This window comes from Mycetocola sp. Y719 (genome assembly GCF_056713205.1).
In genome coordinates this window covers 111,277-337,021 of the sequence record NZ_JBWYGY010000003.1, presented here as the reverse complement: position 1 = coordinate 337,021, position 225,745 = coordinate 111,277, and the positions used below count along the sequence as shown (strand labels likewise).

At 66.5% G+C, this 225,745-nt stretch carries 220 protein-coding genes and 1 pseudogene (2 of these 221 running past the window's edge); 125 read left to right on the top strand and 96 right to left on the bottom strand.

Annotated elements, in window-relative coordinates; translation table 11 throughout:
• On the top strand, positions 1-315 hold the 3' portion of the coding sequence (locus AC1M0F_RS13520; protein WP_480238773.1) for an ArsR/SmtB family transcription factor. 9 nt of this gene lie to the left of the window's left edge; only the last 315 of its 324 coding nucleotides appear in the window; its start codon lies off the left edge, out of view; the stop codon is at positions 313-315.
• 15 nt (positions 316-330) lie between these two features.
• On the opposite strand, the gene AC1M0F_RS13515 is transcribed toward AC1M0F_RS13520, so the two are convergent.
• From AC1M0F_RS13515 to AC1M0F_RS13480, 8 genes are read right to left on the bottom strand one after another with little or no spacing between them, the layout of a single operon-like run.
• Positions 331-639, bottom strand: a complete 309-nt coding sequence (locus AC1M0F_RS13515; protein WP_480238772.1) for a putative quinol monooxygenase — start codon at positions 637-639, stop codon at positions 331-333.
• Positions 640-691: 52 nt separating this feature from the next.
• A complete protein-coding gene (locus tag AC1M0F_RS13510) occupies positions 692-1,183 on the bottom strand; it encodes a glutathione peroxidase (RefSeq protein WP_480238771.1) in 492 nt (163 codons plus the stop codon).
• 59 nt (positions 1,184-1,242) lie between these two features.
• A complete protein-coding gene (locus tag AC1M0F_RS13505) occupies positions 1,243-1,956 on the bottom strand; it encodes a response regulator (RefSeq protein ID WP_480238770.1) in 714 nt (237 codons plus the stop codon).
• The gene (locus tag AC1M0F_RS13500; RefSeq protein ID WP_480238769.1) at positions 1,953-4,451 is read right to left on the bottom strand and encodes a DUF4118 domain-containing protein; all 2,499 of its coding nucleotides are present in this window, start codon (positions 4,449-4,451) and stop codon (positions 1,953-1,955) included. The genes AC1M0F_RS13505 and AC1M0F_RS13500 overlap by 4 nt, the downstream gene beginning before the upstream one ends.
• 2 nt (positions 4,452-4,453) lie before the next feature.
• The gene (gene kdpC / locus AC1M0F_RS13495) at positions 4,454-5,062 is read right to left on the bottom strand and encodes a potassium-transporting ATPase subunit KdpC (RefSeq protein WP_480238768.1); all 609 of its coding nucleotides are present in this window, start codon (positions 5,060-5,062) and stop codon (positions 4,454-4,456) included.
• 31 nt (positions 5,063-5,093) lie between these two features.
• The gene (gene kdpB / locus AC1M0F_RS13490) at positions 5,094-7,247 is read right to left on the bottom strand and encodes a potassium-transporting ATPase subunit KdpB (protein WP_480238767.1); all 2,154 of its coding nucleotides are present in this window, start codon (positions 7,245-7,247) and stop codon (positions 5,094-5,096) included.
• A gap of 2 nt (positions 7,248-7,249) precedes the next feature.
• Complete coding sequence (gene kdpA, locus AC1M0F_RS13485) at positions 7,250-8,923, bottom strand: potassium-transporting ATPase subunit KdpA (RefSeq protein ID WP_480238766.1); 1,674 nt, start codon at positions 8,921-8,923, stop codon at positions 7,250-7,252.
• On the bottom strand, positions 8,923-9,012 hold the full coding sequence (locus AC1M0F_RS13480; protein WP_480238765.1) for a potassium-transporting ATPase subunit F: 90 nt from the start codon (positions 9,010-9,012) through the stop codon (positions 8,923-8,925). Before AC1M0F_RS13480 ends, kdpA begins: the two co-directional genes overlap by 1 nt.
• A gap of 319 nt (positions 9,013-9,331) precedes the next feature.
• Between AC1M0F_RS13480 and AC1M0F_RS13475 the strand changes: the two genes are divergently transcribed.
• Entirely contained in the window at positions 9,332-10,051 is a 720-nt protein-coding gene (locus tag AC1M0F_RS13475) for an alpha/beta fold hydrolase (RefSeq protein WP_480238764.1), read from the top strand.
• Between the two features lie 146 nt (positions 10,052-10,197).
• Positions 10,198-11,112, top strand: coding sequence for an intradiol ring-cleavage dioxygenase (locus AC1M0F_RS13470; protein WP_480238763.1), 915 nt, complete (start codon positions 10,198-10,200; stop codon positions 11,110-11,112).
• Positions 11,113-11,118: 6 nt separating this feature from the next.
• Here AC1M0F_RS13470 and AC1M0F_RS13465 read toward each other — a convergent pair whose 3' ends face one another.
• Positions 11,119-11,922: a 3-hydroxybutyrate dehydrogenase gene (locus tag AC1M0F_RS13465; protein ID WP_480238762.1), complete on the bottom strand. Its 804-nt coding sequence runs from the start codon at positions 11,920-11,922 to the stop codon at positions 11,119-11,121.
• A 120-nt stretch (positions 11,923-12,042) separates the two neighbouring features.
• Positions 12,043-13,434 carry an MFS transporter gene (locus AC1M0F_RS13460; RefSeq protein WP_480238761.1) on the bottom strand — a complete coding sequence of 464 codons (1,392 nt, stop codon included), beginning with the start codon at positions 13,432-13,434 and terminating at the stop codon, positions 12,043-12,045.
• Positions 13,435-13,576: 142 nt separating this feature from the next.
• Here AC1M0F_RS13460 and AC1M0F_RS13455 point away from each other — a divergent pair, with 142 nt between their 5' ends.
• Positions 13,577-14,497 carry a LysR family transcriptional regulator gene (locus tag AC1M0F_RS13455; RefSeq protein ID WP_480238760.1) on the top strand — a complete coding sequence of 307 codons (921 nt, stop codon included), beginning with the start codon at positions 13,577-13,579 and terminating at the stop codon, positions 14,495-14,497.
• A gap of 63 nt (positions 14,498-14,560) precedes the next feature.
• Here the strand turns inward: AC1M0F_RS13455 and AC1M0F_RS13450 are convergent, their stop codons facing one another.
• The 4 genes from AC1M0F_RS13450 to AC1M0F_RS13435 all read right to left on the bottom strand — a co-directional run bounded on the left by AC1M0F_RS13450 (position 14,561) and on the right by AC1M0F_RS13435 (position 18,781).
• On the bottom strand, positions 14,561-14,896 hold the full coding sequence (locus AC1M0F_RS13450; RefSeq protein WP_480238759.1) for a DUF4234 domain-containing protein: 336 nt from the start codon (positions 14,894-14,896) through the stop codon (positions 14,561-14,563).
• Positions 14,897-14,993: 97 nt separating this feature from the next.
• A complete protein-coding gene (locus AC1M0F_RS13445; protein WP_480238758.1) occupies positions 14,994-16,100 on the bottom strand; it encodes a DUF2207 family protein in 1,107 nt (368 codons plus the stop codon).
• Between the two features lie 108 nt (positions 16,101-16,208).
• Positions 16,209-17,264, bottom strand: coding sequence for an ABC transporter permease (locus tag AC1M0F_RS13440; protein WP_480238757.1), 1,056 nt, complete (start codon positions 17,262-17,264; stop codon positions 16,209-16,211).
• Complete coding sequence (locus AC1M0F_RS13435) at positions 17,261-18,781, bottom strand: sugar ABC transporter ATP-binding protein (protein WP_480238756.1); 1,521 nt, start codon at positions 18,779-18,781, stop codon at positions 17,261-17,263. Before AC1M0F_RS13435 ends, AC1M0F_RS13440 begins: the two co-directional genes overlap by 4 nt.
• A 174-nt stretch (positions 18,782-18,955) precedes the next feature.
• On the opposite strand from AC1M0F_RS13435, the gene AC1M0F_RS13430 reads away from it, so the two are divergent.
• The 3 genes from AC1M0F_RS13430 (at position 18,956) to AC1M0F_RS13420 (ending at position 22,335) form a co-directional block, all read left to right on the top strand.
• Positions 18,956-19,999, top strand: coding sequence for a substrate-binding domain-containing protein (locus AC1M0F_RS13430; RefSeq protein ID WP_480238755.1), 1,044 nt, complete (start codon positions 18,956-18,958; stop codon positions 19,997-19,999).
• A 121-nt stretch (positions 20,000-20,120) separates the two neighbouring features.
• Positions 20,121-21,272 (top strand): Gfo/Idh/MocA family protein, encoded by a 1,152-nt coding sequence (locus tag AC1M0F_RS13425; RefSeq protein ID WP_480238954.1) that lies wholly within the window; start codon positions 20,121-20,123, stop codon positions 21,270-21,272.
• 58 nt (positions 21,273-21,330) lie between these two features.
• A complete protein-coding gene (locus AC1M0F_RS13420) occupies positions 21,331-22,335 on the top strand; it encodes a sugar phosphate isomerase/epimerase family protein (protein WP_480238754.1) in 1,005 nt (334 codons plus the stop codon).
• Positions 22,336-22,532: 197 nt separating this feature from the next.
• Here AC1M0F_RS13420 and AC1M0F_RS13415 read toward each other — a convergent pair whose 3' ends face one another.
• Positions 22,533-23,738, bottom strand: coding sequence for an ROK family protein (locus AC1M0F_RS13415; protein ID WP_480238753.1), 1,206 nt, complete (start codon positions 23,736-23,738; stop codon positions 22,533-22,535).
• A 260-nt stretch (positions 23,739-23,998) separates the two neighbouring features.
• Here AC1M0F_RS13415 and AC1M0F_RS13410 point away from each other — a divergent pair, with 260 nt between their 5' ends.
• From AC1M0F_RS13410 to AC1M0F_RS13400, 3 genes are all read left to right on the top strand, one after another.
• Positions 23,999-24,883 (top strand): 3-methyladenine DNA glycosylase, encoded by an 885-nt coding sequence (locus tag AC1M0F_RS13410; RefSeq protein ID WP_480238752.1) that lies wholly within the window; start codon positions 23,999-24,001, stop codon positions 24,881-24,883.
• Positions 24,884-25,056: 173 nt separating this feature from the next.
• Positions 25,057-26,157, top strand: a complete 1,101-nt coding sequence (locus AC1M0F_RS13405) for an alcohol dehydrogenase catalytic domain-containing protein (protein ID WP_480238751.1) — start codon at positions 25,057-25,059, stop codon at positions 26,155-26,157.
• Positions 26,158-26,245: 88 nt separating this feature from the next.
• Positions 26,246-26,665, top strand: coding sequence for a DUF1761 domain-containing protein (locus AC1M0F_RS13400; protein ID WP_480238750.1), 420 nt, complete (start codon positions 26,246-26,248; stop codon positions 26,663-26,665).
• A 45-nt stretch (positions 26,666-26,710) separates the two neighbouring features.
• Here the strand turns inward: AC1M0F_RS13400 and AC1M0F_RS13395 are convergent, their stop codons facing one another.
• The 6 genes from AC1M0F_RS13395 to AC1M0F_RS13370 all read right to left on the bottom strand — a co-directional run bounded on the left by AC1M0F_RS13395 (position 26,711) and on the right by AC1M0F_RS13370 (position 30,643).
• Complete coding sequence (locus AC1M0F_RS13395) at positions 26,711-27,502, bottom strand: tryptophan-rich sensory protein (protein WP_480238749.1); 792 nt, start codon at positions 27,500-27,502, stop codon at positions 26,711-26,713.
• Between the two features lie 98 nt (positions 27,503-27,600).
• Positions 27,601-28,092, bottom strand: a complete 492-nt coding sequence (locus AC1M0F_RS13390) for a tetratricopeptide repeat protein (RefSeq protein ID WP_480238748.1) — start codon at positions 28,090-28,092, stop codon at positions 27,601-27,603.
• Between the two features lie 75 nt (positions 28,093-28,167).
• Positions 28,168-28,596, bottom strand: coding sequence for a DapH/DapD/GlmU-related protein (locus AC1M0F_RS13385; protein WP_480238747.1), 429 nt, complete (start codon positions 28,594-28,596; stop codon positions 28,168-28,170).
• A gap of 174 nt (positions 28,597-28,770) precedes the next feature.
• On the bottom strand, positions 28,771-29,118 hold the full coding sequence (locus tag AC1M0F_RS13380) for a hypothetical protein (RefSeq protein ID WP_480238746.1): 348 nt from the start codon (positions 29,116-29,118) through the stop codon (positions 28,771-28,773).
• A gap of 63 nt (positions 29,119-29,181) precedes the next feature.
• On the bottom strand, positions 29,182-30,081 hold the full coding sequence (locus tag AC1M0F_RS13375) for a DUF4097 family beta strand repeat-containing protein (protein ID WP_480238745.1): 900 nt from the start codon (positions 30,079-30,081) through the stop codon (positions 29,182-29,184).
• Between the two features lie 88 nt (positions 30,082-30,169).
• Positions 30,170-30,643: a nucleoside deaminase gene (locus AC1M0F_RS13370; protein ID WP_480238744.1), complete on the bottom strand. Its 474-nt coding sequence runs from the start codon at positions 30,641-30,643 to the stop codon at positions 30,170-30,172.
• A 129-nt stretch (positions 30,644-30,772) separates the two neighbouring features.
• On the opposite strand from AC1M0F_RS13370, the gene AC1M0F_RS13365 reads away from it, so the two are divergent.
• Both AC1M0F_RS13365 and AC1M0F_RS13360 read left to right on the top strand, forming a co-directional pair.
• Complete coding sequence (locus AC1M0F_RS13365) at positions 30,773-31,144, top strand: ArsR/SmtB family transcription factor (RefSeq protein WP_480238743.1); 372 nt, start codon at positions 30,773-30,775, stop codon at positions 31,142-31,144.
• A complete protein-coding gene (locus tag AC1M0F_RS13360; RefSeq protein WP_480238742.1) occupies positions 31,141-31,623 on the top strand; it encodes an SRPBCC family protein in 483 nt (160 codons plus the stop codon). The genes AC1M0F_RS13365 and AC1M0F_RS13360 overlap by 4 nt, the downstream gene beginning before the upstream one ends.
• Positions 31,624-31,740: 117 nt before the next feature.
• Here the strand turns inward: AC1M0F_RS13360 and AC1M0F_RS13355 are convergent, their stop codons facing one another.
• Positions 31,741-31,992: a hypothetical protein gene (locus AC1M0F_RS13355; protein WP_480238741.1), complete on the bottom strand. Its 252-nt coding sequence runs from the start codon at positions 31,990-31,992 to the stop codon at positions 31,741-31,743.
• A gap of 334 nt (positions 31,993-32,326) precedes the next feature.
• On the opposite strand from AC1M0F_RS13355, the gene AC1M0F_RS13350 reads away from it, so the two are divergent.
• On the top strand, positions 32,327-33,097 hold the full coding sequence (locus AC1M0F_RS13350; protein WP_480238740.1) for a VOC family protein: 771 nt from the start codon (positions 32,327-32,329) through the stop codon (positions 33,095-33,097).
• Positions 33,098-33,188: 91 nt separating this feature from the next.
• Here AC1M0F_RS13350 and AC1M0F_RS13345 read toward each other — a convergent pair whose 3' ends face one another.
• The 3 genes from AC1M0F_RS13345 to AC1M0F_RS13335 all read right to left on the bottom strand — a co-directional run bounded on the left by AC1M0F_RS13345 (position 33,189) and on the right by AC1M0F_RS13335 (position 36,983).
• Positions 33,189-34,199, bottom strand: coding sequence for a PHP domain-containing protein (locus tag AC1M0F_RS13345; protein ID WP_480238739.1), 1,011 nt, complete (start codon positions 34,197-34,199; stop codon positions 33,189-33,191).
• A gap of 13 nt (positions 34,200-34,212) precedes the next feature.
• On the bottom strand, positions 34,213-35,163 hold the full coding sequence (locus AC1M0F_RS13340) for an LLM class flavin-dependent oxidoreductase (protein WP_480238738.1): 951 nt from the start codon (positions 35,161-35,163) through the stop codon (positions 34,213-34,215).
• 113 nt (positions 35,164-35,276) lie between these two features.
• Positions 35,277-36,983 carry a hypothetical protein gene (locus AC1M0F_RS13335; RefSeq protein WP_480238737.1) on the bottom strand — a complete coding sequence of 569 codons (1,707 nt, stop codon included), beginning with the start codon at positions 36,981-36,983 and terminating at the stop codon, positions 35,277-35,279.
• A 111-nt stretch (positions 36,984-37,094) separates the two neighbouring features.
• Here AC1M0F_RS13335 and AC1M0F_RS13330 point away from each other — a divergent pair, with 111 nt between their 5' ends.
• From AC1M0F_RS13330 to AC1M0F_RS13315, 4 genes are all read left to right on the top strand, one after another.
• Positions 37,095-37,979, top strand: a complete 885-nt coding sequence (locus AC1M0F_RS13330) for a sulfurtransferase (RefSeq protein ID WP_480238736.1) — start codon at positions 37,095-37,097, stop codon at positions 37,977-37,979.
• Positions 37,980-38,103: 124 nt separating this feature from the next.
• A complete protein-coding gene (locus AC1M0F_RS13325) occupies positions 38,104-39,045 on the top strand; it encodes a hypothetical protein (RefSeq protein ID WP_480238735.1) in 942 nt (313 codons plus the stop codon).
• 92 nt (positions 39,046-39,137) lie between these two features.
• Positions 39,138-40,637 (top strand): beta strand repeat-containing protein, encoded by a 1,500-nt coding sequence (locus AC1M0F_RS13320; RefSeq protein ID WP_480238734.1) that lies wholly within the window; start codon positions 39,138-39,140, stop codon positions 40,635-40,637.
• 1,453 nt (positions 40,638-42,090) lie between these two features.
• Positions 42,091-42,519, top strand: a complete 429-nt coding sequence (locus tag AC1M0F_RS13315; protein ID WP_480238733.1) for a hypothetical protein — start codon at positions 42,091-42,093, stop codon at positions 42,517-42,519.
• 37 nt (positions 42,520-42,556) lie between these two features.
• On the opposite strand, the gene AC1M0F_RS13310 is transcribed toward AC1M0F_RS13315, so the two are convergent.
• Both AC1M0F_RS13310 and AC1M0F_RS13305 read right to left on the bottom strand, forming a co-directional pair.
• Positions 42,557-43,384, bottom strand: a complete 828-nt coding sequence (locus AC1M0F_RS13310; protein WP_480238732.1) for an enoyl-CoA hydratase/isomerase family protein — start codon at positions 43,382-43,384, stop codon at positions 42,557-42,559.
• Between the two features lie 45 nt (positions 43,385-43,429).
• Positions 43,430-44,020: a helix-turn-helix domain-containing protein gene (locus tag AC1M0F_RS13305; RefSeq protein WP_480238731.1), complete on the bottom strand. Its 591-nt coding sequence runs from the start codon at positions 44,018-44,020 to the stop codon at positions 43,430-43,432.
• 66 nt (positions 44,021-44,086) lie between these two features.
• Here AC1M0F_RS13305 and AC1M0F_RS13300 point away from each other — a divergent pair, with 66 nt between their 5' ends.
• From AC1M0F_RS13300 to AC1M0F_RS13290, 3 genes are all read left to right on the top strand, one after another.
• Positions 44,087-45,067: an NAD(P)/FAD-dependent oxidoreductase gene (locus AC1M0F_RS13300; protein WP_480238730.1), complete on the top strand. Its 981-nt coding sequence runs from the start codon at positions 44,087-44,089 to the stop codon at positions 45,065-45,067.
• A gap of 149 nt (positions 45,068-45,216) precedes the next feature.
• A complete protein-coding gene (locus tag AC1M0F_RS13295) occupies positions 45,217-45,465 on the top strand; it encodes a DUF8129 domain-containing protein (protein WP_480238729.1) in 249 nt (82 codons plus the stop codon).
• Positions 45,466-45,472: 7 nt separating this feature from the next.
• Positions 45,473-45,766, top strand: coding sequence for a DUF1905 domain-containing protein (locus tag AC1M0F_RS13290; protein ID WP_480238728.1), 294 nt, complete (start codon positions 45,473-45,475; stop codon positions 45,764-45,766).
• A gap of 107 nt (positions 45,767-45,873) precedes the next feature.
• Here AC1M0F_RS13290 and AC1M0F_RS13285 read toward each other — a convergent pair whose 3' ends face one another.
• From AC1M0F_RS13285 to AC1M0F_RS13275, 3 genes are all read right to left on the bottom strand, one after another.
• The gene (locus tag AC1M0F_RS13285) at positions 45,874-47,472 is read right to left on the bottom strand and encodes a M20/M25/M40 family metallo-hydrolase (RefSeq protein ID WP_480238727.1); all 1,599 of its coding nucleotides are present in this window, start codon (positions 47,470-47,472) and stop codon (positions 45,874-45,876) included.
• A gap of 293 nt (positions 47,473-47,765) precedes the next feature.
• Positions 47,766-48,578 (bottom strand): PIG-L family deacetylase, encoded by an 813-nt coding sequence (locus AC1M0F_RS13280; RefSeq protein ID WP_480238726.1) that lies wholly within the window; start codon positions 48,576-48,578, stop codon positions 47,766-47,768.
• Entirely contained in the window at positions 48,575-49,771 is a 1,197-nt protein-coding gene (locus tag AC1M0F_RS13275; RefSeq protein WP_480238725.1) for a glycosyltransferase, read from the bottom strand. Before AC1M0F_RS13275 ends, AC1M0F_RS13280 begins: the two co-directional genes overlap by 4 nt.
• Before the next feature lie 267 nt (positions 49,772-50,038).
• Here AC1M0F_RS13275 and AC1M0F_RS13270 point away from each other — a divergent pair, with 267 nt between their 5' ends.
• Positions 50,039-55,075, top strand: a complete 5,037-nt coding sequence (locus tag AC1M0F_RS13270) for a lamin tail domain-containing protein (RefSeq protein ID WP_480238724.1) — start codon at positions 50,039-50,041, stop codon at positions 55,073-55,075.
• Between the two features lie 90 nt (positions 55,076-55,165).
• Here AC1M0F_RS13270 and AC1M0F_RS13265 read toward each other — a convergent pair whose 3' ends face one another.
• Together AC1M0F_RS13265 and AC1M0F_RS13260 are read right to left on the bottom strand one after the other, a co-directional pair.
• Positions 55,166-56,749, bottom strand: a complete 1,584-nt coding sequence (locus AC1M0F_RS13265) for a M28 family metallopeptidase (protein WP_480238723.1) — start codon at positions 56,747-56,749, stop codon at positions 55,166-55,168.
• Between the two features lie 91 nt (positions 56,750-56,840).
• Positions 56,841-58,070, bottom strand: a complete 1,230-nt coding sequence (locus tag AC1M0F_RS13260) for an epoxide hydrolase family protein (RefSeq protein WP_480238722.1) — start codon at positions 58,068-58,070, stop codon at positions 56,841-56,843.
• 251 nt (positions 58,071-58,321) lie between these two features.
• Between AC1M0F_RS13260 and AC1M0F_RS13255 the strand changes: the two genes are divergently transcribed.
• Positions 58,322-59,248, top strand: a complete 927-nt coding sequence (locus AC1M0F_RS13255) for a DMT family transporter (protein ID WP_480238721.1) — start codon at positions 58,322-58,324, stop codon at positions 59,246-59,248.
• Between the two features lie 75 nt (positions 59,249-59,323).
• On the opposite strand, the gene AC1M0F_RS13250 is transcribed toward AC1M0F_RS13255, so the two are convergent.
• The 4 genes from AC1M0F_RS13250 to AC1M0F_RS13235 all read right to left on the bottom strand — a co-directional run bounded on the left by AC1M0F_RS13250 (position 59,324) and on the right by AC1M0F_RS13235 (position 62,344).
• Positions 59,324-60,502, bottom strand: a complete 1,179-nt coding sequence (locus AC1M0F_RS13250; protein WP_480238720.1) for a hypothetical protein — start codon at positions 60,500-60,502, stop codon at positions 59,324-59,326.
• Between the two features lie 60 nt (positions 60,503-60,562).
• Positions 60,563-61,456: a hypothetical protein gene (locus AC1M0F_RS13245; protein WP_480238719.1), complete on the bottom strand. Its 894-nt coding sequence runs from the start codon at positions 61,454-61,456 to the stop codon at positions 60,563-60,565.
• Between the two features lie 161 nt (positions 61,457-61,617).
• On the bottom strand, positions 61,618-61,785 hold the full coding sequence (locus AC1M0F_RS13240) for a hypothetical protein (protein ID WP_480238718.1): 168 nt from the start codon (positions 61,783-61,785) through the stop codon (positions 61,618-61,620).
• Between the two features lie 106 nt (positions 61,786-61,891).
• Positions 61,892-62,344, bottom strand: a complete 453-nt coding sequence (locus AC1M0F_RS13235) for a MarR family winged helix-turn-helix transcriptional regulator (RefSeq protein ID WP_480238717.1) — start codon at positions 62,342-62,344, stop codon at positions 61,892-61,894.
• A gap of 124 nt (positions 62,345-62,468) precedes the next feature.
• Here AC1M0F_RS13235 and AC1M0F_RS13230 point away from each other — a divergent pair, with 124 nt between their 5' ends.
• A complete protein-coding gene (locus tag AC1M0F_RS13230) occupies positions 62,469-63,077 on the top strand; it encodes an NADPH-dependent F420 reductase (RefSeq protein ID WP_480238716.1) in 609 nt (202 codons plus the stop codon).
• A gap of 99 nt (positions 63,078-63,176) precedes the next feature.
• Here AC1M0F_RS13230 and AC1M0F_RS13225 read toward each other — a convergent pair whose 3' ends face one another.
• A complete protein-coding gene (locus AC1M0F_RS13225) occupies positions 63,177-64,145 on the bottom strand; it encodes an AraC family transcriptional regulator (protein ID WP_480238715.1) in 969 nt (322 codons plus the stop codon).
• An 80-nt stretch (positions 64,146-64,225) separates the two neighbouring features.
• Here AC1M0F_RS13225 and AC1M0F_RS13220 point away from each other — a divergent pair, with 80 nt between their 5' ends.
• Positions 64,226-65,086 (top strand): NAD(P)H-binding protein, encoded by an 861-nt coding sequence (locus AC1M0F_RS13220; RefSeq protein ID WP_480238714.1) that lies wholly within the window; start codon positions 64,226-64,228, stop codon positions 65,084-65,086.
• Positions 65,083-65,535, top strand: a complete 453-nt coding sequence (locus AC1M0F_RS13215) for an anthrone oxygenase family protein (RefSeq protein ID WP_480238713.1) — start codon at positions 65,083-65,085, stop codon at positions 65,533-65,535. The genes AC1M0F_RS13220 and AC1M0F_RS13215 overlap by 4 nt, the downstream gene beginning before the upstream one ends.
• A gap of 31 nt (positions 65,536-65,566) precedes the next feature.
• Here the strand turns inward: AC1M0F_RS13215 and AC1M0F_RS13210 are convergent, their stop codons facing one another.
• Both AC1M0F_RS13210 and AC1M0F_RS13205 read right to left on the bottom strand, forming a co-directional pair.
• On the bottom strand, positions 65,567-65,926 hold the full coding sequence (locus AC1M0F_RS13210) for a hypothetical protein (protein ID WP_480238712.1): 360 nt from the start codon (positions 65,924-65,926) through the stop codon (positions 65,567-65,569).
• Positions 65,927-66,117: 191 nt separating this feature from the next.
• Entirely contained in the window at positions 66,118-67,029 is a 912-nt protein-coding gene (locus AC1M0F_RS13205) for an NAD(P)-dependent oxidoreductase (RefSeq protein ID WP_480238711.1), read from the bottom strand.
• Between the two features lie 68 nt (positions 67,030-67,097).
• On the opposite strand from AC1M0F_RS13205, the gene AC1M0F_RS13200 reads away from it, so the two are divergent.
• Positions 67,098-67,568, top strand: coding sequence for a hypothetical protein (locus AC1M0F_RS13200; protein WP_480238710.1), 471 nt, complete (start codon positions 67,098-67,100; stop codon positions 67,566-67,568).
• Positions 67,569-67,628: 60 nt separating this feature from the next.
• Here the strand turns inward: AC1M0F_RS13200 and AC1M0F_RS13195 are convergent, their stop codons facing one another.
• The 3 genes from AC1M0F_RS13195 to AC1M0F_RS13185 form a co-directional block, all read right to left on the bottom strand.
• Positions 67,629-68,576, bottom strand: coding sequence for an NYN domain-containing protein (locus AC1M0F_RS13195; protein WP_480238709.1), 948 nt, complete (start codon positions 68,574-68,576; stop codon positions 67,629-67,631).
• A gap of 5 nt (positions 68,577-68,581) precedes the next feature.
• Entirely contained in the window at positions 68,582-68,953 is a 372-nt protein-coding gene (locus AC1M0F_RS13190) for a DUF4190 domain-containing protein (RefSeq protein ID WP_480238708.1), read from the bottom strand.
• A 68-nt stretch (positions 68,954-69,021) separates the two neighbouring features.
• Positions 69,022-69,714, bottom strand: a complete 693-nt coding sequence (locus AC1M0F_RS13185; protein ID WP_480238707.1) for an HNH endonuclease — start codon at positions 69,712-69,714, stop codon at positions 69,022-69,024.
• Positions 69,715-69,814: 100 nt separating this feature from the next.
• On the opposite strand from AC1M0F_RS13185, the gene AC1M0F_RS13180 reads away from it, so the two are divergent.
• Positions 69,815-69,982 carry a hypothetical protein gene (locus tag AC1M0F_RS13180; RefSeq protein ID WP_480238706.1) on the top strand — a complete coding sequence of 56 codons (168 nt, stop codon included), beginning with the start codon at positions 69,815-69,817 and terminating at the stop codon, positions 69,980-69,982.
• A gap of 45 nt (positions 69,983-70,027) precedes the next feature.
• Here the strand turns inward: AC1M0F_RS13180 and AC1M0F_RS13175 are convergent, their stop codons facing one another.
• Positions 70,028-71,056, bottom strand: a complete 1,029-nt coding sequence (locus tag AC1M0F_RS13175) for an LLM class flavin-dependent oxidoreductase (RefSeq protein WP_480238705.1) — start codon at positions 71,054-71,056, stop codon at positions 70,028-70,030.
• A 286-nt stretch (positions 71,057-71,342) separates the two neighbouring features.
• Here AC1M0F_RS13175 and AC1M0F_RS13170 point away from each other — a divergent pair, with 286 nt between their 5' ends.
• The 4 genes from AC1M0F_RS13170 to AC1M0F_RS13155 are packed head-to-tail and all read left to right on the top strand — an operon-like array spanning position 71,343 to position 75,619.
• Positions 71,343-71,864 carry a pyrophosphohydrolase domain-containing protein gene (locus AC1M0F_RS13170; RefSeq protein WP_480238704.1) on the top strand — a complete coding sequence of 174 codons (522 nt, stop codon included), beginning with the start codon at positions 71,343-71,345 and terminating at the stop codon, positions 71,862-71,864.
• Between the two features lie 37 nt (positions 71,865-71,901).
• Positions 71,902-73,281: an ImmA/IrrE family metallo-endopeptidase gene (locus AC1M0F_RS13165; protein WP_480238703.1), complete on the top strand. Its 1,380-nt coding sequence runs from the start codon at positions 71,902-71,904 to the stop codon at positions 73,279-73,281.
• A gap of 8 nt (positions 73,282-73,289) precedes the next feature.
• A complete protein-coding gene (locus tag AC1M0F_RS13160) occupies positions 73,290-74,945 on the top strand; it encodes an adenylosuccinate synthetase (protein ID WP_480238702.1) in 1,656 nt (551 codons plus the stop codon).
• Positions 74,939-75,619, top strand: a complete 681-nt coding sequence (locus AC1M0F_RS13155) for a DUF7002 family protein (RefSeq protein WP_480238701.1) — start codon at positions 74,939-74,941, stop codon at positions 75,617-75,619. The genes AC1M0F_RS13160 and AC1M0F_RS13155 overlap by 7 nt, the downstream gene beginning before the upstream one ends.
• 906 nt (positions 75,620-76,525) lie before the next feature.
• On the opposite strand, the gene AC1M0F_RS13150 is transcribed toward AC1M0F_RS13155, so the two are convergent.
• The 4 genes and pseudogenes from AC1M0F_RS13150 to AC1M0F_RS13135 form a co-directional block, all read right to left on the bottom strand.
• Positions 76,526-77,101 (bottom strand): hypothetical protein, encoded by a 576-nt coding sequence (locus AC1M0F_RS13150; RefSeq protein WP_480238700.1) that lies wholly within the window; start codon positions 77,099-77,101, stop codon positions 76,526-76,528.
• Positions 77,102-77,832: 731 nt separating this feature from the next.
• A complete protein-coding gene (locus AC1M0F_RS13145; protein WP_480238961.1) occupies positions 77,833-78,306 on the bottom strand; it encodes an IclR family transcriptional regulator in 474 nt (157 codons plus the stop codon).
• A 12-nt stretch (positions 78,307-78,318) separates the two neighbouring features.
• Positions 78,319-78,579 (bottom strand): annotated as a pseudogene (locus tag AC1M0F_RS13140) (helix-turn-helix domain-containing protein); the annotation flags it as partial.
• Positions 78,563-80,062 (bottom strand): APC family permease, encoded by a 1,500-nt coding sequence (locus AC1M0F_RS13135; RefSeq protein ID WP_480238699.1) that lies wholly within the window; start codon positions 80,060-80,062, stop codon positions 78,563-78,565. The gene AC1M0F_RS13135 and the pseudogene AC1M0F_RS13140, both read right to left, overlap by 17 nt.
• Positions 80,063-80,289: 227 nt before the next feature.
• Here AC1M0F_RS13135 and AC1M0F_RS13130 point away from each other — a divergent pair, with 227 nt between their 5' ends.
• The 9 genes from AC1M0F_RS13130 (at position 80,290) to arfA (ending at position 92,326) form a co-directional block, all read left to right on the top strand.
• Entirely contained in the window at positions 80,290-81,774 is a 1,485-nt protein-coding gene (locus tag AC1M0F_RS13130; RefSeq protein WP_480238698.1) for an APC family permease, read from the top strand.
• A gap of 50 nt (positions 81,775-81,824) precedes the next feature.
• A complete protein-coding gene (locus tag AC1M0F_RS13125) occupies positions 81,825-83,936 on the top strand; it encodes a primary-amine oxidase (protein ID WP_480238697.1) in 2,112 nt (703 codons plus the stop codon).
• A gap of 10 nt (positions 83,937-83,946) precedes the next feature.
• A complete protein-coding gene (locus AC1M0F_RS13120; protein WP_480238696.1) occupies positions 83,947-84,564 on the top strand; it encodes a hypothetical protein in 618 nt (205 codons plus the stop codon).
• Between the two features lie 149 nt (positions 84,565-84,713).
• Complete coding sequence (locus AC1M0F_RS13115) at positions 84,714-85,637, top strand: aldose 1-epimerase family protein (RefSeq protein ID WP_480238695.1); 924 nt, start codon at positions 84,714-84,716, stop codon at positions 85,635-85,637.
• Positions 85,638-85,898: 261 nt separating this feature from the next.
• Complete coding sequence (locus AC1M0F_RS13110) at positions 85,899-87,044, top strand: DUF4232 domain-containing protein (RefSeq protein ID WP_480238694.1); 1,146 nt, start codon at positions 85,899-85,901, stop codon at positions 87,042-87,044.
• Between the two features lie 368 nt (positions 87,045-87,412).
• On the top strand, positions 87,413-88,780 hold the full coding sequence (locus tag AC1M0F_RS13105) for an ABC transporter substrate-binding protein (RefSeq protein ID WP_480238693.1): 1,368 nt from the start codon (positions 87,413-87,415) through the stop codon (positions 88,778-88,780).
• Positions 88,781-88,852: 72 nt separating this feature from the next.
• Complete coding sequence (locus tag AC1M0F_RS13100) at positions 88,853-89,794, top strand: carbohydrate ABC transporter permease (RefSeq protein WP_480238692.1); 942 nt, start codon at positions 88,853-88,855, stop codon at positions 89,792-89,794.
• Positions 89,794-90,723 (top strand): carbohydrate ABC transporter permease, encoded by a 930-nt coding sequence (locus tag AC1M0F_RS13095; RefSeq protein WP_480238691.1) that lies wholly within the window; start codon positions 89,794-89,796, stop codon positions 90,721-90,723. The genes AC1M0F_RS13100 and AC1M0F_RS13095 overlap by 1 nt, the downstream gene beginning before the upstream one ends.
• A gap of 61 nt (positions 90,724-90,784) precedes the next feature.
• Positions 90,785-92,326, top strand: a complete 1,542-nt coding sequence (gene arfA, locus AC1M0F_RS13090) for an arabinosylfuranosidase ArfA (RefSeq protein ID WP_480238690.1) — start codon at positions 90,785-90,787, stop codon at positions 92,324-92,326.
• Positions 92,327-92,329: 3 nt separating this feature from the next.
• Here the strand turns inward: arfA and AC1M0F_RS13085 are convergent, their stop codons facing one another.
• Positions 92,330-93,355 carry a LacI family DNA-binding transcriptional regulator gene (locus AC1M0F_RS13085; protein WP_480238689.1) on the bottom strand — a complete coding sequence of 342 codons (1,026 nt, stop codon included), beginning with the start codon at positions 93,353-93,355 and terminating at the stop codon, positions 92,330-92,332.
• Between the two features lie 300 nt (positions 93,356-93,655).
• Between AC1M0F_RS13085 and AC1M0F_RS13080 the strand changes: the two genes are divergently transcribed.
• Both AC1M0F_RS13080 and AC1M0F_RS13075 read left to right on the top strand, forming a co-directional pair.
• Entirely contained in the window at positions 93,656-95,848 is a 2,193-nt protein-coding gene (locus tag AC1M0F_RS13080; protein ID WP_480238688.1) for an alpha/beta hydrolase, read from the top strand.
• Between the two features lie 166 nt (positions 95,849-96,014).
• The gene (locus AC1M0F_RS13075; RefSeq protein WP_480238687.1) at positions 96,015-97,073 is read left to right on the top strand and encodes an NAD(P)-dependent alcohol dehydrogenase; all 1,059 of its coding nucleotides are present in this window, start codon (positions 96,015-96,017) and stop codon (positions 97,071-97,073) included.
• A 165-nt stretch (positions 97,074-97,238) separates the two neighbouring features.
• Here AC1M0F_RS13075 and AC1M0F_RS13070 read toward each other — a convergent pair whose 3' ends face one another.
• Positions 97,239-98,420, bottom strand: coding sequence for a macrolide family glycosyltransferase (locus tag AC1M0F_RS13070; protein WP_480238686.1), 1,182 nt, complete (start codon positions 98,418-98,420; stop codon positions 97,239-97,241).
• A 207-nt stretch (positions 98,421-98,627) separates the two neighbouring features.
• Between AC1M0F_RS13070 and AC1M0F_RS13065 the strand changes: the two genes are divergently transcribed.
• Positions 98,628-99,515 (top strand): SMP-30/gluconolactonase/LRE family protein, encoded by an 888-nt coding sequence (locus AC1M0F_RS13065; protein WP_480238685.1) that lies wholly within the window; start codon positions 98,628-98,630, stop codon positions 99,513-99,515.
• Positions 99,516-99,667: 152 nt separating this feature from the next.
• Here AC1M0F_RS13065 and AC1M0F_RS13060 read toward each other — a convergent pair whose 3' ends face one another.
• Both AC1M0F_RS13060 and AC1M0F_RS13055 read right to left on the bottom strand, forming a co-directional pair.
• Complete coding sequence (locus AC1M0F_RS13060; RefSeq protein WP_480238684.1) at positions 99,668-100,291, bottom strand: response regulator transcription factor; 624 nt, start codon at positions 100,289-100,291, stop codon at positions 99,668-99,670.
• Entirely contained in the window at positions 100,288-101,523 is a 1,236-nt protein-coding gene (locus AC1M0F_RS13055) for a sensor histidine kinase (RefSeq protein ID WP_480238683.1), read from the bottom strand. Before AC1M0F_RS13055 ends, AC1M0F_RS13060 begins: the two co-directional genes overlap by 4 nt.
• Before the next feature lie 219 nt (positions 101,524-101,742).
• Between AC1M0F_RS13055 and AC1M0F_RS13050 the strand changes: the two genes are divergently transcribed.
• Positions 101,743-102,216, top strand: coding sequence for a hypothetical protein (locus AC1M0F_RS13050; RefSeq protein WP_480238682.1), 474 nt, complete (start codon positions 101,743-101,745; stop codon positions 102,214-102,216).
• 92 nt (positions 102,217-102,308) lie between these two features.
• Here the strand turns inward: AC1M0F_RS13050 and AC1M0F_RS13045 are convergent, their stop codons facing one another.
• Both AC1M0F_RS13045 and AC1M0F_RS13040 read right to left on the bottom strand, forming a co-directional pair.
• Entirely contained in the window at positions 102,309-102,653 is a 345-nt protein-coding gene (locus AC1M0F_RS13045; protein WP_480238681.1) for a DUF202 domain-containing protein, read from the bottom strand.
• Positions 102,650-103,009 (bottom strand): YidH family protein, encoded by a 360-nt coding sequence (locus tag AC1M0F_RS13040; protein ID WP_480238680.1) that lies wholly within the window; start codon positions 103,007-103,009, stop codon positions 102,650-102,652. The genes AC1M0F_RS13045 and AC1M0F_RS13040 overlap by 4 nt, the downstream gene beginning before the upstream one ends.
• A gap of 282 nt (positions 103,010-103,291) precedes the next feature.
• Here AC1M0F_RS13040 and AC1M0F_RS13035 point away from each other — a divergent pair, with 282 nt between their 5' ends.
• The 8 genes from AC1M0F_RS13035 to AC1M0F_RS13000 all read left to right on the top strand — a co-directional run bounded on the left by AC1M0F_RS13035 (position 103,292) and on the right by AC1M0F_RS13000 (position 113,075).
• Positions 103,292-104,515 (top strand): ROK family transcriptional regulator, encoded by a 1,224-nt coding sequence (locus tag AC1M0F_RS13035; protein WP_480238679.1) that lies wholly within the window; start codon positions 103,292-103,294, stop codon positions 104,513-104,515.
• Positions 104,516-104,558: 43 nt separating this feature from the next.
• Positions 104,559-105,380 (top strand): ABC transporter permease, encoded by an 822-nt coding sequence (locus AC1M0F_RS13030; RefSeq protein ID WP_480238678.1) that lies wholly within the window; start codon positions 104,559-104,561, stop codon positions 105,378-105,380.
• Positions 105,377-106,216 (top strand): ABC transporter ATP-binding protein, encoded by an 840-nt coding sequence (locus AC1M0F_RS13025; protein WP_480238677.1) that lies wholly within the window; start codon positions 105,377-105,379, stop codon positions 106,214-106,216. The genes AC1M0F_RS13030 and AC1M0F_RS13025 overlap by 4 nt, the downstream gene beginning before the upstream one ends.
• Positions 106,217-106,230: 14 nt before the next feature.
• Positions 106,231-107,244, top strand: a complete 1,014-nt coding sequence (locus AC1M0F_RS13020; protein WP_480238676.1) for an aliphatic sulfonate ABC transporter substrate-binding protein — start codon at positions 106,231-106,233, stop codon at positions 107,242-107,244.
• Positions 107,245-108,741, top strand: a complete 1,497-nt coding sequence (locus AC1M0F_RS13015) for a sulfatase family protein (RefSeq protein ID WP_480238675.1) — start codon at positions 107,245-107,247, stop codon at positions 108,739-108,741.
• 47 nt (positions 108,742-108,788) lie between these two features.
• Positions 108,789-110,228: a sulfatase family protein gene (locus AC1M0F_RS13010; protein WP_480238674.1), complete on the top strand. Its 1,440-nt coding sequence runs from the start codon at positions 108,789-108,791 to the stop codon at positions 110,226-110,228.
• Positions 110,229-110,239: 11 nt separating this feature from the next.
• On the top strand, positions 110,240-111,226 hold the full coding sequence (locus AC1M0F_RS13005) for a formylglycine-generating enzyme family protein (RefSeq protein ID WP_480238673.1): 987 nt from the start codon (positions 110,240-110,242) through the stop codon (positions 111,224-111,226).
• A 148-nt stretch (positions 111,227-111,374) separates the two neighbouring features.
• Positions 111,375-113,075, top strand: coding sequence for a BCCT family transporter (locus AC1M0F_RS13000; protein ID WP_480238672.1), 1,701 nt, complete (start codon positions 111,375-111,377; stop codon positions 113,073-113,075).
• Between the two features lie 118 nt (positions 113,076-113,193).
• On the opposite strand, the gene AC1M0F_RS12995 is transcribed toward AC1M0F_RS13000, so the two are convergent.
• Entirely contained in the window at positions 113,194-114,051 is an 858-nt protein-coding gene (locus tag AC1M0F_RS12995) for a LysR substrate-binding domain-containing protein (protein WP_480238671.1), read from the bottom strand.
• Positions 114,052-114,199: 148 nt separating this feature from the next.
• On the opposite strand from AC1M0F_RS12995, the gene AC1M0F_RS12990 reads away from it, so the two are divergent.
• On the top strand, positions 114,200-115,525 hold the full coding sequence (locus AC1M0F_RS12990) for an MFS transporter (protein WP_480238670.1): 1,326 nt from the start codon (positions 114,200-114,202) through the stop codon (positions 115,523-115,525).
• Positions 115,526-115,605: 80 nt separating this feature from the next.
• On the opposite strand, the gene AC1M0F_RS12985 is transcribed toward AC1M0F_RS12990, so the two are convergent.
• Genes AC1M0F_RS12985 through AC1M0F_RS12975 form a run of 3 tightly spaced genes read right to left on the bottom strand, consistent with a single transcriptional unit; the run spans position 115,606 to position 116,798 of the window.
• Entirely contained in the window at positions 115,606-115,977 is a 372-nt protein-coding gene (locus AC1M0F_RS12985; protein WP_480238669.1) for an iron chaperone, read from the bottom strand.
• 15 nt (positions 115,978-115,992) lie between these two features.
• Positions 115,993-116,466 carry an SRPBCC family protein gene (locus AC1M0F_RS12980; protein ID WP_480238668.1) on the bottom strand — a complete coding sequence of 158 codons (474 nt, stop codon included), beginning with the start codon at positions 116,464-116,466 and terminating at the stop codon, positions 115,993-115,995.
• Positions 116,463-116,798, bottom strand: a complete 336-nt coding sequence (locus AC1M0F_RS12975; RefSeq protein WP_480238667.1) for an ArsR/SmtB family transcription factor — start codon at positions 116,796-116,798, stop codon at positions 116,463-116,465. Before AC1M0F_RS12975 ends, AC1M0F_RS12980 begins: the two co-directional genes overlap by 4 nt.
• 197 nt (positions 116,799-116,995) lie before the next feature.
• On the opposite strand from AC1M0F_RS12975, the gene AC1M0F_RS12970 reads away from it, so the two are divergent.
• From AC1M0F_RS12970 to AC1M0F_RS12940, 7 genes are all read left to right on the top strand, one after another.
• On the top strand, positions 116,996-117,781 hold the full coding sequence (locus AC1M0F_RS12970; protein WP_480238666.1) for an alpha/beta fold hydrolase: 786 nt from the start codon (positions 116,996-116,998) through the stop codon (positions 117,779-117,781).
• Positions 117,782-117,859: 78 nt separating this feature from the next.
• Complete coding sequence (locus AC1M0F_RS12965; protein ID WP_480238665.1) at positions 117,860-118,684, top strand: DUF1206 domain-containing protein; 825 nt, start codon at positions 117,860-117,862, stop codon at positions 118,682-118,684.
• Positions 118,685-118,730: 46 nt separating this feature from the next.
• Positions 118,731-119,249 (top strand): putative immunity protein, encoded by a 519-nt coding sequence (locus AC1M0F_RS12960; RefSeq protein ID WP_480238664.1) that lies wholly within the window; start codon positions 118,731-118,733, stop codon positions 119,247-119,249.
• A 102-nt stretch (positions 119,250-119,351) separates the two neighbouring features.
• The gene (locus tag AC1M0F_RS12955) at positions 119,352-119,696 is read left to right on the top strand and encodes a UBP-type zinc finger domain-containing protein (protein WP_480238953.1); all 345 of its coding nucleotides are present in this window, start codon (positions 119,352-119,354) and stop codon (positions 119,694-119,696) included.
• Positions 119,696-120,367: an NAD(P)H-hydrate epimerase gene (locus AC1M0F_RS12950; RefSeq protein WP_480238663.1), complete on the top strand. Its 672-nt coding sequence runs from the start codon at positions 119,696-119,698 to the stop codon at positions 120,365-120,367. Before AC1M0F_RS12955 ends, AC1M0F_RS12950 begins: the two co-directional genes overlap by 1 nt.
• Positions 120,368-120,468: 101 nt before the next feature.
• Positions 120,469-121,242 (top strand): SGNH/GDSL hydrolase family protein, encoded by a 774-nt coding sequence (locus tag AC1M0F_RS12945; RefSeq protein WP_480238662.1) that lies wholly within the window; start codon positions 120,469-120,471, stop codon positions 121,240-121,242.
• Positions 121,243-121,297: 55 nt separating this feature from the next.
• Positions 121,298-121,831: a hypothetical protein gene (locus AC1M0F_RS12940; RefSeq protein ID WP_480238661.1), complete on the top strand. Its 534-nt coding sequence runs from the start codon at positions 121,298-121,300 to the stop codon at positions 121,829-121,831.
• On the opposite strand, the gene AC1M0F_RS12935 is transcribed toward AC1M0F_RS12940, so the two are convergent.
• Positions 121,801-122,961: a patatin-like phospholipase family protein gene (locus AC1M0F_RS12935; protein WP_480238660.1), complete on the bottom strand. Its 1,161-nt coding sequence runs from the start codon at positions 122,959-122,961 to the stop codon at positions 121,801-121,803. The genes AC1M0F_RS12940 and AC1M0F_RS12935 overlap by 31 nt on opposite strands.
• Positions 122,954-127,225, bottom strand: a complete 4,272-nt coding sequence (locus AC1M0F_RS12930) for a tetratricopeptide repeat protein (protein ID WP_480238659.1) — start codon at positions 127,223-127,225, stop codon at positions 122,954-122,956. Before AC1M0F_RS12930 ends, AC1M0F_RS12935 begins: the two co-directional genes overlap by 8 nt.
• 184 nt (positions 127,226-127,409) lie before the next feature.
• Between AC1M0F_RS12930 and AC1M0F_RS12925 the strand changes: the two genes are divergently transcribed.
• From AC1M0F_RS12925 to AC1M0F_RS12895, 7 genes are all read left to right on the top strand, one after another.
• Complete coding sequence (locus tag AC1M0F_RS12925; RefSeq protein ID WP_480238658.1) at positions 127,410-128,300, top strand: hypothetical protein; 891 nt, start codon at positions 127,410-127,412, stop codon at positions 128,298-128,300.
• Entirely contained in the window at positions 128,297-129,934 is a 1,638-nt protein-coding gene (locus AC1M0F_RS12920; protein WP_480238657.1) for an AAA family ATPase, read from the top strand. The genes AC1M0F_RS12925 and AC1M0F_RS12920 overlap by 4 nt, the downstream gene beginning before the upstream one ends.
• 18 nt (positions 129,935-129,952) lie before the next feature.
• Complete coding sequence (locus AC1M0F_RS12915; protein WP_480238656.1) at positions 129,953-130,165, top strand: DUF2997 domain-containing protein; 213 nt, start codon at positions 129,953-129,955, stop codon at positions 130,163-130,165.
• Positions 130,162-130,881 carry a 4Fe-4S single cluster domain-containing protein gene (locus AC1M0F_RS12910; RefSeq protein ID WP_480238655.1) on the top strand — a complete coding sequence of 240 codons (720 nt, stop codon included), beginning with the start codon at positions 130,162-130,164 and terminating at the stop codon, positions 130,879-130,881. The genes AC1M0F_RS12915 and AC1M0F_RS12910 overlap by 4 nt, the downstream gene beginning before the upstream one ends.
• Positions 130,878-131,378, top strand: a complete 501-nt coding sequence (locus tag AC1M0F_RS12905) for a hypothetical protein (protein ID WP_480238654.1) — start codon at positions 130,878-130,880, stop codon at positions 131,376-131,378. The genes AC1M0F_RS12910 and AC1M0F_RS12905 overlap by 4 nt, the downstream gene beginning before the upstream one ends.
• A gap of 10 nt (positions 131,379-131,388) precedes the next feature.
• Complete coding sequence (locus AC1M0F_RS12900) at positions 131,389-132,186, top strand: ComEA family DNA-binding protein (protein WP_480238653.1); 798 nt, start codon at positions 131,389-131,391, stop codon at positions 132,184-132,186.
• Between the two features lie 205 nt (positions 132,187-132,391).
• The gene (locus AC1M0F_RS12895) at positions 132,392-134,953 is read left to right on the top strand and encodes an ATP-dependent Clp protease ATP-binding subunit (RefSeq protein ID WP_480238652.1); all 2,562 of its coding nucleotides are present in this window, start codon (positions 132,392-132,394) and stop codon (positions 134,951-134,953) included.
• Positions 134,954-135,108: 155 nt separating this feature from the next.
• Here AC1M0F_RS12895 and AC1M0F_RS12890 read toward each other — a convergent pair whose 3' ends face one another.
• From AC1M0F_RS12890 to AC1M0F_RS12870, 5 genes are all read right to left on the bottom strand, one after another.
• A complete protein-coding gene (locus tag AC1M0F_RS12890; RefSeq protein ID WP_480238651.1) occupies positions 135,109-135,528 on the bottom strand; it encodes a hypothetical protein in 420 nt (139 codons plus the stop codon).
• Between the two features lie 126 nt (positions 135,529-135,654).
• Positions 135,655-137,592 (bottom strand): DUF5107 domain-containing protein, encoded by a 1,938-nt coding sequence (locus AC1M0F_RS12885; protein ID WP_480238650.1) that lies wholly within the window; start codon positions 137,590-137,592, stop codon positions 135,655-135,657.
• Between the two features lie 136 nt (positions 137,593-137,728).
• Positions 137,729-138,724 carry a Gfo/Idh/MocA family protein gene (locus tag AC1M0F_RS12880; RefSeq protein WP_480238649.1) on the bottom strand — a complete coding sequence of 332 codons (996 nt, stop codon included), beginning with the start codon at positions 138,722-138,724 and terminating at the stop codon, positions 137,729-137,731.
• 109 nt (positions 138,725-138,833) lie between these two features.
• The gene (locus AC1M0F_RS12875; protein ID WP_480238648.1) at positions 138,834-139,715 is read right to left on the bottom strand and encodes an FHA domain-containing protein; all 882 of its coding nucleotides are present in this window, start codon (positions 139,713-139,715) and stop codon (positions 138,834-138,836) included.
• A 2-nt stretch (positions 139,716-139,717) separates the two neighbouring features.
• Positions 139,718-139,999, bottom strand: coding sequence for a hypothetical protein (locus AC1M0F_RS12870; protein ID WP_480238647.1), 282 nt, complete (start codon positions 139,997-139,999; stop codon positions 139,718-139,720).
• Positions 140,000-140,203: 204 nt separating this feature from the next.
• On the opposite strand from AC1M0F_RS12870, the gene AC1M0F_RS12865 reads away from it, so the two are divergent.
• Positions 140,204-141,616 carry an LLM class flavin-dependent oxidoreductase gene (locus AC1M0F_RS12865; protein WP_480238646.1) on the top strand — a complete coding sequence of 471 codons (1,413 nt, stop codon included), beginning with the start codon at positions 140,204-140,206 and terminating at the stop codon, positions 141,614-141,616.
• A gap of 101 nt (positions 141,617-141,717) precedes the next feature.
• Here AC1M0F_RS12865 and AC1M0F_RS12860 read toward each other — a convergent pair whose 3' ends face one another.
• The 4 genes from AC1M0F_RS12860 to AC1M0F_RS12845 all read right to left on the bottom strand — a co-directional run bounded on the left by AC1M0F_RS12860 (position 141,718) and on the right by AC1M0F_RS12845 (position 145,935).
• Entirely contained in the window at positions 141,718-141,891 is a 174-nt protein-coding gene (locus tag AC1M0F_RS12860; protein WP_480238645.1) for a hypothetical protein, read from the bottom strand.
• Between the two features lie 58 nt (positions 141,892-141,949).
• Positions 141,950-145,372, bottom strand: coding sequence for a DEAD/DEAH box helicase (locus AC1M0F_RS12855; RefSeq protein ID WP_480238644.1), 3,423 nt, complete (start codon positions 145,370-145,372; stop codon positions 141,950-141,952).
• Positions 145,373-145,535: 163 nt separating this feature from the next.
• Positions 145,536-145,709: a hypothetical protein gene (locus AC1M0F_RS12850; protein ID WP_480238643.1), complete on the bottom strand. Its 174-nt coding sequence runs from the start codon at positions 145,707-145,709 to the stop codon at positions 145,536-145,538.
• A 73-nt stretch (positions 145,710-145,782) separates the two neighbouring features.
• Positions 145,783-145,935, bottom strand: a complete 153-nt coding sequence (locus AC1M0F_RS12845) for a hypothetical protein (protein ID WP_480238642.1) — start codon at positions 145,933-145,935, stop codon at positions 145,783-145,785.
• 106 nt (positions 145,936-146,041) lie between these two features.
• Here AC1M0F_RS12845 and AC1M0F_RS12840 point away from each other — a divergent pair, with 106 nt between their 5' ends.
• Positions 146,042-149,524, top strand: coding sequence for a TM0106 family RecB-like putative nuclease (locus tag AC1M0F_RS12840; protein ID WP_480238641.1), 3,483 nt, complete (start codon positions 146,042-146,044; stop codon positions 149,522-149,524).
• 21 nt (positions 149,525-149,545) lie between these two features.
• Here the strand turns inward: AC1M0F_RS12840 and AC1M0F_RS12835 are convergent, their stop codons facing one another.
• On the bottom strand, positions 149,546-149,830 hold the full coding sequence (locus tag AC1M0F_RS12835) for a GNAT family N-acetyltransferase (protein ID WP_480238640.1): 285 nt from the start codon (positions 149,828-149,830) through the stop codon (positions 149,546-149,548).
• Between the two features lie 63 nt (positions 149,831-149,893).
• Between AC1M0F_RS12835 and AC1M0F_RS12830 the strand changes: the two genes are divergently transcribed.
• Together AC1M0F_RS12830 and AC1M0F_RS12825 are read left to right on the top strand one after the other, a co-directional pair.
• Positions 149,894-150,259, top strand: coding sequence for a VOC family protein (locus AC1M0F_RS12830; RefSeq protein ID WP_480238639.1), 366 nt, complete (start codon positions 149,894-149,896; stop codon positions 150,257-150,259).
• Positions 150,260-150,300: 41 nt separating this feature from the next.
• Complete coding sequence (locus AC1M0F_RS12825; protein WP_480238638.1) at positions 150,301-150,843, top strand: dihydrofolate reductase family protein; 543 nt, start codon at positions 150,301-150,303, stop codon at positions 150,841-150,843.
• Between the two features lie 78 nt (positions 150,844-150,921).
• On the opposite strand, the gene AC1M0F_RS12820 is transcribed toward AC1M0F_RS12825, so the two are convergent.
• The 3 genes from AC1M0F_RS12820 to AC1M0F_RS12810 form a co-directional block, all read right to left on the bottom strand.
• On the bottom strand, positions 150,922-152,394 hold the full coding sequence (locus AC1M0F_RS12820) for an MDR family MFS transporter (RefSeq protein ID WP_480238637.1): 1,473 nt from the start codon (positions 152,392-152,394) through the stop codon (positions 150,922-150,924).
• A gap of 219 nt (positions 152,395-152,613) precedes the next feature.
• Positions 152,614-153,486: an NAD(P)H-hydrate dehydratase gene (locus tag AC1M0F_RS12815; protein WP_480238636.1), complete on the bottom strand. Its 873-nt coding sequence runs from the start codon at positions 153,484-153,486 to the stop codon at positions 152,614-152,616.
• Positions 153,470-154,210: a histidine phosphatase family protein gene (locus AC1M0F_RS12810; RefSeq protein ID WP_480238635.1), complete on the bottom strand. Its 741-nt coding sequence runs from the start codon at positions 154,208-154,210 to the stop codon at positions 153,470-153,472. Before AC1M0F_RS12810 ends, AC1M0F_RS12815 begins: the two co-directional genes overlap by 17 nt.
• Before the next feature lie 132 nt (positions 154,211-154,342).
• On the opposite strand from AC1M0F_RS12810, the gene AC1M0F_RS12805 reads away from it, so the two are divergent.
• From AC1M0F_RS12805 to AC1M0F_RS12795, 3 genes are all read left to right on the top strand, one after another.
• Positions 154,343-155,569: an exonuclease SbcCD subunit D gene (locus AC1M0F_RS12805; RefSeq protein WP_480238634.1), complete on the top strand. Its 1,227-nt coding sequence runs from the start codon at positions 154,343-154,345 to the stop codon at positions 155,567-155,569.
• Positions 155,566-158,550 (top strand): AAA family ATPase, encoded by a 2,985-nt coding sequence (locus AC1M0F_RS12800; protein ID WP_480238633.1) that lies wholly within the window; start codon positions 155,566-155,568, stop codon positions 158,548-158,550. The genes AC1M0F_RS12805 and AC1M0F_RS12800 overlap by 4 nt, the downstream gene beginning before the upstream one ends.
• A gap of 86 nt (positions 158,551-158,636) precedes the next feature.
• Positions 158,637-158,819 carry a PspC domain-containing protein gene (locus AC1M0F_RS12795; RefSeq protein ID WP_480238632.1) on the top strand — a complete coding sequence of 61 codons (183 nt, stop codon included), beginning with the start codon at positions 158,637-158,639 and terminating at the stop codon, positions 158,817-158,819.
• A gap of 9 nt (positions 158,820-158,828) precedes the next feature.
• On the opposite strand, the gene AC1M0F_RS12790 is transcribed toward AC1M0F_RS12795, so the two are convergent.
• The 3 genes from AC1M0F_RS12790 to AC1M0F_RS12780 all read right to left on the bottom strand — a co-directional run bounded on the left by AC1M0F_RS12790 (position 158,829) and on the right by AC1M0F_RS12780 (position 160,103).
• Positions 158,829-159,308 (bottom strand): PPOX class F420-dependent oxidoreductase, encoded by a 480-nt coding sequence (locus AC1M0F_RS12790; protein WP_480238631.1) that lies wholly within the window; start codon positions 159,306-159,308, stop codon positions 158,829-158,831.
• A gap of 67 nt (positions 159,309-159,375) precedes the next feature.
• Positions 159,376-159,834, bottom strand: a complete 459-nt coding sequence (locus AC1M0F_RS12785) for a hypothetical protein (RefSeq protein ID WP_480238630.1) — start codon at positions 159,832-159,834, stop codon at positions 159,376-159,378.
• A 68-nt stretch (positions 159,835-159,902) separates the two neighbouring features.
• Positions 159,903-160,103, bottom strand: a complete 201-nt coding sequence (locus AC1M0F_RS12780) for a hypothetical protein (RefSeq protein ID WP_480238629.1) — start codon at positions 160,101-160,103, stop codon at positions 159,903-159,905.
• Positions 160,104-160,219: 116 nt separating this feature from the next.
• Here AC1M0F_RS12780 and AC1M0F_RS12775 point away from each other — a divergent pair, with 116 nt between their 5' ends.
• Together AC1M0F_RS12775 and AC1M0F_RS12770 are read left to right on the top strand one after the other, a co-directional pair.
• On the top strand, positions 160,220-160,708 hold the full coding sequence (locus AC1M0F_RS12775) for a hypothetical protein (RefSeq protein ID WP_480238628.1): 489 nt from the start codon (positions 160,220-160,222) through the stop codon (positions 160,706-160,708).
• A gap of 104 nt (positions 160,709-160,812) precedes the next feature.
• A complete protein-coding gene (locus AC1M0F_RS12770; protein ID WP_480238627.1) occupies positions 160,813-161,148 on the top strand; it encodes a hypothetical protein in 336 nt (111 codons plus the stop codon).
• Between the two features lie 14 nt (positions 161,149-161,162).
• On the opposite strand, the gene AC1M0F_RS12765 is transcribed toward AC1M0F_RS12770, so the two are convergent.
• From AC1M0F_RS12765 to AC1M0F_RS12755, 3 genes are all read right to left on the bottom strand, one after another.
• A complete protein-coding gene (locus AC1M0F_RS12765; protein WP_480238626.1) occupies positions 161,163-161,579 on the bottom strand; it encodes a four-helix bundle copper-binding protein in 417 nt (138 codons plus the stop codon).
• Between the two features lie 80 nt (positions 161,580-161,659).
• Positions 161,660-161,974 carry an acylphosphatase gene (locus tag AC1M0F_RS12760; RefSeq protein WP_480238625.1) on the bottom strand — a complete coding sequence of 105 codons (315 nt, stop codon included), beginning with the start codon at positions 161,972-161,974 and terminating at the stop codon, positions 161,660-161,662.
• A gap of 3 nt (positions 161,975-161,977) precedes the next feature.
• Positions 161,978-162,253 carry a hypothetical protein gene (locus tag AC1M0F_RS12755; RefSeq protein ID WP_480238624.1) on the bottom strand — a complete coding sequence of 92 codons (276 nt, stop codon included), beginning with the start codon at positions 162,251-162,253 and terminating at the stop codon, positions 161,978-161,980.
• A gap of 173 nt (positions 162,254-162,426) precedes the next feature.
• Here AC1M0F_RS12755 and AC1M0F_RS12750 point away from each other — a divergent pair, with 173 nt between their 5' ends.
• The 4 genes from AC1M0F_RS12750 (at position 162,427) to AC1M0F_RS12735 (ending at position 165,857) form a co-directional block, all read left to right on the top strand.
• The gene (locus AC1M0F_RS12750) at positions 162,427-162,999 is read left to right on the top strand and encodes an RNA polymerase sigma factor (RefSeq protein WP_480238623.1); all 573 of its coding nucleotides are present in this window, start codon (positions 162,427-162,429) and stop codon (positions 162,997-162,999) included.
• Positions 163,000-163,066: 67 nt separating this feature from the next.
• Positions 163,067-164,356: a hypothetical protein gene (locus AC1M0F_RS12745; RefSeq protein WP_480238622.1), complete on the top strand. Its 1,290-nt coding sequence runs from the start codon at positions 163,067-163,069 to the stop codon at positions 164,354-164,356.
• Between the two features lie 59 nt (positions 164,357-164,415).
• On the top strand, positions 164,416-165,261 hold the full coding sequence (locus tag AC1M0F_RS12740; protein WP_480238621.1) for an Fpg/Nei family DNA glycosylase: 846 nt from the start codon (positions 164,416-164,418) through the stop codon (positions 165,259-165,261).
• Positions 165,262-165,377: 116 nt separating this feature from the next.
• Positions 165,378-165,857 (top strand): Pvc16 family protein, encoded by a 480-nt coding sequence (locus AC1M0F_RS12735; protein WP_480238620.1) that lies wholly within the window; start codon positions 165,378-165,380, stop codon positions 165,855-165,857.
• 18 nt (positions 165,858-165,875) lie between these two features.
• Here the strand turns inward: AC1M0F_RS12735 and AC1M0F_RS12730 are convergent, their stop codons facing one another.
• Entirely contained in the window at positions 165,876-167,324 is a 1,449-nt protein-coding gene (locus AC1M0F_RS12730) for a SulP family inorganic anion transporter (RefSeq protein ID WP_480238952.1), read from the bottom strand.
• Positions 167,325-167,434: 110 nt separating this feature from the next.
• Between AC1M0F_RS12730 and AC1M0F_RS12725 the strand changes: the two genes are divergently transcribed.
• The 7 genes from AC1M0F_RS12725 (at position 167,435) to AC1M0F_RS12695 (ending at position 175,730) form a co-directional block, all read left to right on the top strand.
• Positions 167,435-167,752, top strand: coding sequence for a hypothetical protein (locus AC1M0F_RS12725; protein WP_480238619.1), 318 nt, complete (start codon positions 167,435-167,437; stop codon positions 167,750-167,752).
• A gap of 81 nt (positions 167,753-167,833) precedes the next feature.
• Positions 167,834-170,320 carry a helix-turn-helix transcriptional regulator gene (locus AC1M0F_RS12720; protein WP_480238618.1) on the top strand — a complete coding sequence of 829 codons (2,487 nt, stop codon included), beginning with the start codon at positions 167,834-167,836 and terminating at the stop codon, positions 170,318-170,320.
• A gap of 236 nt (positions 170,321-170,556) precedes the next feature.
• Complete coding sequence (locus AC1M0F_RS12715; protein ID WP_480238617.1) at positions 170,557-171,999, top strand: CCA tRNA nucleotidyltransferase; 1,443 nt, start codon at positions 170,557-170,559, stop codon at positions 171,997-171,999.
• A gap of 52 nt (positions 172,000-172,051) precedes the next feature.
• On the top strand, positions 172,052-173,272 hold the full coding sequence (locus tag AC1M0F_RS12710; RefSeq protein ID WP_480238616.1) for a trans-sulfuration enzyme family protein: 1,221 nt from the start codon (positions 172,052-172,054) through the stop codon (positions 173,270-173,272).
• A 175-nt stretch (positions 173,273-173,447) separates the two neighbouring features.
• On the top strand, positions 173,448-173,765 hold the full coding sequence (locus AC1M0F_RS12705; RefSeq protein WP_480238615.1) for a hypothetical protein: 318 nt from the start codon (positions 173,448-173,450) through the stop codon (positions 173,763-173,765).
• A gap of 130 nt (positions 173,766-173,895) precedes the next feature.
• The gene (locus AC1M0F_RS12700; RefSeq protein WP_480238614.1) at positions 173,896-174,147 is read left to right on the top strand and encodes a hypothetical protein; all 252 of its coding nucleotides are present in this window, start codon (positions 173,896-173,898) and stop codon (positions 174,145-174,147) included.
• A gap of 260 nt (positions 174,148-174,407) precedes the next feature.
• Positions 174,408-175,730, top strand: coding sequence for an ABC transporter substrate-binding protein (locus tag AC1M0F_RS12695; RefSeq protein ID WP_480238613.1), 1,323 nt, complete (start codon positions 174,408-174,410; stop codon positions 175,728-175,730).
• An 87-nt stretch (positions 175,731-175,817) separates the two neighbouring features.
• Here AC1M0F_RS12695 and AC1M0F_RS12690 read toward each other — a convergent pair whose 3' ends face one another.
• Complete coding sequence (locus AC1M0F_RS12690; protein ID WP_480238612.1) at positions 175,818-176,780, bottom strand: hypothetical protein; 963 nt, start codon at positions 176,778-176,780, stop codon at positions 175,818-175,820.
• Positions 176,781-177,150: 370 nt separating this feature from the next.
• Here AC1M0F_RS12690 and rpsF point away from each other — a divergent pair, with 370 nt between their 5' ends.
• The 7 genes from rpsF to AC1M0F_RS12655 all read left to right on the top strand — a co-directional run bounded on the left by rpsF (position 177,151) and on the right by AC1M0F_RS12655 (position 181,864).
• The gene (gene rpsF, locus AC1M0F_RS12685; protein WP_480238611.1) at positions 177,151-177,570 is read left to right on the top strand and encodes a 30S ribosomal protein S6; all 420 of its coding nucleotides are present in this window, start codon (positions 177,151-177,153) and stop codon (positions 177,568-177,570) included.
• A gap of 5 nt (positions 177,571-177,575) precedes the next feature.
• On the top strand, positions 177,576-178,103 hold the full coding sequence (locus AC1M0F_RS12680) for a single-stranded DNA-binding protein (RefSeq protein ID WP_480238610.1): 528 nt from the start codon (positions 177,576-177,578) through the stop codon (positions 178,101-178,103).
• Positions 178,104-178,165: 62 nt separating this feature from the next.
• Complete coding sequence (gene rpsR, locus AC1M0F_RS12675) at positions 178,166-178,429, top strand: 30S ribosomal protein S18 (RefSeq protein WP_108392326.1); 264 nt, start codon at positions 178,166-178,168, stop codon at positions 178,427-178,429.
• 11 nt (positions 178,430-178,440) lie between these two features.
• Positions 178,441-178,893, top strand: coding sequence for a 50S ribosomal protein L9 (gene rplI, locus AC1M0F_RS12670; protein WP_480238609.1), 453 nt, complete (start codon positions 178,441-178,443; stop codon positions 178,891-178,893).
• 514 nt (positions 178,894-179,407) lie between these two features.
• Positions 179,408-180,790, top strand: coding sequence for a replicative DNA helicase (gene dnaB, locus AC1M0F_RS12665; RefSeq protein WP_480238608.1), 1,383 nt, complete (start codon positions 179,408-179,410; stop codon positions 180,788-180,790).
• 160 nt (positions 180,791-180,950) lie between these two features.
• Positions 180,951-181,613 (top strand): hypothetical protein, encoded by a 663-nt coding sequence (locus tag AC1M0F_RS12660; protein ID WP_480238607.1) that lies wholly within the window; start codon positions 180,951-180,953, stop codon positions 181,611-181,613.
• Positions 181,610-181,864 (top strand): hypothetical protein, encoded by a 255-nt coding sequence (locus tag AC1M0F_RS12655; RefSeq protein ID WP_480238606.1) that lies wholly within the window; start codon positions 181,610-181,612, stop codon positions 181,862-181,864. The genes AC1M0F_RS12660 and AC1M0F_RS12655 overlap by 4 nt, the downstream gene beginning before the upstream one ends.
• 60 nt (positions 181,865-181,924) lie before the next feature.
• Here the strand turns inward: AC1M0F_RS12655 and AC1M0F_RS12650 are convergent, their stop codons facing one another.
• The 3 genes from AC1M0F_RS12650 to AC1M0F_RS12640 form a co-directional block, all read right to left on the bottom strand.
• On the bottom strand, positions 181,925-182,116 hold the full coding sequence (locus AC1M0F_RS12650; protein WP_480238605.1) for a DUF1918 domain-containing protein: 192 nt from the start codon (positions 182,114-182,116) through the stop codon (positions 181,925-181,927).
• Positions 182,117-182,181: 65 nt separating this feature from the next.
• Positions 182,182-183,564 (bottom strand): adenylosuccinate lyase, encoded by a 1,383-nt coding sequence (gene purB, locus AC1M0F_RS12645; RefSeq protein WP_480238604.1) that lies wholly within the window; start codon positions 183,562-183,564, stop codon positions 182,182-182,184.
• Complete coding sequence (locus AC1M0F_RS12640) at positions 183,561-184,088, bottom strand: low molecular weight protein-tyrosine-phosphatase (RefSeq protein WP_480238603.1); 528 nt, start codon at positions 184,086-184,088, stop codon at positions 183,561-183,563. The genes purB and AC1M0F_RS12640 overlap by 4 nt, the downstream gene beginning before the upstream one ends.
• A 374-nt stretch (positions 184,089-184,462) precedes the next feature.
• On the opposite strand from AC1M0F_RS12640, the gene AC1M0F_RS12635 reads away from it, so the two are divergent.
• Both AC1M0F_RS12635 and AC1M0F_RS12630 read left to right on the top strand, forming a co-directional pair.
• Positions 184,463-184,828 carry a hypothetical protein gene (locus AC1M0F_RS12635; protein ID WP_480238602.1) on the top strand — a complete coding sequence of 122 codons (366 nt, stop codon included), beginning with the start codon at positions 184,463-184,465 and terminating at the stop codon, positions 184,826-184,828.
• Complete coding sequence (locus AC1M0F_RS12630; protein WP_480238601.1) at positions 184,786-186,264, top strand: alpha/beta fold hydrolase; 1,479 nt, start codon at positions 184,786-184,788, stop codon at positions 186,262-186,264. Before AC1M0F_RS12635 ends, AC1M0F_RS12630 begins: the two co-directional genes overlap by 43 nt.
• A 1-nt stretch (position 186,265) precedes the next feature.
• Here the strand turns inward: AC1M0F_RS12630 and AC1M0F_RS12625 are convergent, their stop codons facing one another.
• A complete protein-coding gene (locus AC1M0F_RS12625; protein WP_480238600.1) occupies positions 186,266-186,673 on the bottom strand; it encodes a phage holin family protein in 408 nt (135 codons plus the stop codon).
• A gap of 102 nt (positions 186,674-186,775) precedes the next feature.
• On the opposite strand from AC1M0F_RS12625, the gene AC1M0F_RS12620 reads away from it, so the two are divergent.
• The 4 genes from AC1M0F_RS12620 to AC1M0F_RS12605 are packed head-to-tail and all read left to right on the top strand — an operon-like array spanning position 186,776 to position 191,410.
• Positions 186,776-187,903 (top strand): histidinol-phosphate transaminase, encoded by a 1,128-nt coding sequence (locus AC1M0F_RS12620; protein WP_480238599.1) that lies wholly within the window; start codon positions 186,776-186,778, stop codon positions 187,901-187,903.
• A 4-nt stretch (positions 187,904-187,907) separates the two neighbouring features.
• On the top strand, positions 187,908-189,047 hold the full coding sequence (locus tag AC1M0F_RS12615; protein WP_480238598.1) for a thiamine pyrophosphate-dependent dehydrogenase E1 component subunit alpha: 1,140 nt from the start codon (positions 187,908-187,910) through the stop codon (positions 189,045-189,047).
• A gap of 29 nt (positions 189,048-189,076) precedes the next feature.
• Positions 189,077-190,042, top strand: coding sequence for an alpha-ketoacid dehydrogenase subunit beta (locus AC1M0F_RS12610; RefSeq protein WP_480238951.1), 966 nt, complete (start codon positions 189,077-189,079; stop codon positions 190,040-190,042).
• A gap of 27 nt (positions 190,043-190,069) precedes the next feature.
• On the top strand, positions 190,070-191,410 hold the full coding sequence (locus AC1M0F_RS12605; protein WP_480238597.1) for a dihydrolipoamide acetyltransferase family protein: 1,341 nt from the start codon (positions 190,070-190,072) through the stop codon (positions 191,408-191,410).
• A 100-nt stretch (positions 191,411-191,510) separates the two neighbouring features.
• Here the strand turns inward: AC1M0F_RS12605 and AC1M0F_RS12600 are convergent, their stop codons facing one another.
• Positions 191,511-192,134 carry a hypothetical protein gene (locus AC1M0F_RS12600; RefSeq protein WP_480238596.1) on the bottom strand — a complete coding sequence of 208 codons (624 nt, stop codon included), beginning with the start codon at positions 192,132-192,134 and terminating at the stop codon, positions 191,511-191,513.
• Between the two features lie 419 nt (positions 192,135-192,553).
• Between AC1M0F_RS12600 and AC1M0F_RS12595 the strand changes: the two genes are divergently transcribed.
• The 14 genes from AC1M0F_RS12595 (at position 192,554) to AC1M0F_RS12530 (ending at position 206,029) form a co-directional block, all read left to right on the top strand.
• Entirely contained in the window at positions 192,554-193,900 is a 1,347-nt protein-coding gene (locus AC1M0F_RS12595; RefSeq protein WP_480238595.1) for a quaternary amine ABC transporter ATP-binding protein, read from the top strand.
• Positions 193,897-194,835 (top strand): ABC transporter permease, encoded by a 939-nt coding sequence (locus AC1M0F_RS12590; protein ID WP_480238950.1) that lies wholly within the window; start codon positions 193,897-193,899, stop codon positions 194,833-194,835. Before AC1M0F_RS12595 ends, AC1M0F_RS12590 begins: the two co-directional genes overlap by 4 nt.
• 73 nt (positions 194,836-194,908) lie before the next feature.
• The gene (locus AC1M0F_RS12585) at positions 194,909-195,799 is read left to right on the top strand and encodes a glycine betaine ABC transporter substrate-binding protein (RefSeq protein ID WP_480238594.1); all 891 of its coding nucleotides are present in this window, start codon (positions 194,909-194,911) and stop codon (positions 195,797-195,799) included.
• 123 nt (positions 195,800-195,922) lie between these two features.
• Complete coding sequence (locus AC1M0F_RS12580; RefSeq protein ID WP_480238593.1) at positions 195,923-196,918, top strand: metal ABC transporter solute-binding protein, Zn/Mn family; 996 nt, start codon at positions 195,923-195,925, stop codon at positions 196,916-196,918.
• Positions 196,915-197,754 (top strand): metal ABC transporter ATP-binding protein, encoded by an 840-nt coding sequence (locus tag AC1M0F_RS12575; protein ID WP_480238592.1) that lies wholly within the window; start codon positions 196,915-196,917, stop codon positions 197,752-197,754. Before AC1M0F_RS12580 ends, AC1M0F_RS12575 begins: the two co-directional genes overlap by 4 nt.
• Positions 197,755-197,765: 11 nt before the next feature.
• Positions 197,766-198,629: a metal ABC transporter permease gene (locus tag AC1M0F_RS12570; RefSeq protein ID WP_480238949.1), complete on the top strand. Its 864-nt coding sequence runs from the start codon at positions 197,766-197,768 to the stop codon at positions 198,627-198,629.
• A 30-nt stretch (positions 198,630-198,659) separates the two neighbouring features.
• Positions 198,660-199,055 carry a Fur family transcriptional regulator gene (locus AC1M0F_RS12565; protein WP_480238948.1) on the top strand — a complete coding sequence of 132 codons (396 nt, stop codon included), beginning with the start codon at positions 198,660-198,662 and terminating at the stop codon, positions 199,053-199,055.
• A 173-nt stretch (positions 199,056-199,228) separates the two neighbouring features.
• Positions 199,229-199,465, top strand: a complete 237-nt coding sequence (gene rpmB / locus AC1M0F_RS12560; protein WP_108392276.1) for a 50S ribosomal protein L28 — start codon at positions 199,229-199,231, stop codon at positions 199,463-199,465.
• Complete coding sequence (rpmG, locus tag AC1M0F_RS12555) at positions 199,465-199,632, top strand: 50S ribosomal protein L33 (protein WP_184239703.1); 168 nt, start codon at positions 199,465-199,467, stop codon at positions 199,630-199,632. The genes rpmB and rpmG overlap by 1 nt, the downstream gene beginning before the upstream one ends.
• Before the next feature lie 3 nt (positions 199,633-199,635).
• Positions 199,636-199,941, top strand: a complete 306-nt coding sequence (gene rpsN, locus AC1M0F_RS12550) for a 30S ribosomal protein S14 (RefSeq protein ID WP_090711643.1) — start codon at positions 199,636-199,638, stop codon at positions 199,939-199,941.
• A 149-nt stretch (positions 199,942-200,090) separates the two neighbouring features.
• Positions 200,091-200,843 (top strand): HAD family hydrolase, encoded by a 753-nt coding sequence (locus tag AC1M0F_RS12545; RefSeq protein WP_480238591.1) that lies wholly within the window; start codon positions 200,091-200,093, stop codon positions 200,841-200,843.
• A 71-nt stretch (positions 200,844-200,914) separates the two neighbouring features.
• A complete protein-coding gene (locus tag AC1M0F_RS12540; RefSeq protein WP_480238590.1) occupies positions 200,915-203,362 on the top strand; it encodes a glycoside hydrolase family 65 protein in 2,448 nt (815 codons plus the stop codon).
• Between the two features lie 275 nt (positions 203,363-203,637).
• Positions 203,638-203,925 carry an HU family DNA-binding protein gene (locus AC1M0F_RS12535; RefSeq protein ID WP_196832965.1) on the top strand — a complete coding sequence of 96 codons (288 nt, stop codon included), beginning with the start codon at positions 203,638-203,640 and terminating at the stop codon, positions 203,923-203,925.
• A gap of 139 nt (positions 203,926-204,064) precedes the next feature.
• Positions 204,065-206,029 carry a bifunctional copper resistance protein CopD/cytochrome c oxidase assembly protein gene (locus AC1M0F_RS12530; protein ID WP_480238589.1) on the top strand — a complete coding sequence of 655 codons (1,965 nt, stop codon included), beginning with the start codon at positions 204,065-204,067 and terminating at the stop codon, positions 206,027-206,029.
• 6 nt (positions 206,030-206,035) lie between these two features.
• Here the strand turns inward: AC1M0F_RS12530 and AC1M0F_RS12525 are convergent, their stop codons facing one another.
• Positions 206,036-207,181 carry a hypothetical protein gene (locus tag AC1M0F_RS12525; protein WP_480238588.1) on the bottom strand — a complete coding sequence of 382 codons (1,146 nt, stop codon included), beginning with the start codon at positions 207,179-207,181 and terminating at the stop codon, positions 206,036-206,038.
• A gap of 64 nt (positions 207,182-207,245) precedes the next feature.
• Here AC1M0F_RS12525 and AC1M0F_RS12520 point away from each other — a divergent pair, with 64 nt between their 5' ends.
• On the top strand, positions 207,246-208,571 hold the full coding sequence (locus AC1M0F_RS12520; protein WP_480238587.1) for an ATP-dependent DNA helicase: 1,326 nt from the start codon (positions 207,246-207,248) through the stop codon (positions 208,569-208,571).
• A gap of 212 nt (positions 208,572-208,783) precedes the next feature.
• Here AC1M0F_RS12520 and AC1M0F_RS12515 read toward each other — a convergent pair whose 3' ends face one another.
• From AC1M0F_RS12515 to AC1M0F_RS12490, 6 genes are all read right to left on the bottom strand, one after another.
• Positions 208,784-209,485 carry an alpha/beta fold hydrolase gene (locus AC1M0F_RS12515; RefSeq protein WP_480238947.1) on the bottom strand — a complete coding sequence of 234 codons (702 nt, stop codon included), beginning with the start codon at positions 209,483-209,485 and terminating at the stop codon, positions 208,784-208,786.
• Positions 209,486-209,606: 121 nt separating this feature from the next.
• Entirely contained in the window at positions 209,607-211,298 is a 1,692-nt protein-coding gene (locus tag AC1M0F_RS12510; protein ID WP_480238586.1) for a long-chain-fatty-acid--CoA ligase, read from the bottom strand.
• A 45-nt stretch (positions 211,299-211,343) separates the two neighbouring features.
• On the bottom strand, positions 211,344-211,997 hold the full coding sequence (locus AC1M0F_RS12505) for a biliverdin-producing heme oxygenase (protein WP_480238585.1): 654 nt from the start codon (positions 211,995-211,997) through the stop codon (positions 211,344-211,346).
• A gap of 63 nt (positions 211,998-212,060) precedes the next feature.
• Positions 212,061-212,615, bottom strand: coding sequence for a hypothetical protein (locus AC1M0F_RS12500; protein WP_480238584.1), 555 nt, complete (start codon positions 212,613-212,615; stop codon positions 212,061-212,063).
• A gap of 39 nt (positions 212,616-212,654) precedes the next feature.
• Complete coding sequence (locus AC1M0F_RS12495; RefSeq protein ID WP_480238583.1) at positions 212,655-213,068, bottom strand: DUF4383 domain-containing protein; 414 nt, start codon at positions 213,066-213,068, stop codon at positions 212,655-212,657.
• A 109-nt stretch (positions 213,069-213,177) separates the two neighbouring features.
• Positions 213,178-213,480, bottom strand: a complete 303-nt coding sequence (locus tag AC1M0F_RS12490; RefSeq protein ID WP_480238582.1) for a DUF2470 domain-containing protein — start codon at positions 213,478-213,480, stop codon at positions 213,178-213,180.
• A gap of 127 nt (positions 213,481-213,607) precedes the next feature.
• On the opposite strand from AC1M0F_RS12490, the gene AC1M0F_RS12485 reads away from it, so the two are divergent.
• The 4 genes from AC1M0F_RS12485 to AC1M0F_RS12470 all read left to right on the top strand — a co-directional run bounded on the left by AC1M0F_RS12485 (position 213,608) and on the right by AC1M0F_RS12470 (position 218,262).
• Positions 213,608-214,585, top strand: coding sequence for a TIGR03885 family FMN-dependent LLM class oxidoreductase (locus AC1M0F_RS12485; RefSeq protein WP_480238581.1), 978 nt, complete (start codon positions 213,608-213,610; stop codon positions 214,583-214,585).
• Positions 214,582-216,255 (top strand): alpha-amylase family protein, encoded by a 1,674-nt coding sequence (locus AC1M0F_RS12480; RefSeq protein WP_480238580.1) that lies wholly within the window; start codon positions 214,582-214,584, stop codon positions 216,253-216,255. Before AC1M0F_RS12485 ends, AC1M0F_RS12480 begins: the two co-directional genes overlap by 4 nt.
• A gap of 99 nt (positions 216,256-216,354) precedes the next feature.
• Entirely contained in the window at positions 216,355-217,629 is a 1,275-nt protein-coding gene (locus tag AC1M0F_RS12475; RefSeq protein ID WP_480238579.1) for a serine hydrolase domain-containing protein, read from the top strand.
• A 114-nt stretch (positions 217,630-217,743) separates the two neighbouring features.
• On the top strand, positions 217,744-218,262 hold the full coding sequence (locus AC1M0F_RS12470) for a DinB family protein (protein ID WP_480238578.1): 519 nt from the start codon (positions 217,744-217,746) through the stop codon (positions 218,260-218,262).
• Between the two features lie 18 nt (positions 218,263-218,280).
• On the opposite strand, the gene AC1M0F_RS12465 is transcribed toward AC1M0F_RS12470, so the two are convergent.
• The 3 genes from AC1M0F_RS12465 to AC1M0F_RS12455 all read right to left on the bottom strand — a co-directional run bounded on the left by AC1M0F_RS12465 (position 218,281) and on the right by AC1M0F_RS12455 (position 220,392).
• Positions 218,281-219,117: an SDR family NAD(P)-dependent oxidoreductase gene (locus AC1M0F_RS12465; RefSeq protein ID WP_480238577.1), complete on the bottom strand. Its 837-nt coding sequence runs from the start codon at positions 219,115-219,117 to the stop codon at positions 218,281-218,283.
• Between the two features lie 85 nt (positions 219,118-219,202).
• Positions 219,203-219,856, bottom strand: coding sequence for a hypothetical protein (locus tag AC1M0F_RS12460; RefSeq protein WP_480238576.1), 654 nt, complete (start codon positions 219,854-219,856; stop codon positions 219,203-219,205).
• A gap of 26 nt (positions 219,857-219,882) precedes the next feature.
• Complete coding sequence (locus AC1M0F_RS12455) at positions 219,883-220,392, bottom strand: universal stress protein (protein ID WP_480238575.1); 510 nt, start codon at positions 220,390-220,392, stop codon at positions 219,883-219,885.
• Between the two features lie 133 nt (positions 220,393-220,525).
• Between AC1M0F_RS12455 and AC1M0F_RS12450 the strand changes: the two genes are divergently transcribed.
• The 5 genes from AC1M0F_RS12450 to AC1M0F_RS12430 are packed head-to-tail and all read left to right on the top strand — an operon-like array spanning position 220,526 to position 224,331.
• Complete coding sequence (locus AC1M0F_RS12450) at positions 220,526-221,257, top strand: 3-oxoacid CoA-transferase subunit A (protein ID WP_480238574.1); 732 nt, start codon at positions 220,526-220,528, stop codon at positions 221,255-221,257.
• Positions 221,254-221,922 carry a 3-oxoacid CoA-transferase subunit B gene (locus tag AC1M0F_RS12445; RefSeq protein ID WP_480238573.1) on the top strand — a complete coding sequence of 223 codons (669 nt, stop codon included), beginning with the start codon at positions 221,254-221,256 and terminating at the stop codon, positions 221,920-221,922. The genes AC1M0F_RS12450 and AC1M0F_RS12445 overlap by 4 nt, the downstream gene beginning before the upstream one ends.
• Positions 221,919-223,091 (top strand): thiolase family protein, encoded by a 1,173-nt coding sequence (locus tag AC1M0F_RS12440; RefSeq protein ID WP_480238572.1) that lies wholly within the window; start codon positions 221,919-221,921, stop codon positions 223,089-223,091. Before AC1M0F_RS12445 ends, AC1M0F_RS12440 begins: the two co-directional genes overlap by 4 nt.
• Positions 223,092-223,101: 10 nt before the next feature.
• The gene (locus tag AC1M0F_RS12435; RefSeq protein ID WP_480238571.1) at positions 223,102-223,878 is read left to right on the top strand and encodes an IclR family transcriptional regulator domain-containing protein; all 777 of its coding nucleotides are present in this window, start codon (positions 223,102-223,104) and stop codon (positions 223,876-223,878) included.
• A 3-nt stretch (positions 223,879-223,881) separates the two neighbouring features.
• Positions 223,882-224,331, top strand: a complete 450-nt coding sequence (locus AC1M0F_RS12430) for an SRPBCC family protein (protein WP_480238570.1) — start codon at positions 223,882-223,884, stop codon at positions 224,329-224,331.
• 18 nt (positions 224,332-224,349) lie between these two features.
• Here the strand turns inward: AC1M0F_RS12430 and AC1M0F_RS12425 are convergent, their stop codons facing one another.
• Positions 224,350-225,087: a TetR/AcrR family transcriptional regulator C-terminal domain-containing protein gene (locus AC1M0F_RS12425; RefSeq protein WP_480238569.1), complete on the bottom strand. Its 738-nt coding sequence runs from the start codon at positions 225,085-225,087 to the stop codon at positions 224,350-224,352.
• A gap of 121 nt (positions 225,088-225,208) precedes the next feature.
• Here AC1M0F_RS12425 and AC1M0F_RS12420 point away from each other — a divergent pair, with 121 nt between their 5' ends.
• Positions 225,209-225,745, top strand: partial view of a DUF2306 domain-containing protein gene (locus AC1M0F_RS12420; RefSeq protein ID WP_480238568.1) — the 5' portion only. Its footprint extends 159 nt past the window's final position; only the first 537 of its 696 coding nucleotides appear in the window; the start codon lies at positions 225,209-225,211; its stop codon lies beyond the right edge, outside the window.

The window sequence follows — 225,745 nt, the reverse complement described above, 5'->3', positions numbered from 1 at the left end:
CTCGACATCCTCGGGGATCCGGTGAGGCGCCGGATCCTCGAACTCCTCGCCGCCGGTGAACTGTCGGCCGGAGCGATCGTCGAAGCGATCGCGAAGGAGTTCGGGATCAGCCAGCCCGCGGTCTCGCAGCACCTCAAAGTGCTCAGGGAGAGCGGGTTCGCGAGCGTGCGCGTCGACGGCCGGCGTCGGATCTACGCGGTCGAGCCGGAACCGCTCAGGGCAGCGGACGAATGGTTCGACACGTTCCGCGGGTTCTGGACCCAGCGGCTCGACGCTCTCGGTACCGAACTGGCCAGGGGACGCCATCGGCCCTGACGGATGCCGAGCAGGTCAGCTGAGTGGACGCAACCAGGTCAGGGTCGACCCGCCACCCTCGACGAGTGGGCCGAGCTTGCTGTTGAAGATCGCGGAGTGCTCCGAGGCGAGGTGCGCGTCGAACGCCTCGCGGTCTGTGTACACCTCGTACACGAAGAACACGTCGGGGTCGTCGGTCTTGCGGTGGGCGTCGAAGACGATATTGCCCGGCTCGGTGCGGACGGCGTCGACCAGGTCGGCAAGCAGCGCGGCAACGGCTTCGGCCTGTGCGGGGAGCGCGGTGAACTCGGCGTACAGGGTCGGACGTTCGATGATGAGGGTCACAGCCCCGAGAATACCGGCACGCTCCGACGATGACGCCGGGACGCGCGCGGGATCAGGCCTGTGCGGGCTGAAGCGCGCCTTCGATGACCGCGACGATCTCGGGGGCATCCGGAACCGTCGTCGGGCGGAAGCGGTGCACCTCGTCGTCCGGCGTGATGACGAACTTCTCGAAGTTCCACTTGACCTTGCCGGCCTTGCCTGCGGCATCCGGAGTCTTCGTCAGCTCGACGTAGAGCGGGTGCGCGTTCCTGCCGTTCACCTTCGTCTTCTCGAACAGCGGGAACGTGACGCCGTGGTTGATCCGGCAGGTCTCCTCGATCGCGTCACCCTCGCCCGGCTCCTGGAAGAACTGGTTGCTCGGGAAGCCGAGAACGATGAAACCGCGGTCGCGGTACTTCTGGTACATCGCCTCGAGCGTGTCGTATTGTGGCGCGAGCCCGCATTTGGAGGCGACGTTGACGACGATCACGACCTTGTCCTTGTGCTCGGCCAGCGTCGTGGTCGAACCGGAGATCGTGGTCAGGGGAATGTCGCGAATGCTCATAGCCAGACACTAATGACGGATGCTGCAAGTTGGCTGACTGCATTTATGCAGTCTCTGCATTATTGGACTTGATCGGCCGGGCGGGCGGCATCAGGCAGGAACCGGTAGCCCATCCCGGATTCGGTGAGCAGGTACCGGGGTCTGGTCGGGTCCGGTTCCAGCTTCTTGCGTAGCTGAGCGATGTAGAGGCGGAGGTACCCGGTGTCGCTGACGTGCGTGCTGCCCCAGATCTCGGCGAGGATCGTCTGACGGGTGACGAGCTTGCCGGCGTTGCGCACGAGCATCTCGAGTACCGCCCACTCGGTGGGTGTCAGACGCACAAGGGTCGACCCGCCGTCGGTCGCCCGCGTCACACTCTTCGCGACGAGATCCACTGTGACGTCGGCGAAGGTGACGAGGGGTTCGTCGTCCGTCGAGGTGACCCGCCGGGTGAGCGCGCGGATCCGGGCGAGGAGCTCGTCGATCGAGAAGGGCTTGGTGACGTAGTCGTCTGCGCCGGCGTCGAGTGCCTCGACCTTGTCTGTGGCGGTGCTCCGGCCGGAGACGACGAGGATCGGTGCCGTCGTCCAGCCGCGGAGTCCTTCGATCACCTGGATGCCGTCGAGTTCAGGCATCCCGAGATCGAGGAGATAGAGGTCCGGGTGGTGCGCGATCGCCGCGTTGATCGCTTCGGTGCCCGTCGTCGCCGTGATGATCTCGTAGCCGCGAGCGCCGAGCGTGACCCGGAGGGCGCGCAGGATCTGGGGGTCGTCGTCGGCGACGAGGATCTTCATGAGCTGCCGTTCATTGTTCGAGTGTCGAAGAGGGGCAGTGAGACCACCATGGTGAGTCCGCCGCCCGGGGTGTCTTCCAGGTCGAGGATGCCGCCCATCCCCTCGGTGAATCCCTTGGAGAGCGCGAGACCCAGGCCGAGTCCCGTGGAGTTGTCGGTGTCGCCGAGACGCTGGAACGGCACGAAGACTTCGTCTCGCCGGTCGGCTGGGATCCCCGGACCGTGGTCGACGACGCGGATCTCGGCCGTGCGGCCGAAACTGCTTGTCGACACCCGCACCCGTGTGCCGTCCCGTGAGTAGCGATGGGCGTTGGCGAGCAGGTTCACGACGACCCGCTGCAGCAGCCCGGGGTCGGCGAGGACGGGAGGAAGGTCCTGGCTGAGGTCCAGTTCGACCTCGTGCGGACCGAAGCCGAGCTCGTCGAGTGCCGGGAGGATCACGTCATCGACGTCGACCTCGATGAGTGAGACGGCGAGGGCGCCGGCCTGCAACCTGCTGACGTCGAGCAGGCTCGTGACGAGGAACGACAGGGTGCCGAGGCTCTCTTCGGCCGTCGCGAGGAGCTCTTCGCGATCCGCTTCGGACCACGACACCTCGGCTGTGCGCAGCCCGCTGACCGCAGCCGTTGCCGCCGCGAGCGGACGGCGGAGGTCATGGCTCACTGCGGACAGCAGCGCACTGCGCACCCTGTCGGATTCGGCCAGAGGGCCGACCTCCCTGGCGGTTTCGCTGAGTGCGCTGTGCTCGAGGGCGGCGTCGATCTGCGTGGTGATCACTGCAAGCAGGCGCCCCTCGTCGGCGTTGATGTCCGGTCCGTAGAGTTCGAGAACGGCCCGATCGCCGACTGTGACAGTGGTGTGGGCGTCGTCAGGGGTCGGTTCGCCGTCGCTGGCGAGTACCCGTCCGTCGGAGACCAGTCGCACACCGGTGAGCCGGAAGGCTTCGCGCGTGCGGCTCACAAGCGCCTGGAGGGCATCCTCACCGCGGAGCACGCTCCCGGCGACGGTGGCCAGGAGCTCGGATTCGGCGGCAGCGCGCTTCGCCGTTCGTGACCGTCGGGCGGCCTGGTCGACCACATAGCTGACGAGCATGGCGTTGAGCACATAGAGGGTGAGCGCGAGCAGGTGGAGCGGTTCATCGACGGTGACGGTGAAGAGCGGGTCGACGAAGAAGAAGTCGAGGGTGAGGCCGGAGAGAACGGCGGCGAAGAGCGCAGGCCAGATCCCGCCGAGCAGCGCGACGACGATGACGAGCAGTTGGTAGCTGAGCACGTCACTCGTGATGGACTCCTCGTTGCGCGTCGAAACGAGAAGCCAGGTGAGCAGCGGCCCGCCGACGAGGGCGAGGGCGAAACCGGCGATCCGGCGCCGGATCGAGAGCGCACCGGCGAACCGCGGCAGCGCGATCCGGTTGCCTGCTGCGGCGTGGTTGACCACGTGGACGTCGATGTCACCGGACTCGCGGATGATCGTCGCGCCGATGCCTGGGCCGGTCAGCGCGGCCATCGCCCTGCTGCGCCTCGAGACGCCGATCACCAGCTGGGAGGCGTTGTTCGCCCGCGCGAACTCGACGAGGGCATGGGGGATGTCGTCTCCGACGACCTGGTGGAACGTCCCGCCGAGTTGCTCGACGAGGGCGCGCTGGCGCACGAGGGCCTCGGGGTGGGACGACCGCAGGCCGTCCTGGCTCGTGATGTGGACGGCGATGAGGTCGCCGCCCGCGCTTCTGGCCGCGATCCGTGCTCCGCGGCGGAGCAGCGTCTCGCCCTCAGGGCCGCCCGTGAGTGTGACGACGACCCGTTCGCGGGCCTCCCACTTGCTGTCGATACCCTTCTCGGCCCGGTAGTTCTTCAGCGCGCTGTCTACTTCGTCGGCGAGCCAGAGCAGGGCGAGCTCGCGGAGCGCGGTGAGGTTGCCGAGCCGGAAGTAGTTCGACAGTGCGGCGTCGATGCGTTCGGCAGGGTAGACATTGCCCTGGGCCAGTCGATCGCGGAGCGCTTGCGGCGCGAGGTCGACGACTTCGATCTGGTCCGCTGACCGCAGGATGCCGTCGGGGATCGTCTCACGCTGGGGGACCCCGGTGATCTGCTGCACGACGTCGTTGAGAGATTCGATGTGCTGGATGTTCACGGTCGACATGACGTCGATCCCCGCGTCGAGGAGTGTGCGGACGTCCTGCCACCGTTTGTCGTGCAACGAACCAGGCGCATTGGAGTGGGCGAGCTCGTCGACGAGGGCGAGGTCCGGCTTGCGGGCCAGGATGGCATCCAGATCCATCTCGTCGAGGTCGATGCCTCGGTGCGACACGACGCGACGCTGGACGATCTCGAGCCCTGCTGTCATCGCCTTGGTTGCCGCGCGCCCGTGGGTCTCGACCACCCCGACGACGACATCCTTTCCCTCGCCCGTGAGTCGCCTGCCCTCCTCGAGCATGGTGAAGGTCTTGCCGACGCCGGGCGCGGCCCCGAGAAGCACCCTCAGCGTTCCCCGCTTCATGGTTAGCCTTTCAGCTGGTCAAGGGCCTCGTTGAGCTGGAGGACGTTCACCGTCGGCTCGCCCAGGTAACCGAGGTCTCGTCCCTGAATTCTAGACTCGACCAGGTCGTGCACCGTGGCCACGGGCAGCCCGCGCTCGGCCGCGATCCGGTCGACCTGCAGCTCGGCATATGCCGGGCTGATGTGCGGGTCGAGACCCGAAGCGGATGCCGTCAGCGCGTCAACGGGGACGTCCGCCGGGTCGACCCCTTCGAATGCCGCGATGGCCGAGCGCCGGTCGGTGATGGCGGCGATCAGGTCGGGGTTCTCCGGGCCCCAGTTCGATCCGCTCGACGCTCCCGCGTCGTATCCGGCGCCGGCCGCTGATGGCCGTGGCTGGAACCATTGAGGAAGGGGAGCGCCGTCGGCGTCGCTGAACGACTGCCCGATCAGGGCCGAGCCCACGACCCTGCCGTCATTGGCCACAGCGGAGCCGTTAGCCTGCCAGGGCAGAGCGAATTGGCCTGCGGCAGTGACACCGATCGGGTAGAGGATGCCGAGGGCTGCAGTGAGGACGAGCATGGCGCGGAGGGCCACCCAGTGATGGCGGAGGCCTGTGCGTGTGGAGGTCATTGCCGGTTCTTCTTTCTTCGTCGCTGTCGGCTCAGAAGCCGGGGATCACGCTGACGAGCAGGTCGATGAGTTTGATGCCGATGAAGGGGGTGAGGACGCCGCCGAGCCCGTAGACGAGGAGGTTCCTCGACAGGATCCGCGAGGCGTTCATCGCCCGATAGCGCACGCCGCGGAGTGCAAGAGGGATGAGGATGACGATGACGACCGCGTTGAAGATGATCGCCGACAGGATCGCCGACGCCGGCGAGTGCAGCTGCATGACGTTGAGCACGGCGAGTCCTGGGAACGCTCCGGCAAACATCGCGGGGATGATCGCGAAGTACTTCGCGATGTCGTTCGCGATCGAGAACGTCGTCAGGGCGCCGCGGGTGATCAGCAGTTGCTTTCCGATGCGCACGATGTCGATGAGCTTCGTCGGATCGGAGTCGAGATCGACCATGTTGCCGGCCTCCTTCGCGGCCGACGTTCCTGTGTTCATCGCGACACCGACATCCGCCTGGGCGAGCGCAGGGGCGTCGTTCGTGCCGTCTCCGGTCATCGCGACGAGGTTTCCGCCCGCCTGCTCCCGTCGGATCAGCGCGAGCTTGTCTTCGGGCGTCGCCTCGGCCAGGTAGTCGTCGACGCCGGCCTCTGCCGCGATGGCCTTCGCCGTCAGGGGGTTGTCACCGGTGATCATGATCGTTCGGATGCCCATTGCCCGCAGCTCCGCGAACCGATCGGCCAGCCCGTGTTTGACGACGTCCTTGAGGTGGATGACGCCGAGGATGCGACCGGCGCCCTCCGGCGACTTCATCGCCACGACGAGGGGTGTGCCGCCCGACTGCGAGATCCGGTCCACCTGATCGGTGAGGTCGGCGAACTGGAGGGAGGGGATCTCACCGTCTTCCCTGATCCAGGCGAGCACGGCGGAGGCTGCGCCCTTGCGGATCTGTGAGCCGTCAGGGGCGTCGAGTCCGCTCATGCGGGTCTGTGCGGTGAACGGGACGACGTCCCCGGGAACGGAATCGGCGACATCCGCCCCGTTCAGTCTCGCGAGGGCGACGATCGACTTCCCCTCCGGGGTGGGGTCGGCGAGCGACGACAGTGCTGCCGTGCGGATGAGTTCCGGTTCGTTCACACCGTCCAGCCGGACGAACTCGGCCGCCTGTCGGTTGCCGTAGGTGATGGTGCCGGTCTTGTCGAGCAGCAGGGTGGTCACGTCGCCGGCCGCCTCGACCGCACGACCGGACATAGCCAGAACGTTGCGCTGCACGAGCCTGTCCATGCCGGCGATGCCGATCGCAGACAGAAGCGCGCCGATGGTCGTGGGGATGAGGCAGACCAGAAGGGCGACGAGGACGGGGATGCTGACGGATGCCTGCGAGTACGCCGCGATCGGATTCACCGTGAGGACGACGATCACGAAGATGATCGAGAGGCTCGCGAGGAGGATGTTGAGGGCGATCTCGTTCGGTGTGCGCTGCCGGGATGCTCCCTCCACGAGCGCGATCATGCGGTCGACGAATGTCTCACCCGGCTTCGAGGTGATGCGCACGACGATGCGGTCGGACAGGACGCGGGTGCCGCCGGTGACGGCGCTGCGGTCTCCGCCGGACTCGCGGACCACGGGGGCGGATTCGCCGGTGATCGCGGATTCGTCTACCGAGGCGATGCCGTGGACGATGTCGCCGTCGCCGGGGATGAGTTCACCGGCCGTGACGATGACGACGTCACCGAGCAGCAGTTCGGCCGAGGAGACGGCGTCGACCGTTCCGCGTTCGGCGGCAGGGTCGATGGCGGCGTCGTAGCCGGTGACCCGATGGGCGATGGTGCTCGTCCGGGTCTTGCGCAGGCTGTCGGCCTGCGCTTTTCCGCGCCCCTCGGCGATGGATTCGGCGAGGTTCGCGAAGAGCACTGTGAGCCAGAGCCAGACGGTGATCCCCCAGGTGAAGCTCGCCGGGATGGCGGTTCCGCCCGAGGTGCCCGGGCCGCCGAGGAACGGTTCAGCGACGGCCAGTACCGTGGTGAGCACCGCGCCGATCTCGACGATGAACATGACCGGGTTGTGCCACATCTCGCGTGGATCGAGTTTGCGGACCGCACCGGGCAGGGCCGCGGTGAAGAGGCTGAACGCTCCGTCCCCCTGCGTGCGCGGATGCTCGGTGTCGGGGGAATCGATGCATTTCGGGGTCGTGAGTGTCGACATGGTTACTGCAGCCCTTCCGCCAGGGGACCCAGCGCGAGTACGGGGAAAAAGGTGAGGGCGGTCACGAGGACCGTGACGCCGGTGAGGAGCCCGACGAACTGTGGTCTGTGGGTCGGGAGGGTTCCCGCCGTGGCCGGTACGGCATCCTGCGCCGCGAGGGAACCGGCGAGGGCGAGCACAAGAACGATCGGGATGAAGCGCCCGAGCAGCATGGCGACGCCGAGGGCGACGTTGAACCAGGGGGTGTTCGCGGTGAGCCCGGCGAACGCCGACCCGTTGTTGTTCGCCGCCGACGTGAACGCGTACAGGACCTCGGACATGCCGTGCAGGCCGGGGTTCCAGATCGAGGTGGATTCGACATCCGCCCGCACGGCGGGGATCGCGAAGCTCAGCGCCGTCCCCGCCAGGACGAGCGTCGGGGTGATGAGGATGTAGAGGCTGGCGAGTTTGATCTCGCGGGCACCGATCTTCTTGCCGAGGTACTCCGGGGTGCGGCCGACGAGGAGCCCGCCGATGAACACCGCGAGAATCGCGAGCACGAGCATCCCGTACAGCCCCGATCCGACTCCGCCTGGGGCGACTTCTCCGAGCATCATGTTGATCATCGGGATCATGCCGCCGAGAGACGTGAACGAGTCGTGCATCGAGTTGACGGCTCCGGTCGAGGTCAGAGTGCTTGTCGAACCGAAGAGCGCAGAGGCGAGGATTCCGAACCGTTGCTCCTTGCCCTCGAGCGCGCCACCGGCGAGTTCGGGGGCCGTGCCTGCGCCGTTGAGTTCTAGCGCGGTGAGGATGGTGAGCGACGCGAGGTAGATCGTGGCCATGACGGCGAGGATGGCGTAGCCCTGTCTCCGGTCTCCGACCATCCTGCCGAGTGTGCGCGGGAGGCTGAACGGGATCACAAGCATGAGCACGTTCTGCAGCAGGCTCGTCCACGCGGTCGGGTTCTCGAATGGATGCGCCGAGTTCACATTGAAGAACCCGCCGCCGTTCGTCCCGAGGAGTTTGATGGCCTCCTGTGATGCGACCGGCCCGCCGGGGATGTTCTGCGTACCTCCGCTGAGCGTGGTCACCTCGGTGAACCCGTTGACGTTCTGGATGACGCCGCCGGCGATGAGGATGACGGCCGCGACGACCGATAGGGGAAGCAGGAGACGGAGGATGCCGCGGGTCAGGTCGACCCAGAAGTTGCCGATCGTGCCCGAGCGGCGCAGGGCGAAGCCGCGGATCAGGGCGATGGCGACGGCGATCCCGACGGCGGCCGAGACGAAGTTCTGTACCGCGAGCCCGGCGAGCTGGACCGTGTACCCCATCGTGAGTTCGGGCGAGTAGGACTGCCAGTTCGTGTTGGCCACGAACGAGGCCGCCGTGTTGAACGACAGCCCCTCGGGTACAGCCGGGAGCCCGAGCGACCAGGGGAGCACCGCCTGGGCGCGCTGGAGGAGGTAGACCAGCAGCATCCCGACGACGGAGAAGGCGAGCACGCCGCGGAGGTACGACGGCCAGGCCTGCTCCGACCGGGAGTCGACCCCGATCAGACGGTAGAAGCCGCGCTCGGCGGCGAGGTCGGTGCGTGACGTGTAGATCCGCGCCATGTAGTCGCCCAGCGGGCGGTGCACGACGACGAGGATCAGGACGAGGGTGGCGACCGGAAGGATCGCGAGGAGAACATCCATCAGAATCGCTCCGGCTTCACGAGGGCGAAGACGAGAAAGACGATGGCGCTGACGGCCAGGGCCACAGCGAGGAGGTCGAAGAAGATCACAGCTTCTCGACCCCCCTGGCGACGAGGCCGACCAGCGCGAACACGGCGATCATGCCGAGGACGAAGACGATGTCTAGCAAGAGAGACTCCAGGGGAGACGGATGCCACGTCCCCGGTCAGGGAGGTGACTGCCACGGGGGCACAGCACCCAATCAAACTCTCGCCGCGGTGCCTGTTCGCCGGTCCTAACGACTTCCATACGGCGCATCGGCTGACCCTCACGGTTCCCATACGGATGGGCGATCTGCGCGGTCGTCCTGGGGCCTTCGCCGGCGTCTTCCTGGCGTGCGAGAGCGGTCGTCGTACCTAGGATGAAGGCATGCCAGCCACCGTCATCCTCGTGCACGGACTGCGAACATCCGCCACCCTGTGGCGTCACCAGGTGGAGCACCTCGGGCGACTCGGCATCCCCACCGATGCGATCGACCTGCCGGGGCACGGACGCCGGCTCGGCGAACGCTTCACGCTGGATGCCGCCCTGAACGGGATCGGAGACGCGGTGGCGGCGGCCGAGGCATCCGGCACCAAACCGTATCTGGTGGGATTCTCGCTGGGCGGCTACCTGGCGATCGAGTGGGTGGCCCGCAATCCCGGTCGGGTCGCCGGTCTGCTCGCCGCCGCGTGCGCGACCGTGCCCCATCCCGTCGTGATGCACGGCTGGCGCGGCATTTCGAAGGTGATCCACACGTTCCCCGACCGCGGCCGCGCGCTCAACGACTTCACGGTGCGGCTGTTCGTGCCGCAACCGGGCGCGACGGACGTGATCGCCGGGGGCGTCGCCCTCGAGGTCATGGACGACGTGCTCCGGTCACTCCTGAAGCTGCGCCCGCTCGAACGCCTGCCTGAGATCGACGTGCCCGTGCTCTTCGTCAACGGACGGTTCGATCACGTTCGCGCCCACGCGGGCCGCTATCTCGCCGCGACCCGCAACGGCCGGCTGGTCACGGTGCCCGGCGCCAGCCACATGGTCAGTGTCGTGCGACCGCACGAGTTCACGGACGCCCTGCTCGACGGTTACCGAGAGGCGACGTCCCGCTGACGCCGCGCTGGGCCAGGATTCTCTCGTGCCGGATGCGATGTGGTCGGGGCTGGGACCCTTACGCGAGTCATGGCGCACTCATAGCCTTTTCAGGGGGTGGATGCCGATGCTGGATCTGTCCACGAGCCAGCCGAGAAGAGATCCCCATGAGCCGCATCCCCGAACCCGAGTCCACCCCGGAGGGCCCCGCCTACGAAGGTCGGCTCCTCGACCGCGCCGACGAGGAGGTCGTCGACCAGGGAGTCGCGTTCGACATCCGCACCCTGCTGAATCGGCGGGCGATGCTGGGCCTCCTGGGGTTCGGCGTCGGAGCCATCGCCCTGGCGGCGTGCACGACAGACACCGGGGGCAGTACCGGTTCCGGGTCGACAGCGACCACGTCGACGGGGGAGATCCCCGACGAGACGGCAGGGCCGTACCCGGGAGACGGGTCCAACGGGGCCGACATCCTGGAGCAGTCCGGCGTGGTGCGCAGCGACATCCGTTCCAGTCTCGACGGAGGAACGACCGCTGCGGGAGTTCCGATGGCCCTCACCCTCACCATCCTGGACATGGCCAACGACGACGCGCCGTTCGCGGATGCCGCGGTGTACGTCTGGCACTGTGACAGCGCCGGCGGCTACTCGATGTACTCGGACGGCATCGAGAACGAGACCTACCTGCGCGGTGTGCAGGTGGCGGACAGCGACGGGGTCGTGAGCTTCACGTCGATCTTCCCCGCCTGTTACTCAGGCCGCTGGCCGCACATCCACTTCGAGGTGTATCCGTCGGTGGACGACATCACGGATTCGACGACGGCGATCGCGACGTCACAGGTGGCTCTTCCTCAAGAGGAGTGCGACACGGTGTACGCGCTCGCCGGGTACGAGGGGTCGAGTTCGAACCTCGCGCAGGTCAGCCTCGACGCCGACAACGTGTTCGGCGATGACGGAGGAGCGTTGCAACTGGCGACGGTGTCCGGAAGCGCGAGCTCGGGCTACCAGGTCGCGCTCACCGTGCGCGTCGACACCGGAACGACCCCGACGGCTGGTGCGGCGCCCGGCGGCGGTCCGGGCGCTTGATCGCGACTAGCGCGCGGACCAGCCGCCGTCCATCGTGTAGCTGGCGCCGGTTACCATAGCGGCGTCAGGGGAGGCCAGCCAGGCGATGAGTGAACCGACCTCATGCGGTTCGACGAGGCGCTTTACGGCACTCTCGGTGAGCATGATCCTGCTGAGCACTTCGTCCTCGGGGATGCCGTGGACGGCGGCCTGGTCGGCGATCTGCTTCTCGACGAGCGGTGTCCGCACGTAACCGGGGCTCACGCAGTTGCTGGTGACGCCGTGCTCTCCGCCCTCGAGGGCGGTGACCTTCGACAGCCCTTCGAGGCCGTGCTTGGCCGCAACGTAGGCGCTCTTGAACGGGGAGGCGCGGATGCCGTGGACGCTCGACACGTTGACGATCCGCCCGAACCCTGTGGCGTACATGCCCGGCAGTGCCGACCTGATCAGCAGGAACGGCACCTCGAGCATCAGGGTGAGGATGCGCCGGAAGTCTGCGGGCTCGAAGTCCTCGATGGGGCTGACCCGCTGGATGCCGGCGTTGTTGACGAGGATGTCGACGCCGTCCATCGCGTCCGCCAGCCTGGCATCCGTCACCGCGTCCGAATCGAGGAGGTTCACGCCCCAGCTCGAACCGTTCACCTCGTCGGCGAGGGCAGTCGCGCCCTCTTCGTCCATGTCTGCGACGACGACGTGCGCGCCATGTGCAGCGAGGGCGCGTGCGGCGGCGGCGCCGATTCCGCTCGCTCCGCCGGTGACCAGTGCTCGCTTGCCGGCGAGCGGCAGACGCACCGGGGCGGTGTCGGTGGCGGGCTGGAAGATGTCGGTCATCAGAGTTCCTTTGGAGCGGGGCGGATGCCGTTGAGTGCGGATTCCGGGCGACGCGAGAGTGCGTGTTGCCCGGCGGAGACCGAAGAGGCCGGCGGAGCTCGCGCCCCGCCGGCCTCAGGCTCAGCGTTCGACCGGGACGTTCACCGGTTCGAGGCCGTGCTTGCGGGCGTCGACAGCGTCGACCTCGAACAGCGAGGCTCCGCGGGTCTCCTTGAGGGTGATCACGGCGACAGCGGTGATCGCGCAGGCGATCAGCAGGTAGATCGCGACGGGCACCCACGACTCGAACCGCTGGAGGAGCGCCGAGGCGATGATCGGTGCGAGTGAACCGGCGATGATCGACGTGACCTGGTAGCCGAGCGAGACGCCCGAGTACCGCATCCGGGTCGGGAACATCTCGGCCATGATGGCCGGCTGTCCTGCGTACATCAGCGCGTGGAAGCAGAGGCCGATGGTGATGGCCGCGACGATGAGCACCGGGTTGAGGGTGTCGAACAGCGGGAAGGCGAAGAACGCCCAGGTCGCACCGAGGACGGCGCCGGCCAGGTAGACCGGCTTGCGGCCGAAGGCATCCGAGAGCCGCCCGACCTGCGGGATGACGAGGAAGTGCACGACGTGTGCGATGAGCAGGGCCAGGAGCAACTGGCTCGTGTCGTACTGGTGCACGGTGACGAGGTAGACGATCGAGAAGCTCACGATGATGTAGTACAGGATGTTCTCGGCGAACCGGAGACCCATGGCGCTGAGGATGCCGCGCGGGTACTTGCGGACGACTTCACCGACGCCGTAGCTGATGGCCTTCTCGGCCTCGACCTGGGCGCGAGCCTCGAGGAAGATCGGCGCCTCGTTGACGTGGGTACGGATGTAGTAGCCGATGAGGACGATGACGGCGGAGAGCCAGAACGCGATGCGCCAGCCCCAGCTGAGGAACTGCTCGTCGGTGAGGAGCCACGACGTCGTCAGGAGCACGAGGGTGGCGAGCAGGTTGCCGACGGGCACAGCCGCCTGCGGCCAGCTGGCCCAGAAGCCGCGTGACTTGTTCGGGCTGTGCTCGGCCACGAGGAGGACGGCACCGCCCCATTCGCCACCGACGGCGAAGCCCTGGACGAAGCGCAGGACGACGAGGAGGGCTGGCGCCCAGTAGCCGATGGAGTCGAAGCCGGGGAGGCAGCCCATGAGGAACGTGGCGACACCGACGAGGATGATGGTCAGCTGCAGCGTGTGCTTGCGCCCGAGCTTGTCACCGATCTGGCCGAACACGATCCCGCCGAGGGGCCGGGCGATGAAGCCGACCGCGTAGGTCAGGAATGCGGCGATGATGCCGTCGAGCTGGCTGCCGGCGTTCGGGAAGAAGACCGCCCCGAAGACGAGGCTGGCTGCCGTCGCGTAGAGGAAGAACTCGTACCATTCGACGACGGTGCCGACCATCGACGCGGCGACGATCTTCTTCAGCCCGGACTTTTCGCTCGTCGTGCCTGGATCGGCCCGATCTGCGCGTTTGTTGACACTCATTGTCTGTCTCCTCTGTGTCCTCACTGACACACTGGTGGGTCTGTGCACGCTCCCGGATGGGGAGACGGCCTAACTGAGTATTCGTGCAGACGCAGGGCGCGACAATGCCCAGCTTTCCACATGCCCTGTGCATACTTGCAGAATGAGCTTCCTGACGACGACGTCCCGCCCGCCGAATCCCGACGACCTGCTCGTGTTGCTCGCCGTCGCCCGCAGCGGCAGATACACGACGGCGGCGGACTCGCTCGGCGTGAATCACACCACCATCTCGCGTCGGATCTCCGCCCTTGAGCGGGACCTCGGCGGGCGGGTGCTCTCCCGCACCGTCGGGGGCTGGGAGCTCACCGACCTCGGCCGTCGCGCTTTCGAGGCGGCGGAGAGCGTCGAAGCAGCCGTGTCCGTGCTGGCCGGGTCACCGGACGAAGTGCATCGCCTGTCGGGTGTGGTCCGGTTGTCGGCGACGGATGGCTTCAGCGCCTACGTGGCAGCGCCGGCCGTCGCCGACCTGCAGCGGGAGCATCCGAAGCTCACCGTCGAGATCATCACGGTGACCCGGCCTGCTCTGCAGCAACGGTCGGGGCTCGACATCGAGGTCGTCGTCGGCGAGCCGCACGCGCACCGGGCGGAAGCGATCGAACTCGGTTCGTACATCCTCGGCATGTACGCGTCGAAGGCCTACCTCGAGGAGCACGGGACGCCGACCCGCGCGAGCGAGCTGGCGGAGCATCCGCTGGTCTACTTCGTCGATTCGATGCTGCAGGTCGATGCTCTCGACGCGCCGCGTCGGCTGGTGCCGACGATGCGGGATGCCTTCACGTCGACGAACGTGTTCGTCCACGTCGAGGCGACGCGGGCCGGCGCCGGAATCGGGTTTCTGCCGTGTTTCATGGCCGACCGGCATCCGGATCTGGTGCGTCTGCTGCCTGCCGACTTCCAGGAGCGCCTTCCGTACTGGATGGTGCTTCGCCCCGATTCGCTGCGCCAGCCGGCGGTCGCGGCTGTCGCGTCCGCCCTGCGTGCACGGACGAAACTGTTCGAGCCGCAGCTGATGGGTCGTGCCTGAGCGCGGTAGGACGCAGAAACGCCCCCATCCGTGTGGATCGGGGGCGCTCCTCGTACGGCGTGGTTATGCGGTGGCTGGCCTGAGCGACGATACGGGGGCCGTACCCGCATCGGTGCGCTGGTTCATGCCCGCCTGGACGAAGGCCCCACCGATGTTCCCCAGAAGGAAGATCAGAGCGAACTTTCCGCCGACTCCGCCTCCCGTGACCTGAGCGATTCCTTCGGAGAGTTTCCACATCCACCAGATCGAGACGAACGGGACGATGACGAGCCAGGTCGTCGGGACGGCTGCGCCCTGAGCCTTCACTTCGCCGCGGGTCTTGGCGAGCCAGACGATCCAGTAGATGCCGAAGGTGATGAGGGGCAGGACGAACACTGCTGCAGCGCTGCGGCGTTTCAAGAAGACTCCGATCGTAGGTGTTCTCGAACCGTACTGTGCTCTCGCGGAATCCTGGCCGTGGAGAGCGCCCCCAGTCAGGGGCGGGCGTGAGCAGCGATCAACCAAAGAGGTCGGAGAGTGCTTCGGCGCCCGCGCCGATCACCTCGACCACCGCCCCGCCGGCATCCACCGCGTCGCCCACCGCGCTGGCCAGCTCGACGAGATCGCCGACCGAGGCCGTCAGGAGCAGGATGTCACCGGCGACGTCCATGACGGCGCCGATGCCCTCGATATTCATCGCGGCGAGGTTCTGGTAACTGACGTTGAGCTCAGCGATCCACTCCTTGCTGTGCCCGAAGAGGATGGCGTATGGCAGCAGTCGTTCGTTGAGAATCAGCCGGTCGAGTTCGAACGCCACAGCGGGGTCGGCCTCGGCGGGGAGGCCGAGAGCGAGACCGGCAGCGGTGACACCTGACGCCGCACGCAACGCGCCGGATGGACTTTGGAGAAACCGGAGCCGGTCGGCCTCCGCGAGCGTGATGTAGCCGTTGAGCCCGGCGAGCTGCTCCCGGATGAGCACGGATTCGGGCGTGTACCGCCGCCATGACGTCGGCGTGACGACGAAGGTGACGATGATCACACCAACGGATGCCACGGTGAGCCAGAACGAGGGCCAGTCCCCGTTCACGCCGGTGCCGATGAGGATGACCGCGGCGACGATCAGGGTGATGGTGTTGAGCACCCGGATGATCGCCAACGGCCAGGCGAGGCGCGGGCCGAGAAGGTCGTGCGACCGCAGGTATCGCTCGACGATCGAGATTAGCCGAGCGACCCGGCGGGACTGTTGCCGTCTGTCCTTGCTGAAGCGGCGGACACGGTCGGAGGAGTGCCCAGGGCCGAACAGCGCTTCGAGGACGGCGACGTCTTCCGCCGTGAACTTCGCATCCGGCTGCAGTTCGACGGCAACCGGCGCCTTCGTGTCCGGCTGGGCGAGGATACGGATCTTGCGTTCGACAGCCATCCCGACGAGCGCGGCGGGGACTGCTCGTTTGTCGAGGCCCGCGAGCAGAGCAGCATCGAGGATCGGAACGCCCTTCGGAGGCAGGTATTCCACCACGCGCGGCTTCGGCAGCGCCCGACCGGTCGCCCGCAGGACGATCCCGATCGTCAGCAGCGCCAGCGCGGGGATCGTCACCGCGAGGACCACGAGCAGGATCTCAGCCATCGCCCCAGTCTCCCAGAGAGCGGCGACCCCGAACTGCGAGTTGCCCGGATCCGCGGGTGCGCGCACCTGCACGACCCTCGAATCCGGGCAACTCGCGAGTGGGTGGCGCTATCTCTTCCCGGAGGCCGCGCCGCCGGTCGCAAACCGCTGTTGCAGCAGCACGGCCACGACGATGATGACGCCCTTGGTGATCGCCTGAACCGACGTGTCGATGTTGTTCTGGGTGAACACGTTCGTCAGCGTCTGGAAGATCAGCACACCGAGCACTGTGCCGACGATCGTTCCTCGGCCACCGACGAGAAGGGTACCGCCGACGACCACAGCGGCGATGGCATCCAACTCGTAGAGGGTTCCGTGGGTCGAGGTGCCTGCCGTCGTGCGGCCGAGCATCATGATGGCGGCGATGCCTGCGGTGAACCCCGAGAGCACGTAGACCATCAGGACGTGACGCCTGACCTTGATACCGGCGAGGCGGGATGCTTCGGCGTTGCCGCCGATCGCGACCGTGCGGCGCCCGAAGGTGGTGCGGTTGAGCAGGATCCAGCCCAGGATCGCGACGATCGCGAAGATCCAGACCAGCACGGGGACGCCGAGCAGGTTCGCCCGGGTGAACTCGAGGAACCCGGTGTTGACGACGATGTTGGTGCGTCGGCCGGAGATGAGTTCCGCGAATCCTCGTGCGCCGACGAGCATGGCGAGGGTTGCCATGAAGGCGACCACATTGCCGTATGCGATGACGATGCCGTTCACGAGGCCGGCCGCCAGACCGACAGCGAGCGGCACGATGATCATCAGAAGCCAGGAACTCTGCGTCGCTACGGCCTGCAGCGCCGGGAGACTCGCGACGACGGTGGCAAGGCCCATCACCGAACCCACGGAGAGGTCGATGCCCCCAGCGATGATGACGAACGTCATGCCGATCGAAATCACCCCGATGACCGAGGCCGCCCGGAGGATGGTGAGCATGTTGTTGACGTCGGCGAACCGGTCACCGGCGGTGACGGTTCCGACGATGATGAGAACGACGAGGGCGATGACGAGGCCGAGGTTGCGGCCTACGGAGCCGCCCATGACCCGCCTGAAAGTGCTGGGCCGTTCAGCCTGCTGGGACGCGCCGGGGAGCGGGGTGCCCTCCGAGAGGACGGGGGATTTCTGCTCGCTCACGCGGCACTTCCTTTCATTACGAGGTCGAGTACACCGGATTCGTCGATGTCGGCGGCATTCCGCTCAGCCAGCACGTCGCCGTCGCCGATGACGAGCACGCGGTCGGAGAGGCCGATGACCTCTTCGATCTCGCTCGAGACAACGACGATGGCGGTGCCTTCGGCCGCGAGACGGCGGATGAGGGCGTAGATCTCTGCGCGTGCCCCGACGTCGACGCCACGGGTCGGCTCGTCGAGCAGCAGAACCCGGGTGCCGTGCACGAGCCAGCGAGCCAGGAGGATCTTCTGCTGGTTTCCGCCGGAGAGGGTGCGGGCCGGTCGTTCGGGGTCGGCCGGCCGCAGTTCGAGGGCCGTGATCTGTTCACGTGCCGCGTTCTTCTCGGCGCCCTCGTTGAGGAGGCCCCCGCGCGCGAACCGGGCGAATGTCGACAGGGTCACGTTCTTGAAAATCGGTTCGTCGAGGATGAGACCCTGGCTCTTGCGCTCCTCAGGTGAGAAGCCCATGCCGGCATCGACGGCCGCGCTGACGGATCCTGCGTGCAGGATCTTGCCCTGCACGGAGACGGTTCCGGATGTCGCCTTCCGTGCCCCGTAGATCGTCTCCAGGATTTCGGAACGGCCTGACCCGACCAGGCCGGCGAGACCGACGATCTCCCCGGCGCGCACCGTGAAATCGACGTCGGCGAAGTGCCCGCGCAGGTTGAGGTGATTCACCTCGAGAAGGACGGGGGCGTTCGTAGGCACCGGAACGGCCTCCGGGAACACGTTGGCGATCTCACGACCGGTCATGAGCTTGATCAGCTCCGGCGTCGGAGTGTCGGACACTGCGAGGCCGCTCGCGGTGCTCTTCCCGTCCTTGATCACCGAGATGCGATCACCGATCTGCCGGATCTCTTCGAGCCGGTGCGAGATGTAGACGACGGCGATGCCCTGATTGGTCAGCTCGCGGATGACCCTGAACAGGTTGGCCACCTCGCCGGAGTCGAGCACGGCGCTCGGCTCGTCCATGATGATGAGTTTCGTGTCACGGGACAGGGCGCGGGCCATGCTGACGATCTGCTTGTTCGCAGCGGACAGCTGACCGACTTCTGTCGAGGCGGGAATGTCTCCGTGGCCGAGCCGGGTGAGCAGTTCCTTCGTGAGCCGGTTCGCCTGCGCCACCTTCAGCAGCCCGCCGGTGGAATGTTCGTGGCCGAGGAAGATGTTCTCGGTGATGGTGAGGCCGTCGACGACGTCCAGTTCCTGGTACATCGTCGCGATGCCGAGGTCGAGGGCCGCGACCGGGTGGGGGATCGTCACCACGTCGCCCTGCCAGATGATCTCACCCGAGTCCGGCTGATGGACTCCGGCGAGCGTCTTGATGAGGGTGGACTTGCCTGCACCGTTCTGGCCGAGAACGCAGTGGACTTCGCCCGCTCGAACAGCCAGGTTCACGCCCTTGAGCGCCTGCACACCGGCGAAGGCCTTGGTGATACCGCGAACCTCGAGCAGGGGTGACGCCTGGTCTTCATCGATCATGGTTGCAATCTAACACACATATGACGATGAACAATAATAAGTCGCCGATTTCGACATCACTTCTGCTATGGTGGCAAACGTCAACGTCGACACAAGCAGCCGGTTCGACAGCAACGTGGGCCGCAGCTCTCCTCCTCGTTGGCACCTTGCGAATGACCTAAATGGAGGAAACACATGCTTTCACTACACAAGCGGCAGAGGATGCTCGTCGCCGCCGGCGCCACGCTCGCCGCCGCTCTTGTGCTCACGGGCTGTACCCCTGGCGACACCAGCAACGAGACGGAGCCCACCGGCGCCTCTGCCGAAGAGAACGAAGCAGAGGGTGACACCGTCGTCATCGGCTTCTCAGGACCGGCAGCCGACCACGGCTGGCTCGGCGCCATCAACTCCGCTGCGATCGCCGAAGCGGAGAAGTACCCGGACATCGACCTCAAGGTGGCAGAGGGCACGAACGACGCCAACCTTCAGATCAGCCAGGTCGAAGGCTTCATCAACGACGGCGTCGACGCCATCGTCCTCCTGCCCACCGATGGTGCTGCCCTCACCGAGGTCGCCATTCAGGCCATGGAAGCCGGCATCCCCGTCATCAACGTCGACCGGGAGTTCTCGAGCACCTTCGCTTCCCGTGTCACCATCCTCGGTGACAACTACGGCATGGGTGTCTCGGCCGGAACCTACATCTGCGAGAAGGTCGGCGACAACCCCGACGCTGTCGTCGCTGAGATCGCCGGAATCGACTCGCTTCCGCTGACCCAGGACCGCAGCCAGGGCTTCGCAGACGCTCTCGAAGACTGTGGCCTCGAGGTCTCCAACCGCGTTGCAGCGGACTTCACCGTCCAGGGCGGCGAAGCTGCGGCCTCGCAGCTGCTATCGGCAGCTCCGAAGATCGACGCGCTGTGGAACCACGATGACGACCAGGGTGTCGGCGTCCTCGCGGCGATCGACGCTGCAGGACGTGACGAGTTCATCATGGTCGGCGGTGCAGGCTCCAAGAACGCCATGGACCTGATCAAGTCCGGCGACAGCGTGCTCGAGGCGACGGTCATCTACCCGTCGACGCAGGCAGCTGACGGCATCCGTCTCGCCCGCCTCATCGCTCAGGAGAAGGCAATGAGCGACCTGGTCGAGATCGAGGTCCCGAACCGCATCGTTCTGAACGCGCCCGTCGTGACGAGCGAGAACGTCGACAAGTACCTGCCGACGGCCTTCGCGTCCTAGGCGAACCGGGTGGGGGCGCCCTTGGGCGCCCCCACCCTTTTTTCACTGTCACACACCCGCGGTCGCCGGCTGCCGGCCGCCAGAAAGAGGAATCGTGCCCAACACACCACTTCGCATCGCCATGATCGGCTACGGCTTCATGGGAGCCGCGCACTCGCAGGGCTGGAGGGTCGCACCGCGATTCTTCGACCTTCCCGCGAACCCGGAGATGACGCTGCTCGTCGGCCGGAACGCCGAGGGCGTCGCCGCTGCCGCTGAGAAGCTCGGCTGGGCCGAGACCGCGACGGACTGGCGGGATGCCATCGCCCGCGACGACATCGACGTGATCGACATCGTCACCCCTGGCGACTCACACGTGGAGATCGCCATTGCGGCGCTCGAGGCCGGCAAGCACGTTCTGTGCGAGAAGCCGCTCGCGAACACGGTCGATGAGGCTCGCGCGATGGCGGATGCTGCTGAGAAAGCCGCCGCTCGTGGTGTCTACGCGATGGTCGGGTTCACTTACCGCCGCGTCCCAGCGGCCACCTTCGCTCGCGACCTCGTGGCATCCGGAGCGATCGGCGACGTCCGTCAGGTTCGTGCCAACTACCTGCAGGACTGGCTCGTCGACCCGGAGGTCCCGCTGGCCTGGCGGCTGCAGAAGCACCTCGCCGGCTCAGGGGCACTCGGCGACATCGGCGCACATGCCATCGACCTCGCCCAGTTCATCACCGGCCAGCGCCTCACGAGCGTGAGCGGCATGATGGAGACCTTCGTCAAGCAGCGCCCGAAGATCGCGGAAGTCTCCGGGCTCTCCGGAACGGCATCCGACGAGATGGGCGACGTCACCGTCGACGACCTTGCGCTCTTCACCGGGCGGTTCGACGGTGGTGCTGTCGGTTCGTTCGAGGCCACGCGCATGTCGACCGGTCGGAAGAACGCCTTCCGGATCGAGGTCTCCGGTTCGAAAGGCGCGATCTCGTTCGACCTCGAGAGCCTCAACGAGCTCGGCTTCTACGACGCGACGGCACCTGCGGACCGGCAGGGCTTCACGAGGATCCTCGTCACCGAACCCGAACACCCGTACATGTCAGCGTGGTGGCCGACCGGACACATGATCGGCTACGAGCACGGGTTCAGCCACCAGGCGAAGGACTTCGTCGAGGCCGTCGTCGGCAAGACCCAGCCCACCCCGTCGTTCGATGATGGCCTGCAGGTCCAGCGGGTCCTCGACGCGGTCGAGCGCAGCGCGGAGAATGGCAGCGCGTGGGTCGCGACCTCCGAGGCTCACTGAGCCCCTGGCATCCGTTTTTCTCGATCGACATCGATCAACTCGACAAAGGAGTACATTCATGAGCCGTCCTGTCACCCTGTTCACCGGCCAGTGGGCCGACCTGCCGTTCGAAGAAGTCGTCCGTCTTGCCTCCGGGTGGGGATATGACGGTCTGGAGATCGCCTGCTGGGGGGACCACCTCGACCCGTGGCGCTGGGACGACGAGGAATACGTCGCCGGCAAGCTCGCCCTGCTGGAGAAGTACAACCTCAAGGTCTGGACGATCTCGAACCACCTCAAGGGGCAGGCCGTCTGCGATGACCCGATCGACCAGCGGCACCGTGACATCCTGCCCGATGTGGTGTGGGGCGACGGCGACCCCGAGGGCGTTCGCCAGCGTGCAGCCGAAGAGCTGAAGAACACCGCGCGTCTCGCGGCGAAACTCGGAGTGAAGACGGTGACCGGGTTCACCGGGTCGTCGATCTGGAAGTACGTGGCGATGTTCCCGCCCGCCTCCGAGGCGATGGTGGATGCCGGCTACCAGGACTTCGCCGACCGCTGGAACCCGATCCTCGATGTGTTCGACGAGGTCGGTGTGCGGTTCGCGCATGAGGTGCACCCGTCCGAGATCGCGTACGACTACTGGACGACGGTGCGCACCCTCGAGGCGATCGGACACCGCGAGGCATTCGGCCTCAACTGGGACCCGTCGCACATGGTGTGGCAGGACATCGACCCCGTCGGTTTCCTCTGGGACTTCAAGGACCGGATCTACCACGTGCACTGCAAGGACACGAAGAAGCGCCTCGGCAACGGCCGCAACGGCCGGCTCTCGTCGCACCTGCCGTGGGCCGACCCGCGTCGTGGCTGGGACTTCATCTCCACGGGTCACGGTGACGTGCCCTGGGAGGATGCGTTCCGCATGATGAACGCGATCGGTTACGCCGGGCCGCTGTCTGTCGAGTGGGAAGACGCCGGCATGGACCGGCTCGTCGGCGCCCCTGAAGCGCTCGAGTTCGTTCGGAAGTTCGCGTTCCCCGCTCCGGCTGCGGCCTTCGACGCCGCGTTCAGCACGAAGAACTAGGCGCCTCACCGACCCCTCCGGAGTCGTGCGGGTGCCCACCGGTGATCGAGCTTGTCGAGATCCCGGTCCGCCGGGATGCGTGGTCGCGCGGGTCAATCGGCTCTGCGCGGGTGTTTAATCACCCGCGCAGAGCCGAAACGCCCGCGCAAACGTTCGCGACGGCGTCAGCGGCGTGCGTGAGAGAGGGATGCCCCGCGTCAGCGCGCGGCGGCATCCGCCAGGTCCACGACCATGGCTTCGACACTCTCGGGGGAGAGCACGTGATGGATGGCGAGGATGCTTGCGCCCAGCACGGCCGCGTTCGCTCCGACGCTGGACTGCGTGATCTGCAGATGCTGGGTGGCGAGCGGCATCGACCGCGCGTAGACGACCTCACGCACTCCGGCAATGAGGTGCTCGCCCGCCTGCGCCATGGCGCCTCCGACGACGATCACCGAAGGGTTGATCAGACTGATCGCCGCGTTGAGGATCTCGCCGAGGTCACGCCCGGCCTGCCGAACGGCCTGGATGGCCTTCTGGTTTCCGCCGCGGACGAGCTCGACGACATCCTGGCTGGTCGCCGCGGGGATGTCCTGTTCGGTGAGCAGCTCGGCGAGGGCAGGGCCGGAGGCGACCGCTTCGAGGCAGCCGAGGTTGCCGCAGTGGCAGATCGTGTCGCTGCTCCGCGAGACCCGGACGTGGCCGATGTCGCCGGCGACGCCCTGGGCGCCGCGTTGCAGCATCCCGCGGGAGATGACGCCGGCACCGATACCGGTGGCGACCTTCACGAAGATCAGATGGTCGACCTGGGGCCACGCGACCTCGCGTTCGCCGAGCGCCATGATGTTGACGTCGTTGTCGACGAGGACGGGAACGCTGAAGTGTTCCTGCAGCCAGGCGGGTACGTCGAAGTTGTCCCAGCCGGGCATGATCGGCGGGTTGATCGGGCGGCCGCTGGAGTGTTCGACCGGGCCGGGCAGGCCGACGCCGATGGCGAGGAGGTCGTCGACCGAGCGACCGGCCTTCTGGACCAGGGTGTCGCCGGCGCTGATCACCCAGTTGAGCACCACCTCGGGGCCTTCAGTGACGTCGATGTTGGTGGCATCCTCGCTGAGAGGGCGACCGACGAGGTCGCTGACGGCGATGCGCACGTGGGTCGCGCCGATGTCCACGGCGAGGACCACCTTGTTGCCGCCCGTCAGCGCGAACTGCGAGGAGGGCCGCCCGCCGGTGGATGGCGCGGTCTGGGCAGGGCCGATGAGGCCGAGCTGCATGAGCGAGTCGATGCGCAGGCCGACGGTCGAGCGGGCGAGGCCGGTGAGTGTGGCGAGTTCGGTGCGTGTGCGTGGCCGACCGTCACGCAGGATCTGGAATATGTCGCTCGTCGCTGAAGATCCGAGAGCGGTAGGACTTATGTCGACCATCATGCAATTCAATCACATCTGACGGCTGAAAGTTGTCGTTCTTCGTCATATGTTGGCTGTCCAGCGATATCCCCGACGGCGCATTCGCCGTCCCGCGGGATCGCCTATGGACAGCCCTGTTCCCAACGTCGGAGATTCTCTGCCGATAGCGGGTTCGGAGGGTAGTTCCGGCGGATTCGGCGGAAATCTCCGAAGTTGGAGACAGCCCCCTGGCTGACCAGCCCGCGGCACTCCCAGCAAGCACGGGCTACCGTGGGAGCATGCCCACCCTGACTGCTCTGACCACGGCGATGCTGCGCGTCGAGTGGGAGGCGCGCGAGGCCGCGCACCAGGGGCGCGCCGACGCCCTCACCGCTGACTGGCGGGTGCGCGTGCAGCGGGGCGAGAAGCATCCGATCGAGGACTTCCTCTTCACCTACTACCCGTTCAAGCCGAGGCACATTCGTCGCTGGCACCCCGGCGCCGGTCTCGAGCTGACGGATGCCGCCGGCCTCGACCGCGCGGACTGGCGCTGGTACCGAGCAGACGGCGACGGCATCACCGTCGACGCCGCCGGGTATCTCGGGGCGAACCGCGCGTCGGTCGACTTCATCGAGAAGCTGCTCAGTCGCACCGCGGCGCGGGTGAGCCAGTTCGGCTGCTTCGGACTGCACGAGTGGGCGATGGTCTACAAGCAGGGCGAGCACCGGCATCCTGTGCCGCTCCGCCTGGGGCAGGCCGGCACGGACGAGGTCGTCGAGTCGCACCACATCGGCTGTTCGCACTTCGACGCCTTCCGCTTCTTCACACCGGCGGCCGTGCCACTCAACCGGCTGCAGCCGACCCGCGAGTCGTCGCCGGAGCTCGAGCAGCCCGGCTGCCTGCACGCCGGAATGGACGTCTACAAATGGGCGATCAAACTCGGGCCACTCGTGCCAGGGGAGATCCTGCTCGACGCGTTCGTGCTCGCCCGCGACATCCGCTGGCTCGACATGCGGGCGTCGCCGTACGACATGGCACCGTGGGGCGCTGAACCGGTCGCGATCGAGACGCCGGAGGGCAAGGCCGAGTACGTGCGGAAGCAGCGCGCGTTCGCCGAGCGGTCGAATGCACTGCGCGCCCGGCTGGTCGACGCGATCCAGGTGGCCCGCGCGGTCGCTGCCTGAGTTTCAGGAGGAAAACCGTGGGGTCCGTCCACGTATGGGCGATACACCCTCCGTGCTCGCTCGAAGGAGCGAAGCGACTGAAGCGTCCTCCCGAAACCACGACTCCGGGCGCGAGCGTGCGAAGATCGTCGGGGTCGCCTGTCGGCGGCGCGAACACGACGAGGTGAGAACGCATGAGAATTTCCGGTGCCGTGCTTGAGGAGATCGGGCGCCCGCGTCCGTACGCCGACTCCCGCCCACTCTCTATCTCCGAACTCGAGCTCGACCCGCCCGGCGCGGGCGAGGTGCTCGTCCGGATCGAACGGGCCGGTCTCTGTCACTCCGACCTGTCCGTGATCGACGGCAACCGCCAGAGGCCGGTGCCGATGCTGCTCGGCCACGAGGCATCCGGCATCGTCGAACAACTCGGCGACGGGGTCGACGGCCTCGCGCTCGGCGACCGGGTCGTCATGACCTTCCTTCCCCGCTGCGGCGACTGTGACGGATGCCGCTCCGACGGCCTGCTCCCCTGCGGCCCCGGCTCGGCGGCGAACAACGCAGGCACGCTGCTCTCGGGTGAGGAACGCCTCAGCCGAGGTGGCGCTGCCGTGCACCACCACCTCGGCGTTTCCGGATTTGCGACCCATGCGGTCGTCGACGCCCGGTCGATCGTGCGGGTGGACGCGGACATCCCCGCCGACGTGGCCGCACTGCTCGGCTGTGCGGTGCTCACCGGCGGCGGCGCCGTGATCAACCTCGCCAAACCGAAGACGGGCGACACGCTCATCGTGGTCGGGCTGGGTGGCGTCGGAATGGCCGCGCTCCTCACCGGGCTCGCGCTCGGCGCGACGGTGATCGGCGTCGACGCCAACCCCGACAAGCTCGGGCAGGCGCTCGAACTCGGGGCGTCCGCTGCGTACAGCCCGGCGGATGCCACGGAGCAGGGCGTGAAATCGGCCACGGTGATCGAGGCGGCCGGCAATGTGCGTGCGTTCGAGACGGCTGTGGCGCTGACCGCCCCAGGCGGAACCACGATCACGGTCGGACTCCCCGCTCCGACCGCGTTCGCGCAGGTCTCCCCGCTCGGACTCGTGGCCGAGGCGCGGACCATCGTCGGCAGCTACCTCGGCTCAGCGGTGCCCTCACGGGACATCCCGATCTTCGCGGACCTCTGGCGCGCAGGCCGCCTGCCGGTGGAGAAGCTGGTCTCGGCGGAGATCGGCCTCGACGAGGTGAACGCGGCGATGGACGCTCTCGCCGACGGTCGCGCTCTCCGCCAGATCATCGTCTTCTGAGGGTGCGACCGGGACCCGCGAACCCTACCGACGGCATCCGTATCGGGACTACACTTCAGCCACATCCGTCACACGGAAAGGACACAGCATGGTCCCCGAGATCAACTATTGGGCAGTTCTCCTCGCCACCCTCTCGAGCATGGTGGTCGGCTCGATCTGGTACACGCCGAAGGTCTTCGGCACCTACTGGATGAAGGCTGCGAACGTCACGCCGTCCGGCAACTCGAAGGATGCCATCCGGCCGATCCTGCTCACCCTGGTCGTCAGCTTCATCACGGCGTGGGTCCTGGCCGGCGCCGCATTCATCTCGTGGGACTTCTACGGCGGAAGCTTCTTCGTCAACGCCCTGCTGACGAGCATCATCCTCTGGGCCGGCTTCACCGCCGCACGCTTCATCACACACGACGCCTTCGACGGCCGCCCGGCCGGCCTGACCGTGCTCAACGTGGCCCACGAGTTCGTGACCATCGTCATCATGGCCATCATCATCGGAGTCTGGCCCGCCTGATCCGACACGTTGCGCTTGCCTACCCGCGCGGCGCGGCGGAGCGCCTCAGCGCGTGGGGAGCGGCCGTGGCGCCCGGATGCGTGCCGCGACTGTCACGATCAGAATGGCCGCGACCACGATGACCGCGGCAATCGCCGTCGGAACCGACTCGAGGTCGCCGGTCAGGCGCCCAACGGCGACCCACCCGATTCCCCAGCAGAGCGAGGCGGACGGCGCGAGGCGTCCCCGGCCGTAGAGGGCGAGTCCGATGCCGATCACTCCGGCGACGACGATGACGAGGACGCCCCACACGTCGGCAGAGATCCCGAATCCGGTGAACCCGGCCGCAGCGAGGACGGCGGCCACGTTCGCGGCCGTGGCGATCGTGACCCAGCCCAGGTAGAGCCCCACGGTCCCGTCGGTGACGATCGCTTCGACGAGGTTCTTCGGGCGAGACGCGAGCGTGAGGCGGAACGCCTGGATCAGCACGAGCAGAAGCAGCACGATGATCGGGACGCTGGCCCAGAGCAGGTCGAACTGCACACTGAGGATCCACGCCGCGTTGAGGATCAGCGACAGCGCGATCGGGTAGCCGAGCCGACGGTGCCGCTCATCCGACTTCTGTGCCGGCAACAACTGCCAGAGGGCATAGGCCAGTAGGCCCGCGTAGATGACCGACCAGATCGCGAAAGCGGGGCCGTCAGGGGCGACGGGCGTGGCATCCGCTGCGAGGGCACCGCCGGATGCCTCGGCGATCGGCGTGCCACCGGCTGCCCCCGAGCCGATGAACGACCCTACGATGGCGATGAGTGCGCTGATCAGGACAATGATCTGGCGCAGACGGTCGTTGTGTTTCACGATGCTCCCCCTCGATAGCCACGGGATCGCACGACCCCGAGCGTTCCTCGACCCTAGCAAGCCTGATCGCGAGGCTGCCGTCAGCTGGCGTTCCCGCGTCAGTCCTGCTCGGTCAGCTGGCGCGCGTAGTTCGTGAGCGAACGCTGGTACCGCGGCAAATGGGGGGCGAGTGCTCCGAGCGCGATCGACAGGGCTTCCCGCTCCCTGCCGACATCGGCGAGGGCCAGCGCCAGGAATCCGACAACGGCATCGTCGAGCTCGTCGGAACCCGCCTCCGCCTCACCGGTCAGCAGCGCGACGCTTTCGTCGGCGTGGCCGAGGTTGCGCAGCGAGCTCGCCAGCTGGATCACCGCCTGCCGACGCCGGTCGTCATCGAGCCCGCCGGCGAGGGCCTCGCGGTAGAGCGGCACGGCCAGGTCGGTCCTGCCGGTCGAGTCGTACGACCCGGCCAGCTCGAACAGGCCGACGGGGTCCCCTGGTGGTCGTTCGGCGACGAGCGCCTCCATCGTCGTGACGAAGTCACCCTCGTCGTACTCATCGATGTCGGCCCACAGGCCGGCCAGGCGGTCTTCCCAGTCGTTCGCGTCCATGGGGCAACGATAGCGATGACGGATGCCGTTGGGCGGCATCCGTCATCGGGGTGAAGCGTCTGGAACGATTCCGCGCTACGCGGCCCGCGTCATGTCGCTCTTCAGCGGCACCGTGGTGCGCCTGCGGCCGGGGACGACCGACCCTGCCGGGAGGGTGGTGTCACGGGTGATGTGCGCCCCCGCGCCGATCTTCGTGTTGGCGCCGATGCGGGAGTGGCTGCCGATCTCGGCACCGACCCCGACCGTGCTGCCTTCGCCGATGTGGACATTGGCGCCCACGAAGACCCCGGCCGCGACGGTGACGTCTCGGTCGATCCAGCTTCCGGCACCGACCCAGCCCCGGCCGGCGACGTGCGCGCCGGGCTCGACATACGCGGTGGGATCGAGAAAGGTCGTCGGGTCGACCGTGGCGGTTGAGGCGACGAGTCCGCGACCGTTGCTGTGGCGACGGTACTTCGCGATCTCGCCCGCCTGGGACTCGATCTCTTCAAATACTTTGCTCATGATCTCCTTCGGCGCACGACCGCAACAGGGAGCGGATTTGTGCGCTATCACCCTCAACAGCGGCGAGTTATGCGCGATTCCTCCTACTCAGCGTCCTCTCAGGAATCCTGCAGGGCACGCGAGGGATGCCGTTGATCGCCCTCGACAGCATTCGTTCGTCGGCGGAAATCCGGGTCAGTCGGCATCGATGCGGTCGAGGAGTTTCTTCAGAGCATCCCGGATGTCGTCGTAGTCGTTCTGCCCGGCCCGACTCTCGGCCGAGATGACGCCGCAGCGGTGGACCTTGCGGAAGTCGCCGATCGGGAACTTGTAGTGCCCCTTGGTGTCTTTCGGCGCGTCGTCGTCGACGCCGAGGTACCAATGCGAGTAGTCGGACCAGGTGTGCGTGTCGAGGAAGTCGTTCTCCTGGCCCGCTGTCGGGGCGTGCTCGCTCCAGTCGTCGCGTTCGTCGCGGACGACCTTGCCCTCAGCGATGAGCTTCTTCGCCTGGCGGAATGCGGGCTGGTTGAGTGTGACGGTCACGGCTGGCTCCCTTCGTCGTGAGCCAGCCAACCCGCCCCCGCTCTCGCGATTCAACCCCTTGCTTCAGCGCCTCCTGGAGGTCTCGATCGTGATGCCGCCGTTCGTGGTCTGTGCCGTGAGAGTACGATCGGCGCGGCGGTCGCCGGGCACGTCCTGGGTGTCGATCCGCCCGTTCGTCGTGTCGGCTTCGACGAAGTACTCGGTGCCGTCGTCGGGCACCTGGATGCGGATCTCGCCGTTCGTGCTGTTCGCAGAGACCTCATCGGGGGCGTCCGAGAACGACAGATGGACGGCGCCGTTCGTCGTCTCGGCTTGCACCTCGGCGGAGGTCGAGTCCTCGAGTTCGATCCGCCCGTTCGTCGTGTGCAGGGCGAGCACACCGCTCGACCCGTCCACCTCGATCGCGCCGTTCGTCGTCGACAGGTCGAGAGCGCCGGTGAGGTCTTCGGCCGTGACGCTGCCGTTCCGCCCGGTCGCGGTGACTTCGAGGTCCGGCGGGAGGGACACGTCGATCCTCACCCGGCAGTTGTTGAGCGGCAGGAACAGGACCCAGCCGTCCGGGCATCCGCCGCGGATCTCGGTCTCGTCACCTGAGGCGCTCACGTCGAGCGGTGGCCTTGTGCCCGAGAAGGTGCCACGCATCGTGACGTGGATCTGGTCGTCCTCGCTCGCCGTCAGCCGGATGGCCGCGTTGGGCACGTCGATGAAAATGCTCGTGCCTGCCTCGGCGTCGACGTTCTCGGTGATCGGCGTTCCGCGGAAGGCGTTCACCGCGGCGATCGACCCGGCGACGATGAGAGCGATGAGAAGCAACGGGATGCCGACGAAGAGCAGGATCGCGAGCCCGGGCGAGAGGCCCTTCCGCGGTGCCGGGGCGGGTGGCTGGGCGGGGACCGGCGGGTAGTCCGGCGGCGGGGGTTGAGCGGCCGGCGGTTCCCCAGGGGCCGTTGGCGGGATGGTCATGGTGGAGCCCTCTTTCCTGATCGTGCGTGAGTTCGGGTCTCTCTGGCACAAGGGTAGCCACAGCGGCGTGCTGCGGCGAGGGGTCTGCTCAGTAGTCGGTGCGGTCGGGCTTCGCCTCCCAGGCGGTGAACGGCGCGAGCTTGTCCGTGGCCTCTCCTGCGGTGATCGGGATTGCCGGGGCAATGCCGTCGAAGTGGTCGAAGAACCGGGCGTCGTCGAACCCGGCGCGGTCGGCGTCGTGGCGGTCGGCGGCGTAGACGACGGCATCGATCCGGGCCCAGAGCGCTGCCGCGACGCACATCGGGCACGGCTCGCAGCTCGAGTAGAGCGTGCAGCCGGAGAGCTCGAACGTCCCCAGCGCGACACACGCCCGCCGGATCGCGACCACCTCGGCGTGCGCCGTCGGGTCGTTGTGAGCCGTCACCTGATTGGTGCCGGTGAACGTGCGGCCGCTCGCGGTGACGATCACGGCGCCGAACGGTCCGCCGCCGGTGTGGACGCTCTCCACGGCCAGCGCCACCGCGGCGTCGAGGTGCTCAGCCGAATCCTCTGCACGTGACATGCCTCCTGCCTATCACGCGGTCGCTGCCTTGCCCAGTACCCGAAAAATATCGTGATGAGGTCTTGACGGGGCGGAGCATCCGTTCTACGTTAACAATCAAATGGTTGATCAAGGAGTTAGTTGATTACGATGACCGACACGGATGCCGACACCCGGCTCGATCGCGCGTTCCTCGCCCTGGCGGACCCGGTGCGTCGCGCGATCGTTGCGCGGCTGAGTCGCGGCCCCGCGACGGTCAACGAACTCGCTGAACCCTTCGCGATCTCGAAGCAGGCGGTCTCGAAGCACATCCAGGTGCTCGAGCAGGCGGGGCTCATCGGCCGCACGCGCGACGCGCAGCGGCGGCCGGCGTACCTCATCCCCGAGGCGCTCGAGAACCTCACCGCGTGGATCGACACGTACCGGCTCACCACCGAATCAAGCTTCCGCCGGCTGGACTCCGTCCTGGCCGGAATGCACACAGACGTCACCACCCCACCACAAAGAAAGGAAAAGAAATGACGAACCCCACCACCATCACCGTTCCTGAGGGACAACCGTTCATCGAGATCGTGCGCGAGTTCGATGCGCCGATCGAGGCCGTCTACCGCGCCCACACCGATCCGAAGCTCGTGGTCGAATGGCTCGGACCGCGCGGCTACAAGATGGACATCGAGCGCTGGGACCTGGTCACCGGCGGCGGCTACCGCTACGTGCACCGCGACGGCGACGAGGAGTACTGGTTCAACGGGATCGTGCACTCCGCGTCGCTCGAGAAGGGCATCGTGCAGACCTTCGAGTTCGAGGGTTTCCCCGGCGCTGTCAGCCTGGAGTTCCTCACACTCGAGGACCTCGGCAACGGTCGTACCCGTGTCACCGGCCACAGCGTCTACCCCACGGTCGAGAACCGCGACGGTATGGCGGAGTCCGGAATGGAGAAGGGCGTCAACGAGGGCTACGAGCAGCTCGACGAGCTGCTTGCGAAGGCCACGGTGTCCTGACGCCCGCACGTTGGTCGAGCAGGTCGCCCCTACTCATTGGTCGAGCAGCCCGCGAAGCGAGCGAATCGAGACCCTCTGCGGATCTCGGTACGCTCGCTTCGCTCTGTCGCTAATCGATCAACGGGGCTCGGGCGCCCGCCGCCGCGAGCGCGGCTCCGGCGGCGGCGGAACCTCCTTGGCCGCGAGAACCCTGGCGAACGCGACGGTCTCGAGCCCGCGCTTCGTCGCGATCGCGCAGTGCGTGCTGTCCGCGCGGAGAAACCAGCCGAGGGCATCCGTCGCTCGGCCGTCGTCCAGCTGGTGCCGCACCACGACGCGCGTGCCCTCGGCGGTTGCGCGGAGGAAGGCGACCGCTTCCTCGCCTAACATTCGGGTGTCGAGGTCTGGGGGAGGAGCATCCCTCCACCCTCTCACGCTCAATGCGTGTACTTCGGGAGGAAAAATCGGGGGTCCATCGCCGATACATCGATCGACCCCCTGAATTTCCTCCCGAAATCCGCCCTCTGACGCGGAATCAGGTCGGGCAGCGTTCCGAATGTCGGAGATTCTCCGCCGAGAGGGCCGAATCCGCACCGCAAAGCCTCATTCCGGCCGATTTCTCCGAAGTTGGAGACGGTACCTGCTCCGCCGCCGCCCAGCCGGCACCCCTAGCCGGTCCTCCGGAGCGCAAGGTAACCTGTGCCGCAACGACGAAGGGAAACCCATGCCTGACATCACGGTCACCGTGCCCGGCGCACCCTGCTGGCTCGAACTCTCCACCTCAGACCCCGCCCGCTCGCAGCAGTTCTACTCCGATCTCTTCGGCTGGGATGCCGAAACCGGCGACGACGTGCTCTACGGCGGCTACGTCAGCTTCAGTTCCACCGGGCGCCGCATCGCCGGCGCGATGAAGAAGGACGAGAACGCCCCGTATCCGGACAGTTGGTCGGTGTACCTCCTGACGACGGACGCCACGGCCACCGCCGCCGCGATCGCCGAAGCGGGCGGCACGAACATGTTCGAGCCGATGAGCGTGCCCGAGATGGGCGTGATGGGATTCGCGGCCGACACGACGGGGGCATCCGTCGGCTACTGGCAGCCCGGGCATCACACCGGGTTCCAGGTCGAACGAGAACACGGCGCACCCGTCTGGTGCGAGCTGCTCGCGTCGGACTTCGAGAAAGCTGTGACGTTCTACGAGAAGGCCTTCGACTGGACCCTCAAGGACGAGGGCACCTCAGACGACTTCCGGTACAAGACCTTCGAGCGTGACGGGCAGCCGTTCGCCGGGATCTACGACGCCTCGAAGACGCTTGCGGAGGGCGAGCCGGCCTCGTGGGCGGTGTACTTCGGAGCGGACGACGTCGACGCCACCGTCGCGAAGGCGATCGAGCTCGGCGCGACGGTGAAGGACGAAGCCGTAGACACCGAGTACGGCCGCATCGCGACCGTCACCGACCCGACCGGGGCGCACCTCCGCCTGATGTCGTTCTGACCGCCGGCGAGATTGCAGTTGCGCACGCAAAACCCGGGTCTCGGGCAAATTTGGGTGCGTAACTGCGATCTCGCGCGCAGCGGAAGCGCCGTCAGCCCGCCCACTCCAGCAGGCGCTCCAGCGGCCAGGTCGTGACGATCCGCTCGGGCGGCACCCCGTTCGCCTCCGCGCGGGCGGCACCGAGGTCGAGCAAGCCGAGTTGACCGGGGGCATGCGCGTCGCTGTCGATGCTGAACAGGCATCCGGCGTCCAGGGCGACCGCGATGAGGTCGTCCGGCGGATCCTGCCGTTCGGGCCGCGAGTTGATCTCGACCGCCACATCGTTCTCAGCACACGCCGCGAACACCGCGGCCGCATCGAAGCTCGACTCGGGCCGGGTGCCCCTGCTGCCCTGCACCAGTCGCCCGGTGCAGTGTCCGAGCACGTTGGTCTGCGGATGACGGATGCCCACAAGCATCCGCTCGGTCATCTCCCGTGAATCGAGACGCAGTTTCGAGTGCACGCTGGCCACGACGATGTCGAGCCGGCCGAGCATGTCGTCGGATTGGTCGAGCGCGCCGTCGAGGTTGATGTCGACCTCGATGCCGGAGAGCATCCGGAAACCGTCGAACTCCGCATTGAGCTCGTCGAGTTCGGTGAGCTGGGCCTCGAGTCGCTCGGAGCTGAGCCCGTTCGCCACGCGAAGCGACGGAGAGTGATCCGACGCGACGAGGTAGTCGTGCCCGAGCCGCTGTGCGGTGCGCGCCATGGTCGCCAGGTCGGTCGTGCCGTCTGACCACGAGGTGTGGCTGTGCAGGTCGCCCGTGAGCTGTGCGCGGAGCTTCTGCCCGGCATCCGTGATCGGCCCGCCGATGCGCTCGCGGAGGTCGGCGAGGTAGTCGGGGACGTCGCCATCCACCGCCTGCTCGATCACCGTGTACGTGGTCGAGCCGATGCCCTTCGTGCGCTTGAGACGGCCGTCGACGACCCGCGCCGCGATCTCGTCATCGCTGAGAGAGCCGATCGCCGCGAGGGCTCCGCGGAACGCCTTCGTCTTGTACGGAGAGGCCAGGTCGCGCTCCAGCAGGAAGGCGATCTCGTCCAGTGCGTCCGTCGGTCTCATCGCAACTCCTTCGTCAGCGTCCGATCAGGGGGAAGACGTCGTCCGCAAACCGCTGGTAGCTGGCGATCGGATCGTCGGCGCCGGCGACCAGGACGATCGTGTCTGCTCCGGCGTCCGTCCACGCGGCGATCGCCCGGGCGCCGTCCGCCGGTGTTCCACCGACAGCGAGCGATTGCAGGATGTCGTCGGTCAGCTCGCCGCTTCCGTCCGCGCCCAGCCCGGCGATCTCGGTGAGCCGGTCGAACACGCGGAAGTCGATCAGCCGCTGCACGCGGGAGCGGACCTCGGCGAGGGCCTGGTCCCGATCGTCGCCGATGCTCGTCATCGCGAGAAGCACGGTGCTGCCGGCGTCCCCGGCGGCGGCCATCTCCTCACGGGCCCAGCGCACGGCATCCGGCGACGCGATCTCGGGCAGCAGTACGCCGTCTGAGCTGCGCCCAGTGATGCGGAGCCCGGTCGGCCCGGTGGTGCCGAGGTAGATCGGCGGTGCCTGCTCGGGTGGGAAGCCGATCCGGACCGCATCGAGATGCACGTGGTGCCCGTCGACCGTGACCTCGTCGCCCGCGAGCAGCCGCCGCAGGGCGACGGCGGTCTCCTCGAGCGCGGCGAAACGGCGGGGCACGTCTGCACCGATCTGCTCCATCCAGCTCGGGATACCGTGGCCGAGACCGATCGACAACCGGCCGGGGGCGATGCGGGCGAGCGCAGCGATCTCCATCGCGGCCGTGGCGACGTTGCGGGTGACCGCGGGCAGCAGGCCGATCCCGACGTGGATGCGCGTGGTGACGGCGAGCGCGGTCGCGGCCATGGTGATGCCGCCGGCCCAGGGCAGGTCCTCGCTGAACCAGAGCTCGTCGAAGCCGGCCTCCTCGGCCCACCGGGCGAAGTTGGGGAGGCGTTCGGGCGCCCAGTCGGGTTCGAACCGCACTCCGATGCGGGCCTGGCGAGGGGATGTCGTCGTCATGCTACGAGCGTATGGCACGGCAATTCGTGGCCGCCGGGCTTCGGGAGGAAAATCCGGGGGTCTGTCCACGTATGGGCGATTGACCCCACGAATTACCTCCCGAAACTCCGGCGCTACTGGTAGGTGACCAGGTCGGGTGCCGGCGACACCCCGCCCATCGTCTGCTCGGGCGTCAGCATCGGGACGTCTTCGTCGTAGAAGTTCTTCCAGCCCCAGTGGACGCCGGCAGGGGCATCCCGGTGCAGGTTCGCCCACGTCGCCTGCTTGGCGCCCTGGCTGCCCTGACCGTCGGCGTGGATGAGCACGGCGATCTCCGGGCGGCTGAGGTCGAGCGCCGCCCGGTCGCTGATCATCGCCGGCCGGAACTGGTGCAGCACGAGCATCTTCTGCGGCAGCGCCTTCGCGTTCGTGAGGTCGGCGAGCCATGTCGTGACGCTGTTCACCTCGGCGGCGCTGACCGACCCGATCTGCTTCAGCGGCACCTGGTCGGGCCCGAGCCGCCACTCCGGGTCGAGAGCGAGTCCGACGTTCGGCAGTTCGAGCAGCGACTGGTACTGCTTCGCCTGGGTGAGGAAGTCCGTACGCCCCGGCTGCAGGTCGATCACGACGTACAGTCCTGCTGCCGCCGCGGCATCCACCCACGGGCGCAACCCGTCGACGGAGAGCTCGTTGGAGTAGTCGCCGTCAGACCCCGGGCCGCCGGCGGCGACCGTGGCGATGATCTCGAACATGGGCACGACCGTCTTGTCGGTCAGGGCCGAGTACGGCGCGGCGACGTCACGGGCGCGCTGCACAGCACCGGCGGCATCCTGTTCGCCGAGCACACCGAGAACGCTCGTGCTCGGCGTGCCGTAGAGGGCGACGAACTGGTGCTGCGCGAACAGCAGTTGCCCGCCACCCGGCAGCTGGATGCCGCTGCGCGCCGACCTCACCTTCCACCCCAGGGCGGTCTCGGCCGCGAACGCCTGGCCGATCGCCATCGTCTTCGTCGTGGCCGACGCGTGCAGTGCGTCGATGACGGATGCTGTCGCCTGCGGGTTCGCGGACGCCTCCGGCACCAGGTGCACCGGGACACCCGCAGCCCGAGCCGAGGCGATGGCCGCGAGCTGGTCCACGCCGTCGACCGCGAGGGCGAGCGTGTCGGTGAGCGGTTGGGCGGGTTTCGGGTGGGAGACGGCGCCGGCTGGGGGCGTGTGCGCACCGTCGGGTTTGCGGAGTTCGAGGGCCGCGACACCTGCGGCGAATCCGGCGGGGTCGGATGCCGTCGGCTCCCCGATGCGTGCGCCGGTCGCCTCGCGGACGGCATCCGCTGTCGCGTCGACCCGTTCGACGGTGACGGACGAGTCGGTGTCTTCCTCAGCGAGCGGCGCAACGTCACCGACGACGAGTGCGGTCGAGACGTCGAGCCGGTGGAGTTCGGCCGTCAGCGCCCTGCCGCCGGTGCTCTCGGCGCGGGCCGGAGACGAACTCGATGGCGCGGGCGTGGTCGACTCGGACGGCTCCGCCTCGTCGGCAGCATCGGCGATGAGCAGAGGCACGCCGAGCGCGACGGCGGTCCTGGCGCCCAGTTCCTGGGCGTCCGCGTCCGCGGACGGAGCGATGATGACCAGCGGCGAGGCGTCGAACAGTTCCCTGCTGGTGGCGACGGATGCTTCGCTGTCGGTGGCTTCCGCGATCACAGTGAGGGCGGCATCCGGGTCCGTCGTCTTCACCGTCGTCGGCGCGGGCCGCTCGGCTTCGGCCGCGGTGCAGGCCGTGAGGGCGAGCACCGCTGTCACGGCCAGAGCGGTCGTGCGTGATCGACGGGTGAAGAGGGGCATGCATCCACGCTATGTCACCCGGACGTGGGGTGCACATCAGCGCTCGAGCCTTCGGCGCGACAAGCCGACACGGTGGCGGCGGCTCCCAGCGAGGACCGGCACGATGGATGTATGGCAATACCCGGAGGCACCGTGTCCGTTCTTCTCACCCCCAGCCAACTTCTCGCCGAACGGGAGGCGGGCGCCACGATCCGCGTGCTCGACGTGCGCTGGCGGCTCGACCGTCCCGACGGACGCCCGGAATACCTCGACGGGCACATCCCCGGAGCGGTGTTCGTCGACCTCGACACGCAGCTCGCGCGGAAAGGGGCCGCGACCGACGGACGGCATCCGCTGCCGACGGTTGAGGTGCTGCAGGCGGCGGTGCGCTCGTGGGGGATTCACGACGGCGACCGCGTCGTCGTCTATGACGACTGGCAGAGCGCGGCGGCATCCCGTGCCTGGTGGCTGCTTCGCTATGCGGGGCTCGACGACGTCCGGGTGCTCGACGGCGGCCTCGGCGAGTGGACGGCCCAGGGCAACGAGCTCGAGTCCGGCGACGTCACCGTCGAACCGGGTACGGCCACCCTCTCCTACGGTCACCTTCCCGTCCTCGACATCGCCGACGCAGCCGGCTTCGCTGCGACGGGAGTGCTGCTCGACGCGCGCGCCCCGGAGCGCTACCGCGGAGAGACCGAGCCGCTCGATCCGCGCGCCGGCCACATCCCCGGGGCTGTCAACGCTCCGTCCTCCGGCAACGTCGACGACCGGGGCCGGTTCCTCTCGGCGGACCAGCTGCGCGAACGATTCTCCGCACTCGGCGTGAGCGACGGCATCCCGGTCGGCGCGTACTGCGGTTCGGGCATCACCGCGGCGCACCATGCGCTCGCCCTCACCCTCGCGGGATTCGAGCCTGCCGTGTATCCGGGTTCGTGGAGCCAGTGGTCGAACCATCCCGACCGTTCGGTCGCCACCGGTGCCAAGGCAGGCGTCCCGGCGGATGCCCCGCTGGGCTGACCTGCACACCGCCGGTCGAGTGGCGGCGCGAAAAGATACGCGCAATAATCCGTCTTCGCAAGGGCGTTGCCGATCTTTTTTTGCGTGGCAGAGTGAACTGACTGACTCTGAGGGGGGTGAGGTCATGAACGATTCGCGATCCGTGATCCTCTCTCCTGTGCGGCTGCTCCTCGCTTCGATCGGTCTGGCCCTGGTCTGGCTCTTCCTCAGCTTCATGTTCGGCTCCGACTCCGCTCGCGCTGACGACCACGAGCGCTCTCTGGTCGATTCCGTCGTCTCCGATGTCGTGACCGTTGTCGAAGCACCGCTCGTCGAGCTCGGCTCTGCCACCGATTCCGTCGTCTCCGCGATCGCCACTCCGGATGCTGATCGGGCGCCCGCGGCTCCGGTCGCCACCGTCGTTCCCGCCGTCCGATCGGCGGTCGCCGCTGTGGTCGACGCGAAGCCGGTCTCCCGCGTCGTCACCCCGGTCGCAGCGATAGTCGACGAGGTCGTCGCAGCACTCCCTGTCGTCGGCAGCTCCCCGGTCGTTTCGGATGTTCTCGGGAACCACCCGGTCACGGATGTCACCTCACCGGTCACCGACGTCGTCGACGAGGTCCTGGCCGGCGTGATCGGCACCGGAACCGACGTCACACTTCCCGGTCCGCCGTCCGTTCCGTCAATTCCGGTGCTCCCGGTGCTCCCGGTGCTCCCGGTGCTCCCGGATGCCGACGGCGCGACGGCATCCGTCACCGATCTGAACTCCTCCACCGCAAGCGCTCCGGCGACGTCGTCGTGGGCAGCGACTCTGAACTACCGGGCGGGCGCAGGCCCCGCAGCGTCCGCCCGGCAACATCCGGACCCAGTGCCCCAGGGCCCGGCTGACAACGGGACGTCGGCGCCGCCGACCCCGTCCGGCGCGAACTCGGGAGCGGGATCCGGCGGTCCAGCCGGACCCGTCAGTGCTGCCGACAACGGCTCCGGCCCTTTCGCTGCGCTGCTTCACGACGCCGCGCTGTCCCCGGCCGAGAATGACGCAGTGCCGTCATCCCTCGCCCGGGACCTCTCGTCGACTCCTGACTGACGACGGTTCGGCCTGCATTCTGCGCAGGCATCCGAACCACCTCCTCCCGCCTGAGGAGGGACATCCGTCATCAGATTTCAAGGAGTACGACCATGAATCGAACAGTTGCGAGGTGCCTGTACGGCATTCTCTTCGCCGGGGGAATCACCCTTCTCGGCGCCACGGCGGCGAACGCCGCTGACACATCCGGTGACGACGGCGTGCTCTCGGGCACTCTCGTCGACAGTGTGGTGTCCATCCCGGTGACCGTCGGCGGCAACGCCGTCAGCGTTCTCGGGGACTCCGGTTCGGACTCCGCGGCTACCAACACTGACCCAGCCGCGGCATCCGCACCGTCGACCGCCGCCTCCTCGACCTCAGGGGACGACGGGATCGCGAGCGGAAGCCAGGTCACCGGCGCTGTTTCTGTGCCGGTGACAATCGGCGGCAACAGCATCAGCGTGGTGGGCGATTCGTCTTCGGATGGGTCAACCGGCTCGACTCTCCCTGCGGGATCGGCCGCCGGCACAGGATCGACGACGTCTGGTGACGACGGAATCGCGAGTGGCAGCCAGGTGCTGCCGGCCGTCACCGTGCCGGTGACCATCGGCGGCAACAGCATCAGCGTGGTGCGCGATTCGTCTTCGGATGGGTCAACTGGCTCGACTCTCCCTGCGGGATCGGCCGCCGGCACAGGATCGACGACGTCCGGTGACGACGGAATCGCGAGTGGCAGCCAGGTGCTGCCGGCCGTCACCGCCCCGGTGACCGCCAGCGGTAACGCGATCTCGGTGATCGGCGATTCGTCGTCTTCTGGATCGACGACCGGTTCGACGACGGATGCCGCGACGCCGGCTGGCTCGTCCAGCACGTCGGGTGACGATGGCATTGCCGGCGGCACGCAGGTCGCTCCGGTGGTGACGGCTCCGGTCGGCGCTTCGGGCAATGCGGTCAGTGTGGTCGGGGACTCATCGACGTCAGGTTCGACGACCGGTGCCACGGCTCCGGTCGGTTCGGGCTCGACGGGTTCGACGACCTCCGGTGACGACAGTGTCGCCGGTGGCACGCAGGTGGTTCCGGTGGTCACCGCTCCGGTCGGTGTCGGTGGCAATGCGGTCAGTGTGATCGGCGACTCATCGACGTCAGGTTCGACGACGGGTGCCACGGCTCCGGTCGGTTCGGGCTCGGCGGGTTCGACGAACTCCGGTGACGACAGTGTCGCTGGTGGCACGCAGGTGGTTCCAGTGGTCACCGTTCCGCTCGACCTCGGTGGCAACAGCGTCAGCGTGATCGGCAACAGCTCGACGGGCACCGACACGGATAGCGCGCCGGTCGCCCCGACCGTCCCTGGGATGCCGACGACGCCGACCACGCCGGTCGACCCGTCGGAGCCCGGCGCTCCGTCGACCCCGGGTGACGCGTCCAGTGAGGGTGTCAGCAACTCCGGAATCGAGACGGGAATGACCGCGCAGGCGACGGCATCCGCTGACCCGCGGCTCGCCGAAACGGGCACGGACGGAACGGCTCTGCTGCTCCGGCTCGCAGCCCTGATGCTGCTCGGCGGTGCGGCGATCGTGCTGTTCGGGCGTAAGCGCCAGGCGCAGCGGATCTAGCGCTGCGTGACGGACCGGCTCGGGCGGCTCAGGCCGCTCGGGCCATCCGTCGTGCCTGCGACGAGTTGCCCCGAGTGCTGCACATGCAGTCGAATGCTGCACTTTTGTGTCGAGGGCGCTAGTTGCAACTGCCGCTCTTGACAGAAGGTGCAGCGCTCGCCGCTGCTACGGGCGCGGTTTGTTCGATGGGAGCCCATTGCCAACGAGAATGTCGTACAGCTGACGAGGCGGATACAAATGTCTGGGTTCCCACCGAGAGACGCGTGAAACGACGCGACGCAGTTCGTTCTCCCGATTCTTCTCGTCGATAACCGCTTGTTCCGCTGTACGCCCGCGGAGAAATGTGGGGTTCGTGTACTTCGATCGGCCGTCGCACTCACCCGCGTGACTGTATTTGCGCCAGAAGAAGTCCGGGAGTGCCGTACGTCCACTCGGTAGCCGGAGCCGCACCTGCAACTCGGGAGGCGGGAACCCCAGAAGGTGAATCTGGACGCGGCTGTGCGACTCCTCGGTTGAGTCCGACAGTGACGACGCGAATGACGCAGCGGCGAGCGCCCGACGGTACCCGCGCGCACCAGCACTCCGATCGACCATGTCGTTGAGTTCTTCTCGTGTACAGAGGGCCCCGCCGCTCCGCCGTTCGTGCAAGGCAGAATCCATCACAGCCACGGCATCTGCGAATCGCATCGTCCGGGCCAGGTCGGTGACGGTCTGCGCCGGCGAGGTCAACACGAACTCACCCATCTCGAGGACCTCGAGGTTTGCCATCGATCGGGAATGTCGCGTGAAGGATCCACTCGACCGTCCGCCAGCCGAGCGGTCGATCGACACATCGACCTGGGACGGCCACCTGCCAAGGATGCGAATCCCCCACAGCGCCGCCGCCGCAAAGTGCGACAGCACAAGAGGAGATCGCGACCGTTCCACAGCTTCCGAGACCCGCAGCGCGTGCAAGGCAATCGGTTCGAGTTCGGTCCAGGCCTGCTTCGTGACATACGAGCCGCGAGCGATGCGCACGATGTCACCTGAGTGTGTGAATCGCCGCAGCACCGCGTCGCTCGTCCCGAGCAGAGCCTGTTCCCGTCGCCGGATCACCTGGACCATTCGATGAGGATGTCGCCGGTGGCCCGAACACGCCACACCCGCGGTGTGGGTGTGGAGAACGCGGTTGTTATCTGCGGTTGGGGAGGCCCGCGCAGCCCGTCCTTGACCTGCTCGCCCAGGTTCTGGATGTGCGAGCAGGCGCCGAGCGCAACACATTCAGTCGAGCGCTGCAGTTACCGTCGAGTGCGCCAGTTGCAAGTGCAGCACCGGGCGGCAACTGCAGCACTCGGCGAGCGGGTGGAACCGGAGTCGCCCATCCTCTTGCCGGCGCACGATCTCATCCTCTGGTTGGGCCTCTCTCATCCCTGGAGCCGATTCGCGTCCCACGCCAAAACGGTGGACTGGGAGCATGGCCCCGCTCCGCAGAATCACGACCGCTCTCATCCTCGCCGGCACGCTCAGTGTCGCGATGAGCGGATGCTCCGTCGAAACGCTCCTCAGCAACTCACACGAGGAGCACTTCGCCGACTACGACGCCGCTGCCGAGGGCTGGGTCGGCGGCGAGATGCCGGGCTGGATCCCGACGGATGCCACCGGCATCCGTCGACTCGCGACCAAGGATGAGCGGATCTCGGTGATCCGCATCGAATCGGGCAGCACGCCACGCGGGGACTGTGCCGAGCAGCCGCGGCAGGGCGTTCCGGTGCTCACGGCATCGTGGACGGCAGCCGAACGCCCCGACGTCGTGACGGTCTGTGGTGCGTACGAGATCATGCCGACCGAAAACGGCTGGCTCGGCTGGCTGTACAACCCGAAGGAACCAGGTCGGCTGTCGTAGGTCAGGCCGCACGAGACGGCCGAACGCCGACGGGGCATCAGCCGTCGATCGGTGCTCCGACGTGGCGTCCGAGGTCCATTTCGACCCCGTCGGCCTGCTGCAGGCCCCGGGCGAAGAGGCTGCGGATGAGAGGCTGGCTCGCTGGCCGGCCCGCCGTCGCGAAGAACGCCTGAAGCCCGGGAGCGAATTCCTGGTCCTCAGGAAGTGTCGCCGTGTCGACGAGAGCTTTCGTCTGGGCCACTGCGGTCTTGTCGAAACCCGCGATTCGCCTGGCAAGCGAATCCACTTCGGCCTCGATCGCTGAATCGCTGATGACCCGGTTGATGTAGCCGTAGGCGGCGGCTCTTTCGGCGTCGTAATCGTCTGCGCCGAGCAGGATCTCGAGGGCCCGGCCCCGCCCGACGAGGCGCCCGAGCCGCGCCATCGGGCCTCCGCCTGGCACTGCTCCGATACCGACTTCGAACTGTCCGAGGATCGCGCGTTCCGAGCCGAATCGCATGTCGGTGGCGAGGACGAATTCGCTGCCGGCACCACGAGCGCGCCCTCGAATTACAGAGATCGTCGCGACGGGGAGTTTGCTCAGACGGATGAAGTTGTCCAGGTACGGGTGAAGTCCGGTGAGCCCGGGCGTCATGCTCGCCACCCGTGCCTTGTCGGCCAGGAGATCCCAGTGCGCCATGAAGTAGTCAGGGTTCTCGCTCCGAAAGACAATCACGCGGAGCTCAGGGTCCTGTTCGGCGTTGCTCAGGAGCTCGGCGAGTTGTTCGATGGAGTCCGGGTCGAGCAGATTCACGGGTCCGTTGGAGAAGGTGACTCGCCAATAGGCCGGAGAGACGAGGTCAAGCTGAAACTGGTTGGTCGTCATGGGGCGACGGTAGACCTGTGGGTTTCGAAAATCAACAACCGACGATCAGCGCGCTGCCCGCTGCGGCTTCGCGCGCACGTGCATCCGCTCGCCCTGCTTGCCGAACAGGCTGAGGAACTCGACCGCACCGTTCCCGACCCGCCCGAACCAGTGCGGAGTCTGCGTGCTGAACTCGGCCGCCTCGCCTGCGGTCAGCACGAGGTCATGCTCGCCGAGCACGAGCCGCAGTTCACCCTTGAGCACGTAGATCCACTCGTATCCTTCGTGCACCTTGGGGTCAGGCTCGGTCCGCGGTGACGTCGCCGGAATCACGGTCTTGAACGCCTGCATCCCACCGGAATCACGGCTGAGCGGCAGGATCGTCATGCCGTGGTGGCTGATCGGCCGGATGTGGATGCGTGGATCCCCGGTCGCCGGAGCGCCGACGAGTTCGTCGAGCGGGACGCCGTGCTCCCGGGCGAGGGGGAGCAGCAGTTCGAGGTTCGGCCGGCGCTGCCCGGACTCGAGCCGCGACAGGGTGCTCACCGAGATGCCGGTCGCCGCAGACAGGTCCGCCAGGGTCACGTGCCGCCGCAGACGCAATGCACGCAGACGGGGGCCGACCGCATTGAGGATGTCGTCCGTCGAATCTTCCATGCCTCCAGTTTGCCATTGCAGCAACAAAGCTTGTCAATTCGGATGCCGCGGAGCGACCCTTGAATCATGACAAACAACACTTCTCCTTCTCTCTTCGATGCGGTCATCGTCGGCGGTGGCGCCGCCGGTCTGAGCGCCGCCGTCGCCCTCGGCCGGGCCCGCCGTTCCGTGGTCGTGGTCGATGCGGGCGAGCCACGTAACGCTCCGGCATCCGGAGTCCACAACTTCCTCACCCGCGACGGCACCCCGCCCGCCGAACTGATGCAGCTCGGCCGCGCCGAGGTCGAGTCGTACGGCGGAACCGTTGTGCCCGGCACTGCCGTCTCCCTCGCGCGCACCGACGCCGGCTTCGCCGTCACGACCGCCGACGGTACCGTGCTCACCGGCCGCCGACTGGTCGTCGCGACGGGCCTCGTCGACGAGCTGCCGAACATCCCGGGTCTGCGCGAACGCTGGGGCCGCAACGTGCTGCACTGCCCGTACTGCCACGGCTGGGAAGTGCGCGACCGCTCCATCGGGATCCTGGTGACTGGGCCGAGCGCGATGCACCAGGCGATGCTGTTCCGGCAGCTGACCGACCGGGTGACCGTGTTCCAGCACCAGGCGCCCGACCTCACCGAGGAGGAGCTCGAGCAGCTCGCCGCCCGCGGCATCCCTCTTGTTCGCGGCCGGGTGGCATCCGTCGAGGCATCCGGCGATCACCTCACCGGCGTCACGCTCGACGACGGCACCGTTTACCCGATCGAAGAGCTTGTCGTCGCCCCGATCTTCACGGCCCGTGGTGGCCTGCTGGAATCGCTCGGCGCCGAAGTTCTGCCGCACCCGATGGGTGTCGGCACCTTCATCGAGACGGATGCCATGGGCGCCACCTCGATCCCCGGCGTGTGGGCGGCCGGTAACGTCACCGACCTCGTCGGGCAGGTCGTCACGTCTGCGGCGCAGGGGCTCCGTGCCGGCGCCGCGCTCAACGCGGATCTCGTTGCCGAAGAGACGCGGGATGCCGTGGCGGCGTATCGGGCGACGCGCACGCCGTCGCTGGTCGAGTAGCGCCCTGCCGACAGCGCTGGTCCCCGCACCGTTCAGGGCGGCAAAAACTCCACTGTCTGGGGGTGTCGGTACCCTTGAATTGGACGTGTTCAACGCGTTCAATTGACTGTGAGGGGATGCCGCAGGGCACGGCGTCGGTGGAGGGGACCATGAACGACGTGATGGTGTCGGGAGACCCGTCGGCTGCGGCTGAATTCGGGGGCCCTGAGCATCCGCATCTGGCGGAATCGTTCGACGCCGAGAGCGTGCTCGCTCTGCTTGCCTATGAGGAATCGCACGGGCGGCGCCCCGCCGTCGTCGAGGCGCTGAAGGAGCGGCTAGCGGCGGTGCGAAGCGGGGTCGAGCCGAGCGGGCCGCTGGGGGAGCACCTGCCGCGTCCGACGCCGTTGGTCGAGTAAGCCGCGCATGGACTTCACGTTCACTGCGCCGCTCTGGGCCTGGAGCGGCAACGCTGCCTGGTTCTTCGTCTCGTTGCCCGAGGAGGAGAGCGAAGACATCCGTGATCGGCCACGGATGCCTCGCGGCTTCGGCGCAGTAAAAGTGCGTGTTCGGGTCGGCGGCTCCACCTGGGACACCTCGGTGTTTCCGGACGGCACCGAGGGCGTCTACATCCTCCCGATCAAGAAGGCTGTGCGTGCCGCGGAGGGCGTAGAGGAGGGTAAGCCCGTCGAGGTGCACCTGGAGCTGCTCGAGTTGTAGCAGCGCTGCGGTGGTCGAGTAGCGAAGCGTATCGAAACCGCACCCCCACAAAGCACTCGGGGCCTCCGCGCCGTGCGCAGAGACCCCGAGGCGTTCAGCAGGGAGCGTTAGCGTCCCTTGTCGTAACCCTTGTATCCGAACTTCTCAGAACCGTGGCCCTTGCCGTAGCCCTTTCCGTCCTTGTAGTGGTTCTTTCCGTTGCCCTTGCCGTGACCCTTGAGGGCCTTGGCGCCGGCGTAGACGACCGTGGAGTGGGCGATGGCGTCAGCCATCTGTCCGAGCACCTTCTGGTCGATGTTGTTGATGTCGTCGCACGCCGCGTGGTAGCAGGGGTCGAACGGGGCACCAGCGGTGCCACCGAAGATGGCCGCCTGGGCCGCGGACTTGATGCCCTCAGCTCCGGTGAACAATCCACCAGCAGGGATGCCGTTCTCAATGAACGCGAAGTAGTCGCTGCGTCCACTGAACTCGGTTGGTGCTGTCTCGAGTCCCTGCGAGGCGAAGTAGTCCTCGAAGGTGGTCTCGATGGCATCCGACCCGGCAGGACCGGCGGTACCGAAGGCATCCCCGTCTCCGTCATAGACGAAGCGCACCGCGTTGGGCGAGCCGACCATGTCGAAGTTGAGGTTGGCAGCGTGCTGCGCGATCTGCGCCGGGGTCAGCTGTGCGACGTAGAAGTTCGAGCCGAGTAGGCCGTCTTCTTCACCGCTCCAGAATGCGAAACGCACCTTGTTCGTCGGAACGATCTTCTTCTTCGACATCTGCAGGGCCGTCTCGAGCATCGAGGCCGTTCCTGAACCGTTGTCGTTGATGCCGGGGCCCTCAGCGACACCGTCGAGGTGTCCGCCGACGACGATCGTCTTGTTGACGTCACCGAAGCGGCTGTCCGCGAAGAGGTTGAACGTGTCGACAGCTTCGATGTGGGCATCGAACGCGAGGTGCACTTCAGCGCCGGCCGTGTTGGCGAGCGTCTCTCCGAGTGCGAACGGCGTGGTGACGACGGGGAGTGCGAAGACCGTTTCGCCGAGCGTTCCACCGAAGAGGCCCAGGCGGTCCTGGCCCTCGACGACGTTGCCCTGGTTGAAGATGATCACGCCGATGGCGCCGTTGGCGAGAGCGTTGTCAGCCTTCACGCGGAAGTCGCAAGTACCACGCTGCACGAGCGCGATGTTGCCGGCGGTGAAGCTGTCGAAGTCAGCGTCTTCACAACCGCTCGTCGATGCGCGGTCGCCGACGAGGTTGATGTCGACGGCCTGCACGGCGCCGCTGACGTCACCCTCGGATGAGTTGGTCGCTTCGACGAAGTCGACCCCGTATTCGTAACTGGCCGTCGTGGGAGCTGTCAGATCGAGGACTGCGGTGTCGACGACCGACTTCTCATAGCTGAACGGCTGACGCCACGTGGTGTAGCCCGCCTTCTTCAGCAGCTTTTCGTAGTAGACAGCGGATGCCACGTGGCCCGCCGTTCCCGCTGCCCGGTTGCCGCCATTGGCATCCGAGATCCCCTGTAGTGCCTTGAGGTGTTGGTTGACGCCTTTGGCCGTGACGGCCTTGCGCAGTTGTTCAGACACCGATTTGTTGCCGTTTCCGTTGCCGTGGCCTTTGCCGCCACCGGCGTATGCGGGTCCGGCGAACCCGACTGCGATCAGGGCACCGGTTGCGAGGGTTGCCCCCAACGCGATGCCTAATTTGCGTCGCTGAATCATGTATTGCTCCTTCGTTGGAGTGTGACAATCAGCACCGGAGCGTCCTTGCCCCGGCACAGTGCTCCCGACACTACCCCCGAACGCGGGTCAAATGTGTCCGCTCTTTGGGGGACCCTCCGTCGGGCTTTCAGGTGTCCTGTGGCACGCCATTTTTCGCATGAATCCGCCGATTTCGCTGCTCGGGTCCGCTCCTCGCGTCCCACACCCGGCACGCCGTTCATAGTGCGCAAATCGACCCGAACGGTGCGCTTCGCGTCGTTTTGCGCACGACGAAGCCGAAGTGCGCGCAAAACTCAGTGCTGGTCGAGCAACTCCCGCAGGGCGCGCACCGACATCACCGGAACATCCGACGGGGCGACGATCCGCAGCCCGACATCTGTGCCGATCGGCTCGCGTTGTCCACCTGAGTGCACCACATCGTCACCGACGACCGTCAGCTGGCTCGCGTGGCAGCGCAACGCCGCCGTCACCACCGCCCGGTGCGTCGTGAGCGACAACCACTCCGCGTCATCCGTCGGCGTTTCGAGCAGCTCCGCATAGGGAATCCCCGCCGCGACGGATGCCGCCACAGCCGCTTCCCGAATCCGCACGTGGTCGGGGTGGCCATACCCACCATCGGAGTCGTAGCTGATCACCAGGGACGGCCGCTCCACGGCGAGCAGCGCGGCGACGTCGTCGACGACCTCGTCCAGGGGCGCGACCGAGAGCGCGTCGGCATCCGCATCACCAGCGGGGCCGGCCAGCCCGGGCCGGATCCATTCCATGCCCGAGTCCCGGTATCGCCGAGGAAGCCGCCCGGTCGCCCGCGCCGGCTCGTCACCGAGCCAGTACTGCGCGGAGATTCCGAGCGCAGCCACAGCACCGGTGAGCTCGTCCTCGCGGGCGCTCGTCAGGGCATCCGCATCGGTGTCGGCGGGCAACGCACCGGCCACGATCTCGCCGCGTTCACCACGGGATGCCGTCAGCAACGTCACCCGCACACCGCGCGCGACGAGTTCGGCGATGAGCCCACCGGATGCGAGCGTCTCGTCGTCGGGGTGCGCATGGGCGAACAGCACTGAGCTGACGCCGTCGAGAATGCCGGGCGTCGGGAAGAGGTCGGTCACGAAGCGATGTCCGTTCGGTGGGTGAGCAGTCGGGTGTAGACATCGGCGGTGGCCGCGGCGGTGCGGTCCCAGGTGAAGTGTTCGGCGCGAGTGCGCCCGGCGGCGCCGAGGCGGGCGGACAGCGCGTCGTCCTCGAGCAGGCGGCGGACGGCATCCGTCCACGCAGCGGGATCACGGGAGTCGACGAGCAGTCCGGTGACACCGTCCTCGACGGCCTCGATCAGGCCACCGGACGCGGTCGCCACGACCGGGATGCCGCTGGCAGCAGCCTCGAGCGCGACAAGGCCGTAGGTTTCGGAGTGCGACGGGACGACGAGCATCCGGGCGCCACGGAGCAACTCGGCGAGGTCCTCACGCGACTGCGGACCGAGAAAACGGATGCCGTCGGCCAGCCCGTGCGCGCGGGCGTGCTCACAGAGGTCGGCGGGGTATTCGTCGTGACCGGTGGTGGGTCCGCCGGCGATGACGAGCTCGGGGCGGAGGACGTCGGGCAGCGCCGCGATCGCTTCGATGGCGAGGTCGAGGCCCTTGAGCGGTTCGAGGCGGGCGGCCGCGACGATGTAACCGGGGTGGGCGGCCGGCGCGACGGCGGGGGTGAAGAGGTCCGCGTCGACACCCGGGGTGACGACGACAACGTGCGCGGGGGAGGCACCGAGCCGGGTGATCACGGTGTCGCGCTCGGCGGCGCTCACGGCGATGACCGCGTCGGATGCCTGTGCGAGGTGCCGTTCGCCGAGCATCCGCCCGGGGGATTCGGGGCGTTCGCCGTCGGACAGCGGCGTCGACGGGTCGGCCGCGATGCTGTGGAAGCTCTGCACGTGCGGGATGCCACGACGGCGCGCAAAGTCCAGCGCGGCTTCTCCGGAGAACCAGTGGTGCGAGTGCACGACGTCGTACGGTCCGAGGGCCTGAAGCGACTGCGCGAACTCGGCGATGTACGCCTCGTGGTCGCCCTTGATGCGGCGTTCGGCCGGACCGGCGTCGAGATGACGGAGGGTGACGCCCGGTGCGAGGTCGTGCGCGGCCGGCCCGTCGGGGTCGGTGCGCCGGGTGAGGATCTCGACCGTATGGCCCTGGGCGGCGAGCGCGAGGGCCGTTGAGCGGACCGCGACGTTCATTCCGCCGACGTCGCCGGTGCCTGGATCGTCGTCTGGCGACGTGTGCAGGCTGATCATGGCGATGTGGAGGGTCACTCCCTGAGTTTACGGTGGGCTGGCTGAGTGTTGCTTCGGTGCCCGTCTGCCGCCGCACGCACACGTTGGGGTCGGCTGGTTGGTTTCGGGAGGAAAATCCGGGGGTCTGTCCTCGTATAGACGATGGACCCCTCGAATTTCCTCCCGGAGTCACGGCGCACCGGCCCGACACCACGCACCCACCTCCCGGCCACCCCGCGTTCACTTCCCGGTACTCCCGGGTCCATAGGTTCGAAACGCTTCCCCCATCGAACCGAAGGTACCTCTGTGTCTACGCCACGTCTTCGGCGGTTCAGCGGAGCTCTTGCCACAGCCACTGTGTGTGTGCTGGGCATGGGCCTGCTTGCTGCCACGCCAGCATCCGCCGCCCCAGCTCCCGGCATCCCGCCGCTCGTGATCACCGAGATCGTGGCCAACAATCCGGGCAACGACAACTTCGAGTACTTCGAGGTACACAACACGACGGCGGATGCCATCGACCTCGCGGCTGCAGGCATCACCTTCGCCTACTCGTATGTCGACTCCGATGACCGGGCCCGAGACGTCCCGCTCGCCGTCGACGGCGAGATGACCATCGCGCCGAACGAGACCGTCGTGTTCTGGCTGAGCTACACGACCGGTGCCGTCGACTCCACGGCATTCACGGTCGAGGGCTTCAAGGAAGCGGTCGGGGCGGATGCCGCCACGCGCGTCGTCCGCGTCACCGGGCAGAACGGCATGGCCAACGGGGGCGACCGCGGTGTGCGCATCCTCGGCGCCGATGGCATCGTCTCGTGGTCGCACTACCCGACCGGGTCGATGGGTGAAGACCAGGCCGTGCACTTCCGCCTGCCGGAGGACCCCGCGGACCTCGGCCTCGACGTGCTCGCACCCAACGCCGTCAAGAGCCCCGGCGTCGTCGACCCCGCCGCACTCGTACGCCCGGTGCCCGAACCCGACCCCGTGCCGGAGCCCGGCCCCGCCGCGAACTGGCCGCTCATCGTCACCGAGATCGCGCCCGACCACGTCTCGTTCGACAACTTCGAGTTCTTCGAAGTGCACAACACCACGAACCTCGACATCGACCTCGCCACGGCCGGCTACAGCTTCGCGTACGGTCCGGTCAGCTCAGACGACATGACCCCGGATGTTCCGCTCACCGCTGAGGAGAACCTCGTCCTCGGCGCCGGCGAGACTGCCGTCTACTGGCTCAGCTACACCAGTGGCAACGTCGACTCCTACGCCTTCACCGAAGCGGACTTCCGCGCCCAGTGGAGCGTGCCGGCAGACACGCAGGTCGTTCGCATCACCGGACAGAACGGAATGGCGAACGGCGGAGCCCGCGGCATCCGTGTGGTCCAGACGACGGATGTCGGTGCCGATTCGGTCAGCTGGTCGCACTACCCGGCCGGGTCGGTCTCGACGACGACCACCGCGCACTTCCGTATCCCAGGAGACATCGCCGAGAACGGCCTGACCCTCCTCGAGTCGGCGGCCGCCACACCCGGCGTCGTGAAAGACGAGGCACTCACAGCCCCGGACCCCGAGCCGACTCCCGGCTGGAACCCCAAGCCCGACCCGGCACTCACCACGACCCGCCTGCAGATCACTGAGCTGCTCCCTGACTCGACCAACGTCGGAGCCGCTGACGGTTTCGAGTTCATCGAGCTCTACAACGCCACGAGCAAGCCGATCGACTTCGCCGACTACACGGTCAACTACCTCTACCCGATCGACGTGACGAGCAACAGCAACGAAGTGCTCTGGCCGTCACAGCCCACAGACGCCGTGGTCGAACCGGGCAAGACCCTCGTGTTCTGGATCAAGAACGGACCGAACGACGCCCTGGGTGCCGACGCATTCAACGCCCAGTTCGGCACGAACCTCGAGCTGGGGAAAAACCTCGTCGAGATCTACTCCGCAGGAATGGCAAACGCCGCCCCTCGGGGCATCGAGATCCTCACCAATACCGGTTTCAGCGTCAACCGCGCCTACTTCAACATGGGCGCGACGGATGATTCCGTCGCCGACCAGGGCATCCGGTACGCCGTCACCCCCGAGGACCTCGGACTGCAGCGGATGCTCGGAATCACGTCCTCCACGCCCGGAACGATTCAGGAGGACCAGGTTCCTGCCGGCCTGATGATCGACCCGGTCGACACCACAGGACCGGTCGTCGAAGACCTCACCGCCGCAACCATCGACCCGGCCGCAGACTTCACCATCGAGCTCGACGCGACCGACGACGTGCAGGTGCGCACGCTGGAACTGGACCTCGCGAACAGCGTCGACGACGGCATCCGTTCGGTGAATCTCGTCGCCGGGACCGACGGCCTCTACCGACACGTCGTGAACGCCGCCGACCTCATCGGCAAGAGATGGTACGAGTACACCGTCACCGCACGCGACGGCTCGAACACGACCACCACCGAGACCCGGCGCGTGCCGGTGAACGGTGCGAACACCGACCCGGTCCGCCTCAACGTGACAGAGGGCCAGTACCTCGGCGGCGAGTCGACTGTCCTCGCGGCCGGTGACGACTACCCGAGCGAGCTCGAGCTGAGCATCGACGGCGACCCGGTCGAGTCGGCTCCGAGCCTCGAGAGTGCGCCAACCTTCGTGTTCGAGGCCGGCGGCGTCAACACGTTCTTCCAGAATGGCGTGCGTATCGGTGAAGACGTCTTGCGCATCTTCGACGACGGGCTGCCCACCGGCTTCGAGACGATCGTCACCCCCGTGCCGCTCGACTACGTCGTCGAGGGTGACGAACTCGTCGTGAGCATCTGGGCCGGTACGAAGGCCGCTCCCGAGATCGACCCCAACGAGAACAACGACGACTTCCAGGTCAAGGGCATGCGGCTCGTCCTCCCGGACGGCCGCACTCTCACGCCGGTCGGTTACGACGACCCGGCGCTCACCCTCAACATGGGCGACAGCGCAGGCAAGCTCGACTTCTACGACGCCCGGTTCGCCCTGCCAGCGGATGCTTTCACCGGTGAGGCGACGGTCTGGGACACGACCGCCACCACCGACGGCAGCCACGTCGTCTCGGCGACCGATGGAATCGACAGCCTCAGCCGCACAGTGATCGTCGACAACACCGCCCCCGAGGTCACCTCCTCGATCGTGGACGGCACGCCCTACCAGGGCGAGATCCGCATCGAGGCCGAGATCACCGACGCCGGTTCAGGGGTCGGCTCATACACGGCCACCCTCGACGGCATGCCGATCACCCTGCCCTACACGACCTCGTCTCTGACCCTCAACGCCGGCGAACACGCGGTGGTGATCGAGTCGACCGACAAGGTCGGCAACGTCACCCGGTTCGAGGCGACGTTCACCACGTTCGAGGAGCAGCCCACCGGCGGAGCGATCAGCCCCACCGAAGGCAGCGAGGTCGAGGCCGGCGACGTGAGCCTGTCTGCGCAGGTCGACGACCCGACCGGAGACATCCTCGACGTCTCGTTCCGCGAGGGCTACCGGCTCGACCTCGAAGACGGTGACGTCGAAACGCAGTCCGGTACGACACAGGATGCCGCGGCCACCGACCGCGAGCAGCCGATCGCCCTGAAGTCCAGCGACGTCGCAGCACTCGAGACGGTCGACGGTGTCGCCACTGAGATCAGCTCGGACGATGAGTTCCCGTACCAGCTGTTCGACGTCGACGTGCCGGCGGATGCCGGTGCTGACGCTCTCGTGCGGGTCTCGTGGGCGGGAACCGCGAACGCGAACGCGCAGGTGATCCTCTACGCGCTCACTGCAGACGGAGCATCCTGGACCGAGGTCACCCGCCACCTGACGACCACCGACGACGAGGCATTCACGCTCTCCGGTGTCGTGGAGGCAGGAGCCCACGCAGCTGACGGAAAGGTCAGCATCCTGGTGCAGCACTCCGAAGGCTTCGCAGCCGCTGACCAGACCGAGCGCGACTCGGCGGTCACCCCGCACAACGCGGCGGACGTACCGCGGTCGGAGTACGACTTCACGCTCGCGTGGGAGTCGGACACGCAGTACTACAACGCGCAGTATTACGACCACCAGGTTGCGATCCACGACTACCTGCTCGAGCGCCGTGAGGAACTCAACCTGCAGTACGTCTTCCACACCGGGGACGTCGTCGACAACCACCTGCAGCCGTACCAGTGGGAGAACGCAGACCCGCAGTACCAGCGGTTCGACGACGCCGGGCTGCCGTATGGCGTGCTCGCCGGCAACCATGACGTCGGCCACAAGGAGGTCGACTACACCTACTTCGGTCAGCACTTCGGTGAGGAGCGGTTCGCCGCGAACCCCTGGTACGGCGGAAGCTACGAGAACAACCGCGGACACTACGACCTGATGACCGCCGGCGGCATCGACTTCATCATGGTCTACATGGGCTGGGGCCCTGGCGATGCTGAGATCGACTGGATGAACGAGGTGCTCGCGGCTCACCCCGAGCGCATCGCGATCATCAACCAGCACGAGTTCATGCTCACCACCGGTGGGCTCGGCGCCATGCCGCAGCGCATCATGGACGAGGTCGTCGCGACCAACCCGAACGTGAAGATGGTGTTCTCCGGGCACTACCACGACGCGTTCACCCGGGTCGATGAGTTCGACGACGATGGTGACGGCGTCAACGACCGCAAGGTGCAGTCGATGCTGTTCGACTACCAGGGTCTGCCGGAGGGCGGGCAGGGCTTCCTGCGACTGCTGCACTTCGACAACGAGACCGGGCAGATGCTCGTGCGCACGTACTCGCCGTCACTCGACAAGTACAACTCCGATGAGGCGAGTCTGCTCGGGCCGGTTGAAGACCCGTACCTGTACCAGGAGTTCGAGGTCTCGTACGCGGACCTCGGCATCGCCCCGGCGACGAAGACGCTGGCGACGGATGCCTTCAGCGCCGAAATCCTGACGGCGAACGAGATCGCCGGGTTCACGGATGTGCCGAGCGGGTCCGTGCTGACCGCGACCTGGCCGCTCGAGGAGCTCGGAGAGCACGGCTGGTACGTGCGGACCGCTGACCCGCACGGTGCGGTCGACTACTCCGAGGTGCGCCTGTTCACGGTGATCCCGGCCGCGGTGATCGAGGAGCCGGAGGAGCCGACTGATCCGACGCCGGGTGGTGGCGGCTCCGGTCCTGGCGACCCGGCGGGCGGTGGCTCATCGCCAATTGGTTCGCCGTCCGGCTCGGGAGGCGATGACCTCGCCGACACGGGTGCCACCGCCGGGCCCGTGGGACTGATTGGGCTCGGGGCGCTCGCCGCCCTTCTGGCAGGACTCGGACTGATGCTGTTCAGGCGTTCACGCCGCCGGCATCCGCTGCCGTTCGACGAGTAGGCCGACAGCGGCTGTAGCGAGACCCTGCCAGTCCACGACGACGGGTGGGGGCGCCGTCCGGCACCCCCACCCGTGTTTCAGATCAAACGGCTACTCGACGTCGCCGTGCGAGTGGCCTCCGTCGCTGCCGACGGTGCCCTGAGGGCCGGCCGGAGCAGGCAGGCTGAGCCCACCCGGGACCTTCTTGCCGACCACGCCGTTCACCGACTCCGTCGAGTACGAGTACGCGAGCACGGAGAGCGCGATCGCGTCGATGTTCACATCGAGCGCCTCGATGCTGACATTGTCGATCGTGTCGCAGGCCTGGTGGTAGCACTGGTCGTATGACTCACCAGCGATGCCGCCCCAGATTGCCTGCTGTTCATCGGTCTTCACGACCTCGGCGCCTGTGAACAGACCACCGGCCGGAATTCCGTTGAGGATGAATGCCTCGTAGTCGCTACGACCGCTGAATTCGGCATCGTCGTATGGCTCGCCAACGCTCGTGAAGTAGCTCTCAAAGAGGTCCTCGATGGCGACCGATCCCGCGGGAACGGGAACAGGTGCCGGGAAGCCTGACTCGTCACCGTCGTACACCATGAAGATGTAGTTGGGCGAAGCGACCATGTCGAAGTTCAGGTACAGCGCAATGCGGTCCTTCTCCGCCTGGCTCAGCCCGGCAACATACTCCTCCGAGCCGATCAGACCGGCCTCTTCAGCACCCCACCACGCGAGGCGGACGGTGTTTTCGGGCTTGAGCTTCGACATGCTCTCGGCGAGTTCGAGCAGCGAAGCGGATCCACTGCCGTTGTCGTTGATGCCGGGGCCAGCCTGTACCGAGTCGAGGTGGGCGCCGGCCATCACGACGTTGTTGGTGTTCTTGCCGGGAAGCTCCGCGATGACGTTCTTCTGCGGTCGTTCCTCGGGCATGGGCACCATCACGCGAGCCGTCGAACCGGCCTGCGCCAGCGCGACGCCCTGCGGGTAGCTTGCGCCGACCACCGGGATACCGACGATGTTCGAACCGCCGAGGGTACCCACGATGAGGTCCTGGCGGGCGGCGGTGTCGTCGTCACCCGCGTTGAAGATGATGACGCCCGCCGCGCCTGCCGCCTCCGCGTTCAGCGCCTTGTCCCCGAATGGACAGGTGCCGCGCTGGACGAGCGCGATATTGCCCGGCGTGAAGCCTGCGAAGTCGGCGGCCTCACAGCCGCTGGTGTTGGTGTTCGGCGTGGTGAGCTGCACGTCGACCGGCGTGACGGCCGCAGTCACATTGCCGGGACCGCTGCCGGTGAACGGACCGGTGGGGTACGAGGCATTCACTGGAGTGAGTTGCTGGAGAGTGGACGGACCGACGAACGTGAACGGGAACTCGTCGATCGTGACGTTCCATCCAGCCGCTTCGAGAGTCTCGACGACGTAGTCGACGCTGGCCTCGTAGCCGGGGAGCCCGGCCGCGCGGTTGCCGCCGTTCTCATCGGCGATCGTCTGGAACGCCTCAAGATGCTCCATCGCACCGTCGGCATCGACGCACAGAAGAAGCTTCTGGACGGTGTTGTTGTTCCGGTTCTCGCAACTTTGGGCCTTGGGTGCGGCGATTGCGGCCCCGGTCGGAACGAGTGCGAAGGCGGCGACCGTCGCGGTAGCGACCATCACCGTCCGCGCTCGCCTCGTAAGTGTGGCAGTTGACTTCATTGTCTCCCTTTCACTCGGTACCCCCATGCGGGGCACACGTTGATCGAGAGCTTAGGTGGACCGAGCGCGCCGGGAACAGTCCCAATCTGAATCAGCGAGGGTTCAGATCAGCAACGAAAGCCCGGATGTCCGCCGCTACCAGGTCCGGCACCTCCAGCGCCGCGAAATGCCCGCCGTGCTCCTGATGCGTAAACCGCCTCACATCGAAGAATCGCTCCGCATACTCCTGCGGGGGATTCGTGATGTCCTTCGGGAACACCGCGACCGCGGTCGGTACGTCGATCTTCATCGACCAGCCACCGGCATCCGCCGCCCACTCGCCGCTGCCCGCGGCGCCCTCGCCGGCAGCAGCCCCGGTGTCGCCGAACCAGTCGGCACCCGTGTCGCCCCACGAGGCCGACCCGTCGGCATCCGACCAGTCGCCCATGCCTTCGTTGTAGTACCGCATCGACGAGCGGATGCTGTTGCGCAGCCAGTAGAGCATCACGTTGGTCAGCAGGTCGTCGTTGCCGATGCGCGTCTCGGAGTACAGCTCGAAGTGGTCGATCAGCCAGGCGGCGAGTCCGACGGGGGAGTCGCTCAGCCCGTAGGCGAGGGTGAGCGGGCGGGTCGACTGGATGGTCACGTACCCGGCGGAGGTCTCGCCCCATTTCTCGACGGATGCCACGAACTCCTTCTCGGCGTCCGTGGTCTCGTTCGCGTCGAGGAGGTACATGTTCGCGAACGGCACGTCGGTGAGGTGCAGCCCGATCACGCGGTCGGGGTGGGCGCGGGCGACTTCCTGGCCGATGGAGCTGCCCCAGTCGCCGCCGTGCACGACGTATCGGTCATAGCCGAGTCCCTCCATCAGTTCGGAGACGACCTCGGCGGCGAAGTCGGCATCCTGCTCGCCGGTGCCGGCCGCGCGCTGGTCGGAGAACGCGAACCCGGGCAGCGACGGCACGACCACGTCGAACGCCGGACCTTCGCCGCCGGTCAGCCGCTCGATCAGGTGGATGAACCGGTAGAACGAGTCCGCCCAGCCGTGGATCAGCACGATCGGAACGGCATCCGGACGGCCCGATTTCTGGTGGATGAAGTGGATGCCGAGGCCCTGGATGTCCGCGATGAAATGGTCGAACCGGTTGAGGTTCGCCTGCGCGGCGGCCCAGTCGTATTCGGTGCGCCAGTACTCGGCGAGCCCCTGCAGATAGCCGAGCTCGACACCGCGCAACCAGCCGCTCGGGGTGGCGTCGTTCGGCCAGCGGGTTCGGCTGATCCGATCGGTGAGGTCGTCGAGATCCTGCTGCGGCACCTCGATCGTGAATGGGCGGATGTTCATCGCGGGCTCCTTCCGAAACGGTCTGTGGTCCGAGCGTAGGCATGCATCCGGTCAGGTCTTGTCCGCATGAGGCCGCTGATCGAGCTTGTCGAGATCAAGGCGACCATCCTGCGCTATTCCGACCGTCCCGTGATCTCGACAAGCTCGATCGACGAGGCAGCATCCGCCCATCTCGGCCAACCTCCGGCAGGTCTCCGCCACATCGCGGCCCGACCGGTCGGAGCGTCGGACGCCGCCCCTACTCTGGAGGCGTGTCAACTTCCACCGCAGCGCCCACCCGACCGACGACGTTGAGCCCGCTGGTCCTCGTCGCGATCGCGGTGACGCTGCTGGCCTGGGCGAGTGCGTTCATCGTCATCCGAGGTGTCGGCCCCGACTTCTCGCCTGGTGCCCTGTCGCTCCTCCGGCTTCTGGTCGGCACGGCCCTGCTCGGACTCCTGCTCATCGGACGCCGCTGGGTGAAACCCACCGGCCGCGAATGGCTGCTCATCCTCGGTTTCGGCGTCGCCTGGTTCGGCGCGTACAACATCGCCCTCAACACCGCGGAACAGACGCTGGATGCCGGCACCACCGCCATGATCGTCAACCTCGCGCCGATCCTCGTCGCGCTGGGCGCCGGACTGTTCCTCGGCGAGGGCCTGCCGAAGTGGCTCGCCATCGGTGCAGGCGTCGCTTTCATCGGCGTGATCCTGATCGGGATCGGGGCGCGGGATGCCACGGGCGCACTCGATCCGATCGCTGTGCTGTGGGCCTTGCTGGCGGCCCTCACCTACGCCGCAGGTGTGCTGTTCCAGAAACCCGCGCTCAAGCGGTTGCCCGCCGGGCAGGTGACCTGGCTCGGCTGCGCGATCGGCACGATCACCTGCCTGCCGTTCACGGGACAGCTCATCGCCGACGTGCAGACCGCACCGCTGCCGTCGATCCTCGGCGTCGTCTACCTCGGAGCCGTCCCGACCGCGATCGCGTTCAGCACTTGGGCTTATGCCCTGTCACGCGTGCCGGCGGGGCAGCTGACGATCTCGACCTATATCGTGCCGCCGCTCGCGATCCTCATGGGGATGCTGTTCCTCGGCGAACTCCCGGCGCTCATTGCGATCGTCGGCGGCATCCTCTGTCTCGTCGGGGTGGCGCTGACGAGGCGGCGGCCGCGGGTGCGGGCCACCACGCTCGTCGAGTAGGCCGCTCCCGACCGCACCGGGACCCCACCTCGCGGGGTCCCGATACGTTTTCATCGCTCGCGGCAGCGGCGTGTTCTACTCCACCTCGAAGTAGAACCGCTCCCCACCGCCGAACGAACTCCCATACTTCAGCGCCCAGTACCCACCGGACGGGTCATCGGTCGGAATCGCGATCACGACGTTGCCCGTCCCGCTCTCGTCCGGATCGAGCTCGAACAGCACGTCGAGGGTCGGTTCCGGCGCCAGTGCGAACGCGTCGAACCGGGTGAAGGAGTCTCCGTCAGGCGTGACGTACTCGACCGTGACGTCGATGGCCGGCGCGACGGTGGTGTCGGCGAGGGAGGTGAGCTCGACGGTGACCATCGCCCACTGCATCCCGGCCGGGGCATCCGGATTCAATTCGATCGCCGAGACCTCGTCGGTGGCGTCCAGAACGGATGTCGAGATCGTCGCCGCGTAGACCGGGTCGCCGGACTCGTCGGTCAGGTCGACGACCGTGCCGAGCGGGTGGACGTCGACGACGGTGTCGGTCGGTGACGGCGCCGGCTGCTCGGAGACGTCTGTCGGTTGCGGGGAGTTTCGCGTGGCTTCGTCGACGGCGCCGGACACGGCGAAGATGAAGCCGAAGGTGTAGACGAAGACCATCACGAACGCGATCACGAGCGAGAGCGCGGAGAGGATGGTGCCCCACGCCGCCATCCGCCGTGGCCGGTCGACGAGCGCCAGGCCGACGATGCCGAGGATCACGCCGGCGACCCCGACGAGGAACGCGCCGAAGTTGACGAACGGGATGAACGCGATGACGATTCCGCAGATCCCGAGGATGAGGGCGGCGAGGCCCGCGCCGTTGGTCCGTTTCGGCGGGGTCTGACCGGCGAGGGTGTAGCCGTACGGCGGCTGCGGTTGCGGCGGGTAGAAGTCCGCCGCGTTGTACGTCGGTGGTTGCTGCGGGGGCGGAGGCTGCGGTGGATACTGCTGCGTCGGGTAGTTCGTCGGATACGACGGGGGAGGCGGCGGATACGGCGGCGGCAACTGCTCGGTCGGGTACTCCGGCGGCAGTTGCTCGGTCGGGTACTGCTCCGTCGGGTTCGGCGGCGGCGTCGCCTCAGGTGGCTGCGGCGTCGTCGCCTCAGGTGGCTGCGGCGGCGTCGCCTCAGGTGGCTGCGGCGTCGACTCCGGCGGCTGCTGTGGCTGCTGTGGCTGCTGGGGTGTGGAGTCCGCCGGTCCGTACGGGCTCTCCGGTGGGTTGGTCATGACTTGAGTGTCCTCCACAGTTCCGCGAACGTCGAGGGGGAGTCCACCGAAGTATCCGCCCTAGGACGGATCGAAGAAGTACTCCGCAGTGCCGGTTTGTTCGCTGCCGTACTGGATCGACCACAGGCCGCCCGTGGCATCCGTTGTCGGGATCGCGACGATCACGAATGCCGTCCCGCTCTCGCCGAGGGCGAGCGTGCGCTGCAATTGGGAGAGGTCGTGTTCCGGCGGCACTGCGTAGGCGTCGAGGTCGCTGTAGTACTCGCCGTCGGCGGCGATGTAGTCGACCGCGATCGGCTCCGACGGCAGGTTGGATGCTGAGAGAACCGTGAGGTCGACCGTGGCCATCGCCCACTTCATCCCGGCGGGTGCCTCGGCGCTGCCGCCGTCTGCAGTGATCACGTCGCCGGCATCGAGAACGGATGCCGACACCGTCGCCTCGAAAACACTCGCACCGTCGGCGTCGGTCAGGTCGACGAGGGTGCCGAGCGCCAGCGGGACGATCGGCTCGGAGGTGTACCGGCTGGACTCGCCGCCCTGGGCGTCGAGGGTCGAGTAGTCGATGGCGTTGCCGAAGAGGAACATCGCCCCGAAGGTGTAGACGAAGATCAGGATGAACGCGAGAACCATTGACACAGCCGAGAGGGTCAGGCCCCACGCGGCCATTCGGCGTGGGCGGTCGGCGAGGACCAGGCCGATGATTCCAAGGATGACACCGGCCGGGCCGAGCAGGAACGCGAAAAAGTTGACGAACGGGATCAACGCGATGATGACAGCGACGATACCGATGATCAGGGCGGCGAGCCCCGGGCCGTTGCTGCGCTTCGGTGGGGTCGGCCTGACCACCGTGTAGCCGTACGGCACCTGCGGCGGGTGGAACAGGGCATGCGGCTGAGGTGGGTTCTGTCGGGTGGGGTCCGCTGGTCCGTATGGGCTCTGCGGTGGGTTCGTCATGCTCTCGAGTCTGCCGTACCGGCGGCACCCGCCGTCGACCCGGCGGACCGCCAGTTCGGGTGGCCCGCCGCGCCCTCGCTAACTCCGTCGATCGAGCCCAACTCCGTCGATCGAGCCCAACCCCGTCGGTCGAGCTTGTCGAGATCACGCCACGCTCGACCTCACATCCGCAGCGCCCCGTCCTGCACCAGTGCGAACACGACAACCGCAACCAGCCCGAACATCACCACGAAGATGAACGCGACCGCGATGGTGTACCGCGACACCCGGCGGGTCCGCTTCGGCGCGGGGTTCTCCGAATCGTCCGGATGCTCCGTTGCATTGGTCACACGACAAGAGTGCCGGTGGCGACGTGGCTGGTCGAGAACCGCCACGTGAACTTTTGGTGACTCGACCCGCCCGCACCGTCGGATGTCGTCGAGCTCGTCGACGGCGTCAGCTGCGGTCAGCGCGAAGTTTCGAGGTGACGGGCTCCAGCAGCTCTCGAAGCGAGTCCGCTCCGCCCGGCGGAAGCAGGTCGAAGAGACTCTCGCGGACGAGGGCAACATGCCCGGGGAATGCCGCGCGTACCCGCTTCTTCCCGGCCTCGGTGAGAACGGCGAGCACTCCTCGCTCGTCGTCGGCGGATGCCACGCGCGACACAAGGCCGGCCTTCTCCAGCTGCGTGACCTGGTAGGTCAGGCCGCTACGTGAGTGAACGAGAGCGGAGGCCAGGTCCCGCATCCGGACGCCGTCCGGCGCTTCGAGGAGCTGCGCCAGGATCGAGAACTGCACCGGAGTCAGCTGATGCTCGGCGAGCTGGGAGGTGATGGCGCGTTGGACGAGGTCCCCGGCGACCACGAGCGCGAAGTACGCGTCGAGTTCCCCTTTGGCGAGTTCCTGTGGCATCTGATCAGCATAGGAGGTTCCACTTCGAATCAATTCGGCAAGATCGGAATAATTCGAATTGGAACGAGTTATACCCGTCATGGGGTCGTTCGAATCCGAACGACCCACTAACGAAGGGTTTCTCATGCACATCGCCATCCTCGGAACCGGCCACATGGCCACCACACTCGCGGAGGGGTTCCGCTCCGCCGGTCATTCGGTGACCTTCGGGTCACGCAGCCCCGAATCTCACCCCGAACTCGCACCGGATGTCAGTGACGTCGCGTCGGCGGTCGACGGGTCCGACCTCGTTGTCAGCGCGCTGCAGGCATCCGTTGCCGCCGAGGTGCTGTCCTCGCACGCCGAGCTGCTCGCCGGGCACGTTCTCCTCGACATCGGCAACGCGGTGACGGAGCGCTTCGAGCTGATGTATCCCAACGGAAGTCTCGGTGCCGTGCTCCAGGAGGCTCTGCCGCGCACATCGGTGGTCAAGTCGCTCAACACGCTGGCGGGAACCCTCACCGTCGCTCCTGACTCAGTGAGTGGCCCCACGTCCGTCTTCCTGTCGGGCGATGACGCACACGCGAAAGCTCTCGTGTCTGGCCTGCTTGTCGACCTCGGCTGGCCCGTGGAGCAGCAGATCGACCTCGGCGGTATCGAGACCGCGCGCGGGCCGGAGCACTACTTCCTCCTCTTCGCGGGGCTGATGCAAACCCTCAGGAGCCCGAACTTCAACATCGCCGTCATCCGCTGAGAACACGAGCGACCCCCGCTGGTCGAGTAGCGACGAAGGAGCGTATCGAGACCCGCCGCACATGGATCTCGATACGCGGCCTCCGCTGCGCTTCGGTCGCTACTCGATCAACGGTTCTGCTGCCGTCAGCCGCTCACGGCGCCCACGCCGGTAGGCGGTCGGGCTCATGCCGTACGCCCGCGAGAATGCCGTGCTGAACGTGAATGCGCTGCTGTAGCCGATCTCGGCGGCGACGGTCGCGGTCGTGGCATCGCTGCCGACCAGCCGATCGGCCGCCAGGGCGAGACGCCAGCTGGTCAGGTAGCCCATCGGCGGCTGCCCGACCAGCGAGCTGAAGCGGGCTGCGAGCTTCGCGCGTGACACGTGCACCCTGTTGGCCAGTTCGGCCACGGTCCACGGTGTCGCGGGCTCGTCATGCAGCAGCGACAGTGCCTGGGCGACGACCGGGTCGCCGAAGCCGGCCACCCAGCTGGCCACGGGCGAATCGGAGCGACGGCCGAAAGCGCGCACAACCTGCATGAGGAGGAGGTCGAGCAGGCGGTCGAGTGCGCTTCCCTGCCCCAGGTCTGATGCGGAGAGTTCGCGTTCCAGGAGCGCGACGAGCGTGGCATCCGTTTCGTGCTCGTCGAAGATGGCGATCCGTGGCAAAGCGGATGTCACGAGCTGGCCCACGGCTGCTTCACTCGGGTAGGTGCCGATGAGCATAACGGTCTCGCCGGCTGGGTCGTTGCCCCAGGTGCGCACGCCCTGCCGCATCGTCGTCTCGAGGTTGTCGCCGCCCGGTGTGCGGCATACCTGGTCGGTGTCGATGATCACCGTGGGTTCACGGTCGGGCCGGTCGCTCAGGCGATACGGCTCCGGGCCGCGGACGGTTGCGATCTGCCCCGGCCTGAGGCGTTGAGGGGTGCCGGAACTCGGAACGAGCCAGGAGTCTCCGCGCACGGGCACGACCAGCGTCAGGGCGGCCTCGTCACGCACATCGATGGCGAAGGGCGGCGCCATCACCACCCGCAGGGTGAAGGCGTCACGCGCGCGGGGTTCGGTGAAGAACTGGGTGAGCGGGTCCATGCCGCGAGTTTAGACGATGGCGCATGGAACCGAGACGGAAAGCTATTCAACGTCCATTCTATGGCGGGCAGGATCGGGCCATGACCACAACGAACCCTCTTTCCCCCGTCCTCATCACCGGCGGTACCGGTCGCACCGGCGCCCGCATCACCCGCCGTCTCGCCGAGCGGTCAGTCCCCTTCCGGGTCGGTTCCCGCCGCGCTGAGATCCCCTTCGACTGGAACGATTCCTCCACCTGGCCCGGCGCACTCGACGGGATGAAAGCGGCGTACCTCTGCTACAGCCCCGATCTGGCATTCCCCGGCGTGCCCGAACTGATGAGCAGCCTCACCGCCGCTGCTGCTGACGCCGGAGTTCAGCGGCTTGTGCTGCTCTCCGGCCGAGGCGAAGACGGAGCGCACGCGGCCGAAGAGGTCGTGCGATCGGCCGGGCTTGAGTGGACGATCCTGCGCTGCTCCTGGTTTGCGCAGAATTTCAGTGAGCACTTCCTGCTCGGACCGGTGCGCCGGGGCAGGCTGATGCTGCCGGCCGACCCCGGCATCCCGGAACCGTTCCTCGACCTCGATGACCTCGCTGACGTTGCCGCCGACGCGTTCACCAGTGACGATCACGTGAATCGGATGCGTGAGCTCACCGGCCCGAGACTCCTCACCCTCCCTGGGGTGGCGGCTGAACTCGCGGCCGCGACAGGCCGCAGGATCGAATTCGAGCAGTGCTCTCCTGAGGAGTTCGTCGCCGACCTGGGCAACGACGGGGTTCCCGCCGAAGATGCGTTTCCGCTTGCGGAGCTCGTCACCGAGATCTTTGACGGCCGCAACGCTTCGCTCACCCCTGATTTGCGCGCGGCACTGGGCCGGGAACCCACCGACTTCAGGAACTATGCCGCCCGCGTCGCCGCGACGGGCATTTGGGATTCGGTCGTCGCTGTGGGTGCGCGATGACCGCGTGGATTCCGCTGGTCGCGGGCGTCGGCTCGGCGGTGACCGGTGGTTTTCTCCTCGCGTTCTCGGCGGTCGTGATGCCGGCGCTCCGGAGCCGACCGCCGGCCGAGGCAAGCGCCACCATGGTCGCGATCAACGAGAAGGCGGAGCGCATCCCGTTCACGGGAGTGTTCCTTGTGACTGCGGTGGCATCGGTCGTCACCATCGTCACCGCGGTGGCGGACCCTGAGCCGGAATCAGCCCTGCGGGTCGTCGGCCCTTCTTTGTATCTGGCCGCCGTCGTGTCGACGATCGTCGTCAACGTGCCGCTCAACCGGCGGCTGGCTGCAGCGGGCGCCGACCGTGAAGCGTACTGGCCGCGCTTCGAGCGCGTGTGGATTCCGTGGAACCACGTGCGAACGGCCCTGTCGGTCGCTGGCGCAATCGCGCTTCTCGTGGCATTTCCGTAGCTGCCCCTCCCGCTGATCGAGCTTGTCGAGATCAAGACCCGAGCGTGTATACCCACTCGACGGAGGAGGCGATGAACGCGATCAGCGAGCCCACGACCAGGAACCCCCACCCGAACGCCTGGCGGTCGAACGACTCTGAGGTCCACTTTTCGGCAGGCGTGAGCGGGTCGCCCGATTCCCGGATGTGTTGCTTCAGGAGCGTCCGTCGTTTGCGTAGTCGCCAGCGTGGCACTTCCCGATATCTGCGACCGCGTCCATTGCGTACGACACGGTTGAGGTCCGATTGGGAATCTTCGAGAGAACGGATGCCGTTCTGTAGCGCGATCACCATCTGGAACACCGTGCCGATGAGCACCAGCAAGGAACCAAGCGCTATGGCGAAGAGAATCATGCTTGAACGATTGCACAATGGTCGAGGATCCGCTTTGCCCGACCCCGCTGATCGAGCCCGCCCCGCTGATCGAGCTTGTCGAGATCTCCCCGCCGCGCTGATCGAGCCCACCCCGCTGATCGAGCCCACCCCGCTGATCGAGCCCACCCCGCTGATCGAGCCTGTCGAGATCGAGGCGTCCCCGAGGGCCTCTACTCAGCCCCGTCCGCCCGCAACGTCGTCCCCGCCCGCTCCTCGAGCAGCTTCGCCGCAAGCAACTCCCCGTCAACCGGGCCGAACCGCTCCAGCGCCTCTCGATGCATCCGTGCCACCAGGGTCGACAACTCGAACGGCGTCCCGGTGCGACCGGCGAGGTCGGTGAGGGTGTCGAGTTCCTCCACGACCCGGTCGATACCGAACGACTCGAGGTAGTTCCCGGCCAGGAGCGCGCCGAGGTGGTGGTCGATGAACGCACTGCCGCCCGGGCTGTTGCCGAGCACGGTGCGCAGCGTGCCGACGTCGAGGTTGAGCGCCTTGCCGAGCAGAAGCGCCTCGGACACGGCGACGGCCTGCCCGAACCACAGCAGGTTGGCCAGCAACTTCGCGGTGTAGCCGGCGTCGACGGAGGCCCCGACCCGCGAGAGCCGACTGCTATCCCCGAGCGTCGCGAGCAGCGGCTCGACCCGCGCGAACGCCTCGTCCGTCCCGCCGAAATAGAAGCCGAGCGTTCCGGCAGCGGCTTCGGCGATCCCGCCGCCCATCGGTGCTCCGGCGCCCAAAACCCCGCGCTCGGTGGCCTGCCGTGCTGCTTCGGCCGCCAGCCGGGGATCGTTGCTCGTCAGGTCCAGCCAGCATGATCCGGGTCGCATCGCCGCGAGCGCGGCATCCGGTCCGAGCATCACCGCCTCGAACTCCCGCGGGCCAGGCAGCACCGTCACGAGAATGTCCACGACGGATGCCACCTCGCGGACCCCCGAGGACGCGATCGCCCCAGCCGAAACGGCTCGATCCATCCGTGCGTCGACCACATCGAACACCCGAGCCCTGTGCCCGGCGGCCAGAAATCGTTCGGCAATCGGAAGACCCATCCGCCCCAGCCCAAGAACACCGATCGTTTCGCTCATCTGGAACCCCTCCCGCACTCGACGGAAACACCTTATCCAGCAGCCGCGTCGACCGGTATCGTCGTGGGATGCACCCCTTGGGCGAGTACGCCACCTCCGTCGTGCGGTTGGAGGCGGACTACGCCGGAACAGTGCTGTGGTTCATTTATGACGTTCCCTACGAGGTGACGCACCTGAGCGCAGATCTCATTCGCGATCTCGAAGCGTGGGAGGAGCTCTTCAACGGCGCCCTCACCGAGGATTTCAAATGGCGGTCGGATGAGGTCCATCGCCACTTCATTGACGAGGGCCGCCGCCTGGCACAGCTCCTCGCCGGTGAGCTCGGTGAGGCGTTCTCGATCGAGTTCAAATCCTATGAAGAGGGATCGAGGAGGAACCGGTTCCACTCGTCGGGTCCTCCGGGCAACCCGGATGCCGCGGCAGCCTTCACCGCCTTGGCGGACGCGGAGCGCGAGGAATATGAGAACTCTCGGCGGAGGCTCGGGTCGAAGGCATCTCGTAAACCCGGTCGCAAGGCGTATCGAAAGTCCGGTCGGTGAGTGCTCCTCGCTGGTCGAGTAGCGACGAACGGGCGTATCGAGACCACCCCACTCCAGGCCTCAGGCTCTGAGCTTCAACCGCAGTTCGGTAGGACTGGCCTTGTCGATCTCGATGATCGAGTTTCGCGACTTCAGGAAGTCGGAGAACTGACTGTAGCCGAGCGGCCGCTCTTGGAAAGCGGGATCCATCCGCCTCATTTGGAGCTTAACCGCCGAGGCGTGCTGCCACTCGAGGTCATTCTTGGCCAGCAGTTCCAGGGCGCGGCGCAGCAGCACGGTGGCTGCTTTCTTCCCGCCGGGCTCAGCGGATACCGCGGGCTCGGAAGTAGGGCTGACGGACGCCTCCTTTTGAGCGGAAGCGGCGGGATCCGTCGCCGGTGTCGCGACGAAGGTGGCATCCGTCACGGCGGTGGCCTCAGCCTCCGAGTCGAGTGACCCGATCCCAGGCAGCGTGTCGTAGTCGGCGTACTCGTCGCAGGAGGCGGCGAGTGAACTGCTGGTCGCACCGGAGACGCCGATGCCGATGACGTAGCGGTCGAGACGTTTGCAGCGCTGGGCGAGTGGGATGTAGTCGGAGTCGCCGGCGACGATGACGACGTGGGTGAGGCCCTTGAGACGGAAGCTGTCTTCGATCACGTCGACGGCGAGGCGGATGTCCGCGCCGTTCTTCAGCGACGACACGGTCGGAAACAGCTGGGTCAGGTCGACGGCACGGCTGATCAGCTGACGCTGGTAGCCGGCGTTGACGTTCGCGGACCAGTCGGCGTACGCGCGGCTGATCACGATGGTGCCGAAGGAGGAGGCGTAGTCGAGGATGGCGCCGACGTCGACGGTGGCTTCGCGGATACGGGCGACGATGGCGGGGTCGGCCTTGCTGTTGTTCGTGAAGAGGTTGCGGACGCCGTCCTTCTTGAACTGTCCGTTGCCGTGCAGTTGGTTATAGCGGGAAATGACGATGTTGTCGAAATCGATGTAGACGGCGACACGGTCGCGGGATGCTTTGGCCACGCGGCTCAGGCTCCGACGACCGTGGTCGAGCTCGACGACGCGGCAGCAGCGATGAACCACAGGGCGGTCGTGCCGACCGAGAGGGCGATCACGATGTAACCGAGGATCAGACCGGTGAGTGCGCCTCCGCGTCCGACACCGTTGCGGCGGAAGTTGTTCAGACCGACGTGCCCGAAAACGATGGCGAGCACCGCGGGCAGGAACGCGACGAACATCATGAAAAGGCCGAAGATCGGGATGGGGATCCAGATGCCAAAGACGATCGCGACGATGCCGAGCACCAGGGCGGTGACGGCCATGCCGTTCGACGGTGGCCTCACGACCGACTGGTAGATGACTTGCTGCTGGGGGTATGCGTACTGGCGCGGATCACTCACACGTTCCAGACTGGCAGCGCCGGAAGTCCGGCGGCAGCACCAGTTTGGGGCCTAAAGACGTGACATCCTCATCCGAGGAGTTTGGCAAGTTCAGTTGGTGTGATCCAAGGTGATCGGTGGATCATGCGGTGGCAATTCGAGCAAACAAGAGCCAAATCGGAGAGCGAAGTCTTCACTGGCCCAGAATCGTGCAGGGGGCGGATGTGGTGCACCTCAATATAGCCAGCGCCGCGGCCACCGTATGCAACCTCAAAGTCGAAGTCACAGACTTCGCACGCCACCGGGATGCCAGATCTCTTGATGGCGGCTATCTTGGCGGCGCGGAGTTTCGGGTCTCTTTCCCTTCTGAAGTGTGAAACAGCAATCGCAGCACCCTCATCTGCCATGAGCTCACTGTCCGGGTCGTCCGGGGCGATAACGGGCCGACCCGAGCTCAGAACCGCGCGAATGACCTCGGCTTTCTCGTGCATCACCGATGGCTCCGCAAGGAATCGCTCTAGGACGGCAACATCCTGTGAGGTGCCGTTAGTGGGTTTGCCCGCGTACTCGGGGTGTCTGGTGGCTATGTCATAGGACTTGCGCTGGATTGAGGCCGGGCTTCGAAACCGATCGGGCAGGTTCACTCCCGGATGGAGCTGTCCAGCTGAGAGTAAAGCGGACAGTTCTATGGCCACAGGCGTCGTTTGGCGGAAACCCGACCAGTTGTTCGCTCGCACGGCATCCGCAACCAAGATGACTTCATCCTTGAGCCAATCAACCATGTGGCGATCCTAATGCTTGAGCGGCGTCTCGGCTGGTGGCCCGTTGCAGAGAAACTAAGACGCCCGCACCCACGTTCAGCTGCTGATGTACCCTCGCGACATGAGTGAACAAACCACACCCGCCGACCTGTCGCGAGAGCTCGGTGTTCCCGCGAGGACCATACGGGAGTACCTGCGCTCGAAATACGGGACCCTGCCCGCCTTCATTTCCCGGTGGCACCTAACCGCGGAGCAGGCCAGCGACGTGCGCAAGCGCTTTCGCGAATAAGGACCTGGGGGCAGTTCATCAAAGCTCGCGCGGGCGGACGAAGTTTTACGCGAGCATCTCCCGTACCATCGGAATCACTTGCGTGCCATACAGCTCGATGCTGGTCATCAGTTGCTTGTGCGGCATCGTTCCGTTCGCGTACTTGAGGTCGAACCGGTCCAGCCCGAGCGTGCTTGCCGTTGCGGCGATCCGCCGCGCGACCGTTTCCGGTGAACCGGCGTAAAGCGACCCGTGCTCGATCTCGGTGAGGTACTCCGCCTCGGTCACCGGCGGCCAGCCGCGCTCGGCGCCGATCCGGTCGCGGTTCTTCTTGAAGTGCGGCCAGAGCTGCTCGCGGGCGAGCTCGTCGGTCGCGGCGATGTGTCCGGGGGAGTGCGCGCCGAGCGGCATCCGCGGCAGTCCCAGCTGGTCGGAGGCCCGCCCGTACAGTTCGACGTACGGCAGGAACCGGCCCGGGTCTCCGCCGATGATCGCGAGCATCATCGGGATGCCGGTGCGCACCGATCGCACCACGGACTCCGGTGATCCGCCGACACCGATCCACGCGGTGAGCCGGCCGGACTCGGTCTTCGGGAAGACGTCCTGGTCGACGAGCGGGGCGCGGTAGCTGCCGGACCAGGTGATCGGCTTCTCCTTGAGCAGCTGTACGAAGAGGTCGAGTTTTTCGTTAAAGAGGGTCTCGTAGTCGGCGAGGTCGAAGCCGAACAGCGGGAATGACTCGGTGAATGAGCCGCGGCCGAGGATGACTTCGGCGCGGCCGTTGCTGGCGGCATCCAGAGTGGAGAAGCGTTCGAAGACGCGGATCGGGTCGTCGCTGGAGAGCACGGTGACGGCGGTGCCGAGGTGGATGCGTTCGGTCTGGCCCGCGATCGTGGCGAGCACCATGTCGGGGGCGGAGATGGCGAAGTCGTCGCGGTGGTGTTCGCCGAGCCCGATGAAGTCGATGCCGACCTGGTCGGCGAGCACGCCCTGGGCGATGACGTTGCGGATCACCTGGGCGTCGCTCTGACGCTCGCCGTCGTTGTCGACGGTGACGTCGCCGAAGGTGTCGAGTCCGAGTTCGAGGTGTGTCATTTGTTGTCCTTCGAAATGTCAGCACAGATGTGTCGACAGGCGCAACCATGCGCCACCGAGAGACATTCCCAACTTCGCCGTCTGACGGGACCGTGTCTCTCCGAGGATTTCGCGAGCCGGCGCAGCGAATTCTTCAACAGGCGTGCATCATCTCTCAGGCGGAAGTGGGAACGCCGCGATGCGAGGGCGCAGGGCAACTATCGTGCTCGCGGTTGACTCGATTTGGACGCTTGTCGGTAGCGTCGGGTACGGTGGCCCGCACACGAAGATGTGGGAGAATTCATTTATGGGACGTGCGATCGAACTGACAGCAAAAGTCGTCCCGGAAGTCAGCCAGCGTGCGCCGGAGCTCGATCTTGGACTTCCACCACGCATCGTCACGAGAAGGCCCAGACGGTCGAACGGAGCCGGCCAAGTCTTACAGGCCGTTGCGGAATTCCATATGTCGTTTGATCTTCCGGTGGCAACGAGGCCTCAACAACATCTAGATGGCGACCTCGCAAACTTGCGTATCGAATTGCTTCGCGAAGAGTTCGAGGAGTTCAAGTCGGCGGTCGAGCGTGAAGACATCGTCGCAATTGCCGACGCTCTCGGTGACATCGTGTACGTCGCCTATGGATCCGCGCTGACCTATGGGATTGACCTCGATGCCGTGTTGCGCGAAGTCCATCGAGCCAACATGAGCAAGCTGGGGCCCGACGGCCGACCGATCATGCGGGAGGACGGTAAGGTTCTCAAACCCGGCACCTACACTCCGCCGGACATTCGACGAGTCCTGCTCGATCAGCCGCCACTGTTCTTGGATTAGTGGCCGCGCTTGCCGCTCACCCCCTAGTGTTTCCCATATGGCGAGCGAACTCACTCCGGTTCATGCCTGGAGTAATCCTTCCGTGCAGGGGTTTGCAGGCGATCGCGACCCCTTAGAAGTGGCACACGGCGTCGCGACCGAACTTTCGGCTCGCGCGATTGGCTGCGGAGCTGCCGGTCCACCAGTCGATGTCTTCGCGCTGGCCGAATGTCTCAACATCGGTTTGGTCCCGAAGGACGATCTCATCGACGCGCAGATCAGCAGCGGTGCGGGTCATCAGATGGTGATCGAGTACAACCCGAACCGGCCTCGGGGTCGACTTCGATTTAGCATCGCCCATGAGATCGCTCACGCCCAATTCAGTGACGTGCTTGATCAGCCGCGCCATCGCACTGCTGCCGGTTCGCTGCCTGATGTAGGGGAGTCGGACGACTGGGAGCTGGAATTACTTTGTGACGTTATTGCGGCGGATCTCTTGCTTCCGGCACAAGCGGTTGAGGGAATCCTCGCTGTCGACCCAGACATCGACTTCCTAATGGGGATCCGTAGAAGGTGGGACGTCTCAACCGAGGCACTTCTTCGACGCGTGACGGCTGCCACGCCACGGCCTCTTCTTATGATCGCGGCGTCCCGCCCGGCCGATGCTTCGGGCGACGTAGTGAGAGTTGATTACGTGCAGCGATCCGCGTCGGGCAACACGATGCTTCCGGACCTTGATCACGGCAATCGATTGCACGGCATTGGCCCCATGTTGACGTGTACGGCTGTGGGCCAAACTGCAAGGTCGACCGTGGGTTTCGGGGGCGAGGAATTGTTCGTGCAGGCAGTCGGAATCCCGGCGTATCCAGGTCGACGGTGGCCGCGCATTCTTGCCCTGATAGAGCCGTCCAGTGTGCGGTTGGCAGTGCCAAACCTCGAGCACGTGAGTGGGGACTTGCTGGACCTGGGCGAAGCCGAAGGCAACGTGGTGATCGCTCACGTTGTATCTGACTCCGTCCGCGGCTGGAGCCGGTTCGGCCTTGCAGGTGCTCTGACTCGAGCATTTCCCGATGTGGCAAGCTCATACCGAGCATGGACCTTGTCATCTTCGGAGAATCTCCGACTCGGCTCGGTGCACTACATCGAAAGATCGAGCGAGGCACAGCAATTCGGCATTGCAAGCCTCGTTGCACAAGAGGGGTACGGGCGCGGTGAACCGGTTAGGTTGCAGTACGACGCACTCTCAGAAGCACTCGATGAGCTCGCGAATATTGCGCATCGAATCCATGCCACGGTCCACGTTCCTCGTCTTGGTGCGGGCCAGGCTGGGGGTCGCTGGGACAGAATCGAGGCACTGCTGAGTGCCAAACTCGCCAACAGGGGCGTCAAGGTTGTTGTGCACACCCTCTCTTCAAGCAACGAGAAACGAGCGCGATGAGTACACGGATGGACGCAGGCGCTGCAACGCAATCCAATGGACCCCGCGTCGTCGTTCTGAGCGGGCCGGTCGGTTCCGGAAAGTCGACACTAGGGAAGAAGCTGGCCGACCGATTCGCTGTCGACTACATCCGAACCCAGGAGTTAATGGGAGATATTGCAGCGCGTCGGGGCGAGGCTCTCTCCCCCGATCGGCGCGCAATGCAGAAGTTCGGGGAATCACTTGACGTAGACACGGGTGAACGTTGGGTAGCCGATGGAGTGTCTGAATTCATAGCTCGCGGTGACGCGCAGGGAAGCCTGGTGGTCGTCGATGCAGTTCGGACCGTCGGGCAAATCGAGGCCCTTCGAGACGCCTTCCCTGCCCGCGTAGCGCATATCCACGTTTACGCCCCTGGGGACGTGCTCTCTGAGCGATATCGTCGCCGGACGGACAGCGGCCTTACTGAATTGGGGAGCTACGCGGAGGTCGCAGAGAACCCCACCGAAGCCAATGTGACGACCCTAGCCTCCGACGCGGATGTTGCGATAGACACGGCCCGCAGCACGGAGCAGGATGTCCTCGCCCGAGCTATCGCGGCTCTCGGCCTTGCCTCGTCACGCGATGAACGCCTAGTCGACGTCTTCATCGGTGGTCAGTACGGGAGCGAAGGAAAGGGGAACATTGCGTATCATCTCGCGAATGAGTACGACATTCTCATGCGCGTAGGCGGGCCGAATGCTGGCCATATGGTGCCGACTCAGCCGCCGTATATCCATCGGCTCTTGCCGTCAGGTTCGCTGGGGAATTCTCAGGCGCTCCTTCTAATCGGTCCCGGTGCGACCCTCGCACTAGATGTACTCATGCAGGAGATTGCTGATTGTCAGGTGGAGGCGGGCCGACTTTTCATAGACCCACAGGCCATGATCATTGAAGAAGATGATTTACAAACCGAACGCGGTCTCGTCGCAGGGATCGCGTCTACTGGCAAAGGAGGGGGCGCCGCTGCCGCGCGCCGAATACTCGGGCGGCATGGTGGAGGGACGCCACCCGTTCGACTTGCCCGGAATGTGCCTGAGTTGGCCGCGTACGTATCACCAACGTCGGTGATCCTCGAGAAAGCTTTTCGCGAGCGGAAGCGCGTAATGCTGGAGGGAACTCAGGGAACGCTTCTGAGTATCTACCACGGATTCTACCCGTGGGTCACAAGCCGGGACACGACTACCTCCGCGTGCCTGTCCGAAGCGGGAATCGGCCCGCACCGGCTGCGACGAGTCGTAATGGTTGTACGGACATATCCAATACGGGTGGGCAATCCGCCTGAGCTGACTTCGGGTTCGATGTCACAGGAGATCGATTGGTCGATCGTCGCCAGCCGATCGGGCCTCGATGAAAGCGAACTTCGCGATCGCGAGAAGGGTTCAGTGAGCGGTAACAGGCGCCGAGTCGCAGAGTTCGACTGGGACCTCCTCCGTCGTGCCGCTGAACTGAATGGTGCCACCGATATCGCATTGACCTTCGCCGACTATCTCGATGCGGCCAACCTGAACGCGCGGCGATTTGAGCAACTCGCGACCGACACCATCCATTTCGTTGAAGAGGTAACACGCGTCGCGGGGGCTCCCGTTTCGCTCATTTCTACTGGCTTCGATACAAGAAGTCTCATTGACCGAAGGGAATGGTGAGCCAAATTTTGGACGTTGAGCACCTAATCGAACGCCATCCGCAGCTTTTCCACATGGCGGAAGCCGGGAGCTGGCCCACAATCAGGGAGTATGGTCTCCTCACGACTGAGGCCGTCGTGAATTCGGCTGCGCTGTCAGATCTCCAGACGAGAGCCATCCTCGAGGAGCGACGATCGCGCTCCGTTGAACTCGATCATCCGGCTCTTGGGCGGGTCGTAATACGCGACCAAGGTCCTCTGAATCTCATCCATCTAGCCCCGAAACTGACGGACATGACCGTTGAACAATGGCTCGCCGCTCTGAATTCGCGAGTTTTCTTCTGGCTGCACCCCGCGAAGCTTCAGCAGCTACTAAATGCCAGGCGATATCGAGGAACAGAACACGACGTGATCACCGTCGACACGCGTAGCTTGTTGGAGTCCGTCGGGGACCGAGCGCGCCTCTCTGCCATCAATTCCGGCGCTGCCCTCTACCCCAACGCGCCGGCCCGAGGCTCCAACACGTTTACTCCAATCGCCGATTATGACTACGACACCCAGCGGCGGCGGCGAGGCTCAATCGACGCTGTCGTGGAGTTGGCTGTGTCGGACGGCGTGCCCGATTTGTTGGATCACATCGTCACGGTGCAGCGGATGCAAGGTGACACAGTTATCCGAACGCTCGAAACCGGCTGAGGATCGATGGTCTGAGGCGGACTGTGCCCACAGGCGGACTTCTGCCGCGCAGATAGTGAAGTGTCCGCATCCGGTGTGGTGCGTCAGTCGGGGACCTAACCCCTGATGCGCTAACTCAAGCTATGCGAAGACGAAATCGACTCTTTATGTGTGGTGCGCTTCGACATTGTGTGGTGCGATTCGACTTGAGCCAGTTCACACCTTAAGGAGTGAGGGCGATGCCGCTACAGATTCCAGGGGGAAGGTCAGCGATCGCCGGTATCAGCTTCTGGCGAGATCGTTCCCGGTCAAGTCGTTCTCGCGCCCCGGGGTGGGGAGGACCAGTCGGACGGGATCCCCGGACACTGAAGAGACACGAGCCCGATACATCACACGGACAAGCCAAGCAGACGGCGGAGGACCCACACGATTCGCGCCACAGAGAATAGGGAAGCAGAGCCGAACCACAGAAGGACCAGCGAGGGGACCCAAGGCGGGCACCCACTGGGCGTAGCTCCTGCTATCGGAGCGACGGGCTCAAACCCAATCGCCAAGATCGCGGCTAAGAATGTAAGCAGGAGATTGGGTAACGACGCCAAGAAGACGGAGCCGACTTTTCGCTTGTCGTCGGGAGGCAGCAGCTTGTCAATAGATGACAAAGGCGTTCGCACCAGGTTCACCATAATCGAAACAGACGTGAGGGTTAGTCCTGCCATGGTCCCGGCAACGGTCGCGCAAATCTGGAAGATTGCTAGGCGCGACCCGGTCGCCAGCGTGACGAAGGGCGGAGTCCAGACATTCGACACGACGAGAGCACACCAGATACCGATCGGGATGATGACCCAGTGGTCTAGGAGCGGGCCACGAACCCACGTAAGGGCTACACGCTCACGGATTGAGCTCCGCCCCAGCAGAGCTGACCTTTTCTTATCCATCGGTTCTAGCTTCGAGAAGAGCTCTCCCCATCGCTACAGGAGTGCCACTCGTCGGGGGGTTCGCTCCATCGAGGAAGCCCGCACTGGATGCGACTGCCCGAGAAAGAATATCTCGCGCATACTCCACCGAGCGAGCTGGATCATCTAGCGTGTCGGGGTCCACGTCAACCCTCTCAACGAGCTGGTCTTCGATCAGGTCGATTACCTGTCGATTTCCTCGATACACGCCTGTGACTCTCGCTGCCTGAAGTTGATCGAAGCCGACAGCTTCACGCAGCTGATTTGTCAGCTGGCGGAAATGGTCACTGACACTCTCTTTGAAGTTCCGGTCACCCTTGTTGCCAACGGATAGACCGACTCTCACGATGCCATCGTGGGACAGCCGGTGTGCGCCGTTGAGCGCTTCCGCCCAGTCGCCTCCGATTAGATCTCGATCGATCCGTTCGGCAGGAATCGCCACCTGGACCTCTGTGATTCGCATCTCTTGGAGGACGGTATCAAGATCTTGTCGAAGGACGGGTGTCAAAGAAATATCAGCACCCATCTTCTTTCGCAAGTACTCGCCCAACCGTTGAGGGTGAGGGCCGTTTCCGCTCAGGAGGACTGCGATTAGGTTGTTCGGCAGGAAGGAACAAAAGGTGGGCTCCAGCAGGCTCTCTCCAACGCGCAAGGGCAACCGCCGTCGCGTACCATCTGCGTCGCCTACGCTCGGAAAGTTCGCGCTGCGCACTTTGTCGAGCACAATCATGGGGTGGGGCGTGGTGCCCGCAGCGTGGCCGAGAATGACCATCCCATTTCGGCATTCCCAATGCCGGTCCACTCCAGTAGCTGTTGCTAGATCCAGTAGGTTGACCGCCTGGGACGCCGGGAACGGGCCAGGAAGATCAGTGCCGTCGGAAGAAACGAGGCGCCAATATTGAACAGTTCTAAGCATCAAGGTCCAGGTTCGTCGGGTTGGATTCGCAGGTGGGAAAGGAGGCACCGACAAAGTCCGATTCCAAGCAGGAATGGGACACCTCGATGCCGGTTCAATGACTTCGGGGCTCAGGTGGGCGCGCCAGAGTTCCCATCAAATGGAGAGGGCTCGCCACGGTGGCGTCGATCCAGTCTTTGCCCAGCGGACTGTGGCATCAAGCTAGCGCGGATTCACGGATGGTGCGAATCCCAAAGTGGGGGTACTGGTGAACATGGAAGTGAAGGCCGCAAGCGGACGAACACCAGTCAGACGCAATGCTGGGAACGCACCCTTGCCTCTAGTCGGTCCGGCGAAGTTGGGGAGGGTTCACCCGGCTGATACCGCTACGCCAACAGCGGCGCGAGCAGCCTCGCACCCTCACCGAGCTGGGGGAGCAGCTCCCCGGGCTCGCTGATCCGCATCGCCGGGGCCGACAGGCACAAGGCGCCCACGAGGCGACCGTCGGATGCCCGGATTGGGAGGGCCAGGCATCCGTAACCCGGCGCCAGCTCACTGGTCTGCGACGCATATCCGGAGGGGGACGCGCCACCAGCGCGCTCGGCGAGTAGCAGTCGACCCATTGCCGACGCTGACAGGTCGCGGGAGATCTTCGACTCGTCGCTCAGCGGGAAGTCGGGATCGGCATCGATGATGAGCACCCGCTCACCCTCGTAACGCACCAAGTGAATTCCGCCACGGATGCGCGAACGCAGCCCGGCGATCAACTCCCGCACCGCCTGCGGCGGCGGGGACGGCGCGACGAGGTGCGCGAGTTCGACGACCTTGCGACCGAGCGCGAAACCGGTGAGATCCGGCATCCGGACGAGGTACTCGTCCTGGACGAGGAGGTTGATCAGGCGGTAGGCCGTTGCTCGGGGGAGGCCGAGGCTTTGGGAGATCTCTTGCGCCGTGGCTCCGGCACCTAGACGGGCTACCTCTTCTAGGACGGTTAGGGCTGAGTGGATTGCTTTGGGTTGGCGGGCTCTGAGGTCGGGGGTTTCGGCGGGGGATCTCGATACACGCGGCTTGCTTCGCTCGCTGCGCACTCGATCAGCGGGGATGGGGGCTCGCGGCTCAGTCACGGCTGACATCCGGCGTCGTCCCCCCGAGCACATCGGCCGCACTGGGCTCGTCCCACGCACCGATCGTTTCTCGCAGCCACGGCCGTCGCCTCAGTCGCAACCGGTACGCGGCCACCCCTACGAGCAACACGACCACGAACATCCACACCCCGACCGCCCGCGCCGACAGCGCCTCGCTGACGAGGTAGACCACGAGCACCCCGGTCAGCAGCGCGGATGCCGTCACGGCCCGCACCCCCGCCCAGACCGTGAACTCGCCGATCCGTTTCAACAACACCGGCGCCGCTGCACAGACCAGGATGTACGCCGTGATGTATCCGGCCGCCGCCACGACGATGAGCACTTCCATCGCCGGCCACAGCCCGTCGCCGACGAACACCGCCACGATCGGCACGACCGCGATCACCGGAACCGACACCATCGCCGCATGGAACGGCGTGCGGTACGTCGCGTGCGCCCGCCCGAACGCCTCCGTCAGCAGGCCCTCGCGCCCCATCGTGAACAGCACCCGCGCCAGCGCCGTCGTCGACGCGATCGCACAGGCCAGGAACGACGCGGCGATGCTCACATCGAGCAGCACCCCCATCCATTCCAGCCCGAATGCCGTCGCCAGGTCGTTCACCGGTGACCCACTGTCGCGGATGTCGCGCCCCAGCGACGCGAACCCGACGAGCTGGCTGAACGACGCCAGCAGGTACAGCCCGCCCGACACGATCACCGTCCAGACGATCGCCCGCGGAACTGCCGCATACGGCCGCCGCGCCTCCACCCCGAGAGTGGCCGAACTCTCGAAACCGACGAACGCCGTCAACGCCACCACAGCCCCCACCGACAGGGTGGCCGGCGTCGCGCCCCCCAACGACAACGCCGACCAGTCGATCGTCGGCCCCACCTGCACGAGCAGCGTGCCGACGAGCACCAGGATGATTCCCACAGACACGAGCTCCACCAACAGTGTCACCCGGGTCGACAGACGGATGCCCCGCGCCAGGACCAGCATCACCACGGCCGCCAAAATGCCCACGATGATCGCCGCGACCAGGGAACTCGATGCCAGAAATGGCGACACCCGGCCGAGCAGGATCACGAGGTAGTAACCGGCCCCCGCCAGCGCGAACATCGAGATGAAGCCGTAGCCGATGAGCATGCCGACCCCGGTGACGACCGCCGCGCCGGCGCCGAAGGTCTTCGCCACGAACGTGTAGAGCGACCCGGTCGCCGCGATCCGCTTCGCGAACGTGTTCACCGTCGTCGCGATCAGCAGCGCCAGGCCCATCGCCAGGGCGAGCGACCAGACGGATGCCCCGCCGGCGACGACCGCGATGAGCAGCGGCATCGTCGTGGCCGCGGCCGACGGCGCCACCGCCGAGACGGACTGCGCCAGCACGTCGGCGAACCCGACACTGCGCCGGTCGAGTCCGTGCATGGGGGATTGGTTCCCCAGCCCCGGGACGGGTTCGGGGGAGGCGATCGCCCGCTCGAGCGCGGTCATGGGTGAAGCTCCGACATGACCTCACGTTAGATCGCCCCCGTTGCAGCGCTGCGACGGCCATGTTTCGGGTTCGTGACCGCTAAATGAGACAGCCCGGCGGCATCCGTCTCATTCGGGGTGTGCGGTGTTTTACCGGGGAGGAACCTGAGCGCAACAGCGGCACTGGATGCTGGCCGGTATCCGCTTCCTCCACCCGACCCCTCGGCCCCCCAGCTTGGAGAACTCTCATGACAGTCACCACCAAACCGGCGTCAGACGCCGGCGCCGCACCGAAGGGCCGGGCCCTCTCCGGCTCGCTCGGTGTCACGGCCATCGTCTTCATGGTTGTCGCCGCGGCGGCACCCCTCACCGTCATCGGCGGTGCGGCACCGCTCGGCATCCTCCTCGGCAACGGGGTCGGCTTCCCGAGCATGTACGCCATCTCGGCGGTCGTGCTCCTGCTCTTCTCCGTCGGCCTCGCCGCCATGACCAAACACGTGCCCAAGCCGGGCGCGTTCTTCACCTTCGTCGGTTACGGCCTCGGCAAGAAAGCCGGACTGGCCAGCGCGTTCCTCGCCCTGCTCACCTACACGACCATCCAGGTGTCGGTGTACGGCTACATCGGTTACCTCCTGAACGTCACCGTCACCGGACTCGGTGGACCCGACATCGCCTGGCCGCTCTGGTCGCTCGCCTCGATCGCCCTCGTCGGCATCCTCGGCTACCGGCACATCGACCTCTCATCGAAGGTGCTCGGCGTGCTGCTCGTCGGGGAGGTCGGCATCGTGCTCGTCCTCGTCGCCGCGGTCATCTTCGCGGGCGGGGCCGACGGCCTCTCCCTCGCCCCGTTCGAACCGGCCCACGTGATGAGCGGATCCCCGGGCATCGGCCTGATGTTCGCCATCGCCGCCTTCATCGGCTTCGAAGCCACCGCGATCTTCCGCGACGAGGCCAAGGACCCGAACCGCACCATCCCGCGCGCCACCTACGTGGCCGTCATCGGCATCGGCCTGTTCTACACCCTCGCCTCGTGGGGGCTTGTCATGGCCTGGGGCCCGGACAACGTGGTCGGCGTCGCCGCTGAAGACCCGGGCGCGATGATCCTCGTCACCACCGCCATGTACCTCGGCACGGTCGGGGAGATCATCATCAACGTGCTGCTCGTCACGAGCATGTTCGCCTGCGTGCTCTCCTTCCACAACGTCATCACCCGCTACCAGCACTCCATGTCGAACGCCGGCGTCCTGCCGGGCCGACTCGGCACGGTGCACGCCAAGCACGTCTCGCCGCACCTGTCGTCGCTCACCCAGTCGATCACGGCCGCGGTCTGCATCGTCATCTTCGCCGTGCTCAACCTGGACCCGGTGCTGCAGGTGTTCACCTGGTTCGCCGGCGTCGCCACCCTCGCAATCGCCATCCTCATGGCCGTGACCAGTGCCGCGATCATTGTCTACTTCGCCCGCACAAAGAAGGACGGCCGGCTCTGGAACACGGTCATCGCTCCTGGACTCGGCTTCCTCGGGCTCGTCGGTGCCGCGATCGTGATCATCGCGAACTTCCCGATGCTCGTCGGCGACGTGGACGCCACCGGAACCCCCGCGTTCGGCACCGTGAGCGCCGTGCTCCTCGGCCTGATCGTGCTGTTCCCCGCCATCGGCTGGGTGCAGGCGGTCGTCATCAAGAAGACCCAGCCCGCCGTCTACGACACGCTGACCGACGCCATCAGCGGCTGACCCTTTTCCCTTTCGATTCCCACCCCGCACCACCAGCAAGGAGAACACCCATGACCCTCGTCGACACCACCCCAGCTCCCACGTCGCAGACCGGCGACGCGCAGCATCCGCTCGCCGACCTCACCGCCGAAGAGTTCGTCGCCATCCGCGACATCGTCACCAGCCAGCCCGACTTCACCGAGTCCACCCGGTTCGCCTACGTCGGCCTCGACGAACCGCACAAGCGCGCGGTTCTCGCCTGGCAGGCGGGGGAGGGGTCGCTCCCGGAGCGTCGCGCCCGGGTGATGCTGCTCGACATGGCGACCGGGCGTTCGACCGACAACATCGTGTCGCTCTCCTCAGGTGTTGTGGTGTCGACCGCCGTGCTCGACGGATCGGCCGGCCAGCTGCCGATCCTCATCGAGGAGTTCGACGCCGTCGCCGACATCGTCAACGCCGACCCGCGGTGGGTCGCCGCGCTCGAACGTCGCGGCACGACCATCGACGACGTCAAGTGCGTGCCGCTCTCGGGTGGGCACTACAACTTCCCTGAGGAGGAAGGGCGACGGATGCTCCGCGTCCTCGCGTTCCGGCAGGACTACCCCGGCGACCACGTCTGGGCGCACCCGGTCGACGGTCTCAGCGCGTACGTCGACACGGCATCCCGCACCATCACGCGGCTCATCGACTCCGACGACCTGCCGATCCCGGCTGAGAGCGGCAACTTCGACGACCCGGCCGTGCAGGGCGCACCGCTCACCACGCTCAAGCCGATCGTCATCACCCAGCCGGAGGGGCCGAGCTTCACGGTCGATGGCGATGTCGTCAGTTGGGCGAACTGGAAGTTCCAGGTCGGCTTCGACGTGCGCGAAGGCCTGGTGCTGCGCCAGCTCTCCTTCACGGATGCCGGCGAGGAACGCCCCGTGATCTACCGCGCCTCGATCGACGAGATGCTCGTGCCCTATGGCGACCCGTCGCCGGTGCGGTTCTGGCAGAACTATTTCGACACCGGCGAGTACCTGTTCGGTCGGTTCACCAACTCGCTCGCGCTCGGCTGCGATTGTGTCGGCGAGATCAAGTACTTCGACGCGACGATGGCCGACGAGACCGGCAACCCGTTCACGGTCGAGAACGGCATCTGCATGCACGAGGAGGACTTCGGCACGCTGTGGAAGCACTCCGACATCTACACGGGCTCGAACGAGGTGCGCCGCTCACGCCGGCTTGTCATCTCGTTCTTCACCACCGTCGGCAACTACGACTACGGTTTCTACTGGTATCTCTACCTCGACGGCACGATCGAGTGCGAGGCGAAGCTGACCGGCATCCTGTTCACGTCGGCGTACCCGGGGCTGTCTGCGGACGGCTCGGATTACCCCTATGCGTCTGAGGTGGCGCCGGGGCTCGGCGGCCCGTACCACCAGCACCTTTTCTCGGCACGGCTCGACATGATGGTCGATGGGCTGTCGAATGCGGTCGACGAGGTCGAGGTGGGGCGGGTTCCGGTCGGGCCGGGGAACGAGCACGGCAACGCGTTCACCAAGAAGACGACCCGGATCGCGACCGAGGCTGTCTCGGGGCGCACCGCCGACGCATCCGTCGCCCGTTCCTGGAACGTGGTCAACACGGAGAAGACCAACCGGATGGGTCGGCCGACCGGGTACACGCTGTACCCGCAGGATGCTCCGACCCTGTTGGCGGATGCATCGTCGTCGATCGCGGCTCGAGCCGAGTTCGCGACCAAGCACCTGTTCGTGACGAAGTACGACCCGGCGGAGAAGTACGCCGCTGGGGACTTCGTGCACCAGAACCCGGGTGGTGACGGCATCACGAAGTTCATCGCCGACGACGCCTCGGTCGACGGGGAGGACATCGTGCTGTGGCACACGTTCGGCCCGACGCACTTCCCGCGTCCGGAGGACTGGCCGGTCATGCCCGTGGACTACGCCAAGTTCACGCTCAAGCCGTACGGATTCTTCGGGGCGAACCCGACGTTGAATGTGCCGGCTGCGGTGTCGCACTGCTCGTCGGGGGTGGCGTCGCCGGATGCCGCTGCATCGTCTGAGCTCGGTGTGGCGTATCCGGATGGGGTGGCTTCGGCTGATCTCGGGTTGTCGGCTGCTGGTTCTGCGGCTCCGTCGGCTTCGGGTGCTTGCGGCGCCAACTGCACCTGCGGACACTAGTTCCCTCACCATGACCGAGCTGCTCCATCTCTCGGCCCTGCTGCCGGCTGCCTTCGGTGTGTGTTGCACCGTCGGCGGTCGGCGGCGTGGCCGGGTTCTTCTCGGCTTCGAGGGCTTCGCGGCTCTCGTGATGCTCGTCGCGATGACGGATGTCGCGCTCGGCCTCGGCCTGCTCGCCCCGATCGTGTGGGTCGTCGCGTTGGTGGCCCTGGCGCTGGTCTTCACCCCGCTGGCTGGAGCGAAGCGAAGCCAAGGTCCTCGCGAACTCGGGTTGCGCGCTGCCTCCCCCGCTTCAGTCGCTGCGCTCCTCCAAGCGAGCGGAGGGGCGGCAGAGGTCCCTCAAGTGAGGGGAGTGCACCGCACCCTCCACACCTCCCTCGGCCTCATCGTCATGGCCGGACTCGTCGCGCTGATGTCGGCCGGTCACGCGGCATCCGTTCCGGTTCATCATGGTGGGGGCGGGATGCTTCCGCTGCTGGTGCTCGGCGGTTCGGCGATCTACGCGGGCTACTCCGCCTGGCGTGCGGTCACCCTGTACCGGATGCCGCGCCGCGACCTGCTCGGATGCCTCGAGGCCGCGAGCATGGCGGCATCCGTCGCGCTGATGGCGGGGGCGCTCGCCGTCTGACCCGAAGCTCGCGTCGAGTGCTGCACTTACTGTCGAGTGCTGTAGTCGCAACTGCAGCACTCGGATGGAAGTGCAGCACTCGATGCCTGTCGGGAGCTACGAGCTCCTTATTGGCACGGACGACCCGCAACACCCGGCAGAATTGACGCATGACCACGCCTCTCTCCGGAACGCAGTTCGAACTCACCAGCGGTCCGTACACCGCCACCATCGCCAGTGTCGGCGCCTCCTTGCGCTCGCTGCAGCACAACGGCCGCGACCTCGTCGTTCCATATGACGCCGATGAGGTGCGTCCGGCGTTCCGCGGCGCCACCCTCGCACCGTGGCCGAACCGCGTGGTCGACGGAACCTACAGCTTCGAGGGCACCGAATACGAGCTCGCGCTCACCGAGCCGAAGCGCGGCCACGCCCTGCACGGACTCGTCGCCTGGCACGACTTCATCGCCCTCGACGAGACCGAAGACCGGGTGATGCTCGCCACCACGATCGAGGCCGAGACCGGGTACCCGTTCCGGATTCAGGTCCGGGTCGAGTTCGTCCTCGACGCGGACGGCCTCCACACCACCGTCGCCGCCCGCAACACCGGCAACGCCGCCGCGCCGTTCGGCACCGGACCGCACCCGTACCTCGTCGCCGGCGAGGGAACCGTCGACGACTGGACACTCCTCCTCCCCGCCGAACAGGTGCTCACCGTGACCGAGGACCGGCTGATCCCGATCGGGCTGGCTGATGTTTCCACCGAGGCGGGCGGGACGTTCGACTTCCGCACCCCCCGCGTCATCGGCGACACCTTCATCGACCACGCCTTCTCCGGCCTGGTCCGCGACGAGAACCGGACGGCTGAGGTGCAGGTCCTTGCGCCGTCGGGCACCGGCGTGCGGATGCGCTGGGATTCCTCCTGCAAGTGGGTTCAGGTGCACACCGCCGACCAGGAGGCGCCGAAGCCCAACCGGATCGGCCTTGCCGTCGAGCCGATGACCTGCCCGCCGGATGCGTTCAACTCCGGCGAGGACCTGCTCGTGCTCCAGCCGGGTGGCGTGACCTTCGCGTCGTGGAGTATCGCCGCGCTGTAGGCCTCTGCGCCGGATGCTGTCGGCCGGCGGCTCGGTTCAATGCGCGCAAAAGCACCTCATGCGCGGCCGTGAGAGCCATTTGCGCACATCGAATGCCTGGAAAGCGTGCCCAGGCATCCGCCCGTCGATCCAGGGCGTCACGACGTGCGCTCGCCGTCTGAGGCGCCAGGACATCAGTTGCGGACGAGAGCATCAGTTACGCCGGGGGCTCTCGACCGGAAGTGATCCCCTCGAGGCCGGCGCCGTCGATACGCTGGCGGGATGCGCCTGATTCGAGCTGTCGTGCCCGCCCTTGTCGCCGCCGTGTTGTGGCTGGTCAGCGGAGGCCTCGAACTGCTCGGCCGGCAGACGCTGTCGGGCCCGGTGCGGCATGTGCTGTCGATCGTCGCCCCGGAGACGGTCCCGGTTCAGGAGCTGACCGCACCCCCACTGTGGGCGTTCACCATGATCACGCTGTCGATGCTCGCACTCGCCGCCATCTACGCCGCCCTCCTCGCGTTGGTGCGCCGACAGCCGGCGATCGCGGGGGACGCGCCCGCCGGGGTCGCCCCGTACTCCGGACAGCCGCAGGTCGCCGGGAACACCGCGACAGCGTTCGCCGCCTACTGGCTGTGTGCAGTGGCATCCGGATTCCTGGTCGTGGCGATTCCGGTCATCGTCGAACTCGGCGTTGCCGTCGTCACACGGCAAACCCCGTTCGGCCTTGCCTCCGAACGTCTGGCCGGGGCCGCCCAGTGGGGGCTCGTCTTCGGCTGGATTCCGGCGCTCGTCGCGGTCGCCCTCGACGGGATCGGCCCGTCTGATCAGCGCGCTTTCCGGCGCAGCGTGATCGCGGTCCCGGCGGCGCTCGTCTTCCTGCTCGCGGGGATCGGGCTGAGCGTCGCGGCCCCGCAGGCCCATGCCGCCGTTCAGGCGCAGATCCCGGCGGAACCAACTCCGGCGCCGATCCCGACCGGAACTCCGGTGCCGCTCGTCGCGCCCGGCGACTGGCAGGTCGACCCGTTGTGGTGCACGAGCGGTCAGCTCGCGATGACGGCGGGCATGCCGGATGCCGCCGCCGGCAGTCGCGGAATGGTCATCCGTGCGCAGAACGTCAGCGATGCGGCGTGCGTGGTCGATAGCTATCCGGATGTCGCGTTCAGCAACGCCGTGTCCAGCGCCATCGATGTGGAGGTCGATCACGGCGGCGGGATGCTCGGCGACGACCCGGGGGTGACCCGGATCGAGTTGCAGCCCGGAGCGGAAGTCGTCGCGACCCTCACCTGGAGTGCGATGCCTCGAGGGGATGCCGCTGGGTGGCTCTACGTCGCCGGGTACCACGGGGCCGAGCGGCAGATCGTGGAGGTCGAGACGGACATCACCGGCGGGACCGTGTCGGTTACTGCGTGGGGTCTGCCCGCGGCTTGAGCGGGACCATACCTCGATACGCCCCTTTCGTCGCGACTCGATCAGCGGGGCGGGGGAGGGCTGCCGGCGGGGAAGCGATTCACGCGAGCGCTACACATTCTGTCGAGCGCTGCAGCTGCAGCTACAGCGCTCGAAAGGAACTGCAGCGCTCGCCGCAAATCGGAGTGATCCGAATTTAGCTATAGACAAAACAAATTCTGCCGCATACGCTGAGCCTGCATTTGTTTTACGAAAAGCTTTCAACGTGGTAAACCGCACCTAACCCGACAGCATTCCGTAAGCCGAACGCGTTTTTCTCTCGCAGCAACAGTGGCATCCCCGTGCCGCCGACAACGGTGTCTTTGCACCGCGAAAGGACCAGCAATCACATGACCAACAAGAAAGCCCTGCTCGCAGCAGGCATGACCACGGCGCTCGCCGCAGCCCTCGTCGGGTGCACCGCCGGCAACGGTGGCGGCGGTGGCGGCGGAAACGCCGGCGCCAGCAAGACCAACTGCGCCAACGAGGTCAAGGTGAAGGACGTTCCGGTCGTCACGTACTGGGGCTGGCTCCCCGACACGGAGCAGACCGTCGACAACTTCAACGAGACCAACGACGACGTGCAGATCTGCTGGTCGAACGCCGGCCAGGGTGGCGACCAGTACACCAAGCTCTCCACCTCGCTCCAGTCGAAGTCAGGCGCGCCCGACATCGTCCAGATCGAGTACGACTGGCTGAACAGCTTCCTCATCCAGGGCGGGCTCGTCGACATGACCGAGCACGGCATCGATGAGTACAAGGACAACTTCACCGAAGGCGCCTGGCGCGACGTCTCGAGCGGCGACGGCGTCTACGCCGTACCGGTCGACCTCGGACCCGTCGGTATGTGGTACCGCGCTGACATCTTCGAAGAGAACGGCATCGCGATCCCCACCACCTGGGATGAGTACGCGGCAGCCGCCGAGCAGCTGAACACGGCTACCGGTGGAGACGTTCAGATCGGCAACTTCGCACCGAACGGACAGGGACAGCACTACGCGTTCCTCGACCAGGCCGGAGCGGTTCCGTTCGAGTTCGACAACGGCAAGCAGTCCGAGATCACGATCAACCACAACGACGACGCGAGCAAGCAGGTCTTCGAGTACTGGATCGACCTGGTCGAGCGCGGCCTCGTCGGAACCGATCAGGCATGGACCCCCGAGTTCAGCACCGGACTCGGTGGCGGCAAGTACGCGACCGCGATCTACCCGGTCTGGTACAACGCTCACATCCCGGACTTCGAGGACCCCGAGGAAGGTGCCGTCTGGCGCGCAGCCCCGATCCCGCAGTGGGATGCGGCCAACCCTGTTCAGGTGAACTGGGGAGGCAGCACGCTCGCTGTGACGACGCAGGCAAGCGACGCGGCGCTCGCGACGAAGGTTGCTGCTGAGCTCTACAACACCGAGGAGCGACAGAAGCTCGGAGTTGAAGAGGGTGGACTCTTCCTGGCCATGCCCGAGATGATCGAGTCGGACTACTTCAAGGACCTCGAGTACGAATTCTTCGGCAACCAGAAGTTCAACGGAGAATTCTTCGTGCAGTCGGCTCTCGACTACGAGGGCGTGATGTTCTCACCGTTCACGCAGTTCTACTACGACGAGATGCAGCGTCTCCTCTCGGAGGCGATCGAAGGCAATTCGACCGCATCCGAGGCAATGGATGCGCTCCAGGAGTCGCTGGAGACCTACGCCACCGAACAGGGATTCACCCTGAACTAAGTTCGGCCTGTGCGGGCGGGGCAGCAGCTCCGCCCGCACAGTAGTTCCATCTGCGTCTCAAGGAAGTGACACATGTCGACCACCCCTCAGCTCACCGAGCCTGTCAGGCCCCCGGCCGCGCGCAAGCGCGGGACAAGTCTCGATCGGAAACACGCGCGATTCGGCTGGGTCTTCCTTGCTCCGTTCGCGGTCATCTTTCTCGTGTTCCTGGTGCTTCCGCTGGCATACGCCTTCTGGATGAGCCTGCACACGAACACCCTCGCCGGCGGCGAACAGTTCTCAGGGCTCGCCAACTACGTGCGGGCGTTCAACGATGAACGATTCCTCTCCGGGATGGTGAGGGTCGCCGGATTCGCGATCGTGTTCGTTCCACTCCAGATCGGTCTCGCGCTGATCTTCGCGCTGATCCTCGACGACGTGCGCACGCGGTTCTCCCGATTCACCCGGTTGCTCATCTTCGTGCCGTACGCGATCCCCGGTGTCATCGGTGCCCTCATGTGGGGATTCCTCTACAGCCCGTCGTTCGGCCCACTCGTGACGTTGTTCGAGTTCCTCAACACTCAGGCACCGGACCTGCTCAGCCGGGATTCGATCTTCTGGTCGCTGACCAACATCGTCACCTGGCAGTGGACCGGCTACTACATGATCATCATCTACGCGTCACTTCAGTCCATCGACCCATCGATCTATGAAGCGGCCCGGATCGACGGAGCGACCAAACTGCAGACGGCCCTGCACATCAAGGTCCCGATCGTGGCCTCGTCGCTCGTTCTGACGATCGTGTTCTCCCTGATCGGCACGCTGCAGTTCTTCACCGAACCGCAAGTCCTCGCACCGCTTGCCGGCAACGCCATCGACGCCGCGTACACACCCAACCTGTACGCCTACAACCTGGCGTTCTCGTATCAGCAGTTCAACTATGCGTCGGCGATCTCCTTCGCGCTCGGACTGCTGGTCTTCCTCACCTCGATCATTTTCCTGATCGCCACCCGCAAGAAGAGTGGACTCCGCTGATGACTGTTTCGCCCGTCCCTCTCGTCGACAACGCCATCACCTCCTCCGGCCGGCGCAAGAAGCGCGCCACCCCGAAGCCAGGGGAGCGCAAATCGGTCGGGATGCACCTGATCCTCGCGATCGCCGCCGTCTACTTCCTGCTGCCGATCTGGTGGCTGATCGTCGCCGCTACCAAGACCACTCAGGGCCTGTTCACCGGCACCGGCGGGCCGTTGTGGTTCGACCAGGACTTCGCCCTGTTCGACAACATCGCGCAGCTGGCCACATACAACAGCGGTATCTATCTGCAGTGGATGGCGAACTCCTTCCTCTATGCCTTCGCGGGAGGAGTCGGCGCAACGATCCTCGCCGTACTCGCCGGGTATGCGTTCGCGAAGTACCGCTTCCGTGGCCGCACAGTCACCTTCATGGTGCTGCTGGCGTCGGTCATGGTTCCCATGACGGCTCTCGTGATCCCGACATACGTGCTGTTCAACAACCTCGGGCTCACCAACACCGTCTGGGCGGTGATCCTGCCGTCGCTGCTCAGCCCGTTCGGGGTGTACCTCATGCGTGTCTATATTCAGGATGCGATCCCCGACGAGCTCCTGGACGCCGCACGCGTCGACGGTTCAGGAGAGTTCCGCACCTTCGCCACCATCGCCCTGCCGCTGATGCGGCCGGCGATCGTGACAGTGCTGCTTCTCTCCGTCGTCGGTGGCTGGAACAACTACTTCCTGCCGCTGGCCATGATCTCGGACCAGACTCTCCTGCCCGTCACCGTCGGTCTCAACAACTGGCAGGTGCAGTCGAACTCGGCCACCGCCGGCGGCCTCGTCTGGAACCTCGTGACAAGCGGCTCGCTCGTCTCGGTGATCCCGCTCATCATCGCGTTCCTTCTGCTGCAGAAGTACTGGCAGGGCGGCCTGTCGATGGGCAGCCTCAAGTAGTCGTCGTCCCGGCGTTTCAGCGCCGGCTCGTGCCGACCCTCGCCATGCATTAAGGAGAAGTATGTCCAACGCCCGCGTGACCGTCGATCCCGGTTTCGTCATCGGTCCGATCAACCGCCGCCTGTTCGGCACCTTCGTCGAACACATGGGCCGCGCTGTCTACACCGGGATCTACGAGCCCGGCCACCCCACGGCGGATGCCGAAGGTTTTCGACAGGACGTCATCGAGCTGGTGAAGGAGATGGGCGTCACGGGCATCCGCTACCCCGGCGGCAACTTCGTCTCAGGGTTCCAGTGGCGCGACAGCATCGGGCCGAAGGAAGATCGACCGCGCCGGCTGAGCCTGGCCTGGCGGTCGAGCGAGACGAATGAGGTGGGTTTGCACGAGTTCGCCTCGTGGGTCGAGAAGGTCGGCGGTGAGCTCATGTACGCGGTGAACCTGGGCACCGCAGACACGAGGGACGCTCTCGACGTCGTCGAGTACGCGAACATCGCGAAAAACACCACGCTGTCCGACGAGCGGATCGCGAACGGTCGGACCGAGCCGTTCGGGATCTCGATGTGGTACCTCGGCAACGAGATGGACGGGCCGTGGCAGCTCGGGCACTCCTCAGCCGCGGACTATGGCAAGAAGACCTCACGCACCGCGAAGGCGCTGCGCCAGCTGGATCCGAGAGTGGAGCTCGTGGCATCCGGATCGTCGCATCCGACCATGCCGACGTTCCCGATGTGGGACCGCGAAGTGCTCGAGCACACCTACGACGATGTCGACTACATCTCGTGCCACGGGTACTACCAGGAGAAGAACGGCGACCTCGGTTCGTTCCTCGCCTCGCCGGTCAAGATGGACCGCTACCTCGACGTCGTGATCGCGACCGCCGACCACGTGAAGGCCGTGAAGCGCAGCGACAAGACCCTCAACATCTCGTTCGATGAGTGGAACGTCTGGTACCTCGGCGAGAACCTGCGGAGCTTTCCGCGGCAGGTCGACCGGTTCTACCGCACCGATGAGATCGAGGGCGACGACTGGCCGGAGGCGCCGCGGCTCGCCGAGGACGTGTATTCGGTCGCGGATGCCGTCGTCGTCGGCGGTCTCCTCATCTCGCTTCTCCGGCACGCCGACCGGGTGACCTCGGCGGCGATGGCGATCCTCGTGAATGTCATCGCTCCGATCACCACCGAACCGGGCGGGCCGGCCTGGCGGCAGACCACCTACTTCCCGTTCGCCGTCACGTCGCGGCTGGCGGTCGGCGTCGCCCTCGACGTTCGCGTGCACTCCGAGCAGTACGAGTCCGCCGAGCTCGGCACGGTGCCGCTCGTGGATGCCGGTGCAACGCACGATGAAGAGACCGGACGCGCCGCCGTCTTCCTCGTCAACCGGTCACTCACCGACTCGATCACGGTCACGGTGAACCTGGCCGGGCTGGGCGAGAAGTCGATCCTCGAGACACAGATGATGTCGGACGACGACGTGTACGCGAGCAACACGAAGGACGCGCAAGACCGGGTGGGATTGAAGCCGAACGACACCGCGTCCCTGGAGAACGGCATCCTCACGGTGACGTTGCCAGCCGTCTCGTGGACGGCGGTGGCGCTTGGCTGAGACCTAAGAGGGCGCGGGTCCCGAGGACTCTCGTGTCACGATACGGAATTCCGGTTTGCTGAGCCGGGGCGCGCGCGGGTCGCCCTTCTCGCGAACCCGTTCGACGAGCATCTGCACCGCCATCTCGGCGATGGAATCCCGCCCAGGGTCGACGCTCGTCAGCGACGGCACCGAGAAGCGGGCTTCGTCGATGTTGTCGAAGCCGATGACCGCGACCTGCTCCGGCACCCGGAGGCCCGCCTCGCCCAACGCCCGGAGGGCACCGAGGGCGAGGCTGTCGTTGAGGGCAAACGCACCGTCGAAAGAGACCCCGTCGTCGACGAGACGGCGGACGGCGACCGCGCCGGCCTCGCGACTCCAGTGACCGGTCACGCAGATGAGCTCGGGCGCTTCGGGGATTCCCGCGGCCTCGAGAGCTTTGCGGTATCCCTGAAGCCTGAGCATCGCTGAGCTCGGATCGGTATCGTCGGGGTCTGGCGCGCCGATGATCGCGATGCGTGTTCGACCGCGGACGAGGAGGTGTTCGACCGCCGCCTGCGCGGACGTGACGTTGTGCATGGTGACGTGATCGGTCGGACCACCGAAGATCCTCTCGCCGAGCAACACCAGTGGCAGCGGAACGTTCAGTGCGTCGACGTCTCGCTGCGCCAGGCCTTGCGGGCTGAGCAGCAACCCGTCAGTGCCCTGCAGGCGGAGGCCTCTGATCGCGTCGAGTTCGTTGGCACGATCGCCGTTCGTCTGGCCGATGAGAACGTTGAGCCCCCGCTTCTCAGCGGCGCGGATGACGGAGTCGGCCAGTTCGGCGAAGTAGTTCTCGCGCAGGGAAGGGACGGCGAGGCCGATCACGCCGGTCTTGCCGTAGCGCAGGCCGCGCGCGGACTGATTGGGCCGGTAGTCCAGCTCGACTATCGCTTTGCGGACGCGTTCCCGAATGTGTGACCGGACGTGCGGATGGTCGTTGATGACGTTGGAAACCGTTTTCGCTGAGACCCCGGCTACCTGCGCGACGTCGCGCATGGTCGATCTCATCGTGGCTCCATCCGTTGTCGCGCTCAGGGTCAATATATACGACACCGGGCACGCCGGCGCCAGCGGTGCAGGGCGGTCTGCGGAGTCCGCGTCACAAACCAGGCGCCGCTCAGGTTTTGCTTGACAAGCCTCCCGGATGCCGGAAGCATGAGTCCCGGATGGAATTTACGACGTGGTAAATTACCCGAGTTTTCGATTTCGTAGCCTTTCCAGCCTTCTGCCGCAGGGTCCTGTCCCGGGCGGAGATGACTGTGTAACGCCCCGCCAGAGGGTGGGGCGAAAGGAAAAGGAACAGAATTCATGGAGATCACTGCTCTTGAACATCGACCCCGTCGATCGTCGCGATGGCGTCGTTTCGCCGGCCTTGCCACCGGGATCGCCGTCGCGGCGAGCGTGCTGGTCGTGAGCCAGCCCGCGGTCGCTGCAGATCCGTGGGTCACCCAGCTCGACGACGGGTACGTCCGGTTCGCGGTGCCGAACGCCGACGTCGAAGCGGCGGTCGGACCGGTGTCCAACCTGGTGATCGAGGGCAACTTCGGCGCCTCAGCCAACTGGGCCCAGTACGGCCTGTCCCGGAGCGGGTCCAACTGGGCAGGAACCCTCGGGCCACTCGAGCCAGGGCTGTACTACTACCAGGTGACAGGTGACGACTCGAAGACGTTCAAAGACCCGACAAATCCGACGTCGGTCGCGTCCGAACCGGAATGGAGCACGTTCTTCGTTCCCGGTGAGTCCGCGAATCTGCTGGCGGATGCGCCGCAAGCCGCCGGTTCCATCGACACGCTCACCTATGACAGTGCCGTCGCGGGAGAAGAACGATCCGCGCTCGTCTGGACTCCGCCCGGCTATCGGGAGCGGGGCAAGCCGTACCCGGTGCTGTACCTGCAGCACGGCGGTGGTCAGAGCTACCGCGACTGGATCGAAGTCGGCCGAGCCGAGCAGATCCTCGACAACCTGTCGCTCTCCGGAGAACTCGCAGACATGGTCGTCGTGATGGGCAACGGCAATGTTCCCGACTTCTCGAGCGAGCTCGTCGATAACCTGATGCCCGCCGTCGACGATGCGTACAACGTGTCGAAGGCGAAGAAGGACCAGGCGCTCGCCGGACTGTCCATGGGCGGTGGCCAGACCTTCGAGGTGCTGACGAAGCATCCGGGAATGTTCGCGTACGTCGGCACCTTCGGAGCGGGACGTTTCGGCGACCTCGCCGACATCCCGGTCAAGAAGATCAACAAGCAGACCGAACTGTTCCGCCTGTACGTGGGGAATCAGACGGATATCGCTTACAACGACGTATTCGCATCGATGCAGAAGTTCGACACTCTCGGTCTCGAGTACCAGTTCGATGGGGCCAACCCGGATGCCGGTCACAACTGGAACGCCTGGCAGGAGAACCTGATCGACTTCGCGCCGCGGCTGTTCCATGGAAAGAAGACCGGTGACGCCGGCTTCAGCGAGGGCCACGTCGACATCGAGAAGCCGTTCGTGCTTCCCGCCGCAGGCACGACGCCGACCCCGTGGGTCACAGACGACGGATTCGTCACCTTCGAGACGAGCACCGAGTTCGCCGACGCCAAATACGTGTCGGTGTGGGCGAACTGGGGCCCTGGCGGCAGCTGGCTGCGCGTCGAAGCGAGCAAGGTGGGTGACCGCTGGCGAGCGACCGTCGGGCCGCTGGATCCGTGGTCGTACTACTACAAGTTCATCGTCGACGGCGTCTCGGTGAAGGACACCTCGAACCCGACGAAGGTGACAACCGAGCCGACCTGGAGCACCTTCTTCGTGTCTGGTGAGGAGTCACGACTCCTCGCAGACGTCGCCGAGGGGCAGGGGGGAGAGCTCGACGTTCTCACCTACCAGAGCACCGTCGCGCAGCAGCAGCGCAGCGCCTATGTGTGGACACCGCCGGGATACGACGCGGACCGCGCGGAGGCGTATCCGCTCTTCGTTCTGAACCACGGAGGCGGACAGACGTGGACCGACTGGGTCGAGGTCGGTCGTGCGAAACAGATCCTCGACAACCTCACCCTCGATGGTTCCATCGATCCGATGGTCGTCGTGATGCCGAACGGCAACGTGAACAATTACCCGTCAGAGCTTCTCGGCAACGTTCTGCCGGCGGTGGAGGGCGCCTATCACGTCAGTGACGACCCCGACCAGCGCGCGATCGCGGGGCTCTCGCTCGGAGGACAGCGGACGATGAGCCTGCTGCTCAGCAACCCGGGCGAGTTCTCACAGGTGGGTGCGTTCGCCGGATTCCTGTTCGGCGTTCCGCCGAACATTGATGTGGCGAAAGTCAATGCGGAGACGGACCTCGTGCGTCTCTACACCGGTGACATCACGGACTTCACCTATCCCAACGTGTTGGCGATGATGAAGACTCTTGATGGGCTGGGTGTCGAGTACGAGTTCAACGGCGTCACCGTCGGCCCGCACGGATGGGATGTCTGGCAGAAGAACCTGATCGACTTCGCTCCGCGCCTGTTCGAGTAGAAACAACCAGTCTGCGCCCCGGTGGTCGGTGACCACCGGGGCACAGTGCTGTGCGGACACTCGATCGACGGAGAGGTGCAAGGGTCCTCTTCGAAGCGGGAGGGCGCTGTAGCGTTAACTGCAGCCGCGCAGACGCGGCAGCCCCACCCACTTCCGGAGGTAATCCTTGACCACCACCGTGCCCGCCCTCGTCACAGCATCCGCTGGAGCAGCCTTCGAGCGCTCCACCATCGAACGTCGCGACGTCGGCTCCAATGACGTGCAGATCGACATCGCCTACGCAGGCATCTGCCACTCCGACATCCACCAGGCGCGTGAAGAGTGGGGTGCGGCGATCTTCCCGATGGTGCCCGGCCACGAGATCGCCGGCATCGTCAGCGCCGTCGGCTCGGATGTCACCAAGCACAAGGTCGGCGACCGCGTCGGCATCGGGTGCTTCGTCGACTCCTGTCGCGAGTGCGAGAACTGCCTCGCCGGCGAGGAGCAGTTCTGCCTCAAGGGCAACGTCGCCACCTACAACGGGCGTGAGTACTCCGGTGAGGAGACGTACGGCGGCTACAGCACCTCGATCGTCGCGAACGAGAACTACGTGCTGAGCATCCCCGAGGGCATCGGCCTCGACGTCGCCGCACCGCTGCTCTGCGCGGGCATCACCACCTACTCGCCGCTCAAGCACTGGGGTGCAGGCCCGGGCAAGAAGGTCGCGATCGTCGGTATGGGTGGCCTCGGCCACATGGGCGTCAAGATCGCGGCCGCGCTCGGCGCCGAGGTGACCGTGCTCAGCCAGACCCTGTCGAAGCAGGAAGACGGCATGCGCCTCGGTGCGACCGACTACTTCGCCACGTCGGACCCGGACACCTTCAAGAAGAACCGCAAGCGCTTCGACCTCATCATCAACACGGTCTCGGCTGACCTGCCGATCGACAAGTACCTGTCGATGCTCACCCTCAACGGGTCGATGGTCTTCGTCGGACTTCCCGAGAAGCCGCAGACGTTCGGCGTCTTCTCGCTCACCGGCGGACGCCGCAGCCTCGCCGGATCCAACATCGGCGGCATCCGCGAGACGCAGGAAATGCTCGACTTCTGCGCCGAGCACGGCCTCGGTGCCGACGTCGAGGTGATCAGCGCCGACCAGGTCGACGAGGCCTACGAGCGCGTCATCAAGAGTGACGTGCGCTACCGCTTCGTCATCGACACGGCGACGATCCCGGCGCCTGCCGCGTAGGTCTCATCGTCCGCTGCTGTGCCTGAAAGGGTCACTGTTTCTCGAGAACAGTGACCCTTTTCGGCGTCCGACAGAGTGGCCGCTCCACCTACTCACCACTTCCGGACCTACTCACCAGGTACGCCGGGTGAGTAGGTCCGGAACAGGTGAGTACGTGAAGGGCGATCAGCGCGCGGGGAGGAAGCCCTCCACCGCATCCGCCGCCTTCTCGACCCCGCCGTTCGCGCGCACCTCGGCGCTGATCGATGCGAGCCGGGTGGCGACATCCGCTGACGAAGCAACCCCGTCGACCGCCGCGCGCAGCGCCGACGCACTCACCTCATCAGCAGGCAGGTGCCTCCCGACACCGAGCGCCTCGAGCATCGCGGCGTTGCCGAACTGGTCCACCGCCTGCGGGATCGCAACCGTCGGAACCCCGAACCAGAGCGCCTCGGTGCAACTGCCCATTCCCGCGTGGGTGATGAAGGCATCCGCGTGGGCGAGTACCGCGAGTTGCGGCACCATGCGGTGCACCTCGATGTTGTCGGGCAGGTCTCCGAGCTCGGCGGGATCGACGTGCTGACCGATGGCCATCACAACGTGCCACTCCGAGTCGTCGAACGCTTCGATGCAGGCCCGGTAGACCGGCGCCTGGTCGTTGAACGCGGTGCCGAACGAGACCAGCAGCACCTTCCTTCCGCTCGCCGGCGGCTGCCAGCTGGCGTCTGCGAGGCGCACCGGGTCGAGACACGGGCCGACGAACTGGATGTTGTCGGCCACCTTCTCGGCGTTCGGTTGCATCGCCCGCGGGATGAGACTCAGACCGTGTTGGGGTCTGCTCTGCCACACCGTGGCATCCGTTTCGATGCCGTTCTCGCGCAGCCACGCGTTGTACGTCGCGTAGTAGGCGATTCCTGACTCGGATGCCTGGAGGGTCTCGATGAACTCGGCGAAATCCTCCTCGTACCCGTCCCACGCCACGTAGGTCGGCGACAACTGCACCGCCGGTACGCCGTAGCGAGCGGCGAGGAGAGGAGCAGGCAGGCCGCCGATGTCGTACAGGAACAGGTCAGGCGGGTCGGCGTCGTATTGCTCGGCGAGCAGCGGGAAGACTGCGATCCCTTCGTCGAGGAACACCCGCATTGCGCCGCCCGGATCCTCCGGCCACTCGGTGTCGTCGAGCGGGAGGATCGATGGATGGGGGATCACTTCCGCCCCTGTGGGTTCGACCAGTTCGACGAGCTGTTCCCCGACGGCGTAGGTGACGCGATGACCGCGGTTGATGAGCTCACGGATCAGCGCGAGCGATGGATAGATGTGGCTCGGCGCCGTGGTGCCGACCATCGAAATGTGTAGTGGAGTGCGCATGGCAAAAACCTTCGTCTGGCTACGTGTCGTCACGGCGCACAGGAGGAGTCTCAGGAAGAGTGTTCGCTCGGAGGGGTCGCGCTATCGGAAGCCAACCCTGCGGTGCGTCGAGTCAGGAAATGCGGTCGCGCATGAAAATCCACATGGCTGCCACACTAAACCCTGCATGTCGGGTTGTGTCAAGAACGGAGTTGCTAGCGTGGGCCCATGACGGCTCCCGCGAACGACTCCTTCTCCGACAGCCACGGCCTGATCGCCGGCGAACTCGAAAAGCTCTGGACCGGCGGCGACTGGCTCGAGGGCCCGGTGTGGCTGCCGGACTCGCAGTCGGTGCGCTTCAGCGACATCCCGAACAACCGCATCCTTGAGTTCGACCGGGCGAGCGGCGAGACGCGCGTGCACCGAGACGACGTCGAGTACAACAACGGACGCATCCTCGACCTCGAAGGACGCGTCGTGCAGTGCAGTCACGGCCGCAGGGCCGTCGAACGCGAGGTCGACGGAGAGGTCGAGGTGCTCGTCGACCGCTGGGAAGGCGGACGGTTCAACTCGCCGAACGACGTCGTCGTGGCATCCGACGGGGTGATCTGGTTCACCGACCCGCCCTACGGCATCCAGGAGAGCGGCCGCGAGGGCCACCCCGGTGTTGAAGAGTACGGCGGATGCTTCGTCTTCCGCCTCGATCCCAGCACCGGCGTCGCGACCCCGGTGATCACCGACTTGGTGCACCCGAATGGCCTCGCGTTCTCGCCCGATGAGACGCTGCTCTACGTCACCGACACCGGACTTGAGGGTGACGCGGGGCACATCCGCGTCTACCGGGTCGACACGGGGGAGGGACGGCTCTTCATCGAACCCGCGGGAACCGCCGATGGGCTGCGGGTCGACACGGCCGGCCGGGTGTGGACGTCGTCGGGGGATGCCGTGCAGGTGTTCGCGCCGGACGGCACGCTGTTGCTCACCCTGCCGGTGCCCGAGGTCGTGTCGAACGTGTGCTTCGGCGGACCAGACGGAACCGAGCTCTACCTCACGGCGTCGTCGAGCCTGTACCGGATCCAGACCACGGTGACAGATGCTGGGCGGCCTGCGCGCTGAGCTTTGCTCCGTCGGTCGAGCTTGTCGAGACCACGGGTCTGCAGTGAGCCCTTGATCTCGACAAGCTCGATCAGCGGGCGGGGGTCGATCAGCGGGCGGGCTCGATCAGCGGGCCGGCTCGATCACCGGGCGGGCTCGATCAGGGAGGGGAGCTAGATCCAGCCCTGCTGCCACGCGATCTCCGCCGCCTCATGCCGTGACCGGGCATCGAGCTTCGTCATCGCCGACGACAGATAGTTGCGCACCGTTCCCGCCGCCAGGTGCAGCCGGTCGGCGATCTCTTGCACGCTCATCGTCGAGCGGCTGAACCGGAGAGCATCGAGCTCCCGGTCGGTCAGCGGACACCGCTCGGCGGTCAGCGCCGTCGCCGCGATCTCCGGATCGATGTAGCGCTTGCCCGCGGCGACATCCCGGATCACATCGGCCAGGTCCTCGGCGGGCGTCGACTTCGGCACGAACCCGGACACCCGCGCCGCGAGCGCTCGCCGCAACACACCGGGCCTGGCGTGCCGGGTGACGATCACGACCTTCGTCGCCACCGTCGACAGGATCTTGGCCGCAGCCTCGAGGCCGTCGGCCTGCGGCATCTCGAGGTCGAGCAGGCAGACATCCGGTTTCGTCTGCTGGGCGAGTTCCACCGCCGCGACCCCGTTGTCGACGCTCGCGACGACCTCGATGTCGGGCTCCAGGTTGAGCAGGGCACTCAGCGCCCCGCGGATGAGGTGCTCGTCATCCGCGATCAGCAGTCGGATGACCTTCGTCTGTGAATCGGTCATGCCTCAGCCCTGACCTTCGACGGCACGAAGACGCGCAGGGTGAACCGGTCGCCGTCTGCTTCGGTCGTCAGCTGTCCGTTCAACGCCGAAACCCGGTCGCGGAGTCCGGCGAGACCGCTGCTGTCTGCGTGCCCGGGGGCATCCGTCGTCGACACGGCCCCGTTGTTGTCGATCTCGAGGATGCAGCCGTCGGGGTTCGACGCCAGCCGGATCGATGCGCGGGTCGCGGCGCTGTGGCGCAGGATGTTCGTGGTCGCTTCCCGCACGACGAGGGCGAGGGTTCGCGCCACGTCCGCATTCGCCGGCAGCGCGCCGACCGTCAGGTCGCAGTCGGCACCTGCGGCGGCGAGCACTTCGCGTGCGTTCTCGAGTTCGGACGCCAGATCGACCTCGCGGTAGCCGGCCACCAGCGAGCGGGTCTCCTCGAGCGCCTGCTTCGCGATCAGCCGGGTCTCGTGAATGTGTTCGCGGGCAGACTCGGGGTCGATGGCGAGCATCCGTTCGGCCAGTTCCGACTTGAGCGCGATCACCTGCAGGTGGTGGCCCTGGATGTCGTGGAGATCTGAGGCGAATCGCAGCCGCTCCTGTGCGACGGCGAGGTCGGCGGCCATGGACCGATGCCTGTCGAGGGTGACGACGACCTTCCACCACCAGAGGCTGGTGAGCACCATCACGGGCAGCATCGCTCCGTAGGTGACGAGCAGCCAGGCCCGGGAAATCTCGCCGAGGTCGAACGTCTGCCCGAACAGCGTCGAGGCGAGAATCGGATGCGCCGCCGCCACGATCGCCCCGGAGAGGAGGAGAGTCCAGCGCTGCCCGGAGGGCAGAAGCGGTGCGATGACGTTGAGCGCGATCCACAGGGGCAGGGCCGCGAACAGCCCGGCATCCGGGGTGAAGAGCCCGAGCACCCACGCGGCCACGGCGGGGGTGAGGAGTGCGAGCGTCCAGCCGAGACGCGGCATCCCACCGCCGAGACCGACCCGGAGGAACCAGCAGTATCGGATGTGCAGCGCAGCCGACACCAGATACAGCACGATCAGCACGGCGTCGATCGGGGCCTGCGATGCGGAGTAGTTCGACACCGCGGTCAGGATCAGGATCGCGTCGAGCACGACAAAGATGAACAGGATCGAGCCAAGCGTGTAGGTCCAAGTTGCCTGCACGCCGCGGCTCTGGTCTCCGCGCCGGGGTGCGTCGATCGCGGTGGCCTCGGCCGGGCTCTGCCGGGTCACGATGGTCGCCTGTTCGCGGGGTTTCGGGTGGACATGTCGTCCAGCGTAGAGCAGTGACATTTGTCACGGTCAGAGATGCGAAAGCACTGCGGATGCCGTGACGCGGCGACACTTCTGCGGCCTTCGTCTCCCGGAAAGGATGGATTCAGCACCCCGGGTCCGGCAACTCCTGACCCGACGTGGTGGCATCGCATCGCTCCCGACCGAAAGGCATCCATCATGATCGACCTGCTCCAGAACTTCACCGCCGGACTTCCCGACCTGCTGCAATGGGTCGGCGTCATCCTTGCTGCGGCGATCCCGTTCATCGAGTCACACTTCGGCGCGGTCATCGGGGTGCTGTCCGGCATCAATCCGGTGATCGCCATCGCTGCCGCGATCGTCGGCAACATCCTCTCCATGCTCATCTTCGTGTTCAGCGCTCATGGCGTGCGGTCGAAGGTGAGGAGCGGCAGGGCGCCGAAGCCCGAGACGCCCCGCAGGCAGCGGCTGCGTGAGAGCTTCGACAAGTACGGCGTCGCAGGCGTGAGCATGCTCGGCTGGCTGATCCTGCCCAACCAGTTCACCTCTGCTGCGATGGTGTCGTTCGGTGCCTCGCGGAACGCCGTGATCCTCTGGATGGTCATCTCGATCACCGTCTGGGGCGTCGCGTTCGGCGTGCTGGCGTCGCTCGGGATTTCGTTCCTGATCTGAGGCGGGCCGGGCAGCTATCTACTCACGACTTCCGGACGAGATCACCCGGCGTACGTGGTGATCTCGTCCGGAACCGGTGAGTAGGTGCCGCATCAGACGAGCGGCAGACCGAACACGACGAAGAGCGCGGCCAGCACACCGAGGCATCCGGTGGCGAGTGCGACGAGCGCGAGCGGCCACGCGCTCACCAGGGCCAGCGTCTGGGTCGACCGCAGTGACTGGGTGACCCGCCGATAGCGGAGCCGGATCAGCACGTAGGCGACCACCACCGCGGCGAGCCCGCCGAGCGACACCGCGACCCCGACCAGCCCGAGTTGCGGCGCCGTCAGTCGCACCGAGACGGCACAGCCCAGGCCGAGGGCGAGCAGGGTGCGCTGCCACGCGAGGTGCGTGCGCTCGGGCTGCAGGCCCTCGTCGAAGAGCTCGGCCGAACTCACAGGAGCAACCCGATGCCGATCAGGAGGCCGCCCACGATGACGCCGGCCGCGAGGATGCCGGAGAAGCCCGGTCCGGGGAGCGGCTTGCTCTCGCGCAGAGCCCGTTCCGTGCGGATCCAGCTGAGCCAGGCGTGAGCGGGCGCGACGATTCCGAGCGCGAGGAAGAGGAACGCTGAGACGAGACGAAGCCTGGGCTCGATCGGCAGTTGCAACGCCTCGAGCGCGACGCCGGCGGCGATGAGCGCCAGCGAGGTTCGGATCCAGGCCAGGAAGGTGCGCTCGTTCGCGAGGCTGAAGCGTGCGTCGGGTTCCTGTCCGTGGCCGAACACGGCCGAGGGGAATCGTTTCGTCGCCATGGGGTCCTTCCGTTGTCGATCGTCTGTCCGTCGCGATCGCGCCAAGACTATGCCCGAAATGACCCGATCACGGGCGAATCCTGGCGGTGTGCATCGACATCGTCGCCCTCCGCCGAAAGCCCACGAGGACGCGGATCTTCACTGACGGCATCCGAGATCCGCGAATTTCCGGGCCTGGACGAATTCTGCAGGGATTCAGACATTTTTTGAACCGAATTATGTCGGACTGTTGACGGAATAATTCGCCCTACCTATCGTTGCCATGTGTTCAAGCCCGCTGGAGTGCATACACTCATCCGCCAAACTCACGAAGACCGCGTTCTGCGGGTGCTTCGGGAGCACGGAGCGCTGACCCGAGGCGAGATCGCCAACCGGGTCGGACTCTCGCGCACCACCCTCTCCGAGATCACTAATGTCCTGCTCGAACGTGGGGCGATCACGATCGCGAACACGGATGCCGATGCGCGCGCCGGTCGCGGACGGCCCGCCGAACGCCTCGCTCTCGACCCCGGCGCAGGGCAGTTCATGGGCGTCGACTTCGGCCACCGCCGGGTCCGCGTCGCCGTCTCGGACGCCGCGCACGAGATCATCGCGTCGGGAGCTGAATTCTACGAGGCCGACTCGGCGTGGCCGGAGCGTATCGACAGCTGCTTCAAACTGATCGAACGCATCGGGGCCGAAGCCAGCGTTCACTACGGAGCCCTGCAGGGCGTCGGCGTCGGCTTCCCCGGCCCCTTCTCGCCGCGGATGCCCAAGTCCACCCCGGTTCCAGGAAGCACCACCGTGCGCCCCGCCGGTGACCTCGTCTACAGCTCGTTCGTCGAGAAGTTCGGCGTGCCGGTCATCATCGATAACAACACCCGCTTCGCCGGGCTCGCCGAGGCGATCTGGGGGAGCGGCGCAGGCGCGCAGAACCTCCTCTACGTTCGTCTCTCCGACGGCATCGGCGGCGGACTCGTCGTCGGTGGCCACCTCGTCACTGGGGATTCCGGGTTCGCCGGCGAGCTGGGACACATCTCGGTCAGCCCCAACGGCATCCAGTGCCGGTGTGGCAAACGCGGTTGCCTCGAGACGATCGCCTCAGTTCCGGCGATCTTCGCGAACTGCACCGCCAAGGGCGTGCCGATCAACTCGTTCGACGACCTCAGCGCGGCCGTCGCCAAGGGCGACCCGATCGTCGCCAGTGTGCTCCGGGACGTCGGGGATGCCCTCGGCCGTGTTCTCGGCTCTGTCGCCGTCGCGCTGAACCCCGGCGAGATCGTCATCGGTGGCGAAGTGGTGCAGATCGCCGACGTGATCTTCGAACAGGCCATCGCGACGATCGCGTATGAGCTCCTGCCCGTCCCCGAAGCCGCACCCCACATCCGCCTCGCCCAGCTGGGCGACGACGACGGCGCCCTCGGCGCGATCGCCGCGATGTTCCACCAGTCGCCCCTCCTCGCCAGCTATCCCGAAACCACGCACCTCGACTCGCCGCAGAGCCCCATGCAAAGGAGCATTTCATGACCATTCGCACCTCCCGGCGCGATCCCCACGGGGAGCAAAGCGCATGACCGCCACCCAAGCGATCGCCACAGGGGCCCAGCCCGGCGCACCGGTGAAGAAGAGCCCGAAGGTCGGGGTCAAGAACCGCAAACTTCTCCTCACCCTGAACCTCGTCAGTGTCGTCGGCGGCATCCTTCTCTGGTGGGCTCTGTCCCTCGCCGGATTCCGGTTGCCGACGCCGGTGGAGGTCGTCGAACGCGCCGGCGAACTGATCGCGAGCGGCGTGCTGATCGCCGACATCACCGCCAGCCTCACCCGCGTGCTCATCGGGTTCGCACTCGGCACCCTCGTCGCCATCCCGGTCGGGTTCCTCATGGGCTGGTACACCATCGCCCGCGGGCTCATCGAGCCGTGGGTGCAGTTCTTCCGCACCATCCCGCCGCTCGCGATCATCCCACTCGCCATCGTGCTGATGGGAATCGGTGAGGAGCCGAAGATATTCGTCATCTTCCTCGCCGCATTCTTCGCTTGCGTGATCTCAACGTTCCAGGGCGTCGTCAACGTCGACCGCACACTCATCAACGCCGCCCGGGTGCTCGGCAGCAAAGACGGCGGCATCTTTATCCGGGTGGTCGTGCCGGCGTCGACGCCGTTCATCCTCGTCGGCATGCGGGTCGGCCTCGGCGCATCCTGGTCCACCCTCGTCGCCGCAGAGCTCATCGCCGCCCAGCAGGGCCTTGGCTTCCGAATGCAGCAGGCCCAGATCTACTACGACCTGCCCACCATTTTCGTCGGCCTCATCACGATCGGCATCCTCGGTCTGCTGATGGACCGCATTCTCCTTTTCGCTGAACGCAAACTGACCGGATGGCAGGAACGTCGATGATCGCTTCACCCACGGTGACCCCTCAGGGAACCACCCCCGCACGGATCTCGGTGCAGGGAGTAACGAAGACCTTCGACCTCAGCGGCGAAGAATTCATCGCCCTCGACAACGTGTCGCTCGACGTCGCCGACAACGAGTTCGTCACGGTCGTCGGCCCCTCGGGCTGCGGCAAGAGCACCCTCATGAACGTCCTCGCCGGGCTTGATGCACCGACCAGTGGACAGGCCCTCGTCGACGGCAAAGCCGTCTCGGGGCCCGGCCCTGAGCGTGGAGTGATCTTTCAGCAGTACGCGCTCTTCCCCTGGCTGACCGTGCGCAAGAACGTCGAGTTCGGCCTGAAGACAGCCGGGCTCCCCGCGAAGGAACGACGCGAGAAGGCCGAGCACTTCATCGAGATGGTCGGGCTCAGCCAGTTCGCCGATGCCCTCCCGAAGATGCTCTCCGGCGGTATGAAGCAGCGCTGCGCCATCGCCCGCGCCTATGCGGTCGACCCGACGATCCTCCTCATGGACGAACCGTTCGGGGCGCTGGATGCTCTCACCCGCGTGAAACTGCAGGAGCAGCTTCTCGACACGTGGAGCCAGGAGAAGCGCACCGTCGTCTTCATCACCCACGACGTCGACGAAGCCGTCTACCTCGCCAACCGCGTCGTCGTGATGGCAGCCCGCCCCGGGCGCATCTTCGACATCATCGACGTCGACCTGCCCTACCCCCGCACCGAGGAGATGCGCCTGAGCCCCGAGTTCACCGCACTTCGCAACCGGGTGTGGCACTCCGTTTACCACCAGACCACCGGCACAGCAGCCGGCTCAACTCCGTCCACCCTGACGGACTGACACCAAGGAAACTCATGACACACGCACGCACAAAACGGGGCATCGTTGCCGCCGTCGCAGTACTTGCACTCGCCCTCACCGGCTGCGCCTCCACGTCATCAGGCGGAGGCGACAGCGCCGCGCCTGAGGAACTCACCCCGGTCAACTTCGGCTACATCGCCGACTTCAACGGAGCGAGCCTCCTCGCGGTCGCGGAGGACCAGGGCCTCTGGGAGAAGAACGGGATCGACGTCACGACCAGCGTCTTCACGAACGGACCGCTGCAGATCCAGGCGCTCGGAACCGGAGACCTCGACTTCGGCTACATCGGCCCAGGCGCCATGTGGCTCCCGGCATCCGGTCAGGCCAAGATCGTCTCCATCAACACGCTCGGCAGCGCCGACCGCGTGATCGCCCAGGCGGGAATCGATTCGCTCGAAGACCTCAAGGGCAAGAAGGTGGCCGTGCCGGAAGGAACGTCCGGCGACATGATCCTCAACCTCGCCCTCGAATCCGTCGGTCTGACCATCGACGATGTCGAGAAGGTCGCCATGGATCCGTCCACGGTCGTTGCCGCGTTCGCCTCGAAGCAGGTGGATGCCGCCGGTATCTGGTACCCGCTGATCAGCACGATCGAGGAGCAGGTTCCCGACCTCAATATCCTCGCTGAGAATGACGACTTCGCCGAGACGGTGTCCTTCCCGACCGCCTTCGTCTCCGGACCGAAGTTCGTCGACGAGAACGAGGAAACCGTCTCCAAGGTCCTGGGCGCCCTGCGGGAAGCCATCGACTACCGCGCTGAGAACATGGATGAGACCATCGCCCTGACCGCGGCCATGCTCCAGCTGGATGAGAAGGACGTCGCGGCGGATGCCAAGAACGTCAAGATCATGACGACAGCCGAACTCGACGAGCTCACCGAAGACGGCTCGGTCGTCGGCTGGCTCGAAGGAATGAACGACTACTTCGTCTCCGCGGGCAAGCTGCCCGCCCCCGTCGACCCGGCCACGTACTACACCGGCGACCTCTTCACAGGGGCAGGCGAGTAAGTGACGAAGGCCAGAAACATCCTCTTCCTGATGACCGATCAGCATCGAGTGGACACACTCGGTGCGTACGGGAACGCCCTGGCGGATACGCCGGTGCTCGATGAGCTGGCTCGCACGGGCACGCGCTTTGACCGGTGGTACACACCCACCGCGATCTGCACGCCCGCGCGGGCGAGCCTGCTCACCGGGCAGGCCCCGTTCCGTCACAAGCTGCTCGCCAACCACGAGCGCAACGTCGGCTATCTGGAAGATCTCCCCGACGGGCAGTTCACGTTCGCCGAAACGCTCCGCGACAACGGCTACAACACCGGCCTCATCGGCAAGTGGCACGCGGGCAACGACAAGAACGCGGCGTACTACGGGTTCGACGGGCCCGACCTGCCCGGCTGGCACAACCCGGTGGAGAACGAGGATTATCTGGCCTACCTGACCGCGAACGGCCTCCCGCCGTACGAGATCAGTGATCAAATACGTGGCACGCTGCCGAACGGCGGGCCGGGCAACCTGCTCGCCGCTCGGCTGCACCAGCCCGTCGAGGCGACGTTCGAGTACTACCTGGCCACCCGCGCCATCGAAATGCTCGAACGCTACGCCGCAGACCGCGAGAACGACGGCAAGCCGTTCTTCCTCGGCCTGCACTTCTTCGGACCCCACCTTCCTTACGTGGTGCCGAACGAATATTTTGACAAGTTCGACCCGGCCGACATCGAACTGCCCAAATCGATCTCCGAGACCTTCGTCGGCAAGCCGCCGGTACAGCAGAACTACAGCGACCACTGGGCCTTCGACACGATGCCGATTGAGACGAGTCGCAAGCTCATCGCGATCTACTGGGGTTACGTCACCCTGATCGACGAGCAGATCGGGCGCGTCATGGGTGCCATGGAGCGCCTCGGCCTGGTCGATGACACCGCCGTGTTCTTCAGTTGCGACCACGGCGAATTCACCGGCTCGCATCGCCTGCATGACAAGGGCCCGGCCATGTACGAAGACATCTACCGGACTCCGGGGATCGTCCGCATTCCGGGAGCACCGGCCGGACAAGTGCGGGAAGAATTCGTCAGCCTGCTCGACTGCACCGCGACCTTCCTTGAGCTCGCCGGGCTGGACCCGGCGCCCGCGGTCGACTCGCGCAGCCTCGTTCCGCTGGTCTCCGGCGAGAATCCGCACTGGGCGGAGGACATCGTTTGCGAGTACCACGGACACCACTTCCCGATAGCCCAGCGGATGCTCCGCAATGACCGGTACAAGCTGGTCGTCAACCCGGAATCCGTCAACGAGCTCTACGACCTGCACCGTGACCCGGACGAGTTGAACAACGTCTTCACGCTGCCCGACATGGCAGACATCCGCGAGTCCATGATGCAGAGGCTTTACGACCTTCTGCGAGAACGCGGCGACAAGTTCTATCACTGGATGACCACGATGTATGACGTCGGCGGGGTCGGGTACGACCCCTCCCTCAGCGGATTCGACGACGCGTCCTACCAGAAGTAATCCCCGGTGCCCCTGCGGCATCCGGCTCGAACCACGAAGCGAGAACCATGACATCCACACGCAGACGACCGAACATCGTTCTGATCCTCACTGACGATCATGCATCGCACGCGATCAGCGCATACGGCTCCGTCGTGAACACAACGCCGCGCATCGACGAGATCGCCGCTGCAGGCGTGCGCGTGGACAATTGCTTCTGCACCAACGCCCTCTGCACGCCGAGCCGGGCAGCGATCCTGACCGGCACGCACAGCCACATCAACAAGGTGACGACGCTCGACACCCCGATCGATGCGAGCCAGCCCACTTTCGTGTCGCTCCTCAAGCAAGCGGGGTATCGCACGGGCATCGTGGGCAAGTGGCACATGGGTGAGGGCAAAGGTCACGACCCGGAGAGCTTCGACTACTGGGCCGTCTTGCGAGAGCAGGGGGAGTACTTCGATCCGCAGATTCTGACGGAGGACGGCGTGCGGATCGAGCCCGGCTACGCGACCGACATCATCACGGACCTGTCACTCGGCTGGGTCGACTCTCTCGAGGGCGATGACCCGTGGTGCCTGCTGATCCACCACAAGGCGCCGCACCGATCGTGGGAACCTGACGACAAGCACAAGGGCATGTACGCCGACGAGAAGATCCCGGTGCCAGGGACGTTCGACGACGACTACGCCACGCGGTCGATGGCGGCAAGGCACGCGACCATGCGGGTCGCCGACTACCTCGACGTAAACGACCTGAAGGTGGCACCGCCTGACGGCCTCACCCCGGAGGAGCTCGCCCTCTGGAAGTACCAGCGCTACATGGAGGACTACCTCGCCTGTGTGGCGTCCGTCGACGACAACGTCGGCCGCGTCATCGACTGGCTGCGGGCGCGCGGCGACTTCGACGACACGCTTCTCGCGTACACCTCGGATCAGGGCTTCTTCCTCGGTGACCATGGCTGGTTCGACAAGCGATTCATGTACGAGGAGTCGATTCGGATGCCGCTGGTTCTGAGCTATCCGAACGCGATCGCCCCTGCGGGAACGATTTCGCAACTCGTCACCAACGTCGACTTCGCGCAGACCATTCTCGATGCGACCGGAGTGGAGCCGCACGAACGGATGCAGGGGGTCAGTTTCTGGCCGCAGCTCACCGGATCGGATGAACCCACCCAGGATTCCATCTACTACCGGTACTACGAGAACGACGACCAGCACCACCACGCCCTCGCGCACTACGGCATCCGAACCGACCGGTACAAGCTCATCTACTTCTACAACGACGGGATGGGTCTGCCGGGGTCGTCTGACCACGTGTACCCGCCCGAATGGGAAATGTACGACCTGCTCGAGGACCCGGAGGAACTCCGCAACGTCTATCACGCTGCCGAATACTTCGATATCCGCGCGGACCTCACAGTGCGGCTGAGGAAGCTGCAGGCGGACCTTGGCGACACTCCTCACCCTTCGCAGCCGGTACCTTCCGGCGCCGTGCTGGCGAACTGACGGGCGCAGCAATGGTGACACCCCTCACCGAGCTCGACATGCTCGTGATCCCCGCGGGCTCGTTCCTGATGGGCTCTGACCGGTTCTACCCGGAGGAGGCGCCGGCGCACCGCGCTTCGGTGGCAGCCTTCGAGCTGGACCGGCACCCGGTCACCAACAGGCAGTTCGCCGAGTTCGTGGATGCGACGGGATATCTGACCGTCGCGGAACGGCGGCTGGACGCGGCCGAGTACCCGCACCTCAGCGAGGCCGAGCGGGCACCGGGCAGTCTGGCGTTCCGTCCGACGGCCGGTCCGGTCGACCTTCGCGACTGGCGGGCATGGTGGGAGTGGACACCTGGCGCGAGCTGGCGGCATCCGTTCGGACCGAGCTCGGATCTTGCCGGGCGGGACGAGCACCCGGTGGTCCAGGTGTGTTTCACGGATGCGACTGCGTACGCGGTATGGGCCGGCAAGCGGCTCCCGACCGAGGTGGAGTGGGAGCGGGCCGCTCAGGCCAATGCGAAGGACACGGACTACGCGTGGGGCGATGAGCTGAGTCCGGCCGGCGAACTCTTCGCGAATACCTGGCAGGGTTCATTCCCGTACCGGAATACGGGTGCGGGCGGCTGGGTCGGGACATCGCCGGTGGGGTCGTTCCCCGCCAACGAGCTCGGTCTGATCGACATGATCGGCAACGTCTGGGAGTGGACGAGCTCCGTCTTCACCCCTGACCACCGGGCACGGCGGGCAGCGGCCACCAACCTGCTCGGGTCGGCGACTCAGCCGGTCGGCGAGACGGGGACCGGCTCTGGGTGCGGCGACGGGTGCATGTGTGGCCCGTCGGATTCCGGCAAGGGATCCGTCGGCCCGAACGCGTCGGTGCAGCGGGTGACGAAGGGTGGGTCGCACCTCTGCGCGCCCGAATACTGCCGGCGCTATCGCCCTGCGGCCCGCTCGCCACAGACCGAGGACTCGGCGACGACCCACATCGGGTTCCGTTGCGCGCGCAGCCTCTAGCTCAACGAAGTCATCACTTCCGGACGAGATCACCCCGCGTACCTGGTGATCTCGTCCGGACCCGGTGATCTCGCGAGTGCGTCGCGCGAGAGGACGGGGGCCCCGCGTCACCTTGAGGGGTCGAGGGGGTGGTCGTAGGCTGATCGACATGCCCACCCCAACTGAAAAGTCGGCCAGTGCCGTGCCCAAATCTCCCGGGGTCGCCCGCTGGGTGTTCTGGCCCGCAGCGATCGTGGTGCTGTTGTTCGTCGCCTTCGCGATTCTTCTCCCGGATGCCGCCGAGGCGCTGTTCGGAACCATCCAGGCCGGGATCGTCAGTAACTTTAACTGGTACTACGTGCTGATCGCCGCGTTCTTCGTGGTCTTCAGCCTCTGGGTCGGGTTCAGCCGGTTCGGCGACATCAAGCTGGGAACGGACGACGACGAACCGGAGTTCTCGCTCGGCTCCTGGTTCTCGCTGCTGTTCGCCGCCGGGATGGGCATCGGCCTCGTGTTCTACGGCGTCGGCGAACCGCTCAGCCACTTCGCCGAACCGCGCCCGGGAGTCGAGGGCTCACCCAGCCAGCTCGCACAACTGGCTCTGGCGCAGACCTACCTGCACTGGGGCGTCCACGCGTGGTCGATCTACGTCGTCATCGGGCTCGCGCTCGCCTACGCCATCCACCGCCATCACCGGCCGGTATCGATCCGCTGGGCGCTCGAACCGCTGCTCGGCAAACGGGTGCGCGGTGGCTGGGGCAACCTCATCGACGTGGTCGCCCTGGTCGGCACGCTGTTCGGAGTCGCCACCTCACTGGGGCTCGGCGTCGTCCAGATCAGTGCCGGGCTGGAGAGCGCCGGCATCATCGCAGCATCCGAATTTCTCAACATCATCCTCATCCTGATCATCACCGGCGCCGTGCTGTTCTCGGTGCTCTCCGGGGTGGCCAAGGGCATGAAATGGCTGTCGAACATCAACCTCATGCTCGCAGGAATGATCGTCGTCTTCATCCTCATCGTCGGCCCGACCCAGTTTCTGCTGCGGGATTTCGTTCAGTCGATCGGCGCCTACCTGCAGGGATTCATCGGGCTCTCGTTCAACACCGCCGCGTTCAGCGGAGCTGAGGGCGAAGCGTGGCAGGCGACCTGGACCACGTTCTACTGGGGCTGGTGGATCTCGTGGGCACCCTTCGTCGGCATCTTCATCGCCCGGATCTCGCGCGGCCGCACGGTGCGGCAGTTCGTCACCGGTGTTCTGCTCGTACCGACGTTGATCACCTTCCTCTGGTTCAGCGTGCTCGGCGGGACAGCGCTGTACTCCGAACTGAACGGGCCGGGTGGTCTCGTCGGCGCGGACGGGACCGTCAACGTCGAGGGCGCGCTGTTCGCGATGCTCGATCAGCTGCCGGCCGGGTCGGTGCTCACCATCGGCGCGATCATCCTCATCGCGGTGTTCTTCGTGACGTCGGCGGACTCGGGCGCGCTGGTGATGAGCATGATCGCCAGCGGAGGACAGGTGGAACCGAAACGGTGGATCCGCGCGTTCTTCGCGTGCGTCACATCCGCTCTCGCCGTCGCGCTGCTCCTGGCGGGAGGTCTGCAGGCCTTACAGACGGCCGCGATCATCATCGCGCTGCCGTTCAGCGTGATCATGCTCCTGATCTGCTGGGCGACCGCGATTGCGTTCAGCCGGGAGCATCGCGCCTACGAGCGGGCCCGTCGTGCGGCGTTCCTCGATCGGATCGGCGACCACTACGGCCTCGAGTCGGACGAGACGACGAACCCGGCGCTGACGGCAGGGCGACGGTCGATCTTCCGGCGCCGCAACCGGGGTGGCTCGTCCGGGGAGCCGCCGACGCAGGTGTTCTAGGACGCACTCGCTTCCGCCGGCCTACTCACGTGTTCCGGACCAGATCACGCTATACGCCGCGTGAGCCGGTCCGGAACACGTGAGTACGTGTGGTCCTACGTGCGCGAGCGGGGTAGCCCTACGCAGCCTTGCTCACGCCACGGCTCATGATCGCCGACATCAGCGCCTGCACCGGTTCCTTCGCCGCCGACGGGTTCGCCATCAACACGTAGTCGACGTCACCGAGCTCGGGCAACGAGAACCTGTTGCTCACCTTCACGAGATCGGAGGGGATCAGCGAGTGCGGGAACGGCGCCACACCGATGCCGGCCCGCACCGCGGCCAGCACGCCGTTCACGTCTCGGGTGTTGCACGTGATCCGCCAGGTCCGCCCGGCGCTCTCCAGCGCCTCGATTGCGAGCTGCCGACTGAGGCTCGGCGCCTGGTACGCGATGAGCGGCACGGGCGCGCCCTCGTCGAGCGCCATGTTGTCCTGCGCCATCCACACCATGGTGTCCTTCGCCACCCGCGTGCTGTCGCTCGACTCCCCGGCGCCCTGCTTTACGAAGATCAGGTCGAGGTGCCCGCCCTCGAGCCGCCGCCGCAACGGGCCGCTCTGATTGACCGTCAGTTCGAGGTTGATCTGCGGGTACAGCTGGCGGAAGTGACGCAGGATCCGCGGCAACTGCGTGATCGCGAGGTCATCCGCCGCGCCGAACCGCAGCCTGCCCTTCATGGCCGACCCACTGAAGTAGCTCTCCGCTGCGGCGTGCGCGGCGAGGATCGTCCGGGCGAAGCCGGCCATCGCGTCGCCGTTGTCGGTGAGCCGCACCTCCCTCGTGTCGCGGACGATCAGCATCCGCCCCGCCGCCTTCTCGAGCTTGCTCATCTGCTGGCTCACCGTCGGCTGGCTGATGCCCAACCGCAGCGCCGCGTTCGTGAAACTGTGCGTCTCAGCCACCACGAGGAACGTCTTCAGCAGCACCGGGTCGTACACGGGGAACTCCGTTTCGTCGCGAGGCTATTCGATACACCAATGGCACTAATTCTATGCATTGAGGGACCGAATACGGATGCCGTCGCTAGCGTTGAGAGCAGCTTCCGTTTCAACGTTTCACCGTTCCGCGTTTTCAAGGAGAACATCCGTGGCCTCCGCGACCCCGACCGCCTTCCCGCCCACCGAACCCCTCTCCGTCCAGTCCGGCACGCTGCCGTGGCGCAAGACCTTCGTCGCGCTGAGTGTGCCGAACTTCCGCCTGTGGACCACCGGCGACATGGTCGCCATGACCGCCGGCTGGACCCAGCGCATCGCCCAGGACTGGTTGGTGCTCGAGCTCACCGGCAGTGCGACTGCCGTCGGAATCACCGTCGCCATGCAGTTCGCGCCGATGCTGTTCTTCGGCCTGCTCGGCGGCGTGATCGTCGACAGGCACAGCAAGCGGATGCTCATGATGATCACCCAGTCGATCTTCGCCGTGCTCAGCCTCGGGCTTGCCGTTCTGACGATCGCGGGCGTCGTCGAGGCGTGGCACGTCTTCGCGATCGCCTTCGCCACCGGTCTCGTCACCGTGATCGACAACCCTGCCCGCCAGGTCATCGTGACCGAACTCGTCGGCCAGCGGAACCTCCGCAACGCCATCAGCATCAACTCGTCGGTGTTCCAGCTCGCCGGAATGATCGGCCCCGCGATTGCCGGCTTCCTGCTCCTCACGGTCGGCGCTGGGCCGGCCTTCGTCGTGAACGGGATCGCCTGCCTCCTCGTCATCGTCATGCTCGGGATGCTCCGCACCGGCCAGATGACCCGGGTCGCCCCTTCCCCGCGGGCGAAGGGGCAACTGCGCGAGGGGCTGCAGTACGCGATCGCTAAGCCGACCATCGTCTACCCGGTTATCCTCGTCGCCGTGTTCGCCGTGTTCGGGCTGACGCTTCCGGTGCTCCTTGCGTCATGCGCCGATGACGTCTTCGCTGTCGGGCCAGGCGGCTACGGCCTGTTCAACTCGATGGTCGCAGTCGGCGCGCTGTCCGGTGCACTGCTGTCGACCCGGCGGGCATCCGTTCGACTGCGGACCATCGTGATCGGGGTCGGCGTGACCGGCCTGTTGCAGGCCGCGGCGGGGTTGATGCCGTCGATCGCGCTGTTCGCAGCCGCCCTCGTCACGGTCGGGGTGGCATCCCTGCTGTTCCTCACGGCGGCGAACTCGCTCGTGCAGCTGTCGAGCAACATCGGCGTCCGCGGCCGGGTGATGTCGCTCTACGTGCTCGTGCTGCTCGGAGGCCAGGCCATCGGCGGACCACTCATGGGTCTCATCATCGAGAACTTCGGGGCGCACGCCGGGATGGTCGTCTCAGGTGCGGTTCCCGCGCTGGCCGCCGCGATCATCGCACTCGTGCTGGCGCGACGCGGGCAGCTGAAGCTGCAGGTGCGGCTGAACCGGTTCGTGCCGTCGGTGCACATCGCGTCTCGCGTGTGAGGTTGCGACCTGCTCACCCGTTCCGGACGTACTCACCTGCTACGCGGGGTGAGTGCGTCCGGAAGTAGTGAGTAGGTGCCTCAGGCCGACCCGCGCTTCGCGACGATCGCCGCCGCCACCCGCTCGATCAGGTCGAACGGCACGGGCTCCTTCCAGGGGAACGTGACCGAATCCTTCTCGCTCCGGTGGGGGGAGACCTCCGCCTCGAGTTCACCGTCGAACACCGGCACCGGGTAGAGCCCGATGTGCTTCTTCCAGCCGGCGAAGTGCAGCGCGTACCGTCCGCCGAGCATGACCGCAGGCATCCCGTACCGGATCTTCTCGCTCTCGTCCGGGATGCTCGCCGCCGCGACCCCGCGATGGATCGCCTCGCGAATCAACTGCAGCGTCCGCGCCTGTTCGGGCTCGAACCCGGCGATGTACTCGTCGACGGTTGACGGTGTGGGGGTCATGCGTCGATCCTTCCGTCAGGCAGCCTCGCGCACAAGGTACGCCTCGATGCGGGCGAACGCGCCGACCCAGACCTCGCCGGCGAAGAAGTCGCGGACCTCGACCACAGGGAAACCGCTCTGCACGACGGTGACGAGGCATCCGTCATCCTCGGCCTCGAAGGTCACCTCGATCCGGGTGGTCATGGTCATGCCGTCTGGGCCGCTTCCATTCGACTCGGTGACGAGACGGTGCGGGCGGTCGATTTCGAGAAACGTCTGCGTCTCACGAAACAGGGTGTCGGCATCCGGACCCCAGACCGCTGTCTGCTGCCCGCCGACCCGCAGGTCGACCTCGATCTCGACGATGCCTGGCTTCTCATCGAGGATGCTGAACCAGATCTTCTGCTTCTCGGCGTCGGTGTATGCGTCGAACACCTGGTCGGGCGTCGCCGGGAGGAGCCGGGTCATCCGCAGCTCGATGGTGTCGGTGTTGCTGGTCTGCTCAGTCATTTCTCTGTTCCCTTCAGGAGCGTGAAGTAGGCGTCCAGGCCGTCGAGTCGACGCTCCCAGAGCCGCTGGTAGAAACTGATCCACGCCATGGCGTCGTCCAATCGCTCGGTTCCGATGCGGCACTGCCGCGCCCGACCGACCTTCTCAGTGACGACCAGGCCGGCATCCTCGAGCACGGCGATGTGCTTCTTCATGCCCGTCAGGGTCATCCCGGCGGGTTCGGCGAGTTCGCCGATCGTGGCCGGACCTTCCCCGAGCCGGGTCAGGATGCCGCGTCGCGTGGCATCCGACAGAGCGGAGAATGTCCGGTCGAGGGTCTGTTCGTGAACCATGTGGTTCAGTGTAGAACACTGAACCAGAAAGTTCAATAACGAATCTGGATCGAGGGCATCGGCTCCGGTCGAGAGTGCATCGCACGCCGGATACCGTCGACCGCAACGGATGCCCTCGGTGTTACGCGGGACAGAATCTGGGGCGCCCGGTGTCACGGATGCCGCAGGGCCGGTTCGCGACGTGAATAATGGGGCGCATGCCCCTGCTCCCGGAATCGCCGGACCCACGCTTCGTTCTCTCGACCGACAACGTCCGCATCGCCACCTACGAGTTCGGCGACCCGAGCGGGCGACCGGTCGTGCTGGTGCACGGATTCGCCTCCGGAGGGCTGCTCAACTGGCACCACTCGGGCTGGACTCGCGTCCTCAGCCGGGCGGGGTTCCGCGTGATCGCGATCGATCAGCGCGGGCACGGCGCGAGCAGCAAGCCGCACAGCTCCGACGCCTACACGATGCCGCTTCTCGTCAACGATCTCCTCGACGTGCTCGACACCTTCATGCTCGACGAGACCCTCTTCGTCGGCTACTCACTCGGTGCCCGCGTCGGCTGGCAGGCCTGCCTCGACCTGCCCGACCGGATCACCCGCGCCGTTCTCGGCGGCATTCCCGACGGTGACCCACTCACCCGTTTCCGCACCGATGAGGCGCGGGAGTGCCTGGCGACCGGGACCGCACCCGCAGACAAGCTGACCGCCGCGTACGTGAAGATGGCCAGCGGCATCCGGGGCAACGATCTCGCCGCACTGATCTCTCTCGTCGAAGGGATGCGCGGGGGTGCCCAGCCCGACCCGGAGAACCCGCCGCAGCAGCCCGTGCTGTTCGCCACAGGCAGCGAGGACTCGATTCTCGAGAAGTCACGCACCCTGGCGAGCCACGCGCCGAACGGGACGTTCTTCGAGATCCCCGGCCGCAACCATTTCAACGCGCCGACGTCGAAGGACTTCAGGGCCGCGGCGCTCGAGTTCCTCAGCGCCGGCGACTGACAAAAGCGACAAAATCGCCGAGCGCAAGGGGGTCCCGAAAGCAGGGCTCCCGGACCCGACCGGATCTAAGGTGAGTCCATGTCACACTCCTCTTCATCGTCGTCCGCGGCATCCGCCCGCAACGCCGCTTCGCGCCTGCAGGATAATCACGCCTTCCAGCTCGTCGCCCGGACCGGGTTCGCGGTCAACGGCCTGCTGCACATCCTCATCGGCGGCATCGCGCTCGGTGTCGCTTTCGGTTCCGGCGGCGAAGCCGACCAGGGCGGCGCGCTCGGCGGACTGGCGTCGAGCCCCGGCGGGTTGTTCGTGCTCTGGGTCGTGGCGATCGGCCTGATCGGTCTCGGCCTGTTCCAGGTGCTGGAGACGGCGCTCGTGCGCGGAACCGACAAGGATGCCTGGGCCGACCGCGGCAAGGAAGGCGGCAAGGCGATCGCCTACCTCGCCATCGGGATCTCGGCGGTCAGCGTCGCGATGGGCGGCGGAAGCGACAGCTCGACCCAGACCCAGAGCCTGACGGCCAAGCTGCTGGCGACACCGGGCGGGGTGTTCCTCGTGATCCTTCTCGGGCTGGGCGTCATCGGCGTCGGCGTCTACTTCATCATCAAGGGAGTGAAGACGAAGTTCCTCGAAGATGTCTCGCTGCCCGCAGGCAAGACCGGCCGCTCGGTCACCACCCTCGGCCGGGTCGGCTACATCGCCAAGGGGGTCGCGATCGTCGTCGTGGGCATCCTCTTCTGCATCGCCGCCATCACCTCCGACCCCAGCGAAGCCACCGGCCTCGACGGCGCCCTCCACGCACTCGCGGCGCTGCCGCTCGGCATGGTCATCCTCACCGTCGTCGCACTCGGACTCATCGCGTACGGCGTGTACTGCTTCGCCCGGGCGCGGTACGCCCGACTGTAGCTACTCTGCCCTTCACCCGACGGCATCGGAAATGTAGGGTGAGCGGATGCCGATCCTCCCGACAGAGCGCGACCCGCGTCTGATCACCATCCGTCGCGGCGGAACCCTGACGGACGAGCACCACCACCTGCTGGCCGAGTGGGCGGCGCAATGCGCCGAGCACGTACTGCACCTGTTCGAGGACCTGCAGCAGGGAGACAGCCGGCCGCGCGACGTTCTCGACGTCGGGCGCGCCTGGATCCGCGGTGAGGTGCCCATGAAGGTCGCGCACCAGGCGGCGTTCCAGGCCAACGCGGCCGCTCGCGGACTGCCCGACCCGGCGAAGTTCGCCGCGCTGTCGGCGGGCCAGGCGGTCGCTGTCGCCCACGTAGCCGCGCACGACCTCGGCGCTGCCGCCTATGCGATCCGGGCCGTCGGGGCATCCGTCCCTCCCGCCAAGGCTGTGGAGGCCCAGGCCGCGGAACGGGAGTGGCAGCGGACGCAGCTTCCCGACGCCGTTCGCGAGCTGGTCCTCGACGACCAACGCCGCCGGAGCGCCATCTGCTGGAACGTGTTCGACGACTGACGCCGGACACCGAACACGTGACGTCGACGGCCCGTGACCGGACCCGTGCCGCGGAGTAGGCTGCCGCACAACGGGAGTAGCGGGGAGGCGCACGTGTTCGAGATGGAGGGCATCGACCCGACCGTGGCGCCCGTCGGCACGATCTGTCTCGACTGCGAGGCGATCGAGGGCTGGTGGGTGCATCTGCGCCGCTGTGCCCTCTGCGGACATATCGGATGCTGCGACAACTCCCCATCGAAACATGCGAGCGCCCACTTCGCCGCGACGGGGCATCCGGTCATGCAGAGTTTCGAGCCCAACGAGAGCTGGTTCTGGAACTACTCGACGAAGCTACGTTTCCACGGCCCCAGGCTCGCCGAGCCGCGCAGCCGTCCCGACGACCAGCCGTCGCCCGGCCCCACCGAACGCGTGCCAGACAACTGGCGCGACCTGATCGGACCGTACTGATGGAGTCGTACACCGCCGCCCAGATCCGAGCCGCCGAAGAACCCCTGCTCGCTGCCGGTGTTCCGCTGATGGCGCGCGCGGCCGCGGCGCTGGCCCGGGAGATCCGCCTGGTGCTGCCCGCCGACCGGCCCGGCCGGGTCCTGATGCTCATCGGCCCCGGCAACAACGGCGGTGACGCCCTCTTCGCCGGCGCCGAACTCGCCGCCGCGGGTACGGTCGTCACTCTCGTGCCGACGGCCGACCGCATGCACGAAGCCGGTCGCGCTGCCGCTCTGGACGCAGGCGCACGGATCCTCCCGCCCGATTCGCTGACGGATGCCGTGGCATCCGTCGCGCTCGACACCGACGTGATCGTCGACGGCATCCTCGGCACCGGAACCAGCGCCAGTCCGGCGCTGCGAGGTCGTGCGCGGGAGCTCGTGGCTGCGCTGCTTCCAGTGCTGGCGAGAGAGGACCCACCCATCGTGGTGGCGGTCGACATCCCGAGTGGGATCCACCCGGACGACGGATCGGTGCCAGACCCGACTGTGCTGCGGGCGGATGTCACGGTCACGTTCGGCGCCTGCAAGCCCGGCCTGCTGCTCGCGCCGGCCGTCGAGTATGTCGGGCGTCTCGTCGTGGTCGACATCGGCCTCGGGCCCGAACTGGAACGCGTCGCACGGACGTCCTGACGGTGCCGCGGTCGGCGGCGTCGGGCTGAACAGCGAATAATGGAGGGTGCCGCCGCGGGCATCCGGCTCGCTGGGCGGCGATCGTTCGGAGCTGCACCCCCATGACCTCACCCCGCACTTTCAGCCGCTACGTCGCGCTCGGCGACAGTTTCACCGAAGGCGTCGGTGACGAACTGCCAGACGGACGCGTCCGCGGCTGGGCCGACTTCGTGGCGCTGGGCCTGCAGGCATCCGCCGACGAACCGATCGGGTACGCGAACCTCGCCATCCGCGGCCGCAAACTCGGTCCGATCATCGCCGAGCAACTGGAACCGGCGCTCGCCCTCGAACCGGACCTGATGACGTTCAACGGCGGAGGCAACGACATCCTGCGCCCCCGCGTCTCGATCGGCTGGGTCGTCGACGAGACCGTCAAGGTCGTCGACCGCGCGCTGCAACAGCCCGGCCTGCACCTCGTCGTGCTTGCCGGCGCCAACCCGTCACGGCACCTGCCGCTCGGTGGACTGATGCAGAAACGAGGCGACCAGCTGTCGGATGCGGTCCTCGGCGCCCTCAAGTCGACTCCCGTCACCCTCGTCAACAACTGGGGCGACGAGACGCTCACACACGGCAGGTACTGGTCGGTCGACAAGCTGCACCTCAACGCGCTCGGCCACGCGCGTGTCGCGTCGAACGTGCTGACCGCGCTCGGTGTTCCTGTGCCAGAGGAGTGGGGCGTCGACGAGGTCGCGGAGGCCGGCTCGGGGCCGCGCTCACGCAACACCGCTGCGTACTACCGCGAGTTCGTGCTGCCGTGGATCGGCCGCCGGGTCACCGGACGCTCGTCGGGCGACGGGCGTGATCCGAAGCGGTCGACGCTGCTGCCGGTGGACTAGCTCGGCGCGCATTAGTCTGAGGACGTTGGTGCGCTCGCGAGAGAGGAACTCGTCGATGATTCTTCTGTACGGCGGGGTCCAGGCCGACGAACCGGCACGCGAATCACCTCGGCTGCCTGCCGCAGCCGAAACGGGGCTCGCTCGACGCCTCGACTCCGTGCTTCGAGACCGCAGGCCGAAGCTCGCTCTTGGCGCCCTGGCATCCGGTTCGGACATCCTGATCGCGGAGTCGGCAATTCGTTGCGGGGTGCCGTTGCGGATCGTCCTGCCGTACTCCGTGGAGATCTTCCGGGCGACGAGTGTCGAATCCCGCGGCTCCCGGTGGCTCGCCGCCTACGACGCTATCGTCGAGGACCCCGCCGCCGTCGTGGTCGAGGGGAACAGGATGCCCGGTGGCGCCGAGGTGTACCGCGACCACAACCGAAGGCTCGCCGATGAGGCGGCCGATTGTGCCGACGCCACCGACGGACGCGTGGCACTGCTCGCCATCCGACCGGCAGGGGAATCGAGCACTGGGTCTGTCACGGACGACCTGATCGCGCTCGCGACAGACCGCGGTTACCCGATCATCGAATTGGGGGTGGACTGAGCCCGCTCGTGCAGGAAGCCCCCGAAATGATCGACATCGACGCTCGAGGCCAACCGCATCCCGACGCGCTGCAAATCACCGATGTGGTCGATCGAATCCAATCGCCGGACGGCGGCGGGATCGATATCGTGCAGGCCCAACTTGTCCAGTCCAGAGCGAGAGAGGTCGGCGTCATATCGGAGGTAGGTGAAGTGACGCTGAGGTAGAAGTCCCTCGGCGTCCTGAAGGTCACCGATCTCCAGGTCGATCTGCGCACCGTGACGGCACCGGCCGAAGATGCGACACAGGGTGTCCTGTTGCGTCGCGGCTGCGAACATGAGCGCGCCCGGCAACGTCACCAGGTTGGATGCGACATTCATCTGAGACGGTTCGAGCGCCTTGTCCGGCCTGGCGACAGAGCCAGTGCCCACCGAAACGAGCAGCATCGTGTCTTCGCCGGACTCCCAGCCCAGGCGGTACTGCGGAAGAGTGGCCATCAAGAAGAGCTGGAACGCCGGATTGTTGTAGACAGTGACGCCTCCGTCCACGAAGACGAATCTTTGATCCCTGTCGACGGCGATCTTCTCGGGTGGATAGAAGAGTGGCGCGGCAGTACTGGCCCGCACCAACTGCCAGAGCGGCAGGTTCAGATTGTTGTCGGATCTTGTCGGATCGTTGAATGTGGCGAGAGGGTTGTTACTGAGCGGCCAATGGGAATCCGTCGTGGCATTGCGCAGCACGATCATAAGCAGCGCGCGGAACTCGGGACTGCCGAATGTCGTCTCCGCCCCGAATTCACGGCGGAGCATGTCTGCGAGACGGATGCCGCTGAATTTGTTCTTCCACCGATCCAGCACGAACGCACGGTCGAACATGTCCCGACCGCTGTTGGCATACAGGTCACGGAGACGGCTGACCGGCCAGCCGAGCGCCAGACCTGTAGCGATCACGGCCCCCGTGCTCGTGCCGGCGAAGTAGTCGAAGTAGTCAGCCAGCACAAAGTCCTCTCCGGCGTCGAGCGCTCGGCGCAGAGTCCGTTCGACCTCGTCGAGTACCTCGAGAGAAATCACTCCGCGGATGCCACCGCCATCTAGGGCGAGGAGCTTTCTCTGCACCGGCGTGCTCAGCGAGGTCTCGACGCCGTCACTCATGGTCACGGGCTGTGTGCTGCGTCAGCGAGAGCCCCCCCAGAATCGCCCGCAACTCGACCTCGAGCTCAGGGTATCTGGATGATGGGGTCGTCGCCGTGGCAGTGTAGCCTCGCCCATCCTGGACGACGTAGAGCTGCATCTGCGTGACGGCAACCCCTTCAGGCGGCGTCCACTCGAACGAGCGGATGTACCCGGGCAGGCCACCGAGGATCTCCATAGGCTCGAACTGTTTTTCGTCGTACCCAGGGAATTCCTTCTGCAGAAGGTCGCCCTGGACGGCGGCGTACTGCTCGGTGTCGATTGTGGGGTCGAGTGGCTCTGACGATGCGATCACATTGGCTTGTCCATCGGGGGACAGGAACGTGATCGACTCCTTGTGGAACCAGTCCTCTGGGACCACACCAACGAGAGTCGGCGTGACGTGGTTGACGTGAGCACTCATTGTCGTCTCCTTTGCAATCGCTGTCACGATGTTCGACAGCACGCTTTTCTCGGATCCTTCCCGCGCCACCGCCGACGCCTCCCGCGCCATCGACGAGAACGGTGAAGGAGAACCTTCGGAGGCGAACGTCAGGACGGACTCCTCCAGGAGGGCCGTCGCCGCCCGTTCCTCTCCCTGCGTCGATGCCAGACCGCCGAGCCGCGCGAGGAATGGGCCGGCGAGACTTTCTGCGCGCATCCGCGAGAGCCCGGCTTCGTACATGACTCGCTGCGAGCCGGGGTCCGGAGCGACTTCTGCGAGCGAAAGCCAGTTCCTCGCGTGGACCGCGCCGAGATTGGCGGCACCGTCACCGCGCAGCCGGACGTTCGTTTCGAGGCTCCATGCGTGTGCTTTCACCGCCTCGTCGACCTGACCGAGACGCGCCAGAGCGAAGGCTCTGTTGCTCAGATCGATGACGACCGATTGGTGGTCCGGCCCGTACAAGGAGCGGTTGATCCGAAGCGATCGGTCGAAATACTCGAGCGCTGCCGGGTAATCCCCGCTTCGGTAGTGGAGGGTTCCGATCTGCGCCCAGGTATCTGCCACTTCGCCATGCACCCGTCCATGCTTCTCGATCCGGATCTCGGCGGCCTGGTGCAGCAAATCGATGGCGGTCTCGAAGCGGAGGTCTGTGGCGAGGTCAATGGCGGCTCTCACAAGAGCAAGATCGCCGATGCGGGATTCTGCGAGTTCCCGGATGCTCGCCAGCGGCTCTGAGACGGCAGGTGCGTCGTCGTCGCCCGATCCCGCCGGGGCTGACGAGCGCTGGACCTGCACACGAAACAAGCCGATCAGAGCGGTCAACCTCTCGAACGAGTTCGGATGGGCGGTGGCCTCGATTATCTTCCGCGCTTCCTCGAAGGTGCGGCCGGCCTCGTCCAGCTCGCCGCGCTCCAACTGGACCTCACCCAGGCGGCACAGGCATCGAGCGACGCGTGCGTGACGGTCTCCGAGGCTCTCCTTGAACACGGCGACGGCATTCTCGAGTCTGCGGGCGGCGTACTCATGTCCCTGCGCGCTGCGGTGTTCTTGCAGCTCGCCGCCGAGGTGCTCTAGAGCAGATGCGTGCAGGGACGAGCCTTCCCCCCATGTCTCGGAGACGATGTCGACGATGCGGTCGAACGCGTCGATTGCCACCGGTTGTTTGGCTAGCGCGCCAAGCGCCTCATCGAACTTCGTCAGCGCAAACAGGCTGATCGCGCCATCGCGACCGTCGTCTTCGTCGGAGACGTGAATTCTTCGAAGGATCATGATGGCGCGGACGAGGTGATCCCGTGCGGCCGAATCCTTGGCGTCCGCGACATCCATGATGAACATGCGCAGGAGGTCCCGACCGACCTTCCAGTGCCCGTCGCCGTAAGCGTTCTGGTCGATGTCGCGAGCGCGGCGGTAGTACTGTTCAGCCCTCTCCACGTCGCGCTCCGCCAGCCGATCGTCTCCGAGCATTACGAGCCAGTCGGCGAGTTCTGGGTGGGACGTGCCGTATGTTTCCTCCGCGCTTGCTACGACGCGGAGAAACTGCTCGTTCTTCGATTCGCTGGCGACCCCGGATCCAAAGAGCTGGGAATCGAGGTAGCTGAGGAACCGTGCTTCAGGGAATTCCTGAAGACCCAGCTCCTGGTAAGCAGTCGTAGTGTCGTCCAACCGTAGCTTGGCCTGCAGCACGTTACCGGTACCAAGCTCGATGGCGAATAGCGCGTAGAGCCCCTCGGCTATTCGATGGTGGTCTGTGTGTTCCCCGCGGCGAATTCGGAGGGCGGCCTCGAAGCTCGACCTCGCGCTCTCCCAATCCTCCAGATCGAGGAAGAGTGTTCCGAGACTGAAATGGTCCTCCGAGACCTCGAGGCTCTCGGAGCCTGTGGACTTCTCGTGCTCGCGCAGCGCGTCGATGTATGACTCGCGCGCGGCTTCGAAGTCTCCCCTGTCGCGTTGAACTCCACCGAGGTGCCTCGTGATGGTGGCCAGGATAGCTCTCTCGTCTCGACCATCGCGGCCGCCGATGATGCGAGCTGCGTCGCTGAAAGCTTTGGCAGCTTCATCGAGCCGCGCCTGACTGCGGTGGAAGACGCCGACGCGGTCGAGAAGGGTGGCGCGCTTCACGCCCAGGGACTCCTTGCCTGACGAATGGTTGAGCACAGCGGTGGCGTGACTGAGGAGTGTGTCACTGGTGGTCCAGGCTCGAACTTCCTCCGGATCCTTCGGGAACGCGGCGAGAATCACGTCGAGGGCGCACGCGATCCACGTGTCCTTCTGCTTCTCATCGAGGGTTGATCGGGTGAAGTACTGAACCGTCCGGTGGAGACTGACCGCCTCCCCTGAGACCCTTCCTTCCGTTCGGCGGACTTGAGAGAAGTCGGCCAGCAAGGCGAGAGCGTCTCGGAGAGTTCCTGGGCTGGCGAACACGGGAGCAAGCAGGTCCGGCAATTCAACCGCGTGCGCCGAAAGGATTCCCAGCGGGACCTCATCGGGGCCCAGATAGGAAAGCAGGCTCAGGAGTTCGACGGCTCCCTGCGCGTGCTGAGATGCTACCGATCCGATCTCGTCGAAACACAGGCGCCACGCTCCGAACATGGACGGCGAATCAGAACCGGGCGCTCCGAAGGCTGAGTAGTCATGCAACTTTTCCCGATATTCAGCGGCTGAAATATGCTTCCGCTTCATGTAAGAACCGGCTTGCTGCAGTGCCAGCGGGATTCGCATCAGATCTTCAGCGAGCAGTTCCAGATCAGATTCTGGTTCAGAATCCCTCGGGCGCAGGAGAGTCACCGCATCAGGCAGACTCATCGCCTCAACGGGAATCGTGGTGGTGCCGATGTCGTCCCATCCGAGTCGCTGGGACGTGATGATCGTGTGGCCCCGTCCTCCCGGGAGCAGGCCGCTAATCGACTCGGGGGTCTTGGCATTGTCGAAGATCAGCAGCCAGTCGCCCAGGCGTTCCAGTTCGGCGCGAGCGACCTGCGCGTAGTCCTCATCTTTTCTTCGCGGCAGCCTGAGCGCTTCGGCCAGGTCCGCGAGTCGCTGGGTCGCAACACTTCGGTCCTCGGACGGGATCTCCCAGATGATCCGATAGTTGTCGCTGTTCCGATGGGCGAATTCGACAGCGAGATGCGTCTTGCCGTGCCCGGGAAGCCCGGTGAGTACGACTGTGGCTGCCGACTGCCCATCTGTATTGAGTGCGCGGTCTATCGCACTGATCGCGCTTTCCTGGCCGACAAAGCCTCGGTTGCGTTCGCGAATACGGGACACCCGACGCGTTGTGTTCGCACATCCGATCCCATCGAGTCGCCCGAGAAGTCGGTCCCACCAATCCTCATCGGTCTGAATTGCGGCCTGGAGCGTCGTGAGCTTGGAAATGGAAGACGGCAGGGTGTCAGTGTGAGGCATCTGTGCGCCTTCGACGAGAAGGGGAATTACGGTGACACCGCGCTCGAGGGCGGTCTCGATCTCACGACGCGTCCAGTCCTGCTCAATGTCGAGCCGCCGACGGTTCTCGTTGTCGGTGATCGAGGCCCAGTCAGGGCCGATCACCGCGAGGAAAACATCGCACGATCGAAGCGCGTCCTCGATCAGGTCAGGAAAGCTCTCGCCGTAGTCCTGGCTGACATCGAAGAAGACGTTCGAGCTTGAATAGCCTGCCCTCACGAGGTCGTCCCTCAGCGTGCGCGCGGCGAGCGAACTGTCGTTCCGCCGATAGCTGACGAAGACCCTGAAGTCGGACCGCGCCGATGACGACGGCATGGTCAGGGCTGATGTGCGTGAGAGGTCGACGCTTTCCTGGGTCACCAGTCCTCCAGATGTGCCCGCCCTCACTGCATAGTGTGGCCCCCCGTCGGCTCGCCCGCAAGGTCTGCGGGCGAGGACGCAGCATTCGCATGGGGACCTCTCCCCACCGACATCCCCGCCGATCGGGCCATGCGCGCACTAGTCTGAGGACGGTGTGCCGCGCACACCGGGGGAGGATCGCATCGTGAGTCTGGGGGACGTCACCGTGTCGAGCGCCGCCCGCCGCCGCATCCGGTCGTTTTCCACCTGGGTCTGGGTCGCCGGCGCCCTCCTCATGGCGGTCGTCGCGTTCAACACCTACGCCAGGCTCGGTCTCGGCGAGGGCGGATTCGCCCTCATCGGCGACGGGGAGAACCCGTGGCAGCAGGCGGATCCGACGGTCTTCGACGAGCACGCCGGTGACGTGTGGTCGGGCACCGGAAGCGGCGTCATCCACATCCCGCTCGACGAGCACAAGCAGGAGGCGTACACGGCCCGCCTCGAGTCCGGCGAGTTCGTCGACCTGTTCGTCACTCGCGTTGAAGACATCGGCCGCCCGGCGGACGATCGCGGCTGGCCCGAGTCCATCGCCTACTTCTACGACGTGGGGGAGGAGGCGCTCGTGCTCCCCCCGGAAGGCGAGCTCGAACTGTGGGTCCGTGCCGACGGCGACTGGGAGGTCACCCTCGAGAAGGCCGAGGTGGACGAGGTCAAGAACGGTCTCGCCGACGGCAAGGGCAACGCGTTCCTCGTCTACCGCGGCGACGCGGCCAGCGCCCGGTTCGTGCACAAGGGTGACGGCCCGTTCTACGTGACCGTCCACACCTTCGGCGGTGAGTCCGACCAGCCGATCATCGAGTCGGGCGACGTCAACGAGCGACTCTCCTGGGATCCCACAGAAGCCGTGTACTTCACCATCGAGTCCGACGCCGAACATGGTGCCTGGCTCGTCGACATCGACGAACTGGCGACGGATGCCCCTGAGCCGCCGACTCCGGAACCCACGACCCCCACGTCCACGCCCGCAGCGCAGCCCGCCACGCCCGCATCGCGAACCACGGCATCCCGCCGCACGAGAGGAACGCCCAGCGCATGAGCTTCACCGACACGCTCGACCAGGCCTTCAAGGCCCGACTCCCTCTGCTCTACATCGAGACCAGTGAAGAGGAACGGGTGCTCGAACAGATCGCGCTCGCCGCGAAGGGGCTCCGCCGTCCGCGCGACGTGTGGACCTGGACCTCCGCGACCGGTCTCATCGGACCGGATGCCGAAGCGATCGTCAACACGTCGACGCCCGCCCGCGCCCTCGACCACATCACCGGCATCCCCGACAACGCCGTCTTCGTGTTCTGCGACCTGCACGCCTACTTCGGTTCTGATCAGCGGCCAGGTGACCCCGTGATCATCCGCAAGGTGCGGGAGACGGTACTCGAACTGCGCCACGGCGACGCGGCCCGCGCGCTCATCGTCACTGCGCCCGTGCGCACCATCCCGCCGGAGCTCGACAAGCTCACCCACCTGCTCGAGTTCCCGCTGCCTGACACCACCGAACTCCGGGCGATGCTTGACACGATGATCGAGAACAACGCCTCCGGCAGCGGTCGGATCCGGATCAAGGCCGACACCTCCACCCTCGTGAACCTCGTTCAGGCCGCCCGCGGCCTCACGATGTCCGAGGCGGAGAACGCGTTCGCCCGCGCCATGGTCGACGACGGCGAACTCACCGCGGCAGACATCAACGTCGTCCTCGACGAGAAACGCCAGATCGTCAGTAAGTCCGGGCTGCTCGACTTCGTCCGAGGCACCCTCGACCTCGACTCGGTCGGCGGGCTCAACAACCTCAAACGCTGGCTCTCCCGCCGCAACGGGTCGTGGCAGGCCGAAGCGGAGGACTTCGGTCTCCCGTCCCCGAAGGGCGTGCTCATCACCGGCGTTCCCGGCTGCGGAAAGTCGCTCACCGCGAAGGCGATGGCCGCGTCGTGGAATCTTCCGCTGCTCCGCCTCGACATCGGCCGGATCTTCTCCGGCCTCGTCGGCTCGTCCGAGCAGAACCTGCGCACGGCGCTGGCGACCGCCGAAGCCGTCGCCCCGTGCATCCTCTGGGTCGACGAGATCGAGAAGGGCTTCTCCAACACGACGGGCAGCGGCGACTCGGGTACCTCGGCTCGCGTCTTCGGATACTTCCTCACCTGGATGCAGGAGAAGAAGCATCCGGTGTTCGTCGTCGCCACCGCGAACAACATCGACGCCCTGCCACCGGAGTTCATGCGCAAGGGCCGCTTCGACGAGATCTTCTTCGTCGACCTGCCCACCGCCGTCGAGCGCCGCGCCATCTGGAGCATCCAGCTCGCCTCCAACGCGACGGATGCCAACGGGCTGGCCGACGTCGACACGGCCGCCATCGAGCGACTGGTCACGGTCAGCGAGAACTACTCCGGTGCCGAGATCGAGCAGGCCGTCGTCGTGGCGCTGTACGAGGCGTTCGCCGAACGCCGCCCGGCCGCCCTCACCGATCTCGAGCGGGCCGTGACCAACATGATCCCGCTCGCCGTCACGCAGTCTGAAGAGGTGCAGGCCATCCGCGCCTGGGCCGAAGTCCGCGCCGTGCGGGCGACCGGCAGCGAGGACATCGACGCGAACGAAGACGCCGCCGAACTCGTCGGCGTCGGCGTGCCAGGGGCCGAGGCCGGGCTGTCCAGCCGTCGCGGCGGCCGCACCGTGGACTTCTAGGCAGATCGGACACCCCTCATGGCAGACAAGCAGCTCATCGTCCAGGTGCGACCGGACGGCACCGTGCACGCCGAAACCGTCGGCATGTACGGCGCCGAGTGCCTCGACTACATCGCGGTGCTCGAGAACCTCCTCGACGCCGAAGCGACGGCATCCTCGTTCACCGACGCATACAACCAGGTCGCCGCCGACCAGGAGAGCTCGACGCGCAACTGGGACACCGACCGATGACCCTGCTCGACCGGCAACCCCGAGCCCTCGGCGCCGTCGAACCGCTGCGGCGGCCCGGCGGTGAACTGCGCTGGTCGCGATTCCTCACGGCGACGACCGCCGAAGGCCCCGGCCTGCGTTCGGCGCTCTGGGTGCAGGGCTGCAGCGTGCGCTGCCCCGGCTGCTTCAACCCGCACCTCTGGGCCGAGATCGGGGGCACTCTCGACGAGACGGGCGCGCTCGCCGAGCGTTTCGTGACGGATGCCGTCGGCGCCGGCGTCGAGGGAATCACCCTTCTCGGCGGTGAACCTTTCGACCAGGCGGCCGCGCTCGCCACGATTGCCGAGGCCTTCCGTGCCGCCGGGCTGACCGTGATGACCTTCTCCGGCTACACCCTCGAGTCGCTTACCGGGTGGGCGGCCGACCGGGACGACGTCGCCCGGCTGCTCGCCGCAACCGACCTGCTCATCGACGGGCCGTACCTGCAGGACGCCCCAGACGGCATCCGCCCGTGGCTCGGCTCGACCAACCAGGGCATCCGCGCCCTCAGCCCGGCCTATGCCGACGAGGTCGCCCGCATCGAACGCGAGGGCGGCCGGGATCGGCTCGAGATCCGTCTCCACCGCGACGGCCGGATCGACGTGAACGGCTGGGCGGAAGCATCCGCCCTCGAAGAACTCCTGCACGACCTGGGCCCCCGACAGGACCGGCCCCGAACGAAAGCGACAGCCTCATGAGCGTGACCGTGCTCCTCATTCCCCTCGCGATGGCCGCGGCCGCAGCAATGGGAGGCGTCGGTGTCGCCGGCGCCGTGTCGATGTCGAAGGACACCGCGTCGACCGACGGCGGACCCGCTCCGGCGCTGAAGGTGCGCACCCGGATGAAGGACAGCTCGCTGCTCTCCGAGGCGTTGACCAACCTCGGAGCGACCGGTGTCGATGTCTCCCGCACGAGAGTCACCGCCGAGGTCGACGGGGTGTCGCTGACGATGCGGCTCACCCATGACGGCATCTGGGAAGCGCACGTCGAGAGCCTCGACGGCCGCGTCGTCGATGAGGCATCCGTCAGCGATCTCGTGCAGCGGCTCGACGCCGAGTACGCCCTGCTCGTCCAGCAGGCCGTGGCCGAGAAAATCCGCCAGCGCGCGGAGGGCTCGGGTTTCGACCTCGTCTCGGAAACCCGCGACGCCGACGATACCGTGACCATGGTGCTCAACGTCCGTTCTGGCGCGTAGGCGACGAGTGATGACCGACGCGAGAACATCCGGCAGGGGGAGAGCGACGCCCACTGGTGGTCCATCCGCCCTGTGGATGATCATCGCGAGCAGCTGGATCATCCTCGTCCTGTTCCCCGGCGCGGTGTTCACCTGGCTCGCGTTCGGCATCATCGCTGCAGTCGCCCGCCGCCGGTCATGGTGGGTCGCGTCTGTGGTCTACGGGATCGCCGCCTTCGTGATCGGTTTCGTGCCGGATGACGGCGGCGACATGCTGCAGGGAACCCTCTATCTCGTCGGCATCGCTCACGCGCTCATCGCCAACCCGACCTGGCTGAGTGACCTGTGGGCGCGGCGCGAGAACGGGCTGAACCTCATGGGCGGGCCTGCCCGTGCTCGGACCGGTCAGGGGTCGCGCAGGTCACGGGGTGTCGTGCCGCCCGAGGCCGAAGAGTTGCTGGACGCGCCGGGGACGTCGCGTTCCGACTACGTCGCCGGTGAACCCGAGGCTGCTCCTGCCGCGGCGCGGAAGTCGAGGGCCTCCCGGCGGTCGAGCGCACCGGCCGCACCGGCTGCCCGCGAGCCAGTCGAGACGATCGATGTGAACACCGCCAACCAGCGCGCCCTGGCGAAGCTGACCGGGATGGACCGGCGCCTGGCCAAAGCAATGATCGCCGAGCGCACCAAACGCGGCGGCTTCGGATCGCTGGAGGACTTCGCGACTGCGGCAGGCCTGCAGCCGCACGAGCTTGTCCGGCTCCGCGATGAGGCGTTCTGTTCGCCGCGGCCGCGTGCCGCGCGCACGTTCGGGCGTCGGGTCGACTTCTAGCCCGCCCCGTGCGACGTACTCACCTGTTCCGGACGCACTCACCAGGTGCGCGGGGTGAGGAGGTCCGGAAGTGGTGAGTAGACGCCCAAACGGAGGCAACTCGAGACTTGAGCCGGGCTGGCTCAAGTTTTTGAACCCGGCGGGAATAGTCGGTATTGTGCTGCCGTTGAGTTGAGTCACAGGCACTCAAGTTCCAGGAGGATCCATGCCCGCATTCTTCGGTCCCGCAGGTTCGGGAAACGAATCGTTCGACGAGTTCATCGCGCGTTACCTGCAGGGGCAGCGCGCCGCCCAGTCCGGGCGGACGATCGACATCACCCGTCTGCTGAGCCGACGCACCCAGGAGGTGCTCGCCGACGCCGCGCGGTTCGCGGTCGACCACGGCCACTCCGAGGTCGATGCGTTGCACATCCTGCGTGTCATGGTCGAGGCGGCCCCGGTGGCCGACGCCCTCCGCGCCCTCGGCACCGACCCGGCCGAGCTGGCCGAAGCAGCCGAGCAACGACTGCCCGAACGTTCCGACCGCGACGTGCAGACCCCGCCGTCGATCACGTCGTCAGCCCAGCGCGCTCTGCTCGACGCCCACCAGGTCGCCCGCGCGTTCGGTTCCACCTACATCGACCCCGAGCACCTCTTCTTCGCCTTCGTCGTGAACCAGGAGATGCCCGTCGGTCAGGTCCTCGCCGGATTCGGCGTGACTCCGCAGACCCTGCAGGCCGGATACGAATCCGCTCGCGAGGCACAGGCATCCGGCACGGCGACAGCGGGCAGCGAGGCATCCACCACTCCGCTGCTCGACCAGTTCGGCACCGACCTCACCGCGCTCGCCCGTGACGGCAAGCTCGACCCGGTGATCGGCCGTGCAGACGAGATCGCGCAGACCATCGAGATCCTGTCGCGCCGCACGAAGAACAACCCCGTGCTGATCGGCGAGGCCGGCGTCGGCAAGACCGCCGTCGTCGAAGGACTCGCGCAGGCGATCGTCGACGAAGAGGTTCCGCAGCTGCTCCGCGGCAAGCGCGTCCTCGCTCTCGACCTCGCAGCCATGGTCGGCGGCACCCGGTACCGCGGCGACTTCGAGGAGCGGCTCACCAAGCTGCTCGACGAGATCTCCGCCAACCAGGGTGAGCTCATCGTGTTCCTCGACGAGATGCACACGGTCGTCGGCGCAGGCGGCGGTGGGGAGAGCGGCGGACTCGACGCCGGAAACATCCTCAAGCCACGCCTGGCCCGCGGCGAACTGCACGTCATCGGTGCGACGACACTCAACGAGTATCGTCGTGTCGAGAAGGACCCGGCGCTAGAACGTCGCTTCCAGTCCGTGCACGTGAACGAGCCCAGTGTCGGCGATGCCGAGAGCATCCTGCGCGGACTCCGTCCCCGCTACGAGGAGTTCCACGACGTCAGCTACACCGACGAGGCCCTCCGTGCCGCCGTGGATCTCTCCGCCCGCTACGTCACCGACCGGTTCCTGCCAGACAAGGCCATCGACCTGCTCGACCAGGCCGGCGCGCGACTGCGCCTCCGCCAGGTCGTGAAGATCGACACAGCGCCGATGCGTGACGAGATCGCCATCCTGGAGAAGTCCAAGGATGCCGCGGTCGCCGCCGAACGCTACGAAGAGGCGTCGAACCTGCGCGACGAGATCGAGAACCTCACCGCCGAGATCGCGGCTGCTGAGGCGACGGATGCCACGGCATCCGCCTCGGTTCCCGCCATCGTCGGTGAGGCGGAGATCGCCGAGATCATCTCGCGTGCCACCGGCATCCCGGTGACGCGGCTCACCCAGGACGACCGCGCCCGCCTCGCGCACCTCGAGACCGAGTTGCACGAGCGCGTGATCGGACAGGATGACGCCGTCGAATCCATCGCCAAGGCCGTGCGGCGCAACCGTACAGGGATGGGCGACCCGAATCGTCCGGTCGGCAGTTTCCTGTTCCTCGGCCCCACCGGTGTCGGCAAGACCGAACTCGCGAAGGCCCTGGCCGGATCGCTGTTCGGAGACGAGAGCGCCATGCTGCGGTTCGACATGAGCGAGTTCGGTGAGCGCCACACGGTGTCACGGCTCGTCGGTGCCCCTCCCGGATACGTCGGGTACGACGAGGCGGGTCAGCTCACTGAGCGTGTGCGTCGCAACCCGTACTCCGTCGTGCTGCTCGACGAGATCGAGAAGGCCCACCCCGACGTCTTCAACCTGCTGCTGCAGGTGCTCGACGACGGACGCCTGACCGACGGTCAGGGTCGCACGGTCGACTTCCGCAACACGGTGATCATCATGACCTCGAACATCGGTTCCGAGTTCCTGGCGAGCAGGAGCGGTGCACTCGGATTCATCGCGGATGCCGGCGACGGCAGCGGGTTCGGCTCCGAGAAGGCGCTCCGCGACCGCGTCATGGGCAAGCTGCGTGAGGCGATGCGACCTGAGTTCCTCAACCGGATCGACGAGGTGGTGCTGTTCCGCAAACTGGAACAGGAGCAGCTGCACGACATCGTGCGGATGCTCCTCGGCCGCACCGCCGCCAGGCTCACCGCTCAGGGGGTCGGCTTCGAGGCCACAGACGAGGCCGTCGACTGGATCGCCACCCGCGGCTACGAGCCCGAGTACGGTGCCCGTCCGCTGCGTCGCGTGATCCAGCGCGAGGTCGAGGACCGCATCGCCGGACTCATGGTCGACGCCGAGCTGACCGCAGGGTCGTCGATCGCGGTGTCCGTTGCCGATGACGAGCTGCACGTCACGTCGGAGGTCGAGGCCCGGCTGGCCGCTTAGCCCGCACCACGAAGGCCGTCACCGCTCAGCGGTGGCGGCCTTTTGCGTGTGCGCGATCCCGGTCCCGTCTCCAACTTCGGAGATTCGGGACCGAACGCACGAAAACCCGCCGGAAGAGCCGTGATCCCGCGAAATCTCCGAAGTTGCGAACAGGGTCAGGGGGTACGAGCGCTCAGCACCCCGAGAACCGCGAGCGCATAGGCATCCGGAGCCGTCGTGGCGTCGAAGCGCAGCTTCTGCCCGGCACGATCGACCTCGACCACATACATCTCGTCGACGCGCAGCAGGAAGCTGAACGTCCCGCCGAGCAGGTCGCGCAGCTGGTCCTCACGCGGAAGCCACAGTGTCTTCTCGAGCGCCACCGAGTCGAGGGCCCACTCGGTGGTTCCGTTGAATCCGAGGATGGTCCCCGAGTCATAGTCGTGCGGCTCGATCGTCATGTCGCTGACGGTGAACACCTCACCGTCGAACTCCGCCGTGTTCAGGCAGAACTGGTCGCCCGACTCGGGGATCCAGCCGAGCCCTGCATCGTGGAGTTGCTGCGCGAGCGCTACGGATGTCGTGGTGACCGTCATTCTCCGATCGTGGCACGCACGCATGAGAATCGCCCGCGAGTTGGCAGTTACACACCCAAAACGGCCGGGAACTCCCGCGTTGGGTGCGTAACTGCGATCTCGGGGTCGCGCGACCGCGCGACCACGTCACATCCGGAAGTCGTATTTCAGCGGCAGCGGTTCACCCGATGCCCCGGCAGCGGCCTGGTACTCGTTCCACAGGTCCTCGAGCAGGCCGTCACCCTCGCGCAGGTCGATGATCCGAAGGTCTCCGTCGAGGATGCCGCGGCACCGGACCACGTCCCCGGTCGCCAACGCCGCGCGCGCCTCTGCGACGAGTACGCGCCCATCCGATCGGTCCGCCCCGCTGAGTGAATCGATCAGCTCGAGCACCTCGAGAGCTCGCCCGTCCCGCTGCAGAACCGCGAGCAGCTCACGGGTCAGCGGCAGCAGCCCTGGCGCGAGTTCATGCGCGGCCCGGTAGAACCGGACCGCTTCAGCCGTGTTACCCCGGTCGTCCGCGAGCGCGCCGAGGTTCCGCAGCGCCCACGCGTTCGGAACGTGGTCGACAGATGCCTGCCAGAGCGTCCCTGCCTCGACGAACGACCCCTGCGCGGCCGCGATCACCCCCAGGTGGAGCGACGCCAGCCAGTCGTCGCGCTGCCGGAGCAACGGCACCCAACGCGGGTCGATCTGGTACGAACGCGGCGCGACGGCCGGGTCCAGTTCGGCCTCCGCAGCGGGCTCGCCACGCAGCAGTCGCAACCAGAACTCCTCGTCGGAGCCAATGGCATCCGAAGAGAACGGCGTCACCTCCGCCGAGAACGGTTCGAGCCCGGAGTGCTTCCGCAGTTCGTTCTCGACGGCACCCCACCCCGAGCCGTCCGGAATGACCTCGACGATGAGCTCACCCGACTGGTCGCGATCCCGGAACCGAGACAGCCGATCGTCCAGGTCGCGCGCCGCGAGGTTCTCGGCCACGGCTTCGGTCGCGACCACCCAGTTTGACGACCCCGCCGCAGACGCATCCACCTGCACAGCCCCGTAGGCCTCGACCCACGACCACTCCGTCTCGGCCGGCATCCGCAGGTACTCGAGCTGGGTGCGCGCGAGCCCGGCCTGGATCTCGCAATACGACCCGGCCCCTGACACCCATTCCTGCCAGTGCCTGCCGCCGGAGTTCTGTCCCCAGACGAAGAGCTTGCGGCCCTTGAGGTTGCCCGTCGACGCCTGCACGAGACCGAAACCATCGCGGTCCACCGCGGCGATCCATGGCATCCGGATGCCCGCTGTGTCGAAGAAGTAGTCGACCGTGTCCTCGGTGCGCGCCGGCCAGGTGATGTCGAAGCCGTCGACGACCGGCACGGGCACGGTGCTGAGCACGCGCTCCTGGCCGTATTTCCAGGCGGATGCCGCCGGCACGAGCACACGCGTCTCCTCCTGCTGCGGAACGGCCATGTTCGACCACCAGTACATCGGTGTCGCATCCGGCTGCGCGTTGAGAATCGTGCCGCGGATGAACAGCTCGTGCGAATCGGCGGGCAGCCAGGCGTCCACGCGGAACGTGACGTTGCGGATGCGCTCGTACTCGAAGAACCGCAGCCCGACTTCGCCGTCCGGCCCGCTCAGCGCTGCGGTGTGCATCGGCGAGCTCGTGAACGGGGAGTGCCCGATCATGCCGATGTTCCACTCGACGCCGCCGGCGAACCACGCGTTGCGGAGGGCGAGGTTACGGAACCGGATCGCGTCGTTCTGGTGCAGCAGCTCCCGCCCGGTCGCGCGGTCGATGAGCGACCACAGCCGGCCACCGAGCCCGGGCAGGAACGTCGCGGTGACGTGCTCGTTCTCCAGTACGACGGTCGCGTGGTCGGAAGGCTGTTCGTCGGCGCTGTAGCCGTCCTGGTCGAGATACGGCATCGCCGTCTGACCGCGACTGGCCTGCTCCTCGACGCCGGGCTCGTCGACGCCTGGCTCCTCGGCTGCGTCCTCGAAGCCGGACTGGGCGTGGATGTCGCCGGTGCCGAAGATGTTCGGCAGGGGATTCGATGGCCCCCACGTCGACGTCGGAAGTGTGAGTGTGCCCATTCGAATCGAACTCAACGCTGATCCCTGTCGCTTTCTTCTCCGGTGAATGATGCCCCCGACGATGAGAGCCCGCATCGAGTCTGGAGTCTCCCGGTGGTCGGCGTCCAGTTTTCCGGCGAGTGTCGTTCCCCCGAGGTCAGGCGCGTTCCTCGAGCGGCACCGTCTCGCCGGTGAGAAGCGACTGCCGGGCGGCGAGTGCCACCTCGAGGGCACGGACAGCGGATGCCGTCGGGCTGAACGCAGGATCGGTCCCTGCATGCACGCACTCGAGGAAGTATTCGACCTGCCGCGTGTAGTGGTCGAGCGCTGTCAGCGTCTCACTCGTGCCGCCGCCGACGGTTGCCAGCCGGTAGGAGTTCACGCCGCTGAAGCCGTCCGCCGCCGTCGGAGCATCCGCCGAGAAATCGTAATCGAGGATGCCGTCGGTGCCGACGAGGCTGAGCGAGCTCGTGAACGGCGCCCCGGCCGGGACGCCGGCGAAGGTGAGCACCTGGCCGATCGCCCCCGAACGGTACTCGATCGTCGTTTCGATCGGCCCGAGCGGGTCATTCGACGTGCCCGTGACGGCGACGGGCACGCCGAGGAACAGGTTCATCTGGTCGAAGTCGTGAATGCCGACGTCGACGACGGCTCCGCCGGACTGCTCATCGTCGAACCACCAGGGTGTATCCGGCTTCGTGATCAGCCGCCGGGCTCGGGCTGACAGCACCGTGCCGATGCTTCCTGCTTCGACGTCCGACCTCGCCCGCCGGTAGCCCTCGAAGAACCGGACGACGTGCGCGACCATGAGCACCCGGTCGCTGGATGCCGCGGCCGCCGAGATGGCGAGGGCGTCCGCGATCGTCAGCGCGATCGGCTTCTCGAGCAGCACGTGCTTGCCGGCGTTCAGTGCGCGCACCGCGATCTCCCGGTGGGTGGCCGTCGGCGTGCAGACCGAGACGATGTCGACCGCGGGGTCGCCGAGCACGGCGGTGAGGTCCGTGACGATGCGTGCACCGGGCGCCTCGTCGAACGTCGTTCCGGGGTGACGGCTGCACACGTACTTGATGCCCGAGGCGTACCCGAGAGCAGACCACGCTGCCGCGTGCGTCCTGGCCATGTAGCCGGACCCGATGATCGCGATGGTGGTCATGCGTTCTCCTCCTGCCGCGGAGCATCCGCGACGTGCCCGGGCCATGCGCGGTGTGCGCCGTCGCCCGTCACCATTCTGGCGGTCGCGACGGGTGCGTGGAAGGCCGGTGTCAGTGGTTGGGATTGCCGGGTGACGGATGCCGGGGTGCCTGCCGTTTCTGGTGGGCGAACTCACCGCCGGCACGGCCGCCGTACGGGCGGCCGTGGTCGGCATACTCTTCACGAAAGAACGCCATCCGCCACGGTCCGAGCTCGATCCTTGCGCCGGTCCGGAGGATCTGCCCGTCTGTCTTCCTCCCGCTCGACGTCGTGGCACCTGCCCGGCCTGACGGGTAGTAGACGTACTCGTCGTTCGTGTCGTGAACGATTTCGGCATGAGTGTCCAGCAACCCGGCGAGCCTCAGGTCGGCCGACTCGCCCGATCCGATGCGGGTGACCGTCGGCAGCAGGTCGAACTCGCGCGGCCGCTGGCCGTTCCAGTTCTCCGAGCCGACGACGAAGATCAGCCTGGGTCGCCCGGAGCCGGGCGTGTAGTGCGTCGTCGTCACACGACGGCGAACGCGGCGATCGAACGTCGGCGCAAGCGGGAACAGGGTGCCAGGCGGCAGTTCGAGTGCCGCCTCCGCATCCGGGTCCCGTCGTTTCGGCGTCAGCAAGGGCGCGACGGCGCTCGGTGCACCGAGCTCGATGTGCGGGGACCTGGTCACCAGCCGTTGGGCCACGGTGGTGTGCACCGCCCCGAGCCGCGCGATCATGCCTGCCGGTCCGCTGATCGCGACGGTCAATCCGCGCCGAGCGAGTTCATCGGCCACGACGCGCAGACTCGAGAGCTTTGGCCGCCGGCCCGCGAGCATGAGCTCGGGGTCGCTGGTGTACAGCTCGACCTCGGTGCCGCTGGCGGTCATCCTGCCGCGCATCCTCGGAGCATCCTCGCCGGCTTCCGGCTCGACCAGCGAAAATGTCAGGTCGATGTCGAGAAACGTCGACGACATGGTCAGGAACCGGATGCGTCGGAGCGGGAAGCCTGATCGTCGCTCGTGGTGATGCGGACTGTGCCGTTGAACTTCCAGGTGGCGCGAGGAGCGTCCGGCCCGATGTCGCGGGGAACTTCGACGGTCATGTCGATGAAGTTGTAGTCGATGACGGCGCTCCGGCCGGTCAGGTACGACCACATCTCCTGGCCCAGATCCGCCCAGTCGCGGATGCTGCGCTCGCTGGCGGCGCTGTCCGTGCCGACGGCGTCGTTTGTGCCGACGGCGTCGTTTGTGTCACTCATGATGGAACCCACCTTCCGGCCGCTCCGTTGCGGCTCAAGTCTGATCACCCTAAGTCGGGATTCCGGGGTGAACGGCGATTCTCAAATAATGCTCAGGTTTCTGGACGGCGTCTTGATATTCGGCGGGCGCGGCGCTGCTCGACGAACGGGTCGTTCGACGTAACGCGACGTGAGGCCGCACCGGCCATGCGGAAGACTGGGAGCATGACCGCAGAACCGAAGAAGCTCATCCTCAACCTGTTCGAGATGGCGTGCGTGAGTCACATCACCCACGGTCTCTGGGTGCTCGACGGCAACCAGCGCGACCGCTACGCCGACATCGACTATTGGACCGAGCTCGCCCAGCTCACCGAGTCCGGCGGGTTCGATGGGATCTTCCTCGCCGACGTCGTCGGTGCCTACGACGTGTTCCGCGACGGTCCCGAAACGGCCATCCGTGAGGGGCTGCAGATCCCGAACCTCGACCCGCTGTCGATCGTGCCCGCCATGGCCGCGGTGACGAAGCACATCGGTTTCGGCGTCACCTTCTCGACCAGCTACGAGCCACCGTTCGCGTTCGCGCGCCGGATGAGCACGCTCGACCACCTCACCCGTGGCCGGATGGGGTGGAACATCGTCACCTCCTACCTGCCGAACGCGGCACGCAATTTCGGGCTCGCCGACGAGATCCCGCACGACAAGCGCTACGAGATCGCTGACGAGTACCTCGACGTGGTCTACAAACTGTGGGAGGGGTCGTGGGATGACGGTGCCGTCGTCAACGACCGCGCCGCCGGGATCGTCACCGACCCGGCCAAGGTGCGCTACATCGACCACGTCGGCGAGAACTTCCGCGTCGCCGGTCCGCACCTCGTCGCGCCGTCACCGCAGCGGACGCCCGTGCTGTACCAGGCCACCGGTTCGCCTGCCGGTATCGAGTTCGCCGGGCGCCACGCCGAGGTCGTATTCACCGGTGGGCGGAGTGCCGCTGATTTCCGCCGGAACACCGACGGGATGCGGGATGCCGTCGAGCGTCACGGTCGCGATCGGAACGACATCCGTTTCATCGTGCAGGCCGGCGTCGTCACCGGGCGGACGGATGCCGAGGTCGCGAAGAAACTGCAGGAGTACCGGGAACACACGAGCGTCGACGCGATCCTCGCGCACTACGGATTCGTCATCGACCCGACCGCGTACCCCCGCGAGACCCTCGTCACTGACATCCTCGAGCGGGAGGGGAAGACAGACACCGCGTTCGCCCGCACCGTCGCGCCAGGGAAGACGGCGGGCGAGCTCGTTGACGAGGCACGCACCGGGCGCGAGGAGCGGTACTTCGTCGCAGGCACCCCCGGAGTCGTCGCGGACGAGATCGAGCGCTGGCTCGACGAGGACGGCGTCGACGGGATCAACCTGCGCCAGTACCACTCGTTCGGCACGACGAGGGACTTCGTCGAACTCATCGTGCCAGAGCTGCGCAAGCGCGGCCGGCTGCACGAGGGCTACACGCCGGGTGAGACGCTTCGCGAGCGGCTCTTCGGTGCCGGACCGTACCTTCCTGCCGGCCACACGGCGGCGCGGTATCGCGGGGGCGCGAACCTGGACAACCCGGTGGAGCCGCTGAAGCTCAGCAATCAGTGATGGTGGCATCGAGAGTGCAGTAGTGGTTCGAAAACGGCGGTTTATCGAGCCGCTACTGCACTCTCGGCCCCTTGCGGGCGAACGGAACTGAAGCCCGGGCGTCAGCCCGGGAAGTCGTCTGCGGCGAAGCTCGATTCCGAACCCGCTACCGAGCCGGTGTGGCCCAGGCTGAATTCGTCATAGTCGAGTCGCTCGATTCCGTCTGGTGCTGCCGGCGCGGCTTTGGCGGGGATGCCTTCGCCGGCATCGGTTCCGCCCAGGGGATCAGTGGCCATCGGGCAAGTGTAGGTCGTTCTGCGACCGATGTATGTCCCCCATCGAGCCGATCACCCGTCAGTCTTCGAGCAGACCGCGCACGTCATCGGCGGTGAGCGCCGAACTGAACACGGCGTCATCGTCCATGACCGCGTTGAACAGCTTCGCCTTCTGGGCCTTCAGCGCCATGACCTTCTCCTCGATCGTGCCGTTGGCCACCATCCGATAGACCATGACGTTCCTGGTCTGCCCGATCCGGTGGGTGCGGTCGACGGCCTGCGCCTCCGTGGCCGGGTTCCACCACGGGTCGAGCAGGAACACGTAGTCCGCCTCGGTGAGGTTGAGGCCGAAGCCACCTGCCTTGAGGCTGATGAGGAAGATGGGTGCGACGCCCTCTTTGAAGCTTGCGATGACATCCGCCCGCTTCGTCGTCGACCCGTCGAGGTAGGCATACGGGATGCCCTCGGCGTCGAGTCGGGCTGCCGCCTTGCCGAGGAACGAGGTGAACTGGCTGAAGATGAGCGCGCGGTGCCCCTCAGCGAGGACGTCCTCGAGCTGTTCGAACAGTGCATCGAGCTTCGACGACGGCACGTGTGCGTATGCGTCGTCGACGAGTGACGCGTCGAGGCTGAGCATCCGCAGCAGGGTGAGGGAGCGGAACACGATGAACCGGTTCTTGTCCATGTCGTCGAGCAGGCCGAGCAGTTTCTGCCGTTCGCGCTGCAGGAACGTGTCGTAGAGCTTCTGGTGCTTCGGGTTCAGGTCGATCGTGAGCACCTGCTCCTGCTTCGCGGGCAGGTCGCTTGCGACGAGTTCCTTGGTGCGCCGCATCATCAGGGGGCGGATGCGACGGCGCATCCGGGTGAGGAGCTCCGGGTTGCCTCCACCCTCGATCGGCTTCGCGTAGTCGTCGATGAACCGGCGCGCAGAGGGGAACAGGCCTGGCGCCACGATCGCGAACAGCGACCAGAGCTCGAGAAGGTTGTTCTCCATCGGCGTGCCCGTGATCGCCAGCTTGAACGGGGCGTCGAGATCGCGGGCGCTCTGGTGCACCTTCGCCGTGCGGTTCTTCACGAACTGGGCTTCGTCGAGGATGAGCCCGGCCCACTCGTGCTCCGAGTACGCCGCGAAGTCGAGCCGGAACAGCGTGTACGAGGTGATGACGACGTCGACGCCGTCGAGCGCGGGTTTGGCTCCGCGCTTCGCACGAGTCTCGGTGATGGCCCGCACGGTGAGCTCGGGGGCGAAGCGCCCGGCTTCGTGCTGCCAGTTGGAGACGACGGATGTCGGCGCGACGACGAGGAACGGACGGCGCTCGTCCGGCGCGGTCGCCTCCTTCGCGTGAGTGATCAGGGCGAGGGTCTGCAGCGTCTTGCCGAGTCCCATGTCGTCGGCGAGGATGCCACCGAGCTGGTGCTTCCAGAGGAACGCCAGCCAGGCGAAACCGTCGAGCTGGTACGGGCGGAGGGTGGCGTGAATGCTGGCGGGAAGCGGGGTGGGCTCGAGGGTGGTGAGTTCACGCAGACCCGTGACCGCGGCCTGCCAGGATGCCGCCTGCTCGGATTCGTCCGCGAGATCCTCGAGGTCCTCCCACAGGCTCGACTGGTAGCGGCTGATCCGCAGGCCGGTGTCCCACTCGGCGAGGGCACGGGCCTCCTCGATGAGCTCGTGCAACTGCTCGAAAGCGGGCTGCTTGAGCGACAGGTAACTGTTGTCGACGAGCAGCAGTTTGGTCTGGCCCTTCGACAGGGCCTTGAACAACGGCCCGAACGGAATCTTCTGCCCGTCGATGGTGACGATCACGCCGAGGTCGAACCAGTCCCTCTGGTCGGTTTCGACCGTGGTGATCTTGAGTTTCGGCGGTTCGGTGAGTTCACGGTAGTCGGGGCGCTCGCCGGTGACGTCGAGGCGGACGCCGTCGACCGCCTCGATGCCCGGCAGGACCTTGTCGGTGAACTCGGCGGCGTCGAGACCGACGAGGGTCTGCGGCTCGAGCGAGGTGATGTCGCGTGCCCGACCTGAGATGGCGTGCTCGGCTGTGAGGTCGCGAAGACCGGAGTCGTGTGCGGTCGCGTAGAGCGGCATCCGCGTGGTGCGATCGCCCTCGGTGTACTCCCAGTCCCAGCCAAGGGTGAGGGTGTGTTTCGCCGAGAACGCCGCAGTGAGCACGAGGACGGGTGGGTGAACCGGCGGGAACTCCACCGTCGCATCCGTGGAGGTGATGGGGATGGTGTGGCGCAGCCGCGGGTAGAACTCGGCGAAGAATTCGTCGATGTCTGCGGCGGGGACGAGGACGCTGCTCGGTCGCCCGACCAGCCGGCGCTGTTCGTCGGTGAGCCGCTCCGCGGTCGGGGCCAGCGTGAATGCCGTCTTCGGCTCGAGTGTGTAGGTGTAGACGCCGTGGTCACCGAGCAGCCCGGCGTCGCCGGTCGGGTACCTGTCGCCGTCGATGGTGAGGACGGCGTCGAGGCGGAGATCGGTGTCTGCTGTCGCGTCGAGACTGATCTCGGCGGCGCGGCCGACGGTGACGACGGCATCCTTGCGGCTGCCGACGAGTTCGATGCCGAGACCGGTCGCCTCGGCGAGCAGGTTCCACAGCAACGGGCTGTGGAAGTCGTCGAGATACAGCCAGTCGAGGTCCTGACCGACCGCATAGGTGCTGCGTGCGGCGCGGTGCAGCGCGGCGAACTGGCTGAACCAGCGATGCTGTGCCGGATCGAGACCGAGCCGGTTGACCTGGTAGCTGAAGGTGTTCCAGCCGACGTTCGTGCGGACCCAGTTGCCCTTGCTGTTGCGGATCACCGGGCGCACACCGAGTCGGTACTCGCCGAGTTCCGAGGTGGACTTCGCGGTGCGGGCGGTCGGTCCGTTCCAGCGGTGCCTGGTGTGCGGGGTCTGCTCGCGCAGTTCGAACTGCAGCCCCATCGGGGTGTTCGAGGTGCCGGATGCCGCGTGCTGGCCGGTGAGCGCACCGACCGCCGACTTCCACGCGGGTTGCGGCGGACGGGCAGGCTCGGCCGGCGGTTCGGCCGGGCGTTCGATCGTGCTTCCTCGTGTGTCCGACCAGGAGTCACTCGGCCAGGTCGTGTCGCCCTGCCACCATTCGTCTGCTTCGCGCATCTGGCGGTCGATCCAGGCGCGGTCGTGTGCCGCGGCATCCGTCAGCCCGGAGGACGGGAGCGCGATGGATTTCACCGCGGACGAGTTGCTGGCCAGGAGGGTGGCGGCGATGTGCTTGCAGTCCAACTGCTGGGGGCAGGTGCAACTCGAGGCCGATGGGCGGCTGAAGTCCTTGCGGGACGGCGCGAGCACGACGCGGCAGCGGTAGGGGCGGTCGGCTGTGCCCTGGACCTGTGCGGTCAGTGTTCTGCTGTCGTCATCCCAGTCGAGCGAGGTCACCGCCCCTGTGCGGGCATACGTTGTGCCGCGGTTGAACGCGGCGTTGCCGACGAGACGGATGATGTCGGTGACATCCACCAGGGGAGCGGCGGCGGGCGACATGCTCCCATGCTCTCACGCTCCGCTGACAGAGAGCGCTCGCCGGGATCGCCGACGAGAGTGCAGTGGTGGCGCGAAAACCGGAAGTTCTAGCGCCGCTACCCTTCGGTCAGCGGCTGGCGCCGCTGCCCTCGAGGGACCGCTGCGCTCTCGACAGTGGCAGGGGCTAGTCCGCAGGGCCGCCCGAGGCAGTGTCCTCGGCGGTGTCGTCGTTGGAGCCGGTGTTCGTGCCCGAGCCGTCCGGGATGCCATCGGCTGACTGCCCGGGGCGGTTTTCCGTCTCGTCGTGGTGCGAACGGTCGCGGGGCTTCGGGTGATCGGTCTGCTCGTTGTCGGTCATGGCCCCACGCTACGCGGCCCGGGGGCGTCGGCGATAGAGCGGTGTGACATCCGCTCTGGTGTGCTACAAGCCTTCAGAGGGCGGGGCCGCCTGACGCCGTGTCGTTGTCGGTGTCGGGGTGCCCGTCGGATCCGGACCCGTCAGGGATGCCGTCGGCCGGCTGGCCGCGCCGCATCGGGTGAGTCGTCTCCGTCGCTTCCACGACACCGTTATCGCGCGTGTTCATGGTTCAACGGTACGCCTGGCGGAGGACTCCTGGAAGGGTAGTCTGTGCTCTCGCCTCGACTGTCGGATGCTGCCGCTAGCCTCGGACTGTCACCATCGGAGGTCCCGTGTTCTTTCTCGACGACTCGCTCGAACGAGGTTCGCTCGTCACCAGCGCGAGCGATCTCACCACCGCGTCGAAGTGCGAGTTCGCCTTCCTCCGCAAACTCGACGCCAAGCTGGGGCGGGCGGAGCGCGTCGACGAGGTCGTCGACGACATGCTCGCCCGCACCGGTCGACTCGGAGACGAGCACGAGGCCCGCGTCCTCGGCGCCTACCGGCACGACTTCGGCGAGCAGGTCGCCCTGATCGAGCGCCCGGATGAGCTGACCCGCGAGACGCTCGCGGCCGCCGTCACCGCCACCGAGCAGGCGTTCGCGAGCGAATCCGACGTGGTGTTCCAGGCGACGTTCTTCGACGGCAGCTTCGTCGGCTTCGCAGACTTCATCGTGCGCCAGCCAGACGGACGCTATCTGGTCCAGGACACCAAGCTCGCCCGATCCGCCAAGGTCACCGCCCTCCTCCAGCTCGCCGCGTACGTACAGCAGCTGCGCAAGATGGGGGTCGAGCCTGCCGACACCGTGCAGCTGCTCCTCGGCAACGGAATGACGAGCGAACACCGGGTCAGTGACATCCTCCCGGTCTATCTCAAGCGGGAGCAGCGGCTGCAGCGGATCATCTCCGAAAGGTTCGCCGACACGGTCGCCGTCGCATGGCGTGACCCACGGTATGCGATCTGCGGTCGCTGCGAAACCTGCGAAGCCGAGATCCAGGCCACCCGTGACGTCCTCCTCGTCGGGGGCATGCGCGTGACGCAGCGGGCGAGGCTCGCCGCCGTGGGCATCACGACGATCGAAGAGCTCGCCGACTCGACGGCCGACGTCGACGGGATCGGTGGCACGACGCTCGCGGGGCTGCGGCTTCAGGCGAAACTCCAGCTCGAAGGGCCGACATCCCCCGACGACCACACGCCGCCCCCTGTAAATGTCTTCAACCCGCAGGCACTTGCCGCTTTACCCGAACCGGACGCAGGCGACATCTTCTTCGACTTCGAGGGCGATCCGCTCTACACCGAAGGCGACGCACGGTCCTGGGGTCTGGACTACCTCTTCGGCCTCATCGACACCGCCGAGACGTTCACGGCGTTCTGGGCGCATTCATTCGCCGAGGAACGCGTGGCCCTGCGCCGGTTCCTCGACTTCGTGGCCGACCGGCGCCGTACATTCCCGAACCTGCATATCTACCACTACGCGTCATACGAGCGGACCCACCTGTCATCGATCGCCGCCCGTCACGGCGAGGGAGAAGAAGAGGTCGACCAGTTGCTGCGCGACAACGTCTTCGTCGACCTCTACCCGATGGTCAAGAAGAGCGTGCGGGTCGGATCCCGCTCCTACTCGATCAAGAAGCTCGAGCCTTTGTACATGGGTGACAAGCTGCGCACCGGTGACGTCACGAACGCCGCCGCGTCGATCACCGAATACGCGGACGCCATGGAGCTCATCGCGAACGGGAACGTCGCCGAAGGGCAGCACAAGCTCGACGAGATCGCCGACTACAACACCTACGACTGCGTCTCGACGTTGCGCCTCCGGGACTGGCTGCTCGAGCGTGGCCGCGAGCACGGCATCCGCCCCGGTACGTTGCACGAGGCGAAGGACTCCGTGCCCGAGACCGAGCCGTCGCCGCTCCGCTACGCCCTTCTCGCGCTTGCCGGAGACCGGCTGGCCGCCGGGCGCAGCGCCGACCAGACCGCTGCGGCGTTCGCGGCCGCAGCGATCGACTACCACCAGCGCGAACAGAAGAGCTTCTGGTGGGGGCACTTCGCCCGCCTGATCCAGGATGTCCAGACCTGGGAAGACACCCGCGACGTCCTCGTGGTCGACGACGGTGGCGCCTCGGTCGAGAAGCCCTGGTTCCGTGAGGGCAAACAGCGCACAGACCGCCGGTGGGTCAGGCTCAGCGGCAAGTGGGCGCCCGGCAGCAGCACCAAGCCGGGCGATTCGGCAGGCCCATACGTTCTGTACGAGCACCCGGGTCCTTTCGAGGCCAGCATCGGCGACCCCGGCTCCCGGCCGAGCCGCACCGTGCGCGTGCTCGAGGTCGATGACAGCGGGGCACTGATCGAGGAGGGGCTGCAGGCGGGCGTCGAGCCGTTCGACACCCTCCCGATCGCGCTGACCCCGGCCGCCCCACCTCCCCCAGGGCAGCAGAAACCCGCCATCGAGGAGTGGGCGCAGGCGATCGTCGATGCGCAACCGGAATGGCCCAGCGACCCGGTCGTCGACATCCTCCGGCGCACGCCGCCGCGCACCCGATCCGGGGCGCTGACGCCGGTCACCGGTGAGCGGATCGACGCCGTGATCGCCAGCATCCTCGACCTCGATGCGTCCTACCTCGCCGTGCAGGGCCCCCCTGGCACCGGCAAGACCTACCTCGGCGCGCATGTCATCACCGCCCTCGTCCGCGACCACGGCTGGAAGATCGGCGTCGTCGCCCAGTCGCACGCGGTCGTCGAGAATCTGCTCGGCGCCGTGGTCAGGGCCGGTCTGCCGGCGGACCTCGTCGGCAAGGTGCAGAAGTCGGGGGCGGATGCCGACGACGTCCCGTTCACCGCTCTCCCGTCGAACGGACACCTCGACTTCGCCGCGCAGAACGACGACACCGGGTTCGTGCTCGGCGGAACGGCCTGGGATTTCAGCAACAAGGCGCGGTTCCCGCGCCGGTCGCTCGACCTGCTCGTCATCGACGAGGCCGGGCAATACTCGCTGGCCTTCACGATCGCGGCCAGCGTCGCCGCGAGGAACCTGCTGCTGCTCGGCGATCCACAACAATTGCCGCAGGTGAGCCAGGGCCTCCATCCCGAGCCGATCGACACCTCTGCGCTCGGCTGGGTCAGCGACGGTCACGACGTCCTCCCGGCCGAGCTCGGCTACTTCCTCGCCGAGAGCAGGCGGATGCACCCGGCGGTCACCGAACCGGTGTCGCGCCTGTCGTACGAGGGCGAGCTGCACGCTCACGACGTCACGTCCACCCGTCACCTCGATGGAATCGAACCGGGGCTGCACGTCGAGCCGGTGGAGCACACCGGCAACGCCATCTCCTCCCCCGAAGAGGCGGCCAGGGTCGTCGACCTGGTCCGGTCGGCGGTCGGGCGGGCGTGGACGGATCCGACCGAGTCGCGCGACCGCGACCCGCTCGACCAGGACGACATCATCGTCGTCTCGCCGTACAACGCTCAGGTCGCGCTCGTGCGTGATGCCCTCGCCGCCGCAGGATTCGAGCGCGTCCGCGTCGGCACCGTCGACAAGTTCCAGGGGCAGGAGGCGGCGATCGCGATCGTGACACTCGCGGCATCCGCTGCGTCGGAGGTGCCGAGGGGGATGGCGTTCCTCATCCTGAAAAACCGGCTCAACGTCGCGATCTCGCGGGCGAAATGGACCGCGTACCTCGTCTACTCGCCGGCGCTGACCGACTACCTGCCGGTGACGGCGACCGGGATCACGGAGCTCAGTGCGTTCATCACGCTGGTGGAGCCGCACCAGCAGTAGCGCTCAGCGTCAGCCCGAGGGTCAGCGGCGGAGCAGGTCGGCGCGTTCGGGGTGGTCCTCGAACCAGTCGACGACGAACGAGCAGGTCGGCACGATCCGCAGGTCGGTGGTAGCGGCCACATCGTCGACCGCAAACTCGACGAGGGATGCCGCGTAGCCGTTCCCGCGACGCGGCGGCGACGTGTAGGTGTGCGTGAAGTAGATCTGCCCCGGCCGGATCGAGTAATCGGCGACACAGACGAGTTCGTCGCCGATGCGCAGCGTGTACCGGTTCGCGTCGGGTTCGTGGGCGAGTTCGGGAGACATCCCTTCAGCGTATGCCGATCGGGGCAGGTTGACCACGCGCACGCCCGGTGCTCTCATGGGGGAATGACCCACTCCATCTCCGGCGTCGCCGCCCTGTCCATCGACTGCGCCGATCCGATGGCACTCGCCACGTTCTGGCGGAACCTACTCGGTGGCGAGCTGGTCGTCGACGAGAGCGAGGACGGTGTCGAACTGCACCCGTCCGGCGGCTTCGCGCAGATGGATTTCTTCCGGGTGCCGGAGGCCAAAACGGGCAAGAACCGGCTGCACCTCGACCTGCGCAGCCGGAACTATGAGACCGCGATCGCTGATGCGCTGGGGTTCGGCGCTACCTTGGCCAACGACATCTACGACGGCAAAGAGTGGCAGGTGCTCCGTGATCCGGAAGGCAACGAGTTCTGCATCCTGCGCCCCCGCTCCACCGCCTGACACCCCTTCTTCGTGTCGGATGCCGATGGTAGCGTGCCCGCATGACCGAGACATCCCCTGCAGCAGCGCTGAAAGCATCCGCATTCCTGGCGATGAGCCTCGACGGGTTCATCGCCAGGCCCGACGGCGGTCTGGACTGGCTCCTGGGGCGAGGTGAGTCCCTCGGTGACACCGGCTACGACGACTTCTTCGCATCCGTCGACTCAATGGTTCTCGGCCGCAACAGTTACGACATCGTTCACGGTTTCGACGAGTACCCCTACGCGGGCAAACGCGTGCTCGTGCTCAGTTCCACCCTCGACAGTGTCGACTGGCCGGATGCCACTGTGCACCGCTCATTGGACGACGCACTCGAGACCCTCGCCAGCGAGAACCGGAGGCACGTCTACGTCGACGGCGGAACCGTCGTGCAGCAGTTCATCCAGGCCGGGCTCCTCGACGAGATCACGGTGAGTGTCGCCCCTGTGCTCATCGGATCAGGGATCCCGCTGTTCGGGGGTCTGGATCACGACGTCCCCCTCGTGCTCACCAGCACAGAGGATCTCGGCTCCGGCTTCACTCAGTCCACCTACACCCTGCGCTGAAAGGCGAGTTGCCCGGTCCAATCGGTGCAGCGGAAGCCGCACCCGCGAATCCGGGCAACTCGGATCTGGCTCGAGGCTCTAGTGGCCGACCGGCATCCCTGCCGGCACGTCGGCAGGCTTACGGACGAACAACGCCAGGATCACTGCCACCGAAGCGATGCACGCACCGACGAGGAACGCGGCGTGCACACCCTGCGTCAGAGCGAGCGGTGCGTCAACGCCGTCACTGATCGCCGCAGCGGAGGTCACGGTCATCAACGTCACGAAAAGAGCGGTCCCTGCAGCGCCGGCGACCTGCTGCACGGTACCGACGATCGCGCTTCCGTGCGGGTACAGGCGTCGGGGGAGCGAGCCGAGCGCGGAGGTCATGAGCGGGGTGAAGACCAACCCGAGTCCGAGGTTCAGTGCGAGGTGTACGGCGATGATCCACCCGACGGTGGTGTCCTGGTCGAAGGAGGCCATGCCCCACAGCGAACCGGCCGCGATGACCATGCCAGGGATGACGAGAGGCGTCGGTCCGAACCGGTCGAACAGGTTGCCGACGACCGGCGCCATGGCACCCATGAGCACGCCGCCGGGGAGCAGCATCAGTCCCACGGCGAGCACGTCGAGGCCGAGCACCTGCTGCAGGTAGATCGGCAGGAGGATGAGCGAGCCGAAGAGCGACGCCATCACGATGGTGACGAGGCCGACGGCGAGGCTGAAGGTCTTGCTCTGGAAGGTGCGGAGGTCCAGGAGCGCGCCGTCCACCTTCTGCAACTGGAGCTGACGCAGGACGAACGCCACGAGCGCTACGCCACCGATTGCAAGGGGCACCCAGACGGGGACGGGAGCGTGGCCGGCCGCAGCTTCACCGATGCTGCTCAATCCGTAGATGAGTCCACCGAAGCCGAACGCCGAGAGAATCACGGACAGGACGTCGAAGCGTGCGTCGGGACGAGTCTCGGTCACGTTCCGGACCCACACGGCACCGAGCGCGAGAGCGAGCAGTGAGATGGGAAGGATGATCCAAAAGATGGCGTGCCACGTGAGCGTGGAGAGGATTACTCCTGACACTGTCGGGCCGACGGCGGGCGCGACGGCGATGACGATGGTGATGACCCCCATCATCCGTCCGCGGTGCGAGGCGGGGACGACGTTGAGCACGGTCGTGAACAGCAGCGGCAGCATGATCGCCGTGCCACTTGCCTGGATGACGCGGCCGGCCAGGAGTACCTCGAAGACCGGCGCGACAGCGCTGACGAGAGTGCCTAGCGAGAAGAGAGTCATCGCCGCGAAGAACACCGTCCGCAGTGTGAACTTCTCGAGCAGGAACCCGGTCAGCGGGATGACGATGGCCATGGTCAGGAGAAAGCCCGTCGTGAGCCACTGGCCGACTGATGCGGTGACTCCGAGGTCCTCCATGATGCGGGGAAGCGCAATGTTCATCGTCGTTTCATTGAGGATGACGACGAACGCCGAGACGACCAGCAGCGCGATGACTGGACCGGTCCTGGTGACCTTCTCCGCGGGGAGAGAGCCGGTGTTGGGTGAGGTGTCCTGCAGGGTCAAGAGAGGTCCTTCGATGGGTGCGGCGCAGCGCGTGGGATGTTCGGGGCCTCGGAGCGTGCGAGCAGCTCATGGCGATAGAAGCGGGCGTAGAGAAAAGAAACGAAGGGGCCGTTCAGGCTATTCCCGGTTTCGGGAGGAAACTTCGATTCCCCGTCGATGACGATAACGGATGCCGCCGACACCCGCCTGCACACGGTCGCTGTGGGGAGCGAAGCGGGTTCAGGTCCCGATTTCGACGAGTACCCGGGGCAGCTCATCGAGCAGTTCGCTGGCAAGGAATCCGAGCGGGCCAACGGGGACGGCCAACCGGTCACCGGCTGCCGCGTGAGCGTGCGTCGCCCAGACCGCCGCCTGCTCAGGGGAGGCGCCTCTCGCGCACAGCCCGGTGATCGCGCCGGCGAGCACGTCGCCGCTTCCGGATGTGGCGAGACCGCCGCCTCCTGTCCCTGTTCGCCAGAGCCGGCCGTCCGGGTGGGCTATCACGTCGTAACAGGTGACCACTGCGCGGTACCGCCTGGCGATCTCGGCCACGTCGTCGGCCAGGTCGCCGAGTTCACGTTCGAGCAGACGGGCGGCCTCCTCCTTGTTCGGGGTGAGCACGAGCCTGCCGCCGAACGCGTCGACGAGCGCAGGCACGCGAGGAGCGACACCGAGGGCGAACGCGTCGAGGATCACGGTCGCATCCGCACCGGCCTGCGAGACAAGACCGGACAGCATCCGTTCGAGTTCGTCCGGATCGTCGAGTCCTGGCCCGACGAGGATCGCGTCCGCCTCCGACAGGTCACGCTCGGCGGCCGTGAGAGCTGAGCCGCTCACGTGTCCGTCTGACGTCTCGTCGAGCGGGACGACTCCGCACTCAGGAACCGCCACGGCGACCGCTGTCGCCACCGACGACGAGACCGCGAGGGTCAGCCGACCGGCACCGACCCGTAACGCCGCGAGACCGGAGAGCATGGTTGCACCGGGGGAGCGCCTGGCGCCCCCGACGACGACGACCTGGCCACGACCGTACTTCGAGTCGCCAGTCTCCGGCAGGGGCCAGTCGCGCAGCAGGTTCGGCGTGACGATCGTGGCTTCAGCGGGGCTGGACATCGGTGTCTCCTCCGTGGTGGGTCACCGGGGCGCCGACCGCCTCGAGGTGATCGTCGTGCGAGAACACCTCGAGGGTCCAGGTCTGGTCTCCCGGCCGCCGGCTCAACCGGGTGACCGAGGCATTGAGCACGGTGTTGGCAGCGGCGAAGTCCAGCAGCTCCTTCTCGGACCAGCCCAGGCAGATGTAGAGGAGGATCAGCACGACGGCGTCGTGGGCGGCGATGAGCACGGGGCCGGACGGCTCGGACGAATCGACGTCGCGAAGGAATGAGCGGAGACGGAGCGCCACATCGGTCCAGGCCTCGCCCCCGGGTGGGCGGTAATAGAACTTCCCCAGCCAGCGCCGCCTTGCCGCCTCCTCGGGCAGCCGCCGGTCGACACCGTAAGAAGTCAGTGTGTCGAGGATGCCGAGTTCGCGGTCGCGGAGACGCTCGTCGACGCGGAACCGGTGAGCCAGCCCGGCCGTGTCGACTGCGACCGAGATGGTCTGCTGCGCGCGCAGGTACGGCGAACTCCAGATCGACGCCGGTGACGACTCGTCGGCATTCGCCGCCAGCCACGCCCCCAGCGCCTCGGCCTGGCGGAGTCCAACTTCGGACAGCGGCACGTCCGCATCCCGATGGGTGACGGCGATGACCTCTTCTACGGCCTGCTGGGCCTGGGTGGCGAGGACATTCGCCGTCGACTCGCCGTGTCGTACCAGCCAGAGTTCCGTTGCGCTCATGGGCCAAGGCTAAACGAGAGCACCGGCCTCGTCCCGGATCGGGCAGGGGCTTGATTTCCGACAGGTCGAGCGACCTGCGGCACCCCGGCGTCGCGCGCGGGCAATGTCGGGGGGCCGGGCTACCGTGAAGACATGAGAATCCTGCACACCTCCGACTGGCACATCGGTCGCACGTTCCATGGTCACTCGACCATCGAGAACCTGCGCACGGTGCTGGCCGCGCTGGCGGTGCAGGTGAAGGAACACGCGGTCGACGTCGTCGTCGTCTCCGGCGACATCTTCGACTCTGCCACTCCGGCCGCCGAGGCCTACACCGTGCTCGAGTCCGCGGTCGTGGCGCTGCGTGAGGCTGGAGCATCCGTCATCCTCACGAGCGGCAATCACGACTCAGCGACCCGTCTCGGGTTCATGTCCCGCTTCTCCGGCCTGGCCGGCGTCCACGTGGTCACCAGGCACGACCAGCACGACCAGCCGATCACTCTCGCCGACGAGCATGGGCCGGTGCATTTCTACGGCATCCCGTACCTCGAGCCTTCTCTCATCCGCCATCACTACCCGGATGTCAGCCTGCGCACCCACGAGCAGGTCCTCGGGTTCGTGATGGACCGCATCCGCGCCGACAGCGCCGAGCGGGGCGGGCGCTCCGTGGCGATCTCCCACTGCTTCGCGGTGAACGTGGCGGCGGCTTCTGCCGGTGACGACGGTGCGGCGAGCGACGTCGAACGCGACATCACCGCTGGCGGGATCGACTACGTGCCGCTGTCCGTCTTCGATGGCCCTGACTACGTGGCCCTCGGCCACATCCACGGCCGGTCGACGCTCAGCGAGCGGGTCAGGTACTCCGGCGCACCGCTCCACTACTCCTTCGCGGAGGCTGCGAAGCCTCGCGGCAGCTGGCTCGTCGACCTCGATGCGTCCGGCCTCTCCTCGGTCGAGTGGGTCGACCTTCCCGTGCCCCGCGCGCTGCGGGTGATCACCGGCCGGCTCGACGAGATCCTCGCGGATGCCGGCCTGGCCGAGGCAGAAGGCCAGTGGCTGTCGGCGATACTCACCGACACCGTGCGGCCGCTCGACGGGATGCGTCGCCTCCAGGCACGGTTCCCCTGGTGCGTCACCCTCGAGCACCGGCCTGCCGTCACCGCCGACGCTCCAGAGACCAGCTATGCCAGCCGGGTGCGCGGGCAGTCCGACCTCGACATCGTCTCCGGTTTCCTTGCCCACGTGCGCAACGGCGTCGGCCCGACCGACGCCGAGAAGACCCTCCTGGCCGACGTCTTCGTCACCGTCGAGCGCGGCGACGAGCCGTTCGTCGAGAACGCGCCTGCGACCGTGAGAGAACTCGCAGAGGTCGACGCTTGAAGATCCAGCGACTGACAATCGCCGGCTTCGGCCCATACAAAGACGAGCAGCGGATCGACTTCGAGCGCTTCGACGATGACGGCATCTTCCTCATCACCGGCAAGACCGGAGCCGGAAAATCGAGCCTGCTCGACGCCATCTGCTTCGCGCTGTACGGCAGCGTGCCCCGTTACGACGGAACCCAGCCGAAACTGCGGAGCGACTACTGCGCCCTCGGCGACCCGACATACGTCGAGCTGGAGTTCAGCATCAACGGCGTCGCCTACCGGGTCAGGCGCACCCCCGAATACGACCGGCCCAAGGCTCGCGGCACCGGAACGACCACCCAGAAGACGACAGCGGAACTGTTCGAACTCCGCGACGGCGGCTGGCACGGGCTGGCCGCCCGGCCTGTCGACGTGGGCAACGAGCTCGACACGATCCTCGGCCTGTCGAAGGACCAGTTCCTGCAGGTCATCCTTCTCGCTCAGAACCGGTTCCAGGAGTTCCTCCTCGCCAGGAATGACGACAGGCAGGCTGTGCTCCGCACCCTGTTCGGCACCCGCCGCTTCGAACAGGTGGAAATGGAGCTGATCGAGCGGCGCAAGGCCCTCGCCGCCACTCTCGACTCGGCGGCAGGCACGCTCCGTGGCTCCGCCGACGTTGCCGCAGGGCTGGTGCAACAGCCGGTCCCCGCAGAACCCGACCTCGCCTGGTTCGATGCGACCCTCGCCGAACTCGAAGAGTCCCAGGCTGCCGCAACCCAGGCCGCGACAGTGGCCGACGCCGAATTCACCGCGGCGGATGCCGAGCACCGGGCCCTCCAGGACCAACGAAGGCTGCAGCTGCGCCGCGACAGCGCCCGCCTGCTCCTCGACACCTTCGAAGCGCAGACCGCGGCCATCAACGCAGACCGCATCGTTCTCGCGAACGCCAGCAGGGCGGCATCCGTCTGGCCGCACGTAGCCGGTCTCCGCGGCGCCATCGCGGCTCGAGACAGGGCCGTGTCCGCGGCAGACGAACGCCGTACGGAGTTCCTCGCCCTCGTCAACGACGCCGAGACCGTCGACGGGATCGACTCAGAGCCTCTCGACAGCGCCGCGCTCGAACCCGTCGTCGACGACATCGCCAGACGGCTCGGCGGTCTCGACCCGGTGCTCGCCGACGAGAAATCGCTTCCGGGCCTGCGATCGGCCGTCGTCCGCGAGGAGTCGAACCACGAGAAACGCCGCGCCGCCCTCGCCGACGCCGAAGCGCTCATCGCCACCCTTCCCCACGAGATCGACGACATCGCTGAGGCACTCGCCGCCGCGCGGGTGACCGCAGCAGGCGTGGGCAGGGCGAAGGAGAGCGTCGCCAGAATCGACTCCGCCCGCGCCGCAGCCAAGCATGCGGTCACCCTCGACCGCCAGCTCATCGAGGCGCGGTTCGCCGAGAAGGATGCCAGCGCCGAACTGACCGCGGCGACCCTGCGCCAGGACGACCTCTTCGCCAGGCGCCTGGCCGGCTACGCGGCAGAGCTCGCGACCGAACTCATCGACAACGAACCGTGTGCCGTCTGCGGGTCGCCGGCGCATCCGCATCCGGCCGAGCCAGACGGAATTCCCGTCAGCGAAGCCGACATCGACGCCGCGCGCGCCACCGTGGCGGCCAGGCGGGCCGAGCTCGACACCGCAACGACGCACGCGCAGGACCTCGTCGCGAAACTCGCCCAGGCCCATGCCACAGCGGGCAACAAAGCGATCGACGAACTCGAAGCCGAACTCATCGAGGCGACAACGGCTCTCCTCGAGACCGAGGCAGCTGCATCCGTCGTCACCGAGTGCGAGGAGACCCAGGCCGAACTGAAGGCAGCCCTCGAGAACGCCTCGCCGCTGCTCACCTCACTGCGCGCCGAGCTCACCGAATCTGCCGAGAACCTCACCACGGCACGCAGCAGGGTCGACGCCGCCCTGGCCCGCATCGACGAAGCCCGCACGACGTTCGACTCGGTGGCCGATCGGGCGCACCACCTCTCGGCTCTCCTCGATTCGGCAAAGGCGCTGGCCGCCGCGCTGGCCCAGGCCGAAGTCCGCGAGAGCGCCGTCTCCGCATCCGGCGAGGTCCTCGCCGGTCAACTGTCCGAGAACGGGTTCGCCGACGAGGCCGCCGTCGGCACCGCCCGGCGTGACCCTGCCGAGATCGCAGCGCTCGACGCCCGGATTCGCGAATACGACCAGTCGCTCGCCTCGGCGCGGACGACCCTCGCAGAGCCCGACCTCGCCGCAGCCCCCACCGAACCCATCGACCTCGAACCGGTTGCCGCGCGAGTGGCCGCCACCAGCACCCACCGCGACGAAGCCCTGCAGGCCGCCGGGCTGCTCGCCGACCGGGTCACGCAACTGCGCGCGATCGTGACTCGCGTGCATGGCGAGCAGGAAGCGTCCGCGCGGCTGCGCGGCGAATACGACCGGGTTCGTGCCCTCGCCGCTGCCGTCGCAGGCAACGAGCCCAACACCCGGCGGATGCGGCTCGAGACCTACGTGCTCGCCGCCCAACTCGAGGAGATCGTGCAGGCAGCGAACGCTCGTCTCCGCACGATGACGAGCGGTCGATACACGCTGCAGCATGACGATTCGGTGCAGTACCGCAACACCCGCTCCGGACTCGGCCTCGCCATCCTTGACGAACACACGGGCAGGGCCCGCGCAACGCATTCACTCTCCGGAGGGGAAACCTTCCTCGCCTCGCTCGCCCTCGCCCTCGGGCTGGCAGAGGTCGTCACCAACCAGGCCGGTGGCATCACGCTCGACACCCTCTTCATCGACGAAGGCTTCGGATCCCTCGACGGCGAGACTCTCGAGATCGCCATGTCGACGCTCGACAGCCTGCGCTCCGGCGGCCGGACGATCGGCCTGATCAGCCACGTCGACGCCATGAAGGAGCAGATCCCCGCCAAGCTGCGCATCACTGTCACCGACGGTGGTTCCAGCCGGGTCGACACGACGCTCGAACTCGTCTGACGTCTCTCGGCAACCGGCACGACCCTGAGCGGGAATCAGGTGGAACCCCGATTGTGGCCGCCAGGCGGTGGTGCCAGTCTGGTGCCATGAAACTCATCCGACCCCGGCGCGGCCGGGTTTTTGCCGGCGTCTGCCTCGCGGTCGCCAACCGTTTCGGCTGGTCGCCCACCCTGGTCCGTGTGCTCACGGTGCTCAGCATCGTCCTGCCGGGACCGCAGGTCATCATCTATGTCGTTCTGTGGATCCTCATCCCCGGCGAGAAGGACTGACGCCTGGCGTCACTTGCCGTCAAGCCGCGCCGCGACGTCCGGTGGGAAACCGCCCGTCGCGATCGGTCCCCAGCTGACCGGGGTGATCCGGATCAGCGACTTGTCCTGCACGGCCATCGCGTCGCGGTACTCGTCCCAGTCGGGGTGTTCCCCGGCGATGCAGCGGAAGTAGTCGACGAGGCCGTCAGCGGCCTCGGGCATGTGGAGCACCTCGGCGTCCCCGTCGAGCTGGACCCACGGGCCATCCCACTCATCCGAGAAAACCAGGACGGATGTTTTCGAGTTCCTGACGGCATTCCGGGTCTTGCTCCGCGACGGATACGTCGAGATCACGATTCTGCCGTGGTCATCGACGCCGCCGGTCACCGGTGACATCTGCGGCCGCCCATTCGAACGGGTGGTCGCCAGGATCATCCGGTGCCGCGGGCGGACAAAGTCGATGACTTCGTCCCGGCTGGCCGGGGTTGTGGTTGCAATGCTTCGAGCCATCCTCAGACCCTACCCGCGACATGACAAAACGCCCCGGGGTTGCAGTCCCCGGGGCGTTCGGTCAGTCTCAGCGTTTGGCGATCTTGATGAGCAGCCCGATGACGACCACCACGGCGATGGCGGCGATGGCGATGACGGTGCCCGGACGTTCTTCGTACTTGCGCTGGAGGTCGGTCACCGCAGCACTCGTCGCATCCCGCGCGGCGTCGACGGCGTCGCGCGAAGCGGCGGACGCCTTCTCTGCGACATCCCTCGCAACGTCGGACGCGTCGCGGGTTGCGTCCTCGAGGGTCGCGGCCACCTCTGCGGCGCGTGACGCGACCGAGGCGCCTGCCGCTGCGGCTGCCTTGCCCAGGTCCCCGGTCTTCTCGGCCAGGGGGCCGGCGGCCTCAGCGCCCTTCTCGACGGCGTCGTGGGCGGCATCCTTCAGCGCCTCGGGGGCATCGGGGGCCGCGTCGACTGCCTCATGGGCGTCGGATGCCGCGGCGTTGATGTTCTCGTCAGCACGTTCGTTGGAGTCGGTCATGTGTTCCTCCCGGTTGTCTGTGTTCTGCCGTGATCAGACGGCAAGCTTACGCCGCGGCGTCTGCAGTGTTACTTGCGGGCTTTCGATATGTCGCGGCCGGCCTTCTTGGTCTGCTTGACGACTCCGCGGCGGGTCTTCTTGACCGTCGGGTCTTCCCAGAATTTCGTCACGCTGCCCTTGATGGCGTCGTAGCGTTCGCGGCCTGCCCGGGCACCGAGCAGATAAGCACCGAACGCGATCGCGGCGATGAACAGGAATCGTGGGCTCATGGTTGCTCCTCAGTCGTCTTTTCAGCGTGTGCCCCATCTTTTCGCACCCGGCAGGGGGAGCACAGGGGCTTGCGCTGCATCCGGATACGCGTAAAGGGCGGCGATAGCATGGTGCCGTGCCGTACCTCACCGCCTCCACTCGAGCCGCCATCGAACGGATCCTGGCCGGAGATGCCGCTGACCCGGCCCCGGGTGGGATCGACAGACTGCGCGCCATCCGTGTCCTCCTCACCGAGCTCGAGCAGGACCCTGCAACGCTGCAGGCCGTCCGCGACGCTGTCGCCGCCGGGTCGGAGTGGGACGAGGTCGCAGCGGCCGCCGGGTTGAAACCCGCGGCGGCGAAATGGCGCTGGCAGGGAACGGATGCCGAGATCGCCGAGCGCCACGAAGCAGGGCGCAAGCGATCAGCCCGGCCGAGCAGTGTGCCCACCGACCTCCCTGGCCTGTCGGTGGCCGAGGCGGCGAAACAGCTGGGTGTCAGCGCCCAGGCGGTGTACCTGCGGATCACGCGAGGGACCCTCAGGGCCGAGACAGTGCAACTGGCGGACGGGCGCTCATACAAACGTGTCTTCATCGACACGGATACCGGTGGCAGTGCGTCCTGAATGTTGCCCCGTGTGACGGACGCGAGTGACAGTACCCGCAACCCGACCTACCGTTGATGAACGCGCCGGAATCCGTCCGGCAGAGCATCGGGCAGGAGGTCAGGATGTCGAATCTCAAACCAGGAGTCGGGCAGGTCATGCAGTGCTCGAGCGCGGTGGGCGAGAGCTGCGACAAGGCCGGCCCCGGCCACGTGCTCCGGCCCTTGCAGGAACGAATCGCTGCGGCTACCCCGAGCAAATGGCGCGACGGCATCGTCACGTCGATCTCGGACGGCTGGCTCGCCGTGACCTTCGTCACCACGGGCGAAACCGCGTGGGCGTGGACCCATGCCATCCCTGCCGGTCTCACGATCGGACAGCCGGTCGCGCTGCACTCGCTGTATTCGACGCTGGCGTTCGGCCGGGAACGACTCAGCGTGCTGGTGGCTGCGGCCCTCTGACCGCCCGCAGCGGTCTAACCCTTCGGCATCGCGCTCATCGCGTCCATCATCTTCTGGCAGGCCATCGCGCACTGACGGCACGTTTCAGCGCACATCGCGCAGTCCGGGCTCATGTCTGCGTGGCTCATGCACTCGTCGGCGCACGCCATGCACATCGTCATGGTGGCCTGAAGCATCGCCATCATGCTCTCCATGTGCATGCCGGCTGGGCGCATCATCATCCGCATCATGGTGTTCGTCATGTCTGCGGTGTTCATGCACATGTTCATGCACATCGACATGCCGTCGCCCATCATGGTGCTCGCGCACATCGTGCACGCCTGCTCGCACGCCGAGCAGGCCTCGATACACTCGTGCATCATCATCATGTCCATGCCCTGCATGGGCATGTCCTTCTGGTGTGACTCCATCATCTGCATCGCCATGTTCATGGTGGTTCCCTTCGTCGAAATCGGGGTTTCCTCGCATGTTACGCCGCCGTCAACGACCTGTCAGCGGTGATTTTCACGACTTAACCTCGACGAAACCAGCCGGTCATCCCGCCGCGATCACCGGGGGCGATCCGGAAGCCCGGATCACCGCCCGGCGGTCGGTCGGTGACGTCGATTCCGTCGACGACGGCGCCGGGCGGGCCGTACCGAAGCGAGTCCAGCAACGCGTCCACAGCGGCCGGATCGCCTTCGAGCTCGGCTTCGACGCTGCCGTCCTCCCGGTTCCGCACCCAACCCCGAACGCCGAGTCGTTGGGCTTCCTCACGTGTCCAGTAGCGGAAACCGACGCCCTGTACCCGGCCGGAGATGAGGGCGTTGCGGCGGATGTCCGCCATCGCTCAGTCCTGGACGGGCACCGTCTCGTCGACGGCATCCGTGCCAGCTTCGCTGTAGTTCCCGGTCTGACCGGACGCTTTCGTCCCCCCGGCGTCGTCTGCACCGTCGACCGACGTGTCGGATGAGCTGAGTGTCGAGCCGTCGTCTGGCGGGTCCTCCAGCGATGACGAGGTGGCCGCCTCGTTCTTGTCTTCCTCGTAGCTGCCGTCCCTCGGGCCCTGGTCGGCAAGCGGGGGAGTCGTCTCGTTACCGTTGTCCGTGTCGTATTCCTGCTCCATGAGTGTTCCTTTCGTGGTCTGATTGCCGACGATACGCACCCGTGCCTGTGTGCTGCGATGCCTTTCGGCCGGTCCGCGTTCGGAGTAGCGTCGGTTCGAGGTCTCCATCACGCCGGGCGAAAAATGTGTGTCGCCCCGTGCAAGACGCGGGGCGGACGCGACATAGTTCTGATGTGAGGATCGCCAGCACCGCGGCAGCCGCGGACGTGACCGAGGGAGTGGCGATGCCCGACAGCGCCGACCCGCCAGCCGCGTCCGCTGACCCGGACTGGTTCACCGCGATCGTCCGTGAGCATTCGACCGCGCTCGTGCGGTATTTCGCCCGTCGTGGTCCGCGCCAGGACGCCGAAGATCTCGCCGCCGAGGTCTTCGCCACCGCGTGGCGTCGCCGCGACGATGTTCCCCGCGACGCCGTTCTGCCGTGGCTCTATCGCACCGCAGGATTCACGCTTGCCAACCACCGCCGCAAGACCTTCGACCTTCCGGTCGACGAGGTGCCTGAGTCCGGTGCTGTGCGCGTCGACGCCGATCCGGAACTGAACGCGCTCTTCGACGCGGAACTCAGGGGCGCGCTCGGGAGTGTGGGCGAGCGGGACAGGCAGATCCTGTTCCTGCATGCCTGGGAAGGTCTCAGCGGAGCGGAACTCGCCGACGTCCTGGGGATTTCCCGATCAGGAGCGGATGCTGCGCTCTCACGGGCCCGTAAGCGGCTTCGGGATGCCTGGGGTGAGCGGATGTCGTTCTAGACCGCTGCAAGATTTCGGTCGCCGCACACATATTCACAGGTGAACCGCTTTCCGGAGGCTGATGGACATGAACCACGACGACGACACGGACCCGATCGCGCGACTGCGCGCCGCCGACCCGGCTGGAGACGTCGTCCCCAGGGACGGGTTCGCCGACGGGATCGTCGCCAGGACGCTCAGCCCGGGGGCCTCGTCCGCGACGGGTCCGGCTCCCGTGTCGGACCTGGCCGCGGAGCGGGTCCGTCGCCGCCCACGCTGGATCGCGATCGCTGCCGTCGCCGCGTCCGTCGCGATCGTCGGTGCGGCCGGGTACGGCCTGGGAGCGACGACCGGGGGTGCCGACCTCGCCGGCGGAGCAGCTCCGCCGATCTCGCTGCAGACCGGGCAGAGTCCGGGCGGTATCACGGAGGACAGTCGAGAGCCTGCCATGGGCGGAAACGCGCTGACGGAGCAGAGCATGGATTCGTCCTATCCGCGCGGATACGGGCGGAACCACTTCAGCGCATCCGGCCTTGACACGAGCGAGGGCGTCGCAACGGCGTACGCCTTCGACCCCAGTCCAACAGTGAGCGCCGACAAGGTCGCGGCGATCGCGACGGCGCTCGGCCTCGCAACCGCGCCCGAACTGCGCGACGGAGTATGGGTGGTCGGCGCTCAGGATGGAAGCGAGCCCAGCCTCTCGGTCAGTCTCGACGGTGTGCTGTCGTTCTACTTCCACGACCCCCGGATCGACCCCTGGCAGTGCGAGAAGACCGGCGAGCCCTGCGAACCGACGGCTGAACCGCCCACCGAAGAGGCCGCCGTCGGAGCACTTCGCGCGCTCGTCGTCGCTGCGGGCCGTGACCCGGAGCTGTTCGAGTTCAATTCACACGTGTGGGAAGGCTCGGCTGTCCGGAGCGCTGAGGCCAGGCGGGTCGTCGATGGGCAGATCATCGACCAGGCGTGGTCGCTGGAGATCGCCGGCGACGGCGTGGTCAACGCGCAGGGGGCTCTCGCCGACCTCGTCGACCTCGGCGAGTACCCGGTGGTGAGCGAGCAGGAGGGCTTTGAGCGACTCTCAGAGCCCCGGTTCGGCAGCACCATGGCGATCATGCCGTTCGCTGCCGATCAGCCGATTTCCGTCACAGAGGGCGGAGCTGTCCAGGGCACACCCCCCGCTACTCCTTCGACAGGCACGTCGCTCTCCTGGCCGGTGAACAAGGTCGAGATCGTCAGCGTCCGGCTCGGTCTCGCCAGCCAGTGGCAGCCGGACGGAAGCGTGCTGGTTGTTCCGGCATACGAGTTCACCGACGCAGACGGAGGCACCTGGTCGGTCGTCGCCGTCGCCGAATCGAAACTCGACTTCGACTCCGAATAGCGCGAATCCGCCGGCGCCCGCCCTTCCCGGGTGCCGGTCGCTCGTGCAAAGCTGGCGTCATGCCCGAGTCTCCAGAGGTGCAGGCGCTCGCCGAAGATCTCAGTGAACGGCTTACCGGTCACGGGATCACCGGCGTCGACGTCCTGGAATTCCGAGTCACGAAGACCCGGACGCGTCCGCCGTCGTCGCTCGTCGGGAAGCGGGTGCGTGGGGTGTCACGCCATGGCAAGCATCTCGACATTTCCCTCGACGACTCGCACCTCATCGTCTCCCTTGGACGGCATGGCTGGGCGCGCTACGGCGACGGAGGCAGTGATACGCCGACGGATCCGGATGCCCCTCCCGCGTTGATCGCCTTTTCCCTCGACGACGGCGACGTCGTCGAGTTCACCGACGCAGGGGACTGGGTGTCGCTGGGCTGCTGGATCGTCGACGATCCGGCCGAGGTGCCTGCGATCGCGAAGCTCGGCCCTGACCCAGCGGAACCCGGGTTCGTCCGGGCGGACTTCGACCGGGCGATGGTCGGTCGCCGCAAACAGGTCAAGGCAGTGCTGCAGGAGCAGGAGTCGATCGCCGGCATCGGCAACGCATACTCCGACGAGATCCTGCACGCTGCGAAGATCTCGCCGGTCGTTCACGCCGCGACGCTGACGCCGGAAGAACTCGACCGTCTCTTCAAGAGCACGGTCGAAACCATCACCGCGGCCGTCGACGCGCGCCGAGGCATCCCGATCTCCGAATTGAAAGCCGCGAAGGTCGCCGCCATGCGCGTGCACGGCAAGGCGGGCGAGGTGTGCCCGGTGTGTGGCGGCATGATCCGCGAGTTCTCGTTCGCGAGCACGACGGCAGAGTACTGCCCGGTCTGCCAGACCGGTGGTGACCTGCTTCCGCTGAAGTCCGCTTGAGACCTCGGGTGCCGGAGCGTCTCGCAGGGTGTCATCGACGCCTTCCGGAGGAGCGGCGTTCGGAGTAGCGTCGGGACCACAGGCGGACAACGCCGCCACGGACATCGGAGTTCGCTATGCCGGCCCTTTCCTCATACGGTCAGGCGATCGCCTCGACCACTCTCGCCCTGCAGGACCTGCTTGCCGCGTCACCTGCCAAGCTCCAGGTGACCGCCCGCACACCGGATGCCGCGCGTGACGGGGTGTCGGGGGCATCCGTGAACCTGTTCCTCTACCGCGATGAGCTGACCGGGTACCGGGACGGACGGGAGCCACCCGGATCGAGCCACAACATCGCGGAACTGTTCTACCTGGTCAGCGCCAACGCTGGTGACACGTCGGACGCCGACGCCGTCAGCCATCGGGCGTACGGGACAGCGCGTGCCGTGGTGCAACAGCATCCGGTTCTGCTGGTGCCGCTGGGTGAGCAAACCGTCGACGTGCAGTTGCGCGGTCACTCCCTGAGTTTCGATCAGCTCACAGCCCTGTGGGCCGCCCTCGGAGCACCGCTCCGGCTGTCGTTCGGTGTGACAGCCACTTTCACGGTGAGCGGGTAAGCAGCCGACCGCAGGGGGCTACTCCAGCCGACCGGTCAGCCGGCGATGGAATGTGGTCGAACGTTCGTCGAGTCCCACGAATTCGACAGTCGCGCCGTGCGCGGCGTACTTGGACTCGACTGAGTCGAGCACTGCGACGGTCGACGCGTCCCAGATCTGCGATGCGCTGAAGTCGACGGTCACCCGGGAGGGGTCGACCCCGTACGAGAACTGTTCGACGAGGTCGTTGCTCGAGCCGAAGAACAGCGGCCCGGTCACCGTGTACCTGACAGAAGCTCCGTCGGCCGACGCGTCGCGGTCCACGCGGACCACGTGCGCCACGCGGCGCGCGAACAGCACCATGGCGAGGAGCACGCCAGCTGCGACGCCGACGGCGAGGTTGTGACTGACCACGACCACGAGAACCGTGGTGAGCATGACGATCGTCTCGGGGACGGGCATCCGTCTCAGGGTCGACGGCGCGACGCTGTGCCAGTTGACAGTGGTGATAGCGACGATCATCATGACGGCGGCCAGGGCGATCATCGGGATCTGTTCCATCAGGTCGCTGAGGACGGTGACGAGGATGAGCAGGAAGACGCCGGCCACGAAGGTGGAGATCCTCGTCCGCGCACGCCCGAGCTTCACATTCACAACGGTCTGGCCGATCATGGCGCAGCCGGCGATACCGCCGTAGAACCCGGCGAGGATGTTGGCGATGCCGAGCGCCCACGATTCGCGGCCCTTCGCCGACCTGGTGTCGGTGATGTCGTCGACGAGCTTCGCCGTGAGGAGGGTCTCCATGAGCCCGACGAATGCGACGCTGAGCGCGGTCGGCCAGATGATCTCCAGCGTCTCCAGGTTGAGCGGGACCAGCAGCGGGGTGATCCCTGGCAGTCCGCCCGCGATCTCACCCTCGTCGCCGACCGTCGGAACGTTGAGATGGGCGATCATCGTGATCGCCGTGACCACGACGATCGCCACGAGCGGCGCGGGGATCGCTGTGGTCAGCCGGGGCAGGACGAGCACGATGAGGATCGTCAGGGCGAACAACGGGTAGACGAGCCAGGGCACACCGAGCAGGTGGGGCACCTGCGCCGTGAAAATGAGGATGCCGAGGGCGTTGACGAAGCCGATCATGACCGACCGGGGGATGAACCGCATCAGCCGGGCAAGGCCGGTGACGCCGAACAGGATCTGGATGATCCCGGCGAGGATCACTGCAGGCAGCAGGTATTCGACGCCCTGCTCCTTCACCAGCGGGGCGACCACGAGGGCGACGGCGCCGGCGGCAGCAGTGATCATGGCCGGACGGCCGCCGAGGATCGACATCGAAATCGCGAGGACGACGGATGCCACGAGGCTGACCTTGGGATCCACGCCGGCGATGACCGAGAACGAAATGACCTCGGGGATGAGTGCGAGGGTGGTGACGACGCCAGCGAGTACTTCGACACTGAACGCCCGGGGATTGCGCAGGGTCTGCATGACCGTCGGCGCGACTGGTGTGTCCGCGCGAGCGGAATCTGCTGGAGGGAACGGCACCGTGCCACTGTATGCGTTCGCGGCTCGCGTCGGGCCCGTCCTACGATTGCCGGATGCCTTCCTTCCGCGTGACCCTGACGATCGGCGCCCTGCGTCCAGGCGTGCAACCGGAGGCGGTGCTGCCGTTCGCTGCCGACGCGACCGCGACACGGGCGGTCGTCGAGGCATCCGATCTCGCCGTCGTCCGCGGGGCCGCGCGCATCATCGTCCGGTTCACCGCTGACGATGCGGGGGTCGCCTGGCGGATCGGCCGCGACGTCGTCGGGGACGTCCGCCGGGTCGCCGAGCCTCTGGCCTGGACCGTGACGATGCGTGACGGCGGCCGCTGGTACCCGGTGCATCCGCCGGATGTCGATGACCGGACGGCGTGAACCGGGTCCCGTAACACCGGCTCGGCCTTCCCGTAATAGGGATAGCGGGATGCTTGCGCCCCTGCTTACCCTGAAGGTCACATGCCAGCAACCCGACTGCCCCCGGATTCTGCTGCCGTTGCCCCGGGCCTGATCGGACGGGACAGGCAGCTCGCCGGTGTTGCCCGCACAGTGGCCAGGGTACGCACCGGGCGCGCTCAGTTCGTGCTGATCGAGGGGGAGTCCGGATTCGGAAAGACCGCGCTGCTTCGGGCAGTGGTGGACACCGTCCGGCACTGGCCGTTGCGCTCAGCCGTCGCAGACGAGAACGAAACCGAACTGCCGTACGGGGTACTCAACCAGCTGCTCGCCGACGTCGACGCGCCGGAAGACCTCGACCCGCTCCTTGCCGGCGGTGTCGCCGCTGATGTTCCGCCGATGGCGGCGGGAGCGGCCCTGCTCCAGCTGATCGATACGAGCGAGGGAGCGACGTGTGTCACCATCGACGATGCACAATGGATGGACCAGCGGTCGGCTGAGGCGCTCTGGTTCGCCGGCAGGCGCTCCTTCCGGGACCGCCTGCTCATCCTGATCACCGCACGGCCCGATGAGACCGCGTTCCTGGAACGGGTCAGGCACCTGGTCGCCGATGAGGAACGCGGCGTGCGGCTCCAGGTCGGCGGGCTCACGGTCGACCACGTGTCAGCGCTGATCCGGCGGCGCACCGGGTTGCCGGCGTCACGCCGTCTGGCCACCAGACTCGTCGCTGCGACGGACGGCAATGCCCTCCATGTCCAGACCATCCTCAACCAGGCGCTCGCTGGTTCCGACCCGCTCGGCTCGCTCGACCGGTTGCTCTCCGGGACGCCCCCCGCGGCGCCCGGCTTTCGCGCGATCACCAGGGAAACGCTCAACGGGCTCAGCCCGGAGGCGCGTGCGGTGCTGGAGATCGTTGCCGTTCTCAACGACACGTCGACCGTAACCGACGTGGCCGCGGTGGCCGCGAACTACGGTGGGCACCGACTCGACACCGCGAACATCGACGAAGCTCTCGCCACCGGGCTGATCTGTCTGGCCGGCGACGACACGCGGGTGAGGATGCCGCACCAGCGCGTGCGGGCGGTCATCGTCGGTGACCTGCCGCTGCAGGCGAAGCGCGAACTCAACGCAGCGGCGGCGCAGGTGATCGGAGGTCACAGGGGACTCGTCCACCGTGTCCACGCCGCAGCCGGGCCCGATGATGTACTTGCCCAGGAACTCGACGCAGCAGCAGCCCTCGCCTCCGCCGGTCACGAGGTGGAGCGTTCCTTTCGCTACGCGCGGTGGGCGGCATCCCTCAGCTCCCGACCCGCCGACAAGGAGCGTCGCACCGTCGACGCCGGGATCTACGCGCTTTCCGCGCGACGCATCGGACTCCTCGTCCAGGCGGTGAGTGATTTCGAGAACCTCAGCGCCGGCCCTGAACGCGAAGTCCTCCTCGGTAACGCCGCCCTCGCCGGTGCCGACCTCGTCGCCGCGCGCAAGCACCTCCTGCCAGCCGTCTCGGCCGGGCCGCCCGCCACCGTTCGGGCCCACACGATGCGTGCGTCTGCGAACGAGACCCTCGCGCAGCTCGCTCTCAACGAGGACGATTTCGACGCGTGTCTGCACTTCGCCGCCGCCGCACTGGATGACATCCGTGAGCTGCCGGCCGACCCCGCTCAGCTCGGCGAAGGCGCGACGCTCGACATCGGTGAGATCGAGGGCAACGCGGTGTGCTGGCGTGCGCTGGCCACCTGGCAGCCCGGTCGCGGAGCTGGCGGCGTGAAGCGGATCAACGCACTCATCAGCAGGGCGAGCGAGACCGGTCTGCTGGCTGAGCACGGCATCCTCTTTCTCACCCGCGGCTTCATCCGACGTCAGCAGCTGCGACTCGCCGAAGCCATCGCCGACCTCGAGGCCGGAATCGCGCTCACCGACCTGGGTCGCCCCGAGCTGGCGCCGTACGGCCGGATCGAGCTTGCCCTCGCCCTGTTCAGGAACGGTGAATGGGATGCGGCTGCGACCGCAGCCGCTGCAGCGGCCTCGCTGGCGGAAGACGTCCAGAACCCGTGGCTGCACTCGACGGGGTTCGCCATCGCCGCCGTTGTGCCCGCCGCGCGCGGTGACCGCGCGACGGCGGAGGCCTGGCTTGCCGAAGCGGAGGCAGGACCGGAGTCGCTCCGCTCGGGTTCCCTGCGGCGCCTCGCGCTGTTCGCGCGCGTACTCGAAGCGAGGGCCGCGGGAGACACGGCGACGGTCGTGACCCTCTGCCGCAGGGCGATCGGCGCGGACCCGGAGAACTCGCAGATCGAACGTTCCTGGTGGGTCGAACTCCTCGAGGAGGCACGCCGCCCGGTCAGCCCGGCGCTCAGCGCCGATCCTCTCGCCGTGCTGAGCAGCAGGGAGCGCGAAGTCGCCCACCTCGCCGCACAGGGGCTGACGAACCGGGAGGTCGCCCAGAAGCTGTTCGTCTCGGTGAAGGGCGTCGAGTATCACATGGGGAATGTGCTGGCCAAGCTCGGAATCGCCTCCAGGCGCGGTATCCGTTCCATGATCGAGGGGAACTAGGGAGTTCCCCTAGGTTGCATCCGCGTCCCCTCCAGCACACTGGACAGAGTGGATCATACGGTGCACTGTTCTTGCGGGGCAGCTTGAACAGAACAGCGCATGAACCGCAAACCAACCTGTTCCCTACAGGAGGATTTTCCGGCACGCCGTTCTTCGACCGGTCGAAACGGCGTGCCGGGTAATCCATCACCGCCCGGCCCCAGGACCCGTCGCGGCGTCCCGCTACGATTGACCCCATGGTGAGCATGGCGGAGTCGTTGGTGCGCTTGTCGGAACTCGCCGCCTCCCCGGTCGTCTCGAAGGTGGCATCGGCGTTCGCCGACGCCGGCTTCGAACTGTCGCTGGTCGGCGGTCCCGTCCGTGACGCGATGCTCGGCCGTGTCGTGAGCGACCTCGACTTCACGACAGACGCGTCGCCTGACGAGATCCTCCGGGTCGTCACCCCGATCTCCGACGTCCAGTGGGACATCGGACGCGAGTTCGGCACGATCGGCGCCCGAGTCGACGCCGGTTCCGTCTCCGAGACCGTGGAGATCACCACGTACAGGGCGGATGCGTACGACGGCGTCACCCGCAAACCGGTCGTCGCATTCGGCGACAGCCTCGAAGGTGATCTCAAGAGGCGCGACTTCACCGTCAACGCGATGGCGCTGCGCATCCCCGAGGTGCGCCTCATCGACCCGTGCGGCGGCGTCGAGGATCTCATCGCCCACACCCTGCGGACGCCGAGCACGCCCGAGGTGAGTTTTGGCGACGACCCCCTGCGGATGATGCGTGCCGCCCGGTTCGCCAGCCAGCTCGGCTTCGTCGTCGACGTCGAGACGCAGGAGGCGATGGCCGCCATGGCCGACAGCATCCGGATCGTCTCGGTCGAGCGGATGCAGGTCGAGTTGTCGAAGCTCCTCTGCACCGACAACCCGCGCACGGGAATCGAACTTCTCGTCGAGTCCGGCCTCGCCGAGATCGTGATGCCCGAGATCCCTGCCCTGCGGCTAGAGATCGACGAGCACCACCACCACAAAGACGTCTACCAGCACTCGCTCACGGTGCTCGAGCAGGCGATCGGGTACGAGAAGTCGCGGCATCCGGGCGAAGCCCCCGACCTCACCCTGCGCCTCGCCGCGCTCATGCACGACATCGGCAAGCCGGCTACCCGGCGCCTCGAACCCGGGGGAGCGGTCAGCTTCTACCACCACGACATGGTCGGTTCGAAGCTCGCGAAGAAGCGCCTCACCGCGCTCAGGTACGACAACGACACGATCAAGGATGTCTCCCGGCTGATCGAACTGCACCTGCGGTTCTTCGGCTACACGGACGGTGCGTGGAGCGATTCGGCGGTTCGGCGATACGTCCGCGACGCCGGTCACCTGCTCGAACGCCTCCACATGCTCACCCGCGCTGACGTCACCACCAGGAACCGCCGCAAGGCCGACCGGCTCGGGTTCGCCTACGACGACCTCGAGAACCGGATCGCCGAACTGCGCGAGCAGGAGGAGATGGACGCTGTCCGTCCTGACCTGGACGGCAACGCCATCCAGCGGATCCTTGGGATCCCGCCGAGCCGCGAGGTCGGCCTCGCCTACAACTGGCTGCTCGAACTGCGACTCGACGAAGGCCCGCTCGGCGAAGAAGAGGCCGAGCGCCGCCTGCGCGCCTGGTGGGCCGAACAGGGCACGTAAGTCCCGTCGTCACAGGGCCGATCGGGCCGCGCAGGGGCAATAGCCTGAGATCATGACGAACTCGAAGCGCCCCGATAAGTACGACCCGTCGACCCTGGGTTTCCCCAGCCAGGCGGTACACGCCGGCAACGTGATCGACGCGGGTTCCGGCGCGATCCGTACGCCCATCGTCATGGCGAACTCGTACGAACTACCCGAGGATGCTTCCACCATCAGCTGGTCGGGAACCGACGTTCCGCTGTACACCCGTAACTCCGGCGCCAACCAGCTCGGGTTGCAGGCCAAGCTCGCCGCGCTCGACCACGGCGAGGACGCGGTCGCCCTCGCCAGCGGGGTCGCCGCGCTGCACGCCGTGTTCTTCACCTTCCTGAAGTCCGGTGACCACGTCGTCGTCGGGGATGTCACCTACGAGGCCATCTACCGTCTGTTCTCCGAACTCCTCCCCGAGAAGTACGGCATCACCGCCACGTTCGTCGACGCGGCGGACCCGGATGCCGTGCGCGCGGCAATCCGGCCGGAGACCGCGCTCGTGCACGTCGAGGTCATCGGGAACCCGACGACCAAGATCACCGACATCGCTGCGGTCGCGGCCATCGCTCATGAGGCCGGCGCACTGCTCAGCGTCGACTCCACCTTCACGCCTCCGCCGCTGTTCCGACCGCTCGACCACGGCGCCGACCTCGTCGTCCACTCGCTGACGAAGTACATCAACGGTCATGGTGACGCGATGGGCGGGGCCGTCATCGGTCGACGTGAGCTCATCCAGCCGATCAAGTCGGATGCCATGGTCGACGTCGGAGGCGTCATCTCTCCGTTCAACGCGTGGCTGATCATGCGCGGGTCAGTGACCCTTCCGTTGCGGCTGGCCCAGCACCAGGCATCCGCCCAGAAGGTCGCGGAGTTCCTCGACGCCGACCCCCGGGTGGCATTCGTCGCCTACCCGGGGCTGCCCGGGCACCCGCAGCACGAATCGGCGTCCCGCCAGTTCGACGGCGGGGGATTCGGCGGCATGCTCGCCTTCGCCGTCGACGGTGACGCGGCCACCCAGGACAGGTTCGTCTCCGCTCTTCGTGTCATCACGTCAGCCGTGTCGCTCGGCCACGACGAATCTCTCATCGTGCATGTGGCGGGCGGGGCGGATGCCGGTCCGAGGGTCGCCTTCTACCCGGAGGAGTTCCGCACCTGGGGGCACCTGCGATTCTCTGTCGGGCTCGAGGACACCGACGACATCCTGGCCGATCTCTCGGCGGCCCTCGACGCCACGTTCGGCTGAGTATCGGGCAGCCGTCCGACGAGTGGCGAGCAGGGATCGAGCTCATGACGAACGCGTTAAATTCTCACGTCTTTGAGTCAACCCCCTGACGCAAAAACGTTTTTGACCCTAGTTTGGGTGTCTGGGGAGCCACGTCGCCGTGGTGGAAGCACAGAGAAACAGGGGCACCACGACCATGAAGACATCCGATCGTCGTACGAAGCAGCTTGACGCCACCTGGAACGTGCACGTGCACTTCGAATCAGGCAAAGTCGACACGGATGTCGAGGTCTCCCTCGACCACCTCAAGAACGATGTGGAGCGCGTCGTGGTCAACGGTCGCCAGATCGGTTACGTGCACCATGTGACTCCGGTCTGGGTCGCCCTCAGCGGCCCCGACCTCGCGCGTGCCGTCGAAGTGTCACAGAAGCTGACCCTCGACCAGAGCATCCGTGACCTTCTCGACACGGTCCCGATCGAGGTCATCGACCCCAGCTTGGCGCAACGCGCCTGACAGGCAGTCATGGTCGGCGGATACCGGGGGCACGGCATCCGCCGATCAGGGCTCAGTTCGCCTACCCCTGAATCGCCGGGAATCGCAAGGGCCTTGAAGCCCGGATGCTGCGCGGCGTAACGTCGCCGACATGACGAACCACACGAACGACGGCGACACGGACTACACGACGACCGGTGACCCGATCGACTCGCCCCAGCACATCGCCGAAGAAGAGCGAATGCACGCGACGACCGGGGTGCCATTGACGGGCGAGGACGACGTCGAGGGCGCCGCCGACTTCACGACCCCAGGCAACCCGATCACCTCGGCCCAGCACGAGGCCGAGGAAGAGATCCCGCACGCGACACCGGGCAACAACTCCGCCATCTCCGAAGACTGAGCCGCGAGGCCGACGCCGGCATGCTCCGGCATGCCCGCATCCAGCGCGGCACGCGGCCGCAGTCGGTCATTCTGCGCAGAGCTGAAACAGCTGCTCATCAGCGCAGCAACTGCTAGCCTCCAATCGCAGCGCAACGGCACCCGAACCCCGTGGCGCAGCTGCAAACCCTACTGGCGCGTCCCGCTCCTTCTGGTGTTCCTCACGCTCCAGAAGCCGTGACGTATGCGAATCCACGGATTCACGCAGAGAGAAAGTCCCGAATGGCTCAGCGACTCACCACAATCGCGACGATCGTCGCGGCATCCGCCCTGCTCCTGTCCGGCTGTTCAACAGCGAGCGCCGACTCGGGGTCGACGACGACCGTCAGCTTCCGGCTGTGGGATGAAACGGTCGCGGCTGCCTACGAGGACTCCTTCGAGGAATTCGAGGACCAGAACCCCGACATCGAGGTCGAGGTCAACGTCGTCGACTGGGCCGATTACTGGACGAAGCTGCGCACCGACGTCGCCGGGAAGACCATGGACGACGTGTTCTGGGTCAACAACTCCTACTTCGGCGCGTATGCGGACTCGGGCAACCTGGTCGACATCGACGCGGTGTTCGGCGAGGAGGCCAGGTCAGGGTGGGAGGAGAGCGTCGTGAAGCAGTTCACTCGCGACGGGACCCTCTGGGGTGTCCCGCAGTTGTACGACGCCGGGATCGCCGTCTACTACAACGCCGACCTGCTCGAGGCCGCTGGCATCGATCCGGCCGAGCTCGACGATCTCGTCTGGTCACCGGACGAGACCGAGGACACCTACCTGCCCGTCGCCAGGCAGCTGACGCTCGATGCCGCCGGCGTCTCGGCCGCGGCATCCGGCTTCGACGGGAAGCCCGTGCAGTACGGGACGAACCTCGCTTACGACCTCCAGGCGATCCTGCTGCCCTTCATCGGGTCGAACGGCGGCGCATATCAGGACGGCGAGGAGTTCGCGTTCTCCGACCCGAAGACCGTCGAGGCGGTCGAATACCTCGTCAACGGCATCAACACGGCGAAGGTCGCTCCCGCGGCAGCCGAGACCAGTGCCGACGGCGACCTCAGCCGTGATGCGTTCCTGAACGGGTCGATGGCCCTGTTCCAGTCCGGTCTGTACAACCTCAAGAACGTCGAGGACGGCGCCGATTTCGACTGGGGCGTCGCGTCCATGCCTGCCGGCCCCGAAGGCCGCGTCTCGGTGACCAATGGTGTCGTCGTGGCCGGCAACGCGGCATCCGACAAGCAGGATGCGATCAGCAAGGTGCTCACCTGGCTCGGCTCGGAAGAGGGCAACAGCTACCTCGGCGCGGAAGGTGCGGCAGTGCCTGCCCTCAAATCCGCGCAGAAGTCCTACTTCGACTACTGGAAGAAGAACGACGTCGACGTGAAGCCGTTCTTCGACGTGGTCGACGACAAGACGTCCATCCCTGCGCCGGCCGGCCCCAGCTACGACAAGGGCTTTGCCGAGTTCGACCCCATCTTCCAGCAGATCTTCGCAGGCAAGGTCGACCCCGCGGAGGGGCTCCAGCAGGCCGAGGACGCGGCGAACCGGGCGATCGCCGGCTAGCTTGAGCGGCACCCGGGCACCTACTCACCCGTTCCGGACCTACTCACCAGGTACGCGGGGTGAATGCGTCCGGAACGGGTGAGTACGTCAGCAGCGCGGCAGGCCCGCGTCGAGCAGGATCCTCGTGAGACGTGGTGCGCGAAGCGCGTCGTCCCAGAGCCACCGAACCATTCCGTTGCCGGTCGCGCGCATCAGGTCTTCGCGCTTCTTCTCTGCCCACACGACTTCGTCGATCGAGCGACCGCGGGTGTATTCGCCCCGGGTGTACTTGGCGAAGCCGTCGAACTCCCCGAGCAATCGGAACCGGGGCCACGCGAAGTCGGCATGCCAGACCCTGCCGTTCCTGTCGATGACGGGGAACTGCAGGATCGGGCGCGGGAACCGGCAGAGGTGCATCTGAACCCGGCTGACGGACTCTCCGGGCGAATCCGCGAGCGGTGATGAGAATGCGACCGCCTGGCGTGCCCGGCTTGCGCCCGGTGCCCGGCCCAACTCGTCGAGGCGTTCCAGGAGGAGAGCGCGCAGAGTCTCGGCGGCATCCTCGTGGTTCTCCTCAGATACCGCGAGAGCGAGCCCGGCATCGAGAGTTGTCACGGCGGACATGAACGTCGAGCTCCGCGCCAGATCCAGCATGGTGCGGACGCGACTTGTGACGAGGACCCCGTCAATCTCGACCACATCGCTTTCGGGCAGCGGAGCGGTATGCCAGATGATGCCGTTGGCTGAGTTGCGTCTTCGGCCGTCGGCGGCGAATACGTGGACGTCCTTCCGCGGGCCGATCGTCGGCAGATTCCAGAGGGCGGCCGCCGATTCGTGGCTGAATACGGCATCGTCTCTTCGGGTGTCCAGCACCGCCCGCATCCGCGTCAGGTATTGATCGAGGGATGGGAGGTCGGCCCATACCGATGTCGGCACGTACACGCCGCGGCGAATGATTGTCATCGTCCCCGCGGCATGCTCGCGCCTGAGCGACCGGCCGTCTGCCCCCACCAGCGATTGCGAACGGGAAAGGTGCACCGCTTCGTGGTCACGCAGGGGGTCGATGCTCATGCCGTCCAGCCTTGCCGAGAGGGGGCATCCGTGACCGATGGCATGGGTGATCGGTGGAACGCGTCGGCAGTCCCCATGCCTGTGGAGGGCTAGAGTTGGCGGGCCCCGCCGGCACCTACTCACCCGTTCCGGACCTGCTCACCAGGTACGCGGGGTGAGTGCGTCCGGAACGGGTGAGCAGACGCCGCGGGGCGGATGCCGCCGGCCGCGGTAGCGAGGAGCGGCGCGCATCCGGTAAGCTACTCAGGTTGCCCGTATGCGAACACTCTGTTCCCGTCCGGTGCAACGATGCTAGAACCCTCCTGCTGCAGATCGTCTGCAGCCGTTCGAGTCCGAAGGAGGTGGGTTAGTGACGCATCAGTATGAACTCATGGTTATCCTCGACCCCGAGATTGACGAGCGCACCGTTGCTCCCAGTCTCGACAAGTTCCTCAATGTCATCCGCAACGATGGTGGAACCATCGACAAGGTTGACATCTGGGGCCGTCGTCGCCTGGCTTATGAAATCAACAAGAAGACCGAAGGCATCTACGCCGTCGTCGACTTCACCGCAACGAGCGCTGCCACGCAGGAGCTCGACCGTCAGCTGAAGCTGTCCGAAGCCGTCATGCGCACCAAGGTGCTGCGGGCCGAAGAAGCCATCGCTCTCGTCGAGTCCGAAGGCAAGCGCGCCGAGGAGAAGGCCGCCCGCAAGGCAGCTGCCACCAAGGCCAAGGTCGACGCCAAGCCCGCAGCGGCAGAAGCGAAGGCTGTTGCCGACGCCAAGCCCGCCGCCGAGCAGGACGCTTAGTCCCGATGGCCGGCGAGACCGTCATCACCGTGGTGGGCAACCTCACGTCAGACCCCGAACTGCGTTACACGCAGAACGGACTGGCGGTTGCCAACTTCACCATCGCATCCACCCCGCGTAACTACGACCGTGCGTCGAGCGAGTGGAAAGATGGCGAAGCACTGTTCCTGCGCGCGAGCGTTTGGCGTGAATTCGCCGAGCATGTCGCCGGATCGCTCACCAAGGGTAGCCGTGTCATCGCTACCGGGCGTCTGAAGCAGCGTTCGTACGAAACGAAGGAAGGCGAGAAGCGCACCTCGATCGAACTCGAAGTTGACGAGATCGGTCCCTCGCTTCGCTACGCCACCGCACAGGTCACCCGTGCGCAGTCCTCGGGTGGAGGCGGCGGCCGCGGCCCCGCAGCCGTCCAGGACGAGCCATGGGCTGCCAGCGCTCCGACGGCCCCTCCGGCCGGCGGCGCAATGGCGTCAGGTTCAGGATCCGGCGACAGTTGGAACACGCCTGGCTCCTACGGCGACGACACCCCCTTCTAAACACTTCTCCGCTGAGGCGGGGCTTCGGCTCCCGCTCCGGCAATACACCTAAGGAAACCAATATGGCTGGAAAGTCTAGCGGCGCAAGCCGCAAGCCTGCCCGCGGTGGCAAGGGCGGCAAGCCGCTCGCTCCCGCGAAGGCAATCCGCGTTGGGGTCATCGACTACAAGGATGTCCCCACCCTCCGCAAGTTCATCTCCGAGCGTGGAAAGATCCGCGCGCGTCGCATCACCGGCGTTTCGGTCCAGGAGCAGCGCCTGATCGCCCGTGCCGTCAAGAACGCACGCGAGATGGCCCTTCTTCCCTACGCCGGCTCCGGCAGGTAAGGAATACCGACATGGCAAAACTCATCCTCACCCACGAGGTCACCGGCCTCGGTACTCCTGGTGACATCATCGAGGTCAAGAACGGTTACGCACGTAACTACCTGATCCCGCAGGGCTTCGGCATTGCGTGGAGCCGCGGCGCTGAGAAGCAGGTCGAGCAGATCAAGGCCGCGCGTGCTGCGCGCGAGCTTGCAACGCTCGAGGACGCTCAGGCACTCAAGGCAGCTCTCGAGAGCACCAAGGTCAAGCTCGCCGTCAAGGCAGGCGCTGAAGGCCGTCTCTTCGGTTCGGTCAAGACCGTGCACGTGGCGGATGCCGTCGCTGCAGCCGGTCTCGGACAGATCGACAAGCGCAAGATCGAGATCTCCGCACCGATCAAGTCGGTCGGCCAGCACGAGGCGACCGTTCGTCTCCGCGAGGACCTCAGCGCAGTCATCACCCTCCAGGTGGTCGCTGCCAAGTAGGCACGATTCTCATACTGTGGCGACGGGCTCCGGCTCGTCGCCACAGGTGTTTAAGCCGTCGGATTCCGGCCGCGAAAACGTGAGGAAAGATACACCCGTTTTCGCGATTCTTATACCCCCCGAAGCACTTGAGTCAAGCTTTTTGTACACAGGTATGACCCGGATGGCGAAACGTTCAACACAGAGTCTAGACAGTTTTGTACCCACAGGCCTCCGACCGGTAATTTCCTGATCACTGATGGTTTCTGCGACAAGAATTCTTTTTTCTCCACAGGTTTGCCCACAGGTTGTGCACACAGCACCCGGCGTTTCACGCAATCTACTCACAGAGTTATCCACAGGGGCATTTGTGCGGGGGATGCCGCGCTCGTAGTGTGAGGCAGCGCAGGTTTCCACCGGGGTGCGCAAGGCCTGATTCCCCCACCGTGTCGGTGGTTGGTGATGGTCTGGATTCTGAGCATGAGGGCCATGCGTCAGCCGGTCGAGCCGGCGAAAGTCGCTGAAGGAGAAATGCGTGTCGATCGCCCATCTCGGTCTGTCCGAACAGTCACCGTCCGGTGAAAACCGGGGCGAGTACCGGGCCGAGCGCACTCCGCCACACGACATGCTCGCCGAGCAGTCCGCCCTCGGGGGCATGCTCCTCTCCAAGGATGCCGTCGCCGACGTCGTCGAGTCGGTTCGCGGCGTCGACTTCTACATCCCCAAGCACGAGATCATCTTCGACGCCATCCTGTCGTTGTATTCCCACGGCGAGCCGACCGACGTCATCGCCGTCACCGACGAACTGATCAAGACCGGCGAGCTCTCCCGCGCCGGCGGTGCCGACTACCTGCACACGCTCACCAGCCTTGTTCCGACTGCGGCCAATGCCGGCTTCTACGCGTCGATCGTCGCCGAGCGCGCCCTGCTCCGCCGACTGGTCGAAGCAGGAACCCGGATCGTCCAGATGGGTTACGCCGGCGAAGGCGAGGTCCTCGACCTCGTGAACACGGCCCAGGCGGAGATCTACGGCGTCACCGGGTCGACGACGGCCGAAGACTACGTTCCACTCAACGAAGCCGTCGGTACGGCCTTCGAAGAGATCGAGGCGGCGAACGGCACCGACGGCAAGATGGTCGGTACGCCGACGGGATTCGCCGAACTGGACGACCTCACCAACGGTTTCCATGGCGGCCAGCTCATCATCGTCGCCGCCCGCCCCGCGCTCGGTAAGTCCACTCTCGCGCTCGACTTCGCCCGCGCGGCTTCCATCGGCAACAACGAGCCGTCGATCTTCTTCTCCCTGGAAATGGGCCGAAGCGAGATCGCGATGCGCCTGCTCTCCGCCGAGGCATCCGTTCCGCTGCAGAGCATGCGCAAGGGAACCGTCGACCAGAGGGACTGGAACAAGCTCGCCGCTGTGCGCGGACGCATCAACGACGCCCCGCTCTACATCGACGACAGCCCCAACATGACCCTCGTCGAGATCCGCGCCAAGTGCCGTCGGCTCAAGCAACGGGTCGGCCTCAAGCTCGTCGTCATCGACTACCTTCAGCTGATGACCTCAGGCAAGCGCGTCGAGAGCCGCCAGCAGGAAGTCTCGGAGTTCTCCCGTGCGCTCAAGCTGCTCGCCAAGGAGCTCAAGGTTCCCGTCATCGCCCTGTCGCAGCTGAACCGTGGACCGGAGCAGCGCGCAGACAAGATGCCTGCGATCAGCGACCTCCGCGAATCCGGTTCGCTCGAGCAGGACGCCGACATGGTCATCCTGCTGCACCGCGAGAGCGCATACGAGAAAGACAACCCGCGTGCGGGTGAGGCCGACCTCATCGTGGCCAAGCACCGTAACGGTCCGACCCGCACGGTGACCGTCGCCTTCCACGGGCACTACTCGCGCTTTGCGGACCTGGCGCCTGCGTAGGGATCTCGACACGCTCGCGGAGCGAGCTGCCCGATCAGCCCGCGGATGTCGACGTTGCAGCACCGAGGCAATGGAGCGATGCTCAGGGGCGGAGTCGCCCGAGTTCTACGGGACGTAGACTAGACAGGTCCTGACGCACACAACGAAAGAGGCGCAACCCGTGGCCACCCCCGTCGCTGCCGCTCCCGGCGGCGCTGTGAGTTCGCGCTCGCGGTACTGGCTCGTTCCCGTTGCCCGCGCCGCCGTCGCTGCCGTTGCCGCCGTCGTCATCACCTTCTCCGGCGACCACTCACCGTGGCTCGGGCTCTCCGTCTTCGGCGGGTTCGCCGTCCTGACCGCGCTGGTCGAGGTCGTCCTCGGGTACGGTCCGCTGGCATCCGACCGGGTCGCGCGCCGGATCCTCGTCGCGCAGGCCGTCGTCACGGTTCTGGCCGGAGCCGTCGCGCTTGCGCTCGCAGCGACCTCAGGACTGCCGGCGTTCTATGCCATCGTGATCGTCTGGGCGCTCCTCACCGGAGCGCTCGAGCTGTACAGCGGTTTCCGCCTGCGCGGCCGCTCGCCGCTCGCCAGGGACTGGATGACCATCGGCGGGCTCACCCTGCTCCTCGCCGTCGCCTTCCTGCTCGTCCCGCCCGGGCTCGACCAGCAGTTCACCGGGCCTGACGGTGTCGACCGCAGCCTCACAGCATCCGTCGTCACCGTCGGGATCTTCGGCGCCTACGCCGCCATCGTCGCCGTCCTGCTCGTCATCGGCGGGTTCTCGCTGAAGTGGGGCACCGATGAACGCGGCCGCGTGACGGCTGAAACGGAGTCGCAGTCATGACCCAGCCCCGTCCTGAGCAGCCGAGCCGGCGTGACATCCTCAAGCCGATCGAACTGCTCCTCTTCGCAGCGGTCGCCGGAATCTTCACCGGCCTGATCGTGCTCATGTCGACCCGTGACATCGTGTTCGCGCTCATCGGCTTCGGCGTCGCGTTCATCGTCACCCTCGTCGGCATCGCGATGTTCGCCCTCTCGGTCAAGCCGGGCGACCTCGAGAAGAAAGACATCGACGAGCAGAACTCCGGGCACTGAGCCGCAGGAATCAGGGGATCCGAAGGAGCCAGGCGGGCGGCAGGAGTCGCCGTGCCGCGCTCAGCCCGCGGTGGCGTGCTCGATGACGCAGTCGGGACCCGGGTAGACCAGGCTCTCGTGGCCGTCGTCGAAGCGCACGTAGTAGGGCGGTTCGCCCTCGTTTCCACGCACCTCGAGGATCAGGCCGTGCCGGTCGGGTGCGCCGACGGTCTGGCCACGGATGATGATGCGTTCCCCAGCCGTTGTTCTCATGATGGCCTCCCGATCACAGGGTACGCCGCAGGCCGCGGGGCTGGAAGGCCCCGCGACACCGTCGATCAGGGCAGGTAGTTCACCAGGTCGTCGGACAGCCCGACGTACCCGGCAGGAGTGAGCGCGAGCAGTCGCTGCTTCGCCTCGTCGCCGATGTCGAGACCGGAGACGAAAGCGACAAGGTCGTCGCGGCCGATCCGCTTGCCACGCGTGAGTTCCTTGAGCATCGCGTACGGGTCGGAGATCTGAGAGCGGCCGGCGACGACCTCGGCACGGATGACGGTCTGGATCGCCTCGCCGAGGATCTCCCAGTTGCTGTCGAGGTCGGATGCCAGTGCGTCGCGGTCCAGGTCGATCTCGCCCAGTCCGCGGGCCAGGTTGTCGAGGGCGAGCAGCGAGTGGCCGAACCCGACACCGATGTTGCGCTGGGTGGTGGAGTCGGTGAGGTCGCGCTGGAGGCGGGAGGTGACCAGGGTGGCCGCAAGGGAGTCGAGCACGGCGCTGGAGAGCTCGAGGTTCGCCTCGGCGTTCTCGAACCGGATCGGGTTGATCTTGTGCGGCATCGTCGACGATCCCGTCGCGCCCGCCTGCGGGATCTGACGGAAGTAGCCCATCGAGATGTAGGTCCAGATGTCCGTGGCGAGGTTGTGCAGCACCCGGTTGGCGTGGGACACCCGGTTGTACAGCTCCGCCTGCCAGTCGTGCGATTCGATCTGGGTGGTCAGCGGGTTCCAGGTCAGGCCGAGCGACTCGACGAACTCACGGGAGATCGCGGTCCAGTCGGCGGACGGGTCGGCGACGACGTGAGCGGCGAACGTGCCTGTCGCGCCGGAGAACTTGCCGAGGGCCTCTGTGCCGTGCACCTGGTGGGCGATGCGTTCCAGCCGCCACGCGACGACCGCGAGCTCGCGCCCCATGGTGGTCGGGGTGGCCGGCTGTCCGTGGGTGCGCGCCAGCATGGCATCCGCCCGGTGCTCGATCGCGAGGCCGCGGAGGATGTCGATGACGCTGCGCAGCTTCGGCAGCCACACCTGCTGCACGGCGGCTGACACCGTCAGTGCGTATGACAGGTTGTTGATGTCTTCACTGGTGCAGGCGAAGTGGGTCAGCTCGGCGATCGAGTCGAGGCCGAGGGATGCCAGCCGGTCGCGTACGAGGTATTCGACGGCTTTCACATCGTGGCGGGTGACCGCCTCCTTCTCGGCGAGCCAGTCGATGTCGGCCTGGCCGAAGTCGAGGTAGAGCGCGCGAAGCGACTCGGTCTGCTCGGCGGTCAGCGGTGAGGATCCGAACATCCGGTGGGAGGTGAGGTAGAGAAGCCATTCCACCTCGACCTGCACACGTGCCCGGTTCAGTCCCGCCTCGCTGAGGTACTCGCCGAGAGAGCTGACGGCGGCCTGGTAACGGCCGTCTAGCGGGCTGAGTGGCTGGGCGGGTAGTGCTGTCATCGAATGGCTCCCTGTCGAATTGCCGGTTCGAGCTGCCGAAAGAGTTGGCGGCTCGCCCTCTCAATCATGCCCAATACTCGGTCAAACATCTCATCGCCCGCGTAGTAGGGGTCGGGAACATCGGTCATATGGCTCTGCTGCTGATCGAAACTGAGGAGAAGGGCCACCTTGCCCCTGTCCGTTTCGGTGGGCGCCCACGCCTTCAGGATGCGGTCGTGACCGCTGTCGAGAGCGACGATCAGGTCGAGCCTGTCGAACCATTCCGGGTTGAACTGTTTCGCCCGGTGATGGGCGCCGTCGTAGCCGCTGCGGGCCAGAGCGGTGAGCGTCCTGGAGTCCGCCTGCTCGCCGACATGCCAGTCACCCGTGCCTGCTGACAGGGTTTCGACATACTGCGTAAGGCCTGCCTGCCGCACCATGCTCTGGAACACAACCTCTGCCATCGGGGATCTGCAGATGTTGCCTGCGCACACGAAGCACACACGGAAGGGCTGGACCTCGGTAGGGACCGGGTCGGAAATCATCCCCCCATTCTGTACTGCACACCGGCCCTCTGCTGCCCCCCATTAACGCCGTATTTCGGACCGGTGCGATCCGCGTCCCTCGGACTGGGGCGTGACATCCCTGGCCGCAGGGCTAGGCTCGCTGGCATCAGGGTGAGAGGGCGCCTGACCGGCGAACCTGGTGGCCGCGCAACTCTGCCCGAATGCGAGAATCGCATGTCTCATCACCCGCCCGCCGCGAGCCTGGACGTGTCGCCCTCGCGCCCTCCACACCGGTCTCCGGTGTCGCGCATGCCCACAGAACCGGGTCAGGACGGTCGACGACGCGAGCGGGACGCAACCATGGAACCGCGCCGCAACCGCGACGGCATCCGACTCTCCGGGGAGAAGGAGCGATGAACGACCCGACGTCCACGGCCATGGCCGGCATCACCCTGAGCGACGTGTCACGAGCCCGGGCGCTCGACCTGCTCGATGAGCAGCGCCGCCGGATCCTCGAACTCTCAGACGCGGTCGTCGACGGCCAGAGACAGCTGCAGAGGTCCATCACGTCGCTCTCGTGGCGGTCGCCGTCGCGCTTCGAATTCGACGTCCGGGTGAGCGACCTCCTCGGCGGATTCGCCAGGAGCGCCGGTTCGTTGCGGGCGGCGCTCGCTGAGTGCGATCGCGCCCGCGACCTGCTGCGAGCCGACACCACGGTGGAACGGCGCGGTGGCGGGTGGGAGAAAGAAATCTCGGGCAGACCGGCGGACCGGCGATGACCGTCGGGCTCGACACGATCGACGTCATCGATGTGTCGTCCGGATCGATCACGAGCGTCGAAACGGACGAACTGTTCCTCGCTGCCGCGACTCTCTCCGCCCTCGCCGCCGGTGCCAGGGACTGGGCGCACCAGGCGGCCATGGCTCGGTGCATCACGCAGTGGTCAGGAGACGCTGCACCGTTCGGCTTCGCCGAGTCCGATCTGACCCGTTCGTCCGCGGTTCTGCAGGACACCGCGTCCGACGCCGAAGGCCTGGCGTGGCTCGTCGAATCTGCTGCCACCTCCTACGCCGCAGGGGAGGAGCGCAATGCGGATGTCTCCAGCCTGCTGTTCGCCATCGGTGCGTTCCTCGCCGGCGGCGTTTCGCACAACCTCGTTCTCGGAGCCGCCCTTCCGCTCGCACCGTCGGCGCTGCTCACAGCGCTCGTGGCGCAGCACACAGACGGCCGCCGCGTCGCCGCTGTGCTCGGCGAGCCGCTGGCCGCTGCACTCGTCGACCATGGCGGGCTGGTCGCGGATCCCGCCTTCGTGAGCCTCGTTCGCACCATCGTGTCTTCGGCAGACGAGTTCGCGCTCGGTGCTGCAGGTGTCGCACCTCCGCTCGCACACCTACTCGGCGACAGGGGAGCGGGTGTCGTCGGGCTGGGAAGCATGGCCGGTGCCTTGCTGATCCTGTCCGGCCGCAACGCATACATCGCGAAGCCCGTGACCGTCAGCCCATCTGCTCCGACCGCCGTCGCCCCTCCCGTCTCGCTCGCCGACGCCGCGGCGCGGATCCCGCCGAGCGGTCCAGGCAGGCCGCAGGTCAGGATCGAGCGCTTCGACGGCCAGGCCGGCCAGGCGTCGTACGCCGTGTACATCGCGGGCACGAGCGCCATCGCCGACGGCAGCCCTGAACCTTTCGACATGGCCAGCAACCTCGCCGGCATCGCGGGCGACGACGCGGCCGCCTATTCCGCGACCCTCGACGCCATGGACGAAGCGGGCATCCGCCCCGGCGATCAGGTCTCTTTCGTCGGGCATTCGCAGGGCGGGCTGGTGGCTGCGCGGATCGCCGCATCCGGCGCCTACGACACCGACGCGCTCGTCACGTTCGGCGCACCGACCGGGCAGATCCCCGTGCCGAGCGGCGTGGAGCACCTCGCTGTCGAGCACGCCGAAGACATCACCCCTGCGCTGGGCGGCGAACCGCTGAGTGGCGCTGGTGGCAGGGACCGGGTGGTCGTCTCCCGTGCCCTCTTCGGCGGCGCGCCTTCGCCAGACGCTTCTCCGATCGCCGCACACCACATGTCGCGCTACGCAGAGACGGCCGCGCTCGTCGACGCATCCGACGATCCACGGCTCGAGCCGGTACGGGATGCCCTCGCCCGGCTGGGCGCCGGCGCGTCGGTCGGTTCCGCGACGCTCTACCGCGCGGAGCGGGACAGCAGCTGACTCAGCGCCGGTTCCTGCGGTCCTTCATCTGGGGCCGCAGCACGAGCGCGAGGATCCAGTTGATGATGCTGATCACCAGTGCGCCGAGCACGGCCCACCAGAAGCCGTCGGTCTGCAGCCCGAAGCCGAAGAAGGACATGATCCACTCGACCAGGAGCAGAAGCAGTCCGTTCACGATGAAGGAGATCAGGCCGAGCGTGAGGATGTAGAGCGGGAAGGCGACGATACGGATCAGGGTCCCGACCACACCGTTGACGATCGCGAAGACCAGGCCGATCAGCAGGTAGGTCAGAACGGAGGCGAGGACGTCGTCCGCTGCATACGACGTCACGTGCACCCCGGCGACGATGAAGGTGGTCAGCCAGATGGCGACGGCGTTGATGATCACACGGAGAAGAAACCTGAGCATCGCACAATGATGGCAGTCCTTTCGCCCTCCCGCGACCCGCCGCCTGTGGTCGCGGGTTCCGAGCATTCCCCTCCCGGAATAGCGCCTGTCTAGACTCAGACGGTGACATTCACCCCAGCCAACGCCGACGAGCCCGCGCCGCCCGCGGTCAAGCTCCGCCCGGAAATCCTCGCCAGCCCGCCGTACCGGCAGGGCAAGCCCGCAGGGGCTGACGCTTTCAAGCTCTCCAGCAACGAGAACCCGTACCCGCCGCTGCCCGGTGTTCTCGAAGCGGTGATGGCCGCAGGCGCCTTCAACCGCTACCCGGATGCCTCGGCGCTGGCCCTGCGTGAGGTCCTCGCCGCCAGGCACGGCGTCACCAGTGACGAGATCCACGTCGGTTCGGGGTCGGTCGCCCTGCTGAGTCAGTTCATCGCCGCAGCCGCAGGACCTGGCACGACGGTCGTCTACCCGTGGCGCTCCTTCGAGGCATACCCCGGCCTCGTCACCGTCGCCGGCGCGACCAGTGTGCAGGTGCCGAACCGCGCAGACGGATCTCACGACCTGCCCGCCCTCGCCGCAGCCGTGGACGACACCACCCGGGTCGTCATCGTGTGCTCACCGAACAATCCGACGTCCACGGTCGTCACGGCATCCGCGTTCGACGAGTTCATGGCCGTGGTGCCGTCCGACGTTCTCGTCCTCCTCGACGAGGCGTACGCCGAGTTCGTCACCGACCCGGATGCCGTCCGCGGCCTCGATCTCGTCGGCCGGTACCCGAACCTCGTCGTCCTCCGCACCTTCTCGAAGGCCTACGGCCTCGCCGGGCTCCGGGTCGGCTGGGCGATCGGCCCCGTTCCCCTCCTCGACGCGGCACGGGCAGCGGCCATCCCACTCTCCGTGACCCAGCCCGCGCAGGTCGCCGCAGTGGCGTCGCTGCAGCTCGAAGACCAGCTCCTCGAGCGGGTGGCCAGACTCAGCGCACTTCGTGACCGGTTGCGATCCTCACTCGAAAGCCAGGGCTGGGTGATCCCGGCCGCGCAGGGCAACTTCGTCTGGCTGGCCACAGGTGCTGAGACGGATGCCGCCAACGACACCCTCCTCGCGTCGGGTATCGTCGCCCGCGCGTTCCCCGGCTCAGGCATCCGGGTGAGCATCGGGGAGGACGAGTCTGTGGACAAACTCCTACCGATCGCGCAGCGAATTGTGGAGTCTCTACCAGCCGGGCATCCGGCGAGGCGGTTAGGTTAGAGCAATGGCGGAAACTGAGAGCACATCACCCGCGCCTGCAGTGCAGATCCTCACCACCGATGGAACGATCGCGCCGACCGCGTCGGCCGAGCCCTACCTCGGTTACCTGGACCGGCTCACCGAAGCCGACCACGAACAGTTCTACCGGGACATGGTCATCGCCAGGGCATTCGACACCGAAGCCGCGAATCTGCAGCGCCAGGGCCAGCTCGCGCTGTGGCCGCCGTGCCACGGCCAGGAAGGCGCACAGGTCGGTTCAGGTCGGGCCGCCCGCGCCCACGACCACATCTTCCCTTCGTACCGGGAGCACGCCGTCGGCCTGATCCGCGGCGTCGACCTGCTCGGCATCATCGAGGTCATGCGCGGAACCACGCACTCCGGCTGGGATATTTCCGACCCGGCCAACGGAAACTTCCGCCCGTACACGCTCGTGATCGCGGCGCAAGCGCTCCATGCCACCGGCTACGCGATGGGCGTGACGTTCGACGGCGACACCGCAACGGGTAACCCTGATACCGACCAGGCCGTGATGGTCTACTTCGGCGACGGTGCCACCAGCCAGGGCGACCTCAATGAGTCCCTCGTCTTCGCGGCCAGCTACCAGACGCCGCAGGTGTTCTTCCTGCAGAACAATCACTGGGCGATCAGCGTGCCTGTGGCCACGCAGTCGCGCACGCCGCTGGTCCAGCGCGGGTCCGGATTCGGCATCCCGAGCGTCCAGGTCGACGGCAACGACGTGCTCGCCAGTTACGCCGTCACCGCCAAGCACCTCGACGATGCCCGATCCGGCGGCGGACCTCAGCTCATCGAAGCGCTCACCTACCGGATCGGCGCCCACACGACGAGCGACGACCCGACGAAGTACCGCACGCAGGAGCTCACCGACTCCTGGGTCGCCAGGGACCCCATTGTCCGCTTCGAAGCGTTCCTGCGCGGCCAGGGCGCGTCCGACGCGTTCTTCGCCGGCGTCGCCACCGAAGCGCATGACTACGCCGCAGACATCCGCCGCCGCACCCACGCGATCGAAGACCCCGACATCGGGCTCATGTTCGACTCCGTCTACGCCGACGACCACCCGGTGATACTCGAGCAGAAGCAGTGGCTCGAACGGTACGAGACCACGATGGGCGGTGGAGCCGCGTGAGCGAAAGCATCGACAGCGCGCTGCAGACCATGCCGATGGCCAAGGCGCTCACCGCCGGCCTCCGGCAGGCCATGGCGAACGACCCGAAGGTCCTGCTCATGGGGGAGGACATCGGTAAGCTCGGCGGCGTCTTCCGCATCACTGAGGGACTCCAGGCCGAGTTCGGTGAGAAACGCGTGCTCGACACCCCGCTGGCCGAATCCGGCATCATCGGAACCGCCATCGGTCTGGCGATGCGCGGCTACCGCCCGGTGTGCGAGATCCAGTTCGACGGGTTCATCTACCCGGGGTTCAACCAGATCACCTCGCAGCTGGCGAAGCTCGCGAACCGTAACGAGGGTTCACTGCAGATGCCCGTCGTCATCCGCGTGCCGTACGGCGGACACATCGGAGCCGTCGAGCACCACCAGGAGAGCCCTGAGGCGTACTTCGCCCACACGGCCGGCCTCCGTTCGGTCAGCCCGTCGACCCCGAACGACGCCTACTGGATGATCCAGGAAGCGATCGCGTCGGACGACCCGGTGATGTTCTTCGAGCCGAAGAGCCGGTACTGGCCGAAGGGCGACGTCGACCTCTCCCGTTCCGCCGCTCCGCTGCACGCCAGCCGAGTGGTCCGGCTGGGAACCGACGCCACCCTTGTCGCGCACGGGGCCATGGTCAGCGTGCTCCTCCAGGCCGCCGAGCTCGCCGCTGAAGACGGCATCAGCCTCGAGGTCGTCGATCTGCGTTCGATCTCACCGATCGACTACGGACCCCTGCTGGAGAGCGTGCGCAAGACCGGCCGTCTCGTCATCGCACAGGAGGCATCCGGAAACGTCTCCGTCGGTTCGGAGATCGCCGCCACCGTCGCAGAGCGCGCCTTCTACTCGCTCGAAGCCCCCGTCCTCCGGGTGTCGGGTTTCGACGTGCCGTTCCCTCCTGCGAAACTCGAAAAGCTCTTCCTCCCCGACGCGGACCGCGTCCTCGAGGCCGTCGACCGGGCACTTGCCTACTAGCGTCTTCGACGCTGAAAGAGAGAAACCATGAGCGAGTTCCAGTTCCTGATGCCGGACGCCGGTGAGGGACTCACCGAGGCCGAAGTGGTGTCCTGGAAGGTAGCGCCGGGCGACACCGTCGAGCTCAACCAGGTGATCGTCGAGATCGAGACCGCCAAATCACTCGTCGAACTGCCGTCGCCGTACGAGGGCACCGTGTCGGCCATCCTCGTCCAGGAGGGCACCACCGTCGACGTCGGAACGCCGATCATCTCGATCGACGCCGTGGCCGACGAAGCGGATGCCGGCGCACCGGCCGCCGCTGCTGTCGCCCCATCGGCGGTCTCCAGCGAAACCGAGGAAGCCGTCGCGGACACCCGCAGCTCCATCGACGAGGAGAAGCCGGGAGCGGTCCTCGTCGGATACGGCAACGCCGGCCACGTGACGTCGCGTCGCCGACGCGGACAGGCGGATGCCGTCGCACCCGCGGCCCGCCCGGCATCCACCACGTCCGCCCCTGTGGCCACCGGTCCGGTGATCGCGAAGCCGCCGATCCGCAAACTGGCCAAGGACCTCGGTGTCGACCTCAAGCTCGTCCTGGGGACCGGAATCGGCGGGGAAGTCACCCGCGACGACGTCGTCCGCGAAGCCGGCCAGGCCAGCGTCTTCCGCAACATCGAGACGCCCGAGTGGGGCGACAATCGCGAAGAGCGGATCCCGGTCAAGGGCATCCGCAAGCAGATCGCCAACGCCATGGTCGAGTCGGCGTTCAAGGCGCCGCACGTGTCGCTGTTCGTCGACGTCGACGCGACCCGCACGATGGAGTTCATCAAGCGCCTCAAGAACTCCACCGACTTCGCCGGAGTGAAGGTGTCGCCGCTGCTGATCATGGCCAAGGCGATGATCTGGGCCGTGCGCAGGAACCCCACGGTCAACGCCACCTGGACCGATGAGGAGATCATCGTCAGGCACTACGTCAACCTCGGTGTCGCCGCGGCCACCCCTCGTGGCCTGATCGTGCCCAATGTCAAAGAGGCGCAGGGGATGACCCTGCTGCAGCTGGCGCAGTCACTCGAGCAGCTCACCCTCACGGCGCGCGACGGCAAGACGCCGCCGTCCGACCAGCAGGGCGGGACGATCACCATCACCAACATCGGCGTCTTCGGGATGGACACCGGCACGCCGATCCTCAACCCGGGTGAGGTCGGCATCGTCGCCCTCGGCACGATCAAGCAGAAGCCGTGGGTCGTCGACGGTGAGGTACGACCGCGATTCGTCACAACGCTCGGCGCGTCGTTCGACCACCGTGTCGTCGACGGTGACGTCGCATCCCGGTTCCTGGCCGACGTCGCGTCGATCATCGAGGAGCCGGCGCTCCTGCTCGACTGACCTGTCTTACCGCTGAAGCGCGGGTGAATCGGCTCCGCGCGGGTGTTTTTCCACCCGCGTCAGGCCGAAACGCCCGCGCCTGCGCGGGTCAGGTGCTGGGTCAGAAGCCGCCGCCGAAGTCCCCTCCGCCGCCGAAGTCACCGAAGCCTCCGCCGCCGAAGTCGCCCCCGCTGCCGCCGAAGTCACTGCCAGCGCTGTAGTCGCCGCCGGCATCCGAGCCTGCGTCTCCACCGGTGTCACCGCCAGAGTCTCCACCAGAGTCCCCACCGGCGTCACCGCCCTCACCGCCGGCGTCGGGCATGAACGCCCCGACGACGGCCGATGCGACGAAGTAGCCGGCAACGGTGCCGAGCAGGGAAGCGCCGAGCATGCTGCCGAAGCTCGGGCCGGTCATGGTGCGTTCCATGGTCCCCGGCTGCCGCAGTTCGGTGCGGGTCGCCGACTGCGCCAGCGAATGCGCGTCGTCACCCCGCGGGGCATCTCCAGGCGCGGCATCCGCACTGAGCTGCTGGAAGAGCAGGCGGCGCTGCTCTGGAGTGAGCTTTGCGAAGGCCTCTTCGTGGGCCTGCTCGATCGCCTCGGGCGGCGCGGTGCGCAGTAGATAGCGGTAACGCTCGACGGCGATCTCGTCATCGGTCCGTGCGGTTCGCGGCTGAGGAGCGTACTGCGGCCGTTGCTGCGGCTCTGGCTGCTGCGTGCCGAAAAGTCTGTCGAAAAAGCCCATGGTCTGCTCCCTAGGTTCGAAGTGAACACCTCCAGTCTAGGAACGGATGCCGTGAGCCCACTGCGAATAATTCGGCGGCATCAAGCGAAGGCCCGGGACCGCCGAGCGGCGCGAAATAGGGCTTCGGTGCCCAACCTGTTAGGGTCATTGACGGCCATGAAGGCCGAAACGCTAGTCCGCGGACGAATGTGACACAGCAATGTCGCGCATTCGGACGTATGGTCCTGCGACGTTGGCGGTGGCCCCATGGCCGCGCCGGCACAACCCCCGATTCGCTTCTGACGCACAGGTCGTCGCCGCTTGATGGGTGGGGTTCGTGCATCCGTCCCTGACCCGGTCGTAACTACGCGAGCAGCTGTTCGCATCGAGCCGGATTTCGACCGGAGGATGCCTCACGCCTGCGTGCGCCTGGAGAACACGTGACCGACACGATTGCCGTCAAGGTGAACAATGTCTACAAAGTATTCGGCAAGAAACCGCGCGAGGTCGTCAAGCGACTTTCAGCGGGAAAGACCCGCGACGAACTGAGCCCGCTCGGGACAGCCGCCGTCATCGACGCCTCTTTCGAGGTGAAGAAGGGCGAGATCTTCGTCGTCATGGGGCTCTCGGGCTCCGGCAAGTCGACGCTGATCCGCATGCTCAACGGGCTTCTCGAGCCGACCTCTGGGACCGTGACCGTCGACGGGTCCGCAGTCAGCGGGGTCCCGGCGAGCCAGCTCCGTGAGGTGCGCCGCACGAAGATCTCGATGGTGTTCCAGCACTTCGCCCTGCTGCCGCACCGCACCGTCCTCGACAACGCCGCCTATGGCCTCGAAGTTCAGGGGGTCCCCCTCGCTGAGCGTCGCGCCCGGGCACAGGATGTCGTCTCCCGCGTCGGACTCTCCGGCTGGGAAGACAAGCTTCCGTCCGAACTGTCCGGTGGAATGCAGCAGCGCGTCGGCCTCGCCCGCGCCCTCGCCGCTGACACCGACGTGCTCCTGATGGACGAGGCCTTCTCGGCCCTCGACCCGCTCATCCGTCGCGAAATGCAGGAGCAGCTCGTCGACCTGCAGCACGAGCTCGGCAAGACCATCATCTTCATCACCCACGACCTCAACGAGGCCATGTTCCTCGGCGACCGGATCGCGGTCATGCGTGACGGACGGATCGTCCAGGTCGGCACACCGGACGAGATCCTCACCGACCCGGCCAACGACTACGTCGCGCAGTTCGTGCAGGACGTCGACCGTGCCAGGGTCCTCACCGCAGCCAGCGTGATGGAACCCGCCCGCGCCGTCGTGTCCGGCTCTGCCGGCCCCCGCGCCGCTTTGCGCACCATGCGCGACATGCAGACATCCTCCGCCTTCGTGGTCGGCAACGGCCGCAAGCTCCTCGGCGTCGTGCACGACCGCGATGTGCTCAGGCAGGTGAAGGCCGGGAACGCCGACCTCATGGAGATCGTCCGCAACGACCCCGCAACGGTCGGCCCCGACCAGTACCTCGTCGACCTCTTCGAGCCGGCAGCGGAAAGCCAGCTGCCCGTCGCGGTCGTCGACGACAAGGGCCGCCTGCTCGGTGCGATCCCGCGCGTCACCCTCCTCGCCGCCCTCGCCAACGTGTCAACGGCGACCGGTGAGAACCAGATCATCGAGTCGACGGCCACCGTCGCCGTCGACGTCATCACCCAGACCCTGCGGGAGACCGCAGGCCTCACCGACGAAGTCGATTCGAGCAGGGTCGCCTCCGCCGACAATGCCGATGCTTCGCGAGAAGGGAGCTTCGCCTGATGGACTTCCGTATTCCGATCGGCCAGTGGGTCGAAGACTTCGTCGATGTTCTCACCGACACCCTCCAGCCCGTGTTCGACGTGCTCCGTGCCGTCTTCCTCGGTCTCTACGACCTCGTCAACTGGGTGCTCCAGTCGCCGCCGTTCTGGGCGATCCTGCTCGCGGTCGCCGTGCTGGCCTTCCTCGCGAAGGGCTGGAAGCTCGCCGTCGGCGTGCTCGTCGGCTTCGGGCTGATCGTCGCGGTCGACCAGTGGGAGAACGCGATGGATTCCCTGTCGCTCGTCCTCGTGGCCAGCTTCATCGCCGTCCTCATCAGCGTGCCGCTCGGCATCCTCGCCGCCCGATCGGACAGCGCGTCTCGGATCATCAAGCCGATCCTCGACTTCCTGCAGACGATGCCAGCCTTCGTCTACCTCATCCCTGCGCTGATCCTGTTCCGCGTCGGTGTCGTCCCCGGCATCGTGGCGACGATCATCTTCGCCCTGGCCCCCGGCGTCCGGCTCACCGAGCTCGGCATCCGCGGCGTGGACAAAGAGGTTGTCGAAGCCGGACACGCCTTCGGTTCATCGCCGTTCCGCATCCTGCGCCAGATCCAGCTTCCGCTCGCCATGCCCAGCATCATGGCCGGCGTGAACCAGGTCATCATGCTGTCGCTCTCGATGGTCGTCATCGCCGGGATGGTCGGCGCAGGCGGACTCGGCGGCGACGTCGTCGCCAGCCTGAACCGCATCGACATCGGACTCGGCTTCGAAGCCGGACTGTCCGTCGTCATCCTGGCCATCGTGCTCGACCGGCTGACGGCATCCCTCGGCACCCGCAAGCCGCGGGTGAAGAAGGCGGATGCGCCTGCATCCGATCCAGGTGCAGACGAGCCCTCCGAGCAGGAGCAGCTCGTCGCGGCTGGTCCGCGTCGCTCGCCCGGAACGTCGGCCTGATCACCGGCCCCACAATCGTCGAACCCGCCCACGCGGATTCGATCTGTCCAATCGCACCAACGAGAGGAAAATCATGAAGAACAGCAGCAAGATCGCCATCGCAACACTCGCAACAGCAGGACTGATCGGCCTGGCCGGTTGCGCCAGCCCCGACGCGGGCGCGAGCGGTGGAGAAAAGACCGACATCACTCTCGCCGTGTTCAACGGCTGGGACGAAGGGGTTGCCACCAGCTGGCTCTGGAAGACCATCCTGGAAGAAGAGGGATACGACGTCGAGCTCGAATTCGCTGACCCGGCTCCCGTCTTCGAAGGACTCTCCTCCGGTGACTACGACTTCACCACCGATGTCTGGCTGCCCAACACCCACGAGGCCTATCTCGAGACCTATGGCGACGAGATCGTCGAACTCGGCGCGTGGAACGAGGACTCGAAGCTCACCCTCGCGGTGAACGAGGATGCTCCGATCGACACCATCGCTGAGCTCGCCGACAACGCGGACCTGTTCGACAACCGCATCGTCGGCATCGAGCCGGGCGCCGGCCTGACTGCAGCCATGGAGGACGAGGTCATCCCGACCTACGGCCTCGACGACATGGAGTTCCTCACCTCCTCGACCGCAGCGATGCTCTCCGAGCTGAAGTCGGCGACCGACAAGGGTGAGAACATCGTCGTCACGCTGTGGGAGCCGCACCGCGCGTACGCGCAGTTCCCGCTCAAGAACCTCGAGGACACCGAGGGTGCCTTCGGCGACACCGAGAGCCTGTACAGCTACGGCAGCACCGAGTTCACCGAGAACTCCCCGAAGGCCGCCGGCTGGCTCGAGGACTTCACGATGGACAGTGAGACCCTGATGTCTCTCGTCGAAGCGATGTTCATCGACTACGAGGGCGACGACTACGCCCCCGTCGTCGAGAAGTGGATCTCGGAGAACCAGGACTACGTCGACGGCCTGACCGCGAAGTAGAACCCTTCACACGAGTTGCCCGGATCTCGGGGTGTGCCTCCATCGGCACCCTGGCATCCGGGCAATTCGTTTCCCCGGCGTCCCGTGTTGATAATCGTTATCAATACCGGTAACGTATTCCGAGTGAACCTGCCCCGCCGTCTCGCCCCACTCGCCCTTCTCCCCGCAGCAGCACTCGTTCTGAGCGGATGCTCCGCCGCCGCAGGCGACACCGCCGACGCAGGCGGGATCAGCGTCGTCGCCTCCACCAACGTCTACGGTGACATCGCCGAGACCATCGGGGGAGACGCCGTGACCGTCACGAGCGTCATCGACTCGGCGGCCCAGGACCCGCACAGCTATGAGGCAAGCGCCCAGGACCAGCTCGCGATCTCCAAGGCAGACGTGATCGTCGAGAACGGTGGCGGATACGACCCCTTCATCGACACCCTCATCGACGCGGCCGCCGCAGACGACGTCACCGTGCTCACCGCGGTCGACCTGTCCGGGCGTCTCCCCGACGCGGTTGAGGCCGAACACGAAGGCGAGCACGCCGAGGGTGACGAGCACGACCACGAGCACGACGCCGATGGCGACGACCACGGCCACGTCGAGGGGTTCAACGAGCACGTCTGGTACGACCTGTCCACCGCAGACGCCGTCGCCGAGGAGCTCGCACACCACTTCGCCGAAATCGACCCTGACAACGCCGACAGCTACGACGCCAACTACACCGGGTTCGCCGCCGACATCGCCGCGCTGACGGAAGCGGCATCCGTCATCGAGGCCTCCGCCGACGGAACCGGTGTCGCGATCACCGAGCCGGTCCCGCTGTACCTGCTCGAGGCATCCGGCCTGGTCAACCGCACACCTGAGGCGTTCAGCGAAGCGATCGAGGAAGGCACGGATGTCAGCCCGGCCAGTCTCAGCGAACTGCTCGACCTGATCGGCGCCGGCGACATCTCCCTGCTCGCCTACAATGAGCAGACGAGCAGCCCCGAGACGGAACGCGTCCGCGAGGCAGCCGAACAGGAATCCGTCCCTGTGGTCTCCTTCACCGAGACCCTGCCAGACGGCGAGGACTATGTGAGCTGGATGACCGACAACATCACCGCGATCTCGGACGCGCTGGATTCGTGACCGAACAGGCCCACCGGCATCCCAGCGATCCCATTCTGAGCCTGTCCGACGCTGCTCTCGGATTCGGCGAACGGGTGCTCTGGAAGGACCTCACCCTCGACGTCTGCGCCGGGGAGTTCCTCGCCGTGCTCGGCCCGAACGGGTCAGGGAAGACCAGTCTGCTCAAGACGATCCTCGGCCAGCAGCCGCTCGACTCGGGGACGATCGGTTTCGACGGGCACCCGGTGCGTCGTGGTGACCGGAGGATCGGTTACATCCCGCAGCAGAAACTCATCCCAGGCGGCACGCCGATGCGCGGACGTGACCTCGTCGCCCTCGGTGTGAACGGCCACCGGTTCGGACTGCCCGTCAGTCGTGGCGCGGAGAAGAGGCAGGTCGACGAGTTGCTGGATGCCGTCGGCGCTTCCGGCTACGCGGACGAACCGGTCGGCAACCTCTCCGGAGGCGAGCAGCAGCGACTCCGGGTCGGCCAGGCGCTCGCCGGCGACCCGCGGATGCTGCTCTGCGACGAACCCCTGCTCAGTCTGGACCTGCAGCACCAGCGCGGGGTCTCCGAACTCATCGACAGGCGCAGGCGCGAGCACGGAACCCCTGTCGTCTTCGTCACCCACGACGTCAACCCTGTCCTCGGGATGGTCGACCGGATCCTCTACCTCGCCGGTGGGCAGTTCCGTGAGGGGACGCCGGACGAAGTGCTGCGCAGCGAGGTCCTGACCGAGCTGTACGGAACCCCCGTCGAGGTGCTCCGCACCGGCGGCAGGGTCGTCGTCGTCGGCATCCCGGACAGTGAGACCCATCATCATCACCACCACCCCCACGGGGAGGTGGGCTCGTGATCGCCGGACTGATGCGCCTCGCCGAGGACGACCTGTGGTCGCGGATGTTCAACTTCGAGAACTACGGGGAACTCCTCGGCCTCGTGCACAACTCGATCGCCGCAGGTGCGATCCTCGGCATCGTCGGCGGGCTCATCGGAGTCTTCGTCATGCAGCGCGACATGGCCTTCGCCGTCCACGGCATCAGCGAGTTGTCGTTCGCCGGCGCCGCCGCTGCCCTCCTGTTCGGGATGAACGTCGTGGCCGGGTCGCTGGCCGGTGCGCTCGTCGCCGCCATCGTGATCGGGATCCTCGGCTCGCGTGCCAGGGACAGGAACTCGATCATCGGCGTCCTCATGCCGTTCGGGCTGGGTCTCGGAATCCTGTTCCTCGCCCTGTACCCGGGGAGGAGCGCCAACAAGTTCGGCCTGCTCACCGGCCAGATCGTCTCCGTCGACGACCCGCAGCTGGGCTGGCTCAGCGCGATCAGCCTCGTCGTGCTCGTCTCCCTGCTGCTGATCTGGCGCCCGCTGAGCTTCGACAGCCTCGACGCCGACGTGGCCGCAGCACGGGGAGTGCCGACACGATTCGTCTCGCTCGCGTTCATGGTGCTGCTCGGGCTGATCGTCGCCGTCTCCGTGCAGATCATCGGCGCACTGCTCGTCCTGGCGCTGCTCGTCACGCCTGCGGCCGCCGCCCTGCGCCTCTCCGCCTCTCCGATCGTCGTACCAGTGCTGTCGATGCTGTTCGGATTCGTCTCGGCAGTCGGCGGCATCCTGTTGGCGATCGGCGGCTCGCTGCCGATCAGCCCGTACATCACGACGATCTCCTTCGTCATCTATCTCGTGGCGAGGCTGGTGGGCCTGAAAGCGAAGCCCCGGCCCGGGCTACGCTAGAAGCATCGACAGAGGCGGTGAATCGTGGCAGTGAAAAGAAACACCTGGCAGCGCGAAGCTGTCCGTGAGGCGCTCGATTCGCGCGACGGGTTCGTCAGTGCGCAGGGCCTGCACCAGGGGCTCCGAGATTCGGGATCCCACATCGGACTCGCCACCGTCTACCGGGCCCTCGCCGACCTGGCCAACGTCGGCGAAGCCGACTCCCTCCAGTCGCCGGAAGGCGAGAGCCTCTACCGTGCGTGCGCATCCACGGGGCACCACCACCACCTGATCTGCCGCAACTGCGGCCTCACCGTGGAGATCGCGGCCACCGAGGTGGAACAGTGGGCGAGACAGACGGCATCCGACCATGGATTCACGGATGCCAGGCACATCGTCGACATCTTCGGGCTCTGTGCCGCGTGTACGGCGGCAGCGGCGCACTAGCGACGCCCGTTCGCAGAACCGCGGAATCTCCTGTACGATAGACCCTTGGCTGAGTGGGCACCTCCCACTCGGATCGCATACACAATCCCCTCGTCGTGAAATTCGAGCGGTTTCGTGTGCCGACAAGAGATCTTGGGCAGGACGAAAGTCCTGCGGTACTGAAGGAGAGAACCATGGCAGCAACCTGCCAGGTGACCGGAGCCATTCCCGGCTTCGGACACAACATTTCGCACTCGCACCGACGCACCAAGCGTCGCTTCGACCCGAATGTGCAGAAGAAGACGTACTTCGTTCCGTCGCTTCGCCGTAACGTCACGCTCACGCTGAGCGCCAAGGGCATCAAGGTCATCGATGCTCGCGGAATTGAGTCGGTCGTCAAGGACCTCCTGGCTCGTGGGGAGAAGATCTAATGGCAAAGGCACAGGACGTACGTCCGATCATCAAGCTTCGTTCGACGGCAGGAACCGGTTACACCTACGTGACCAAGAAGAACCGCCGCAACGACCCCGACCGTCTCGTACTCAAGAAGTACGACCCCGTAGTGCGCAAGCACGTTGAATTCCGAGAGGAGCGCTAAGCCATGGCTAAGAAGAGCATGATCGCGAAGAACAACCAGCGCAAAGTTATCGTTGAGCGTTACGCAGCCAAGCGCCTCGAGCTGAAGAAGGCCCTCGTGGACCCGAACGGCACCGACGAGTCGCGTGAAGCGGCCCGCCTCGGCCTGCAGAAGCTTCCCCGCAACGCTTCACCGGTGCGCCTGCGCAACCGTGACGCCGTCGACGGACGCCCCCGCGGCCACCTCTCGAAGTTCGGCATCTCGCGTGTCCGCTTCCGTGACATGGCGCACAAGGGCGAACTGCCCGGCATCACCAAGTCGAGCTGGTAAGCACAACAGACTCACCTCAAGACGGGTGTCGGCCTTCGGGCCGGCACCCGTTTTGTCGTTCCCGCCCTCCCGCGCGTGTTCCAGAGGGCACGGGGTGTCATAGAGTTACTCCAGCATCTCCCCCCGCTTTTGTTGATCGGAACACACCCGTGAACGCATCCGCTCTTCGTGGTCTCGGCGGCTTCCGCGCGATTCTCTTCGACCTCGACGGCGTTCTGACGCCGACGGCCGACCTGCACCGCTATGCCTGGAAGTCGATGTTCGACGAGGTCTTTGCCGAGAAGGATGTGGCGAGCCCGTACACCGACGACGACTACTTCGAGCACCTCGACGGGAAACGTCGCTACGACGGCGTCGCCGGCATCCTGAGGTCCCGCGGCATCCACCTGCCGCTCGGTTCGCCAGACAACCCACCCACGGCAGACACGATCTCGGGCATTGGGAATCGCAAGAACGAGTACTTCGCCCGCGCCCTCGACGCACAGGGGATTCGGCCGTACCCCGGTTCACTCACCCTCGTGAACGAATTGTGGGAGAAAGGGGTGCCCATGGGCGTTGTTTCGAGCTCGAACAACGCGCGCTGGGTGCTCACCGCCTCTGACCTCATCGACAAATTCCCCGTCATCGTCGACGGGGTTGTCGCCGCTCAGGAATCGCTCGCCAGCAAGCCGGCGCCTGACATGTTCCTCTTCGCTGCGCAGCAGATGAACGTGCAGCCCGCCGACGTCGTCGTATTCGAGGATGCGATCTCGGGGGTCGCCTCAGCGCGAGCCGCGAACGTCGGCCTCGTCATCGGCGTCGATCGAGGCGCCGGCCCCGACGCTCTTCTCGGCGCAGGAGCCGACGCCGTGGTCGACGACCTCGTGGACTACACCTCCGCACACCCCGCACCTCACCGCTGACTGCAGGCCCGGCCCCCGCCTGCATCGCTACTTTCCCAATTTCGACCCGACAACTTAGAGAGCCCTGGCGCATGAACCGTGACCGTTTCCCCATCGACCCGTGGCGGCTCATCGAGACCGAATACGATGCCTCAACACTCGGCCTGACCGAGTCCCTCTTCGCCGTCGGGAACGGCTACGTCGGAATGCGTGGGAACGCCGCCGAAGGCCGAACGGCGCATGAGCACGGCACATACGTGAACGGACTCCACGAGACGTGGAAGATCCGTCACGCCGAGGCAGCCTACGGCTTCGCCGAGGTGGGCCAGATGATGGTCAACGCACCAGACAGCAAGGTGATGCGGCTCTACGTCGACGACGAGCCGCTGGCGCTCGACGTGGCCGACCTGCTCAGCTACGAGCGCACCCTCGACTTTCGAGACGGCGTCCTCCGACGTGACTTGCTGTGGCGGACGCCGTCGGGCAAACGCGTCCAGGTGCGGGCGACCCGAATGGTCTCGTTTCCTGAGCGTCACCTCGCGGTGATGACCCTCGAGGTCACGATGCTCGACGACGATGCACCACTCACCATCTCGTGCCAGCTGCTCAATCGCCAGGATGGCGAAGACGAGTACGACGGCTCGAACGCCGGCGATGAGATGCACGATCCCCGCACGGCCGGTCGTGTGACCGACCGGGTCTTCCACCCGCAGGAGCACTGGCAGGACGGCGATCGCAGTGTTCTGAGCTACCGGGTCGCGAACTCGGGAATGACGCTCGCCCTCGCGGCTGACCACGTCATCACCACGCCGAACGACGTCACCGTCGAGCGATACATCGATGGGAACATCGCGAAGAACGTGTACGCCATCGATGCGCGGAAGGGCGACACGGTCACCGTCACCAAGATTGTGACGTACCACAGCTCCCGAAGCACCCCCACTCGCGAACTCGTCGACCGGTGCCGCCGCACCCTCGACCGGATCCGATCGGCAGGGGTGGCCGAGCAATACACCAGGCAGACGGACTGGCTGGCCGAGTTCTGGGAACGTTCGGATGTCGAGATCTCCGGACACGACGACGTACAGCAGGCGGTGCGATGGAACCTCTTCCACCTCGCCCAGGCGGCGGGGCGCGCCGACGGCCTGGGGATTCCGGCGAAGGGAGTGACCGGGAACGGCTACAGCGGCCACTACTTCTGGGACACCGAAATCTACATGGTGCCATTCATGTCGTACACGAGTCCGCACTGGGCGAGGAATGCCCTGCGCATCCGTGAACGGATGCTGCCGGCTGCCCGCGATCGCGCACGCAAGCTCAATGAAGCCGGTGCTCTTTTCCCGTGGCGCACGATCAATGGCGAAGAGGCGTCTGCGTACTATGCGGCCGGAACCGCTCAGTACCACATCAACGCCGACGTGACCTATGCCCTCGCGAAGTACATCGATGCGACCGGCGATGTCGATTTCCTGAGTCACGGTGCCGTCGACATCGCGGTCGAGACGGCCCGGCTGTGGACGACCCTCGGATTCTGGCGATCGAACGGGGAGGATCGTTTCGAGATCCACGGGGTCACCGGTCCGGACGAGTACACCACTGTCGTCAACAACAACCTGTTCACCAACGTGATGGCCCGCTTCAACCTCCGCTACGCGATCCAGGCGCTCACAACGCTCGAGCAGGAGAGCCCTGACGCCTACCGTCGGGCCGTGAAACGGCTCGATCTCGACATGGCCGAGCTCGTCGAGTGGGAGCGCGTCGCCGCCGCCATGTTCATTCCCCACTCCGAATCACTGCAGATCCACCCTCAGGACTCCCAGTTCCTCCAGCGTGAAGTGTGGGACCTCGAGGCGACGCCCGACGATCGCAAACCGCTGATGCTTCATTTCCACCCGCTTGTGATCTACCGGTTCCAGGTGCTCAAGCAGGCTGATGTCGTTCTTGCCCTCTTCCTTCAGGGTGACCAGTTCACCTTCGAGGAGAAGCTCGCCGACTTCGACTATTACGACCCGCTGACGACGAGCGATTCGAGCCTGTCGAAGATCGTGCAGTCCATCATCGCCGCCGAGGTGGGCTATCAGGACCTCGCACTCGACTACTTCCTCGACACGGTGTTCGTCGACCTCGAAGACAGGCACGGCAACACTGGTGACGGTGTTCACGTCGCCGCCGCCGGAGGGGTGTGGAGTTCCCTCGTCTCCGGCTTCGGTGGGATGCGTGACTACGAGGGGATGCTGACGTTCGATCCGCGACTTCCGAAGGACTGGCCTGAGCTTCGATACCGGTTGGCGTGGCGCGGAACCCGCATGCTCGTCACCCTCACCGCCGAGTCGATGCGGGTCTCCGTGGTCGACGGTGAGGAACCTGTCACGTTCACCGTGCGCGGAGAGTCGTTCGAGGTCGCGGCCGGCCGTGATGTCGATGTAGCGCTCGACGGTCAGGGCCCGACCCGCGGTGATGCGCCCGTCCAAAAACGCCGCAACCGTCGGGACGATGGCAGCATGATGGTTCCGGCTGCAGCGCAATTCACCGACGACTGAACGGCGCCCTGCGTGGCAGAGGCCACCGTGCCTCACATTCAGCGGAATTCCGCGGATTTTCGCTCACAGCGTGATTCGAGCCCTCAAAAGTGGTGTCAAAGTGACGGATGCTGTGACACGCCGCATAAAAACGGACCACACGAGCGAGATTTCCGCGAAAACATGCGGATCTCTGATACGTTCGAGGCGGTCAATCAGACCGGCTCGAGTGCATTATCGACTCGGGTGAAGTTCTAAACAGGCTGTAGAAAGCAAAGTCCGAGGAGGACAACTCAATGGCTGATAAGTCGCTTAACAAGACCGAGCTCGTTGCAAAGATCGCTTCAGAGTCGAACCAGAGCCAGGCCACCGTCGGCGGCGTCCTCGACTCGCTGTTCGCCGTTCTCGCTGACTCGGTCAGCAACGACGTCAAGGTCACCATCCCGGGCTGGCTCGCAGTCGAGCGCACCTCGCGTGCAGCGCGCACGGGCCGCAACCCGCAGACCGGTGCAGAGATCCAGATTCCGGCCGGCCACTCGGTCAAGGTTTCGGCTGGTTCGAAGCTCAAGGCTGCCGCTAAGTAGTCGTCTCTGAAGGGGGATGCCGCGCACAGCGTGGCATCCCCCTTCTGTCGTTAACGGGCGCCTCAGACCCGCGGGCACCGGCGCAGGAGCGTCAGGCTGCTCGGAGCTTCGGAGCCGGCCCACGACGTAGGCTTAGACGGTGCCTCGAGTAACCCGAATCGCCGGACCGGCTGTCCTCGTCGCCGCCGCTCTCCTCCTGCTCGTCGTGGGACTCGCGTACGGCGGTGGCGCCGACGAGCGACCGATCGGCGACCCAGGCGCCCTCGTGCGATTCGGGCTCCCAGTCGCGAAGCTGTTCGTCAACATCGGTGCGGCCGTCACCCTGGGCGCCATCACCCTCGCCCTGTTCGCGCTGTCACCGAAGAAGGACGAATACCACCGCGCCCTCGACGTCGCCGCGGCAGGCGCCGCGCTGTACACGGTCGCGGCAGGGGCGACCGGGTTCCTGACCTTCCTCAATGTCACCGGCACGAGCGTGACCTTCGACGACCAGTTCGGCGCCAAGCTCGGCCTGTTCGTGACCGATGTCGAGCTGGGGCAGGCGTGGCTCGCCACGACCCTGATCGCCGCAACCCTGACGGTTCTGTGCTTCGCCGTGCGGGGCCAGATCCTCATGGTCTTCGTCGGAGTGCTCGGGCTCGTCTCTCTCGTCCCCATGGCGCAGCAGGGGCACGCAGCGGGCACTGCAGGCCACGACGCGGCGATCACCGCCCTCGGACTGCACCTCGTCTTCGCAGCCGTCTGGCTGGGTGGGCTCGTCACCATCGTCCTCATCCGCGACACCCTCGAGTCCGGCAGGATCATCCCGGTGATCAAGAGGTACTCCAGCCTCGCGCTCGTGTCGTTCGTCGTCGTCGCGGTCTCCGGATACGCGAGCGCCGAGCTGCGGATCGGCTCTCTCGAACGACTGCTCACGCCATACGGGGTCCTCGTCCTCGCGAAGGTCGCCGCACTCATTGCGATCGGCATCTTCGGTGCGATCCAGCGCAACTGGCTCATCGGCCGGATGGAGGGCGCCCAGAAGGCGATCGGGCGCTACTTCTGGTGGCTCGTCGTGGCCGAACTCGGTTTCATGGGCGTGGCATCCGGTCTCGCGGCAGCCCTCGCGCGCACCGCGACCCCTGTGCCCGAGGTGGCGGCATCCGCCCCTACGGCCGCGGAATTGCTCACCGGTGAACCGCTCCCGCCCGAACTGACCCTGGCGCGGTACGTGAACACCTGGGACATCGACCTGATCTGGCTGCTCTTCGCGGCCTTCGCGATCTTCTTCTACCTGGCCGGTGTCGTGCGGCTCCGCCGTCGCGGCGACAAGTGGCCGATCCACCGGACGGTGTTCTGGGTGGCCGGGATGCTTGTGCTCGTCTACCTGACGAACGGCGGGATCGCCGCGTACCAGGACTACCTGTTCAGCGTTCACATGCTCGGACACATGGGACTCACCATGCTCGTCCCCGTGCTGCTCGTCCCCGGCGCCCCCGTCACACTCGCCATGCGGGCTGTGACGAAGCGGGACGACGGGTCCCGCGGACCGCGCGAATGGATCCTGCTCGCCGTTCACTCGAAGTTCGCGGGTTTCATCGCCAACCCCGTCGTCGCTGCCGTGCTCTTCGCCGGCTCGCTCTGGGTCTTCTACTACTCTCCGCTGCTGCGCTGGGCGATGACCGACCACATCGGCCACGAATGGATGATCGCCCACTTTCTGCTCACCGGCTACCTGTTCGTGCAGTCGCTGATCGGCATCGACCCGGTGCCGTTCCGCCTGTCGTACCCGATGCGCCTGCTGCTCCTGCTCGCCACGATGGCCGCGCACGCCTTCTTCGGGCTGGCCATCATGTCGAACGTGGGGCTGTTCCTCGCCGACTGGTTCGGTGCGATGGGTCGTACGTGGGGCCCGCCGCCCCTCGAGGACCAGCAGATCGGTGGAGGGATCGCCTGGAGCCTCGGCGAACTGCCGACGATCGCCCTCGCGATCACCGTGGCCATCCAGTGGAGTCGCAGCGACACGAGGGAACAGAAGCGCGTCGACAGGAACGCCGACCGCACCGGCGATGCCGAACTCAACGAATACAACGAGCGCCTCGCCCGGATGGCCGGACGCGACTGACCCGGCTTACGCGTTCGGGTCTTCCTCGAGCGTCACCTGGACGTCGTCGTCGGACATGATGTACACGTTGCCGATCATCGAGAACGCCACGTCCTCGTCGTAGTTCGTGATCGAACCGTCGAAGAGTGACTGCACGTCGACGACGAGGTGCGCGTCACCCTCGGTGGGCGGGATCACCCACGACTCGGTTCCGGCCTCGACCGTGATCTCGGGGTACTCGTCGATCGACCACACCGGGTCGCCGGAGATCCGGTCGTCGATGACGATGCCGAAGGGGCATCCGGTGGGCTGCAGCACCTTCTGCTCGGCGCAGGCGTCGAGCTGGGCGTTCGTGGCCTCCTGGGCGGCGGCGACGAATTCCTCGGTGGGGGATGCCGTGACGACCGCTTCGTGCACGCGCGTGGGTTCGTCGACGAGGACGGATTCCTTCTCGGACTCGAGGAGTGTGCTGCTCGACTCGAACACGTAGGTGCCAGGGGCGAACACCTGCACGTTGACGATGTTGTCGAAGCCCTGGGCCTGCTCGGTTGAAATGGCGCGGGTATCGAGGTCGAAGCCGTTCGCGCTGAACGCGGTCGCGTGCTCGACGGCGAGGTTCACGACGGCGAGCGGGCTCTCGTCGAACGACCAGGTCGGGATGAGCGGGAAGCGGGCGCCCGTGCTCTTCACCAGGAACGTCGACTCACCATAGGTGCCGTTGCTCTCGTAAGAGTAGGTGACCGCATGGATGCCATCGCCTGCGTCGGCATCCTCGATCTGGGTGATCTCGGTGAGCTCGGCGATGGCGGCGCTGCGCAACAGGGCGTTGGAGCTGCCCTCGGGGAGGCCGGAGTCCTTGAGCGTCGATTTCTCGAGGGGCACCCCGGGAATGGCGAGCGCGCCTGCGGCATCCTTCACCTGCAGTTTGCCGAGATAGTTGCCGACGAATGCTCCGGCGCCGTAGACGTCACGGTTGAGCGCGCCGATGGCGGCGAACGCGGCGGCGATGAGCATGGCGCCGACCACGGCCCAGATGATGGCGGCCTTCGACCGCTCTGACATCGACGCACGCTCCTCCGGTGCCGGTGCCGGTGCCGGTGCCGGTGGCTCAGTCCAGCCTGCCGGCGCGCCGGGCTGGGCGTGCATGTGGGTAGGGCTTTGGGGCTGGCTCACGGAGCTATCCTATGGGGATCGGCGAATACAGTTGATAGACCAGCGTCCTCCAGTGAAGGCATCCGTGACGAACTCCCAGCCGAAGATCGAGCTCTCTCGCGAGCAGCAGTCCGTCTTCGACCGCATCGAAGGAACACGGGAGCACGTCTTCGTGACCGGCCGTGCCGGGACGGGCAAGTCGACCCTGCTCAACCACCTGGCCTGGCAGACCGAGAAGCAGATCGTGATCTGCGCGCCGACCGGTGTCGCCGCCCTGAACGTCGGCGGGCAGACCATCCATTCGCTGTTCCGGTTGCCGATCGGGCTCATTGCCGACCATGACATCGACCAGAGCGACCAGGTCAAGAAGCTCCTCAACACCATCGACACCCTCGTCATCGACGAGGTCTCCATGGTCAACGCCGACCTGCTCGATGCCATCGACCGCAGCCTCAGGCAGGCCCGCCAGCGCAGGCACGAGCCGTTCGGCGGGGTGCAGGTCGTGCTGTTCGGTGACCCGTACCAGCTCGCACCCGTGCCAGGGCAGGGGGAGGAGCGCAATTACATCGAGGACACCTATCGCTCGTTCTGGTTCTTCGACGCGAAGGTGTGGCAGGAGACCCCGCTCAACATCATCGAACTGACCGAGATCCACCGGCAGTCGGACGCGGACTTCAAGTACATGCTCAACGCGGTGCGGCACGGTCAGGTCACGGCCGAGATCGCCGGTGTCCTCAACTCGATGGGGGCGAGGACTCCACCGGACGACGGCACGATCACCCTCGCCACCCGCAACGACATCGTCAATCGCATCAACGCGGCGGCGCTGGCGAAGCTGCCCGGCCGTGTCCTCAAGGCCAACGCCGAGGTGAGCGGCGACTTCGGCAAGTCGTCGTACCCGGCCGACGAGACCCTCGAGCTCAAGGTCGGTGCGCAGGTGATGTTCCTGCGCAACGACACAGGGGGAGGAGGCGAAGGGCAGCGCTGGGTCAACGGAACGATCGGCCGCGTCACGAAGATCGACGCCAACGTCTTCGTCGAGATCGACGGCGAGGTCGTCGAGGTGGAGCCGGTCGTCTGGGAGAAGTACCGGTACAGCTACATCGCCGCGACCAAGCAGCTGAAGAAGGACATCGTCGCCGAGTTCACGCAGTTCCCCCTGCGGCTGGCCTGGGCTGTCACCATCCACAAGTCGCAGGGCAAGACGTACGACAGTGCCATCGTGGACCTCGGGTCGCGGGCGTTCAGCCCCGGGCAGACCTACGTCGCGCTCAGCAGGCTGACGTCGCTCGAGGGGCTGTACCTCACCCGCCCGCTGCGGCCGGGTGACATCCTCGTCGACAAGGACGTGGAGCGGTTCATGCGGTTCGACCGCCCTTCGTCGGTTGGTGGCTCCGCCCCCACCCTCTAGAGAACGGCCCCTCGGCTCCGCCACCACCCTCCAGGCCACGCGGCGGCTGCTGAGACTGCGTCGGGGCGGCGAGTTCCGGCGCGCGGATTACAGGAGATTGCAGGGATAGCAGGATCGAATGGGCCAAAGCATCCTGATGATCGTGTGATCTCCTGTGAACCCTGCGAGAGGGTTCCGGCTTCTTCCTTGTCGGGGTCGGCTGGGCGACAGCCCTAGCGGTCGCGAAGCGCATCGACGAGCGCGGCGGCGAGCTCCTTCGGCTTCGTGACCTGTGGCCAGTGCCCGGTGGGAAGGTCGACGATCTCGTAGTCGCGCACCTTCGCCAGTTCGGCAGTGAACACCGCCTCGGACTCGATCGCCTCATGCATCGCCGCGGAGGGGAACGTGCAGGTGATCACCGTGACGGGGACGTCGTAGCGTCGCTCGTCGGAGAGTTCCTGACGGTCGAACGCGACGGCACGGGGTTCAGGTACGGCGATCTGCCTGAGCTGCCGCCGGAGGTCCTCGTCGAGGTCGGTCAGGTCGGCCTCGGAGAACTCGGCCCATTCGGGAAGCGGCAGATCGTCACCGGACGTGGGCATCTCGTCGTTGATGAGGTAGCCGTCTGCGAGCGGTCCGCTGTCGACATAGATCGCCCGGACCACGCGGTCGGGCCGTGCGTCGACGGCGGCGTGGATGATCGCCCCACCGCCGGAGTGGCCGACCAGGGCGACCGGCCCATCGATCGAGTCGATCGTCTCGACCACGGCGTCGACGTGATCTCGCAGCCCGATCCCGGTGCGACGCGCATCCAGCGATTCCAGCCCGGGGAGAGTGAGCGGATGCGCGCGGTGGCCGGCTTCGGTCAGCGCGGGGATAACGGGGTCCCAGCTGGACCCCTTCAGCCAGAAACCGGGAACGAGGACGACATCCATGCCACGACGATACGACGTGGCACCGACGTCGTCCACGCCTTCGACGATCGAGAGTGCCGTAGTGGCTCGAAAAGCAGGAGCTTTCACGCCACTACTGCACTCTCGGCACGACGGCCGGCCGTCAGTCGGCGAGCATCCGCTCCCTGACGTCCTTGCGGAGAACCTTGCCGATGAGCGAGCGCGGCAGGTCGTCGACCTGCACGATGCGCTTCGGGATCTTGTAGGCGGTCAGGCCCCTGCGGCAGAAGTCACGAAGCGCGTCCTGGTCGAACACCGCCCCGTCGCGCAGCACGACTGCGGCGGCGACATCCTCGCCACCGCTCTCCCGCGGCAACCCGACGACCGCAGCCTCGCGCACGTCGGGGTGGCTCAGCAGCGCGAGCTCCACCTCGGACGGCGACACGTTGAACCCGCCGGTGACGATGAGTTCCTTCACCCGGTCCACGACCGTGACGAAGCCGTCAGCCGCGACCTCGACGATGTCCCCGGTGCGCAGCCAGCCCCCGGGCAGGAGCGTGGCCGCGGTGTCGAGCGGACGCTTCCAGTAGCCGGAGAAGACCTGTGGGCCACGGAGGAGCAACTCACCGGCCTCGCCTGGGCCCCTGTCGACCTCAGGGTCGGCGGGGTCGACGACCCTGATTTCGGTGCTGGGGAACGGCACGCCGACCGTCCCGGGGCGGCGCGAGGGTCCGATCGGGTTTCCCAGCGCGACAGGCGAGGTCTCGGTCATCCCGTACCCCTCGACGAGGAGACCGCCTGTGGCGGACTCCCACCGCTCGACGATCGACACGGGCAGGCTCATCGCGCCGGAGATCGCGAACCGGATGCCGGACAAGTCCACTTTCCGGCGCTCGGCCGCACGCGCCAGCGCCTCGTAGATCGGCGGAACCGCGGGCAGGAACGTGGCCGGTGTCTTCGCGAACGCGCTGAGCACGAGGTCGACGTCGAACTTCGGGAACAGCACCACCGTAGCCCCGATGCTCATGGCGAAGGTGAGGCAGAGGGTCATGCCGTAGGCGTGGAACAGGGGCAGGACCGCGTAGAAGACTTCGTCGCCCTCGGCCAGCCCCGGCACCCACGCCCGGCCCTGTTCGGCGTTCGCCCGCAGATTGAAGTGGCTGAGCATCACGCCCTTGGGGCTTCCGGTCGTGCCGCTCGTGTACTGGATGAGCGCGAGGTCGTTCACGTCGGGGCGTTCGTGCTTGCGGCGCAGCCGTCCGTGCGAGAGCAGGGATGACCAGCTCGTCGTCCCCTTCACCGCAGCCCCGGTGGTCAGGGCCCGGCGGGAGGTGCGGGCCTTGGCAACGGGGAGCCGCAGCGCGACCCTCGTGCCGAACGGCATCGCAGTGGTCACGTCGACCGAGATGACGGCATCGAGTGGGATGTCGCTGGGGAAGTCGGTGATCATTCCGGCGACCTTGTCCCAGGCGACGACGACGCGGGCGCCGTGGTCCTCGAACTGGTGGCGCAACTCCCGTGCCGTGTAGAGCGGGTTGTGCTCCACCACGACGGCGCCGAGCCGGAGCACGGCATAGAACGCCACGACGTGCTGGGGGCAGTTCGGCAGGACGAGCGCGACCCGGTCGCCCTTCGTCACCCCGAGCCGGCGAAGACCCTCCGCCGCCCGATCGATCTGCTCGCCGAGCTCCGTATAGCTCGTCGTCCGGCCAAAGAACTCCAGCGCCTCCTTGCCGCGGAAGCGGGAGACGGCATCCTCGACCATGTCGACGAGGGACCCGGTGGGCAGTTCGATGTCATGGGGGACGCCTGGCGCGTACGCGTCAAGCCAGGGTTTCGACGTGAATTCGCTCACACTGCTCCTCGGATGCCGCGGCGCCGCGTGGGCGTCGCGTTCTTGTTAGGCGACCGACTGTGCCTTCGCGGTGGCGAGGTCTGTGAACAGGTCGGTGTTGAAACGGTACGCCACAAGGACCTCGTCGATCACCCGGTTGCGTTCCGCGTCGTCCCAGGGAACGGCATCCAGCTGCTCACGGTAGGTGTCCTTGAACTCCTTCGGCTTCGCGATGTCGCCGAAGAGGTAGAAGCCGACCCCGTTGGTCTCGAAGCCGAACTGTCGCTGCATGATGGTGCGGATGATCTGGCCGCCGGACAGGTCGCCGAGGTAACGCGTGTAGTGGTGGGCGACGAAACCGCCTGCCCACGTCGCGCCGACCTCGCGGATGCGGGCCACGTACGCGGACGTTGTCGGCAGGGGACTGATGTCCTCACGCCAGGTGTCGCCGATGAGGAACCGGAGGTCCTCTTCGATCGCGGGGAGCCTGGTGAGTTTGTCGGAGATGAACGGCGCCGCGACCGGGTCGTTCTTCATCCGGTCGGCTGCCCACTCGATGGCCTCGTAGATGAAATAGTGCTGGGCGACGAGGGCGATGTAGTCCTCGCGCGTGCCCTTGCCCGTCATCAGGTCGCCCATGAAGTCGGCGCCTTCGCTTTCGGAGTGGCTGGTGCGCGTACGCTCCCGCAGTTCCTGCGAAAAGGGAATGAGGTTCGACATCGGGCTCCGTCTGGCGGGGTTAGGGTGCCCTTAGTATAGCCATCCTCGCCGGCGGGGTGGGTGTCAGTGTCCTTGATGTGACGGCGACTCATCCGTGACGATCGTCGTGCCGTGCTCGCCGTGGGGAACGGCTCGGGATCCTGCATTCGTCCCGGCGAGGGCCGGGGTGACGAGTCCGGCGACGAGCGCGGCCCGGCAGGTCATGCCGAGCAGGTAACGCCCCGGGCGGGTGACGGTTGCCGTGGTGCGGCGAGCGCGTGGGGACTCCGCCCGTCTGCGGTTGACCGCGAGGCTCAGCCCGATGAAGAGGCTGAGAGCGGATGCCGCAAGCATCGGACCGAACGGCAGCGCCGCGGTCATGCTCGAGCTGCCGAGTGCGATCCCGGCGGTGACGTCGAGCCCCCAGAGTGCGACCGGTGCGAGGGAGAGCGGGAGTGCGACCCGCGGGAGGATGATCCGCCCACGGGCGAGTATCGCGATCCCCCAGCCGAATTCGGCGATGCCGAACCCGACCAGGAGAATCGCGGGGAAGAGAGGGGAGCCCGCTCCGACGGCGAGATGGACAAGGCCCACCCCCAGGCTCGCCAGGGCCATCACGCTTCGACTGCTGTCGTTCACGATAACTCCCCTCTCCGTCTGAGTCAGTTACTCGGTCGGTTACGCGTGAGCGTTGACGGTCCGGACTGACTTGTCTGCGGCGAGACCGACTCCGAGCAGCACGATCGCGCTGGCGAGGTGCAGGAAGTGGTCGGCGGTGTTGAGGGCGAGGATGTTCAGAGCGGTGCCGACGAGGAAGAACCCGACGATACCGAGGAGCAGGTAGACGGCGCCGACGACCGTGTTGACGGTCTTGGCTGCCGCAACGTTCGAGAGCCCGGCGATCAGCAGCGCTGCACCGATGAGAAGGTGGGCGATGTTGTGCAGAGGGTTCACCGCGAAGAGGCCGAGCAGCAGGTTGCCCTCAGTGGCGATGAAGCTGACGCCGCCGGTGACGGCGAAGCCGAGAAGACCGACGAGAACGTAGACGCCACCGAAGATGGTGGCAAGGAGACGATTCGGTGAAGTGCGCATGATGGGGGTTCCTCCTGGATAGTCCGTGCGGCCAACTGCCGCACACCATCACATTCGGACCCCTCGCCCGATCGGTTTGGTCACCGGGGCGAATACAGGCAGGCGCCGGTCAGTGCGCCCGCGGCGGAAGCCCCAGCTTCTCGCACGCGGCGTCGTAGAGCACGACCACTTCGCGGCGGATGCCTGCGCGTTCGGTGACAGGGACGGACCACGCGATCCTGGCCTCGGACTCCCCGTCGGCGGATGTGACGGACCAGGTGCCTCCGTCGCCGTCGAGGCCCGTCATCACGGCCGAATCGGCGGCGGGATCGGCGAACGCCCGAACGATCACGAGGTTGTCTGCGAGGTGATCGGTGTTCATGTGCCTGAGCACGGCGTCGACGATGTCGGCGCTGAAGACGTGGGTGGTCATGCCCCCATTGGAGTGCAACGGACTCGACGGTGTCAATTCGCCGCTAGCACGGCACGCGTCCGAACCGCGAGGGGTAGCCGTCACGTCGGGCCGCTGCCTAGGCTCGGCACCGACCGGAAGGGTATGAATGACAGTCATCGGCTTCCACGCCTCCCACGAACAAGTCCACCCTCGCGCACTGCTCGACGCGGTCGTCCGCGCCGAAGCCGCCGGATTCCAGGCCGCCATGTGCTCGGATCACTTCGCCCCATGGAGCGAACGGCAGGGCCAGTCCGCATTCGCGTGGTCCTGGCTCGGCGCAGCGCTGCAGGCCACCTCGCTTCGCCTGGGTGTCGTCAACGCGCCTGGACAGCGGTACCACCCGGCGATCATCGCGCAGGCCGCTGCCACGCTGTCCGCGATGTACCCGGACCGGTTCTGGGCGGCTCTCGGCTCGGGGGAAGCGGCGAACGAGCACATCACCGGAGACGGATGGCCGAGCAAGGACGTGAGAAACGCCCGGCTCCGGGAGAGCGTCGACGTGATGCGACGGCTGTTCGCCGGCGAGGAAGTCAGCGTAGACGGCCATGTGACCGTCGACCGGGCGCGCCTGTGGACCCGGCCCGAGACGCCGCCGCCGCTGCTGGCTGCGGCGGTGAGTCCGGCGACCGCGGCATGGGCCGCCGGGTGGGCGGATGGGCTGGCCACCGTCGCCCAGGCCCCCGCCGACCTCGAACGGATGGTGGATGCCTACCGTGGGGCGGGCGGCAGTGGTCCGCTCGTGCTGCAGGTCCACGTGAGCTACGCGCAGACCGATGAGGAAGCGCTCGCCATCGCCCACGACCAGTGGCGCACCAACGTGTTCTCCCCTCCGGTCTGCTGGGATCTCGACAGCCCAGAAGCGTTCGACGAGGCGGCGAAGCACGTCACACCCGACGACATGCACTCGACGGTGCTCATCTCCTCAGACCCGGGCTGGCATGCCGCCAGGCTCGCTGGCTTCTTCGACCTCGGCTTCGACGAGATCTACCTTCACCATGTGGGGGTGGACCAGTCCGAGTTCATCGACGTCTTCGGTGACCGGGTGCTTCCGCAGTTCGTCGAGCGGGAGGGGGCGACAGCATGAAGATGACCGATACGGCCGACCTGTGGTGGAAGACCGCCGTCGTGTATTGCCTCGACGTCGAGACCTTCATGGACTGGAACGATGACGGCGTTGGCGACCTCGCCGGCCTGGCGCAGAGGATGGATTACCTCGCCGAGCTCGGAGTCACCTGCCTCTGGCTCATGCCGTTCTACCCGACTCCCGACCGCGACGACGGCTACGACATCACCGACTTCTACGGGGTCGACAAGCGGCTGGGTCACCATGGTGACCTCGTCGAGATGGTCCGCACCGCGCACGACCGCGGCATGCGGGTGATCGTCGACCTCGTGGTGAACCACACGTCCGACCAGCATCCGTGGTTCAAGGCCGCCAGGTCGAGTGTCGATTCGCCGTACCGGGACTTCTACGTGTGGAGGGATAAGCCGCCGAAGAAGCAGGCGGCGACGGTGTTCCCCGGCGAGGAGTCCAGCGTCTGGGAGCTCGACGAGAAGACCGGGCAGTACTACCTGCACCGGTTCTACAAACACCAGCCCGACCTCAACGTCGAAAGCCCGCGCGTGCGCGATGAGATCGCCAAGGTGATGGGTTTCTGGCTGGAGCTCGGGATCCACGGGTTCCGGGTCGACGCGGTCCCCTTCTTCCTCGAACCGTCGGCGGGCAAGGCGACCGGCGACACCTACGGGGACCCACACGACTACCTGAAGTCGCTGCGATCGTTCCTGGGCCGCAGGACCGGCGACGGCATCCTGCTCGGTGAAGTGAACCTGCCCAGGGAAGAGCAGGTGCAGTACTTCGGTGGTGAGGCAGCCGACGAACTCACGATGCAGTTCGACTTCGTTGCCATGCAGAAGTTCTACCTCTCCCTGGCGCGCGAGGATGCGCGGCCGCTGGCCGACGCCCTCGCCGCCCGGCCCGCGATCGGCTCGCAGTCGCAGTGGGCTAACTTCCTCCGCAACCACGACGAGCTCACCCTCGACAAGCTCACCGAGTCAGAACGTGCCGAGGTGTTCGACGCATTCGCGCCCGAAGAGAAGATGCGGGTGTACGACCGCGGCATCGTGCGGCGGCTGCCGTCGATGCTCGACGGCGACCCGCGTCGCATCCGGATGGCGTACAGCCTGCTGTTCTCGATGCCTGGCACCCCTGTCCTCTTCTACGGGGAGGAGATCGGGATGGGAGAGAACCTCGCCATTCCCGGGCGCGGCTCGGTGCGCTCTCCGATGCAGTGGACGAGCGGGACGAACGGCGGATTCTCCCGCGCCAGGAAGTCGCGGCTGACGGCGCCTGTGGTCGACGACGGCTTTTCGCCCGAGCACGTCAACGTCGCCGACCAGCGCCACGATCCTGACTCGCTGCTGCATTTCATGCGTCTGTTGATCAGGATCTACCGCAACTCCGCAGAGATCGGCTGGGGCGACTTCGCCGTGCTCCCGCAGCCGAACGATGCCGTACTCGTCCACACCGTCACCGGCGCCGAAGGACAGATGGTGGCCGTGCACAACTTCAGTCCCGATCCGGCGGTCGTGTCGATCACTGTTCCTGGAGCGGATGCGTCGACGCGGCTCATCGACCTCCTCGAAACGGGCGAGGTTGCATTGTCGGACGGCGGCAGCGCCGATCTGACGCTGCCCGCATACGGCTGCCGATGGCTGCGGGTTGCCGACGACACGACGAAGCGATTGTACTGATCGTGTAACGGTGCATAACATCCAGCGGTTCTCGTCATCGAGCGGTGACGGGCTCGGCTAGACTCCCCATTTGTAGGGCCATCAGGGGGATGGATGAGAATGAGTAAAGCTCGCGGCAGTCGCACTGCTTTGCTGACGGTCGCGATGGGGGTTGTTCTCGGCCTGTCCGCATGCGCCGGCACCTCCACCACTCCCGTCGAACTGCCCGAGCAGCCGGCCGAAGCGCTCCCGGCAGCCTCCGCAGATGCCCTCGACGCGGCGTTGACCGAAGCGATGGCGCTCGCCGCTGCATCCGGAGGAATCGCCGGTGTCTGGGCACCGTGGTCAGGAAGCTGGGTCAGCGCGGCAGGGACCACAGCACCCGGCGGCGGCGAGAAGATGACGACCGACATGCGTTTCCGGGTCGGAGACAACACCAAGCCGATGACGTGCGACGTCCTGTACGGCCTCGTCCAGGACGGCACCGTCGCACTCGACGACAAGGTCTCAGACCATCTCCCGTCGATCGTCGGGATCGATGGGATCACCCTCGGGCAGTTGTGCCACGGCACCTCAGGACTGGGGGACTACAGCGGGAGCCTCGGCGCGATGTTCGCCATCAATCCAACCCGGCAGTGGTCACCGGTCGAGCTCATCTCGGACGGGATCGCCAACCCGGGCACCGGTGCGCCTGGCGAGGCCTACGCCCCGTCCGACACGAACTACGTCCTGCTCGGTCTCGCCCTGCAGGAAGCAACGGGCGACGACTGGCAGACGCTGTACAAGCGTTACGTCTTCGACAGGCTCGACATGGACGACTCCCTGTTCCCCGAGCCGACGACGCTGACCATCTCGGCTCCGTTCGCGCCAGGCTGGGAGTCTGTGAAGCTCGCCGACGGCACGCTCGCCTGCGACGCCCCCACGGACGAAACGGCGCTGTCCAACTCGCAGGTCTTCACAGCGGGCGGAGTCGTCTCTTCCGTCGACGACCTGCACAGGTACGCCCAGTCATTCGCGACAGGCGCGCTGCTCGGCGAAGAGTTGAAAAAGGACGCCTGGAAGACGGTTCCGCTCGGCGAGGATGCCCCCGCGTGGCAGGCATTCGGCCCCGGCGGACTGCAGATGGGCCCGATGCGCGGACAGGCCGGCTCGATCCCCGGCCACATCACCGCGATGCTCTCCGACCCGACGACCGGCCTCACCGTGGTGGTCATGCTCAACAACTCCACTGCCGGGGCGGGTTTCGCCCAGTTGCTTGCCATGAAACTGGCGGCCATCGCCGCGAAGGCCGAGCCCGTGAAGGGACAGAAGCTTCCCGTCGTCGGTCTGCCATGGTCAGAGGAACAGATGACCGAGCAGCTCGCGGGCAAAGCCGTCTGCCAGCCCGCCGCCTGACGCGTCGTCGGCGATCCGTACAGTCGGTCGCGTCTGTGGCGGTTGACCGGAAGTCGACGCCTGTCGGCAGTTTTCCATCGGCGGACACGGTCGGATAGGCCATAGGTTTGGGGCATGGTCATCACACCCGACACGAAGAACTGGACCTGGGTCCTGGAACGCGAATGCCCCGAGTGCGGGTTCGACTCGGGCGGAGTGACGCTCGGAGAGATTCCCGACCTGCTCCGTGCCAACGTGCGGGGGTGGCCGGAAGTGCTCAGGAGGCCGGACGTGAGGACGAGGCCGGACGACGCAACCTGGTCGCCCCTTGAATACTCCGCCCATGTGCGCGATGTCTTCCGCATCTTCCACACCAGGCTCGATCTTATGCTCGCCGAGGACGACCCCGAATTCGAGAACTGGGACCAGGATGCGACCGCCGTCGCAGAGCGCTACCAGGAGCAGGACCCGCAACAGGTCGAGTCAGACCTGGTCGCAGCGGGACTCGCCCTCGCCGACGCATTCGAGCGGGTGCCGGACGACGCTGCCGAACGCACGGGGCGTCGCAGCGACGGGTCGCGGTTCACCGTGGTGACGCTGGGCAGGTACCTCCTGCATGATCCGGTGCACCACCTGTGGGACGTGACCCACTGAGCATCCGATTCGGCCGGATCAGCGACGTTCGACGGGTGAGCCGACCAGTTCGGCGCTAAGGTCCCAGAGTCGCGCGGCGAGCCCGGTGTCGTACGCCTGCGGGTTCGCCTTCGCGATCTGCCGCTTGTCGTAGTACGCGCCTGGCACCCAGTCGACGCCCGGCACCGTCGTGGCCAGCCAGACGAGCGTGTCTGCGCCTTCCTCCGGTGAGATCAGGAAGATCTTGAACACGCTGCGGTAGACGAGGCGCATGATGCTGGTCGATCCGGTGGCGAAACTCGTGGCCACGATTCCGGGATGGAACGCCGCGGTGGAGATCCCGCGTTCTGCGTAGCGGTTGTGCAACTCGACGGTGAAGAGGATGTTTGCCAGCTTCGCGTTGCCGTACGCGCGGTTCTCGGAGTAGCCGTGTTCGGCGTTCACGTCGTCGATGTCGAACTTGCCGAACCGGGAGTTCGCCACGCTCGAGGTGTTGACGACCGTGGCCCGGCTCTCGGCCAGGCGGTCCATGAGCAGGTTCGTCAGCAGGAACGGAGCCAGGTGGTTCACCTGGAACGTCTTCTCGTTGCCGTCGACGGTGGTCTCCCTGTGTCCGAGGATGCCGCCGGCATTGTTGGCGAGGACGTCGATCCGCGGGTACCGCTCGAGCAGGGCGGTAGCGAGTTCGCGGACGTCGTCGAGGCGGGCGAAGTCCGCGACGAAGAAGTCGGCACCGATGGCGGTGGCGACCGCCTTCGTTTTCTCGGGTGACCGGCCGACGACGACGACCCGGTCTCCGCGCTCGGACATGGCCCTCGCAGCAACGGCTCCGATGCCGTCGCTTGCTCCGGTGATGATCACGGTTCGTGCGGTCATGGTCCCTCGCTCCTGGTCTGGATCATGAGCTTAGGTGCCCCCACTGGGAAGTTCCGCACTGGCCGCCGTGTTCCCGGATGCCCCGTCACCCGCGATCGTCGCCCTTCCGCTCGAGTGACGGAAGGTCCACCTCGAGCAGCTGCCGAAGCCGGTCCTGGCGGTCGAGAACGTAGTCGGGGTCGTCGGAGAACGATTGCATCCGTTGTTCAACTTTGGCCTTGACGTTCTCACCGATGTCCTGCCACGCCGCTGCGCGAGCCCGTTCGGCGAGTGTTGAAACGGCATCCGGGTCGTTCCGTGCCTCCTCCAGCGAGTCCGCAAGAGCGAGATAGAGCTGTTCCCGGCGCCGAAGGGTTCCTGCGTCGATGAGGTGGTAATCGTGCGCATGGTCCGCCAGCCCACCGGAGAGGTCGGTCGTCGCCCTCGCCTCGGTCATCATTTGAGCGTTGTCACGCTGCTCCCCTGCGGCACGCGCCAGCTCGTCAGCCACGATGTGCGCGGTCGCCTCCTCGTCGAAGGGGAGGTTCTCCTGCAGGGCGCGGAGGATGAGGCGATTCTTCACGGCAAGGGTCACGCCGTGCCTGGCGATGAGGAGGCCCTCCTCGAGGGCCTGTTCGAAGGGCGCGAGTGGCTGCGGCTCCGGCCGGAACGGCGGTCGGCGAGGCGTCCGCCTCAACACCTTTGCCAGCCAGGACCTGCTGGAGCGCTTGTCACTCTCCACACCGCCAGCGTATGCCATCCTGCCTCCGTCGGTCGGGCCGCTGGTCACTTCCCGGCGGCCTGCTTCGCGGCATCGAGCCGAATCTGGTCGTTGTTGTGCACGATGAGCACCGGGCAGGTGGCATGGGCGACACAGGCGGAACTGACTGAGCCGAGGAGCAGGCCCGAGAATCCGCCGTGCCCGCGGGAGCCGAGAACGAGCATCTCCGCCCCGGTGCTGTATCTGATGAGCGCCTTCGTCGGGATCCCCTGCTCGTATGACAGCGTGAATCGCGCCGGCCGGTCCGAACCGAAGGCGGCCTGCGCGGTGTCCTCGAGCAGCTTCTCGATGTCCTTCTCCGGGGTCCAGCCGGATTCGTACTGGTAGAAGTCGAACATGGAGTGACTGCGCTGCCAGACCGCGAACGCTTCGAGGGGGACGTCGAGGGCGTCAGCGAGCCTGCGCCCTTCGCGGAGCGCTTTCACGGAGGACTCTGACCCGTCGATTCCTACGATGATCGCGGGTGTCGCCTGGCTGCCGGAACCCGCGTCGCCGGCACGTTCATTGTCCGTCATGGTGTCAGTATGCTCCGACGGGTGTCCGGGTGGAAGGGTGCAGGCGCCGACAGGGTGCTCTGGACTGTTCGGAGCGATCGGCGTACCATGATCATGATGTGAACGGATGTTCACTAGGTGAACGGATGAAGACATGATTTCAAAGGTGATCGACGGTCTCGAGCAGGCGGTCTCCGATGTCGCCGACGGTGCCGTCGTGATGATCGGAGGATTCGGTCGAGCGGGGCAACCCGTGGAGCTGATCGACGCCCTCCTGGCGCAGGGCGCTACCGACCTCACGGTGATCAACAACAACGCGGGCAACGGGGACACGGGTCTGGCAGCCCTGTTGGCCGCGCGCCGTGTCAGACGGATGATCTGCTCGTTCCCCCGCCAGAGTGACTCGCATGTCTTCGACGCGCTGTACCGCGCGGGTGACATCGAGCTCGAGCTGGTGCCTCAGGGGAATCTCGCCGAACGCATCCGTGCTGCCGGTGCGGGTATCGGCGCCTTCTACACGCCCACGGGGTACGGCACGGCGCTCGCCGACGGCAAGGAGACGCGCGAGATCGACGGCCGGTCCTACGTCCTCGAATACGCCCTGCCTGCCGACGTCGCACTGGTGAGCGCCTGGCGCGCCGACCGCTGGGGAAACCTCGTGTACCGGAAGACCGCGAGGAACTTCGGCCCGATCATGGCCGCGGCCGCGACGACGACGATCGTGCAGGTCGACGACGTCGTCGAGCTCGGCGCGCTCGACCCGGAGGCTGTCGTCACCCCTGGCCTCTACGTCGACCGGGTGGTCGCTGTGGGTGAACGCGCCTGGCTGCGGAACGGGGAGTTCATCGGCGACGGTTCGCTCGCCGACGCTGGAGCCGTCGCATGACCACCAGAATCAGCCGCGACGAACTGGCCGCCCGGATCGCCCGTGACATCCCCGAAGGTGCCGTGATGAATCTCGGCATCGGTGCACCGACGCGCGTGGCGAACTTCCTTCCGGCAGATCTGGAAGTGATTCTTCACACGGAGAACGGGATGCTCGGCATGGGACCGGAGCCGGAAGCGGGTCAGGTCGACCCGGATCTCATCAATGCAGGCAAACTGCCGGTGACCGAACTCCCGGGGACTGCATACTTCCATCACGCCGACTCGTTCGCCATGATGCGTGGCGGGCACCTCGACGTCTGCATCCTCGGGGCGTTCCAGGTCTCCGAACGGGGCGACCTCGCCAACTGGTCGACAGGTGCGGCCGACTCGATCCCCGCCGTCGGAGGGGCCATGGACCTCGCCATCGGCGCGCGGGAGGTCTACGTGATGACCGACCTCTTCACCAAGTCGGGGAAGTCGAAGATCGTCCGTGAATGCAGCTACCCGCTGACCGGTGTCGGCTGTGTGACCCGGATCTACACGGACCACGCGATCTTCGATGTCACCCCGGCCGGCCTCGCGGTCGTCGAAGCATTCGGCGACAATACCGTCGAGGAGTTGCGGCTGGCCACAGGACTCGACCTGACCGACGCAACGGCCACCGACGACAGGACGCACGCATGACCGGCAGTTTCATCTACGACGCAGTGCGCACGCCGTTCGGTCGCTACGGTAAAGGCCTCGCCGGGGTCCGGCCGGACGACCTCGCCGGCCACACTCTCGCGGCACTGCTCGCGAGGCACCCGGGGTTCGACCCCGCCCGGATCGACGATGTCCTGCTCGGCGACGCGAACCAGGCCGGTGAGGACAACAGGAATGTCGCGCGCATGGCGGTGCTTCTCGCCGGGTTGCCGACCTCCGTGCCGGGTGCCACCGTGAACCGGCTCTGCGGCTCCAGCGTCGAGAGCGTGATCCAGGCCAGTCGTGCCATCGAAACCGGAGACGCCGACATCGTCGTGGCCGGCGGCGTCGAGTCGATGAGCCGCGCCCCGTGGGTGATGCTCAAACCGTCGAAGCCGTACCCGGCCGGACCGGAGACGCTGCATTCCTCAACGCTCGGCTGGCGGATGGTGAATCCGCGGATGCCTGACCAGTGGACCGTCTCCCTCGGTGAGACCGCTGAACTGCTCGCCGAGCGGTTCTCGCTCAGCAGGGAAGACCAGGACGCGTTCGCGGCTCTCAGCCACAGGAATGCCGCAGCGGCGTGGGCCTCCGGTCACTACGACGCCGAGATCGTCCAGGTGCCCGGCGCGACGCTCAGCAGGGATGAAGGCATCCGTGACGACGCGTCCGTGGAATCGCTGGCGCCGCTCAAGCCGGCGTTCCGTGAGAACGGCTCGGTGACGGCGGGCAACTCGTCGCCGTTGAGCGACGGTGCCTCGATGCTCGTGATCGGCGGAGAAGATGCCCCTCTGGATGCCGAACCGCTCGCGCGGATCATCGGACGCGGGGTGACCGGAAACGATCCCCACACCTTCGGCATCGCGCCGGTCGAAGCCGCCAACCGGGCGCTGGCCCGCGCTGGCAAGACCTGGGCAGACGTCGACCTCGTGGAACTCAACGAGGCATTCGCCGCCCAGAGCCTCGCCTGCCTGAAGCTGTGGCCGGAGCTCGACCCGGCCAGGGTGAATGTGCACGGCGGAGCGATCGCACTCGGTCATCCGCTCGGGGCGTCCGGGGGCCGGATCATCGGACACCTGGCGCACGAACTGAAACGACGCGGCGGCGGTGTGGGTGTCGCCGCGATCTGCATCGGGGTGGGACAGGGCCTGGCCGTCGTGCTCGAACGATAGCGTGGGGAGCATGAGCGACGATCCTGAACCGAGTGGACAGTACGTCCAGTCTCTGGCACGCGGCCTGAGCGTCATCAGGGCGTTCGGGCGGGACCGTCCGAGCATGACGCTGAGCGACATCGCCGAAGCAACGCAGCTGACGCGGGCGACGGCGAGGCGTTTCCTGCTCACTCTCGTCGAACTCGGTTACGTGCGAGCGGACGGGCGCCTGTTCGTCCTCACGCCGCGGGTACTCGAACTCGGTTTCTCCTACCTTTCCGGACTGGCACTGCCGGAGATCGTCGGTCCGCACCTCGAGCAGCTCTCCCGGCGGCTCAACGAGTCAGCCTCCGCTTCGGTGCTTGACGACGGCGACATCGTCTACATCGCCCGGGTGCCCGCCCGGCGGATCATGACGGTGTCCATCACAGTCGGAACCCGGTTCCCCGCCCACGCCACGTCGATGGGGCGGGTGCTCCTCGCCGGGCTCGGAGATGACGACCTCGAGCGTTATCTCTCCTCGATCGCGCGGACCGCCCTGACCGAGAGCACGATCACGGATGCAGGTGCCCTCCGGGACACCCTGCACCAGGTGCGCGAACAGGGCTGGGCGCTCGTGGACCAGGAACTGGAGCAGGGCCTGCGGTCGATCGCCGCTCCACTCCGCGGGGCGGACGGCGCGGTGGTCGCGGCGATCAACGTGTCGACGTCGACCTCGACGGCCAGCCTCGAACGGATCAGGGACGACTACCGTCCCGCCATCCTCGCCACTGCCTCGGACATCAGCGACACTCTCGCCCACCTCTGAACGATGGCCGTGTCCTTCGAGCTCCGCACCCGGCTTGCCATGCCGGTTCAGGCCGCGTTCGACCTGTCACGGAGCATCGACGAGCATGTCGATTCGATGGCGGGTAGCAATGAGCGCGCTGTCGGCGGGGTCACGTCCGGGCTGATCGGCGACGGGCAGGATGTCACGTGGCGCGCCGTGCACTTCGGCATCCCGTTCCGGATGACGAACCGGATCACCCGCATGTCTTCGCCGGATTCGTTCGTCGATGAGCAGGTCGACGGGCCGTTCCGGTTCTTCCGGCACGAGCATGTGTTCGTTGCGGACGGGCCCACGACCACGATGATCGATCGCGTCTCTTTCGCTGCGCCGTACGGCATCCTCGGAATCCTCGCCGAGAAGGTGGTCCTCGGGCGCTATCTGCGCCGGTTGATCGAGGAGCGCAACCGCTTCCTCGCCTCTCCGCAGGTCTGATGTCCAGCGTCGCGGCTTTCAGGCTGTGCCGGCAACCAGCTCGGTGTCCTGCTTCGGCCGCAGGGACGTCCAGTTGCGCTCACGGAGTCGGTCGAAACCGTCGAGCAGCAGGTCGAGCGCGAACTCGAATTCGAATTGGTCGTCGCATCCGCTGCCGACGACCGACTCCTCCTCGTGTTGCACTGACGCGGCCATGGTGGCGATGTTGGGGTAGCGCTCCGCCAGTTGCTGCAACATGGCGGGCGGAACCGTTGCTGTCCCCTCCACTGCTGGAGTCGTCGAGTCATCGAAGAGCTCCTGTGTGAATCCCCACATCCGGCCGCCGATGGCGTGCATCACGTGGTGGGTCAGATCCACCGAGAAGCCTCCGGCGAGGAACATGCCGATGAATGAGTCCATGTAGTCGAGGACGGGTGGGGTTTTGTTCACGCGCGACTCGATGGCCTGCCGTGCCCAGGGGTGTCGCTGGAGCGCCTGCCGCGCAGACAGCACCCTCATCCTCACTGCGCTCTTCCAGTCCGCGTCTGCGACCGGTGGGTCGATCTCGCCGATGATGATCTCGACCATGCCGTCGAGGAGAGCCTCCTTGTTTTCCACGTGCTTGTACAGCGCCATCGGAACGACGCCGAGTTCATGTGCCAGCCTGCGCATGCTCAGTGCTTCGATGCCGATCTCATCGGCAAGGGTCACGGCGGCCTGCAAGACCCGCTCGCGATTCAGGCGGACACGGCGCTCCGCGTCGATCTGCTCGGGCATTGGTTTCCTCCGATGCGCGTCTCGCTACGTCACTCTTGACAGGAGTACACAGTACACATTAGCCTGCCCAACAGAGGTGTACGCCGTACACTCACGCTGAATTCACGAGAAGGAATCGGCCATGACCGCAGTCGCCACCCCGCCCAGACGCACGCGAAGCCAGTGGCTGGCCCCGGCCGGACTGATCCTGCTGAGCCTCATACCGATCCTCGCCGGAGCCGCGCGCCTGACAGAGTTGACGGGAGGGGCGGAGATCACGCCTCGGAATGAGCGATTTTTCGACTCACCGATCCCCGTCGTGACTCACATTGTCACGGTCACCGTGTTCAGCGTGCTCGGGGCATTCCAGTTCGCCCCGAGCCTCCGCCGGCGAAGCTGGCACCGGGTGGCCGGCCGCGTCCTGGTGCCTGCCGGCGTGCTCGCCGCGGTGTCAGGCCTGTGGATGGCGGCCTTCTCCGACCTGCCCGCTGGAGACGGGGTGGTCCTCATGGTCCTCCGCCTGATCTTCGGATCGGCGATGGTTGTGAGTATCGGCCTCGGATTCGCCGCAGCCCTGCGTCGCGACTTCGTCGCGCACAGCGCCTGGATGACGCGCGGCTATGCGATCGGCGTCGCCGCAGGAACGCAGGCAATCTTTCTCATCCCGGCAGCGCTTATC

Bases quoted from the DNA above. Each gene is read 5' to 3' on its own strand.
- AC1M0F_RS13510 (WP_480238771.1), bottom strand. From the start codon at position 1,183: ATGAGCATTCGCGACATTCCCCTGACCACGATCTCCGGTTCGACCACG.
- AC1M0F_RS13505 (WP_480238770.1), bottom strand. From the start codon at position 1,956: ATGAAGATCCTCGTCGCCGACGACGACCCCCAGATCCTGCGCGCCCTC.
- AC1M0F_RS13500 (WP_480238769.1), bottom strand. From the start codon at position 4,451: ATGAAGCGGGGAACGCTGAGGGTGCTTCTCGGGGCCGCGCCCGGCGTC.
- kdpC (WP_480238768.1), bottom strand. From the start codon at position 5,062: ATGACCTCCACACGCACAGGCCTCCGCCATCACTGGGTGGCCCTCCGC.
- kdpB (WP_480238767.1), bottom strand. From the start codon at position 7,247: ATGTCGACACTCACGACCCCGAAATGCATCGATTCCCCCGACACCGAG.
- kdpA (WP_480238766.1), bottom strand. From the start codon at position 8,923: ATGGATGTTCTCCTCGCGATCCTTCCGGTCGCCACCCTCGTCCTGATC.
- AC1M0F_RS13475 (WP_480238764.1), top strand. From the start codon at position 9,332: ATGCCAGCCACCGTCATCCTCGTGCACGGACTGCGAACATCCGCCACC.
- AC1M0F_RS13470 (WP_480238763.1), top strand. From the start codon at position 10,198: ATGAGCCGCATCCCCGAACCCGAGTCCACCCCGGAGGGCCCCGCCTAC.
- AC1M0F_RS13465 (WP_480238762.1), bottom strand. From the start codon at position 11,922: ATGACCGACATCTTCCAGCCCGCCACCGACACCGCCCCGGTGCGTCTG.
- AC1M0F_RS13460 (WP_480238761.1), bottom strand. From the start codon at position 13,434: ATGAGTGTCAACAAACGCGCAGATCGGGCCGATCCAGGCACGACGAGC.
- AC1M0F_RS13455 (WP_480238760.1), top strand. From the start codon at position 13,577: ATGAGCTTCCTGACGACGACGTCCCGCCCGCCGAATCCCGACGACCTG.
- AC1M0F_RS13445 (WP_480238758.1), bottom strand. From the start codon at position 16,100: ATGGCTGAGATCCTGCTCGTGGTCCTCGCGGTGACGATCCCCGCGCTG.
- AC1M0F_RS13435 (WP_480238756.1), bottom strand. From the start codon at position 18,781: ATGATCGATGAAGACCAGGCGTCACCCCTGCTCGAGGTTCGCGGTATC.
- AC1M0F_RS13430 (WP_480238755.1), top strand. From the start codon at position 18,956: ATGCTTTCACTACACAAGCGGCAGAGGATGCTCGTCGCCGCCGGCGCC.
- AC1M0F_RS13425 (WP_480238954.1), top strand. From the start codon at position 20,121: ATGATCGGCTACGGCTTCATGGGAGCCGCGCACTCGCAGGGCTGGAGG.
- AC1M0F_RS13420 (WP_480238754.1), top strand. From the start codon at position 21,331: ATGAGCCGTCCTGTCACCCTGTTCACCGGCCAGTGGGCCGACCTGCCG.
- AC1M0F_RS13415 (WP_480238753.1), bottom strand. From the start codon at position 23,738: ATGGTCGACATAAGTCCTACCGCTCTCGGATCTTCAGCGACGAGCGAC.
- AC1M0F_RS13410 (WP_480238752.1), top strand. From the start codon at position 23,999: ATGCCCACCCTGACTGCTCTGACCACGGCGATGCTGCGCGTCGAGTGG.
- AC1M0F_RS13405 (WP_480238751.1), top strand. From the start codon at position 25,057: ATGAGAATTTCCGGTGCCGTGCTTGAGGAGATCGGGCGCCCGCGTCCG.
- AC1M0F_RS13400 (WP_480238750.1), top strand. From the start codon at position 26,246: ATGGTCCCCGAGATCAACTATTGGGCAGTTCTCCTCGCCACCCTCTCG.
- AC1M0F_RS13390 (WP_480238748.1), bottom strand. From the start codon at position 28,092: ATGGACGCGAACGACTGGGAAGACCGCCTGGCCGGCCTGTGGGCCGAC.
- AC1M0F_RS13385 (WP_480238747.1), bottom strand. From the start codon at position 28,596: ATGAGCAAAGTATTTGAAGAGATCGAGTCCCAGGCGGGCGAGATCGCG.
- AC1M0F_RS13375 (WP_480238745.1), bottom strand. From the start codon at position 30,081: ATGACCATCCCGCCAACGGCCCCTGGGGAACCGCCGGCCGCTCAACCC.
- AC1M0F_RS13370 (WP_480238744.1), bottom strand. From the start codon at position 30,643: ATGTCACGTGCAGAGGATTCGGCTGAGCACCTCGACGCCGCGGTGGCG.
- AC1M0F_RS13365 (WP_480238743.1), top strand. From the start codon at position 30,773: ATGACCGACACGGATGCCGACACCCGGCTCGATCGCGCGTTCCTCGCC.
- AC1M0F_RS13360 (WP_480238742.1), top strand. From the start codon at position 31,141: ATGACGAACCCCACCACCATCACCGTTCCTGAGGGACAACCGTTCATC.
- AC1M0F_RS13355 (WP_480238741.1), bottom strand. From the start codon at position 31,992: ATGTTAGGCGAGGAAGCGGTCGCCTTCCTCCGCGCAACCGCCGAGGGC.
- AC1M0F_RS13350 (WP_480238740.1), top strand. From the start codon at position 32,327: ATGCCTGACATCACGGTCACCGTGCCCGGCGCACCCTGCTGGCTCGAA.
- AC1M0F_RS13345 (WP_480238739.1), bottom strand. From the start codon at position 34,199: ATGAGACCGACGGACGCACTGGACGAGATCGCCTTCCTGCTGGAGCGC.
- AC1M0F_RS13340 (WP_480238738.1), bottom strand. From the start codon at position 35,163: ATGACGACGACATCCCCTCGCCAGGCCCGCATCGGAGTGCGGTTCGAA.
- AC1M0F_RS13335 (WP_480238737.1), bottom strand. From the start codon at position 36,983: ATGCCCCTCTTCACCCGTCGATCACGCACGACCGCTCTGGCCGTGACA.
- AC1M0F_RS13330 (WP_480238736.1), top strand. From the start codon at position 37,095: ATGGCAATACCCGGAGGCACCGTGTCCGTTCTTCTCACCCCCAGCCAA.
- AC1M0F_RS13325 (WP_480238735.1), top strand. From the start codon at position 38,104: ATGAACGATTCGCGATCCGTGATCCTCTCTCCTGTGCGGCTGCTCCTC.
- AC1M0F_RS13320 (WP_480238734.1), top strand. From the start codon at position 39,138: ATGAATCGAACAGTTGCGAGGTGCCTGTACGGCATTCTCTTCGCCGGG.
- AC1M0F_RS13315 (WP_480238733.1), top strand. From the start codon at position 42,091: ATGGCCCCGCTCCGCAGAATCACGACCGCTCTCATCCTCGCCGGCACG.
- AC1M0F_RS13310 (WP_480238732.1), bottom strand. From the start codon at position 43,384: ATGACGACCAACCAGTTTCAGCTTGACCTCGTCTCTCCGGCCTATTGG.
- AC1M0F_RS13305 (WP_480238731.1), bottom strand. From the start codon at position 44,020: ATGGAAGATTCGACGGACGACATCCTCAATGCGGTCGGCCCCCGTCTG.
- AC1M0F_RS13300 (WP_480238730.1), top strand. From the start codon at position 44,087: ATGACAAACAACACTTCTCCTTCTCTCTTCGATGCGGTCATCGTCGGC.
- AC1M0F_RS13295 (WP_480238729.1), top strand. From the start codon at position 45,217: ATGAACGACGTGATGGTGTCGGGAGACCCGTCGGCTGCGGCTGAATTC.
- AC1M0F_RS13290 (WP_480238728.1), top strand. From the start codon at position 45,473: ATGGACTTCACGTTCACTGCGCCGCTCTGGGCCTGGAGCGGCAACGCT.
- AC1M0F_RS13285 (WP_480238727.1), bottom strand. From the start codon at position 47,472: ATGATTCAGCGACGCAAATTAGGCATCGCGTTGGGGGCAACCCTCGCA.
- AC1M0F_RS13265 (WP_480238723.1), bottom strand. From the start codon at position 56,749: ATGAAGTCAACTGCCACACTTACGAGGCGAGCGCGGACGGTGATGGTC.
- AC1M0F_RS13260 (WP_480238722.1), bottom strand. From the start codon at position 58,070: ATGAACATCCGCCCATTCACGATCGAGGTGCCGCAGCAGGATCTCGAC.
- AC1M0F_RS13250 (WP_480238720.1), bottom strand. From the start codon at position 60,502: ATGACCAACCCACCGGAGAGCCCGTACGGACCGGCGGACTCCACACCC.
- AC1M0F_RS13245 (WP_480238719.1), bottom strand. From the start codon at position 61,456: ATGACGAACCCACCGCAGAGCCCATACGGACCAGCGGACCCCACCCGA.
- AC1M0F_RS13235 (WP_480238717.1), bottom strand. From the start codon at position 62,344: ATGCCACAGGAACTCGCCAAAGGGGAACTCGACGCGTACTTCGCGCTC.
- AC1M0F_RS13230 (WP_480238716.1), top strand. From the start codon at position 62,469: ATGCACATCGCCATCCTCGGAACCGGCCACATGGCCACCACACTCGCG.
- AC1M0F_RS13225 (WP_480238715.1), bottom strand. From the start codon at position 64,145: ATGGACCCGCTCACCCAGTTCTTCACCGAACCCCGCGCGCGTGACGCC.
- AC1M0F_RS13220 (WP_480238714.1), top strand. From the start codon at position 64,226: ATGACCACAACGAACCCTCTTTCCCCCGTCCTCATCACCGGCGGTACC.
- AC1M0F_RS13215 (WP_480238713.1), top strand. From the start codon at position 65,083: ATGACCGCGTGGATTCCGCTGGTCGCGGGCGTCGGCTCGGCGGTGACC.
- AC1M0F_RS13210 (WP_480238712.1), bottom strand. From the start codon at position 65,926: ATGATTCTCTTCGCCATAGCGCTTGGTTCCTTGCTGGTGCTCATCGGC.
- AC1M0F_RS13205 (WP_480238711.1), bottom strand. From the start codon at position 67,029: ATGAGCGAAACGATCGGTGTTCTTGGGCTGGGGCGGATGGGTCTTCCG.
- AC1M0F_RS13200 (WP_480238710.1), top strand. From the start codon at position 67,098: ATGCACCCCTTGGGCGAGTACGCCACCTCCGTCGTGCGGTTGGAGGCG.
- AC1M0F_RS13185 (WP_480238707.1), bottom strand. From the start codon at position 69,714: ATGGTTGATTGGCTCAAGGATGAAGTCATCTTGGTTGCGGATGCCGTG.
- AC1M0F_RS13180 (WP_480238706.1), top strand. From the start codon at position 69,815: ATGAGTGAACAAACCACACCCGCCGACCTGTCGCGAGAGCTCGGTGTT.
- AC1M0F_RS13175 (WP_480238705.1), bottom strand. From the start codon at position 71,056: ATGACACACCTCGAACTCGGACTCGACACCTTCGGCGACGTCACCGTC.
- AC1M0F_RS13170 (WP_480238704.1), top strand. From the start codon at position 71,343: ATGGGACGTGCGATCGAACTGACAGCAAAAGTCGTCCCGGAAGTCAGC.
- AC1M0F_RS13165 (WP_480238703.1), top strand. From the start codon at position 71,902: ATGGCGAGCGAACTCACTCCGGTTCATGCCTGGAGTAATCCTTCCGTG.
- AC1M0F_RS13160 (WP_480238702.1), top strand. From the start codon at position 73,290: ATGGACGCAGGCGCTGCAACGCAATCCAATGGACCCCGCGTCGTCGTT.
- AC1M0F_RS13155 (WP_480238701.1), top strand. From the start codon at position 74,939: ATGGTGAGCCAAATTTTGGACGTTGAGCACCTAATCGAACGCCATCCG.
- AC1M0F_RS13145 (WP_480238961.1), bottom strand. From the start codon at position 78,306: ATGCCGGATCTCACCGGTTTCGCGCTCGGTCGCAAGGTCGTCGAACTC.
- AC1M0F_RS13135 (WP_480238699.1), bottom strand. From the start codon at position 80,062: ATGACCGCGCTCGAGCGGGCGATCGCCTCCCCCGAACCCGTCCCGGGG.
- AC1M0F_RS13130 (WP_480238698.1), top strand. From the start codon at position 80,290: ATGACAGTCACCACCAAACCGGCGTCAGACGCCGGCGCCGCACCGAAG.
- AC1M0F_RS13125 (WP_480238697.1), top strand. From the start codon at position 81,825: ATGACCCTCGTCGACACCACCCCAGCTCCCACGTCGCAGACCGGCGAC.
- AC1M0F_RS13120 (WP_480238696.1), top strand. From the start codon at position 83,947: ATGACCGAGCTGCTCCATCTCTCGGCCCTGCTGCCGGCTGCCTTCGGT.
- AC1M0F_RS13115 (WP_480238695.1), top strand. From the start codon at position 84,714: ATGACCACGCCTCTCTCCGGAACGCAGTTCGAACTCACCAGCGGTCCG.
- AC1M0F_RS13110 (WP_480238694.1), top strand. From the start codon at position 85,899: ATGCGCCTGATTCGAGCTGTCGTGCCCGCCCTTGTCGCCGCCGTGTTG.
- AC1M0F_RS13105 (WP_480238693.1), top strand. From the start codon at position 87,413: ATGACCAACAAGAAAGCCCTGCTCGCAGCAGGCATGACCACGGCGCTC.
- AC1M0F_RS13100 (WP_480238692.1), top strand. From the start codon at position 88,853: ATGTCGACCACCCCTCAGCTCACCGAGCCTGTCAGGCCCCCGGCCGCG.
- AC1M0F_RS13095 (WP_480238691.1), top strand. From the start codon at position 89,794: ATGACTGTTTCGCCCGTCCCTCTCGTCGACAACGCCATCACCTCCTCC.
- arfA (WP_480238690.1), top strand. From the start codon at position 90,785: ATGTCCAACGCCCGCGTGACCGTCGATCCCGGTTTCGTCATCGGTCCG.
- AC1M0F_RS13085 (WP_480238689.1), bottom strand. From the start codon at position 93,355: ATGAGATCGACCATGCGCGACGTCGCGCAGGTAGCCGGGGTCTCAGCG.
- AC1M0F_RS13080 (WP_480238688.1), top strand. From the start codon at position 93,656: ATGGAGATCACTGCTCTTGAACATCGACCCCGTCGATCGTCGCGATGG.
- AC1M0F_RS13070 (WP_480238686.1), bottom strand. From the start codon at position 98,420: ATGCGCACTCCACTACACATTTCGATGGTCGGCACCACGGCGCCGAGC.
- AC1M0F_RS13065 (WP_480238685.1), top strand. From the start codon at position 98,628: ATGACGGCTCCCGCGAACGACTCCTTCTCCGACAGCCACGGCCTGATC.
- AC1M0F_RS13060 (WP_480238684.1), bottom strand. From the start codon at position 100,291: ATGACCGATTCACAGACGAAGGTCATCCGACTGCTGATCGCGGATGAC.
- AC1M0F_RS13050 (WP_480238682.1), top strand. From the start codon at position 101,743: ATGATCGACCTGCTCCAGAACTTCACCGCCGGACTTCCCGACCTGCTG.
- AC1M0F_RS13040 (WP_480238680.1), bottom strand. From the start codon at position 103,009: ATGGCGACGAAACGATTCCCCTCGGCCGTGTTCGGCCACGGACAGGAA.
- AC1M0F_RS13030 (WP_480238678.1), top strand. From the start codon at position 104,559: ATGACCGCCACCCAAGCGATCGCCACAGGGGCCCAGCCCGGCGCACCG.
- AC1M0F_RS13025 (WP_480238677.1), top strand. From the start codon at position 105,377: ATGATCGCTTCACCCACGGTGACCCCTCAGGGAACCACCCCCGCACGG.
- AC1M0F_RS13020 (WP_480238676.1), top strand. From the start codon at position 106,231: ATGACACACGCACGCACAAAACGGGGCATCGTTGCCGCCGTCGCAGTA.
- AC1M0F_RS13010 (WP_480238674.1), top strand. From the start codon at position 108,789: ATGACATCCACACGCAGACGACCGAACATCGTTCTGATCCTCACTGAC.
- AC1M0F_RS13005 (WP_480238673.1), top strand. From the start codon at position 110,240: ATGGTGACACCCCTCACCGAGCTCGACATGCTCGTGATCCCCGCGGGC.
- AC1M0F_RS13000 (WP_480238672.1), top strand. From the start codon at position 111,375: ATGCCCACCCCAACTGAAAAGTCGGCCAGTGCCGTGCCCAAATCTCCC.
- AC1M0F_RS12985 (WP_480238669.1), bottom strand. From the start codon at position 115,977: ATGACCCCCACACCGTCAACCGTCGACGAGTACATCGCCGGGTTCGAG.
- AC1M0F_RS12980 (WP_480238668.1), bottom strand. From the start codon at position 116,466: ATGACTGAGCAGACCAGCAACACCGACACCATCGAGCTGCGGATGACC.
- AC1M0F_RS12975 (WP_480238667.1), bottom strand. From the start codon at position 116,798: ATGGTTCACGAACAGACCCTCGACCGGACATTCTCCGCTCTGTCGGAT.
- AC1M0F_RS12970 (WP_480238666.1), top strand. From the start codon at position 116,996: ATGCCCCTGCTCCCGGAATCGCCGGACCCACGCTTCGTTCTCTCGACC.
- AC1M0F_RS12965 (WP_480238665.1), top strand. From the start codon at position 117,860: ATGTCACACTCCTCTTCATCGTCGTCCGCGGCATCCGCCCGCAACGCC.
- AC1M0F_RS12960 (WP_480238664.1), top strand. From the start codon at position 118,731: ATGCCGATCCTCCCGACAGAGCGCGACCCGCGTCTGATCACCATCCGT.
- AC1M0F_RS12955 (WP_480238953.1), top strand. From the start codon at position 119,352: ATGGAGGGCATCGACCCGACCGTGGCGCCCGTCGGCACGATCTGTCTC.
- AC1M0F_RS12950 (WP_480238663.1), top strand. From the start codon at position 119,696: ATGGAGTCGTACACCGCCGCCCAGATCCGAGCCGCCGAAGAACCCCTG.
- AC1M0F_RS12945 (WP_480238662.1), top strand. From the start codon at position 120,469: ATGACCTCACCCCGCACTTTCAGCCGCTACGTCGCGCTCGGCGACAGT.
- AC1M0F_RS12940 (WP_480238661.1), top strand. From the start codon at position 121,298: ATGATTCTTCTGTACGGCGGGGTCCAGGCCGACGAACCGGCACGCGAA.
- AC1M0F_RS12935 (WP_480238660.1), bottom strand. From the start codon at position 122,961: ATGAGTGACGGCGTCGAGACCTCGCTGAGCACGCCGGTGCAGAGAAAG.
- AC1M0F_RS12920 (WP_480238657.1), top strand. From the start codon at position 128,297: ATGAGCTTCACCGACACGCTCGACCAGGCCTTCAAGGCCCGACTCCCT.
- AC1M0F_RS12915 (WP_480238656.1), top strand. From the start codon at position 129,953: ATGGCAGACAAGCAGCTCATCGTCCAGGTGCGACCGGACGGCACCGTG.
- AC1M0F_RS12910 (WP_480238655.1), top strand. From the start codon at position 130,162: ATGACCCTGCTCGACCGGCAACCCCGAGCCCTCGGCGCCGTCGAACCG.
- AC1M0F_RS12905 (WP_480238654.1), top strand. From the start codon at position 130,878: ATGAGCGTGACCGTGCTCCTCATTCCCCTCGCGATGGCCGCGGCCGCA.
- AC1M0F_RS12900 (WP_480238653.1), top strand. From the start codon at position 131,389: ATGACCGACGCGAGAACATCCGGCAGGGGGAGAGCGACGCCCACTGGT.
- AC1M0F_RS12895 (WP_480238652.1), top strand. From the start codon at position 132,392: ATGCCCGCATTCTTCGGTCCCGCAGGTTCGGGAAACGAATCGTTCGAC.
- AC1M0F_RS12890 (WP_480238651.1), bottom strand. From the start codon at position 135,528: ATGACGGTCACCACGACATCCGTAGCGCTCGCGCAGCAACTCCACGAT.
- AC1M0F_RS12885 (WP_480238650.1), bottom strand. From the start codon at position 137,592: ATGGGCACACTCACACTTCCGACGTCGACGTGGGGGCCATCGAATCCC.
- AC1M0F_RS12880 (WP_480238649.1), bottom strand. From the start codon at position 138,724: ATGACCACCATCGCGATCATCGGGTCCGGCTACATGGCCAGGACGCAC.
- AC1M0F_RS12875 (WP_480238648.1), bottom strand. From the start codon at position 139,715: ATGTCGTCGACGTTTCTCGACATCGACCTGACATTTTCGCTGGTCGAG.
- AC1M0F_RS12870 (WP_480238647.1), bottom strand. From the start codon at position 139,999: ATGAGTGACACAAACGACGCCGTCGGCACAAACGACGCCGTCGGCACG.
- AC1M0F_RS12865 (WP_480238646.1), top strand. From the start codon at position 140,204: ATGACCGCAGAACCGAAGAAGCTCATCCTCAACCTGTTCGAGATGGCG.
- AC1M0F_RS12860 (WP_480238645.1), bottom strand. From the start codon at position 141,891: ATGGCCACTGATCCCCTGGGCGGAACCGATGCCGGCGAAGGCATCCCC.
- AC1M0F_RS12855 (WP_480238644.1), bottom strand. From the start codon at position 145,372: ATGTCGCCCGCCGCCGCTCCCCTGGTGGATGTCACCGACATCATCCGT.
- AC1M0F_RS12850 (WP_480238643.1), bottom strand. From the start codon at position 145,709: ATGACCGACAACGAGCAGACCGATCACCCGAAGCCCCGCGACCGTTCG.
- AC1M0F_RS12845 (WP_480238642.1), bottom strand. From the start codon at position 145,935: ATGAACACGCGCGATAACGGTGTCGTGGAAGCGACGGAGACGACTCAC.
- AC1M0F_RS12835 (WP_480238640.1), bottom strand. From the start codon at position 149,830: ATGTCTCCCGAACTCGCCCACGAACCCGACGCGAACCGGTACACGCTG.
- AC1M0F_RS12830 (WP_480238639.1), top strand. From the start codon at position 149,894: ATGACCCACTCCATCTCCGGCGTCGCCGCCCTGTCCATCGACTGCGCC.
- AC1M0F_RS12825 (WP_480238638.1), top strand. From the start codon at position 150,301: ATGACCGAGACATCCCCTGCAGCAGCGCTGAAAGCATCCGCATTCCTG.
- AC1M0F_RS12815 (WP_480238636.1), bottom strand. From the start codon at position 153,486: ATGTCCAGCCCCGCTGAAGCCACGATCGTCACGCCGAACCTGCTGCGC.
- AC1M0F_RS12810 (WP_480238635.1), bottom strand. From the start codon at position 154,210: ATGAGCGCAACGGAACTCTGGCTGGTACGACACGGCGAGTCGACGGCG.
- AC1M0F_RS12805 (WP_480238634.1), top strand. From the start codon at position 154,343: ATGAGAATCCTGCACACCTCCGACTGGCACATCGGTCGCACGTTCCAT.
- AC1M0F_RS12795 (WP_480238632.1), top strand. From the start codon at position 158,637: ATGAAACTCATCCGACCCCGGCGCGGCCGGGTTTTTGCCGGCGTCTGC.
- AC1M0F_RS12790 (WP_480238631.1), bottom strand. From the start codon at position 159,308: ATGGCTCGAAGCATTGCAACCACAACCCCGGCCAGCCGGGACGAAGTC.
- AC1M0F_RS12785 (WP_480238630.1), bottom strand. From the start codon at position 159,834: ATGACCGACTCCAACGAACGTGCTGACGAGAACATCAACGCCGCGGCA.
- AC1M0F_RS12780 (WP_480238629.1), bottom strand. From the start codon at position 160,103: ATGAGCCCACGATTCCTGTTCATCGCCGCGATCGCGTTCGGTGCTTAT.
- AC1M0F_RS12770 (WP_480238627.1), top strand. From the start codon at position 160,813: ATGTCGAATCTCAAACCAGGAGTCGGGCAGGTCATGCAGTGCTCGAGC.
- AC1M0F_RS12765 (WP_480238626.1), bottom strand. From the start codon at position 161,579: ATGAACATGGCGATGCAGATGATGGAGTCACACCAGAAGGACATGCCC.
- AC1M0F_RS12760 (WP_480238625.1), bottom strand. From the start codon at position 161,974: ATGGCGGACATCCGCCGCAACGCCCTCATCTCCGGCCGGGTACAGGGC.
- AC1M0F_RS12755 (WP_480238624.1), bottom strand. From the start codon at position 162,253: ATGGAGCAGGAATACGACACGGACAACGGTAACGAGACGACTCCCCCG.
- AC1M0F_RS12745 (WP_480238622.1), top strand. From the start codon at position 163,067: ATGAACCACGACGACGACACGGACCCGATCGCGCGACTGCGCGCCGCC.
- AC1M0F_RS12740 (WP_480238621.1), top strand. From the start codon at position 164,416: ATGCCCGAGTCTCCAGAGGTGCAGGCGCTCGCCGAAGATCTCAGTGAA.
- AC1M0F_RS12735 (WP_480238620.1), top strand. From the start codon at position 165,378: ATGCCGGCCCTTTCCTCATACGGTCAGGCGATCGCCTCGACCACTCTC.
- AC1M0F_RS12730 (WP_480238952.1), bottom strand. From the start codon at position 167,324: ATGCAGACCCTGCGCAATCCCCGGGCGTTCAGTGTCGAAGTACTCGCT.
- AC1M0F_RS12725 (WP_480238619.1), top strand. From the start codon at position 167,435: ATGCCTTCCTTCCGCGTGACCCTGACGATCGGCGCCCTGCGTCCAGGC.
- AC1M0F_RS12720 (WP_480238618.1), top strand. From the start codon at position 167,834: ATGCCAGCAACCCGACTGCCCCCGGATTCTGCTGCCGTTGCCCCGGGC.
- AC1M0F_RS12715 (WP_480238617.1), top strand. From the start codon at position 170,557: ATGGTGAGCATGGCGGAGTCGTTGGTGCGCTTGTCGGAACTCGCCGCC.
- AC1M0F_RS12710 (WP_480238616.1), top strand. From the start codon at position 172,052: ATGACGAACTCGAAGCGCCCCGATAAGTACGACCCGTCGACCCTGGGT.
- AC1M0F_RS12705 (WP_480238615.1), top strand. From the start codon at position 173,448: ATGAAGACATCCGATCGTCGTACGAAGCAGCTTGACGCCACCTGGAAC.
- AC1M0F_RS12700 (WP_480238614.1), top strand. From the start codon at position 173,896: ATGACGAACCACACGAACGACGGCGACACGGACTACACGACGACCGGT.
- AC1M0F_RS12695 (WP_480238613.1), top strand. From the start codon at position 174,408: ATGGCTCAGCGACTCACCACAATCGCGACGATCGTCGCGGCATCCGCC.
- AC1M0F_RS12690 (WP_480238612.1), bottom strand. From the start codon at position 176,780: ATGAGCATCGACCCCCTGCGTGACCACGAAGCGGTGCACCTTTCCCGT.
- rpsF (WP_480238611.1), top strand. From the start codon at position 177,151: ATGGTTATCCTCGACCCCGAGATTGACGAGCGCACCGTTGCTCCCAGT.
- AC1M0F_RS12680 (WP_480238610.1), top strand. From the start codon at position 177,576: ATGGCCGGCGAGACCGTCATCACCGTGGTGGGCAACCTCACGTCAGAC.
- rpsR (WP_108392326.1), top strand. From the start codon at position 178,166: ATGGCTGGAAAGTCTAGCGGCGCAAGCCGCAAGCCTGCCCGCGGTGGC.
- rplI (WP_480238609.1), top strand. From the start codon at position 178,441: ATGGCAAAACTCATCCTCACCCACGAGGTCACCGGCCTCGGTACTCCT.
- AC1M0F_RS12655 (WP_480238606.1), top strand. From the start codon at position 181,610: ATGACCCAGCCCCGTCCTGAGCAGCCGAGCCGGCGTGACATCCTCAAG.
- AC1M0F_RS12650 (WP_480238605.1), bottom strand. From the start codon at position 182,116: ATGAGAACAACGGCTGGGGAACGCATCATCATCCGTGGCCAGACCGTC.
- purB (WP_480238604.1), bottom strand. From the start codon at position 183,564: ATGACAGCACTACCCGCCCAGCCACTCAGCCCGCTAGACGGCCGTTAC.
- AC1M0F_RS12640 (WP_480238603.1), bottom strand. From the start codon at position 184,088: ATGATTTCCGACCCGGTCCCTACCGAGGTCCAGCCCTTCCGTGTGTGC.
- AC1M0F_RS12635 (WP_480238602.1), top strand. From the start codon at position 184,463: ATGAACGACCCGACGTCCACGGCCATGGCCGGCATCACCCTGAGCGAC.
- AC1M0F_RS12625 (WP_480238600.1), bottom strand. From the start codon at position 186,673: ATGCTCAGGTTTCTTCTCCGTGTGATCATCAACGCCGTCGCCATCTGG.
- AC1M0F_RS12615 (WP_480238598.1), top strand. From the start codon at position 187,908: ATGGCGGAAACTGAGAGCACATCACCCGCGCCTGCAGTGCAGATCCTC.
- AC1M0F_RS12610 (WP_480238951.1), top strand. From the start codon at position 189,077: ATGCCGATGGCCAAGGCGCTCACCGCCGGCCTCCGGCAGGCCATGGCG.
- AC1M0F_RS12605 (WP_480238597.1), top strand. From the start codon at position 190,070: ATGAGCGAGTTCCAGTTCCTGATGCCGGACGCCGGTGAGGGACTCACC.
- AC1M0F_RS12600 (WP_480238596.1), bottom strand. From the start codon at position 192,134: ATGGGCTTTTTCGACAGACTTTTCGGCACGCAGCAGCCAGAGCCGCAG.
- AC1M0F_RS12585 (WP_480238594.1), top strand. From the start codon at position 194,909: ATGAAGAACAGCAGCAAGATCGCCATCGCAACACTCGCAACAGCAGGA.
- AC1M0F_RS12570 (WP_480238949.1), top strand. From the start codon at position 197,766: ATGCGCCTCGCCGAGGACGACCTGTGGTCGCGGATGTTCAACTTCGAG.
- rpmB (WP_108392276.1), top strand. From the start codon at position 199,229: ATGGCAGCAACCTGCCAGGTGACCGGAGCCATTCCCGGCTTCGGACAC.
- rpmG (WP_184239703.1), top strand. From the start codon at position 199,465: ATGGCAAAGGCACAGGACGTACGTCCGATCATCAAGCTTCGTTCGACG.
- rpsN (WP_090711643.1), top strand. From the start codon at position 199,636: ATGGCTAAGAAGAGCATGATCGCGAAGAACAACCAGCGCAAAGTTATC.
- AC1M0F_RS12540 (WP_480238590.1), top strand. From the start codon at position 200,915: ATGAACCGTGACCGTTTCCCCATCGACCCGTGGCGGCTCATCGAGACC.
- AC1M0F_RS12535 (WP_196832965.1), top strand. From the start codon at position 203,638: ATGGCTGATAAGTCGCTTAACAAGACCGAGCTCGTTGCAAAGATCGCT.
- AC1M0F_RS12515 (WP_480238947.1), bottom strand. From the start codon at position 209,485: ATGGATGTCGTCCTCGTTCCCGGTTTCTGGCTGAAGGGGTCCAGCTGG.
- AC1M0F_RS12505 (WP_480238585.1), bottom strand. From the start codon at position 211,997: ATGTCGAACCTCATTCCCTTTTCGCAGGAACTGCGGGAGCGTACGCGC.
- AC1M0F_RS12495 (WP_480238583.1), bottom strand. From the start codon at position 213,068: ATGCGCACTTCACCGAATCGTCTCCTTGCCACCATCTTCGGTGGCGTC.
- AC1M0F_RS12490 (WP_480238582.1), bottom strand. From the start codon at position 213,480: ATGACCACCCACGTCTTCAGCGCCGACATCGTCGACGCCGTGCTCAGG.
- AC1M0F_RS12485 (WP_480238581.1), top strand. From the start codon at position 213,608: ATGACAGTCATCGGCTTCCACGCCTCCCACGAACAAGTCCACCCTCGC.
- AC1M0F_RS12480 (WP_480238580.1), top strand. From the start codon at position 214,582: ATGAAGATGACCGATACGGCCGACCTGTGGTGGAAGACCGCCGTCGTG.
- AC1M0F_RS12475 (WP_480238579.1), top strand. From the start codon at position 216,355: ATGAGTAAAGCTCGCGGCAGTCGCACTGCTTTGCTGACGGTCGCGATG.
- AC1M0F_RS12470 (WP_480238578.1), top strand. From the start codon at position 217,744: ATGGTCATCACACCCGACACGAAGAACTGGACCTGGGTCCTGGAACGC.
- AC1M0F_RS12465 (WP_480238577.1), bottom strand. From the start codon at position 219,117: ATGACCGCACGAACCGTGATCATCACCGGAGCAAGCGACGGCATCGGA.
- AC1M0F_RS12460 (WP_480238576.1), bottom strand. From the start codon at position 219,856: ATGGCATACGCTGGCGGTGTGGAGAGTGACAAGCGCTCCAGCAGGTCC.
- AC1M0F_RS12455 (WP_480238575.1), bottom strand. From the start codon at position 220,392: ATGACGGACAATGAACGTGCCGGCGACGCGGGTTCCGGCAGCCAGGCG.
- AC1M0F_RS12450 (WP_480238574.1), top strand. From the start codon at position 220,526: ATGATTTCAAAGGTGATCGACGGTCTCGAGCAGGCGGTCTCCGATGTC.
- AC1M0F_RS12445 (WP_480238573.1), top strand. From the start codon at position 221,254: ATGACCACCAGAATCAGCCGCGACGAACTGGCCGCCCGGATCGCCCGT.
- AC1M0F_RS12440 (WP_480238572.1), top strand. From the start codon at position 221,919: ATGACCGGCAGTTTCATCTACGACGCAGTGCGCACGCCGTTCGGTCGC.
- AC1M0F_RS12435 (WP_480238571.1), top strand. From the start codon at position 223,102: ATGAGCGACGATCCTGAACCGAGTGGACAGTACGTCCAGTCTCTGGCA.
- AC1M0F_RS12430 (WP_480238570.1), top strand. From the start codon at position 223,882: ATGGCCGTGTCCTTCGAGCTCCGCACCCGGCTTGCCATGCCGGTTCAG.
- AC1M0F_RS12425 (WP_480238569.1), bottom strand. From the start codon at position 225,087: ATGCCCGAGCAGATCGACGCGGAGCGCCGTGTCCGCCTGAATCGCGAG.